Source organism: Paenibacillus polymyxa, assembly GCF_001719045.1.
GTDB classification, from domain to species: Bacteria; Bacillota; Bacilli; order Paenibacillales; family Paenibacillaceae; genus Paenibacillus; species Paenibacillus polymyxa_B.
The window spans coordinates 4,945,641-5,176,326 of record NZ_CP015423.1; the positions used below are offsets into that span (position 1 = coordinate 4,945,641).

224 protein-coding genes, 2 pseudogenes, 3 CRISPR repeat arrays and 1 other annotated feature (2 of these 230 only partly in view) are annotated in these 230,686 nt (G+C 46.1%); of the genes and pseudogenes, 206 read left to right on the forward strand and 20 right to left on the reverse strand.

The features are described 5' to 3' along the window. The 6 genes in view from AOU00_RS22380 to coaD are tightly spaced (at most 45 nt apart) and all read left to right on the forward strand, a layout consistent with a single transcriptional unit that may run on beyond the window. Positions 1-576, forward strand: the 3' portion of a protein-coding gene (locus AOU00_RS22380; RefSeq protein ID WP_061831346.1) for a hypothetical protein. 57 nt of this gene lie to the left of the window's left edge; 576 of the gene's 633 nt are visible here — the last part of the coding sequence; its start codon lies beyond the left edge, outside the window; it ends in the stop codon at positions 574-576. Next, positions 569-1,084, forward strand: a complete 516-nt coding sequence (locus AOU00_RS22385; protein WP_069291701.1) for an accessory gene regulator ArgB-like protein — start codon at positions 569-571, stop codon at positions 1,082-1,084. The genes AOU00_RS22380 and AOU00_RS22385 overlap by 8 nt, the downstream gene beginning before the upstream one ends. A 6-nt stretch (positions 1,085-1,090) precedes the next feature. Further along, positions 1,091-1,213, forward strand: coding sequence for a cyclic lactone autoinducer peptide (locus AOU00_RS25980; protein WP_081330746.1), 123 nt, complete (start codon positions 1,091-1,093; stop codon positions 1,211-1,213). A gap of 21 nt (positions 1,214-1,234) precedes the next feature. Next, complete coding sequence (locus AOU00_RS22390) at positions 1,235-1,483, forward strand: hypothetical protein (protein ID WP_069291702.1); 249 nt, start codon at positions 1,235-1,237, stop codon at positions 1,481-1,483. A gap of 45 nt (positions 1,484-1,528) precedes the next feature. Beyond that, a complete protein-coding gene (gene rsmD / locus AOU00_RS22395) occupies positions 1,529-2,170 on the forward strand; it encodes a 16S rRNA (guanine(966)-N(2))-methyltransferase RsmD (RefSeq protein WP_069291703.1) in 642 nt (213 codons plus the stop codon). Beyond that, on the forward strand, positions 2,163-2,684 hold the full coding sequence (gene coaD, locus AOU00_RS22400) for a pantetheine-phosphate adenylyltransferase (RefSeq protein WP_013309846.1): 522 nt from the start codon (positions 2,163-2,165) through the stop codon (positions 2,682-2,684). The genes rsmD and coaD overlap by 8 nt, the downstream gene beginning before the upstream one ends. Here coaD and AOU00_RS22405 read toward each other — a convergent pair. Continuing rightward, complete coding sequence (locus AOU00_RS22405) at positions 2,647-3,930, reverse strand: nucleoside recognition protein (protein WP_069291704.1); 1,284 nt, start codon at positions 3,928-3,930, stop codon at positions 2,647-2,649. The two genes, coaD and AOU00_RS22405, sit on opposite strands and share 38 nt — an antisense overlap. A 199-nt stretch (positions 3,931-4,129) precedes the next feature. On the opposite strand from AOU00_RS22405, the gene AOU00_RS22410 reads away from it, so the two are divergent. Further along, positions 4,130-5,161 (forward strand): YlbL family protein, encoded by a 1,032-nt coding sequence (locus AOU00_RS22410; protein WP_069291705.1) that lies wholly within the window; start codon positions 4,130-4,132, stop codon positions 5,159-5,161. Here the strand turns inward: AOU00_RS22410 and AOU00_RS22415 are convergent. Next, positions 5,151-6,386: a nucleotidyltransferase gene (locus AOU00_RS22415; RefSeq protein ID WP_069291706.1), complete on the reverse strand. Its 1,236-nt coding sequence runs from the start codon at positions 6,384-6,386 to the stop codon at positions 5,151-5,153. The genes AOU00_RS22410 and AOU00_RS22415 overlap by 11 nt on opposite strands. Before the next feature lie 355 nt (positions 6,387-6,741). On the opposite strand from AOU00_RS22415, the gene AOU00_RS22420 reads away from it, so the two are divergent. From AOU00_RS22420 to AOU00_RS22555, 28 genes are all read left to right on the forward strand, one after another. Continuing rightward, positions 6,742-7,260 carry a YceD family protein gene (locus tag AOU00_RS22420; protein WP_069291707.1) on the forward strand — a complete coding sequence of 173 codons (519 nt, stop codon included), beginning with the start codon at positions 6,742-6,744 and terminating at the stop codon, positions 7,258-7,260. 187 nt (positions 7,261-7,447) lie between these two features. Next, entirely contained in the window at positions 7,448-7,621 is a 174-nt protein-coding gene (gene rpmF / locus AOU00_RS22425) for a 50S ribosomal protein L32 (RefSeq protein ID WP_007429979.1), read from the forward strand. Between the two features lie 281 nt (positions 7,622-7,902). Beyond that, positions 7,903-8,499: a transcription factor FapR gene (gene fapR, locus AOU00_RS22430; RefSeq protein WP_069291708.1), complete on the forward strand. Its 597-nt coding sequence runs from the start codon at positions 7,903-7,905 to the stop codon at positions 8,497-8,499. Further along, positions 8,483-9,475, forward strand: a complete 993-nt coding sequence (gene plsX / locus AOU00_RS22435; protein WP_061832012.1) for a phosphate acyltransferase PlsX — start codon at positions 8,483-8,485, stop codon at positions 9,473-9,475. Before fapR ends, plsX begins: the two co-directional genes overlap by 17 nt. An 8-nt stretch (positions 9,476-9,483) precedes the next feature. Further along, complete coding sequence (locus AOU00_RS22440; protein WP_069291709.1) at positions 9,484-10,473, forward strand: beta-ketoacyl-ACP synthase III; 990 nt, start codon at positions 9,484-9,486, stop codon at positions 10,471-10,473. A gap of 81 nt (positions 10,474-10,554) precedes the next feature. Beyond that, positions 10,555-11,499, forward strand: coding sequence for an ACP S-malonyltransferase (fabD, locus tag AOU00_RS22445; RefSeq protein WP_069291710.1), 945 nt, complete (start codon positions 10,555-10,557; stop codon positions 11,497-11,499). Between the two features lie 50 nt (positions 11,500-11,549). Next, positions 11,550-12,299 (forward strand): 3-oxoacyl-[acyl-carrier-protein] reductase, encoded by a 750-nt coding sequence (fabG, locus tag AOU00_RS22450; RefSeq protein ID WP_025721716.1) that lies wholly within the window; start codon positions 11,550-11,552, stop codon positions 12,297-12,299. 108 nt (positions 12,300-12,407) lie between these two features. Continuing rightward, positions 12,408-12,641: an acyl carrier protein gene (locus AOU00_RS22455; RefSeq protein ID WP_007429985.1), complete on the forward strand. Its 234-nt coding sequence runs from the start codon at positions 12,408-12,410 to the stop codon at positions 12,639-12,641. 228 nt (positions 12,642-12,869) lie between these two features. Continuing rightward, the gene (gene fabF / locus AOU00_RS22460; protein WP_061832008.1) at positions 12,870-14,108 is read left to right on the forward strand and encodes a beta-ketoacyl-ACP synthase II; all 1,239 of its coding nucleotides are present in this window, start codon (positions 12,870-12,872) and stop codon (positions 14,106-14,108) included. 12 nt (positions 14,109-14,120) lie between these two features. Further along, positions 14,121-14,819 (forward strand): ribonuclease III, encoded by a 699-nt coding sequence (rnc, locus tag AOU00_RS22465; RefSeq protein WP_013309856.1) that lies wholly within the window; start codon positions 14,121-14,123, stop codon positions 14,817-14,819. A gap of 256 nt (positions 14,820-15,075) precedes the next feature. After that, a complete protein-coding gene (smc, locus tag AOU00_RS22470) occupies positions 15,076-18,645 on the forward strand; it encodes a chromosome segregation protein SMC (RefSeq protein ID WP_069291711.1) in 3,570 nt (1,189 codons plus the stop codon). A 38-nt stretch (positions 18,646-18,683) separates the two neighbouring features. Then, the gene (ftsY, locus tag AOU00_RS22475) at positions 18,684-19,700 is read left to right on the forward strand and encodes a signal recognition particle-docking protein FtsY (RefSeq protein WP_069291712.1); all 1,017 of its coding nucleotides are present in this window, start codon (positions 18,684-18,686) and stop codon (positions 19,698-19,700) included. 162 nt (positions 19,701-19,862) lie between these two features. Next, positions 19,863-20,513 carry a PAQR family membrane homeostasis protein TrhA gene (trhA, locus tag AOU00_RS22480; protein WP_013309859.1) on the forward strand — a complete coding sequence of 217 codons (651 nt, stop codon included), beginning with the start codon at positions 19,863-19,865 and terminating at the stop codon, positions 20,511-20,513. Between the two features lie 166 nt (positions 20,514-20,679). Continuing rightward, a complete protein-coding gene (locus tag AOU00_RS22485; RefSeq protein WP_069291713.1) occupies positions 20,680-21,048 on the forward strand; it encodes a putative DNA-binding protein in 369 nt (122 codons plus the stop codon). Positions 21,049-21,099: 51 nt separating this feature from the next. Further along, positions 21,100-22,476, forward strand: coding sequence for a signal recognition particle protein (gene ffh / locus AOU00_RS22490; protein WP_061832003.1), 1,377 nt, complete (start codon positions 21,100-21,102; stop codon positions 22,474-22,476). Positions 22,477-22,543: 67 nt separating this feature from the next. Next, positions 22,544-22,816 carry a 30S ribosomal protein S16 gene (rpsP, locus tag AOU00_RS22495; RefSeq protein ID WP_013309862.1) on the forward strand — a complete coding sequence of 91 codons (273 nt, stop codon included), beginning with the start codon at positions 22,544-22,546 and terminating at the stop codon, positions 22,814-22,816. Between the two features lie 23 nt (positions 22,817-22,839). Then, complete coding sequence (locus AOU00_RS22500; protein WP_013309863.1) at positions 22,840-23,070, forward strand: KH domain-containing protein; 231 nt, start codon at positions 22,840-22,842, stop codon at positions 23,068-23,070. Between the two features lie 97 nt (positions 23,071-23,167). Next, positions 23,168-23,683 (forward strand): ribosome maturation factor RimM, encoded by a 516-nt coding sequence (rimM, locus tag AOU00_RS22505; protein WP_069291714.1) that lies wholly within the window; start codon positions 23,168-23,170, stop codon positions 23,681-23,683. Continuing rightward, complete coding sequence (trmD, locus tag AOU00_RS22510; protein ID WP_069291715.1) at positions 23,683-24,501, forward strand: tRNA (guanosine(37)-N1)-methyltransferase TrmD; 819 nt, start codon at positions 23,683-23,685, stop codon at positions 24,499-24,501. Before rimM ends, trmD begins: the two co-directional genes overlap by 1 nt. 224 nt (positions 24,502-24,725) lie before the next feature. Beyond that, positions 24,726-25,070 (forward strand): 50S ribosomal protein L19, encoded by a 345-nt coding sequence (gene rplS / locus AOU00_RS22515; RefSeq protein WP_010346403.1) that lies wholly within the window; start codon positions 24,726-24,728, stop codon positions 25,068-25,070. Between the two features lie 101 nt (positions 25,071-25,171). Beyond that, positions 25,172-25,798, forward strand: a complete 627-nt coding sequence (gene lepB, locus AOU00_RS22520; protein WP_069291716.1) for a signal peptidase I — start codon at positions 25,172-25,174, stop codon at positions 25,796-25,798. An 86-nt stretch (positions 25,799-25,884) separates the two neighbouring features. Next, positions 25,885-26,745, forward strand: coding sequence for a ribosome biogenesis GTPase YlqF (gene ylqF, locus AOU00_RS22525; RefSeq protein ID WP_069292106.1), 861 nt, complete (start codon positions 25,885-25,887; stop codon positions 26,743-26,745). A 209-nt stretch (positions 26,746-26,954) separates the two neighbouring features. After that, positions 26,955-27,602, forward strand: coding sequence for a ribonuclease HII (locus tag AOU00_RS22530; RefSeq protein ID WP_081330747.1), 648 nt, complete (start codon positions 26,955-26,957; stop codon positions 27,600-27,602). A gap of 90 nt (positions 27,603-27,692) precedes the next feature. Then, a complete protein-coding gene (locus AOU00_RS22535) occupies positions 27,693-29,807 on the forward strand; it encodes a DNA ligase (RefSeq protein ID WP_069291717.1) in 2,115 nt (704 codons plus the stop codon). Continuing rightward, positions 29,804-30,103, forward strand: coding sequence for an EscU/YscU/HrcU family type III secretion system export apparatus switch protein (locus tag AOU00_RS22540; protein ID WP_023988176.1), 300 nt, complete (start codon positions 29,804-29,806; stop codon positions 30,101-30,103). The genes AOU00_RS22535 and AOU00_RS22540 overlap by 4 nt, the downstream gene beginning before the upstream one ends. Then, positions 30,103-30,486 carry a YraN family protein gene (locus AOU00_RS22545; RefSeq protein ID WP_061831853.1) on the forward strand — a complete coding sequence of 128 codons (384 nt, stop codon included), beginning with the start codon at positions 30,103-30,105 and terminating at the stop codon, positions 30,484-30,486. Before AOU00_RS22540 ends, AOU00_RS22545 begins: the two co-directional genes overlap by 1 nt. Positions 30,487-30,641: 155 nt before the next feature. Beyond that, positions 30,642-31,193, forward strand: a complete 552-nt coding sequence (locus AOU00_RS22550) for a nitroreductase family protein (RefSeq protein ID WP_025723284.1) — start codon at positions 30,642-30,644, stop codon at positions 31,191-31,193. A gap of 163 nt (positions 31,194-31,356) precedes the next feature. Beyond that, complete coding sequence (locus tag AOU00_RS22555) at positions 31,357-32,976, forward strand: YifB family Mg chelatase-like AAA ATPase (protein ID WP_069291718.1); 1,620 nt, start codon at positions 31,357-31,359, stop codon at positions 32,974-32,976. A 370-nt stretch (positions 32,977-33,346) separates the two neighbouring features. Here the strand turns inward: AOU00_RS22555 and AOU00_RS22560 are convergent, their stop codons facing one another. After that, entirely contained in the window at positions 33,347-33,775 is a 429-nt protein-coding gene (locus tag AOU00_RS22560; RefSeq protein ID WP_069291719.1) for an organic hydroperoxide resistance protein, read from the reverse strand. 147 nt (positions 33,776-33,922) lie between these two features. On the opposite strand from AOU00_RS22560, the gene AOU00_RS22565 reads away from it, so the two are divergent. The 103 genes from AOU00_RS22565 (at position 33,923) to AOU00_RS23070 (ending at position 139,851) form a co-directional block, all read left to right on the forward strand. Continuing rightward, complete coding sequence (locus tag AOU00_RS22565) at positions 33,923-34,393, forward strand: MarR family winged helix-turn-helix transcriptional regulator (protein WP_069291720.1); 471 nt, start codon at positions 33,923-33,925, stop codon at positions 34,391-34,393. A 339-nt stretch (positions 34,394-34,732) separates the two neighbouring features. Beyond that, on the forward strand, positions 34,733-35,893 hold the full coding sequence (gene sucC / locus AOU00_RS22570) for an ADP-forming succinate--CoA ligase subunit beta (protein ID WP_061831857.1): 1,161 nt from the start codon (positions 34,733-34,735) through the stop codon (positions 35,891-35,893). Between the two features lie 49 nt (positions 35,894-35,942). Continuing rightward, positions 35,943-36,872 (forward strand): succinate--CoA ligase subunit alpha, encoded by a 930-nt coding sequence (gene sucD / locus AOU00_RS22575; protein WP_025723280.1) that lies wholly within the window; start codon positions 35,943-35,945, stop codon positions 36,870-36,872. 227 nt (positions 36,873-37,099) lie between these two features. Beyond that, on the forward strand, positions 37,100-38,218 hold the full coding sequence (gene dprA, locus AOU00_RS22580) for a DNA-processing protein DprA (protein WP_069291721.1): 1,119 nt from the start codon (positions 37,100-37,102) through the stop codon (positions 38,216-38,218). Between the two features lie 290 nt (positions 38,219-38,508). Further along, complete coding sequence (gene topA, locus AOU00_RS22585) at positions 38,509-40,611, forward strand: type I DNA topoisomerase (protein WP_069291722.1); 2,103 nt, start codon at positions 38,509-38,511, stop codon at positions 40,609-40,611. A 27-nt stretch (positions 40,612-40,638) separates the two neighbouring features. Further along, positions 40,639-41,979 carry an FADH(2)-oxidizing methylenetetrahydrofolate--tRNA-(uracil(54)-C(5))-methyltransferase TrmFO gene (gene trmFO / locus AOU00_RS22590; RefSeq protein ID WP_069291723.1) on the forward strand — a complete coding sequence of 447 codons (1,341 nt, stop codon included), beginning with the start codon at positions 40,639-40,641 and terminating at the stop codon, positions 41,977-41,979. A 26-nt stretch (positions 41,980-42,005) separates the two neighbouring features. Then, complete coding sequence (gene hslV, locus AOU00_RS22595; RefSeq protein ID WP_013309881.1) at positions 42,006-42,548, forward strand: ATP-dependent protease subunit HslV; 543 nt, start codon at positions 42,006-42,008, stop codon at positions 42,546-42,548. Positions 42,549-42,584: 36 nt separating this feature from the next. Next, positions 42,585-43,985: an ATP-dependent protease ATPase subunit HslU gene (hslU, locus tag AOU00_RS22600; protein WP_023988186.1), complete on the forward strand. Its 1,401-nt coding sequence runs from the start codon at positions 42,585-42,587 to the stop codon at positions 43,983-43,985. 408 nt (positions 43,986-44,393) lie between these two features. Continuing rightward, complete coding sequence (flgB, locus tag AOU00_RS22605) at positions 44,394-44,801, forward strand: flagellar basal body rod protein FlgB (RefSeq protein ID WP_013309883.1); 408 nt, start codon at positions 44,394-44,396, stop codon at positions 44,799-44,801. Positions 44,802-44,807: 6 nt separating this feature from the next. Beyond that, positions 44,808-45,260: a flagellar basal body rod protein FlgC gene (flgC, locus tag AOU00_RS22610; protein WP_013309884.1), complete on the forward strand. Its 453-nt coding sequence runs from the start codon at positions 44,808-44,810 to the stop codon at positions 45,258-45,260. A gap of 39 nt (positions 45,261-45,299) precedes the next feature. Then, a complete protein-coding gene (fliE, locus tag AOU00_RS22615) occupies positions 45,300-45,614 on the forward strand; it encodes a flagellar hook-basal body complex protein FliE (protein ID WP_061831861.1) in 315 nt (104 codons plus the stop codon). A gap of 35 nt (positions 45,615-45,649) precedes the next feature. Next, entirely contained in the window at positions 45,650-47,233 is a 1,584-nt protein-coding gene (gene fliF / locus AOU00_RS22620; protein ID WP_013309886.1) for a flagellar basal-body MS-ring/collar protein FliF, read from the forward strand. 11 nt (positions 47,234-47,244) lie between these two features. Further along, positions 47,245-48,261, forward strand: a complete 1,017-nt coding sequence (gene fliG, locus AOU00_RS22625) for a flagellar motor switch protein FliG (RefSeq protein ID WP_013370674.1) — start codon at positions 47,245-47,247, stop codon at positions 48,259-48,261. Further along, positions 48,254-49,090, forward strand: a complete 837-nt coding sequence (locus tag AOU00_RS22630) for a FliH/SctL family protein (protein WP_069291724.1) — start codon at positions 48,254-48,256, stop codon at positions 49,088-49,090. The genes fliG and AOU00_RS22630 overlap by 8 nt, the downstream gene beginning before the upstream one ends. Beyond that, positions 49,077-50,396 (forward strand): flagellar protein export ATPase FliI, encoded by a 1,320-nt coding sequence (gene fliI / locus AOU00_RS22635; RefSeq protein ID WP_069291725.1) that lies wholly within the window; start codon positions 49,077-49,079, stop codon positions 50,394-50,396. Before AOU00_RS22630 ends, fliI begins: the two co-directional genes overlap by 14 nt. 10 nt (positions 50,397-50,406) lie before the next feature. Then, positions 50,407-50,850: a flagellar export protein FliJ gene (fliJ, locus tag AOU00_RS22640; protein WP_013309890.1), complete on the forward strand. Its 444-nt coding sequence runs from the start codon at positions 50,407-50,409 to the stop codon at positions 50,848-50,850. A 47-nt stretch (positions 50,851-50,897) separates the two neighbouring features. Continuing rightward, positions 50,898-51,881 (forward strand): magnesium transporter MgtE N-terminal domain-containing protein, encoded by a 984-nt coding sequence (locus AOU00_RS22645; protein ID WP_069291726.1) that lies wholly within the window; start codon positions 50,898-50,900, stop codon positions 51,879-51,881. A 26-nt stretch (positions 51,882-51,907) separates the two neighbouring features. Beyond that, entirely contained in the window at positions 51,908-53,365 is a 1,458-nt protein-coding gene (locus AOU00_RS22650; protein WP_069291727.1) for a flagellar hook-length control protein FliK, read from the forward strand. 19 nt (positions 53,366-53,384) lie between these two features. Then, positions 53,385-53,918, forward strand: a complete 534-nt coding sequence (locus AOU00_RS22655; RefSeq protein WP_025723729.1) for a flagellar hook capping FlgD N-terminal domain-containing protein — start codon at positions 53,385-53,387, stop codon at positions 53,916-53,918. Continuing rightward, positions 53,915-54,295 (forward strand): TIGR02530 family flagellar biosynthesis protein, encoded by a 381-nt coding sequence (locus AOU00_RS22660; protein WP_061831868.1) that lies wholly within the window; start codon positions 53,915-53,917, stop codon positions 54,293-54,295. Before AOU00_RS22655 ends, AOU00_RS22660 begins: the two co-directional genes overlap by 4 nt. 103 nt (positions 54,296-54,398) lie before the next feature. Next, positions 54,399-55,208, forward strand: coding sequence for a flagellar basal-body rod protein FlgF (gene flgF, locus AOU00_RS22665; protein WP_069291728.1), 810 nt, complete (start codon positions 54,399-54,401; stop codon positions 55,206-55,208). 60 nt (positions 55,209-55,268) lie between these two features. Then, positions 55,269-55,493: a flagellar FlbD family protein gene (locus AOU00_RS22670; RefSeq protein WP_013309896.1), complete on the forward strand. Its 225-nt coding sequence runs from the start codon at positions 55,269-55,271 to the stop codon at positions 55,491-55,493. Continuing rightward, positions 55,490-55,963, forward strand: coding sequence for a flagellar basal body-associated FliL family protein (locus AOU00_RS22675; protein ID WP_023988194.1), 474 nt, complete (start codon positions 55,490-55,492; stop codon positions 55,961-55,963). Before AOU00_RS22670 ends, AOU00_RS22675 begins: the two co-directional genes overlap by 4 nt. Positions 55,964-56,006: 43 nt before the next feature. Further along, entirely contained in the window at positions 56,007-57,005 is a 999-nt protein-coding gene (fliM, locus tag AOU00_RS22680) for a flagellar motor switch protein FliM (protein WP_029516998.1), read from the forward strand. After that, positions 56,995-58,305, forward strand: a complete 1,311-nt coding sequence (fliY, locus tag AOU00_RS22685) for a flagellar motor switch phosphatase FliY (protein WP_069291729.1) — start codon at positions 56,995-56,997, stop codon at positions 58,303-58,305. The genes fliM and fliY overlap by 11 nt, the downstream gene beginning before the upstream one ends. 29 nt (positions 58,306-58,334) lie before the next feature. After that, positions 58,335-58,700, forward strand: a complete 366-nt coding sequence (locus AOU00_RS22690) for a response regulator (RefSeq protein ID WP_010346372.1) — start codon at positions 58,335-58,337, stop codon at positions 58,698-58,700. Positions 58,701-58,712: 12 nt separating this feature from the next. Beyond that, complete coding sequence (locus tag AOU00_RS22695) at positions 58,713-59,246, forward strand: flagellar biosynthetic protein FliO (RefSeq protein ID WP_023988197.1); 534 nt, start codon at positions 58,713-58,715, stop codon at positions 59,244-59,246. Next, on the forward strand, positions 59,243-59,998 hold the full coding sequence (gene fliP / locus AOU00_RS22700; protein WP_013309901.1) for a flagellar type III secretion system pore protein FliP: 756 nt from the start codon (positions 59,243-59,245) through the stop codon (positions 59,996-59,998). The genes AOU00_RS22695 and fliP overlap by 4 nt, the downstream gene beginning before the upstream one ends. 37 nt (positions 59,999-60,035) lie before the next feature. Beyond that, the gene (fliQ, locus tag AOU00_RS22705) at positions 60,036-60,305 is read left to right on the forward strand and encodes a flagellar biosynthesis protein FliQ (RefSeq protein WP_007430038.1); all 270 of its coding nucleotides are present in this window, start codon (positions 60,036-60,038) and stop codon (positions 60,303-60,305) included. A 10-nt stretch (positions 60,306-60,315) separates the two neighbouring features. Beyond that, complete coding sequence (gene fliR / locus AOU00_RS22710) at positions 60,316-61,101, forward strand: flagellar biosynthetic protein FliR (protein ID WP_069291730.1); 786 nt, start codon at positions 60,316-60,318, stop codon at positions 61,099-61,101. Next, the gene (gene flhB / locus AOU00_RS22715; RefSeq protein WP_039274693.1) at positions 61,101-62,213 is read left to right on the forward strand and encodes a flagellar biosynthesis protein FlhB; all 1,113 of its coding nucleotides are present in this window, start codon (positions 61,101-61,103) and stop codon (positions 62,211-62,213) included. Before fliR ends, flhB begins: the two co-directional genes overlap by 1 nt. A gap of 23 nt (positions 62,214-62,236) precedes the next feature. Continuing rightward, the gene (gene flhA / locus AOU00_RS22720) at positions 62,237-64,270 is read left to right on the forward strand and encodes a flagellar biosynthesis protein FlhA (RefSeq protein ID WP_016820963.1); all 2,034 of its coding nucleotides are present in this window, start codon (positions 62,237-62,239) and stop codon (positions 64,268-64,270) included. After that, a complete protein-coding gene (gene flhF, locus AOU00_RS22725; protein ID WP_069291731.1) occupies positions 64,267-65,709 on the forward strand; it encodes a flagellar biosynthesis GTPase FlhF in 1,443 nt (480 codons plus the stop codon). The genes flhA and flhF overlap by 4 nt, the downstream gene beginning before the upstream one ends. Then, positions 65,706-66,593 (forward strand): MinD/ParA family protein, encoded by an 888-nt coding sequence (locus tag AOU00_RS22730; RefSeq protein ID WP_069291732.1) that lies wholly within the window; start codon positions 65,706-65,708, stop codon positions 66,591-66,593. Before flhF ends, AOU00_RS22730 begins: the two co-directional genes overlap by 4 nt. Before the next feature lie 30 nt (positions 66,594-66,623). Beyond that, positions 66,624-68,168: a chemotaxis protein CheB gene (locus tag AOU00_RS22735; protein ID WP_061829451.1), complete on the forward strand. Its 1,545-nt coding sequence runs from the start codon at positions 66,624-66,626 to the stop codon at positions 68,166-68,168. A 33-nt stretch (positions 68,169-68,201) separates the two neighbouring features. Further along, positions 68,202-70,298 carry a chemotaxis protein CheA gene (locus AOU00_RS22740; protein WP_061829450.1) on the forward strand — a complete coding sequence of 699 codons (2,097 nt, stop codon included), beginning with the start codon at positions 68,202-68,204 and terminating at the stop codon, positions 70,296-70,298. Positions 70,299-70,360: 62 nt separating this feature from the next. Continuing rightward, complete coding sequence (locus AOU00_RS22745; RefSeq protein ID WP_007430046.1) at positions 70,361-70,822, forward strand: chemotaxis protein CheW; 462 nt, start codon at positions 70,361-70,363, stop codon at positions 70,820-70,822. A 3-nt stretch (positions 70,823-70,825) separates the two neighbouring features. Then, the gene (locus AOU00_RS22750; protein ID WP_061829449.1) at positions 70,826-71,452 is read left to right on the forward strand and encodes a chemotaxis protein CheC; all 627 of its coding nucleotides are present in this window, start codon (positions 70,826-70,828) and stop codon (positions 71,450-71,452) included. Then, positions 71,445-71,942, forward strand: a complete 498-nt coding sequence (locus AOU00_RS22755) for a chemotaxis protein CheD (RefSeq protein ID WP_010346358.1) — start codon at positions 71,445-71,447, stop codon at positions 71,940-71,942. Before AOU00_RS22750 ends, AOU00_RS22755 begins: the two co-directional genes overlap by 8 nt. Positions 71,943-71,944: 2 nt before the next feature. Further along, positions 71,945-72,358, forward strand: coding sequence for a hypothetical protein (locus AOU00_RS22760; RefSeq protein ID WP_069291733.1), 414 nt, complete (start codon positions 71,945-71,947; stop codon positions 72,356-72,358). Between the two features lie 14 nt (positions 72,359-72,372). Further along, positions 72,373-73,161 carry a FliA/WhiG family RNA polymerase sigma factor gene (locus AOU00_RS22765; protein ID WP_013309911.1) on the forward strand — a complete coding sequence of 263 codons (789 nt, stop codon included), beginning with the start codon at positions 72,373-72,375 and terminating at the stop codon, positions 73,159-73,161. A 44-nt stretch (positions 73,162-73,205) separates the two neighbouring features. Next, positions 73,206-74,615 (forward strand): flagellar assembly protein A, encoded by a 1,410-nt coding sequence (locus AOU00_RS22770; RefSeq protein WP_069291734.1) that lies wholly within the window; start codon positions 73,206-73,208, stop codon positions 74,613-74,615. Positions 74,616-74,694: 79 nt separating this feature from the next. Then, positions 74,695-75,015 carry a hypothetical protein gene (locus AOU00_RS22775; protein ID WP_061829447.1) on the forward strand — a complete coding sequence of 107 codons (321 nt, stop codon included), beginning with the start codon at positions 74,695-74,697 and terminating at the stop codon, positions 75,013-75,015. Between the two features lie 41 nt (positions 75,016-75,056). Then, a complete protein-coding gene (locus AOU00_RS22780) occupies positions 75,057-75,689 on the forward strand; it encodes a hypothetical protein (protein WP_069291735.1) in 633 nt (210 codons plus the stop codon). Further along, complete coding sequence (locus tag AOU00_RS22785) at positions 75,686-76,333, forward strand: endolytic transglycosylase MltG (protein ID WP_069291736.1); 648 nt, start codon at positions 75,686-75,688, stop codon at positions 76,331-76,333. Before AOU00_RS22780 ends, AOU00_RS22785 begins: the two co-directional genes overlap by 4 nt. Positions 76,334-76,586: 253 nt before the next feature. Continuing rightward, positions 76,587-77,285: a 30S ribosomal protein S2 gene (gene rpsB / locus AOU00_RS22790; RefSeq protein WP_013309916.1), complete on the forward strand. Its 699-nt coding sequence runs from the start codon at positions 76,587-76,589 to the stop codon at positions 77,283-77,285. Positions 77,286-77,416: 131 nt separating this feature from the next. After that, positions 77,417-78,067, forward strand: a complete 651-nt coding sequence (gene tsf / locus AOU00_RS22795) for a translation elongation factor Ts (protein WP_013309917.1) — start codon at positions 77,417-77,419, stop codon at positions 78,065-78,067. Between the two features lie 121 nt (positions 78,068-78,188). After that, positions 78,189-78,917 (forward strand): UMP kinase, encoded by a 729-nt coding sequence (pyrH, locus tag AOU00_RS22800; protein WP_013309918.1) that lies wholly within the window; start codon positions 78,189-78,191, stop codon positions 78,915-78,917. Continuing rightward, on the forward strand, positions 78,917-79,471 hold the full coding sequence (frr, locus tag AOU00_RS22805) for a ribosome recycling factor (RefSeq protein ID WP_029517013.1): 555 nt from the start codon (positions 78,917-78,919) through the stop codon (positions 79,469-79,471). The genes pyrH and frr overlap by 1 nt, the downstream gene beginning before the upstream one ends. Before the next feature lie 84 nt (positions 79,472-79,555). Further along, positions 79,556-80,323, forward strand: coding sequence for an undecaprenyl pyrophosphate synthase (locus AOU00_RS22810; RefSeq protein WP_023988210.1), 768 nt, complete (start codon positions 79,556-79,558; stop codon positions 80,321-80,323). Positions 80,324-80,340: 17 nt separating this feature from the next. Then, positions 80,341-81,132 carry a phosphatidate cytidylyltransferase gene (locus tag AOU00_RS22815; RefSeq protein ID WP_029517015.1) on the forward strand — a complete coding sequence of 264 codons (792 nt, stop codon included), beginning with the start codon at positions 80,341-80,343 and terminating at the stop codon, positions 81,130-81,132. Between the two features lie 145 nt (positions 81,133-81,277). Beyond that, positions 81,278-82,417, forward strand: coding sequence for a 1-deoxy-D-xylulose-5-phosphate reductoisomerase (locus AOU00_RS22820; RefSeq protein WP_069291737.1), 1,140 nt, complete (start codon positions 81,278-81,280; stop codon positions 82,415-82,417). Positions 82,418-82,523: 106 nt separating this feature from the next. Next, positions 82,524-83,795 (forward strand): RIP metalloprotease RseP, encoded by a 1,272-nt coding sequence (rseP, locus tag AOU00_RS22825; protein WP_061829443.1) that lies wholly within the window; start codon positions 82,524-82,526, stop codon positions 83,793-83,795. 51 nt (positions 83,796-83,846) lie between these two features. Next, the gene (gene proS, locus AOU00_RS22830) at positions 83,847-85,295 is read left to right on the forward strand and encodes a proline--tRNA ligase (protein ID WP_069291738.1); all 1,449 of its coding nucleotides are present in this window, start codon (positions 83,847-83,849) and stop codon (positions 85,293-85,295) included. A 202-nt stretch (positions 85,296-85,497) separates the two neighbouring features. Continuing rightward, positions 85,498-89,814 (forward strand): PolC-type DNA polymerase III, encoded by a 4,317-nt coding sequence (locus AOU00_RS22835; protein WP_061829441.1) that lies wholly within the window; start codon positions 85,498-85,500, stop codon positions 89,812-89,814. A 312-nt stretch (positions 89,815-90,126) separates the two neighbouring features. Next, a complete protein-coding gene (rimP, locus tag AOU00_RS22840; RefSeq protein ID WP_061829440.1) occupies positions 90,127-90,588 on the forward strand; it encodes a ribosome maturation factor RimP in 462 nt (153 codons plus the stop codon). A gap of 101 nt (positions 90,589-90,689) precedes the next feature. Then, entirely contained in the window at positions 90,690-91,787 is a 1,098-nt protein-coding gene (nusA, locus tag AOU00_RS22845; RefSeq protein WP_013309927.1) for a transcription termination factor NusA, read from the forward strand. A gap of 23 nt (positions 91,788-91,810) precedes the next feature. Continuing rightward, positions 91,811-92,119 (forward strand): RNase P modulator RnpM, encoded by a 309-nt coding sequence (gene rnpM / locus AOU00_RS22850; RefSeq protein WP_007430067.1) that lies wholly within the window; start codon positions 91,811-91,813, stop codon positions 92,117-92,119. Further along, the gene (locus AOU00_RS22855) at positions 92,112-92,435 is read left to right on the forward strand and encodes a L7Ae/L30e/S12e/Gadd45 family ribosomal protein (protein ID WP_025720915.1); all 324 of its coding nucleotides are present in this window, start codon (positions 92,112-92,114) and stop codon (positions 92,433-92,435) included. The genes rnpM and AOU00_RS22855 overlap by 8 nt, the downstream gene beginning before the upstream one ends. Continuing rightward, the gene (gene infB / locus AOU00_RS22860) at positions 92,428-94,983 is read left to right on the forward strand and encodes a translation initiation factor IF-2 (RefSeq protein ID WP_069291739.1); all 2,556 of its coding nucleotides are present in this window, start codon (positions 92,428-92,430) and stop codon (positions 94,981-94,983) included. Before AOU00_RS22855 ends, infB begins: the two co-directional genes overlap by 8 nt. A 20-nt stretch (positions 94,984-95,003) precedes the next feature. Then, positions 95,004-95,354 carry a 30S ribosome-binding factor RbfA gene (gene rbfA / locus AOU00_RS22865; protein ID WP_010346342.1) on the forward strand — a complete coding sequence of 117 codons (351 nt, stop codon included), beginning with the start codon at positions 95,004-95,006 and terminating at the stop codon, positions 95,352-95,354. Between the two features lie 51 nt (positions 95,355-95,405). After that, the gene (locus AOU00_RS22870) at positions 95,406-96,383 is read left to right on the forward strand and encodes a DHH family phosphoesterase (protein WP_061829438.1); all 978 of its coding nucleotides are present in this window, start codon (positions 95,406-95,408) and stop codon (positions 96,381-96,383) included. Then, complete coding sequence (truB, locus tag AOU00_RS22875) at positions 96,380-97,315, forward strand: tRNA pseudouridine(55) synthase TruB (protein WP_061829437.1); 936 nt, start codon at positions 96,380-96,382, stop codon at positions 97,313-97,315. Before AOU00_RS22870 ends, truB begins: the two co-directional genes overlap by 4 nt. A gap of 58 nt (positions 97,316-97,373) precedes the next feature. Beyond that, positions 97,374-98,312 carry a bifunctional riboflavin kinase/FAD synthetase gene (locus tag AOU00_RS22880; RefSeq protein ID WP_061829436.1) on the forward strand — a complete coding sequence of 313 codons (939 nt, stop codon included), beginning with the start codon at positions 97,374-97,376 and terminating at the stop codon, positions 98,310-98,312. Between the two features lie 132 nt (positions 98,313-98,444). After that, positions 98,445-98,714, forward strand: coding sequence for a 30S ribosomal protein S15 (gene rpsO / locus AOU00_RS22885; protein WP_007430074.1), 270 nt, complete (start codon positions 98,445-98,447; stop codon positions 98,712-98,714). 214 nt (positions 98,715-98,928) lie between these two features. Continuing rightward, a complete protein-coding gene (gene pnp / locus AOU00_RS22890; protein WP_061829435.1) occupies positions 98,929-101,031 on the forward strand; it encodes a polyribonucleotide nucleotidyltransferase in 2,103 nt (700 codons plus the stop codon). Positions 101,032-101,261: 230 nt separating this feature from the next. Beyond that, positions 101,262-102,266 (forward strand): polysaccharide deacetylase family protein, encoded by a 1,005-nt coding sequence (locus tag AOU00_RS22895; protein WP_172828311.1) that lies wholly within the window; start codon positions 101,262-101,264, stop codon positions 102,264-102,266. A gap of 66 nt (positions 102,267-102,332) precedes the next feature. Further along, on the forward strand, positions 102,333-103,598 hold the full coding sequence (locus tag AOU00_RS22900; protein WP_061829434.1) for a M16 family metallopeptidase: 1,266 nt from the start codon (positions 102,333-102,335) through the stop codon (positions 103,596-103,598). Continuing rightward, positions 103,576-104,022 (forward strand): dUTP diphosphatase, encoded by a 447-nt coding sequence (gene dut, locus AOU00_RS22905; RefSeq protein WP_013309936.1) that lies wholly within the window; start codon positions 103,576-103,578, stop codon positions 104,020-104,022. Before AOU00_RS22900 ends, dut begins: the two co-directional genes overlap by 23 nt. A 184-nt stretch (positions 104,023-104,206) precedes the next feature. Continuing rightward, positions 104,207-105,106 carry a dipicolinate synthase subunit DpsA gene (gene dpsA / locus AOU00_RS22910; RefSeq protein WP_061829433.1) on the forward strand — a complete coding sequence of 300 codons (900 nt, stop codon included), beginning with the start codon at positions 104,207-104,209 and terminating at the stop codon, positions 105,104-105,106. After that, the gene (locus AOU00_RS22915) at positions 105,103-105,696 is read left to right on the forward strand and encodes a dipicolinate synthase subunit B (RefSeq protein WP_029517031.1); all 594 of its coding nucleotides are present in this window, start codon (positions 105,103-105,105) and stop codon (positions 105,694-105,696) included. Before dpsA ends, AOU00_RS22915 begins: the two co-directional genes overlap by 4 nt. A gap of 133 nt (positions 105,697-105,829) precedes the next feature. After that, complete coding sequence (locus tag AOU00_RS22920; RefSeq protein WP_061829432.1) at positions 105,830-106,867, forward strand: aspartate-semialdehyde dehydrogenase; 1,038 nt, start codon at positions 105,830-105,832, stop codon at positions 106,865-106,867. 23 nt (positions 106,868-106,890) lie between these two features. Continuing rightward, complete coding sequence (dapG, locus tag AOU00_RS22925) at positions 106,891-108,108, forward strand: aspartate kinase (RefSeq protein WP_061829431.1); 1,218 nt, start codon at positions 106,891-106,893, stop codon at positions 108,106-108,108. 39 nt (positions 108,109-108,147) lie between these two features. Then, a complete protein-coding gene (dapA, locus tag AOU00_RS22930; protein WP_061829430.1) occupies positions 108,148-109,029 on the forward strand; it encodes a 4-hydroxy-tetrahydrodipicolinate synthase in 882 nt (293 codons plus the stop codon). A gap of 349 nt (positions 109,030-109,378) precedes the next feature. Further along, positions 109,379-111,058 carry a ribonuclease J gene (locus AOU00_RS22935; protein ID WP_013309942.1) on the forward strand — a complete coding sequence of 560 codons (1,680 nt, stop codon included), beginning with the start codon at positions 109,379-109,381 and terminating at the stop codon, positions 111,056-111,058. Positions 111,059-111,287: 229 nt separating this feature from the next. Beyond that, positions 111,288-112,136: a ClpP family protease gene (locus AOU00_RS22940; protein WP_061829429.1), complete on the forward strand. Its 849-nt coding sequence runs from the start codon at positions 111,288-111,290 to the stop codon at positions 112,134-112,136. Next, positions 112,133-112,345, forward strand: a complete 213-nt coding sequence (locus AOU00_RS22945) for a YlzJ-like family protein (protein WP_061829428.1) — start codon at positions 112,133-112,135, stop codon at positions 112,343-112,345. Before AOU00_RS22940 ends, AOU00_RS22945 begins: the two co-directional genes overlap by 4 nt. Positions 112,346-112,448: 103 nt before the next feature. After that, positions 112,449-115,127 (forward strand): FtsK/SpoIIIE family DNA translocase, encoded by a 2,679-nt coding sequence (locus AOU00_RS22950; RefSeq protein WP_061829427.1) that lies wholly within the window; start codon positions 112,449-112,451, stop codon positions 115,125-115,127. A 225-nt stretch (positions 115,128-115,352) separates the two neighbouring features. Beyond that, complete coding sequence (sleB, locus tag AOU00_RS22955) at positions 115,353-116,204, forward strand: spore cortex-lytic enzyme (RefSeq protein WP_061829426.1); 852 nt, start codon at positions 115,353-115,355, stop codon at positions 116,202-116,204. A 165-nt stretch (positions 116,205-116,369) separates the two neighbouring features. Next, positions 116,370-117,650 (forward strand): EF-P 5-aminopentanol modification-associated protein YfmF, encoded by a 1,281-nt coding sequence (gene yfmF, locus AOU00_RS22960; RefSeq protein WP_061829425.1) that lies wholly within the window; start codon positions 116,370-116,372, stop codon positions 117,648-117,650. Positions 117,651-117,652: 2 nt separating this feature from the next. Beyond that, positions 117,653-118,933 (forward strand): EF-P 5-aminopentanol modification-associated protein YfmH, encoded by a 1,281-nt coding sequence (gene yfmH / locus AOU00_RS22965; protein ID WP_061829424.1) that lies wholly within the window; start codon positions 117,653-117,655, stop codon positions 118,931-118,933. A 20-nt stretch (positions 118,934-118,953) separates the two neighbouring features. After that, complete coding sequence (ymfI, locus tag AOU00_RS22970) at positions 118,954-119,721, forward strand: elongation factor P 5-aminopentanone reductase (RefSeq protein WP_061829423.1); 768 nt, start codon at positions 118,954-118,956, stop codon at positions 119,719-119,721. Positions 119,722-119,821: 100 nt separating this feature from the next. Continuing rightward, on the forward strand, positions 119,822-120,076 hold the full coding sequence (locus tag AOU00_RS22975) for a DUF3243 domain-containing protein (protein WP_013309950.1): 255 nt from the start codon (positions 119,822-119,824) through the stop codon (positions 120,074-120,076). A 227-nt stretch (positions 120,077-120,303) separates the two neighbouring features. Then, on the forward strand, positions 120,304-121,077 hold the full coding sequence (locus AOU00_RS22980) for a DUF3388 domain-containing protein (protein WP_013370747.1): 774 nt from the start codon (positions 120,304-120,306) through the stop codon (positions 121,075-121,077). Between the two features lie 30 nt (positions 121,078-121,107). Further along, positions 121,108-122,208, forward strand: coding sequence for a helix-turn-helix domain-containing protein (locus AOU00_RS22985; RefSeq protein WP_069291740.1), 1,101 nt, complete (start codon positions 121,108-121,110; stop codon positions 122,206-122,208). A gap of 84 nt (positions 122,209-122,292) precedes the next feature. After that, complete coding sequence (locus AOU00_RS26725) at positions 122,293-122,457, forward strand: hypothetical protein (RefSeq protein WP_023988236.1); 165 nt, start codon at positions 122,293-122,295, stop codon at positions 122,455-122,457. Between the two features lie 144 nt (positions 122,458-122,601). After that, the gene (locus tag AOU00_RS22990) at positions 122,602-123,093 is read left to right on the forward strand and encodes a YajQ family cyclic di-GMP-binding protein (protein WP_013309953.1); all 492 of its coding nucleotides are present in this window, start codon (positions 122,602-122,604) and stop codon (positions 123,091-123,093) included. Between the two features lie 210 nt (positions 123,094-123,303). Continuing rightward, complete coding sequence (gene pgsA, locus AOU00_RS22995) at positions 123,304-123,891, forward strand: CDP-diacylglycerol--glycerol-3-phosphate 3-phosphatidyltransferase (protein WP_013309954.1); 588 nt, start codon at positions 123,304-123,306, stop codon at positions 123,889-123,891. Between the two features lie 95 nt (positions 123,892-123,986). Further along, positions 123,987-125,255 (forward strand): competence/damage-inducible protein A, encoded by a 1,269-nt coding sequence (locus tag AOU00_RS23000; RefSeq protein WP_069291741.1) that lies wholly within the window; start codon positions 123,987-123,989, stop codon positions 125,253-125,255. A 242-nt stretch (positions 125,256-125,497) separates the two neighbouring features. After that, positions 125,498-126,559 (forward strand): recombinase RecA, encoded by a 1,062-nt coding sequence (gene recA, locus AOU00_RS23005; RefSeq protein ID WP_023988239.1) that lies wholly within the window; start codon positions 125,498-125,500, stop codon positions 126,557-126,559. A gap of 195 nt (positions 126,560-126,754) precedes the next feature. After that, entirely contained in the window at positions 126,755-127,504 is a 750-nt protein-coding gene (locus AOU00_RS23010) for a regulatory protein RecX (protein WP_061829419.1), read from the forward strand. A 374-nt stretch (positions 127,505-127,878) separates the two neighbouring features. Further along, positions 127,879-129,423, forward strand: a complete 1,545-nt coding sequence (rny, locus tag AOU00_RS23015; RefSeq protein ID WP_013309958.1) for a ribonuclease Y — start codon at positions 127,879-127,881, stop codon at positions 129,421-129,423. Between the two features lie 76 nt (positions 129,424-129,499). Beyond that, positions 129,500-130,294 carry a TIGR00282 family metallophosphoesterase gene (locus tag AOU00_RS23020; RefSeq protein ID WP_069291742.1) on the forward strand — a complete coding sequence of 265 codons (795 nt, stop codon included), beginning with the start codon at positions 129,500-129,502 and terminating at the stop codon, positions 130,292-130,294. A 129-nt stretch (positions 130,295-130,423) separates the two neighbouring features. Then, a complete protein-coding gene (locus AOU00_RS23025) occupies positions 130,424-130,684 on the forward strand; it encodes a stage V sporulation protein S (RefSeq protein WP_007430104.1) in 261 nt (86 codons plus the stop codon). 123 nt (positions 130,685-130,807) lie between these two features. Further along, positions 130,808-131,860 (forward strand): dipeptidase, encoded by a 1,053-nt coding sequence (locus tag AOU00_RS23030; protein ID WP_069291743.1) that lies wholly within the window; start codon positions 130,808-130,810, stop codon positions 131,858-131,860. Between the two features lie 183 nt (positions 131,861-132,043). Then, a complete protein-coding gene (locus AOU00_RS23035; RefSeq protein WP_069291744.1) occupies positions 132,044-133,132 on the forward strand; it encodes a low temperature requirement protein A in 1,089 nt (362 codons plus the stop codon). 143 nt (positions 133,133-133,275) lie between these two features. Next, the gene (gene pduL / locus AOU00_RS23040) at positions 133,276-133,848 is read left to right on the forward strand and encodes a phosphate propanoyltransferase (protein ID WP_013309962.1); all 573 of its coding nucleotides are present in this window, start codon (positions 133,276-133,278) and stop codon (positions 133,846-133,848) included. A gap of 297 nt (positions 133,849-134,145) precedes the next feature. Next, positions 134,146-135,699, forward strand: coding sequence for a tRNA (N6-isopentenyl adenosine(37)-C2)-methylthiotransferase MiaB (gene miaB, locus AOU00_RS23045; RefSeq protein ID WP_013309963.1), 1,554 nt, complete (start codon positions 134,146-134,148; stop codon positions 135,697-135,699). An 81-nt stretch (positions 135,700-135,780) separates the two neighbouring features. Further along, complete coding sequence (locus AOU00_RS23050; RefSeq protein WP_023988245.1) at positions 135,781-136,233, forward strand: YlbF/YmcA family competence regulator; 453 nt, start codon at positions 135,781-135,783, stop codon at positions 136,231-136,233. A gap of 121 nt (positions 136,234-136,354) precedes the next feature. Further along, positions 136,355-136,777 carry a PaaI family thioesterase gene (locus tag AOU00_RS23055; protein ID WP_069291745.1) on the forward strand — a complete coding sequence of 141 codons (423 nt, stop codon included), beginning with the start codon at positions 136,355-136,357 and terminating at the stop codon, positions 136,775-136,777. Positions 136,778-136,842: 65 nt separating this feature from the next. After that, positions 136,843-137,631 (forward strand): NUDIX domain-containing protein, encoded by a 789-nt coding sequence (locus tag AOU00_RS23060; protein WP_155765278.1) that lies wholly within the window; start codon positions 136,843-136,845, stop codon positions 137,629-137,631. 67 nt (positions 137,632-137,698) lie between these two features. Then, positions 137,699-138,265 carry a cysteine hydrolase family protein gene (locus tag AOU00_RS23065; protein ID WP_069291747.1) on the forward strand — a complete coding sequence of 189 codons (567 nt, stop codon included), beginning with the start codon at positions 137,699-137,701 and terminating at the stop codon, positions 138,263-138,265. A 122-nt stretch (positions 138,266-138,387) separates the two neighbouring features. Beyond that, complete coding sequence (locus AOU00_RS23070) at positions 138,388-139,851, forward strand: nicotinate phosphoribosyltransferase (protein WP_023988249.1); 1,464 nt, start codon at positions 138,388-138,390, stop codon at positions 139,849-139,851. Between the two features lie 66 nt (positions 139,852-139,917). Here the strand turns inward: AOU00_RS23070 and AOU00_RS23075 are convergent, their stop codons facing one another. Then, a complete protein-coding gene (locus AOU00_RS23075; RefSeq protein WP_039273566.1) occupies positions 139,918-140,433 on the reverse strand; it encodes a MogA/MoaB family molybdenum cofactor biosynthesis protein in 516 nt (171 codons plus the stop codon). Positions 140,434-140,695: 262 nt separating this feature from the next. Between AOU00_RS23075 and AOU00_RS23080 the strand changes: the two genes are divergently transcribed. From AOU00_RS23080 to AOU00_RS23090, 3 genes are all read left to right on the forward strand, one after another. Continuing rightward, positions 140,696-141,025 (forward strand): four-helix bundle copper-binding protein, encoded by a 330-nt coding sequence (locus AOU00_RS23080; RefSeq protein ID WP_023988251.1) that lies wholly within the window; start codon positions 140,696-140,698, stop codon positions 141,023-141,025. A 77-nt stretch (positions 141,026-141,102) separates the two neighbouring features. Beyond that, positions 141,103-141,361 (forward strand) — a binding site (T-box leader). A 59-nt stretch (positions 141,362-141,420) separates the two neighbouring features. Then, a complete protein-coding gene (gene argS, locus AOU00_RS23085; RefSeq protein ID WP_069291748.1) occupies positions 141,421-143,151 on the forward strand; it encodes an arginine--tRNA ligase in 1,731 nt (576 codons plus the stop codon). Positions 143,152-143,412: 261 nt separating this feature from the next. Then, the gene (locus AOU00_RS23090) at positions 143,413-144,381 is read left to right on the forward strand and encodes an S-layer homology domain-containing protein (RefSeq protein WP_061829413.1); all 969 of its coding nucleotides are present in this window, start codon (positions 143,413-143,415) and stop codon (positions 144,379-144,381) included. 123 nt (positions 144,382-144,504) lie between these two features. On the opposite strand, the gene AOU00_RS23095 is transcribed toward AOU00_RS23090, so the two are convergent. Together AOU00_RS23095 and AOU00_RS23100 are read right to left on the reverse strand one after the other, a co-directional pair. Continuing rightward, positions 144,505-146,589 (reverse strand): ABC transporter ATP-binding protein, encoded by a 2,085-nt coding sequence (locus tag AOU00_RS23095; RefSeq protein ID WP_061829412.1) that lies wholly within the window; start codon positions 146,587-146,589, stop codon positions 144,505-144,507. Next, the gene (locus AOU00_RS23100; protein ID WP_069291749.1) at positions 146,589-148,346 is read right to left on the reverse strand and encodes an ABC transporter ATP-binding protein; all 1,758 of its coding nucleotides are present in this window, start codon (positions 148,344-148,346) and stop codon (positions 146,589-146,591) included. Before AOU00_RS23100 ends, AOU00_RS23095 begins: the two co-directional genes overlap by 1 nt. Positions 148,347-148,396: 50 nt before the next feature. Between AOU00_RS23100 and AOU00_RS25985 the strand changes: the two genes are divergently transcribed. Together AOU00_RS25985 and AOU00_RS23105 are read left to right on the forward strand one after the other, a co-directional pair. Further along, positions 148,397-148,597, forward strand: a complete 201-nt coding sequence (locus AOU00_RS25985; protein WP_231109418.1) for a hypothetical protein — start codon at positions 148,397-148,399, stop codon at positions 148,595-148,597. Positions 148,598-148,931: 334 nt separating this feature from the next. Continuing rightward, entirely contained in the window at positions 148,932-149,234 is a 303-nt protein-coding gene (locus tag AOU00_RS23105) for a HesB/YadR/YfhF family protein (protein WP_069291750.1), read from the forward strand. Positions 149,235-149,362: 128 nt separating this feature from the next. On the opposite strand, the gene AOU00_RS23110 is transcribed toward AOU00_RS23105, so the two are convergent. The 3 genes from AOU00_RS23110 to AOU00_RS23120 all read right to left on the reverse strand — a co-directional run bounded on the left by AOU00_RS23110 (position 149,363) and on the right by AOU00_RS23120 (position 151,428). Next, positions 149,363-149,875, reverse strand: a complete 513-nt coding sequence (locus AOU00_RS23110; protein WP_023988256.1) for a hypothetical protein — start codon at positions 149,873-149,875, stop codon at positions 149,363-149,365. Between the two features lie 115 nt (positions 149,876-149,990). Further along, entirely contained in the window at positions 149,991-150,434 is a 444-nt protein-coding gene (locus AOU00_RS23115; protein ID WP_029517055.1) for a DUF441 domain-containing protein, read from the reverse strand. A gap of 22 nt (positions 150,435-150,456) precedes the next feature. Then, a complete protein-coding gene (locus AOU00_RS23120) occupies positions 150,457-151,428 on the reverse strand; it encodes a YpdA family putative bacillithiol disulfide reductase (RefSeq protein WP_061829409.1) in 972 nt (323 codons plus the stop codon). A gap of 295 nt (positions 151,429-151,723) precedes the next feature. Between AOU00_RS23120 and AOU00_RS23125 the strand changes: the two genes are divergently transcribed. From AOU00_RS23125 to AOU00_RS23135, 3 genes are all read left to right on the forward strand, one after another. After that, positions 151,724-152,320, forward strand: coding sequence for a DUF2087 domain-containing protein (locus tag AOU00_RS23125; protein WP_061829408.1), 597 nt, complete (start codon positions 151,724-151,726; stop codon positions 152,318-152,320). A gap of 481 nt (positions 152,321-152,801) precedes the next feature. Then, on the forward strand, positions 152,802-153,899 hold the full coding sequence (rsgA, locus tag AOU00_RS23130) for a ribosome small subunit-dependent GTPase A (RefSeq protein ID WP_061829407.1): 1,098 nt from the start codon (positions 152,802-152,804) through the stop codon (positions 153,897-153,899). An 82-nt stretch (positions 153,900-153,981) separates the two neighbouring features. Next, positions 153,982-154,320, forward strand: coding sequence for a L,D-transpeptidase (locus AOU00_RS23135; protein ID WP_023988260.1), 339 nt, complete (start codon positions 153,982-153,984; stop codon positions 154,318-154,320). A 118-nt stretch (positions 154,321-154,438) separates the two neighbouring features. On the opposite strand, the gene AOU00_RS23140 is transcribed toward AOU00_RS23135, so the two are convergent. Continuing rightward, the gene (locus AOU00_RS23140; protein WP_237166227.1) at positions 154,439-155,458 is read right to left on the reverse strand and encodes a flagellar motor protein MotB; all 1,020 of its coding nucleotides are present in this window, start codon (positions 155,456-155,458) and stop codon (positions 154,439-154,441) included. A 216-nt stretch (positions 155,459-155,674) separates the two neighbouring features. Between AOU00_RS23140 and AOU00_RS26730 the strand changes: the two genes are divergently transcribed. Next, entirely contained in the window at positions 155,675-155,824 is a 150-nt protein-coding gene (locus AOU00_RS26730) for a hypothetical protein (RefSeq protein WP_023988262.1), read from the forward strand. 127 nt (positions 155,825-155,951) lie between these two features. Here AOU00_RS26730 and AOU00_RS25990 read toward each other — a convergent pair whose 3' ends face one another. After that, on the reverse strand, positions 155,952-156,191 hold the full coding sequence (locus tag AOU00_RS25990; RefSeq protein WP_013370782.1) for a hypothetical protein: 240 nt from the start codon (positions 156,189-156,191) through the stop codon (positions 155,952-155,954). A 389-nt stretch (positions 156,192-156,580) separates the two neighbouring features. On the opposite strand from AOU00_RS25990, the gene AOU00_RS23145 reads away from it, so the two are divergent. The 20 genes and pseudogenes from AOU00_RS23145 (at position 156,581) to AOU00_RS23230 (ending at position 180,158) form a co-directional block, all read left to right on the forward strand. Then, positions 156,581-156,901 carry a hypothetical protein gene (locus AOU00_RS23145; RefSeq protein WP_023988263.1) on the forward strand — a complete coding sequence of 107 codons (321 nt, stop codon included), beginning with the start codon at positions 156,581-156,583 and terminating at the stop codon, positions 156,899-156,901. A gap of 67 nt (positions 156,902-156,968) precedes the next feature. Next, positions 156,969-160,964 carry a type VII secretion protein EssC gene (essC, locus tag AOU00_RS23150; protein ID WP_061829406.1) on the forward strand — a complete coding sequence of 1,332 codons (3,996 nt, stop codon included), beginning with the start codon at positions 156,969-156,971 and terminating at the stop codon, positions 160,962-160,964. A gap of 16 nt (positions 160,965-160,980) precedes the next feature. Then, entirely contained in the window at positions 160,981-161,823 is an 843-nt protein-coding gene (locus tag AOU00_RS23155) for a hypothetical protein (RefSeq protein WP_061829405.1), read from the forward strand. 5 nt (positions 161,824-161,828) lie between these two features. Continuing rightward, positions 161,829-162,365 carry a WXG100 family type VII secretion target gene (locus AOU00_RS23160; RefSeq protein ID WP_061829458.1) on the forward strand — a complete coding sequence of 179 codons (537 nt, stop codon included), beginning with the start codon at positions 161,829-161,831 and terminating at the stop codon, positions 162,363-162,365. Positions 162,366-162,614: 249 nt separating this feature from the next. Continuing rightward, entirely contained in the window at positions 162,615-162,890 is a 276-nt protein-coding gene (locus tag AOU00_RS23165) for a WXG100 family type VII secretion target (protein ID WP_013309990.1), read from the forward strand. Between the two features lie 201 nt (positions 162,891-163,091). Next, the gene (locus AOU00_RS23170) at positions 163,092-165,137 is read left to right on the forward strand and encodes a serine/threonine-protein kinase (protein ID WP_061829404.1); all 2,046 of its coding nucleotides are present in this window, start codon (positions 163,092-163,094) and stop codon (positions 165,135-165,137) included. Positions 165,138-165,221: 84 nt separating this feature from the next. Next, positions 165,222-165,974, forward strand: coding sequence for a vWA domain-containing protein (locus tag AOU00_RS23175; protein WP_013309992.1), 753 nt, complete (start codon positions 165,222-165,224; stop codon positions 165,972-165,974). 12 nt (positions 165,975-165,986) lie between these two features. Continuing rightward, entirely contained in the window at positions 165,987-166,823 is an 837-nt protein-coding gene (locus AOU00_RS23180) for a hypothetical protein (protein WP_013309993.1), read from the forward strand. Positions 166,824-167,086: 263 nt separating this feature from the next. Beyond that, on the forward strand, positions 167,087-167,896 hold the full coding sequence (locus tag AOU00_RS23185; protein WP_061829403.1) for an SDR family oxidoreductase: 810 nt from the start codon (positions 167,087-167,089) through the stop codon (positions 167,894-167,896). A gap of 532 nt (positions 167,897-168,428) precedes the next feature. Beyond that, positions 168,429-168,797: a CRISPR direct-repeat array (repeat unit 32 nt; unit sequence GTCGCACTCTATATGAGTGCGTGGATTGAAAT). Positions 168,798-169,018: 221 nt separating this feature from the next. Next, complete coding sequence (locus AOU00_RS27515; protein ID WP_257785357.1) at positions 169,019-169,141, forward strand: hypothetical protein; 123 nt, start codon at positions 169,019-169,021, stop codon at positions 169,139-169,141. 436 nt (positions 169,142-169,577) lie between these two features. Further along, entirely contained in the window at positions 169,578-171,062 is a 1,485-nt protein-coding gene (locus AOU00_RS23190; RefSeq protein WP_061829395.1) for an aminotransferase-like domain-containing protein, read from the forward strand. A 108-nt stretch (positions 171,063-171,170) separates the two neighbouring features. After that, on the forward strand, positions 171,171-172,100 hold the full coding sequence (locus AOU00_RS23195; protein WP_061829394.1) for a D-alanine--D-alanine ligase: 930 nt from the start codon (positions 171,171-171,173) through the stop codon (positions 172,098-172,100). Between the two features lies 1 nt (position 172,101). Further along, positions 172,102-173,286: an aminotransferase class I/II-fold pyridoxal phosphate-dependent enzyme gene (locus tag AOU00_RS23200; RefSeq protein ID WP_061829393.1), complete on the forward strand. Its 1,185-nt coding sequence runs from the start codon at positions 172,102-172,104 to the stop codon at positions 173,284-173,286. A 483-nt stretch (positions 173,287-173,769) separates the two neighbouring features. Beyond that, a CRISPR array of direct repeats spans positions 173,770-174,741; the repeat unit is 32 nt. 140 nt (positions 174,742-174,881) lie between these two features. Continuing rightward, positions 174,882-175,442 (forward strand): annotated as a pseudogene (cas1, locus tag AOU00_RS23205) (CRISPR-associated endonuclease Cas1); the annotation flags it as partial. A 7-nt stretch (positions 175,443-175,449) separates the two neighbouring features. Further along, a pseudogene (gene cas2, locus AOU00_RS23210) lies at positions 175,450-175,739 on the forward strand (CRISPR-associated endonuclease Cas2). 181 nt (positions 175,740-175,920) lie between these two features. Further along, positions 175,921-176,625: a CRISPR direct-repeat array (repeat unit 32 nt; unit sequence GTCGCACTCCATGTGAGTGCGTGGATTGAAAT). A 292-nt stretch (positions 176,626-176,917) separates the two neighbouring features. Further along, positions 176,918-177,100 carry a hypothetical protein gene (locus AOU00_RS23215; RefSeq protein WP_061829392.1) on the forward strand — a complete coding sequence of 61 codons (183 nt, stop codon included), beginning with the start codon at positions 176,918-176,920 and terminating at the stop codon, positions 177,098-177,100. A gap of 332 nt (positions 177,101-177,432) precedes the next feature. Beyond that, positions 177,433-178,827, forward strand: coding sequence for a helix-turn-helix domain-containing protein (locus AOU00_RS23220; RefSeq protein WP_061829391.1), 1,395 nt, complete (start codon positions 177,433-177,435; stop codon positions 178,825-178,827). A gap of 364 nt (positions 178,828-179,191) precedes the next feature. Beyond that, positions 179,192-179,359 carry an aspartyl-phosphate phosphatase Spo0E family protein gene (locus AOU00_RS25995; protein WP_081330748.1) on the forward strand — a complete coding sequence of 56 codons (168 nt, stop codon included), beginning with the start codon at positions 179,192-179,194 and terminating at the stop codon, positions 179,357-179,359. A gap of 105 nt (positions 179,360-179,464) precedes the next feature. Further along, positions 179,465-179,659: a hypothetical protein gene (locus tag AOU00_RS23225; RefSeq protein ID WP_061829457.1), complete on the forward strand. Its 195-nt coding sequence runs from the start codon at positions 179,465-179,467 to the stop codon at positions 179,657-179,659. A 124-nt stretch (positions 179,660-179,783) separates the two neighbouring features. Further along, positions 179,784-180,158, forward strand: a complete 375-nt coding sequence (locus AOU00_RS23230; RefSeq protein WP_061829390.1) for a DnaJ family domain-containing protein — start codon at positions 179,784-179,786, stop codon at positions 180,156-180,158. A 64-nt stretch (positions 180,159-180,222) separates the two neighbouring features. Here AOU00_RS23230 and gluQRS read toward each other — a convergent pair whose 3' ends face one another. Then, positions 180,223-181,218 (reverse strand): tRNA glutamyl-Q(34) synthetase GluQRS, encoded by a 996-nt coding sequence (gene gluQRS, locus AOU00_RS23235; RefSeq protein WP_061829389.1) that lies wholly within the window; start codon positions 181,216-181,218, stop codon positions 180,223-180,225. A gap of 316 nt (positions 181,219-181,534) precedes the next feature. On the opposite strand from gluQRS, the gene hrpB reads away from it, so the two are divergent. From hrpB to AOU00_RS23265, 6 genes are all read left to right on the forward strand, one after another. Further along, the gene (gene hrpB, locus AOU00_RS23240) at positions 181,535-184,063 is read left to right on the forward strand and encodes an ATP-dependent helicase HrpB (RefSeq protein ID WP_069291751.1); all 2,529 of its coding nucleotides are present in this window, start codon (positions 181,535-181,537) and stop codon (positions 184,061-184,063) included. A 118-nt stretch (positions 184,064-184,181) separates the two neighbouring features. Next, a complete protein-coding gene (locus AOU00_RS23245; RefSeq protein ID WP_061830310.1) occupies positions 184,182-184,769 on the forward strand; it encodes a general stress protein in 588 nt (195 codons plus the stop codon). A gap of 270 nt (positions 184,770-185,039) precedes the next feature. After that, positions 185,040-186,212 (forward strand): acyltransferase, encoded by a 1,173-nt coding sequence (locus AOU00_RS23250; protein WP_061830311.1) that lies wholly within the window; start codon positions 185,040-185,042, stop codon positions 186,210-186,212. A 142-nt stretch (positions 186,213-186,354) separates the two neighbouring features. Next, a complete protein-coding gene (locus tag AOU00_RS23255) occupies positions 186,355-186,999 on the forward strand; it encodes a CatB-related O-acetyltransferase (protein WP_069291752.1) in 645 nt (214 codons plus the stop codon). A gap of 257 nt (positions 187,000-187,256) precedes the next feature. Then, the gene (locus AOU00_RS23260; protein WP_013310011.1) at positions 187,257-187,619 is read left to right on the forward strand and encodes a replication termination protein; all 363 of its coding nucleotides are present in this window, start codon (positions 187,257-187,259) and stop codon (positions 187,617-187,619) included. A gap of 19 nt (positions 187,620-187,638) precedes the next feature. Then, positions 187,639-188,643 carry a Gfo/Idh/MocA family protein gene (locus AOU00_RS23265; protein WP_061830313.1) on the forward strand — a complete coding sequence of 335 codons (1,005 nt, stop codon included), beginning with the start codon at positions 187,639-187,641 and terminating at the stop codon, positions 188,641-188,643. Between the two features lie 93 nt (positions 188,644-188,736). On the opposite strand, the gene AOU00_RS23270 is transcribed toward AOU00_RS23265, so the two are convergent. Beyond that, positions 188,737-189,306, reverse strand: coding sequence for a TraR/DksA C4-type zinc finger protein (locus AOU00_RS23270; RefSeq protein WP_061830314.1), 570 nt, complete (start codon positions 189,304-189,306; stop codon positions 188,737-188,739). Positions 189,307-189,448: 142 nt separating this feature from the next. Between AOU00_RS23270 and AOU00_RS23275 the strand changes: the two genes are divergently transcribed. From AOU00_RS23275 to AOU00_RS23305, 7 genes are all read left to right on the forward strand, one after another. Beyond that, on the forward strand, positions 189,449-189,826 hold the full coding sequence (locus AOU00_RS23275; RefSeq protein WP_023988297.1) for a DivIVA domain-containing protein: 378 nt from the start codon (positions 189,449-189,451) through the stop codon (positions 189,824-189,826). A gap of 97 nt (positions 189,827-189,923) precedes the next feature. Continuing rightward, a complete protein-coding gene (locus AOU00_RS23280) occupies positions 189,924-190,358 on the forward strand; it encodes an Rrf2 family transcriptional regulator (protein ID WP_013310015.1) in 435 nt (144 codons plus the stop codon). Between the two features lie 24 nt (positions 190,359-190,382). Then, positions 190,383-190,883, forward strand: coding sequence for a metallophosphoesterase family protein (locus AOU00_RS23285; RefSeq protein ID WP_061830315.1), 501 nt, complete (start codon positions 190,383-190,385; stop codon positions 190,881-190,883). 35 nt (positions 190,884-190,918) lie between these two features. Then, positions 190,919-191,245, forward strand: a complete 327-nt coding sequence (locus AOU00_RS23290) for a (2Fe-2S) ferredoxin domain-containing protein (protein ID WP_069291753.1) — start codon at positions 190,919-190,921, stop codon at positions 191,243-191,245. Positions 191,246-191,372: 127 nt separating this feature from the next. Then, positions 191,373-191,651 carry a hypothetical protein gene (locus AOU00_RS23295; RefSeq protein WP_069291754.1) on the forward strand — a complete coding sequence of 93 codons (279 nt, stop codon included), beginning with the start codon at positions 191,373-191,375 and terminating at the stop codon, positions 191,649-191,651. Positions 191,652-191,757: 106 nt separating this feature from the next. Continuing rightward, positions 191,758-192,360, forward strand: coding sequence for a nitroreductase family protein (locus AOU00_RS23300; RefSeq protein ID WP_069291755.1), 603 nt, complete (start codon positions 191,758-191,760; stop codon positions 192,358-192,360). Between the two features lie 243 nt (positions 192,361-192,603). Next, positions 192,604-193,527 carry an NAD(P)/FAD-dependent oxidoreductase gene (locus tag AOU00_RS23305; protein WP_069291756.1) on the forward strand — a complete coding sequence of 308 codons (924 nt, stop codon included), beginning with the start codon at positions 192,604-192,606 and terminating at the stop codon, positions 193,525-193,527. Positions 193,528-193,537: 10 nt separating this feature from the next. On the opposite strand, the gene AOU00_RS23310 is transcribed toward AOU00_RS23305, so the two are convergent. Together AOU00_RS23310 and AOU00_RS23315 are read right to left on the reverse strand one after the other, a co-directional pair. Next, positions 193,538-193,867 carry a hypothetical protein gene (locus tag AOU00_RS23310; RefSeq protein ID WP_069291757.1) on the reverse strand — a complete coding sequence of 110 codons (330 nt, stop codon included), beginning with the start codon at positions 193,865-193,867 and terminating at the stop codon, positions 193,538-193,540. 142 nt (positions 193,868-194,009) lie between these two features. After that, on the reverse strand, positions 194,010-194,330 hold the full coding sequence (locus AOU00_RS23315; protein WP_007430161.1) for a winged helix-turn-helix transcriptional regulator: 321 nt from the start codon (positions 194,328-194,330) through the stop codon (positions 194,010-194,012). Between the two features lie 290 nt (positions 194,331-194,620). On the opposite strand from AOU00_RS23315, the gene zwf reads away from it, so the two are divergent. The 9 genes from zwf to AOU00_RS23355 all read left to right on the forward strand — a co-directional run bounded on the left by zwf (position 194,621) and on the right by AOU00_RS23355 (position 203,723). Beyond that, the gene (zwf, locus tag AOU00_RS23320) at positions 194,621-196,123 is read left to right on the forward strand and encodes a glucose-6-phosphate dehydrogenase (protein WP_069291758.1); all 1,503 of its coding nucleotides are present in this window, start codon (positions 194,621-194,623) and stop codon (positions 196,121-196,123) included. A 54-nt stretch (positions 196,124-196,177) separates the two neighbouring features. Continuing rightward, a complete protein-coding gene (gene gnd / locus AOU00_RS23325) occupies positions 196,178-197,071 on the forward strand; it encodes a phosphogluconate dehydrogenase (NAD(+)-dependent, decarboxylating) (RefSeq protein WP_053325295.1) in 894 nt (297 codons plus the stop codon). 156 nt (positions 197,072-197,227) lie between these two features. Next, complete coding sequence (locus AOU00_RS23330; RefSeq protein ID WP_069291759.1) at positions 197,228-197,902, forward strand: SOS response-associated peptidase; 675 nt, start codon at positions 197,228-197,230, stop codon at positions 197,900-197,902. Between the two features lie 378 nt (positions 197,903-198,280). Further along, complete coding sequence (locus AOU00_RS23335) at positions 198,281-199,489, forward strand: MFS transporter (protein WP_069291760.1); 1,209 nt, start codon at positions 198,281-198,283, stop codon at positions 199,487-199,489. Positions 199,490-199,544: 55 nt separating this feature from the next. Beyond that, complete coding sequence (locus AOU00_RS23340; protein WP_013310026.1) at positions 199,545-199,991, forward strand: OsmC family protein; 447 nt, start codon at positions 199,545-199,547, stop codon at positions 199,989-199,991. A gap of 69 nt (positions 199,992-200,060) precedes the next feature. Continuing rightward, a complete protein-coding gene (locus AOU00_RS23345) occupies positions 200,061-201,146 on the forward strand; it encodes a lactonase family protein (protein ID WP_069291761.1) in 1,086 nt (361 codons plus the stop codon). 663 nt (positions 201,147-201,809) lie between these two features. Beyond that, positions 201,810-202,358, forward strand: a complete 549-nt coding sequence (locus tag AOU00_RS23350; RefSeq protein ID WP_061830374.1) for a VanZ family protein — start codon at positions 201,810-201,812, stop codon at positions 202,356-202,358. 526 nt (positions 202,359-202,884) lie between these two features. Beyond that, a complete protein-coding gene (locus tag AOU00_RS26735) occupies positions 202,885-203,040 on the forward strand; it encodes a hypothetical protein (protein ID WP_172828312.1) in 156 nt (51 codons plus the stop codon). Between the two features lie 173 nt (positions 203,041-203,213). Continuing rightward, entirely contained in the window at positions 203,214-203,723 is a 510-nt protein-coding gene (locus AOU00_RS23355; RefSeq protein ID WP_061830325.1) for a hypothetical protein, read from the forward strand. A 143-nt stretch (positions 203,724-203,866) separates the two neighbouring features. On the opposite strand, the gene AOU00_RS23360 is transcribed toward AOU00_RS23355, so the two are convergent. Next, the gene (locus AOU00_RS23360; RefSeq protein WP_043882169.1) at positions 203,867-204,493 is read right to left on the reverse strand and encodes an FMN-dependent NADH-azoreductase; all 627 of its coding nucleotides are present in this window, start codon (positions 204,491-204,493) and stop codon (positions 203,867-203,869) included. A gap of 241 nt (positions 204,494-204,734) precedes the next feature. Between AOU00_RS23360 and murI the strand changes: the two genes are divergently transcribed. The 6 genes from murI to AOU00_RS23390 all read left to right on the forward strand — a co-directional run bounded on the left by murI (position 204,735) and on the right by AOU00_RS23390 (position 210,243). Continuing rightward, complete coding sequence (gene murI, locus AOU00_RS23365; protein ID WP_069291762.1) at positions 204,735-205,589, forward strand: glutamate racemase; 855 nt, start codon at positions 204,735-204,737, stop codon at positions 205,587-205,589. A 91-nt stretch (positions 205,590-205,680) separates the two neighbouring features. Further along, a complete protein-coding gene (locus tag AOU00_RS23370; RefSeq protein WP_069291763.1) occupies positions 205,681-206,529 on the forward strand; it encodes an aminoglycoside phosphotransferase family protein in 849 nt (282 codons plus the stop codon). Positions 206,530-206,543: 14 nt separating this feature from the next. Further along, a complete protein-coding gene (gene fosB / locus AOU00_RS23375; RefSeq protein WP_061830328.1) occupies positions 206,544-206,966 on the forward strand; it encodes a metallothiol transferase FosB in 423 nt (140 codons plus the stop codon). Between the two features lie 59 nt (positions 206,967-207,025). Next, positions 207,026-208,420: an MATE family efflux transporter gene (locus tag AOU00_RS23380; RefSeq protein ID WP_069291764.1), complete on the forward strand. Its 1,395-nt coding sequence runs from the start codon at positions 207,026-207,028 to the stop codon at positions 208,418-208,420. A gap of 201 nt (positions 208,421-208,621) precedes the next feature. Then, the gene (locus AOU00_RS23385; RefSeq protein WP_069291765.1) at positions 208,622-209,602 is read left to right on the forward strand and encodes a S8 family peptidase; all 981 of its coding nucleotides are present in this window, start codon (positions 208,622-208,624) and stop codon (positions 209,600-209,602) included. Between the two features lie 155 nt (positions 209,603-209,757). Further along, positions 209,758-210,243, forward strand: coding sequence for a tetratricopeptide repeat protein (locus tag AOU00_RS23390; RefSeq protein ID WP_061830331.1), 486 nt, complete (start codon positions 209,758-209,760; stop codon positions 210,241-210,243). 156 nt (positions 210,244-210,399) lie between these two features. On the opposite strand, the gene budA is transcribed toward AOU00_RS23390, so the two are convergent. Together budA and alsS are read right to left on the reverse strand one after the other, a co-directional pair. Beyond that, positions 210,400-211,146, reverse strand: coding sequence for an acetolactate decarboxylase (gene budA, locus AOU00_RS23395; RefSeq protein WP_025722973.1), 747 nt, complete (start codon positions 211,144-211,146; stop codon positions 210,400-210,402). A gap of 162 nt (positions 211,147-211,308) precedes the next feature. Next, positions 211,309-213,012: an acetolactate synthase AlsS gene (gene alsS / locus AOU00_RS23400; protein ID WP_172828313.1), complete on the reverse strand. Its 1,704-nt coding sequence runs from the start codon at positions 213,010-213,012 to the stop codon at positions 211,309-211,311. Positions 213,013-213,530: 518 nt separating this feature from the next. Here alsS and uxaC point away from each other — a divergent pair. From uxaC to AOU00_RS23415, 3 genes are all read left to right on the forward strand, one after another. Then, positions 213,531-214,955, forward strand: a complete 1,425-nt coding sequence (gene uxaC / locus AOU00_RS23405) for a glucuronate isomerase (RefSeq protein WP_069291766.1) — start codon at positions 213,531-213,533, stop codon at positions 214,953-214,955. Positions 214,956-215,225: 270 nt separating this feature from the next. Continuing rightward, complete coding sequence (locus tag AOU00_RS23410) at positions 215,226-216,626, forward strand: MFS transporter (RefSeq protein WP_061830333.1); 1,401 nt, start codon at positions 215,226-215,228, stop codon at positions 216,624-216,626. A gap of 87 nt (positions 216,627-216,713) precedes the next feature. Beyond that, the gene (locus AOU00_RS23415) at positions 216,714-217,718 is read left to right on the forward strand and encodes a LacI family DNA-binding transcriptional regulator (RefSeq protein ID WP_069079639.1); all 1,005 of its coding nucleotides are present in this window, start codon (positions 216,714-216,716) and stop codon (positions 217,716-217,718) included. A gap of 99 nt (positions 217,719-217,817) precedes the next feature. On the opposite strand, the gene poxB is transcribed toward AOU00_RS23415, so the two are convergent. Next, on the reverse strand, positions 217,818-219,542 hold the full coding sequence (gene poxB / locus AOU00_RS23420; RefSeq protein WP_069291767.1) for a ubiquinone-dependent pyruvate dehydrogenase: 1,725 nt from the start codon (positions 219,540-219,542) through the stop codon (positions 217,818-217,820). A gap of 315 nt (positions 219,543-219,857) precedes the next feature. Between poxB and AOU00_RS23425 the strand changes: the two genes are divergently transcribed. The 4 genes from AOU00_RS23425 (at position 219,858) to AOU00_RS23440 (ending at position 224,481) form a co-directional block, all read left to right on the forward strand. Next, positions 219,858-221,351: a tagaturonate reductase gene (locus AOU00_RS23425; protein WP_069291768.1), complete on the forward strand. Its 1,494-nt coding sequence runs from the start codon at positions 219,858-219,860 to the stop codon at positions 221,349-221,351. A 17-nt stretch (positions 221,352-221,368) separates the two neighbouring features. Continuing rightward, positions 221,369-222,868 (forward strand): UxaA family hydrolase, encoded by a 1,500-nt coding sequence (locus AOU00_RS23430; RefSeq protein WP_069291769.1) that lies wholly within the window; start codon positions 221,369-221,371, stop codon positions 222,866-222,868. Between the two features lie 127 nt (positions 222,869-222,995). Then, the gene (locus AOU00_RS23435; protein WP_061830338.1) at positions 222,996-223,442 is read left to right on the forward strand and encodes an acetyltransferase; all 447 of its coding nucleotides are present in this window, start codon (positions 222,996-222,998) and stop codon (positions 223,440-223,442) included. A gap of 181 nt (positions 223,443-223,623) precedes the next feature. After that, positions 223,624-224,481, forward strand: coding sequence for a DNA-binding protein (locus AOU00_RS23440; protein ID WP_069291770.1), 858 nt, complete (start codon positions 223,624-223,626; stop codon positions 224,479-224,481). A 247-nt stretch (positions 224,482-224,728) separates the two neighbouring features. On the opposite strand, the gene AOU00_RS23445 is transcribed toward AOU00_RS23440, so the two are convergent. Further along, on the reverse strand, positions 224,729-225,619 hold the full coding sequence (locus AOU00_RS23445; protein ID WP_061830340.1) for a hypothetical protein: 891 nt from the start codon (positions 225,617-225,619) through the stop codon (positions 224,729-224,731). 253 nt (positions 225,620-225,872) lie between these two features. On the opposite strand from AOU00_RS23445, the gene AOU00_RS23450 reads away from it, so the two are divergent. The 4 genes in view from AOU00_RS23450 to AOU00_RS23465 are tightly spaced (at most 46 nt apart) and all read left to right on the forward strand, a layout consistent with a single transcriptional unit that may run on beyond the window. Then, positions 225,873-226,835, forward strand: coding sequence for an ABC transporter permease (locus AOU00_RS23450; protein WP_069291771.1), 963 nt, complete (start codon positions 225,873-225,875; stop codon positions 226,833-226,835). 14 nt (positions 226,836-226,849) lie between these two features. After that, the gene (locus AOU00_RS23455; RefSeq protein ID WP_061830342.1) at positions 226,850-227,737 is read left to right on the forward strand and encodes a carbohydrate ABC transporter permease; all 888 of its coding nucleotides are present in this window, start codon (positions 226,850-226,852) and stop codon (positions 227,735-227,737) included. 26 nt (positions 227,738-227,763) lie between these two features. Beyond that, a complete protein-coding gene (locus tag AOU00_RS23460) occupies positions 227,764-229,410 on the forward strand; it encodes a type 2 periplasmic-binding domain-containing protein (RefSeq protein ID WP_069292108.1) in 1,647 nt (548 codons plus the stop codon). A 46-nt stretch (positions 229,411-229,456) separates the two neighbouring features. Continuing rightward, positions 229,457-230,686 carry the 5' portion of a sensor histidine kinase gene (locus tag AOU00_RS23465; protein WP_069291772.1) on the forward strand. The gene runs 732 nt beyond the window's last position, so 1,230 of the gene's 1,962 nt are visible here — the first part of the coding sequence; its start codon is at positions 229,457-229,459; its stop codon lies off the right edge, out of view.

The window sequence follows — 230,686 nt, forward strand, 5'->3', positions numbered from 1 at the left end:
TTTGCGCTGATTTTGAGTATTTTTAAAGTTAAAATGACCCCTTATCTTTGGCAGGCCATTTTTGTTAACCTGATTATGAATATGCAAAGTTATATGCTCCGAGAGGAGTTTTCCCTTTCGTATTTGGTGCCTGTCGTAAATATGCTGCTTTTTATTTTTTTACTCGCTACGGTCGTGAAGATTCCGATTGTGTGGTCCGGTATTATGACGGTTACAGGTTATTTTGCATATGCCGTTGTTCAGTCGGTATTCTTAAAAGTCATGTTCGGCAACCTTCCGGTTTCTGAGCTGCAGGATGGGTCCTTGAAGGGCTATCTGCTACAAGTGGTAAGCGCGGCAGTAGGACTGCTTATTTCATTGATGTTGTATCGAAAAGGGATCGGCTTTTCCCCTAATTTCAAGAAGCTTAAGTTCAAAGAGGAATATGGCATTGTCATCACGCTGATTATCCTGTCTCTCATTTCAACTTCTATTGTGCTCTACTATAACGAGGTATGGTTAAGTATGATATTTTTTGCACTGGTTTCGGGATTTTTCATCTATTATGCAATCGGAAAGGAATACCGGGATGATTGAAGCGATGGCTTTCAAACTTGCTAACCAGATCAAACGTACTGTGCCTGATCATCCAGCCTCTGTCGCGGTACTTAAATACGCACTTGCTCTCATTCTGAATGCGTCCATGATCATCGTGTTAACACTATTCGCCTCAATCTTCACGGGACGGATGGTAGAAGCTGTAACGATTCTCATCGCTTTCGCCCTACTGCGCCAAATATCAGGAGGCATTCATTTGAAAACGGGCATGGCATGTGTGTTGGTGACCTCAGCAGCTTTTACTTACATATCCTGCATTGCCTTAAATAGTTGGTGGACAAACCTGTTTACCGGAGTGGCCCTAATGCTTGTTTTATGCTTTGCCCCATCCAGGATTGAAAAGCAGTCGCGTATCCCAGCTCGTTTTTACCCTCTCCTGCGACTGTTATCCTCCATACTTGTGTGTACTAATTTTGTAATCGGTTCTTCTGTAGTGGCTGTAGCTTTTTTCGTCCAGAGCCTGACATTGATTCGGGGAAGGAGGTGAAGAGGAATGGTGAGAAAAATAGTATATGGTATAGCGACATCGCTGTCTATGTTTGCAGCATTTGCTGTATCGGTAGCGAGCTATGTGTATGTTTATCAAGGCGATATCCCAGAAGAGCTGCTTAAATGAGCAAATCCTAGAATAGAAAAAATGATACATAAAGCTGCTATGGGGCAGCTTCTTTTTATGCAAAAAAATCAGGCGCTCCATGAAAGAAGCGCCCGAATGGGAGAGGAGAAACCGGACGAAGAGCTTATGGGGAAACGTAAGTCTTCTCCGCGGTTGTCTACGACATTGGTTGAATGCCGATATCCTAAGGATGCCCAGGGAATGGTTTTTTATACCTGCCTCATCCTAAGTTTTTCAAACGGCGGTGCATGTGGTACGATAGCGTCATAATCTTATATGGTTATGAACACATATAGAAAATAGGTGAGTTTCAGCGTGAGAGTGGTATCGGGTAGTGCCAAAGGAAGGCCGTTAAAGGCAGTTCCCGGCACAGGGACGCGACCGACCACGGATAAGGTCAAGGAAGCGCTATTTAGCATGATAGGTCCTTATTTTGATGGGGGAGTCGCACTTGATCTGTTTGCTGGTGGTGGTGGCCTGGGTATAGAGGCGCTTAGCCGGGGAATGGACAAGGCTGTTTTTATTGATATGGAATCCAAAAGCATTGATGTCATTAAAGAAAATTTACGAAAAACTGGACTGGAAGGACAGGCTGAAGTGTTCCGCAATGATGCCGGACGAGCGCTCAAGGTGCTGGCAAAACGTGGAGCTCTTTTTGATGCTGTTTTTCTCGATCCACCCTATCGTCTCAAACACGGAGATGAATTAATGAGCCGTATGGCTGAGTTGAACTTGCTTCGTTCAGATGCAATCATCGTGCTGGAGTATGAATCGGGACATGAATATCCGGAAAGCTTCGGACCGTTCGAACAGGTCAGAAAAGCAGTCTATGGTGAAACGGCGTTATCTATTTATCATTTTGCAGCCGATGCTTTGTCGGATGTCGTAGAACATACGGAAGCCGGAGTGGTCAAATTCGGCATCAGCGAATCAGACGGGGAGGACCATCATGATTGAGCACAAACCACGTATTGCCGTATATCCGGGAACCTTTGATCCCGTGACGATGGGGCACCAGGATATTATTCAAAGAGCAGCCAGACAGTTTGATCTATTGATTGTCGCGGTTCTTAACAATATTAGTAAAAATCCGCTGTTTTCACTTGAGGAACGAATGGAGCTGCTGCGAACGGTAACTCGCGATATCCCGAACGTTGAAGTGGACAGCTTCCGTGATCTGACAGCTAATTATGTACGTCAAAAAGGGGCCCAGGTTATTGTCAGAGGAATCCGGTCGGTGACTGATTTTGAATATGAGCTGCAATTAGCCTCTACAAATCATAAGCTGAACCCGGATGCGGAAACGATTTTTATGATGACCAATCCGGCTTATTCATATCTGAGTTCCAGTATGGTGAAGGAAATTGCGCATTTTGATGGCAAGGTTGTAGATCTGGTGGCACCGGAGGTGGAAGACGCGCTGCGTGCGAAGGTCAACGCGAATCGCGGCGGCTCCACCATGAAGTCATAAAGGAAAAGGCCAGCAGGGTAACTATAATTGTACCCAGCAGCGCAATGGACAGTACGGTTAGTTGCCAGGGGTACATAGATGTTCCTTCTATTTGTGTTAGTAAGCCGCTGGCTCCGGTCATGACAGGATGCGTGGCGGATTCATTTACGCTTTCCACAAAAGAAGACACAGAACTGCGACTGACGTAAGCGGGAGTTGTATTGCTGACGATGCGGTTAAGCGGGACCCATGTCGCTAAGGTAAGTCCAAAAGCAATGATCCCATGGAGCACTCGTGACAAGGTGAAGGTGATGCCCTTGTCGGAAGGTCTGGTGACGGCGGTAATTTGAAGCCAGCCGCACAGGCCGCCCCAGCCCAACACAGCACTGATCAGGGCTGCTTGTGTACGGAGATCGTAGGGCAGACGGCTGATTTCATAGGAACCCAAATGGATTTCCATCCAGGCAGGCCATATGAAAGAAAGCGATCCTTGGCCTGTGTATATGGACAGCAGTCGAATCAGTACGGAAAAGAAAATAATGAATCCACCTGTCACCATCAGCGTCTGTACAGCATGGGATACGGTTTCGCCCAACAGTTTTCCGAAACTGCGGCCGTCCCGTTCTCTGGCAGAGCGGGTAGCTTCCCATGCGGATCGGATCAGGGAGGGAGAAGTACGGGAAACTGAGGTGCGCCGTAGGGCAGCTGGCGTTTCCCGTTTTTGCAATTCTTTGGACGATACAGGTAGTCTGGCGGTGATCCAGCCTGTCAGCAGCCCGGAAATCCAGTGAACTGCAAGTAACATCACGCCTGCGGTAGCATTGTGCAGTAGCCCTGTCCCGATGACGAGCAGGATGGTAATCGGATTGCAGAAATGAGCGATAGAGGTTAGACGTCGAAGCTGAAACGCAGTCATATCCTCCTGTTGTGCCCATTGGCGCACCGCTTCCGCTGCAGCGGGGAATCCCGCGGTCAGGCCGAGGGCCAACACCCAGCCGCTTCGCCCGGGTAGACGGAACCAGGATCGCATAAACGGCTCCAGCAGGATACCTAGTCCATGTACTAGACCAAAGGCGATGAGCATTTCGGACAGCATCAAAAAAGGCAGCATGGCTGGGAAAATAATACTCCACCATAGCTTAAGGCCTTGAGTAGAGGCTTGAAATACTTCTTCTGGTGAGGCGACAACAGCCAGTACAAGCAAAATGGCTCCGAGGCCAAGCAGTATGGTTGTCCAATAAGGAGCGGAATGGGCTTCCTTTTGCATCAAACAATTCACCTCTCATAAATATACTAAGGAGAGTGGGATGCTGTCTCCAGTGTTTATTCACGTTCGTTGTCTTGGGATAGGTTGTTCGTATACGTTGTCGTAAACAATGTATGCTTTTTCGGAAGGCTTGAGAACAGGTGGCGCAGAGGCGCTTGGATAAGATAGGAGAAGTTAGGCTGCAAGGGGGGGAGAAGCAATGAAACGAATAAACCGGAAAAGAGTTTTTTTTACAACCGGTTATGTCTTAATACTGGCTGCAATGGTCTATGTGCTGGTCTATATGCCAACCCCTTATCTGATCTATGGACCAGGTGGGGCTAACGAGATCAAACCGATGGTTAAAGTCCGGGAGGGTGACAGCATCGAACGGGGGACCTTTATGATGACGACCGTATCGGCGCGTTATGCCAATGTTATTATGTTGGGCCTGTCCAAGCTGGACCGCAATTCGGAGATTCAGCGCAAAGAGGATCGTCTGCATGGAAGAAGTGAAGACGAATATGCGGCAGAGCAGGTATGGTATATGGGGGATTCCCAATCTTCCGCGATGGAGGCTGCCTACACCCGTGCCCATGTTCCCTATCGCATTGTGCCGGATTATGTGTATGTATTTAAGGTCCCGGGCTCGAACAGCGTGTTTGAGCCTGGAGATGAAATATTGGAGCTGAACGGCGTGCGGGTGACCGATAATCGTTCCATTCGGAAGGCTTTAGAGGACGAAAAATCGGGAAAAATGGCTAAAGTGAAGCTAAAGCGCGAAGGAAAGTTGCTGACCGTGCAAGCTCCCTTAACGACCATCACGGACAGTGAGACGGGTAAGCAACGTTCTGGCTTTGGCGTCAGTATTGCCACGGTACAGAAGGTAGAGCCGAAGGATGAACGTAAAACGATTCATTTTACATCTACGGATGTTGGCGGTCCTTCGGCAGGTTTGATGTTTACCATGGAAATCTATAACCAACTGACACCAGGTGATCTGAGTAAGGGATATCGTGTAGCCGGTACGGGTACTATTGATAAGGACGGTCAGGTTGGAGCGATTGGTGGTGCAAAGTACAAAATAGTTGCTGCTGACCGTCAGGGTGCGGAATTGTTTTTCGTCCCTGCGGATAATTATAAAGAGGCCAAGGCCAAAGCTGAGCAAATAGGAAGCCGGATGAAGCTTGTTTCGGTTCGCAAGCTTGGCGATGCGCTGAATTATATGGAAAAGCTGCCCATCAAACCATAATGGGCGGTCGCAAGTAATCAGCATACATGCCGCGGATGGCGGGACGTGGCATCCCGGCTGCGTGTATGGCGGCTGCGGCTGTATCCCAGTCCAGGTGGGGATGTGATCCGGCAGACAGCTTGACCCATACCGGAAGGGTGGCTGTTTGCTTCATACGTGCCAGCAGCTCGCGTCCAGCCCTGTTAAAGCCGAGCACGCGGATATAGCCCGGACCTTTCGCCAGCTCAGCCGGAGTCATATCGGCTTTGGCATGATTCAGCAAAATATGTGTACACATCCGCTGAAGCTTCGTACGAGTATACCGCCTTGTCTTGATCGCGGTGAGCAGGGCCTCCACAGAAGGCTGGGACAGCGTGTACAGCGATTGCTGCAGACGATGCTCCAGCCCTTCGGTGACCTCGTGCAGCTCCGCCAGCTGCTGCGGGCTACGTGTGATTAGGGCGTTCAGCAACGGCTGGCTGAACGCTTCCCAGTGCAGCGGCGCGCGTTCAGCTTGCCACTCGCGCCGCAAAATCTCCAGTGTCGCCGCAGGTATGTACGGTGACGCGGCTTCCGGCCCGCCGTCCAGCAGCAGACGGCGGATGGCCGTGGCGCTGGCGATGACTCCGTCCGCAGGGGCCACGGCTTCGTGGTAGCCCGATCCCGTGCGGGCTACCGTGAAGGGCTTGATTGTGCTGCCCAGCCGTTCCAGCGCAATCAAATAATGCAGCCCCAACGTATTGTTGGGCTGCTGCATGAGGGCGGCGAGCGCAGCGCCGTCCGCTCCTTCGGCCGCGAGCGCGGCTGCGGCTCCCGCGTAGGCAGCGGGATAGCTCGTGCCGCTGCTTAGGCGCTGCGCGATGCCGGCCTTGAGCTCGGCCGGCTCTGCCGCCAGCACGCGAGCCAGCGCGCGCAGCGGGGCGATGTCTCCGCTCTCGCTGCCGAAGCAGAGCGCGTCGACGATGCCCGTCGCATGGAGCAGGGCGACCGTTCCGCGGGCAAACCATTCTGCGGGCTGGACGGCATAGGCCACAGGCAGCTCCAGAACTAGGTCCACACCCATGGCGAGTGCCATTTCGGTGCGGGACCATTTGTCTGTAATCGCGGGTTCACCCCGCTGAAGGAAAGGACCACTCATCACAGCCACTGTGCGCTGTGCACCAGTGATGCGAAGAGATTCCTCCCAGTGATGGACATGTCCGTTATGCAGGGGATTGTACTCTACAATCATACCGAGTGTTTTCAAGACCGTAGTCGGCTCCTTCCTTAAAGTAGCTTATTGGGTAACCCTTTTGATAATAATGGTTAAGTACCCGTCAATGTTTGTTTTCAGGGCAGCTATACTGATTTTTCATCGTCGGCATGAACAAGACCATTGAGACCTGGACGAAAAAGCTTTATACTCGCATTATTGTACACGAAGAGTGGCGGGGGTACGAATACTCATCAGTACATGTTTACCACAATGCATTTTTGCTTCTGCATAAAACTTGTCGAACCATTGGAAAACCGGTGGATTTGTGAGTGGTGTAAAGTGAAAGGTGTTGACAAACGACTCGATCAGTCGGTATAATAATTTTTGTTTGTTTGGAGTGATAGTGATGCAACTATTTTTTCGCAAAGTAGCAACAAGTGACGGTCCTTTTCCTATCCGTGAATCTCTTAATGTGAGTGAATTGGTGGATGATCGTGCTGATGTTACGGCCGTTTCCCCGCTGGAGACCGACTTGGTCGCCGTTAGTCTGGGTCAAGGCTTGATGAGCGTGGAAGGCACGTTGACCGCAGGTCTGGACATGCTGTGCTCACGCTGTTTAAGCCCGATGCACGAGGATTTAAAGATTGAATTCCGTGAACGGTTCAAGCAAACCTCTTCGAGTGTTGAAGAGGAGGATGAAGATGGCGATTTTATCGCAGTGACGGAGGACTCCTTCGACATTGCACCGTATTGTGAAGAACTGTTTGTACTGCATGTGCCGTTTGCGCCTTTGTGCAGTGAGGATTGTCAGGGAATCGCACCAAAGACCGGACAAAACTGGAGTATTGGCTCCGATGACAGTAGCGATGGCAATACGGAAAAGATTGATCCGCGTCTAGCAGGGCTTAAGGATTTTTTTAAATGAGAATTGAGTTCAATTCTGAAAAATCATCATCCGCTTATGCCGGAGAGTTACTGAACCGATGTGTGGATGTTGCAGGCTTGATTCACCGGCTGTAAGATAATTGCTTCTAGCATTTTCTTTCAGTCTTGAATGAGATAAGAAGTCATACCCGTTATGCGGGGTTGATCTGGTTAAGGAGGTGGGAAGAATGGCAGTACCTCAACGGAGAACATCCAAAACTCGTCGCGACAAACGTCGTACTCACTTTAAACTGGCAGTACCAGGTATGGTGAAATGCTCCGAATGCGGCGAATTGAAACTTGCTCACCATGTGTGCAAAGTTTGCGGAACGTACAAAGCTAGAGAGATCATCTCTCAATAATGTCCGATAAGCGGATTCTTTGGAATCTTCGCAGAAAGAGTAGCGCTTCACTTCAGTGAGGCGCTACTTTTTTTGTCTGCATGCTTCCTTTTTACGTCAGCATGCTATATACTGTTTTAGTACCAGGTTCTAAGAAAGAAGGGCCGAAGGGGTTCCTTTATACATACAAGAAGACAAATCGGCTTGAAGTCTCGCCGTTAGAAAGTGAAGTAAAGTAACCCAAACTGTCGTCTGAACGACAGTTTATTGTAGGGAAAGGAGGCGTCACTGACATCGAACGTTTGCCGAAGAGACAGAGACAGCAGCGGCTGACTCAATTAATTGATGATAATCCGTTCGTAACGGATCAGGAATTGACAAGACAGCTGAAGGTAAGTATTCAGACTATTCGGCTGGACCGGATGGAACTGGGAATCCCGGAATTGCGGGAACGGATAAAGCTGATGGCTGAGCGCTCCTACGACCAGGTTCGTTCCTTGCCTTTGCATGAAGTGATCGGGGATATCGTTGATCTACAGTTGGATCGAAGCGGTATTTCGATTTTTGAGATTAAAGAGGAACATATTTTTTCGCGTACTGGCATTGCGCGGGGGCATTATGTATTTGCCCAGGCCAATTCATTGGCCGTTGCCGTGATTAATGATGAGATAGCATTGACCGCGTCAGCGGATATACGCTTTGTCCGCCCGGTTCATTTAGGTGAGAAGTGCATTGCCAAGGCATATGTACGCTCCAATCCAGAACAAAAAGGGAAGGCTAAAGTGGAAGTCTTTGCCTACGTAGGAGAAGAAATGGTGTTCCAAGGCAACTTTGTCATTTATCGCTCCACGGAGGAAGAGTATAGCGAAGGAGGAAGTCAGCATGCGGATCGCCATTGATGCCATGGGGGGAGATAATGCTCCTGAGGCGACAGTAGAGGGCGCGCTATCTGCGGCGGCGGAATGGAAGGATACGGACATTACGCTGGTTGGTGACCGGGAACGAATTGAATCGGTTCTGAACGGCAGGGCGTTGCCGACGAACCTTAGCATTCGCCATGCATCCGAAACGATAGATGCGCAGGACGAGCCTGTAAAGGCAGTGCGCCGTAAAAAGGATGCTTCGATGGTCGTGGCTGGTCGAATGGTCAGAGAAGGCGAAGCGGATGCCATGATATCTGCAGGTAATACAGGCGCGCTAATGACCACAGGGTTGCTGGTGGTTGGAAGAATGGAAGGCATTGAACGTCCGGCTCTCGCGCCGATGATACCAACGATTGATGATCAGGGTATTCTGGCGCTTGACTTGGGAGCCAATATGGATGCCAAGCCTGAGCATCTTGCCCAGTATGCACTGATGGGGAGTTTGTATCGTCAGAAAGTTCACGGTGTGACTTCTCCAAGGGTGGGTCTGCTGAATGTGGGGACTGAAGCTGGGAAGGGCAATGAACTGACGAAGTTGGCATTTCCACTTATTGAGCAGTTACCTGTCAATTTTGTGGGTAATGTTGAATCGAGAGATGTGTTAACCGGGAATTGCGATGTACTGGTGTGTGATGGATTTGCTGGGAATATCATGCTAAAATCACTGGAGGGTACAGCCGGAGCCATATTTTCTCTCTTAAAAGAGCAATTCACCAAATCCTTGAAGACCAAGCTTGCGGCAGCCTTGATTATGCCTGAGCTTCGCAGTCTGAAAGGTAAATTGGATTATAAAGAGCATGGCGGGGCTCCTTTGCTGGGTTTGAGTGGACTCGTCCTGAAAAGTCACGGTTCGTCTGACGGCGTTGCCGTCAAAAACGCGGTAAGGCAGGCTCGTACGGCCTTGCAAAACCGGTTGGTGGAAAGTATATCCAAGGAAATCAGCAGGAAGTGAGTGACGATATGAATAAATTACGGCCGGTTGGTGTTATCGGAACAGGGAAATACGTACCTGAGAAAATTCTAACCAATAAAGATTTGGAAGCAATCGTAGAAACGAGTGATGAATGGATTGTCAGCCGTACAGGGATTCAGGAGCGCCATATTGCGGCTCCAGAACAGGCTACATCTGATTTAGCTTATGAAGCAGCAATTAAGGCGTTGGAGTCCGCGGGTATGACGGCACAGGATCTGGATTTAATTATTGTAGCTACGGTTACACCGGATATGGCGTTTCCGTCAACTGCCTGCATTCTTCAGGACAAATTGGGAGCCAAAGGCGCAGCAGCTTTCGATTTGTCTGCGGCATGCTCGGGTTTTGTATACGGATTGGCTACGGCAACGAGCTTCATTAAGACAGGTATTTATAATAATGCATTAATCATTGGGGCAGACTGTCTTTCTCGGATTACAGATTATACCGACCGCAATACCTGTGTTCTATTCGGAGATGGTGCAGGAGCTGTAGTGATTGGCGAAGTGCCTGAAGGTAGAGGATTCCAATCCTTTGATCTCGGGGCTGAAGGTGCCGGAGGCAGCTTACTCAAGTTGGAAGCAGGAGGCTCGCGTTTGCCTGCGAGTGCAGACACACTGGAAAATAAACAGCACTACATATACATGAACGGACGCGAAGTGTTCAAGTTCGCGGTTCGTGTTATGGGAACGGCAACGGTTGATGTGTTGGAAAAAGCAGGGCTGTCCAAAGATGATATTGATCTGTTCGTTCCGCATCAAGCCAATATTCGCATCATCCAATCGGCGATGCAACGTCTGGATTTACCAGAGGAAAAGGTAGTTGTTAATGTTCATAAATATGCGAATACATCTGCAGCATCAATCCCTCTCGCTCTTGTGGAAGCAGCTGAGGAAGGCCGCATGAAGGAAGGCGACCGTGTATTAATGGTGGGCTTTGGCGGTGGCTTGACCTGGGGAGCGTCGGTTCTTGTCTGGTAATTAGTTGGAAGTTTTGATATAATATTGGATTTGTGTAGTGTTTTACAGGACAAGCATTGGATACAGAGAGGTGCATACACGATGGGCAAAACGGCATTTATATTTCCCGGTCAGGGTTCACAAGCTGTAGGTATGGCTAAAGATGCTTATGAAGCAGTTCCAGCTGCAACAGAAGTATTTCGCCAAGCGGACGAACGGTTAGGGTTCGCACTAAGCACACTGATTTTTGAAGGGCCGGACACAGCTTTGAAGCAAACATCCAATACGCAGCCTGCACTGTTAACGGCGAGCATTGCGTTGTATGAAGCCTTCAAGGAAAAAATGGGCATTCATCCCGATTATGTGGCTGGACACAGTCTAGGAGAATATAGCGCGCTAGTCGCTTCCGGTGTCCTCGCTTTTGAGGATGCGGTTGAGATCGTTCGTACACGTGGCGAGTTCATGGAGCAGGCCATTCCTGATGGGCAAGGCGGGATGGCTGCTGTGTTGGGAGCTGATCGTGAAGCATTGGCAGCATTGTGCCGAGATATTACGGAGTCTGGTCAACTGGTCGAACTAGCCAACATCAATTGTCCCGGACAAATTGTTGTATCTGGTACGAAGGAGGGCGTAGCTGCTGTCGCTGAACGTGTGAAGGAAGCAGGAGGCAAGCGCGCTATTACTCTGGAGGTTAGCGGTCCTTTCCACTCATCATTGATGAAGGAAGCAGCGACCAAGCTCTCCGGCAAGTTGGGGGCTGTAACTTTCTCGAAAGCTCAGATTCCGGTTGTTGCCAATGTAACAGCTAAACCTGTACGTGAGGGGAGCGAAATCCGCCAACTGTTGGTGGATCAGGTCTATTCTCCGGTACTGTGGGAAGACAGTGTAACATGGCTACTAGAACAAGGTGTTGACACCTTTGTTGAGTTTGGACCGGGAAGTGTTTTGACTGGACTGGTTAAAAAAATCGACAAAACGGTTAAGCTGTATAATATAAGCAGCCTGGAGTCGTTTGCTTCTGTAACGGAAGCCTTGGAGGCCCGTTAAAAGTATAATCATTGCCTTAACGGGTTATATACTTGCAAGGGGGGACTATGATGTCTAAGCCATTGAGTGGAAAAACGGCGCTCGTTACGGGAGCGTCGCGCGGAATTGGCCGTAGTATCGCGCTGGCGCTGGCTGAAGCAGGCGCTAATGTGGCAGTAAACTATGCTGGTAGTGAAGCGGCTGCGACTGAGGTAGCAGAGCAGATTCGTGCCAAAGGTGTAGAGGCTATTACAGTTCAGGCTAATGTCGGTCGCGCTGACGAAGCAGATCAGTTGATCAAGGATGTGATTGGCGCTTGGGGCAAGATTGACATCCTGGTGAATAATGCCGGCATAACAAGAGATAATTTAATCATGCGCATGAAGGAAGAGGAATTCGATCAGGTGATCGAAACGAATCTGAAGGGTGTGTTTAATTGTCTTAAGGCGGCAACACGTCCAATGATGAAGCAGCGTTCTGGCCGAATTATCAATATCTCCTCCGTGGTCGGTGTACTTGGCAACGCAGGACAAGCCAACTACGTTGCTGCTAAAGCAGGGGTAATTGGTCTTACCAAATCCTCTGCTCGAGAGCTTGCGTCGAGAGGTATTACAGTGAACTGTGTGGCTCCTGGATTCATCGATACTGAGATGACGCAGGTACTGGCTGATGATTTGCGTGACAATATGCTTAGCGGTATACCGCTGGCCCGTCTTGGACGGCCTGAGGAAATTGCTGACGTGGTGCTGTTCTTGGCCTCGGATGCTTCCTCATATATGACGGGCCAGACTTTGCATGTGGATGGCGGCATGTATATGTAGTAGCATGTTGCCAATCCGCATGCCCCGATGAAGAGTTGTCAATGAAAACTCTCTTCTATGGCATTTTAATTGTAATTTTCGTATAATACCTAAGAGGAGGTGAGCCGGATGTCCGATGTATTGGAGCGCGTAAAACGCATTGTCGTTGACCGTTTGGGAGCCGACGAAGCCGAAGTTACACTTGAAGCATCTTTTAAAGATGATTTAGGCGCTGATTCTCTCGATGTAGTTGAATTGGTAATGGAATTGGAAGATGAGTTTGATATGGAAATCTCTGATGAAGATGCAGAGAAAATTACAACTGTAGGTGAAGTTGTGAAGTACATACAATCTCATACCTAATTCATGTCATCAAAAGTCCCGTTCTGTTACAGGCGGGACTTTCTCATAATTATACAGATTGAACTAAAGACGGAATTGCCGCGTGTTTTTGAGTTTGGCTCAGCTTCACTTAGTCAAAGGCTGAGAAGTATGCGGCATTACTAACTTTAGTTGATTCTATATTATTTTTACGCACAAGAGTGTGCGGTCTTAAAATACAATATGCAGTAAACATAGAGGTGATTATCTTTGAAACAACGTGTTGTCATAACAGGAATGGGTGTAATCACTTCGCTGGGACAGGATTTGAACACACTATGGGATAATCTGATGGCTGGAAAATCCGGCGTCAGTGAAATCGAAGCTTTCGATACAAGTGAGTACACTACGAAAATAGCCGCTTCCATTAAAGATTTTAATCCAGAGGATTATATTGAACGTAAGGATGCGCGTAAAATGGACCGCTTTGTGCAGTTTGCGGTTGCTGCTAGTAAGTTGGCGCTTGAGGACAGCGGACTTGTAATCGGAGAAAATGCGGACGCTGAGCGTGTTGGTGTATCTGTCGGTTCCGGTATTGGCGGATTGGGAACTTGGGAAGATCAGCACAACGCACTGATTGAAAAAGGACCTAAACGCGTAAGCCCTTTCTTCATCCCGATGATGATTGCTAATATGGGTTCCGGTCAAGTATCGATTTCACTCGGTGCTAAAGGCCCTAATACATCACCAGTTACGGCATGTGCCACGGGCAGTCATGCTATTGGCGATTCCTTCCGCATGATCCAGCGCGGTGACGCAGACGCCATGATTTGCGGAGGAGCTGAGGCCACTATTCGTCCGATTGGTATGGCTGGATTTTGTTCCATGCGAGCGATGTCCACGCGTAATGACGAGCCTCAAAAGGCAAGTCGTCCTTTTGATACCGAAAGAGACGGGTTTGTTATGGGCGAAGGCTCTGGTGTTCTTATTCTGGAATCGTTGGATCATGCTTTGAAGCGTGGTGCGCGTATTTACGGTGAAGTGATTGGCTACGGTCTTTCTGGCGATGCCCATCATATGACGGAGCCTGATCCAGAGGGAGCGGCACGCTGCATTAGAATGGCGATCCGTGATGCTGGATTGAATCCTGAAGAGATTGATTATATCAATGCACATGGTACATCTACACCAGTCGGTGATAAATCCGAAACGGAAGCAGTTAAGAAAACGCTTGGAGAGCATGCCTATAAGGTAGCGATCAGCTCAACCAAGTCGATGACAGGGCATTTATTGGGTGCAGCGGGCGGCGTTGAAGCCGTGATCTGTGGTCTCGCCCTTCAGCATCAGACGATTCCGCCAACGATTAATTTGGATAATCAAGACCCGGCATGCGATCTTGATTATGTACCTAATAAGCCGAGAAAAGCGGAACTGAATGTGGTTATGTCCAATTCCTTTGGTTTTGGCGGTCACAATGCTACGGTTATTCTAAAAAAATATGAAGCATAAGGGGTCAGTTCGTTGAGTGGAGACTTGAAGCAATTACAGCAGAAACTTCATATTCAATTCAACAATCGGCAGCTTCTGAAGCAGGCCTTTACGCACGCTTCCTACGTAAACGAACATCGGTTCAGTCAGCATGCAGACAATGAGCGTCTTGAATTTTTAGGTGACGCTGTTCTGGAACTGACGGTGTCCGAGCAATTGTACAATCAGTACCCTAACCGACCCGAAGGTGAGCTCACCAAGCTGCGTGCAGCTATTGTCTGTGAGCCTTCTCTGGTGAAATTTGCTGTCGGGCTTGAGTTCGGGCAATATGTACTGCTTGGAAAAGGTGAAGAGTTGACAGGTGGACGTACTCGTCCGGCTCTGTTGGCTGATGTATTCGAAGCGTTCGTAGGTGCGCTTTATTTGGATCAGGGTCTGGAGGCCGTCCGTTCGTTTCTGGAACGTTATATTTTTCCTCAAATTGTATTAAATGGTAAGCTTCAGATGAGTGATTTCAAAACAGAGCTTCAGGAACTGACGCAGCATCATAACATGGGGATGCTTGAATACAAGATTGTAGAGGAGCGCGGACCAGCCCATGAGCGCGAGTTTGTAGCTGAGGTATATATGGACAGCGAACGGCTAGGGGCAGGTACGGGACGCTCCAAAAAAGAAGCTGAGCAGCAAGCGGCGGCAGTAGCTTTAAACCGTTTGAAGCTGGCAGAATCGTAATCGGTACCTGAGCAGCCCGGACGGGTTACGCAAGCAGGGGGCACAAAGTAAGAGCAAAGGGCAGTCCGCGGGGAGTCCCGGCCCGTAATGGCGAATGGACTGCGTTTTGCTCTTTTTTCGTGGCTTTGCTGGTGTAATGTGAGTGTCGGTACTGTGCTTTATACAAGCTAGTTTATGCTACAATAGGGATAATTCATATCAATCAGGTATACGGTGTTGTACAAGCATATTTGAAATGTTAGAGGTGAGATTGAGCATGTTTTTAAAGCGCATTGAGCTGGCGGGCTTCAAATCGTTTGCAGATAAAACGGAAATGGAATTTGTCCGCGGCATTACGGCAGTCGTCGGACCCAACGGAAGCGGAAAAAGTAATATTTCCGACGGAATTCGTTGGGTGCTGGGCGAACAGAGTGCCAAATCACTGCGTGGCGGCAAAATGGAGGACATTATTTTTGCGGGTAGTGATGCTCGTAAGGCTGTTAATTACGGTGAAGTATCGCTTACGTTGGATAATGAAGATCAGGCGTTGCCTCTGGATTTTGGTGAGGTCACGGTAACGCGACGTGTACATCGAAGTGGGGATAGTGAATATTTCATTAATCGGCAATCATGCAGACTCCGAGATATTACAGAGCTGTTTATGGATACAGGCATTGGTAAAGAAGCTTATTCAATTATTGGGCAGGGACGCATTGAAGAAATTCTGAGTACCCGATCTGAGGATCGTCGAGGTATTTTTGAGGAAGCTTCGGGTATCGTAAAATATAAATCGCGTAAAAAAGATGCGGTTCGCAAGCTGGATGAAACGGAGCAAAATTTGCTGCGTATTCACGATTTGGTTAGTGAACTGGAGGATCAGATTGGACCGCTTAAGGAGCAGTCTGAAAAAGCGATTCATTTTAAAGAGCTGCGCGGTGAATTGAAATCAAAAGAAATTTCAATGTACGTCCATCAAATTGAACAAATTCATACTTCGTGGAGCGATGCGACTTCCAAACTAGCTCTGTTGCAGCAGGAGCAGCTTCAGTTGTCTACGGTGGTGTCCCGCCATGATGCGATGCTGGAAAGCGACCGCAACGAATTGCGCCAGCTGGAAGAGCAGGTAGAGCAGTTGCAAAGGGATTTGTTGCAATACAGTGAAGCGACGGAGAAAAGTGAAGGCTACGGCGAATTGCTCAAAGAGCGCACACGCAATCTGGAGGCTAATCGGGAACAATTGATCTTATCACTTAGCACAAGCGAATCACGGCATTCCGAGCGCAGGAGTGAACTGGATCAGCTGAACGAAAAACTGTCTGCACTGAATGTAGAGCTTGACGAGTTGCGTGCGCGGCTGTCTGACGAAGAGGCCAAACTGATTGGTGTTACAGGCGGAATCAGCCAGGAGCAGGAAGAAAGCCTAAAGGGTGGTCTGCTGGAGCTGATGAATCAGATGGCGCAGGCGCGTAACGAAATTCGTTATACAGACCAACAGAAGGAAGCATTGGAACGGCGTGTGACTCGCGTAAGTGACGAATCCGGCAAATGGGAAGCCCAGAAAGTACAACTTGAAAAGCGCAAAAAGGGATTGGAAGCTGCGGTTCAGAAGCTGGGGCAGGAAATCAGTAGTTTGCGTAGTGGCTATATTCAGGGAAGTGAAAAGTACCAGGCCCTGCAAAAACTACTGGAAGAAAACCAGGGTACGGTTCGTAAATGGGAACAAAAACGTGAGGCTCAAATTTCACGGCGAGATACAATGAAGGAAATGCAGGATGACTTTGACGGCTTCATGCTTGGAGTTAAAGAGGTATTGAAGGCTGCACGAAAAGAAACTTTGCATGGTGTGCATGGAGCGGTAGCGGAGCTGATTCGGGTGCCTGAGCATTTAGAGCAGGCGATGGAAACCGCTTTGGGTGCTTCAGTTCAGCATATCGTGATGGAAAATGAATCCGTATCCAGACAGGCGATCAGTTTTCTAAAGCAACGTCAACTGGGCAGAGCGACATTTTTGCCTATGGATGTTATTCGTCCGCGTCAAATCGGTGCAGGAGAACGCCAAATTGCAGAAGGAGCCGAAGGCTTTGTCGGAATCGGTGCAGATCTTGTTCAGTATGATGATCGATATGCCGGAATTGTAGGCAGTCTCTTGGGGAATGTGGTCATTGCCCGTACGTTGGAAGATGCAAACCGTATTGCGGCCCGTTGCCAATATAGATACCGCGTGGTCACTTTGGAAGGCGATGTTGTCAATGCAGGGGGTTCCATGACTGGGGGAAGCCAGTTCAAGAAAAATGCTAATCTGCTTGGACGCAAACGTCAGCTGGATCAGTTGGATCAAGACATTGTAGATACGGAGCAGCAAATTGCAAGGTTGCGCCAGAGTGCAATAGATACCAAACGCCAGTTGGAGGAGACACAGACCCGTCTGGACGAGCTTCGTCACGGCGGCGATGTGAAGCGCGGCGAAGAGCAGCAGATGGCAATGGAGCTCAAGCAATTGGAGCATGAACTTCGTCATGTTCTAGAGCAGGTCGCTGCGTCTGGTCAGGAGAAAAAGGGCTTTGATCAGGAAATCAAGGAACTGGAAACTTCCCGTGAAGAAGCATTGGTAAAGTTGGCTGCGTTGGAGGAAGAAGAAAAGAAAACGCATCAGGCCATTCATGCTGCCGAATTTGCCCGTAAAGCCAACGAATCTGCCAAAGAGCAGCTGCAGGGAGAGCTCACGAATCTCAAGGTAAGAGAAGGAAAGCTGGACCAAGAGCGCTTTTCATTGGAAGAGCAGCTGCGCAGATTGCGTGGGGATTATGATACTCTTGGTAAGGATTCGAGACAAAACAAGACCTTGCTTGCTTCCATCGAAGCAGATTTGCTGACCAATGAGCAGGAGACCGTGAAACAGATTGAAAATCTCAATCAATACCGTTTGAAAAAGGAAGAAGCCGCACAGCAACTGGAATTCAAGCGGGCTGCACGTAGCAGCTTGTCCAAAAAGCTTGAAGTGGCTGAGAACGACACGAAAGAACAGCGAATTCAGCTCAAGTCAGTGGAGGAGTTGCTTCGTCAAACGGAAATTGGAGTAAATCGGCTTGATGTGGAACTGGAAAACGTTCTGAAAAAATTAAGTGATGATTATGAACTCAGCTATGAGTTAGCCAAGCAGCGTTACCCTATACCGGAAGATATTGAAGGTACGCAGAGTGAGGTAGAAAGGCTCAAACGTGGTATTTCCGCGTTGGGTGAGGTGAATCTAGGCGCCATTGAGGAATACCAGCGTGTGCATGAGCGTTATACGTTTCTTGATGAGCAAAAGTCTGATTTGGTGGAGGCCAAGACAACGCTTTATCAGGTTATTCGTGAAATGGATGAAGAAATGTCCAAACGCTTTAAGACTACGTTCGATGCTATTCGGCGCGAATTTGGAACGGTATTCTCCAAGCTGTTCGGAGGCGGACGTGCTGATCTCGTGCTGCTTGACCCGGAACGCTTATTGGAGACGGGAATTGACATCGTAGCTCAGCCACCGGGCAAAAAACTGCAAAACTTGCAGCTACTGTCGGGCGGTGAGCGTGCGTTAACAGCGATGGCGTTACTATTTGCCATTTTACACGTTAAACCTGTTCCATTCTGTGTACTCGATGAAGTAGAGGCTGCATTGGACGAAGCAAACGTGGTGCGTTTTGCCCAGTATTTACGAGAATTCTCGGAGCAGACACAGTTCATTGTAGTCACACACCGCAAGGGCACAATGGAAGAATCAGATGTGCTGTACGGGGTTACGATGGAGGAAGGCGGGGTTTCCAAACTCGTATCTGTCAAGCTAGACAACGATGAAGCTGAGATTGCCTGACATTAAATAACATACTTTCAGACCAACGGAGGGAATCCATGAGTTTCTTTAGGAAATTGAAGGAAAGCATTGCAAACAAAACTGAATCTGTCACAAAACAGTTCAAAGATGGATTGGAAAAAACACGTAAAGGTTTTGTTGAAAAAGTAACGGATTTGATGATTCGCCGTAAAAAGATTGATGAGGAATTTTATGAGGAACTGGAAGAAATTCTGATCGGAGCGGACGTAGGCGTCAACACGGTTATGAACCTCATTGAAGACCTGCGAGAAGAAGTGAAAAAGCGCAAAATTGAGGACGCATCGGAATTACAGCCTGTACTGTCGGAAAAGCTGTCCGAGTTGCTGCGGGGGAATGACAATAGTCAGCTCAAAATGAGCGCTGAAGGGATTACAGTCATTCTATTCGTGGGAGTCAATGGCGTCGGCAAAACGACAACCATTGGCAAGTTAGCTCACCGTTTTAAACAAGAGGGCAAAAAAGTATTGTTGGCTGCCGGAGATACGTTCCGGGCGGGTGCGATTGAACAGTTGGAGGTATGGGGCGAACGGGCAGGTGTAGAGGTTATTAAGCAGCAATCCGGTTCCGATCCGGCTGCGGTTATGTTTGATGCCGTACAGGCTGCCAAACAGCGTCAAGTGGATGTTTTGTTGTGTGATACCGCAGGACGTCTTCAGAATAAAAGCAATCTGATGGAGGAACTGAACAAAATTTTCCGCGTGATCCAACGCGAAATTCCAGATGCTCCTCATGAAGTGTTGTTGGTACTTGATGCGACGACTGGACAAAATGCACTTAACCAAGCCAAGCTGTTTGGTGAGAAAAGCGGTGTAACCGGGCTGGTACTAACGAAGTTGGATGGTACAGCGAAGGGCGGGATTGTTGTGGCCATCCGTCAGGAGCTGAATTTGCCTGTTAAGCTGGTGGGCTTAGGTGAAAAAGTGAATGATCTTCAACCGTTTGATTCCGAGCAATTCGTTCATGCGTTGTTTGCGGGGTTGATTCAGGAAGAGACCGTCGAAGTAACTGCTGCAGACGAGGAAGAACAGAACTGATACGTTTAAAGTAGGCTTTTATGTTACGTTTGGGACTAAGTAGCCATCCTGTTGCTGTTCAAGTTCGCCCAGATGTATAATGAAAGCAAGAGGTCTGTCGATGCCGTATATGTAATGTATGTTGTATGTAAAATATAAATAAGGAAGCCGGGTGAAAAACCGATGGCAAACACCTATACTTACTCCCGACGGGAAGAAGTAGCCAACGCCATTACACATGGAATTGGAGCCGTTTTAAGCGTGGCAGCGCTTGTGTTACTCATTGTTTTTGCTAGCTTGAAAGGAACCACTTGGCATGTCGTCAGCTTTACGATTTACGGGATTACGATGTTGCTGTTGTACACCAATTCAACGTTGCTTCATAGCCTGCGTGAAGGGAAAATGAAGGATTTGTTCGAAATATTCGATCATTCTTGCATTTACCTGTTCATTGCAGGTAGCTACACCCCGTTTATGCTCGTTGCACTGCGAGGTACTCTGGGATGGACACTGTTTGGAGTGATTTGGGGGATTGCACTGTTTGGTGTGTTGTTCAAGGCGTTCTTCACCAAGCGCTTCCTGTTTATGTCTACCGTGTTTTACATTGTGATGGGCTGGCTCATCACCATTGCCTGGAATCCTCTGGTTGCGACTGTTCCCGCCGGAGGGATGACGTTATTGTTCGTAGGTGGTCTTATGTATACGTTGGGCACGATTTTCTATGTGTGGCGGGCATTTCCATATCACCATGCGATCTGGCATCTATTTGTTTTGGCAGGCAGCATACTTCATTTTCTGGCTGTTCTGCTGTATCTTACTCCAGTAAGGGTTTAAGTAACAGTGGGCAAAAAGCCGATCCGTACTTCCGTTTGAGGGCAGTGGATCGGCTTTTTTTTGTATGACAAGGGATAACGCTTGACATCTTCTTTTCTTTTATGTATCATAAGGAACGTTGAAAAGAACTGTAAAGTGTTTTTCCTTGACGATGGAGGTATACAAGATGAGTCAGGAGAATCGGCTGGAAAAGACAAACCGGATTAACCGACTGTTTGACTTCTATGAACCTCTGCTTACAGAGAAGCAACAAATGTTTTTAAAATATTACTTCCATGATGATTTTTCTTTAGGGGAAATTGCATCGGAATTTCAAATTAGCCGTCAGGCAGTATATGAACATATTAAACGTGCTGAACAGGTATTGGAAATGTACGAGGAAAAGCTTGGTTTGCTAAGCAAGTATGAGCGTAGAATCCAAGATCTCGAAGAATTAAATAAGACGTTGTATGAGGCATTCGGTAAAATCGGTGAGTCCGATGAAGGCATACTGCAACATGTTCATCAAATTGTAAATCGCCTGCAGGAACTGTAGGACATATAGATTAAGAACAAACAACCCTGGTAGACAAGGAGGTGCGAAAGTATGGCATTTGAAGGATTATCGACTCGCTTGCAAAATGTATTCAGTAAACTGCGCGGTAAAGGAAAAGTGTCTGAGGATGATGTAGCTCAGGCGATGCGTGAAGTACGATTAGCTTTGCTTGAGGCGGACGTTAACTTCAAGGTTGTAAAGGACTTTATTGCCAAGGTAAAGGAGAAATCCGTTGGTAAGGAAGTGATGGACAGCTTTACGCCAGGCATGGTCATCATCGACATCGTGAACAAAGAACTGACCGAGTTGATGGGTGGCAGTCAGGCCAAGCTTGCCAAAGCAAACAAACCGCCTACGGTCATTATGATGGTGGGTCTCCAGGGCGCAGGTAAGACGACGACGTCTGGTAAACTGGCGAAATTGCTGCAAAAGCAAAATCATCGTCCATTGCTTGTAGCTGGTGATATTTATAGACCAGCCGCGATCAAGCAACTTCAGGTTCTTGGGGAGCAGATTAATACTCCTGTATTTACACTGGGAGATCAGACAAGCCCGGTAGAAATTGCAAAACAGGGTTTGCAGCATGCTAAGGATAATGGTAATGACTACGTTATTATAGATACTGCTGGTCGTCTTCATGTTGATGAAGAGCTCATGGAAGAGTTGCGCCAGATTCATACCAACGTCAACCCGGATGAAGTTCTACTGGTTGTAGATAGCATGACGGGGCAGGACGCGGTTAACGTTGCGGAGCACTTTAATAATAGCTTGGAGTTAACGGGAGTTGTACTGACGAAGCTGGATGGTGACACTCGTGGTGGTGCAGCTTTATCGGTTAAGGCTGTGACGGGATGCCCAATCAAGTTTGCTACATTGGGTGAAAAGCTGGATGCGATGGAGCCGTTTCATCCTGAACGGATGGCTTCACGGATTTTAGGCATGGGTGATATGTTGTCCCTGATTGAAAAAGCGCAGTCCAATATCGACGCCGATAAGGCGAAGGAAATGGAACGGAAAATGCGTAATGCCGAGTTTACTTTTGAAGATTTTCTGGAGCAAATGGATCAAGTTAAGAAGCTTGGCCCAATCGACCAGATTCTTGATATGATTCCGGGTATGGGCAACATGAAGCAAATGAAAGATATCAAAGTGGATGACAAACAGATGGGCCGGATTGAGGCTATCGTTCATTCTATGACCACACAGGAAAAGCAAAACCCAGACATGATTAATCATAGCCGTCGCAAACGTATTTCTGTAGGCAGCGGAACATCACTGGCTGAGGTAAATCGTCTGATAAAGCAATTCGACGAAATGCGTCGCATGATGAAGCAGTTCTCAGATATGATGGGACCTAAGGGTGGCAAAAACAAGGCTATGAAGCAGTTGAAGAGTATGGGTAAAGGTATGAAGTTTCCTTTCCGCTAAGGCCAATAGGCCCTTGGAATTATGGGATAACAATATACAGTCTACTTTTTGAAGGAGGTGAATTTTCGTGGCAGTTCGTATTCGTCTGAAACGTATGGGTGCACATAAAGCTCCTTTCTATCGCGTCGTGGTATCTGATTCTCGTTCCCCGCGTGACGGTCGTTTTATCGAAGAAATCGGTTACTACAACCCAATCACAGTACCAGCGGTTGTAAAAATTGATGAAGATAAAGCGCTGAAATGGTTGCAAGATGGTGCACAAGCATCCGACACAGTCCGTAACTTGCTTAGCAAAGCGGGCGTAATGAAAAAGTTTCATGAGTCTAAACTACAGAAATAAGGTGCTGATACGGAGGGTCAACCATGGAAGAATTAGTGATAATCATTGCTAAGGCTTTAGTCGATCATCCGGAAGATGTAACCGTGAAGACCTTGGAGAAGGATCGGCTTGTTGTATATGAGCTTAGTGTGCATCCTGAGGATGTAGGCAAAATCATTGGTAAGCAGGGTCGTATCGCCAAGGCGCTTCGCACTGTGGTTGCATCAGCAGCCGTTAAGATGGATAAACGGGTTACCGTAGACATCATATCTTAAAGATATACGAAAGTGGGTTAGGATGTATGTCCTAACCCTTTTTCGTACATGATGAAGATGATATGGAGCGGGACCGATTACAAGCAGGAGGAACACGATGCAACAATTGTTTAATGTCGGAAAAATTGTGAACACCCATGGAATCCGTGGGGAGCTTAAAATATTAACGACGACAGATTTCCCAGAGGATCGCTTTGCTAAAGGTAGTGAGCTTTTGATTGTTCCGGCTGAAGGTAAAGCCCCGATTCCCGTAACTATTGAAACAGCGCGTTTTCAAAAAAATATGGTTGTCGCTAAATTTAAGGAATATCACAATATCAATGAAGTTGAGAAATATAAAGGTACTTTGTTGAAGGTATCTGCTGAGCGGTTAGGCGAATTGGAAGAGAATGAATTTTATTTTCATGAAGTAGTCGGCATGGAAGTGGTGACCGAAGACGGAAATGAGCTCGGCGTGGTCAAAGAAATTTTGACTCCGGGAGCCAATGATGTATGGGTAGTCAAAATGCCTAAAGGCAAGGAACTACTATTGCCGTATATAGAGGATGTTATTTTGGATGTAAACGTGCGCGAAAAACGGGTTACGGTACGGTTAATGGAAGGTCTGCTGTAATGCGGGTGGATGTGCTGACCCTGTTTCCAGAGATGTTTGATGGAGTATTTAATGCAAGCATTCTGGGAAAAGCAAGGGATAAGGGAATTGTATCACTGCAAGCGGTTAATTTTCGTCAGTATGCCGGCAACAAGCATGGACAAGTGGATGATACGCCCTATGGCGGTGGGGGTGGCATGGTTTTGAAGCCTGACCCTATTTTTGCTGCCGTGGAAGCGCTGTTGGATAAATCAGAGGAAACAACATTAGAAACTGCCGATGAAGTTATTCAACATGAAGGGATAGAACGTAACACAGACATAAAATCTCCGCGTATCATTTTGATGTGTCCACAAGGCGAGACTTTTACGCAAAAGAAAGCGGAAGAGCTGGCCAAAGAGGACCATCTTATTTTTATATGTGGGCATTATGAGGGTTATGATGAGCGTATTCGAAAGCATTTGGTGACGGATGAGCTTTCTATCGGAGACTATGTGTTGACTGGTGGTGAGCTTCCAGCCATGGCCGTCATTGACAGTGTGACACGGTTGCTACCAGGAGTGCTGGGGAACGAAACGAGTGCGGTAACGGACTCGTTTAGTACCGGGCTGCTGGAGTACCCCCATTATACCCGGCCTGCGGAGTTTCGGGGCTGGAAAGTTCCTGATGTACTCCTGTCAGGGCATCACGTCAATATTGATTCTTGGAGACGCCAAGAGGCGTTACGTCGCACGATGGAACGCCGACCAGACCTGTTGGAACAGGTTGAACTGACAGGCAAGGAGCGCGTGTGGGTTGAGGAGCAGCGCAAATCTGACTGTTTGGGGGATAAGCAATAAAGCGTCTTAGGCATGAGTGGATTTGAAAGCAGGCAGTGACCTGTTTTATAATGGAGTCAATTAAATAATGTTTGGTCAAATCCCTTTTTGTTGTTGCAATGCGGTATCCTCCATGATACAATACATCTGTTGTGTGTAATACGGTGGTCCTCTGTGGATGATGAAGGAAACGGTTGTGTTTCCAGAAGAAGCATGAACACCTGTACGGAAGGAGGGAGTCATAGATGAATATCGTCCAAGCGATCACTGAAGAACAACTGCGTAAAGATTTGCCTAACTTTCGTCCTGGTGACACTTTGAAAGTGCACGTGAAAGTTATTGAGGGAACTCGTGAGCGTATCCAGTTGTTTGAAGGTGTTGTCATTAAACGCCGTGGTGGTGGAATCAGTGAGACTTTTACAGTTCGTAAAATTTCTTACGGTGTAGGTGTGGAAAGAACTTTCCCGCTTCATTCCCCAAAAATCGATAAAATCGACGTGGCTCGCCGTGGTAAAGTGCGTCGTGCGAAGCTTTATTATCTTCGTGAACTGCGCGGTAAAGCAGCGAGAATTAAAGAAATTCGTCGTTAATACAACGAATAACGAAAGGGGCTTGGTTACAAGCTCCTTTCGTTTTTTCTACGTACATAGGGAACTGTGGATTATTGACCGTAAAGAGAGGACAGTGAGCTATGGAGCAAGAAGTAGGACAAGGAGCTGTACAGCAGCCAACTGAACAGGATGGTACGCCCAAGCGTAAACCAAAAAATGAGATTTTTGAGTGGCTCAAGGCCATCATTATTGCGTTAGTGCTTGTCTTTTTAATCCGCTGGCTTCTCTTTAAGCCGTTTATTGTGGATGGCCCGTCGATGCAGCCTAACTTTCATACCGGAGAACGCGTCATTGTAAATGAGATTTTGTATGATTTCCGTGCCCCTAAACCAGGGGAAGTGATCGTGTTTCATGTGCCGGAGGAAGGAAGAGACTTTATCAAACGCGTCATTGCCGTTGAAGGAGATACGGTCAAGGTAGAAGGTGACACGATTACAGTAAATGGTAAGCCGATTCAGGAATCTTACTTGAAAGCTCCTTTAGAAGAAGCGCATCAAAATGGTGAGCTTTACAACAAATTTACAAATTTTCCAAATGATAAATTTAAGGATGGAAAAGTTCCGGCGGGGCATATTTTTGTAATGGGAGATAACCGTTCCAATAGTACAGACAGTCGGATGATTGGATATATTGATTTGAAGGAAGTTGTAGGTCGGGCTGACGTTATTTTCTGGCCGGCGAAAGATATGCAGTGGATTAACCACTAGAATAACTAATAAGCAGCATAGCTGCCGTAATCCTAACTAAGAGCCTAAGGGTAAAAGTAGGAGTTACGATCAATGGGGTGATGACGGTGACGATTCAATGGTTTCCTGGTCATATGACCAGAGCGCGCCGCCAAATTGAAGCAAAATTAAAGTTAATTGATTTGGTCATTGAGCTGATTGATGCTCGATTGCCGCTCTCCAGCCGAAATCCAATGATTGATGATATTTTGCAAGGCAAGCCGCGAATGATTATTTTGAATAAAGCAGATTTGGCGGACCCGGTAGTATCACAGCAATGGATTGCCTATTTTAAGGAGCAGGGGCATGTGGCCTTTCCGGTGGATGCCACAACTGGGACGGGACTAAAAGAAATTCCGATTCAGGCCAAGCTGCTGCTTAAGGAAAAGATAGATCGGCAGATTAGGAAGGGAATGAACCCGCGTCCTATGCGTGGGTTGATTGTTGGTATTCCGAATGTCGGCAAATCGACACTGATCAACCGAATGGCGGGACGTAATATTGCAGCTACGGGTGACCGTCCAGGGGTAACGAAGGCACAGCAGTGGATCAAGATTGGAGAAATTGAATTGCTGGATACACCAGGGATTCTATGGCCTAAATTTGAGGATCAGAATGTAGGCTATCGTCTGGCAGTTACAGGTGCGATCAAGGAAGAAATTCTGAATGTCGAGGATATTGCCTTTTTTGCGACTAAATATTTGGTTCAGTACTATTGGGACGCACTGGCAGAGCGCTTTGAGCTCACCGAACGTCCTGAAGATACAGAAAATCCTGATGAAATTGTCAACGTCATGGAAGCGATCGGACGTAAACGTGGCTGTATTGTTAGCGGCGGACGTGTGGATCTCGAAAAGGCGTCAAAAATCATTTTGCGTGAGCTGCGTGCAGGGAAGCTGGGACGGTTCAGTTTGGAAGCTCCTTACTGATTCTACTGGTACACCGATAGAGAACATAGCATTTTGTGGCAAGGAAGAACCTTCCCCATCTCTCCGGAGAGGAGGAAGGTTTTTTTGGTATTTGAAGGCAGTTAGAAAAGGGTTTTGAACGATGAAGGTCTGTGGTAAGCTGAATTCAATCGCTAGAGCTACGGCATGAATGACGCGTTAAACTACATATAGATGGGCAGGTATTGAATATGGAAGATAAAGAGAATGTAGTGAAGGACATGCTACATTATGAAAAAAAATGCTGGGAGCAGTCTTGTGAGCGGATTGCAGGTATTGACGAGGTAGGTCGTGGATGCCTGTTTGGTGATGTTGTGGCCGCAGCAGTCATTTTACCAGTGGGTGAGTTACTGGAAGGTGTGGATGATTCCAAAAAATTGACGGACAAGAAGAGAGAAGCATACTACGAGCTAATTATGGAAAAGGCCATTGCAGTAGGAGTTGGCTATGTAGACGCGCAGACGATTGATGATATCAATATTAAGCAAGCAGCTCGTTTGGCTATGAAGCAGGCTATTGAGGCTTTACATGTGTCTCCTGATTATTTACTGGTGGATGCAGAAAAGGTAGATGTGCCTATTCCTCAACTCTCAATTATTAAAGGAGATGCCAACAGTCAGTCTATTGCGGCGGCCTCTATCATCGCCAAGGTAACCCGTGATCGGCTGTGCAAAGGTGAATGGGATGCGAAGTATCCGGAATATGGGATCGGTATACATAAAGGTTACGCTACCAAGTTACACAGGGAACAAATTTTGGCGCTAGGACCTACAAAGATGCATAGACGCAGCTTTCTGGGCAATTTGTTGACGGAGCAACCGACGCTGTTTGATCTGTAGTTACTTATTATGAATCGGGATAATGCCGATATAAAGCATAACTAATACCATAAGCCCCTTTGAATGGGGGAGAGTGAGAGGAGGGGCGATATGAACATCGGATCTGTATTTCGTGGATTACTTGGAGATGTGAAGGCTGGAGAGGCTAAAAAACTTGATATGCAGCCAGGTCAGGTTGTACGAGGAGTCGTGCTAAAGGTGTCTGAGGACGGCAGCGAAGCTGTGTTGCAAATACAAGGTTCTCAGGTCAGGGCAAAGCTGGAGACCCCTCTTCAACCTGGACAGACTACAACGTTTCAGGTTCAACCGGCTTCCCCCAGCGGAATGACGGTGCTTAAGCCTCTGAACGATGTGGCCAATACACCACAGCAAACCGTAGCGCTGACAGATGTATTGGAATCGGTGGGACTGCCGGATACAGCTCAGAACAGGGAGCTTATACAGGCAATGCAAAAGAACGGTGTGCCGTTGACATCGGAAAATGCTGCGTCTTTGCGAGAAGCTATGGCGAAGCAAAGCGGCAATGTACAATTGGGAACGTTTGTACAGGCGGCGGCAGTTGCCTTTCAGCGGGGACTTCCATTGACGGCAGAAAGCATAAACGGATTGCGTCAAGCGATGTTTGGGCCTCCTTTAAATGATCTGTTGTCTTCGCTGGAGCAAGAGCTTGAAGCGGTATTAAAGCAGCAAGGACAGGGAATATCCACTGACCGTTCAGTGGGGGAATCAACAGCTATAAAGAGCGCTGATCGAATGCCTGCTAGCCCAACAGGTGCTTCTTCCGGGGTGGTTGTAGATGGACAGGAAGGCCAAGCTCCCATACTATCCAAGGATGCTTCTACCGCTGCAAAGCAGGCAGAAGCTGGACAAACCACAGGCGGCAAGGAATTGTTAAAAGGGACTCAAGCAGCCAACCTTGCTGCTGCAGTGAGTGAAGCGAGTGCTTTAGCAACAGATTCAGATACTGTGACGGGAGCTACATCTGCAGCCAAAGGGACTGCTCCAGGAGAAGCGGAGACAGTCAATGGACGCGGAGCGACAGTGGCATCGGAAGCTAGCGTGAATGCTCCAGAATCGGGTGCTGATGCATTAAACGGTCCTCGCACCAGAGTGGAGCAGTCACAGCAAACTACTGCGGCAAGCACACAGCTTAAGGATGCGGATGGCGCTCCAGCAACTGCCACGGCAGAGCCTGCGGGGGCAAAGACAGCCTTAACCGCGGCCACGGCTGACCGTCCCACCGCACAGCAGGCTGGTAGCTCTATGCCGCAGCAATCCACGGCAGGTAACACTGCCGCGTCAGAGGTGACGCTTCAGCGGCTGCGCACGTTGCTGCAAGAGCTACGCGCGGCGGTGCCGCCCGCACTGAGCATGGCTGCGCCGGAGCAGCCCGCAACGGAAGTGGCGCAGCCAATGGCTGGCGCCTCGCGGGCCGCAGACGCCGCTGCGTCGCAGCCTGCGGCGTCCAGCCCGCAGCTCACCCCCACGGAGGACCCGTGGGTGGGCCGCGTACTGAAGCTGCTCGGTGCAGAGCACGAGCAGCAAGTACACCGCGCGACTACACAGGTCGCGCAAGGGGCGGCGGCACGTATGGAGCCGCCAGAGGGAATGCCCCAGACGCTGCCGGGATTAGCGGCTGCGTCTGGGGACACGGTGTCAGCAGACGCAGACACCGTAAAAGGGGCGCTGCTCCAGCTGATGAGCAGTGACGATCTGCCGCCCGCTTTGAAAGAGGCGGCTCAGCAGGTTGTACAGCACCTGACAGGTCAGCAGTTGCTACTCAATACAGACCGAACGGCGCCTTTTGCCCAAGTACACATGTTTATACCGTTCGTTGGACCGGACGGTCGTGAAACAGCTACGATCCAGATTCAGTCCCGCCGCGGCAAACGTGGAGAGCTGGACGCCTCCAACTGTCGTCTTTGGTTTGATTTGGACATGAAGGGACTTGGAGCGACCCTGGTAGATGTCCAGGTTGTAGATCGGATTGTAAGTGTTAAGCTCCATAATGATCATGAATGGGCGGCTTCGTTGTTAACCAGTGGGCGTGAGTCCATTCACACAGCGTTGGAGTCACTAGGATACCAACTTCTATCGCTTCGTACCGAGCCTATGCCCATAAGGACTGAACAGAACAGTCTCGTCTCTTCTGAAGTACAAAGCTATGTGCCTCAGCCGTATAAAGGAGTCGATCTTAAAATATGAAAGAGCCGTTGGAACCTCCTTCTCCTTCCATAAAGAAGGCGGTCGCCCTTAAATATACGCCTGGTGAGAGCGAAGCACCGATTGTCGTTGCCAAAGGGAGCGGCCGTATTGCGGATAGCATTTTAGAAAAAGCTAAAGAACATGGTGTTCCAGTACAGGAGGATGCCGCGCTGGTTGAAGTACTATCCAAACTCGATTTGGACGAACAAATTCCTGCTGAGCTCTATCAGTTGGTGGCAGAGGTGCTTACCTATATATATCAAATGGATAGGCTTGCATCAAGGGATGACTGGTGATGTCGAATGAAATGAAGGCTGGAGGCAAGGATCAACGGAAAGCCAAAGGAGCGATGGGCGAAGAGGCAGCGGCTTTGTTTTTAGAAAACTTGGGTTACCGTATCATAGAGCGTAATTGGCGATGCCGCAGTGGTGAAATAGATCTGATTGCCAAGCAGGAGCATACACTCGTGTTTATTGAGGTACGTAGTCGAAGTAGCTCCAAGTATGGAACGCCAGCAGAATCAGTTACTGCGCGTAAAATAGCCCAAGTTCGCCAAACAGCCGCTGTATATTTGCACATGAACGGGATTGGAGAAGCTCCAATCCGCTTTGACATGATTTCTGTACAATTAACTGACGAAAAGGCAGTTGTTACGGACCATTTAATAGGCGCATTTTAAACGAGTAAGAGCTTATTCAAAGGTAAGAGTGCGGGACTGAATTCATATGTGCAGGTTGACAGGAAGGAAAGCTACAGGTATATTTTATTGAGAATAGTTATCATTTTCATCTTAAAATGAATATCTAGAAGTTGTACCTGTGAAGGAGGATTTACGTGACAAAGCATACCTTTAGTGAACATGTCATAGATGTAATTCAGGAACGCCGGACGATTAAACGATTTAAATCCGACTCCATCCCGGTAGATACGATCAAAGAACTGCTGGACGTCGCTGTGTGGGCTCCTAATCATAAAATGCGTGAACCGTGGCGTTTTCTGTTGTTTGCTGGTGAAGGACGGAAAAAGCTTGCAAAAGCAATTGCAGCCGATATTGGTAAGGACAACAAGTTTGAGAGCGGCATTTTGCACAACCCGATCCAGCTTTTAGTAGTATTGGAAGAAGACCCGCGTCAAGCGGTTTGGGATGAGGATTTTGCAGCGGTCAGCGCGCTTGTACAAAACTTTATGCTTGCCGCATGGAGCAAAGGAATCGGAACGTTTTGGGTGACAAAGCCATTTTTGTATTCGCCTAAGTTCCGTGAGCACTTGGGAATTCAACCGGGTGAGAAGGTAATAGGAATGATATATGCAGGCTATCCTGACGTTATCCCAGAATCAAGACCACGTACTCCGGCAGCCGATAAGCTGACCTTGTTTGACAAATAATCTGTCGTCAGATAAACTTAGTCAAGAATTTTGAAAGCATGGTTCGGAGCTAAAATTTCGAACATCACATTTGCAAAGAATGAAAATTTGGAAGCACCTTTTTTCATATATGCAATGATTCCCGAGAGGGAGCATTCCAATATGAGGAGAGGTGCTTTTTGATATGTATGGAAAATTACACGGAGCTTGTTTGTATGGAATAGATGGCGTTCTGATTGAAGTTGAGACTGATTTGTCCAATGGCTTGCCTCAGACAGCGATTATAGGATTGCCGGATTCGGCGATTCGAGAGGCAGTGGAGCGTGTCAGAGCAGCAATCAAAAACTGTGGCTTTAAATATCCGTCCCAGCGTGTCACGATTAATTTAGCTCCTGCTGATTTGCGTAAGGAAGGTTCATCTTTTGACCTTGCTATCGCTTTAGGGTTGCTGACAACCAGTGAACAGGTCGTTTTACCCGCGGGAGAACGGACGTTGTTTATTGGCGAGCTGGCGCTGGATGGCAGTATTCGCCCTGTGAATGGGGTACTGTCCATGGTTGATCTGGCCAAGCGAGAAGGATTCAACTCCGTGCTGCTTCCCCAGGAAAACGCAAGCGAGGCTCGTCTGATTACGGGTATACGTATTTACGCTATACGGCATCTAGCAGATCTTATTCCGATTGAAGATCGTGCACATGGCACTGTTGATAGCCCAGCGACAAATCAGAGTTGTACTGCCAGTAAACAAGTCATGATCTGTTCCTATGACCATTTACCTCAGGCAGAGCATATACCGTTGTGTGAAAAAGAAGGGATAACTAGCAACATGGAGGATTACAGCGATGTGTTGGGTCAGCTGCACGCCAAGCGTGCGTTAGTCATCGCTGCAGCCGGAATGCATAATATCCTGCTTATGGGACCGCCGGGGGCTGGGAAAACAATGCTCATCCGCAGATTGCCATCTATCCTTCCGCCTTTGACTGAAAAGGAGGCGCTTGAAGTCACCAAAGTATACAGCGCTGCCGGGAAGTGGAAGGAGTCATCCCCTCATCTGATGAATATTCGTCCCTTCCGTTCGCCTCATCATACGATCTCTGCTGCTGGTTTGGTGGGTGGGGGAGGTATACCCAAACCAGGAGAAATCAGTCTTGCACACCGGGGGATTTTATTTCTGGATGAGTTGCCTGAGTTTAGCCGTCATGTACTAGAAGTGCTGCGTCAACCTTTGGAAGACCACAATGTTACGATCAGTCGTTCACGTGCTGTTTTTAAGTATCCGGCGCATTTTTTACTTGCTGCCTCTTTAAATCCGTGTCACTGTGGCTTTTTCGGAAATGACACGGAACATCAGCGCTGTACCTGTTCACCTGCAGCAGTAGCCCGCTACCGTTCACGTATTTCTGGTCCACTGCTGGATCGGATCGATCTTCAGCTTGAAGTATCGCAGCCGAAGGATTGGCGGGAGGAAAAAGAATCATTGTCGTCCGCTGAAATGCGAAGGCAGGTGCTGGCTGCTCAAGCGATACAAATCCACAGATACAGCAAGCTTCCCTTTTCATGGAATAGTGAGCTGTCTGGTCAGATGCTTCGTAAATATGCCGTATTAGAAAAAAATGCAGCAGAGTTGCTTGACCAGACAATGGACGCACTCGGTTTAAGCATGCGCGCGTATGATCGAATTCTCAAGCTTTCGCGTACCATTGCAGACTTACATGACTCAGAGAAAATTTTGACTTCACATGTGGCTGAAGCTATTCAATACCGCCATATGGATAGAGCAAATGCCAGTTTTCACGAAAGTTAAAAAGGCGATAAATTAGTAGCTATAACACGATCATTTTTATGAAAGAATTTCCCAAAGGGTATGTACAATAGAAATTGAAAAAAAGGGATAAAAAAAGCTCCAGACAATAAAGATCTGGAGAAGAAAAATAAGATTATGACAATAGTGATTATACTATGAGTATATCAACTTTGTATATACGATTATACATCAGCTCCCATGTTACTTGATGGAAAAAAACAAACAGTCTTTAACGAAGGGATAGCTGAAAGGATAATAGCCCCTCGACAAAAACGGTTGAGGGGCTTGTTGTGAAATTCATTCTAACGAAACTATTGAATCCATGAAGAGAGATGAAGACATCCCCTACATATGCTAAAGAAAATCTAAGTTACAAAACATTCAGTTTCACTTCAATATTACCGCGGGTAGCGCGGGAGTATGGACATTGTTCATGTGCGCCTTCCACCAGTTTTACTGCAGTTTCATGATCGACGCCTTTTACCAGTACGTCGAGACTTACTCCGATTCCGAAGCCGCCGTCTTCCACTTTGCCGAAATGGACCGTAGCTGTTACTTCAGTACCTTCATGCTTAATACGTTGCATGCGAGCAACCATATTTAAGGCACTGTCAAAGCAAGCGGAATAGCCTGCTGCGAACAATTGCTCTGGATTCGTACCTGCCCCGCCTGCGCCGCCCATTTCTTTTGGGGTATCAATATCTAAACGGAGTTCAGGGGAAGAAGACTCGATATAACCGTTACGTCCACCAACCGCTTTTACTGTTGTTTCATACATTTTTTGTTGAATGGTCATCATAATCCAATCACTGCCTCTCGCTCAATTTATATTTTACACAATTTAATTTATCAAAATAATTATTGTTTGTAAAGTATTTTGTGCAATTAGCATGTATTTTATTATATAATGTGCTAAAATAATGACGAAAGTAGGTGATCAGACAGCATGGAAGACAATCCTAATGAAGGTACAGCGTTGAAACTTGATAATCAGTTATGCTTTGCCATATATGCATGCTCCAGAGAGATTACGAAGCTATACCAGCCTTATCTGGAAAAGCTCGGTGTGACGTACTCGCAATATTTGGTACTTATCGTGCTCTGGGAGCGTGAAGAGTGTACAGTGAAGGAATTGGGTGAGGCACTATATTTGGACTCCGGCACACTAACTCCGCTATTGAAGAGATTGCAGAACGCCGGGCTTATCGATCGAAAGCGTTCCACTCAGGATGAGCGTAAGGTGCTGATTTCTTTGACGACAGAGGGAAGCGCATTACGGGAAAAAGCTCTGTCCGTACCAGGATGCATCCAGGAAAAAACAAGTATGACTCATGATCAATTTGGGTCGCTTCTGCTCCAGTTCAATGATCTGCTTGATCGTGTTCATCAAGCTAATGTACAAATTGAAAAATCATAAGGTGTTTTCAGTTGCTCTTGCGAATCTTATGGCATGAGTTGTTCTCAGCTGAAAGAAAAAATACCTAATAATATTTGAAGAATTAAAGTGCCTCTTAATGTGGATTAGGTAATCCCATGTTGTAGAGGTGCTTTTTTTTGTGTGAATTTGTATTAAGAGAAATATCCAATAATATCCAAACATTCGATTTTGGGAATGATAATGATATCAAAATACTGTAATTCATGAGGTTAAATTATAAGGAAAGCGTTTTAAAAACATGTTACAATGATGTAGGTTTAGTATAGATTTCCTTGTGAACCGCCCTTGTTGCAGTCATGTTGATAGGAGGATTCCAGAATGAATATCCATGAATATCAGGGTAAAGAAGTATTGAAGCAGTACGGAGTGGCTGTACCGAACGGTAAGGTTGCCTATACGGTGGAGGAAGCCGTTGCTGCGGCAGAATCGCTTGGAAGCGCTGTTACGGTGGTAAAGGCACAAATTCATGCTGGTGGACGCGGTAAAGCGGGTGGCGTGAAAGTTGCCAAAGGTCTGGATGAGGTGCGGACTTTTGCTTCTGAAATTTTGGGTAAGGTGCTGGTGACGCATCAGACCGGACCTGAAGGTAAAGAGGTCAAACGCCTTTTGGTTGAGGAAGGCTGCGATATTCGTAAAGAATATTACGTCGGCGTTGTCGTAGATCGTGCGACTGGACGTATCGTAATGATGGCCTCAGAAGAAGGCGGTACGGAAATCGAAGAGGTGGCTGCAGCCACTCCGGAGAAGATTTTTAAAGCGGTTGTTGATCCAGCGATTGGGCTTCAGGTGTATCAGGCCCGTAAGTTGGCGTATGACATTAATATCCCAAATGAACTGGTAAACAAAGCGGTCAAGTTTATGCTGGCACTATACGAAGCTTTTGTGGACAAGGACTGTTCGATTGCAGAAATCAATCCCTTAGTCGTTACGGGTGATGGGAATGTACTGGCGTTGGATGCCAAACTGAATTTTGATTCTAATGCGTTGTTCCGTCACAAGGATATTTTGGAATTGCGTGATTTGGATGAAGAGGACGAGAAGGAAATTGAGGCATCTAAATTCGATCTAAGCTATATCGCTCTGGACGGAAATATTGGCTGTATGGTCAATGGTGCGGGCTTGGCGATGGCAACCATGGATATTATCAAATATTACGGTGGCGATCCGGCCAACTTCCTGGACGTAGGGGGCGGTGCGACGACGGAAAAGGTAACCGAAGCGTTCAAAATCATTTTGTCCGATCCGAAGGTAGAAGGTATTTTCGTGAACATTTTCGGCGGAATTATGCAGTGTGACATCATTGCGAACGGCGTCGTGGAGGCTGCCAAACAGTTGGGGCTGACTCGTCCGCTTGTTGTCCGTCTTGAAGGGACAAATGTTGAGCTCGGCAAACAGATTTTAGCGGAATCCGGTTTGAATATCGTAGCAGCGGATTCCATGGCGGATGGCGCCCAAAAAATCGTCGAACTTGTTCAATAGCCTGTTTGCATTCCGATATGCCGAATAAACGATAGGGGATGTGAAGATCGTGAGTATTTTGGTCGATAAGCATACAAAGGTGATTACACAGGGGATTACGGGAAAAACGGCGTTGTTTCATGCCAAGGGTGCACTTGATTACGGTACACAAATGGTAGGTGGCACCTCTCCAGGTAAGGGGGGGACCGAGGTAGAAATTACACTGGAGAACGGACAACAGGTCAAATTGCCAGTGTTTAACACCGTAAGCGAAGCCAAGGAAGCTACTGGCGCAACAGCGAGCGTGATTTACGTGCCACCGGCTTTTGCAGCAGATTCCATTTTGGAGGCTGTAGATGCGGAACTAGATCTCGTGATTTGTATCACGGAGGGCATTCCGGTGCTTGATATGATCAGGGTCAAACGTTTTATGGAAGGTAAAAAGACCGTTCTGATTGGCCCTAACTGCCCAGGCGTTATTACGCCAGGAGAATGTAAAATCGGTATTATGCCAGGTTACATTCATCTACCAGGTCATGTAGGTGTTGTGTCACGTAGTGGTACTTTGACCTATGAAGCAGTGCATCAGTTAACGACCCGAGGTATAGGACAATCTTCCGCGGTTGGTATTGGCGGTGACCCCGTTAAAGGTTCAGAATTCATTGACATTTTGCAACGTTTCAATGAGGACCCCAACACTCACGCTGTCATTATGATTGGAGAAATTGGGGGTACAGCCGAGGAAGAGGCTGCTGAGTGGATCAGGGACAATATGACGAAGCCAGTAGTTGGTTTTATCGGCGGTGTGACCGCGCCTCCGGGCAAACGGATGGGGCATGCAGGCGCCATTATTTCTGGTGGAAAAGGAACGGCCAAAGAGAAAATTGCCACGCTTGAAGCCTGCGGGATCAAGGTGGCACCGACTCCTTCCGAAATGGGCTCGACACTGGTAAGTGTGCTAGAAGCACGTGGTATTTTGAATTTGTGTACGACACATTAAATCGTGTTTCTTCATTAATATACAGGCCATAAAACTGCATCGAAATTTGCCGCAGGCTAGTGTATAATGAAAGAAAGGTAAGCAACCTTTTTATCTTCTGAAACAGGGGATGAAAAGGTTGCTTTTTTTGCGTTAAGACAGACTTGTCAGGGAAACGCTTGCAAAATGATTCATTGTGCCACAAAATAAGGGAGGGTTCACTCTTCCGTGAATGGGGGAACCATAGTTTGGAAGAAAGATGGCTTTTGTTAGGCTTACATGAGTTAGAGGGAATCGGAAGAAAAACAATTCAGCGTATTCGGTCGAGTGACTATCGATTGCATGAGCTACTGCATTTTAGCGAACAAAAGTGGATTGAGATAGGGTTAAGCCCTGCTCAGGCACGAATTGCGGCTCAGTGTTACGATGAAGAATGGGTGCATGAACGATATCAGCGAGTTCTATCCGGTGATATTGGAACGGTAACTTATGTGGACGAGGATTATCCCCTATTAATGAAGGAAACAGTTGACCCACCATGGGTAATGTATACAAAAGGGGATAAATCACTTTTGCATACATGTTCTGTAGCCATGGTAGGAACTCGCGTTCCCACCGCTTATGGACGTAGAGCAGCGGAGATACTAACAGAGGGATTATGTAATGCAGGGATTACAGTAGTTAGCGGATTGGCGAGAGGGATTGACAGTATTTGTCACGAAACAGCCCTGCGCCGGGGAGGAAACACGATTGGTGTACTGGGAACAGCGATCGATCAAATTTATCCTCCCCAAAATGCGTCTTTATTTGCAGAGATGGCTAGCAAAGGCTTGATCGTATCGGAATATCCTCCAGGCACGAGGTCACATCCGGGAATGTTTCCACAACGTAATCGGATTATAGCTGGTCTAACGAAGGGAACGCTCGTCGTCGAAGCAGATGCAAGAAGCGGCTCCTTGATTACAGCTGATGCTGCGCTAGAGGCAAATCGAGATGTGTTTGCTGTTCCCGGACCCATTACGTCACCGAAGAGTAGAGGCACGCTGAGCTTGATTAAGCAAGGAGCCAAAACAGTCACTGAAGCTTCGGATATTATTGAAGAGTATGAAGCAGATTTGCGTACAAGGGAGGTTTCTTCATACAATAGAGAGCAGAGTCTTAATCTGAAGCAGGTCTCCAAAGTGCCAGAAAGTGAGACTTCTGAGGAAAACCGTGTCATACTGTTGCTCGAACAGGGAACCATGACACTGGATGAACTGCTTGATGCTACGGCATGGGATTTTGGACTTTTACACGCAGTTCTGTTATCGTTAATCATAAAAAAAAGGATCGCCCAGCTAGCGGGCACAAAATACAAGCTTATTTAGTAGTTGTTTTTGCAAAGTCCTTAGTTAGTAAATGCACAAATTCAATTTTAAACATCAGGTGGAGGGCAGTATGGTATTCATCCGCGCCGCGGATTCCTACTCCTTCCCCACTTCCTGAAATGTGTTGACATTATGACTCGCAGTAGCGGAGCAGATGGAATGGAATCTTTCTGAACAAGTACAGCGATCTGGAAAAATGACCAAACTGTGAAGCGCTCTCTGCGTCATAACTCACCACATTTCAGGAAGTCTATCATATTCATGTGTGTAATTGAGAGGAGGAAGAGCCTATGGCGGATTCACTCGTCATCGTGGAATCGCCTTCCAAGGCGAAGACGATCGGCAAATACTTAGGCAGCAAATATATCGTCAAGGCTTCCATGGGTCATATCAGGGATTTACCGAAGAGTCAGATCGGCGTAGAGGTCGAAAATGATTTTAATCCCAAATACATTACCATTCGAGGTAAAGGCTCCATTCTAAAAGAATTAAAGGATGCCCGAAAAAAAGTAAAAAAAGTATATCTGGCGGCTGACCCGGATCGCGAAGGTGAGGCTATTGCCTGGCATCTGGCGCATGCGCTGGAACTGGACGATACAGCAGATTGCCGTGTTGTATTTAATGAAATTACGAAGCAGGCTGTCAAAGATGCTTTTAAAACACCCCGTAAAATCAATATGGATTTGGTTAATGCTCAGCAGGCACGACGGATACTGGATCGACTTGTTGGCTACAAAATCAGCCCGTTGCTCTGGAAAAAGGTGAAAAAGGGTCTATCCGCTGGGCGGGTGCAGTCGGTTGCGGTGAAAATTATTTTGGACCGGGAAAACGAGATCAGTGAGTTTGTACCGGAAGAATACTGGACGATTACAGCTAAACTAGCTATTAAGGACAGCACCTTTGAAGCGAAATTTCATAAGCTGCGCGGTGAAAAGAAAGAGCTCTCCAGCGAAGCGGATGTACAAGAAGTGTTGGAAGCTATCGGAAAATCGTCTTACAAGGTGCGCGATGTGAAAGAGAAAGAGCGTTTACGCAATCCTTCTCCTCCATTCACAACAAGTTCCTTGCAGCAGGAGGCGGCTCGGAAGCTCAACTTCCGTGCATCTAAAACGATGTCTGTAGCTCAGCAGCTATATGAGGGTGTGGATTTAGGAAAAGAAGGGACCGTGGGTCTGATTACGTATATGCGTACGGATTCCACACGGATCGCTGCTTCAGCTCAAGAGGAAGCGAAAGAATTAATTATTCAAAAATATGGCGAAGCTTTTGTACCTGAAACTCCTCGTCAATATTCAAAAAAAGCGGCCAACGCCCAGGATGCGCATGAAGCAATTCGCCCAACCTCTGCGTTACGCGATCCGGAAACAGTTAAGCCGTTTATGAGTCGGGATCAGTTCCGTTTGTACAAATTGATATGGGAACGTTTCATGGCCAGCCAGATGGCATCTGCTATTATGGATACTTTGTCCGTAGATATTGAAGCGGGTGAGACGATATTCCGGGCAGCAGGTTCTAAGGTTCGTTTTCCAGGTTTCATGAAAGTGTATGTAGAGGGAAATGACGATGGTAAAACCGAAGAAGATAAACTGCTGCCACCACTTCAACCAGGCGATAAATTAAAAAAAGAAGCAGTTGAGCCGAAGCAGCATTTTACACAACCGCCTCCCCGTTATACGGAAGCGCGACTGGTGAAGACGCTGGAAGAACTGGGTATAGGACGTCCAAGTACGTATGCACCAACGCTGGAAACCATTCAGAAACGTGGGTACGTTGCTATTGAAGAAAAGAAATTTTTCCCTACAGAGCTGGGCGAATTGGTCATCGAACAGATGGAGGAGTTCTTTCCAGAGATACTGAATGTGGAGTTTACAGCTAATATGGAAGGTGATCTTGACCACGTCGAAGAAGGCGAAGGTAATTGGGTCAAGGTGTTGAGTGACTTTTACGAGTCATTCGAGAAGCGACTTGAAGTGGCTGAAGAAGAAATGAAAGAAATTGAAATAAAAGATGAAGTATCCGATGTCATTTGTGATAAGTGTGGCAGCCAAATGGTGTATAAGCTTGGCCGATTTGGTAAATTCCTGGCTTGTTCTGCTTTTCCAGATTGCCGTAACACAAAGCCAATTGTTAAGGATATCGGGATTAATTGTCCTTCATGCGGTGAGGGCCATGTCGTCGAACGACGGAGTAAAAAGGGACGTATCTTCTATGGATGTGACCGCTACCCGGAATGTGATTTTGTTTCCTGGGATAAACCGTCCATTAAGCCTTGCCCAAGTTGCAGTAGCCTAATGGTCGAAAAACGTACAAAACAAGGGACGAAGCTCAACTGTACGGTCTGCGATCACAGCGAAATGCTGGAAGAGAGCGATGAGAGCGTAGAGACTTCTTAAGAACAACAATAGCAGGGGGATTTAAACGTGAGTGAACTACAAAAGGTAACGGTCATCGGAGCAGGTTTGGCGGGCAGCGAAGCTGCCTGGCAAATTGCAAGCCGTGGAGTGCCAGTCAAGTTATATGAAATGCGGCCGGTTGTAAAAACACCAGCACATCATACAGATAAATTTGCCGAACTGGTATGCAGTAATTCCTTGCGGGCAAACGGCCTAACGAATGCAGTAGGTGTACTGAAGGAAGAGATGAGAATACTAAACTCCTTGATTCTGAGTGCAGCAGATCGTCATGCTGTTCCGGCTGGCGGTGCATTGGCAGTGGATCGTGACGGATTTTCCGGTCATATTACTGAGACGCTTCATCAACATCCTTTGATCGAGGTTGTTAATGAAGAGCTTCAGGAAATCCCACAGGACGGTATTGTGGTCATTGCGACGGGGCCTTTAACTTCTCCGGCTTTGTCGGAACAGATTAAATCACTGATGGGAGAGGAGTATTTCTATTTTTACGATGCGGCAGCCCCGATTGTAGAAAAGGACTCTATCGACATGAGCAAGGTTTATCTGGCTTCCCGTTATGATAAGGGAGAAGCAGCGTACTTGAATTGTCCGATGAACGAAGCGGAATTTGATGCTTTTTATGAGGCTCTGGTTACGGCTGAGGTAGCGCAAGTCAAGGAATTCGAAAAAGAAATTTATTTCGAAGGCTGTATGCCCATCGAAGTGATGATGCAACGTGGGAAACAAACGGCATTGTTCGGACCGATGAAACCCGTGGGTCTCGTAAATCCACATACAGGTGAACTGCCCCACGCAGTTGTTCAGCTTCGCCAGGACAACGCCGCAGGAACGCTGTATAATCTGGTTGGTTTCCAGACTCACCTCAAATGGGGGGAGCAAAAGCGTGTGTTTTCAATGATTCCGGGTCTTGAAGAGGCAGAGTTTGTACGTTACGGTGTGATGCATCGCAATACCTTTATTAATTCTCCGCAGCAACTTCATCCAACTTATCAGTTTAAGGGAAGAAGTAATCTATTCTTCGCCGGACAAATGACCGGTGTAGAGGGATATGTGGAGTCAGCGGCTTCTGGTCTGCTGGCCGGGATGAATGCGGCACGAGCAGCGCGTGGACAGGAAATGTTTGTATTTCCTGCGGAAACGACATTAGGTAGCATGGCACGGTATATTACGACCGCTGATTTTAAGCATTTTCAACCGATGAATGCAAACTTTGGTTTGCTTCCAAAGTTGGAGAAACGGATTCGTAACAAAAAGGAAAAAAATGAAGCTCTCGCTAATCGCGCGTTGGAAAGTTTGCGGGGTTATATCAACGAAACGGGAGTTATGTCAGCTGAAGTACAGGCATAAGGATGAAGGAAAAGGAGGAGCGCGTTATGGATATGTCCTTTCATGCTACCACCATCTGCGCTGTACGCCACAATGGCAAGGGAGCTATTGCGGGTGATGGACAGGTAACGTTCGGCAACAGTGTTGTCATGAAGCAGACGGCTAAAAAAGTGCGCAGATTGTATCGAGGTCAGGTCGTTGCAGGATTTGCCGGTTCAGTGGCCGATGCTATCACGTTATTTGAAAAGTTTGAAAATAAGCTGGAGGAACACCACGGAAATCTTCAAAGAGCAGCCGTGGAACTTGCCAAGGACTGGCGTCAGGATCGTATCCTGCGCAAGCTGGAAGCGCTCATGATTGTGATGGACTCATCCGGAATGTTGCTCATTTCTGGAGGCGGCGAAATTATAGAGCCGGATGATGATGTGCTTGCGATTGGCTCAGGTGGTAATTTTGCATTGGCGGCTGCCCGTGCTTTCAAACGCCATGGCTCTGGCATGGAAGCAAAGGACATGGCACGGGAAGCGCTAGAGGTTGCTTCGGAAATATGTGTGTATACAAACAATCAGATTATCGTAGAAGAACTGTAAATCGGCTCTGAGTATTCAAGGGTGGAGGAGTGCAAAATGAATAATCAATCGTTGACGCCCAGACAAGTGGTATCCGAGCTGGATAAGTATATTGTCGGACAAAAGGAAGCTAAAAAATCTGTTGCTGTTGCCTTGCGCAACCGTTATCGGCGTAGTAAGCTGCCGGATGATATCCGGGATGAAATTGTGCCTAAAAATATTTTGATGATCGGACCGACAGGTGTGGGTAAAACTGAAATTGCACGTAGACTTGCACGGCTCGTGGGAGCTCCTTTTGTCAAGGTAGAGGCGACCAAATTTACAGAAGTGGGTTACGTCGGTCGTGATGTGGAATCCATGGTGCGTGATCTGATGGAAACCTCTATTCGCATCGTTAAGACGGAACGAACAGAGAATGTGAAGGACAAAGCGGAAGACATGGCAAATGAACGGATTGTCAGCATCCTTGTACCTGCAGAAAAGTCAAACAAATCGCAACGTAATCCTTTTGAAATGCTGTTTGGCAATAACACGGGAACTTCAGTAGAAGAAGAACCGCCACAACAGGATGGATCTTTGGCAGAAAAGCGCCGTAAGGTTAAATTCGATCTATTGTCTGGTAAGCTTGAGGATGATGTCATAGAGATTGATGTGGAGGATACTGCCCCCAATATGCTCGATATGTTTGCTGGGCAAGGGAATGAACAAATGGGTATGAATATGCAGGAGATGTTCGGAAGTTTTCTGCCCAAGCGGACGAAAAAGCGCAAGCTACCAGTCAAGGAAGCTCGCAAGGTGTTGATTCAAGATGAGGCCGCCAAATTGATCGATATGGATGATGTGATTCAGGAGTCTGTGAAGCGTGCTGAGCAATCCGGTATTATTTTTATTGATGAAATAGATAAGATTGCCAGCCAGGGTAAGGGTAGCGGCCCCGATGTGTCGAGAGAAGGCGTCCAGCGCGATATTTTACCTATTGTCGAGGGATCTACCATCATGACCAAATACGGTCCGGTAAGAACAGATTACATTCTGTTTATTGCTGCAGGAGCTTTTCATGTTGCAAAACCATCTGACCTGATCCCTGAGCTTCAGGGTCGTTTTCCAATCCGTGTGGAATTAAGTAGCCTGACTTTGGATGAGTTTGTGTCGATACTGACGGAGCCTAAAAATGCGCTGACCAAGCAATACACTGATCTACTCCGTACTGAGGAGATTGAAGTCGAATTTTCTGCGGAAGCGATCCGTGAGATTGCCAGCATTGCTGAGTCTGTAAATCGCAACACCGAAAATATTGGTGCACGTCGTTTGCATACCATTCTAGAAAAGCTGCTGGAGGATCTGTCGTTTGAAGCACCAGAGCTTACATTGGATCGTATGATCATTACCCCGGAATATGTACGTGAGAAGCTGGGAGATATTGCCCAAAACAGGGACCTTAGTCAGTATATTTTATGAATAGGGTTTCTAAAAATAGGGTGTGAGGTCCAGAATAACACTATCTTGCACCGTCGTTTAGACCTAGATAATGGTCAAGTTGATGATTTTTCTGTCTATTCCAAAAGTAGGACGTATAATCTTTTACAGGTGTAAAGTGCTAAGAAAACATTCATTTTCTTGAAATAAACCTGAAAAATTTAACATTTTATGCATCTAAAGCCCTCTTTTTTAAAAAAGATAGGGCTTTTTTCTTATTGTAATTAGGTCCCAACTCTACGAAACTTAGAATATATGACAGAAAGTTATTATTTTCTACTTAAGACCTAAAAGAAATGTATAATTATGAAATTTTATTGTCGAAAAAAAGTGAAAAATCTTGTTTTATTGAATCTTACTTTGGAGTAGACGCTGGGAGGGAGGAGCTAAATGAATCTGCTGGGTGATATGAGCTTTCAAAAGCTTCAGGCAGGTGTACAGGCGGCAAATACGAGACAACGTGTGATGGCCGACAATATATCCAATGCGGATACCCCGTATTTTAAGCGTTCGGAGGTTTCATTTGAAGAACTGCTTCAGCAGCAAATGGACGGTGATGTCACACCACTACGTGGAAAAGTAACCAATTCAAGACATTTTCAAATAGGACCTGTGAACTCCATTCCAGATGCCACGGTCACCAAAGATGGGTACTCAGTCATGAATAACAATATGAACAACGTAGATATCGACAGAGAAATGAGTCTTATGGCTGAAAATCAACTAAGATATAATACCTACATCCAAGAAATTAATGAGCGCATCAAGATGATGAGAACAGCGGTAGAAGGGAGATAGGACTAGGTGAAGATTAACAACGGCTTTGATATTAGTGCATCTGCTCTTACGGCCCAACGGTTGCGGATGGACGTTATATCTAGCAACATTGCCAACGCAGAGACAACTCGGGCGAAAGTAGAGAATGGACAAGCAGTTCCATATCGGAGAAAAACGGTTGTTTTGGAGCCGAACCAATCTGGCTTTGCCGATGTTTTGAAGGCTCAAATGGAAGGAAGTAGCACAAGCGCTGCTGGCGTTAAGGTTTCGCAAATTCAGGAAGATCAGTCACCTTTAAAGCCTGTGTACAATCCGGGTCACCCGGACGCTGATAAAGATGGCTATGTATATATGCCTAATGTAGACATTATGAAAGAAATGGTCGACATGATTTCCGCAACACGCTCATACGAAGCCAATGTAACAGCTCTGAATGCATCAAAGGCTATGGTTTCCAAAGCGCTTGAAATCGGTCGCTAAGTTCTAGGACTACTAACTACTTAATAGGGAGAGTAAAACATGATTCAGAACGCCATGTTTAATGTACAGACACCGGCAATACAGCAGATTCAATCGCCTAACAATGAGTTGACGAAAGCGACGCCTTCCGAATCCTTGAAGGATTTTGGTTCCTTCCTAAAGGATGCTCTCAATGAAGTAGGGCAGCAGGAAGCCGCTACGCACCAGATGTCCGACCAATTCATGGCAGGCAAAGTTGATGTAGATCAGGTCATGATCACTTCCCAACAAGCGCTGCTTTCCCTGCAGCTTACTACACAGGTCCGAAACAAAGCGATCGAAGCCTATCAGGAGATCATGCGTACACAGATGTAAAGAGGGTTTAGCAAAGTTTCGGATGGGGTGACGGAGTGAACGAGAGAATCGCCCAATATCGGGATAAGATTTCCGGGTATTGGAATAATTTCAGCAAAAAACAGAAGATATTACTTGTTTCGACATTAGCATTCATCATTATCGCCGTTGTAGTGCTAACGATGCAGTTTACCAAAACCGAGTATGAAGTGGCTTTCCGAGATTTAAATGCTAACGATGCTGCCGGAGTCATTAAATATCTCGATTCTGCGGGTATACCGTACCAACTTAATGCTGGTGGGACACAAATCTCAGTCCCAACTGCTAATGCGGATAAGGCAAAGGTAGATGTTGGGTCTCAAGGCCTGATTCAGAAGGGTTCAATCGGCATGAGCGCTTTTGACCAGTCCTCCTCTGCGATTGGTATGACGGAGAACGAGTTCAATGTGAAGTATAATAATGCATTGAATGGCGAAATACAGCAATTGTTGGAACGGATGGATGGTGTCCAAAGCTCCAAAGCTGTCATTAATATGCCAAAGGAAAACATTTTTGCTGGACTTGAAGAAAAGGACAAAGCCTCCGCTTCGATTCAAATGGAATTTGAGCCTGGCTTTACTCCAAATCAGCAAGCGATCGACGGATACTTTAATCTGGTAAAAACGGCCGTGCCGAATCTGCCAGTGGAAAACATTACGATCACCAATAAGGAATATGAGTTGATTCCAACGGCCAAGGGCGGCCAAGGTGGGCTCACTAGTGGTGTTCAGGAAAACATGGCTCTACAGAAGAAGTTTGAGAGCGATGTAAGGAATAATGTCCAACAATTTTTGTCGAAAATTGTTGGAGACGACAAGGTAAACGTGCTGGTTATGTCCCAGCTAAATTTCGACAAAGTCACATCAAAAGAACAAATGGTCACACCTGTTGATCAAACGAAAATGAAGGGTATTGAAATTAGCGCCCAACAAATTCAGGAAAGCTATACGGGCAGTAGTGGACAAACCGGAGGAGTTGCAGGAACAGGAACACAGGATGTTCCGGGCTACCCCGGAGGAGCTAATTCCGGCAATACCAGCTCAGATAAGAGCTCAAGTACGATTAACTACGAAGTTAACCGAATTGCAAGGGATATTATCCAAAGTCCGTACACTGTAAAAGATTTAACCATTAATGTTGCAGTTGAACCACCAACAGGTCAGCAAACGTTGGATACTGCAACTCAGACAGCAATTCAAAATATTTTGGTTAATATTGTAAGAGCGTCGTTGGCGAATTCTGGTACTACTATTACAGACGCTGATTTGGCTAAGAAGGTTTCAGTGTTCTCACAAGCTGTTCCAGCGCCTGCGAGCACGAATACATTCTTCTCAGCTTCCAACCCTTGGCTATGGGGCATCGGAGCTGCTGTTCTGGCACTGCTGGCGGGTGTAATCTTCCTCATCGTACGCGGTCGTCGTAAGCAGGAAGAAGAGTTGGATGAAGAATTGCAACTCATGCCAACGCCGACGGAGTTCCCGTCTATTACCATGGAAAGTGTGACAAATGAAAGTCAAGTGCGTAAACAGCTTGAAAGTCTGGCGAAAAAGAAACCCGACGAATTCGTCAATCTGCTTCGTACATGGCTGGCTGACGAATAGAGGTGAGTTCATTGGCAAAGGCAAGCAGTCAAGGTTTAACGGGAAGACAGAAAGCAGCTATACTTCTGATCACAATGGGACCAGAGGTATCTGCTCAAATATTCAAGCATTTGCGTGATGAGGAGATCGAGCAACTTACATTGGAAATTGCCAATGTGCGGAAGGTCGATGCCATTGAGAAGGACTCCATCATGGCCGAGTTTCATCAAATTTGTTTGGCTCAGGAGTACATTTCCCAAGGCGGTATTAATTACGCTAAAGAAATATTGGAGAAAGCACTCGGATCGCAAAAAGCAGTTGAGGTCATTAACCGTCTAACAGCGACGTTACAGGTAAGACCCTTCGATTTTGCCCGCAAGGCTGATCCAAACCAGATATTGAATTTTATACAGAATGAGAATCCGCAAACGATTGCTCTCGTGCTTTCGTACTTGCAATTTGAGCAGGCGGCTGCAATTCTGTCGTCTCTGCCACAGGAAAAACAGGCAGATGTGGCCCGGCGTGTCGCTGTCATGGACAGTACATCTCCGGAAGTTATTTCCCAGGTGGAACGAGTGTTGGAGCAAAAACTGTCTGCAACCGCGACGCAGGATTATACGAATGCGGGTGGTATCGAGTCCATTGTTCAGATTTTGAATGGCGTAGACCGCGGAACCGAACGTACGATTCTCGACTCGCTTGAAATTCAAGATCCAGAACTGGCTGAGGAAATCAAGAAAAGAATGTTCGTGTTCGAGGATATCGTCAATGTGGACAACCGTTCCATTCAGCGCATTATCCGCGATATCGACAATGCAGATTTGCAATTGGCGCTTAAAGTGTCCAGTGAAGAAGTACGCGATGTGATTTTCCGAAATATGTCGAAACGTATGGCAGAAACCTTCAAAGAGGAAATGGAGTACATGGGACCGGTGCGGTTGCGTGATGTGGAAGAAGCACAGACACGTATCGTATCGACGATCCGCAGATTGGAAGAGGCCGGTGAGATTATAATCGCACGCGGCGGAGGAGATGACATCATTGTCTAACTTGATTAAATCTTTCCAATATGTTCCTGTAGAGGCTTTGAAAACAATTGATGTGGCACATACGTATGCGCCAGAAACGACGGATGAAGAAATCACAACTGAATATACGGAGCCGGAGCCTCAGCGAGATCACGAGGCTGAACGGCTGCGGGATGAAATGCTGAATGATGCCAAGGATTTTGCCGAACGTCAGGTTCGCGAGGCAGCTGAAGAAGCGGAACGGATGCTTCAGGAGGCACAGCAGCAGATTGAAGCCTGGTGGCAGGAACGACGCGAGCATGACGATCAGTTGACTCAGTCGTTAAAAGCTGATGGGTTTCAGCAAGGATATGAAGAAGGCCAGAAGCTGGCTGAGGCCGAGCTCCAAACGAAATCGGAGCAGATGATGGAAGAAGCACAGGATATTCTGCGTCAGGCCTATGAGATTAAGGAACAACTGATTCAGGAAGCGGAGCCTTTCCTGGTCGAACTGAGTAGTGCTATTGCTGAGAAGGTCATTGAGAAACAGCTTAGCCTTGAGCCAGAATACACGATTGAATTAATTCGTAAAAATTTGGCTCGTAAGCGGGAAAAAGGAACCATTACATTATGTGTGTCGCCTCAGCATTTCGCATTTGTGCAAGGTGCACGAGAAGAATTGTCATTAACTGTCGATTCGCAGGCAGAGCTGCAAATTATTCCTGATGGTACCGTCAAAGATCGCGGATGTGTTATCCGTTCTTCCTTTGGAAGCGTGGATGCGCGGATTGATACGCAATTAGCTGAGATCAAAAAGGAACTACTGCGTCTGGCACATGAGAATGAGGAGCGAAGACATGAAGGGGCTTAATGCGCAGCGCTACATGGATCATTTGCGCCAGTTGGACCCGGTCCGGGTAAATGGCAAGGTTACGCAGGTTATCGGCCTGATGGTTGAATCGGAAGGTCCGGACGCCAGTATCGGGGATGTTTGTTACATTTATCCGGGCAAAACGGCCAAGCCGTTGCAAGCGGAAGTTGTAGGCTTCAGGGACAATAAAGTGCTTCTGATGCCACTTGGAGAACTGCAATCTATTGGTCCCGGTTGTGATGTTGTAGGAACAGGGAAGCCGTTGAATGTGCAGGTCGGGTCGGAACTGTTAGGCAAAGTGCTGGACGGCTTGGGTCAGCCTCTGGATGGCTCATTGATCCCCTCGCGAATGGCGAGATATTCAACCTTCAATATTCCGTCCAATCCGCTGAATCGTCCGCGTGTGCAGGAACCAATCAGTATCGGGGTGCGCGCTATCGACGGGTTGCTTACTATCGGTAAAGGACAACGGGTTGGTATTTTTGCAGGTTCGGGTGTAGGTAAAAGTACCTTGATGGGAATGATTGCTCGTAATACGGAAGCCGATGTGAATGTAATTGCCTTGATCGGGGAACGTGGACGCGAAGTGCTGGACTTTATTGAACGCGATTTAGGTCCGGAGGGACTAGAACGTTCCGTGGTCATTGTGGCAACTTCCGACCAACCTGCGTTAATCCGTATTAAGGGTGCACTTATTGCAACGACCATCGCAGAATATTTTCGGGATCGCGGATTGAATGTCATGCTGATGATGGATTCAGTTACCCGGTATGCGATGGCTCAACGTGAAGTCGGCCTAGCCGTAGGGGAGCCACCGGCAATGAGAGGGTACACCCCTTCCGTGTTTGCTAGTCTACCTAAGCTTTTAGAGCGTGCAGGGACAGGTCCTACTGGCTCCATAACCGCTTTTTATACGGTACTGGTCGATGGTGATGATATGAACGAGCCTATCGCGGATGCGGTGCGCGGGATTTTGGATGGACATATTGTCTTGAATCGTGGAATTGCGAACAAAGGACATTTTCCAGCAATTGATGTGTTAGCGAGTATTAGCCGGGTTATGAAGGATATCGCACCACGAGATCAGATAGATGCTGCCGAGAACATTAAGCGCTTGATGGCCATTTACAAAGATTCGGAGGACCTGATTAATATCGGGGCCTATCAGCAGGGTTCAAATGCAGAAATTGACGAATCCATGGAGCGCATACGGGATATATGGGATTTTACAAGACAAAGAACAGATGAAAAGGCTGAGCTGGACGAGGTAAGAGAGCGTTTGATTTCTGAATTTACGAGGAGATGAAGGTTGAACGATGAGATTTCAGTATTCCTTTCAGAAAGTTGTAGACTTGAAAACCAACGAAAAGTCACAGGCCGAATGGTTGCTTTCCAGTGCTGTCGGACAATTGCAGGCTGAGGAGCAGACATTAACACAGCTTGTAGGCGAAAGGAATCGGGTCATATCAGCCATTCAAAAGGCTGCCGAGGATTGCGCGCCACTCTCTACCATTCAGGAATTACAGGCTTATGTTAATCATCTGGACCAATGTATTACACGCAAGCATAGGGATGTTCAATATGCGCAGCAAAATGTGCAAAGCAAACAAACCGTTTTGACCGATAAAATGCTGGATGAACAGGTTTGGCTGAAAGCGAGAGAGAAGGCCAACGTGAAATTCCAACAGGAAATGCTCCTGCGCGAGCAGAACGAGCTGGATGAAATGGCTTCCGTGCGATTTGCCATGAAAGCCCGGTAAGCGGAAAGTCATAGGATACGCATATCAGCTGCCTGAGGAGGAAGACGATGGCACAGAAGTTAGCAGAAAATGAACTGGATATGGATTTAGGAAAAGAATCAGGCGGGGGATTTGAACGGTTTATGTTTTTCCTGATTCCGATTGTGTTCACAATCGTTCTGGTCGGGGTCCTGCTTACATTGTTCAATATGGACTTCAGAAGCGAAATGATTTCGTTAGGGAACAAAATACCAGTTGTTAAAAATTGGATACCTGAACCGAAAGATAAGGCTACTCAGACGAAAGAGGCAGATCAGAAGGCTCAGTCTGAAAGTTCTGAAGCAACTATTGAGCAGTTAAAGGCAGATTTAGCCAAGCAGACGGAGGAGCTTAAAAAGGCTACCGCTGCTAAGACGACACAAGATAAAAAGGTTACTGAACTGCAGAATCAGGTCAATACGCTGCAAACGCAACAGGAGCAGCAGTCACAGGCCAGTCAGCCGGGACAGGCCGGTACGCAAACTACAGGTGGAACAACAAATGAAGATCCTTATGTAAAACAGGCCAGAGATCTTGCTAGCATGTATGAAGGGATGACAGCAAGTAAAGCGGCACCGATTATGGAGAATCTGACCACGGAAGAGACTGTGCAGCTGTTAAGCTACATGGACCCTGCCAACAGTGCAAAGATTTTGCAAAAGATGGACGCTAAAAAAGCAGCCGATATTACTATGGCTCTGAAAAACGTAACGCCATCTACGGATTTGTCAGTTGCTGCCTTGCAGTCTCGTCTGAAAAAGGATCAAGGTACCACAGCTGGAACAACGAGTAAGAGTTTGCAAAGCACTCAAATCAGTAGCACATTTGCTTCCATGGACAAGAAGAGCGGTGCCGAACTTATTTTACAAACTTACAAAATCAGTCCAGACAAGGCATTAAACATATTAAATACAGTAGATGATTCGACACGTGGTTCTTTACTACAAAATATGTCTGCCAAGGATGCTGCTCAGACCGCAAAAATTTTGAACAAACTGATGGGCAGTAAGTAATTTAAATGAAGGGAGGTGAAAAATAAATGACCCTTATTTCTCAAAGTGTATCGCTCGGCTCCAGTCAGACAGCTAGCAGTACAACGGCCTCAACAACGACTACAGCGACAGCTGCTGGAGCAACCACGGGTGCTTTTAATCAAACACTTACGCAAATGATGACAGGCGGGCAAACGGGCTCAGCAGGCACAGATGCGAACGGTTCTCCATTAGTTATGGTACTTCCGCTTATTGCAACTGGAGAATCCACGGAAGCTCCAACCGAGCCGCTGGCCGAAACACTGGCTCCTTTGCTGCAAAATCTTGAAAAGCTGGATGATCAAGTAGCTGCTGATCCTGCTCTGCTTGCAACTCTGCAAGCGTGGATTCAGCAAGTACAACAGTTTTTACAAGGCGACGGAACAACTCAACAGTTAAACGGTGGAGAAACGACAGAGGCGACAGGCTTAACAGCTTTGGCAGCCAACCCGGCTACTCTTCGATTTGCATTACAGGACGCTTTGTCACAACTTGCCAATGTAGCAGAGCAGGCTTCTGGAGACAAAAAGTCCCAGGTGGCACAGTTACTACAATCGCTCCAAAGCGCAACGGCAGGTACGGGAGCTATTTCCGATGAGCAGTGGAATGGTCTAATGAAAGCTGTGGAACTTGCTGATGGTGGGGATTCACAAGCAGTTCAGCCTTCTGCAAATCGAGCAAATGGTACTCAGACCGTAGCTACAGCTACTACAGACAAACAGGTTGTTGCTTCTCAGCAGCAAGCAAGTCAGGGCGAAACTAATCAACAAGGTTCAGAAGGGCAACGTTCATCAACTAATATTCTCGTTCAGTCTGCAGTTAAGACGACTGTAACAGATGAAGCGAGTGCATTCGTAGATGCAACTGAGCAAGCGGATTCGACAGCAACTGACAATCAGACTCCAGTGATCACGACTGCGGGACAGCTTTCGGTACAAACGCAAGGAACAACACCTTCGGCTCCGGCTCAACCAGTCGTACATGTACGGCAATTTGCCAAGGAGATGACCGAATTTGTAGTGCAGAAACTTGACATTGTAAAACACACTGGTTTGACGGAAGCGACTATCATGCTTCGTCCAGATCATCTGGGCCAGCTGGAAGTTAAGCTGACAATGCAAAATGGTCATCTGGTTGCCCAGTTCATGACTGAGCATAGCGGAGCGAAGGATTTGCTGGAACAGCAAATGTCGCAGCTGCGTTCGAGTCTTCAGAGCCAAGGTATCCAGGTAGATAAGGTAGAAGTAACGCACAATGAGTCGCTTTCCTCCCATATGTATCAGGATGGACGCGGATCTGGAGCTAATCAGCAGCAGCAATCCAATCAACGTTCCAAAGCTCGAGGTAGAGAAGAGAGCGAGGATGCTTTGAAGGTAGCTGAAATGGCAGAAGAGCTTCGTAACTGGACAGCTGAACAACGCGCAGATGATATGAATCGGACAGGCTCCTTTACAGCACAAGCGTAATAATGGAGGTGAGAACACAATGACAACTACAGACAACAATGTATCCACCAGTAACGTTTGGCCGAATTACAATGTGAATAATGTCAAAACGGCAAGTGCCAAGGATACTAAAACGATGGGTAAAGATCAGTTTTTGAAAATTTTGATCACCCAGCTACAAAATCAGGATCCGATGCAGCCTTTGGAGGATAAAGAATTTATCGCTCAAATGGCCCAATTTTCCTCGGTAGAACAACTGATGAACATTTCTACGCAGTTGAATGCATTGGGACAGTCTTTAGGTACAGCCTCCGGTTTGATAGGAAAAGAAGTCAGCTGGATTGAGGCAGGTAAAAAAGACTCCATTACAGGTGAAACAGGTGCGGGTACAGTGAAAAGTGGAATCGTGGATTCCATCGTTATTCGTGACGGTGTGCAGTATGCCAAAATGGGAGCGGCTGAGGTGGCATTAAAAGATGTAACATCAGTGAGCCAGGCTAACACAACGACTCCCGCTACAGATACATCGGATACTTCATCTTCTTCCTCTACTGGAAGCGGTGAGAACTCATGAATGACAGGATAACGGTCGGACGCCTTTTTCCCGCCAACGTGCCCCCGGCAGCAATCTCAAAAAACCGAGTAAATTCGGTATCGAAGGATGCCAGACCGTTCGGTCAGGTGTTGCAGGATCAGGTGCTCAAGCTGAGCAACCATGCAGCCAAGCGTCTGGAGCAACGGGGAATAGAGTTGAGAAGTGACCAAATGGCGAAAATTAACTCTGCTGTGGATAAAGCAGCTGCCAAAGGCGCCAAAGAATCACTGATTTTAATGCAGGATATGGCTTTGATTGTAAGTGTACCTAATCGAACAGTTGTTACCGCGATGGATAAGAAGTCCATGGAGGATAACGTATTTACGCAGATAGATAGTGCTGTAATTATTTCATAAAAATGTATACGAAGTGGCTGGCCCGAATAGGAAAGCCATGAAAAAGCCGCGGATCGACTGATGCGGTCAACTAAGCAACCAATCAGAGGAGGATTTATACTCAATGTTGAGATCAATGTATTCAGGTGTATCGGGCATGAAGGGCTTTCAAACGAAGCTGGACGTTATCGGTAACAACATTGCAAACGTAAATACTACAGGCTTCAAGTCCAGCCGAGTGATGTTCAAGGATATCTTGAGCCAAACGAGTTCAGGCGCAAGTGCACCAGACGGAACAACAACCGCCGGGCAAAATGCCAAGCAGGTAGGTTTGGGAGTGTCGGTCAGCTCTATTGATACACTGCACCTTCCAGGTAGTGCAATGACTACGAACAATCCAACGGATTTACGTATTAACGGTGACGGATTTTTCCTGGTCAAAATGAATGATGCACAGGAAGTTCCTTATCTGACTCGTGCGGGTGATTTTCACGTAGATGCGAACCGAAATCTGGTTACTTCCGATGGATTTTTTGTGGGAAATTTGGATGGAGATCCAATCACACTTGAAGACAATGTTACGGCAGTCTCTATCTCACAGGATGGCACGATTGTACAGCAATTAGATGATGGTACAGTGAATAATGGCACACAAATTGGTATAGCCAGAGTTACTAACCCGGAAGGTTTGGAGAAAATTGGAGGCAGCCTGTATCGTACAACGGTCAACTCCAACATTGATGAACTTGAGCCTGGAGCAGCCAACTCAGAGGGGCGTGGAGCTATCATCTCAGGTCAGCTGGAAATGTCCAACGTTGATCTGACAGGCGAATTTACCGAAATGATCGTAGCTCAGCGCGGATTCCAAGCGAACTCGCGTATCATTACGACCTCGGATGAAGTGCTACAGGAAGTTGTAAACTTGAAACGATAATCTCATTTAAACGCGGAGGAGTAGAGGCTCCTCCGCACCTATCAGGAGGTTGGTGTTACGATGATCCCGTTAACGCGGCTGAACGGCTCGCCTATGTGGCTTAATGCGCTGCTCATTGAGACTGTGGAGGAAACACCGGATACATACGTCACTTTGGTGACGGGGAAACGGTTGATTGTATTGGAAAAAGCGGCAGATGTCGTCTCCTTGATCAAGGGTTACAGCCGTGAAATCGGCATGCATGCCGCCACGATAAAAGTGCAACAAATGGAGGAAGACGAATGAAGAAGATGCTGCCATGGCTCATTACAATTTTACTCGCGATTACTTTGATTGCAGGCGCGGCCTTTGTACTTATACCAGCGCTTAGCGGGAAGAAGTCGGAAGTCATACCGAATGCGCAAGCTGCTCAAGCAGAACAACTTCCAAGATTGTCAGCAGATGAATTGGTGGAAGTGAGCTCTGAAATTACCGGTATTAAAACGAATTTGGCAGACGCAGATTATATTGTCCAGATGAACCTATCTTTTCAATTGAACGATGCCAAAGCAAAAGAATCTTTTGAAAAAATTAAAGACATCAGTATTAAGCCCATCGTTATTCAATTGCTTGCAGACACCAAACCTGATGAGCTCAGAACGGCTAAAGGCCGGGATCAGTTCAGTGACAAGCTGACGGATCTCATCAACAAGTCGCTCCCTGAAGGTCACCTGGGGAACGCCAAAATTACAGACTTTTTGCTGGCAGCCATTTGATTCCAGGTGAACTTGTCAGGAACACGTAAGGGGGTGAATAACATTGGTGGATGTACTGTCACAAGGGGAAATTGATGCCCTTTTAGCAGCTCTTTCGTCCGGTGAAATGGATGCGGAAGAACTTAAAAAGGAAGATACCCAAAAGAAAGTTCGCGCTTATGATTTTAAAAGAGCGCTTAGGTTTTCCAAGGATCATATACGGAGTCTGACGCGGATACACGAGAACTTTGCACGGTATCTGACCACATATTTTTCAGCGCAGCTTCGTACTTTTGTCCAAATTAATGTCGTTCAGGTGGAGCAGCTTCCTTATGATGAATTCATTCGCTCCATTCCGAAAATGACCATTCTAAACATTTTTGAAGCTGAACCGCTGGAAGGCCGTATGGTGCTTGAGGTTCACCCGAACGTTGCTTATGCCATGTTGGACAGGCTTCTCGGAGGAACAGGTTCGGCACCGTCAAAGGTTACTGCGTTGACCGAAATCGAGACGACGATCATGGAGCGAATTTTCAGCCGTACCTTTGATAGCCTGCAAGAGGCTTGGAAAACGGTACTGGACATTGAACCGCGTCTAGAGGCGATGGAAACGAATCCGCAGTTTATGCAGATTGTTTCGCCCAATGAAACGATTGCTCTGATTTCGCTTAGCACCAAAATTGGTGATACCACAGGGATGATTAACCTCTGTATCCCGCACGTGGTATTGGAACCCATTATGGCCAGACTGTCCACGCACCAGTGGTTTACATCCGAAAAGAAATCAAGGGCGCCCGAAGAGATCGACGCCTTGAGATTACGGGTCACCAAAGCAGAGCTCCCTATTATTGCGGAGTTGGGTGAATCCCGGATAAATGTAGCCGAGTTTCTGGGTCTTTCGGTAGGGGATGTCATTTCATTGAACAAGCCTGTCAAAGAAGGACTATCCATCCGGGTGGGCGAGAAATTGAAGTTTATGGGAAGTCCCGGCATGGTAAGAGATCGTGTTGCCGTACAAATTGATGAAATTGTCAACGAAGGAGTTGAAGAAATTGACGAGTAAAGACTATTTGTCCCAGGAGGAAATCGATGCCTTGCTGAAACAGTCTGAAGCGGGGACGGATTCTACTCCCGCCAACAAGACCGTTGACGATTTTCTGACTCCTCTGGAGCAGGATGCTCTCGGGGAAATCGGTAATATAACGTTCGGCAGCGCAGCTACGGCTCTTTCCACACTGCTCGGTCAAAAGGTGGATATTACGACACCTAAAGTTTCAATTATTACCCGTTCTGAATTTGAAACTGCATTTCCAAAGCCACACGTAGCTGTACATGTAAATTATGTCGATGGATTCGAGGGTATTAACTCACTCGTAATCAAAAAGCGTGATGCACAAGTGATAGCGGACTTAATGCTTGGTGGTGAAGGTAACCCAGCGGATGAAGAATTGAATGAAATTCACATCAGTGCCGTGCAGGAAGCGATGAACCAGATGATGGGATCGTCGGCGACCTCTATGTCTACCATGTTTAATCGTTTTGTTAATATCTCTCCACCGGGGATTGATATTTTGGATCCTATGCACGGTGATGGAGTATCTAGTCTGCCGGATGAAGAGACGCTCATTACAGTATCCTTCCGGTTATTGATCGGGGATCTCATTGACTCTACGCTGATGCAACTGTTGCCTGTTAATTTCGCCAAAAAAATGGTGAGCATCCTAATGAATGGCGGAGAGGATGAAGAACAACCGCAAGCGTCCGCACAACAGGTAGCTGCAACAGCTGCTCCCGAAGCGCCGCAACAAGCTAGCGTTCCGCAGCAACCACCTGCACCAGCCTATCAGCAGCCACCTGCAGCCGCGCAGGCGCCGCAAGACGCAGGATATGGGCAACAACCGCCAATGTATCCTCAAGACCCGGGATATGGGCAGCAGGGCGCTCCAGGCTATGGAACACCGGGTTATGGAATGCCAGCTGGTGTACCGCCGCAAGCTCCTTATGGAACGCCTCATCACTACGGCGCAGTACCGGGACGTAATGTAAATGTACAACCTGTACAATTTTCTAACTTGCAGTCCGGTGCATTTGCGCAAGTGGATGAAAACAATTTAAATTTATTGATGGACATTCCCCTTAGAGTCACCGTAGAATTAGGAAGGACCCAAAAGCAAATTAAAGATATTCTGGAGCTCTCACAAGGTTCAATTATTGAACTGGACAAGCTTGCCGGGGAGCCGGTGGACATTTTGGTTAACAACAAACTGATTGCCAAGGGCGAGGTTGTCGTAATCGACGAGAACTTTGGCGTGCGTGTAACAGATATTGTAAGCCAATGGGACCGTATTCAAAAATTACAATAAAAGCATAATTTAGGGAGGATTTATTTCAGATGGCAAACCGTATTTTGATCGTGGACGATGCTGCATTTATGAGAATGATGATTCGGGACATCCTGTCCAAAAATGGATTTGAAGTAGTAGGAGAGGCCCAGGACGGATCACAGGCCATTGAAAAATTCAAGGAGCTTCGTCCGGACCTGATTACGATGGATATCACGATGCCTGAAATGGACGGCATTGCCGCTCTGAAGGAAATCAAACAAATTGACGCGAACGCAAAGGTTATCATGTGTTCCGCGATGGGTCAGCAAGCAATGGTTATTGATGCCATTCAAGCTGGCGCAAAAGATTTTATCGTTAAGCCTTTCCAATCGGATCGGGTTATCGAAGCCATCAACAAAACACTGGGTGTGTAAGGCGCACCCAGTATGGATACACAACAGGGTGCCTCTGACGCATTGAGTACATCCAGCAATATAGGCAACATTGCCTGGGTCCTTTTCGTGCTAATCTTTATCATCGTACTGATCGTGTACTTGATACGGTTTTTGAGTAAAAGAAATCAGAGCTGGTTTAGCAACCGCTCCGTTCGCATACTGGGAGGCGTGGGACTTGGTCCCAATAAATCCCTTCAGCTTGTTGAAGTTGGTAGCAGTGTGTACCTCATTGGTGTGGGAGAAGATATCCGGCTTGTTGACAAAGTATCCGATCCTGAAGAAGTGGAGCAAATTTTGGCCGCACTGGAGCAGGAAGCTTCTCTGCAGCGCGGCCCGATTGCCCCGCTATTCGCTAAAATTGCGGATAAGCTTCGCCGGAACAACGCGGCACAGCAGCAGCCTGAAGAGGAGACGTCTTTTCACGAGATGTTTGAATCCAAGCTTCGGCAAATGCCGAATCGCAAGGATAAACTTGAAAAGCTGCGCAATGAGGAGAATACTACAGATCGGTCGGGAGATTCATGAGAAAAAAGATTATACTTGCATGTTTGCTGCTTGTCTTGTTCAGCTTCATTTCGGTGACGGCGGCCTCTGCGGAACCGATTCCGAACATTGATATTCAAGTCGGCAATTCGGACAAAGGACAGCCCGGTGCCACCTCGCTGTCTATTATTTTACTTATTACTGTCATTAGTGTAGCGCCTGCGTTGCTTGTACTTATGACAAGTTTTACGCGAATTGTGATTGTGCTTGGCTTTGTGCGAACTTCGCTGGGAACCCAGCAGATGCCGCCTAATCAGGTGCTTGTCGGACTGGCTTTGTTTCTCACTTTATTCATTATGGCACCGACGTTCTCAGCTATGAATGAAACTGCACTTCAGCCGTATCTCAAGGGGGATATAACACAGTCTCAGGCGCTGGATAAGGCATCGGTACCGATCAAGACCTTTATGTTCTCTCATACACGTGAGAAGGATCTACTACTCTTTATGAAATACACCAAGATGGAAAAACCAAAGAATTATCAGGATATTCCACTAACGGTGATGGTTCCGGCTTATGCAATCAGTGAGTTGAAAACGGCATTTCAGATGGGTTTTATGATTTTCATACCATTTTTAGTTATAGACATTGTGGTATCGAGTACACTCATGGCTATGGGGATGATGATGCTACCACCGGTAATGATTTCACTTCCTTTTAAAATACTGCTTTTCGTACTTGTAGATGGTTGGTATTTGGTTGTCAAATCATTGCTTCTGAGTTTTAACACATGAATACTTCATGCAAGGACAGCAATCAAGGAGGACGGCAATGACTTCGGAGTTTATTATTTCCCTGGCTGGGCAAGCGGTGTACATTGTACTCAAGGTGAGCGCTCCGATGCTGATTTTGGGGCTAGTCGTGGGTTTGATTATCAGTATTTTTCAGGCGACAACCCAAATTCAGGAGCAAACACTGGCCTTTGTTCCGAAGATTGTCGCCGTATTGCTGGCATTGCTTTTGTTCGGGCCCTGGATATTGACCACATTAGTGGACTTTACGTATAACATTCTAGACAATTTGTACAAATATATAGGTTAGGCTGAATGTTATGAACATATTGTTACAGAGTTTTCCTGTTTTTTTGCTGATTTTTTGTCGGATTACCTCATTTTTTGTAGTAGCGCCTATTTTTTCAACCCGAGGGGTACCTAATATCTTTAAGGTCGGAATTTCAGGATTTCTAGCTTTGGTCGTGTATCTTACATATGGTACGCATCAACAGGTACCGACCGATGTATCGTACGTGCTGTTAGTGGGTCGTGAAGTGCTGATTGGGTTGTTATTGGGGTTTACTGCATATCTGTTCATGACAGCGATCCAAACTGCAGGTTCATTTATAGATCTACAGGTGGGCTTCGGAATGGCGAGTGTGTTTGATCCCATGACAGGGGCTTCAACGCCTTTAACGGGGAATTTTAAGTTTGCCATTGCAGTATTGTTCTTTTTAAGTATAAATGGGCACCATCATCTGCTAAATGCTATCTTATACAGCTATGATTGGGTACCGTTGACAAATGATTTTTTTGTAAAGCTGTATGGTGGCAGTGTAACTGAATTCCTGATACGTTCTTTTGCGGAATCATTTATGCTTGCTTTTCAAATTGCTGCTCCCATTGTAGTGGCTACCTTTTTAACAGATGTGGGACTTGGTTTTTTAGCTAAAACAGCGCCACAATTCAACATTTTTGTTATTGGTGTACCTCTTAAAATTATTGTGGGACTGTTCATGTTACTGCTTCTCATGCCAAGTTTTGCTTTCATATTCGAAAGATTGTTTTCGGTGATGTTCGAATCCATGCGCAACTTGTTGGATATTATGGGTAATCGTCCTTAATGTCTGGTCTGGAGGAACGTAGTTTGTCATTTAAATATGCTATGAACCTGCAGTTGTTCTCAGGGGAAAAAACGGAAAAAGCTACACCCAAAAAGAAACAGGATGCAAGACAAAAAGGGCAGGTTGCCAAAAGCATGGAGTTGCCCGCCGCTGGTGTCCTGCTGGTTACGTTTTTTTGCCTCATGATTTTCGGCGGGTATTTTAAGGACCATGCAGTTCGACTATTTCGGGATATTTTTGTGAATCGGCTCTCTATGGAGGTAACGCCGAACACAACGCTGCTGATGATGGGCGAGTATGGCGTGCAAATCTTGATTATGCTAGCACCTATTTTTATTGGGGCTATTGTCATCGGGATAGCAGCCAATTACATGCAGATCGGCTTTTTATTAACCGGAGAGGGCATTACGCCCAAGTTTAGCAAGATTGATCCGATTAAAGGATTCAAAAATATTTTTTCCATGAGGTCATTGGTTGAATTCCTAAAATCCGTTTTAAAGATGACTGTAATTGGTTATCTGGTGTACAGCGTACTCTGGAAAACAAAGGCTGACCTACCCAAACTGGCTGAAATGTCCGGCGATCAGATGTTGAGCTTTACAGCTTCATTAACGATGGAACTGGGGCTCAAAATTGGTGTGGTACTGTTCGTTTTAGCGGTATTGGATTATATGTATCAACGTTATGAGCATGAGAAAAACCTGAAAATGTCCAAACAAGACATCAAGGATGAATACAAGAAAATGGAGGGTGACCCGCTGATCAAAGGGAAAATTCGCGAGCGTCAGCGCCGTATGGCTATGCAGCGTATGATGCAGGAGGTTCCTAATGCAGATGTCATCATCACCAACCCTACGCACTTTGCTGTGGCTTTGAAATATGACGGTTCGGAGATGGAAGCGCCGCAGATTATTGCGAAAGGGCAAGATTACGTTGCGCTCCGAATTAAAGAAATTGCCAAGCAAAACGGCGTAATAACGATGGAAAACAAGCCGCTGGCGCGGGCGCTGTTTCAAAGAGCCGAAATCGGGGATGCGATACCAGCTGATCTGTTCCAGGCCGTTGCCGAAGTGCTGGCGTATGTATATAAATTAAAAGGTAAAGTGAAATAAAGGGATCGGAGGGCTAGAGACCCGTGAAAATAAAAGAAATAACTGTCCTTGCAGGCGTCATCGGTATCGTTCTTATGATGATTCTCCCGATCCCATCATGGCTGCTGGATATCCTACTCGTCATTAATATTTCTATTGCTTTGATGATTCTACTCGTTTCTATGAATACGAAGGAAGCTTTACAGTTTTCTATTTTCCCTTCATTGCTACTCATTACAACGTTGTTTCGTTTGGCACTTAATATCTCTACAACCAAACTTATTTTAGGTGAGGGCCATGCAGGGGAAGTAGTTGCTACGTTTGGTAGTTGGATTGCAGGAGGGCAAATTGCCGTCGGTTTTGTTGTCTTTCTCATTCTCGTGGTCGTACAGTTCATTGTTATCACCAAGGGATCTGAGCGGGTTGCTGAGGTAGGCGCACGGTTTACATTGGATGCGATGCCGGGTAAACAAATGAGTATTGATGCTGATCTGAATGCAGGTTTGATCAATGAGCAGCAAGCCCGTGAACGACGCAGTAAAATCGAACGGGAAGCTGATTTTTACGGAGCGATGGATGGTGCGAGTAAATTCGTTAAAGGTGATGCCATTGCTAGTATTATCATTTTGATCATTAACTTGGTCGGCGGCTTTATTATCGGTATGGCCGTTCAGGGAAAAGGATTTCAAGAGGCGCTGTCGACTTATTCTGTACTCACCATTGGTGACGGACTGGTCAGCCAGATTCCCGCACTGCTCATATCCACGGCGTCAGGCTTAATTGTTACACGGGCTACGTCGGATGGCAACTTGGCAGAGGATTTAACTGGACAGCTCTTTTCTTATCCAAAATTGATCTATATTGTGGCTGCCACAATTGCATTATTGGGTCTCTTCACGCCTATTCATATCATTACAACTCTTCCACTGGCGATTCTGCTGTTTTTCGCGGCTCGAAGAATGCAGGGCAATATGGAACGCAAGCAGATAGCCGATGAACAGCTGGAAGAGGAGCAACAAATTGAAGAAGTCCGTAGTCCAGAAAGTGTCATTAATCTGCTTCAGGTAGATCCAATTGAATTTGAATTTGGATACGGGTTAATTCCGCTGGCGGATACACAGCAGGGCGGGGATTTATTGGATCGGATTATTATGATCCGTCGTCAATGTGCTTTGGAGCTGGGTTTGGTTGTGCCGGTCATTCGTATTCGGGATAACATTCAGCTCAAGCCTAACGAATATGTCATTAAAATTAAAGGTAATACCGTGGGCGGCGGGGAGCTTCTGTTAAATCATTACCTGGCTATGAGTCCGGGATACGACGACGATTCTATTACAGGGATTGAAACGACAGAACCGGCCTTCGGATTGCCCGCGCTCTGGATTGATGAAAACACCAAGGATGTTGCGGAACTATCTGGTTATACCGTAGTTGATCCACCTTCAGTTGTAGCTACTCATCTTACGGAGACGATCAAGAAACATGCTCATGAGTTGCTTGGCAGACAGGAGACACGGTCGCTGGTCGACAATCTCAAAGAGAATTATCCAGTGCTGGTGGACGACCTTATTCCTTCTGTGCTTGCGATTGGGGATGTACAAAAAGTGTTAGCCAAGCTGTTGAAAGAAAAAATCTCCATTCGCGATATGGTGACTATTTTCGAAACGCTAGCTGACTACGGTACTTATACAAAAGATCCCGACGTGCTGACTGAATATGTCCGTCAGGCGTTGTCCCGACAGATTACGCAGCAATTTGCCCAACAAGGGGAGACGTTACGCGTTATTACAGTGGGACCAGGATTGGAGAAGAAAATTGCTGAAAGCGTGCAACAGTCGGAGCAAGGTAGCTATTTGGCTCTTGATCCGGTGTCTACGCAAACGGTGTATCAAAGGATGATGGAGCAAATCAACCGTCTCATTCAATCTGGACAGCAGCCTATTGTGTTAACGTCACCGACAATTCGGATGTATTTGCGGCAAGTGATGGAGCGGACTATGCAGGATGTCCCGGTGCTGTCGTACAGTGAGCTGGAGCCGAACGTTGAAATTCAAAGTGTCGGGGTGGTGAACTTATGAGAGTGAAACGATATGTAGTGGATACCATGCCAGAAGCTATGCTGCAAATCAGGGGTGACTTAGGAACAGACGCCGTCATTTTAAGTACAAAGGAAATGAAGGTCGGCGGTTTCATGGGAATGTTCAGTAAAAAGAAAATCGAAGTGGTAGCTGCGGTAGAGGAGAAGCAACCTCAAAAGCCACGACGGTTTGGATCATCTTCACAAGAGCTTGCCCAGGCGGCTTCATCTTCAATGAATGCTCCTGAACAGTCAGAAAAATCATTTATGCCTGTGGTTCCCAGACAAGCTGCTCCAGAAGCTTATCGGCGGGTAACGCAGATGACGGGTGGTTCCAAAGAAGAACAAGCTGAATTAACGAATGATGCAGAACAGGCAGCTTCAGCAACTGAGCATTTGTTATCTAGGCCTGCTAATAATCTGGAGACTATGTCTCAAGTACTTGATCATGAAGCATTGCTTTCGAACATGAAATCATCCAGTGAACTGTTTAAACAGCCCATTGAAGTAAGTGTTCCAGAGAAGAGCGGAGCAGAGGAAAATCAGACTCTGCTTAATGAATTGCGGGAAATGAAGGCTATGATGACTCGGTTTTCCCGAAATTCTTCATTAGAAAGTACTTGGCCGGAGCCGCTGCAAGAGATTTGTGAGCGTGTGCTGGAGCAGGAAGTGGAACGCGATTTACTGGAGTATTGGCTCGAACAGGTATATGTGCGCCGGAGTGAGCATCCTTTTGCGCCTGAAACTTTTGATTGGGAACAAGCCTTTCGTGAGGAAGTGGCCAGTTTTATTCAGACAAGACTGGACAAAGGGATCTCCAAAGATACCAAAATTGTGTATGTGGCAGGTCCTACCGGAGTAGGAAAAACGACAACCATTGCCAAGTTAGCAGCAGAGCAGTTGTTTAAGCATCATCGCAAAGTTGGATTTATTACTTCTGACACGTACCGGATTTCAGCCGTCGAGCAACTGCGTACATATGCTACGATTTTGAATGTACCGCTTGAAGTTGTGCAGTCTCCCGGTGACGTCCACAGAGCCATTCAACGTCTGGAACATTGTGACCTGATCCTCATGGATACCGCAGGACGAAATTATCGTAATGAATTACTTGTTTCGGAACTGCAAAGTCTGCTTTCGCCTATTAATGAAAGTGAGACGTATCTGGTACTCAGCCTGACATCCAAAAGCAAAGATATGCTCAATATAACTGGACATTTCAGTAAGTTTGGTCTTGGTAAGGTTGTATTTACTAAGATGGACGAGACAGGTAGCTGCGGTGGAATGTTTAATCTTTTGCATCAATTCCCGATGCAACTGGCCTATATTACCAATGGACAAAATGTTCCTGACGACCTGCTTCATCCCGATACAGAAATGGTGACAAGCATGCTGCTTGGACCCAAAGAATCATCAGGAGCTAACGGAGATTCCATATGAGTGACCAAGCCCAATCACTTAGACAAATGGCTTCTTCCTTGGATAAATATCGATTGCCCCCACGTAATCGTCAAGCCAAAATTATAACGATCACCAGTGGTAAAGGCGGGGTGGGCAAATCCAATTTTACGCTGAATTTTGCTCTGGCTCTGCAATCCCTTGGTCGAAAGGTACTTGTGTTTGATGCTGATATCGGTATGGCCAATATTGATGTATTAATGGGGGCCAATTCACAATACAATCTTCTTCACCTGTTAAAACGTGAGAAATCAATTGATGAAATTATTCAAACGGGTATAGGTGGTTTGCCTTATATTGCTGGAGGATCGGGCTTGAGCGAATTGTTTACGTTATCGGATGGCGATCTGAATTATTTTGCCGAAGAAGTAGAAAAAATGGCGGCAGATATGGATTACATTCTATTTGATACAGGTGCAGGTTTATCTAAAGAAAACCTTAAATTCATCACTTCAGCTGACGAATGCCTGGTCGTAACCACACCGGAACCGACGTCCTTAACAGATGCGTATGCGCTAATTAAAGTCGTCAGCGGGTTGCAAAAGAATACGGTATTCAAAATTATAGTCAATCGTGCCGATAACGATAATGAGGCCCGTCAAGTTGCCGATAAGATCGCACTGGTTGCGAAACGCTTTTTGGAGATCGAAATCCCGTTGCTTGGGCATATCAGTGATGATACTCATGTCATGCAAGCAGTCAAAAGGCAAGTACCTTTTATGGTTGCTTTTCCGGGATGTGCGGCTTCAAGAGATGTATTGAATCTGGCACACCGTTTTGCAGCAATGCCACAGATTCCGCAATCAGGTGCATTGAGTGGAATTAAAGGGTTTATGCAAAAATGGTTGCGACGTTCTGTACATTGATTTTGATGAGAGGAAACAGAGGTGTTTAACATGTGTGCTTACCGGGTGCTGGTTGTAGATGATTCGGCCTTTATGCGCAAAATTATTACAGATTTAATTGTAAGGGATGAGTCGTTCAACATCGTAGGTACAGCCGCCAATGGCAAAGAGGCTGTAGAGAAAGTGAAGGAATTGCAGCCCGATTTGGTCACCATGGATGTCGAGATGCCTGAAATGAATGGTCTTGAAGCATTGCCATTGATTATGGCAGCCCATCCGCTACCTGTTATTATGCTGTCAGGCATTAATGAACAAGGCATGAAGGAGACCATCATGGCTCTGGAGGCAGGAGCTTTCGATTTTATAAGAAAGCCTTCCATTACTCATGCGCAAGATATCGAGCAAGTGAGCAAGGCGCTGCTGGAACAGATGCACACTGCTATGCAAGCAGTGCGGAGCCGCCTGGAGCGCAAGGAAGCTAATGAGCGCAAAGCTGCATTGGAACAAACGAAAAAAACGCCACAGGAAAAGCCTACAGGACAGGCGGTGACTGAGAAACGAGCAGGCAGTCAAGCTTCGACAGACAAGCCTCCTGTTGTTCCGCTTGCTCCTTCACCTGCTGTATCAACTCAGCCGAAGCGTGATGCTGGCAAGTCCGTCCCGGCAGCAGCCAAGCAGGAAACGAAACGACAACAGTCTGGAACATCTGTTACGGCGGGGCGCATAGAACAGCCAGCTGCTCAGCCAAGCAAGTCAGTCCAAGCATCTACTGTTCAGAAGAAGGAAGACTTGTCCAAGGGGATGGGACGAACACCAGGGAAACTAAACAGTTCTAATACGGCCGCTGACAAATCGCTGCATGGTAAGGATAAAGCAGGGCTGGTTAAGCCGGAGCCCCGTAAGACGGTGAGTTCATCAGCTACTCCTATTCCAGCGGCTGCTACGCCTCCAGTAACGGCACCTACAGTTCCTGCCGCACCTAAAGGATTTTCTCTTAAAAAAGGTGTGCATACGTCCAGCTTTCGCAAACTGGTGGCGGTGGGATGTTCTACGGGCGGTCCGCGGGCGCTTAAGACGCTGTTGGAACGCATTCCTGGTGATTTTCCTGCTCCAATCGTTATCGTTCAGCATATGCCGCCAAACTTCACTCGTTCGCTGGCACAACGCTTGAACACGTTAAGTCCACTCCGAGTTGTGGAGGCTGAGCAGGGAATGACGCTGGAGACTGGAACGGCCTACATTGCCCCAGGGGGATATCAACTAAGAATTGTGCCCGGAGTCGGTGGTAAATACACTGTGTCACTGAAGATGGAGGAAGCTCGCAATGGTCACCGTCCTTCCGTAGATACGATGTTTGAATCGTTGCTCTCGTTAACCTCGTTGGAGCGGCATCTAGTATTGCTCACTGGAATGGGGAGCGACGGGGCCAAAATGATGAAAAAGCTTTATGATGCTGGGGTACAATCCACATTTGCTGAAAATGAGGAAACTTGTGTAGTGTACGGAATGCCCCGCTCAGCAGTAGAGTTAAAATGTGTGCGTCACCTTCTGCCAATGCAGGAGATCGCCCCCAAGCTTGTACAAGTTGTGAAATAATCGGAGTGTAACTCATGGAGGAGGTGTCTCACAATGGACATGAACCAATATTTAAACATGTTTATTGATGAGTCGAATGATCATCTGCAATCTCTTAACGAAAAAATGCTTCAACTGGAAAGCAATCCAACCGATCTAGGCATCGTTCAGGTGATTTTCCGTTCTGCCCATACCCTCAAAGGAATGGCTGCTACGATGGGATTTGAAGACTTAGCATCGCTAACTCACCAAATGGAAAACGTTCTTGATCTGGTACGTAACAACAAGCTGGCGATGCATGAATTTATATTCGATACCTTATTTAAAGGATTGGATGCTTTGGAGTCCATGGTGCAGCACATTACAGAGGGAGGCGACGGAAAAGCGGATGTCTCCTCTATTGTATCTTCACTACAATCCATCGTGAGTGGGGATTTCCAAAAGTCCGGCACAAATGCTGCCACTGAGGAGTCTCCATCTAAAAAAGTGGACAAAAACGATAGTGCTGGGCTTGTCTTGGATCAGTTCCAGTATTCTGTGCTGGAGCAATCTATTTCTGAAGGACATCGTGTTCACTATATACAGGTAACAATCAGCTCAGAGAGCCAGTTGAAAGCGGCACGTGCCTTTATGGTATTCAATACGCTGGAAAACTCTGGTGAAATCGTCAAGGCCTATCCGTCGGTACAGGATATTGAGCAGGAGAAATTCGAGCAAAGCTTCTCGTTATATTACATAACGCAGAAAGAAGTTGGGGAGCTGGAAAAGGAAATCGCGGGTATCTCTGAAATTGACACTGTCTCAGTGGTACAACTAGATCAGGAATCGCTTAAACAAATGAGCGAAGTTACTGCTGGACTGGCTGAGGCTGCTGCGGTGCAGGAAGCACCTGTTGCCGTGCAACCACCTGCTCCATCCCAGCCGCAGTCTCCAGCTGCGGCCTCTGTGGCTAAGCCAGCAGCAGGTAAAGCGCCAGCAGCTAAGGCAGCTGCGCCTACGCATAACCGTACGATTCGCGTAGATATTGAACGCCTGGATGTACTTATGAACTTATTTAGCGAGTTGCTCATTGACCGTGTGCGGTTAGAGCAGTTGGCAAGTGAAGCTTCCAATCCAGCACTGACAGAAACAGTAGAGCACATGAGTCGTGTGAGCAGCGATTTGCAAAACGTCGTTCTTAAATTGCGGATGGTACCAGTAGATACTGTTTTCAATCGTTTCCCGCGTATGGTGCGCGATCTGGCCAAATCGCTGGATAAAAAACTTGATTTGGTTATTACTGGAGCAGAGACTGAAATGGACCGCACTGTTATCGACGAAATTGGCGATCCTCTGGTGCATTTGCTTCGGAACTCCGTGGATCATGGCATTGAGTCGGTAGCCGACCGGATTGCAGCTGGTAAACCTGAGACAGGAACGGTTCACTTGCGTGCTTTCCATAGCGGAAATAACGTATTCATCGAGATTGAAGACGACGGAAATGGTATTAATCGCGATAAGGTACTAAACAGTGCTATTTCTAAAGGGATTTTGACGGCAGAGCAAGCAGCGGTCATGACCGACGAGGAAGCCTATCAGGTATTGTTTGCTCCGGGCTTCAGTACAGCTGCAGTCATTTCAGACGTATCAGGACGTGGTGTCGGTTTGGACGTTGTTAAATCCAAAATCACCGCTTTGGGTGGCAATGTTACGGTTCACTCTACACTGGGCCAAGGCACTAATTTCTCTGTACAATTGCCGCTGACCCTATCCATTATTGCAGCCATGATGATACAGATCGGTTCTGAAAAATATGCGATTCCATTGTCCTCCATTGTGGAGACTGCGATCGTCAAGCGGACACAAATTCGTTCAGTACATGGCAATAAAATGATTGCTTTCCGCGATTCTCATATCCCGCTCATCTCCTTGAGTCAGCTGTTCGAGGTACCGGACTTCAATGAAGATGAAGAAGAAGAGACAGAGGTCGTGGTCATCCGCAAGGGAGACCGTCTGGCAGCTCTTTCCGTACAGGACTTTTTGGGACAAAGTGAAATTGTCCTTAAAAATCTGGGCAAATACCTTCCAAACATCCAAGGAATTTCAGGCGCCACGATTCTGGGTGACGGTCAGGTTGCTTTGATCATCGACCCAAATGTTTTCATTAAATAATGTCTTCATCAAAAATGAAAGAAATGTGAAGTTGCTGACATCAATAAGGAGGTTTTTTAGACATGGGAGAAGAAATTAAAGTTATCGTATTTAAGCTTGGTGAAGAGGAATACGGTGTTGAAGTAGAAAAAGTCCAATCTATTGAACGCATGGTGCCGATTACACGGGTTCCAAGAACCTACGATTTTGTTAAAGGCGTATTCAACATGAGAGGCGTAGTCATTCCGGTTATTGATCTTCGTGGCCGGTTTGGATTACCTGAAGCTGAATATACCGATCAAACTCGCATCATTATCGTTGCAGTGGGTGAAATGCAAGTCGGCTTTATCGTTGACTCAGCGAATGACGTTATTGACCTGAATACTGACAATATCGAGACACCACCGGAAGTGATTGGCGGAGTTAAGGCTAAATACCTTCGCGGAGTTGCTAAGATTGGTGAAGAGCGCTTGTTGATTATGCTGAACTTGTCTGAAGTCCTGAATCGTAGCGAGATGAACCAACTGGAAGGCTTAGAGGATTAGTATATGGAAAATCTCGGAAATCTTGAAGACTTCAAGTTGGATGTGTTGAAAGAAGTCGGCAACATTGGCTCGGGGAACGCTGCTACAGCGCTCTCCCGGCTTCTCAATAAACCGGTCGATATGGGTGTGCCCAAAGTACAAATGCTGCCCTTTGAGGAAATTGCCGAGAAAGTCGGCGGCTATGAGCAACTTGTTGTCGCCATATTTTTTAGGGTAGAAGGGGAAGCCCCCGGGAATCTATTCTTCATATTGCAGCCTCAGGCGGCAAAAGGCTTACTTTCCCGTTTGGCGAATATTCCTTCAGATGACGAGGACAGTTTTAACGAAATGGAGCACTCAGCCCTGTCGGAGATCGGAAACATTTTAGCAGGCTCATACTTGTCTTCGCTGGCAGACTTTACGCGTTTATCTATGTATCCAACAGTCCCTGCGCTGGCGTTGGACATGGCAGGAGCAATTCTCAGCTATGGACTGTTGCAGTTTGGGCAGATGGGAGATGCTGCATTATTGATTGACACATCGTTTCTGGAAGGGCAGAATCAGATAGAGGGTCAATTTTTCCTGATTCCTGATCCAGAATCGTTCGGGAAAATCTTTAGGTCGTTAGGAGTCCCGATGAACGATGATTGAGGATAAAAGCATCATTAAAGTCGGTATGGCTGACTTAAATGTTACCAGTAACCCGAACTCGATTCGCACGACAGGACTCGGTTCTTGCGTCGGATTGACTCTCTACGATCCTCACTTGAAACTGGCAGGTATGGCACATGTGATGCTACCATCCTCGGATATTGCACGTGAAGGGCAACTGAATATTGCTAAATACGCCGATACGGCGCTGCCCGAGTTATTTGAGCGGATGCTGAAATTGGGTGCTGAACGACGCAGACTGATTGCCAAAATGGCAGGGGGAGCGCAGATGTTCGCCTTTGCCGGTAGTGGAGATACCATGCGCATTGGTCCACGTAATGTAGAATCATGCAAAGAGATGCTCGTAGATCTGGGTATTCCCTTGATTGCGGAGGACACAGGCGGCAATTATGGACGAACGATTGAGTTGGACTCTGAAACTGGCGTTTTGAATATTCGAAGCGTACAAAAAGGTGTAAAGGAATTATAAACATGTTATTTGGCAGCTTACGCATTAATCTTTGGTCTGGAGTAGTCGGATTTATTCTGACTTTTGTGTTGTCCGTTGGCAGCAATCTGCTGACCACGAGCTTAATTCGTGGCTTGATCGCCTTCGTTTTTTGGTTCCTACTTGCATTTGTGCTGCGCTGGACACTAGGTGTTGTAGCGCGGCCAGATCTGGGGAATGCCCAAAGCCGGGCAAGCTCTCAGGTAGATGGCGTAGGGGGGAATCTGGACCTGACGACACCAGACGAGAATGAAAACCTGAATGAATTGCTGAAACCGAAACCAGAGCAGACGGACGAAGGGAACAATGGTTTCGCGCCTTTAAACCCACCTAAGCTGGTTTCCAACAAGGACCCTGAAGAATTGGCCAAGGCCGATCGTCACCTGACAGACAAATAAGGAGGGTGAAGCCGATGAACGAGCGTAAAGCCGCTCATTTAAACCATTCCGAACTATGGGAGCAATGGAAAGAACACGGTGACAAGGAAGCAAAAAAACAGTTAATTGAAAAGTATCTCCATATTGTGGAATATGTTTCGGGCCGCCTTGCAGTAGGCTTGCCCAAAAATGTTTCCAAGGATGATCTGGCGAGTAACGGCGTTATGGGTTTGATTGACGCTTTAGAGAAATTTGACTATGAGCGTGGTTTGCAGTTTGAGACTTATGCTTCTTGGCGTGTTCGCGGAGCGATTTTGGATGGTCTTCGTCAAGGGGATTGGGTTCCTCGTTCAGTTAGGGAAAAAGCAAAAAAAATCGAGGATGCCTACCAGCATTTGGAACAAAGATATTTACGCACGGTAAGCGACGAAGAGATGAGCCATTATTTGGACGTTTCTGAAAAAGAGTTTCAAAATATGATCCAGGAAGTCGCCGTTATGTCGATTGTCTCACTGGAGGACCCGATCCGTGAAGAGGAATCGGAAACACGGCTTTCCCTTTTGGTGGACGAGAAGGCGAAAAATCCGGATCATAAGGTCAATGAATTTACACTTCGTGATGCCCTTGCACAAGGCATTGATAAATTGACTGAAAAAGAACGTATCGTTGTTTCTTTATTGTATTACGAGGATTTGTCACTCAGCGAAATCGCTGAGGTCATGTCGCTATCTCCATCGCGAATTTCACAGTTGCATTCCAAAGCAATATTACGTCTAAGAGCGACATTGGACAAACAACGGGATTTGCTAATGCGTAAAGATTAACGTACGGGAGGTTACAGTAACAGTTAGACGGAAGGAGCACCCTTGTGGAGAAGCAATATGCTTTGGACCAGTATTTAAAAGTGGTTGTCTCACCTGACAAACAAACAGCCTACTTGGAGTTTGCCAAACGTGAAGAGGGTTTTGCCTGTTCTGTGGAAGAATTAGAGCGTTTTCTAAGCAACCAAAAAATATCCTACGGTTTAATGACCGATGCGATTCGCGCATTTGCGGCAAATCCGGAAGATCATTTCTTCGGAAAATTACTGATTGCTCAGGGAAAGCAGCCGATCCATGGCACAGACGGAAAAATTAATCTGGCTGATATTGTGACTGGCGAAGATGCACATAAGCCACTTGAAACCGTAGATGGACGGGTGGATTATAAAGAACTAACTCGTTTAAGAAATGTAAAACGTGGACAATTGATTGCCGAACGAGTTGATCCTCTGCCGGGTGTACCGGGGATTGCTGTAACCGGAGAGGAAATTCCTTTTCTTCCAGGTAGAGAGGCGCGTTTTAAAGTTGGAAAAAATGTAGTGATCCATCCGGAAGGTGTTGCCATGTATGCGGCTATTGACGGACTGGTGACTACGACTGAAAAGGGCAAACTTAATGTGTTCCCCGTATATGAAGTGAACGGGGACGTCGATTATAGTGTCGGTAATATTGATTTTGTTGGAACCGTCGTCATTCGTGGGAATGTCTTGACAGGGTTTCGCGTTCGGGCGGCTGGCGACATTCGTGTCATCGGTGGTGTGGAAGGCGCTGAAATTGAGGCGGAAGGTTCAGTGGAAATCAGTGGCGGCATTATCGGATACCATAAGGGGTTCGTGAAAGCTGCACAAAATGTCAAATGCTCATTCATACAAGATGGTAACGTGATTGCGGGAGGCGATATACTTGTATCCCAGAGCATCATGCATTCCCAGATTAAAGCGAGTGTAAATGTACTCTGCGAGGGGACCAAAGGGCTTATCGTAGGTGGCAGTGTACAAGCTGGTAAAAAGGTAGTAGCTCGTACCATCGGTAATACGATGTCCACAGCTACTGTTATCGAAGTGGGTGTGCTTCCTGAACTGCGCGATGAACTGACAGAACTCCGCACACGTTTGAAGCAGCAGACAGACAGCCAGGATAAAACGAATAAGGCCCTTACCATATTGGATCAGCTTGCTGCCGCCGGACAGCTTGCACCTGAAAGAATGGCAATGCGAATCAAGCTGGCGTCTACTAAAAAATCTAATGAACAGGAGCTTTTGGAAACCAAGTCCAGAATGCTTGAAATTGAACGAACATTAGAGGATACGAGCCGGGCACGGGTAGAAGTGAAAAATGTGATTTACGGTGGCTCTAAAATTGTTATCGGCAGATATACAAAATTTATTAAAGATTCAGTGGAAAGAATGGCGTTTTATTATCATGAGGGAGACATCAGCATGTCCTCCTACGTGTAATTCAGCACACTGTTAATCATTCAACATTGTATTCCTTGAAAGACAGATACGGATGCCCAATCGGAAAGGGTGTGGTCCAATGAGCTTGAAGGCTGTTGAATTGCAAATTGCCGTACCTCGCACGAGTGAAGCAGGAAAATACCAAAGTGAGTCCCAGCAGCGGCCGATGAATGATCAAGCATTGCTTGGACAAAAGGCCGCGCTGGAGACAGAGAACATGCGTCAACGAAGCGGCGCCATAGATCAGTCTGCAGAAACATTCGTCGGTGAGCGGCAAACGGGAGGGCAGAGCAGAGATTCTTCCCAGCAGAGCCGTTCCCAATCAGATGAGACTGAGGTGCCTAAGGAGCATCCGGCAGAGCATCCGTACAAGGGACACCATATTGATTTTTCGCTCTGATCCGACAGGTGGAGAAGCGTTATTAAAGGAGACGATGGGCAGTGGATCAACCATGGATTTATATTGTTCTGCTGGGCGCTGCAGCTGTTGTCTACGCCTGGCTTCTGCCTAAGCGTCAGCCAGGCCGGGGAACAGAAGAGGCCGTCGTTCAAAAGGTCGAGGCCACATTGGAGCAGTATATGGCCGATATTGAAAACGACAATGACGAGCTGATTGAGCTCGTATCTGGTATGAAGCAGGAGCATACAGTTAAACAGGCGGCATTACAGGAACAAGTAGCTGAGCTTCGGAACCGTATCGTGGAGCTTGAGCGCCAGGCTATGTTTGCTACTGTTTCTATGCAAACCGAGCCTGTATCTAAGGAAATACAACATACAGTAACTTCTCATCAGGTAGCGGTTGCTTACGGTCAATTTCAAAGTCCGCAACCTGGTGTGTCTGCACAGGAAGGCTATTCTGATTCAGAAGCTCCTCTCGTAACTATGGAGGAGCAGACAGTATTGCAAGACGCTGAAACTGAGCAGGAAGTAGAGTCCATCCGTGATCGTTATCAAGAGTTGTTTGCGCTGCATGAGCAAGGCAAGTCGTTGGATTATATAGCCAAGCAATCAGGCATCCAGCGGGGGGAAGTACAGCTTATATTGCAACTCGCGGAGCGGGAGGATGTAACGTGATCAAAAACCGTTCATTTATGCTAGGCATGGGTACGGGCCTTATAACGGGGGCATTGCTGTTGCAACTGGCAATGATCGGTCAGGGACAATCGCAGCAATCTTCAACAGACCCAAAAAACATGACGCGAGAGCAATTAGAAAAGGCAGCTGCCGAATTAAATCTTCAGATCAGTGACAGTTCTGATCCGAAAATGACAGAAGAGGAATGGCGTAATAAGGTGATCAAGGAAGGCAACAAAACTCCGGTTGCACCCCAAAAGGCTAAACCAGCTCAAACGCCGTCAACACCAAAGGTACCTGCAAATAGCACATCCTCGGCTGCTTCTAAACCTTCGACCAGCGCATCGGTTCCACAAAGTCCGAATAAGCCGCAAACTCAAAGGTCTGGCACTACAACGACTCCCAACATCCCCAAGCAGCCTGCCACCCCACAAGTGCAGTATAGCATTGCATCGGGAAGCAATTTGAGAAGTGTGGCATCAGGATTGCAACGGGCAGGGGTTGTGTTGGATGCTAGTGCATTTGAGGCAGCAGCTAAGGCCCAAAAAATCAATACCAAAATTCGTACGGGTACCTATCAGTTTGCTAAAGGTGAGGATTTCAGTTCTATTATTACTAAAATTACGAAAAAGCCGTCCAACTGACCAGACCGGGAAGTGGACGGCTTTTATTCATGCTGACAAGTTCGATAAGAGGCGTAAAACGTCACATTTTGCGTTGTTCCAACTATTGTCGAAAAGTTGGTTGCAACGATGCAAGTGTTATGGTATATTAATTGACGGTGTTAAAAACGCACGTCGGTTAATTTTATAGAGGGTGCTTTCCAATGGAAAGTCTTTATGAAAAATGATGTCGGCGGAGGACACACAAAAAACCAAACTTAGGAGGTGCGTGAAGATGGCAGTAATCTCCATGAAACAGCTTTTGGAAGCTGGGGTTCACTTTGGTCACCAAACACGTCGCTGGAACCCGAAAATGGATCGTTATATCTTCACTGAAAGAAACGGTATTTACATCATTGACTTGCAAAAGACAGTGAAAAAGGTTGAGGAAGCTTACAACTTCGTAAAAAGCATTGCAGCTGAGAATGGTACAATTCTGTTCGTAGGCACGAAGAAACAAGCACAAGATTCCGTTAAAGAAGAAGCAGCACGCGCTGGTCAATTCTACATTAACCAACGTTGGTTGGGTGGTACGCTGACTAACTTCCAAACGATTCAAAAACGTATTGACCGTTTGAAACAACTGGAAGCTTGGGAAGAAGACGGTACATTCGCAGTTCTTCCTAAAAAAGAAGTTATCATTCTTCGCAAAGAAAAAGATCGTCTTGAAAAATTCTTGGGCGGTATCAAAAACATGAAGGGCCTTCCAAGTGCTCTGTTCATCATTGATCCACGCAAAGAACGTATCGCGGTTGCTGAAGCTCGCAAATTGGGTATCCCAATCGTAGGTATCGTTGATACAAACTGCGATCCAGACGAAATCGACTATGTTATCCCAGGTAATGACGACGCAATCCGCGCTGTTAAATTGCTGACAGGTAAAATGGCTGATGCAGTTATGGAAGCAAACCAAGGCGAAGAAACTACAGCATAATATTTCCATTAGGAAATACCTATATGAATTAAATGAAAAGGGTGGTTGGCAGGTGTATAACCTCTCACTACCCTTTTTTTAAGGAATAAAGCACGGTATACCACTGAAAATCAAATTTGGAGGGAAATAATATGGCAGTTAATGCTAGCGCAGTAAAAGAGCTTCGTGAAAAAACAGGCGCAGGAATGCTGGATTGTAAAAAAGCGCTTGAAGAAGCAAACGGTGATTTGACAAAAGCGGTTGAAGTTCTGCGCGAAAAAGGACTTGCAGCTGCAGCCAACAAAGCAGGTCGTATTGCTACTGAAGGTGTTGTTGAATCCTACATTCATGCTGGCGGCCGTATCGGCGTACTGGTAGAAGTAAACTGCGAAACAGACTTCGTAGCTAAAACAGACCAGTTCAGAGATTTTGTACGCGACATTGCAATGCATATCGCTGCATCGAACCCTCGTTATGTTCGTCGTGAAGAAGTGCCACAGGAAGAGATCGAAAAAGAAAAAGAAATCCTGAAAGCACAAGCTCTGAACGAAGGTAAACCAGAGAAAATCGTTGAAAAAATGGTTGAAGGCCGCATTGGTAAGTTCTATGAGGAGTTCTGCTTGTTGGAGCAATCTTTCATCAAAGATCCAGACAAAACAATCTCCACGCTTATCAACGAAAAAATCAGTACAATTGGCGAAAACATCTCTCTGCGTCGCTTTGTTCGTTTTGAACTGGGTGAAGGTCTGGAGAAAAAAGAAGATAACTTCTACGAAGAAGTTATGTCTCAAGTGAAACAATAATTACCAACGAACGGTAATTGCATATGGAAAAAACGGAAATGGAACACATCAGTGTTCCTTTTCTTGCAACAGGACACCTATCCTGTTACATAAAGTATAAATGATATTGGAGGGTGATCATTTGGAAAAACCTGTGTTTAAGCGTGTTGTCCTGAAAGTTAGTGGTGAATCGCTGTCAGGTCCTAACGGTTACGGTATTGATGCGGATACGATTGCGTCCATTGCCGAACAAGTCAAAGACGTGGTGGAACTGGGAGTAGAAGTTGCTATCGTGTGTGGTGGCGGTAACATCTGGCGTGGTATTGCTGGAAGTGCCAACGGAATTGACCGGGCCACGGCAGATTACATGGGTATGCTGGCAACAGTGATGAACTCACTGGCCTTACAGGATGCTTTGGAACAGATTGAAGTACCTACTCGTGTACAAACATCCATTGCGATGCAACAGATTGCTGAACCTTATATCCGCCGTAGAGCTATCCGTCATTTGGAAAAAGGTCGGGTTGTTATTTTTGCAGCAGGTACAGGTAATCCGTTTTTCTCGACTGATACTACTGCTGCACTACGTGCTGCTGAAATTGAAGCGGAAGTAATTCTGATGGCTAAAAATAAAGTGGATGGCGTATATTCTGCTGATCCGTTTAAAGATAGCACAGCCGAGAAATATGAGCAGCTTACGTATTTGGATGTGCTCAACAAAAATCTCGGTGTCATGGATTCTACCGCTTCCTCGTTGTGCATGGATAACAATATTCCGTTGATTGTCTTTGCTATTACAGAGCAAGGTAACATTAAACGTGTCGTGCTGGGTGAGAAAATTGGTACGATCGTCAAAGGGAGTGTAAATTAATGCCACAATCTGTGAAAAAGAGTGCTGAGGAACGCATGCAAAAAGCAATCCAAGCATTGCAACGTGATCTTGCATCTTTGCGTGCAGGACGGGCGACACCAGCTTTACTGGACCGTGTACAGGTAGAGTATTATGGTGCAATGACTCCAGTCAACCAGCTGGCGAATATCAATACACCTGACAGCCGGACCTTGATGATTCAGCCTTGGGACAAATCTTCCTTGGCCGATATCGAGCGCGCTATACAAAAATCCGATTTAGGTTTGACACCTTCGAATGATGGTAACACCATTCGTCTGAGCATTCCTGCTTTGACGGAGGAACGCAGAACTGACTTGGTGAAGTTGACGAAGAAGAACGGTGAAGAAGCGAAGATCGCTATTCGTAACATTCGTCGTGATGCCAATGATGACATCAAAAAATTGGAGAAAAGTGATATTTCCGAGGACGAATCTCGTAAACATCAGGAAGATATCCAGAAAACAACTGATAAGTTTATCGCTGAAGTGGATAAAGTTTTAGCTGCAAAAGAAAAAGAAATTATGGAAGTTTAAAAGATTGGCAGCCCCTCCCTTACGGTGGGGTTTGTCTCTTTTCAAGCCTGAGGCACATTTTCAGAGAATGCTGGAGGAACTGGAATGATCAAACGGGTTCGGTCTTGGTGGAACGGGGAACAAAAACAGCAAACACCGGCCATTTCAAAAGACAATATTCCGCAGCATGTTGCTGTCATCATGGATGGGAACGGCAGATGGGCCAAACGGATTGGAATGCCGCGGATTGTAGGGCACCAAAATGGAATGAAGGCAGTGAAACGCACAGCAATTGCAGCGGATGAACTGGGTATTAAGTATTTGACTTTGTTTGCATTTTCAACTGAAAATTGGACGCGTCCAAAGGACGAAGTTGATTTTCTAATGCGCTTACCGCAGGAATTTCTGGCTATTGAGCTAGATGAGCTGATTGAAAAAAATGTGCAAGTGCGTATGATGGGCAATAAGGAACATTTACCTTCCCATACCGTTGAGGCGCTGACTGAAGCGACTCGACGAACTGAAAATAATACCGGACTTGTTCTTAATTTTGCATTAAATTATGGAAGTCGGTTGGAAATCACAGAATGCATGCAAACATTGGGCCGTCAAATTGCGGATGGGAAGCTTAAAACAGAAGATATAACATCTGAGCTGATCGGTAATACGTTGCTTTCTAGTGGTATGCCAGACCCTGATTTACTGATTCGAACAAGCGGTGAGCTTAGACTTAGTAATTTTATGCTCTGGCAGCTTGCCTACAGTGAGTTGTGGTTTACTGATATTTATTGGCCTGAGTTTAAGAAAGAACACTTATACGAAGCAGTGATCGAATATCAGCAAAGAACACGGCGGTATGGCGGACTGAAGTAAATGGAGGATGAAAGCCGTTGAGACAGAGATTAATTACCGGTATTCTGGCAGGCATATTCTTTTTGGCGATGGTCCTGTGGGGCGGCTTGGCCTACCATTTGCTTATATTGGCGATGGCCCTAATCGGATTTTATGAGTTCGCACGAATGACGCAGGTATCTCCTTTTGGAGGTACAGCAATACTTGGATACGTAAGCATATTAGCTTTTGTATTCCCGTATGAACCTTTTGGTTTGCACTCACCCTTACCCTTTGCCAGTATGCTTTGGCTGGTAATGATAGCTTTTATGATCATCACGGTAGGAACAAAAAATAAAATCCCGATTCAAACGGTAGCTATATTATTTCTTGGTACCGTTTATATAGGGTTTGGATTTTCGTATATTGCGGAATCACGTCATATGGAACATGGACTGTTATGGACATTTTTATTATTGGCTTGTATTTGGGCAAGTGATGCAGGGGCATATTTTGTAGGCAAAATGGCAGGGAAGACGAAATTATGGCCTGCGATCAGTCCGAACAAAACGGTCGAAGGATCCATTGGCGGCATTGTTTTAGCGTTGGTTATAGCTCTTGTATTCGCTGGATTATCGGGTGGACTGCTGCCATGGGGCAAAGCCATCGGCATCGGTTTGTCTTGTGCAGTTGTGGGACAACTGGGCGATTTGGTGCAATCTGCATACAAACGAGTGTACGGCATTAAAGATTCCGGTAATCTGCTGCCAGGGCACGGTGGTATACTAGACCGCTGCGACAGCTGGATTGTCGTTTTTCCATTTGTACATATGCTGATGCTGCTTCCATGAGTCTATTGATTACAGTTTATGCTCAGGCTAATCTCTATGCTGCTCACTCTGCGCTACTAGAAGGTTGGAACCAGTAGCATAGCTGCCTGAATAATAATCAATGAGCTCCTGGATAAAAGTGATTTTCAGGATAGGAAGGTGCATCATGAAAAGAATTACGGTACTTGGTTCAACCGGATCTATTGGAACTCAAACGCTGGATGTAGTGTCCATGCACCCGGATCAGTTTACTGTTGAGGCTTTAGCAGGTGGTTCTAATATAAAGTTACTTGCTGAGCAGGCTCATCTTTATAAACCCAAAAAAGTGTCTGTGGGTACTCGGCAGTTGGCGGATGAAATTCGTCCTTTACTGCCTTCTGGAACGGAACTGTATTGGGGAAATGAAGGACTCGTTGAGCTTGCTGCGAACACAGAGGCGGATATGGTTGTAACGGCTGTAATGGGCAGTGTCGGATTGCACTCCACGCTGGCCGCAATTGAGGCTGGAAAACAGATCGGTTTGGCCAATAAGGAAACACTGGTTACTGCTGGTCATCTGGTCACAGCGCGGGCTCGGGCGAAAGGAGTGCCGTTGCTGCCGATTGACAGTGAGCATTCAGCTATTTTCCAATGCTTGAATGGTGAGCGTATAAAAGATGTGGCACATATTACTCTCACAGCATCAGGGGGTTCTTTTCGAGATTTGACAAGAGAACAGTTGCGTGAAGTTACAGTGGAAGATGCACTCAAGCATCCCAATTGGTCAATGGGGGCTAAAATTACAATTGATTCGGCAACGATGGTAAACAAGGGGCTGGAAGTCATTGAGGCGCATTGGCTATTCGGACTTGATTATGAGCAGATTCATGTGTTGCTTCATCCGGAAAGCATTATTCATTCCTATGTTGAGTTTCAGGATACAAGCATTGTTGCTCAACTTGGGAATCCGGACATGAGAGTACCCATTCAATATGCATTGACTTATCCTGAGCGTATGAAGTCCCCGGCGAAGCCGTTGTCACTGGCTGAAGTGGGCAGACTCCATTTTAAGGAAATGGATTATAATCGTTTTCCTTGTTTAAGGCTTGCCTTCGAATGTGGTAAAATGGGTGGTACAGCACCGACCGCATTTAATGCAGCTAATGAGATTGCTGTTGCCCGTTTCCTGCGTGGAGAAATTTCTTTTCTGCATATTGAAGCTATTATTGAACGTGTGCTGGAGCGGCATGTCAATGTGGCTAATCCTGATCTGTCTGCGATTGAAGCATGTGACGCAGAGACTCGTAGCATAGCTGCGGAATTGTAGGCTAATGTTGGGTTAGAAACGAAATGTGATTCTCTTGTGCGGGATCGGAGAATAATGATAATCTAGGAAGACAAACTCGATCTCATTGAAAGGGGAACGGAAACGATTGGAAACGATTCAAATAGTGTTGATGACGGTGCTCATGTTTTTCGTCATAGTGACAGTGCATGAATGGGGGCATTATTATTTTGCCAAGCGCGCCGGGATTCTGGTACGGGAGTTTGCGATCGGTTTCGGTCCGAAACTGTTTTCTTATAAAAGAAACGAGACGCGATTTACGTTGCGTTTGTTGCCGTTCGGTGGCTTTGCCCGCATGGCGGGAGAGGATCCGGAGGTCAATGAAATTGAGACCGGACAAACGATTGCTGTACGCGTAACGGATGACGTCGTGAAGACCATCTATCTGGACCAACTGGATAATCGCAAGAATGTGGTGCGTGGCGAAGTGTTGGATATTGATCTGGAACAGTCGTTAACTTTAAAATTGGATGTAGATGGCGAAGATCAGCAATACACTGTACACCCGCAAGCGATGATGGTAACCAAAGGTCAATCCATTCAGATTGCACCCAAGGATCGGCAGTATGGGAGTAAAACAGTAGGACAGCGTGCGATGGCTATTTTTGCTGGACCACTGATGAATTTTATTCTTGCCTTTATTTTGTTTGGTCTGCATATTCAGATGGTCGGCATACAAGTGGACAACCCGACTTATGTCCAAATTAGTGAAATTACAGCAGGTATGCCTGCTGCTGAAGCTGATTTGCATAAGGGAGATATCATCGAATCGGTGAATGGAATAGCCATTGGTGCGAATGTTGAAAACATGATCAAACTGATTGCGGATTCTCAAGACAAGCCAATGAAGTGGACGGTTCGTCGTGATAATAAGACCTTTGATCTTACTATTACACCTCGTGCAATGGAAGGACAAAAGGGTGGCAAGGTGGGCATTGTGCCTGAACTTCCAAAACGCCAAGCAGGTGTGGGTGAAACGTTCAAATTTGCCGGGCAATCCATGGTCAGAACGACCGATATTATTTTCCAAGGATTTAGCCAGCTTATTCAACGTTTTTCTATCAATGACCTGGGAGGACCGGTACGTACTTTTGAAGTGACGGGGCAAATTGCCAAGCAGGGGATTGAGCAGTTGACGTATTGGACTGCTATAATGAGTCTTTATCTGGGGATATTTAATTTATTGCCTATTCCGGCGCTGGATGGAAGCAGACTTGTTTTCCTCGGTGTAGAGGCGGTAAGAGGACGTCCTGTTGATCCGAGCAGGGAAGGAATGGTCCATTTCGTTGGTTTTGCTATGCTATTCCTGCTTATGATTGCGGTCACGTATAACGATATTTTACGCTTAATTAATGGTTAATTAGAGACGGGCTTATACAAAAACGGTCTGTATGGGAGGACATGCATTTCTATGTCGAACGATAAACAATTTGTCGAGGAAATTACGCCGCAGAGCGAAGATTTTTCCCGATGGTATATTGATGTTATTAAAAAAGCAGAACTGATGGATTATTCCCCTGTTCGCGGATGTATTGTATTCCGCCCCGATGGTTTTGAAATCTGGGAGCATATCAAGGAAGCCATGGACGTGCGCTTCAGAGAAACAGGCCACCGTAATGCCTATTTTCCAATGTTCATTCCAGAAAGCTTTTTTCAAAAGGAAAAAGAGCATGTCGAAGGGTTTAATCCTGAACTGCCTTGGGTAACCGAGGCTGGTGGGGAAAAGCTGGAAGAGCGTCTTGCAATTCGTCCGACTTCGGAAACCATGATTGGTCATATGTACTCCAAATGGATTCAATCCTATCGTGATCTGCCTGTGCTTATTAACCAATGGGCTAATGTAGTGCGTTGGGAAAAACGCACGCTGCCTTTCTTGCGCACAAGTGAATTTTTGTGGCAAGAAGGTCACACGGCCCATGAAACAGAAGAAGAAGCACGCGAAGAAACGATGAAAATGCTGGAAGTATACCGTGAGGTTATTGAGGAAGTTCTAGCTATTCCGGTCATTACTGGACAGAAAACACCTTCTGAAAAGTTTGCAGGTGCGAAGGATACATTTTCACTGGAAGCGATGATGAAGGATGGACGGGCGGTACAAGCTGGGACCTCCCACTATATGGGAACTAATTTTGCCGTTGCATTTGACATTAAATATTTGAGTCGTGAAAACAACTTGGAATTCGCGCATACGACTTCATGGGGAACAAGTACACGTTTGATCGGTGCACTGATTATGGTACATGGAGATGACCGTGGTCTGGCATTGCCTCCTAAAGTTGCGCCTACGCAGGTTATTATGGTTCCAATTGGACCACCTAAGAAGCGTGATGCCGTTATCGCTCGTGCAGATGAACTATTTGCTGAGTTGAAACAAGCGGGAGTGCGTGTTAAAATGGACGACCGCAGCGATGTAAGTCCAGGTTGGAAATTTAATGAATATGAAATGCGCGGTGTGCCGGTTCGTCTGGAAATCGGACCTCGTGATATGGAAAACGGTGTCTGTGTGCTCGTGTCCCGCATCAGCGGTGAGAAAAAAATCGTGCAGCAGGATAACCTGGTTGAGGAAGTACACGCGATGCTCGCACAGGTACAGCAGGAGATGTTTGATCGTGCGAAAAATTTCATGGAAGAAAACTTCTATTCCGTCGATACGCTGGATGAAATGAAGACTCTCATGGAAGAAAAACGCGGCTTTACTTTGGCAGGCTGGTGCGGAGCTGAAGAATGTGAAGACAAAGTTAAAGAAGTAACAGGTGCTACAAGCCGTAACATACCGTTTAAAACAACCGAGCAAAAGTCCACATGTTTGTGTTGTGGCAAACCTGCCAAGCATACAGTAGTGTTTGCACGGGCGTATTAATATAGATGTAGGGCAATATCACTATACTCACTTCATTCTTCTTGCTGACATGGTAGCTGTTACGGGACAATGTTCCGAAGGATCTATGTCGTTGTGAGAAGGATTGAAGAGGGCTACGAAAAGCTTTTGCGGTCGGAGATGTTTTTGACGCAGAAGCTTTTCATGTTTTCAGAATGGTAGATTTAAAATTGGGGGGAGAGCCATGGGCGGAGCTGAAGAAAAGAGAAAGCGGCTGGAACTGCTGATGAAGCAAGTTGGGATGCCGGCTGGAGTGGTTGAACCTTATTTTTTGGACGGTTGGATTGATCAAGTGGAGATTAGCCGTACCAATAAGGATTGGAATATCACCATTGCCAAGGAGACACTGGTCCCCGCTCAGGTGTATCGTACGTTCTGTATTCAAGTACAGGAAAAAATGAGTCACATCGCAAAAATTACGTTCCGTTTTCAGTATAGTGAGCAGATTCAGCCTGGTGATATCATTAGTGAATACTGGAAACTTTTTCTAGAGTGGGTGCATCGTGAGATCCCATCTGTTAACGGTTGGATGAATCGGGCTGTGCATGAGTGGGAAGACGGTCTATTATTGCTGACGATGAGCGACAGTATGTCATTGGAACTGGCGCGTAAAAAACAGATAGATCAAGCTATCATCAAATTTTACGATAAATATTTCGGACTCTCTATGCGCATTAAAGTCCAAGTGGGTGAAAGTAACCAGGAGGCATTACAGCAATTCCAAGAAAAGAAGATGCAGGAAGAACGCGAAGTTATTCAGCAGATGATGGAAAGTATGGAATCCGAAATGCCGCCTTTGGATGAAGAAGAAGGAGACGTACGGCTTCAATTTGGTTATGACATCAAAGAACCAGCTGTTCCGATGCAAGATATTCAGGACGAAGAGAAAAAAGTCACCTTACAAGGAACAATCTTCGGTTTGGATAGTAAAGAATTGCGCAATGGCAGTACGTTGTTTACGTATTATTTGACCGACTTTAGTGATTCCCTGCAAATGAAAATGTTTGCTAAAACTAAAGAAGATCTAAAGATCCTCAGTTTGTTGGCTAACGGGAAATGGGTCAAAGTGCGGGGGCGAGTTGAATATGATCGTTTTATGCAAATTCCCGAGCTGGTTATGATTCCTTCCGATCTAGTTGAAGTACAGGCTCCACCCACACGTAAGGATAATGCAGAGGAAAAACGGGTTGAGTTCCATCTCCACACAAAGATGAGTGCTATGGATGCTGTTGCCTCGATTGATCAATACGTCAAAACAGCTGCCAAATGGGGGCACAAGGCGATTGCGGTCACTGATCATGGCGGTGTGCAGTGCTACCCTGATGCTGCTAAGGCTGCAAAGAAAAACGGCATTAAAATGATCTACGGTATTGAGGCCAACGTGGTTAATGATGCCGTTGAGGTTGTAATGCAGGCACAACCATTAAATTTGAAAACAGCGACTTATGTCGTTTTTGATATTGAAACCACCGGTTTATCGGTTACACAGAATAAAATCATTGAGATTGCGGCTGTAAAAATGCATGATGGCAAAGAAGTTGATCGTTATGCTACCTTTGTTAATCCGCATGAGCGCATACCATACAATATCCAGCAACTGACCAACATTAACGATGAAATGGTCAAGGACGCGCCGGATGTAGAACCTGTTATGAAGGAGTTTGTAGCTTTTGCTGGCGATGCTGTATTGGTTGCCCATAATGCGCGATTTGATGTCGGCTTTATCCAGGCGACCCTTCGAAATATGGGGTTGCCTGAAATGACCAATCCGGTACTGGATACACTAGAACTGGCTCGTTTACTGTTTCCAACAATGAAAAACCACCGTCTGAATACGCTGACGACCAAATATAAAGTGGCGCTAGAAAGCCATCACCGAGCCATTGACGATACAGTCGCACTGACTGAAGTGCTGAATGGCTTGCTGAATGATGCGGAACAAATTAAGGGTTTAAAAATGCTCGATCGTCTGAATGATTATGTGGGTAAGGATTTATCGACCGTTCGTCCTTTTCACTGCTGTATTTATGCCCTCAATCCGATTGGTAAAAAAAATCTGTACAAGCTGGTTTCGATGTCTCATACCGAATATTTCAAGCGTGTGCCTTGTATTCCTAAATCCAAATTGTCAGAAATGAGAGACGGATTGCTTATTATTTCTGGTTGCGAAAAAGGAGAGTTCTTCGAGGCTGTGTTGAACAAGTCCGAGGAAGAGGCCGAGGAAATTGCACAGTTTTATGATGTGTTGGAGATTCAACCTTTGACGATGTATATGCATTTAGTAGAAAAACAACTGGTAAGCGGGCCTGATGCTCTGAAAACGGCAATACGCAAAGTATGCGAAATTGGACGGCGACTTGATAAGCCCGTAATTGCAACAGGCAATGTTCACTATTTGGAAACTCGCGATAAGTTGTACCGTGATATTACGATACACGGCATTACGGGATTTAGCCCGCTAAAAGATATTCGTAAGCCAGATGCGCATTTACGCACCACAGACGAAATGCTGGCAGAATTCGAGTTTTTGGGCGAGGAAAAAGCCTATGAAGTCGTTGTGAAGAATACCAGTGAGTTGGCGGATCGATTTGAGGAGCTGGAGCTGTTCCCTGACAAGCTGTTCACACCTTTGCTGGATGGGGCGGACGAGGAAATCCGCAACACTTGCTACGAGACAGCTAAATCCATCTATGGTGAGGAATTGCCCGAAGTGGTTGTAGCCCGTCTTGAAAAAGAACTAGAGCCGATTATTAAATACGGTTTCTCTGCCAACTATCTCATTTCCGAGCGTTTGGTTAAAAAGTCTAATAAGGATGGATATCTGGTAGGTTCACGGGGTTCTGTTGGATCTTCTGTGGTCGCTACCTTTCTCGGTATTTCCGAGGTTAATCCACTGCCTGCACATTATATTTGCGGTAATCCTGAATGCAGACATAGCGAATGGATTTTGGACGGTAGTGTGCCGAGCGGATTTGACTTGCCGGACAAGAACTGTCCCAAATGCGGTGGCAAACTGAAGGGTGAGGGACAGGATATTCCGTTTGAAACGTTTCTTGGGTTTAAGGGAGATAAAGTTCCCGATATTGACTTGAACTTCTCTGGCGAATATCAACCTGTCGCACATAACTATACGAAAGTACTGTTTGGTGAGAAAAGTGTATTCCGTGCTGGAACCATCGGTACAGTTGCCGAGAAAACAGCCTTTGGCTTTGCAAAGAAATATGAAGAGGCGCATCATAAAAAATGGCGTGGGGCTGAGCTGAACAGGCTGGCTTCGGGCTGTACAGGGGTCAAACGCAGTACCGGGCAACATCCAGGCGGAATTGTCGTTGTTCCCGATTATATTGAGGTCGAAGATATTACGCCGGTACAGTACCCCGCCGATGATACAAGCTCGGAATGGAAAACAACGCATTTTGATTATCACGCTTTTGATGCGAATTTACTCAAACTCGATATTCTGGGTCATGATGACCCGACCATGATGAGGATGCTTCAGGATTTGACTGGTGTCGATCCTACGACCATTCCAATGAATGATCCAAAGGTGATGAGCATGTTCAACTCCACGGAGGCGCTCGGTGTAACACCCCAGCAAATCCGCACACCTGTAGCTACCTATGGTGTACCAGAAATGGGGACGAAGTTTGTACGCCAAATGCTAGTAGAGTCGCAGCCAAGTTCTTTTGCTGACTTACTGCAAATATCCGGACTGTCTCACGGCACGGGCGTATGGTTGGGGAACGCACAGGAACTGATTAAGAATAATACCTGTAACATCAAGACTGTAATTGGTTGCCGTGATGACATCATGCTATTTTTGATTTACAAGGCAGGGATGGACGCAGGTCTGGCCTTTAAAATTACGGAGAGCGTACGTAAAGGTAAGGGGCTTAGTGCTGAATGGATTGAGGAAATGAAAAAATGCAAGGTGCCACAGTGGTACATTGATTCCTGTCTGAAAATCCAGTACATGTTTCCGAAGGCGCATGCTGCAGCCTACGTTATTTCAGCAGTGCGCACAGCGTACTTTAAGCTGTATCATCCGATTGAATATTATGCGACTTACTTTTCAGTACGTGCAGCCGATTTTGATATTGAGCTGTGCTGTCAGGGATATGATGCAATCGCACGGAAGATTGTCGAAATCGAGCAACTCGGCTTTCAGGCACCGCCCAAAGAAAAAGGGATGCTTCCGATCCTGGAAATGGCTCTGGAAATGACGGCTCGCGGGTTTAGTTTTAAATCCATTGATTTGTACCGTTCTGAAGCTACACGCTTCAAGGTGGATGGAGATTCACTCATTCCGCCATTCGGAGCTCTTCAGGGAATTGGAGACAATGCAGCACGTAACATCGCAGCCTCCCGTGAACATGGTGAATTTTTGTCTGTCGAGGATTTTCAACAAAAATCGAAAGCTAGTAAAACCATTGTCGAAATGCTGTCCCAGATGGGTTGCTTTCGAGGTCTGCCAGAGAGTAATCAGCTGTCTCTGTTTTAATCCGAACCACAGTAGTCAAGCTCTGGCACTTGTCACATAACTATGGTTATGTTATAATTTTTTTGGTAATCATGGAGATAAAACCGTTGCTAAAAGAGTGGGGAAACCCACTCTTTACTGTTTGATATACAGTTACAACGTGAAAAGGTTATTTTTGGGCACGAAACCGGTACGCCGGTTTATTTGCAGTGAGCCCGAAATGAACATTACATCAAATGAAAATGAAAAAGCCGGTGATGGAGAAGCATTGTCCATGGTAATAGGGCGTCTTTTTTTCACCACAGGAAAGTTCACTTTTGGAGGTTATAATCTTTGAGCACACCAAAGATCAAATCAGTAGTAGAAGAAATGGCCCAACCTTTCCTCGATGAGCATGGTTTTGAACTGGTCGATGTCGAGTATGTCAAAGAGGGTAGCAATTGGTTTCTTCGCGTTTTTGTGGACAAAGACGGAGGAATTGATCTGGACGACTGCAGTATGATCAGTGAATATCTGGGTCAAAAGTTGGATGAAAATGACCCTGTTTCTACAGCATATTTTCTGGAAGTGTCTTCACCAGGCGCCGAAAGACCGCTGAAAAAAGCGGAGGACGTTACTAAAGCGGTAGGCAAAAACGTATTCGTTACTACATACGAGCCGATCAACGGCCTGAAGGAATTCGAAGGTCGTTTGCTTTCTTTTGAAGACGGGGAACTCACCGTTCAAAGCGGACAAAAGAAGCATGCCATACCTTATGACAAGGTAGCTGGTGCAAGGCTCGCGATCATATTTTAATTCAGATTTGACTGTTGCTGTTTGACATGTACTACATGTTTTTTTGCCTCGTGTGCCGACCAGTACGCAGGTGCATCATTTGAAAGGGGGAGCAGTAATCCATGAGTATGGATTTTATTGAAGCAATGAACGAGTTGGAAAGAGAAAAGGGGATCAGCAAGGATGTGCTGTTTGAGGCCATTGAAGCAGCCTTGATTTCCAGTTACAAACGGAATTTCAACACCGCACAAAACGTGCGTGTTGATATGAACCGCAACTCGGGAGTCATTAAGGTATATGCCCGCAAGCTGATCGTTGAGGAGGTATTGGATCCTCGCACCGAGATTTCGTTGCCTGCGGCCCGTGAGATTAACCCGCATTTTCAGTTGGAAGATATCGCTGAAATCGAAGTCACACCACGTGATTTTGGACGGATTGCTGCACAAACTGCGAAGCAAGTCGTGACCCAGCGTATCCGCGAAGCGGAACGGGGACTGATCTACAACAAGTTTGTGGACAAGGAAGAAGATATTGTAACAGGAACTGTACAGCGCCAAGACCCGCGTAACATTTATATTGATCTTGGTAAGGTGGAAGCGGTTCTCCCGTTAGGTGAATTGATGCCTAATGAGAAATTTAGCCATCTGGATCGAATCAAGGCTTATATTACCAAAGTAGAAAACACAACCAAAGGACCGCAAATTATGCTGTCCCGATCACATCCGGGTCTGCTTAAGCGTTTGTTCGAACTCGAAGTGCCTGAAATTTTTGATGGTGTTGTAGAGATTCGTTCCGTAGCGCGTGAAGCAGGCTTCCGTTCTAAAATCGCGGTTCATTCCCGTAACGCCGAGGTTGACCCGGTTGGCTCTTGTGTGGGTCCTAGAGGAACACGTGTACAGACTATTGTAAATGAGCTGCGTGGCGAAAAAATCGACATTGTACGTTATTCCGATAATGTTGATGAATACGTGGCTAATGCGCTGAGCCCATCCAAGGTGCTCGAAGTGCAAGTATTTGAAGAAGAGAAAATGGCGCGTGTTATTGTGCCTGATTATCAGCTTTCTCTTGCTATTGGTATCAAAGGGCAAAATGCTCGTCTTGCTGCTAAGCTTACGGGCTGGAAAATTGATATTAAGAGTGAAACACAGGCGGAGGAAGAACTCGGCAGACCGAGAACATCCACCGATGAAATGCATCAGGATTCCGTTTCTGTAGATTAAGCGGAGTGTAGGGGGGTTAATGCATGAAACAGAGAAAGATACCTTTGCGCAAATGTGTGGCCTGTCATGAAATGATGCCAAAGAAGCAGTTGATCCGTGTCGTCAAAACCCCTGAAGACGAAGTGTTGATTGACTTGACTGGCAAAAAGTCGGGACGCGGCGCTTACTTGTGCGGCAAAGCCGCCTGCTTCAAGCTGGCTCAAAAGAGCAAGGCACTGGATCGAGCATTGAAGCACTCGGTTCATCCTGATATTTATGAGCAGCTAAGTCGTGATTTTGCTGCCGTCGAGGAAGAATTCCTGGCGGCACAAGGCAGCGTGCAGGATGAATAAGGCGCTGTCTGGATTGGGTCTTGCCATGAGAGCTGGCAAGCTGCTAACAGGTGATGAGATCGTTTTTAAAGCGATCAGGTCTTCAGAAGCCAAGCTGGTCATTCTTGCGAAAGATGCTTCAATGAATACTCAAAAGAAATTCCGCGACAAATGCGGGACGTACAAAATCCCCTTATTGATAGGATTTGACCGGGAAAGCTTGGGAAGCAGTATCGGCAAACCTGAACGGGTTGTGCTGGCTGTGACGGATCAAGGATTCGCGAAATTGATCAAGAAACATGCGGGGATAATGTCGGAGGTGGAGTATATTGAGTAAACAAGAAAGCAAAGACAAAGTGCGGGTATACGAATACGCCAAATCGTTGAACATGAGCAGCAAAGAAATTATCACCATTCTTAAACGGCTGGATATTCCCGTGAACAACCATATGAGCGTCATGGAACATGATGCCGTAGGTAAAGTGGAAAGTTTTTTTAAGAATATTAAATCCAATGCTGCGGCCAAGCAAGGCGGAGCAGGTACGGCGCAAGTAAGCTCGAATCAGGCCGGTTCAAGCCAGAATAGTAATCATTCAACTGAGCAAACCAAAAATCAACAGGAAAAGCAGGTAAGTATGAATAGGACAAACAACAACCAAAACAGTAACCGAAGCAGCGCTCCTAAAGCGCAAAGCAGTCAGCAGGGCGGTCAAAACCGCAGTCAACAAAGTACTAGCAGACCCACTGGTCAGCAAAGTACACAAAACCGTAGTAATGGTCAACAACAGGGAGGACAACAGCGTCCTAGTGGCAACACAGGTTCGCGTCCTCAAGGTAACCAAAGCACTAACTCACGCCCTCAGGGAAGTAGTCAGGGTGGTACGGCTGTAAGAACATCATCCTCCACAGGTAGCAACAATGCTAACCGTAGTGGTGGCAACCGTACAGGCAGTAACTCCAACAACAGTGGTAACCGTTCCGGTCAAGGACGTTTTGACGATAACCGTCAAGGCGGCGGACGCGGTGGTAACGGTGGTCGCGGAGGCAATAATCGCGGTGGCAGTAATCGTGGCGGGAAATTTAACAATCGTGGTAAAGGTCAACAACAGGAACGTCGCGAGAAAATCGACAACACGCCTAAGAAAATTATTGTGCGTGGTGAGATGACCGTAGGCGAAACAGCCAAGCTTCTTCATAAGGATGCGTCAGAAGTCATCAAAAAGCTGATTATGCTCGGAACGATGGCGACCATTAACCAGGAACTGGATATGGATACCATCCTCTTGCTTGCCGGAGACTTTGGCGTCGAGGTAGAAGTGAAAATTCCGGTCGAAGAAGATCGTTTTGAAACCGTGGAAGAAAATGATGATCCTGCGGATCTGAGAACACGTCCACCAGTTGTAACGATTATGGGTCACGTCGATCATGGTAAAACAACTTTGCTGGATGCCATTCGCTCGACTAATGTAACCGGTGGCGAAGCTGGCGGTATTACACAGCATATTGGTGCATACCAAGTTGAAATTAATAGCAAAAAAATCACTTTCCTGGATACACCGGGTCACGAAGCCTTTACCGCTATGCGTGCGCGTGGTGCTCAAGTGACAGATATGACGATTATCGTGGTTGCAGCTGACGACGGTGTTATGCCACAGACGGTCGAAGCTATTAACCATGCGAAGGCAGCAGGTCTGCCAATTATCGTAGCTGTGAACAAGATCGACAAACCGGATGCCAACCCGGATAAAGTGAAGCAAGAACTCACTGAATATGAATTGGTACCTGAAGAGTGGGGCGGCGATACGATTTTCGTCAACGTTTCCGCGAAACAAAGAATGGGTCTGGAAGACCTGCTCGAAATGATTCTGCTCGTAGCTGAAGTGAACGAGTACAAAGCGAACCCGAACAAACGGGCACGTGGTACTATCATTGAGGCAGAACTGGATAAAGGCCGCGGTTCTGTAGCCCGTATCCTCGTTCAGAACGGTACACTGAAAGTTGGCGATGCTTTCGTAGCGGGTAACTGCTTCGGACGTGTGCGTGCCATGGTGAACGATAAAGGTCGTCGTCTTAAGGAAGCGGGTCCTTCCACTCCAGTTGAAATTACTGGTTTGACAGAAGTTCCACTTGCTGGCGATCCATTCATGGTGTTTGAGGATGAGCGCAAAGCTCGTGCTATTGCTGATAGACGTGCGATCACACAACGCCAATCTGATCTGGGCAGTAATACACGCGTAACACTGGATGACCTGTTCCAACACATCAAGGATGGCGAAATGAAGGATCTGAACGTCATTATTAAAGGTGACGTACAAGGTTCCGTCGAAGCGTTGAAAGGTTCCTTGAACAAAATTGAAGTCGAAGGTGTGCGCGTTAAAATTCTTCACAGTGGTGCAGGAGCAATCACCGAATCTGATATTATTTTGGCAGCAGCTTCCAATGCTATTGTCATTGGTTTTAATGTTCGTCCGGATAACCAGGCGAAATCTACAGCGGAAGCTGAAAAAGTGGACATTCGTCTACACCGTGTCATTTACAATGTCATTGAAGAAATAGAGCAAGCCATGAAGGGCATGCTGGATCCTGAATATAAAGAAAATGTGATTGGGCATGCTGAAGTACGTAACGTATTCAAAGTTACTAAAGTCGGTACGATCGCTGGTTGTATGGTGACATCCGGTAAAATTACCCGTTCAGCAGAAGCACGTCTGATTCGTGATGGCATCGTCATTTTTGAAGGTAAAATCGACTCACTGAAACGCTTTAAGGACGACGCAAAAGAAGTTGCCCAAGGTTACGAATGCGGTATTACCCTTGATGGCTATAATGATGTTAAGGAACTCGACATTATTGAAGCGTTCGTCATGGAAACAGTGGAGCGCTAACGGCAGAGAGGTGAGCATCCATGGCTAAAATACGTACAGGTCGGGTTGGCGAGCAGATCAAGAAGGAGCTAAGCCAACTCATACAAACTGAATTAAAAGACCCCCGCATCGGTTTTATCACCGTAACGGGTGTCGATCTTACAAATGATTTGTCCCAAGCGAAAATATACTTGAGCGTGCTCGGGGATGAAGAACAGAAAAATTCTTCCCTGAAGGCATTGGACAAAGCGAACGGTTATCTTCGTTCTGAACTCGGCAAACGGATACGGCTGCGCCATATCCCTGAGTTGATTTTCAAAATTGACGAATCTATTGCTTACGGCAGTCGAATTGAAAAACTGCTGAGTGATATCGACAAGGATGAAAAATAAAACTTTTAGTTTGTCTGAAGGAACCATGAACTGAATGTAAAGGAGAAGGCAATGCATACCTATGAACAGGCGCTTCAACAAGCGAAGGAATTTATTCTGGAGCATGATGATTACCTGATCGTATCGCATGTACAGCCGGACGGAGACGCAGTCAGCTCCACCGTAACGGTGGGCTGGCTTCTCTCATGTCTGGGGAAGAAATTTACCATGCTGAATGAGGGGCCTATTCCCAAACGTATGGATTTTTTATGGCATGCCGATGAGATTATGGATATGAGCCAGCAACCGCCAGAACGGAAATACAACCGGATCATTTGTGTAGATTGTGCGGATTACCGTCGTGTTGGTTTGACAGAGCAATTTTTTTCGGAAGATGCCATTATCCTGAATATTGATCATCATCCAACCAATGATGCTTACGGTACAGTTAATGTGATTAAGCCGGATGCTGCGGCAACAGCAGAAATTCTTTTTGACCTACTGAAAGAGTTTGCAGTAACCTGGGATGTCGAAATAGCTACGGCTTTATATACAGGGTTGCTAACGGATACAGGAGGTTTCCGTTACTCCAACACTTCACCGAAAGTGATGTCTACTGTGTCACAGCTACTTGCTTACGGTGTAGATGGTCCATCTTTATCCGAGAAATTGCTCGAGGAAATGACCTTTCCACAAATGAAGGTGTTAACAAAAGCATTGCAAACGCTCACGATGTCGGAGGATGGGAAAGTCGCTTGGGTCGTAGTAACCCCTGACGACATGACGGATTGTGGTGCTGTAAATGAGGACTTGGAAGGCATCGTGAATTATCCAAGAAATATTCGTGGAGTTGAAGTAGGCATTTTCTTTAAGGTTATTAATGATCAAGCGGTCAAGGCCAGCTTGAGATCGGCAGGGAATGTTGATGTAGCTGCGCTGGCTCAATCATTTGGGGGCGGTGGACATGTACGTGCAGCTGGCTGCCGGCTAGAGGGTAAGCTGGGAGATATCATTGAGACAGTTGTAGGGCGGGTGAAATCTGAGCTATGAACCCAATAAAAAAGGAACAGGCAACTTGGGAAGGCATTCTACCTGTCTATAAACCTGCTGGATTTACCTCTCATGATGTGGTGGCCAAGGCTCGCCGTTTATTAGGTATGAAGAGAATCGGACACACTGGAACGCTTGATCCGCAGGTAACCGGTGTTTTGCCCTTGTGTCTGGGACGTGCTACCCGTGTGGTGGAATACATGCAGGAGCGGCCCAAGGAATATCGGGCTACACTGCGATTAGGAATTGCCACGGATACCGAAGACCTGACTGGGAAAATCACGGAAGAGAGTGAACGTCCCGTAGAGGTGACGGAAGTGGAAGTCAAAGCGGTTCTGAAGCGTTTTGTTGGTACGATTTCCCAAGTACCTCCAATGTACTCCGCGCTAAAAGTGGACGGCAAACGTCTATATGAACTGGCTCGAGAAGGCAAAACCGTGGAGCGCAAAAGTCGTGAAGTGAGTATTTACGAGTTGGAAATGACGGGATTCGCGGAGACGGGGGCGTATGTGGATATTTCTTTTCGTGCCTTATGCTCCAAAGGTACTTATATCCGTACACTATGTGTTGATATTGGCCGTGAATTAGGATATCCTTCCACGATGGTCAAGCTGGAGCGAACCATGTCTGCGGGAATTCCTGCGGAACGTTGTCTGACTTTCGAAGAAATAGAGCGTTTCGTTGCGGATGGCAGTCTTGGAGAGCGACTTATTACAACAGATCAGGCGATTGACTATATGCCTGAGCATATAGTGGCTGAAGCCAAGGTAACTGCGGCTCTGCAAGGCCAACGCCTGTCGCTGAATATGATTTCACCACCTGTGACGGACAATCAGCCCTTCCGTTTGTATAAAGAGGATAAAACGTTTTTAGGTATATATGGTCGGGATGAATCAGACGCGATCGCTCCCATTAAAGTTTTTTTACCTTGAATTGTGCTATAATTTTGACGAAGTTAGTCAAATGATGTGAAATGCAGGTGAATTAATAATGATTACCGTATCGTTATCTTATCCATTGAGTGATGAGCTTTTGCAGCAATGGGGACGTCCACAGGTCACGGCGATCGGTCAGTTTGATGGTCTTCATCTGGGACACGCAAGCGTGATACGTAAGGCCGTTGCGCTGGCTCGTGAACAGCAGGTGCCGGTATCTGTCATGACATTTCATCCTCACCCGAAGGAAGTCATGAAAAAAGGCGATTATGAAGGTTATTTAACACCGCTTGCGGACAAGCAGACTATTCTGGCTGATATGGGTGTGGACGTACTTTATATTTTGAGTTTTAACGAAGAATTTTCCAAGGTCAGCCCTGAGGCGTTTATGAGCGACGTGCTGCTTCCGTTGCACATTCGAACAGCGGTAGTAGGCTTTGATTTTCGGTTTGGCCACCGGGGAGCGGGGGATGAGGATACACTTCGGAAGCTGGGAGGAGAGCTGATGTCGGTGCACACCGTATCACCGTTCGAACTGGATGGGGACAAGGTGAGCAGCTCTGGCATTCGCCGTGCTTTACAGACTGGGGATCTAGCACATGCCTCTCGCTGGTTGGGACGTCCTTATCGTATCCAGGGTACTGTAATGGATGGGGAGAAGCGCGGACGTACGATCGGTTTTCCGACCGCTAATCTCAAACTGGATGATACTTACGTGATTCCGACCAAGGGTGTATACGCTGTACGGGCACTCATAGGCGATCATTGGATAAACGGTGTAATGAATGTAGGGGTTAAGCCTACTTTTCATGAAGGTGTGCTGAATCCGTCGTTTGAGGTACATTTATTTGATTTTAATCAGCAAATTTATGGAGAGTCTGTGCTTGTGGAGCTTCACCACTACATCCGCCCTGAACGCAAATTTTCTTCGGTGGATGAGCTGATCAACCAAATTGGCAATGACGCACAAACGGCTAAAAAGCTGTTAAGCTAATTTATTTACATAAGACAGGCGCTGTGTTATACTGACTTATGTTGTGTAAACAACGATGAACCTTAGCTTGGTTGTCCGCTTTCACCGGCGGCTACGAGGCTAATGGCGATTATAATGAAGGAGGTGAACAGGATGGCATTGACTCAAGAGCGTAAACAGCAATTGATCGAGGAGTACAAAACTCATGAATCCGATACAGGATCACCAGAGGTACAAATCGCTATCCTTACTGAAAACATCGTCAACTTGCAAAGTCACTTTCGTTCGCACAAGAAAGACCATCACTCCCGCCGCGGGTTGTTGAAAATGGTCGGTCAGCGTCGTAAACTTTTGGCTTACCTGAAGAAGACTGATGTTAAACGTTACAGTGCGTTGATCGAGCGTCTCGGACTGCGTCGTTAATTTTCAGACATGTAATGAGAAAAGAAGCCTGGTTGTTCACCGCTTGTCCCTGCTAAGGCGACGGCGGACAGCAGCCGGGTTCTTTTTTGAAATGAGGAATCTTTTTTTGAATTACATATCCTGATTTGTCTGCTAGCTTCTTATGAATAAGACCTGCGCAGGAAATACTGGATATGTATAGAACTTTTACAATGAAATGAAATGGAGGGATACCATGGAGCAACGCGTAGAAATGCAGCTCGGCGGAAGAAAGCTGGTGTTGGAAACAGGACGTCTTGCGAAACAAGCCAATGCGGCAGTTAAAGTGAGCTACGGAGAAACAGTTGTGCTTTGTACCGTGACCGCTTCCCGTGAACCGAAAGATTTGGACTTTTTTCCACTGACCGTAAACTATGAGGAAAGATTGTATGCTGTGGGGAAAATTCCTGGCGGATTTATTAAACGTGAAGGACGTCCGAGTCAAAAGGCGATTTTGTCCAGCCGTTTGACAGACCGTCCAATTCGCCCATTGTTCCCGGAAGGTTTCCGGAATGATGTACAGGTGTTGAATCTGGTTATGAGTGTCGATCAGGATTGCGAACCTGAAATTGCAGCAATGATCGGAACCTCGGCAGCACTTAGCATTTCGGATGTGCCTTTTAATGGGCCAATCGGTGGAGTCGCTGTAGGACGTATAGACGGGCAATTTGTGATTAACCCGGATATTGCACAGCAGAATGCAAGCGATCTGTACCTGGTTGTAGCCGGAACGAAAGATGCCATCATGATGGTAGAAGCCGAAGGCAATGAGATTCCAGAGGAAGTTATGCTGGAAGCTATTATGTTCGGTCATGATGAGATTAAGAACATTGTGGCAGTTATTGAACAATTGGTGCAAGTAGCAGGTAAAGAGAAAATGCAGGTTAAACTGCATGCTGTTGATGAAAAAGTGAACAGTGAAGTACGTGCTTATGCAGCTGAACGTTTAATGCAAGCTGTTAAAATTGCAGAAAAACATGCCCGTCAAGAGGCAATTGATGCAGTCAACGAAGAGACAGTTGCCCATTTTGAAGCACAATACATAGAGACACCTGAGCTTTTGAGCGACGTGAGCGAAGTTCTCTATGATATCGTTAAGGAAGAAGTACGTCGTCTGATCACGCATGATAAAGTGCGTCCTGATGGTCGTAAGCTTGACGAAATTCGTCCGATTGAAAGCGATACTAGCATTTTGCCGCGTACTCATGGTTCGGGCTTATTTACACGCGGTCAAACGCAAGCACTTAGCATTTGTACACTTGGTGCATTGGGTGATGTACAAATTTTGGACGGTATTGATCTGGAAGAAACAAAACGCTTCATGCATCATTACAATTTCCCGCCATTCAGCGTAGGTGAGGCTCGTCCTTTGCGTGCGCCAGGTCGTCGTGAAATCGGACATGGTGCTCTTGGTGAACGTGCGCTTTCCAAAGTAATTCCTTCCGAAACTGAATTTCCATACACCATCCGTCTGGTTTCCGAGGTACTGGAATCGAATGGTTCGACTTCACAAGCCAGTATTTGTGCAAGTACACTGGCTATGATGGATGCAGGTGTACCGATTAAAGCTCCGGTTGCAGGTGTAGCCATGGGATTGATCAAGGATGGAGACCATGTTTCCGTATTGACTGATATCCAAGGTATGGAAGACCACCTGGGCGATATGGACTTTAAAGTTGCTGGTACCGCGGAAGGCGTAACTGCCATTCAAATGGATATTAAAATTAACGGTATTGACCGCCAGATTTTACAGGATGCGCTCAAGCAAGCTAAAGAAGGACGTTTGTTCATTCTTAGCAAAATGATGGAAGCGATCCAGAAGCCGCGTGAGCAGTTGTCTCCGTATGCTCCAAAAATTATGACGATGCACATTAACCCGGACAAAATCCGTGATGTTATTGGGGCTGGTGGTAAAATCATCAACAAAATCATCGAAGAAACCGGCGTGAAAATCGATATTGAACAAGATGGTCGTGTGTTCATCGCTTCCACAAATCAAGAGATGAATGAAAAAGCACGTTCCATTATTGAGGGTATCGTAAAGGAAGTCGTGGTCGGTGAGATTTACATCGGTACAGTAAAACGGATTGAGAAATTCGGTGCATTTGTTGAAATTTTACCGGGCAAGGATGGTCTGGTTCATATTTCTCAACTGTCTACTGAGCGTGTAGCCAAAGTTGAAGATGTAATTGCTATTGGGGATACAATTACGGTGAAAGTAACCGAAATTGATCAACAAGGTCGTGTCAATCTCTCTCGTAAGGCTGTTCTGACCGCAGAAGCACCTGCAAAATCCTAGGTATCTGCATGTAGCAGACTAGAAAGGCAGGAGTAGCTTTTTCGTATTAACAGTACAAGGGATTTGAATAGCATTGTTTAAGCTTTTGGAAAGAGGCAGAGCTACGTTTCTGGCTCTTTTTTCATACATATGCACAAGCTACCCCAAGTGAGCTTCTAGAGCTTGCTACGTCATAGTTCTTGTCCTCGCCGCATACAATGTGGACAAACGGGCGGGGGGATGAAGGAATTATGAGTAGGGCAAAACGAGCAGTGTGGGTGGTAGCCAGTTTAGCCATCACACTCGTAATCGGGCAGTTTAGTGGGGTTCGTGACTACGCTAGTCAATTACGCAATGGAGACGTTACAGGGGTTAAAGAGCCAGAGACTGTAACCACGATGGCGATAGCAGCTTTGCCCGACAATGCGCTTATGCAGCGACTAAGAACAGAAGCAGCACGTCAGCGGCGGGAACCAGTTGATGCCAAGATCGACAGGGTATGGAAGGCTATTCCAGGCTATAACGGACTGGAGGTGGATTTGGATGCTACCTATCGCAAAGCAATTGCATCTCCGGATCGACCCATTCAATATGTTTATCGGCAATTGGCACCTAAAATACATTTAAATCAGCTTGGTAATGTTCCAATTTACAGGGGGAATCCCGAAAAGCCGATGGTATCTTTCATGATCAATGTAGCATGGGGGAATGAATTTATCCTGCCGATACTGAACACGCTGGATCAGGAACAGGTCAAGGCTACATTTTTTCTTGATGGAAGTTGGTTGAAAAAAAATCCTGATCTCGCCAAGGAGATTCAAAAAAGAGGGCATGAGCTTTCGAACCATGCATACTCTCATCCAAATATGAGCCGTCTGAGTCGGGCCAGAGCCACACAAGAAATTGAAAAGACTCAAGTGCTTCTTCAAGAAACTTTGGGTATCAAAAATAACTGGTTTGCCCCTCCATCGGGTGATTTTAATCAGCAAACGGTGGATATAGCAGCAGAACATGGGCTCAAAACAGTGTTGTGGACATTGGACACTGTAGATTGGAGACATCCGTCACCGGAATCTGTGATTAACAAAATCAGTAGTAAGGTTGAATCAGGCTCCCTGATATTGATGCACCCAACAGATTCCTCATCGGCTGCTCTCAAAGGCATGATTCATGCTATTCGTAGTAAGGGACTTGTGCTCGGAACTGTCAGTCAGACACTTTCCCCTGATCGGCAACTACCTGCTCCGGTTGAGTGAACGTCTTTTTTCTGTTAGGATTGAACATTATGGCTAAGTATGCAATTCAGTTTAGGAGGGCCAATCGTGGAAAGAATTCAACTTAAAAACGGCCTAAGAGTGGTCATTGAAAAAATTCCAACCGTACGTTCAGTTTCTTTCGGTATCTGGGTTAAAACTGGCTCCCGGAATGAAACGCCGGACAATAGCGGTATTTCTCATTTTATCGAACACATGCTTTTCAAAGGAACAGAGCGTTTTAACGCTAAGGAAATCGCTGAGCAATTCGATGCCATCGGAGGAAATGTTAATGCTTTCACTTCGAAGGAATATACATGCTATTATGCCAAAGTATTGGATGAGCATCTACCGATCGCAGTTGATGTGCTGTCTGATATGTTTTTTAATTCCAAACTAGATCAGGAAGAATTGGCAAAAGAGAAGAATGTGATTTTGGAGGAAATCTCCATGTACGAGGATACACCGGATGATATGGTGCACGATCTTGTATCTCGCGCGGCCTATGGTGAACATCCACTGGCTTATCCGATTCTCGGAACCGAAGATCACCTGCTTGCTATGGATAGCTCACACCTCAGTCATTATATGAAGGAGCATTATACAATCGACAATACAGTTATCAGTGTGGCTGGTAATGTTGACGATCGCTTGGTAGAATTGTTGGAGCGACATTTTGGACATTTTGATAATCATGGAACCGTTTCGCCGCTGACAGTACCTGTGTTTAACGGTGAGCTGTTGTATCATGAGAAAGCAACGGAGCAAAATCATATTTGTTTATCCCTGCCTGGATTTGCAGCGGGTGACGAGCTCCAGTATGCTATGGTTTTGCTGAATAACGCGATCGGCGGCGGCATGAGTTCACGTTTGTTTCAAGAAATTCGGGAAAAGCGTGGACTGGCTTATTCGGTTTATTCCTATCATAGCTCCCATGCGGACAGTGGGTTGTTCACGATCTATGCAGGTACGGCTCCTAAGCAAACAAAGGACGTGCTGGATTTGACGCTGGAGCTTTTACGAGATGTGGCTGTCAACGGTTTGGACGCTAATGAGCTTCGTAAAGGTAAGGAACAATTAAAAGGAAGTTTGATTTTAAGCCTTGAAAGTACAGGTAGCCGGATGAATCGGCTTGGAAAAAATGAATTAATGCTCGGTCAGCATTATACGTTGGATCAAATGATCGAGCATATCGAGCAAGTGACCGCAAATGATGTGAATAAAGTGCTGGATCGGATGTTCTCGGAGCCGTTTGCCCTGTCGATGGTGGGAGCGAGTGATTCAGCGGTAAAGGATATGAGGAGGGACTATTTTGTTAACTTACGTGGAAATTAACAGACTCGCGGGCAATGAAGATATTGAGCTGCCCCGCAAAATGTCAGAGCTTGCATCAGGGTTTGACTTGTATGCAGCAGTACAGGAAAATCTGGTACTGGAACCCGGCAAACGTTGCCTCGTTCCAACTGGATTTGCAATAGCTATGCCAGCGGGATTGGAGGCACAGATCCGTCCGCGAAGTGGACTGGCTCTTAAGCATGGTATTACTTGTCTCAATACACCGGGAACGATTGATGCGGATTATCGTGGGGAGATTAAGGTACTTCTTATTAATTTGGGCGAGGAATCGTTCACGATTACGCGCAATGAGCGAATTGCACAAATGGTATTTCAGGTTGTACCTGAGGTAGAGCTGAAACAAGTAGACCAATTATCTGAAACAGTGCGTGGTGCTGGAGGCTTTGGCCATACAGGACGCTGAGGTTATGGTTGGTTTGCGATGTACGAATGTCTATTTTGTAAAATCTTCAAATTTCTTGCTTAAGAGTAAGTATGCATATAAAGGTCGCCTCATCAAGGGGCGGCTTTTTTTTGTGTTTTTTCACCCCTCTCCGGGCACTCGCATAGACTAAAAGCATATCGTGTCTCGGAAAGGAGTGATCCGGATGCTAACAGGAATACGCGTCGTTGTTTTGGGTGGCGATGCGAGGCAGCTTGAGGTAATCCGCAAATGTGTGGACATGGATGCTACCGTCAGTGTGGTCGGTTTTGACAAGCTTGAAGTACCACTCAAAGGAGTGACACTAGAACCAATGTCTGTCAAGCTGCTGGAATCGTCAGACGCACTGATTTTGCCGGTGGTGGGATGCGATGAGGAAGGCAACGTAAATGCACTTTTCGGAGCACAGAAGCTCCAGTTTCTGAATGAACATGCTGCTGCTCTTCCACCGCATTGCGTTGTATATACAGGGATGGCGCGGACGTACTTAAAAGAAATTTGTACCAGACATGAGTTAAAGCTGGTAGAGCTGCTGGAGAGAGATGATGTGGCCATATACAACTCTATACCTACGGCCGAAGGCGCACTGATGATGGCCATTCAGCATACTGATTTTACGATTCACGGTGCAGATTGTATGGTTCTAGGCATGGGACGGACTGGATTTACCATGGCAAGGGCACTACAGGGGTTGGGAGCCAGAGTGAAGGTTGGAGTACGGCGGGCAGAGGATGCAGCAAGAGCCGTGGAAATGGGTTGGAAGCCTTTTATGACAAGGGATTTGTCGCATGAGACAAAGGGAGTTGACTTGATTTTTAATACGATACCCTCTATGATTATCACAGCGCAAATCCTGTCTAAATTGCCATTGAGCACCGTGATTATAGATCTTGCTTCCGCCCCGGGCGGATGCGATTTCCGTTATGCGGAAAAGCGTGGAATCAAGGCTATGCTTGCCCCTGGTCTTCCCGGTATTGTTGCTCCCAAAACTGCTGGTGCCATTATAGCGAATACGCTGGTGCAGTTGTTAATGGAAGATAATCCTGATCGGGGGGATGCACAATGAGTTGGCAAGGGAAAACAGTAGGGTATGCAATTACAGGCTCACATTGCACATTTGAAGAGGTAATGCCTGTTATACAGCGCTTTGTTGATGAGGGTGCGAAGGTCGTTCCTATTATATCCAATACAGTACTAACAACGGATACGCGCTTTGGTACTTCGCAAAGTTGGCAAAAACAGTTGAAAGATATAACAGGGAATGATATCATTTCTACAATTGTGGAGGCTGAGCCACTGGGTCCCTCCCAAATACTCGATGTGCTGGTGATTGCACCTTTGACGGGGAATTCGATGAGTAAGTTAGCGAATGCAATGACAGACAGTCCAGTTTTGATGGCTGCCAAGGCGCAATTGCGCAACGGTCGTCCACTTCTTTTAGCTATATCTACTAATGATGGACTGGGTCTAAATGCTGCCAATATCGCCAAATTACTCGTAGCCAAAAATATCTTTTTTGTGCCGTTCGGACAGGACAATCCAGTTAAAAAGCCGAACTCGCTTGTAGCTAACATGGAGTTGATTCCGGAGGCTGCTTATGAAGCATTGCAGGGCAAACAGCTTCAGCCGATGATTGTGGAACGCAAGACCCCATGAAGTATTATAGTTAACTGCTGAGCATCCCTCGCCTAGAAGATGATTCGATATGTATCGGGTCTAATTTCTTGTTGGCGGTGGATGCTTTCAGAATAAAAAATGGTTTTTTAGTCGAGAAGGGGAGATACACCAGATGAGCAATAGAAAGTTTAATGTAGCTGTCGTTGGAGCGACAGGCGCTGTAGGAGAACAGATCGTAAATCTGCTGGAAAAACGGGATTTTCCTGTGGACAAAATCAAATTTCTTTCTTCGCCTCGTTCTGCCGGCACGTTAATTAGCTTTAAAGGTCAGCAAATTCCAGTAGAGATTGCTACCCCCGACAGCTTTGAAGGAATCGACATTGCTTTGTTTAGTGCAGGTGGAGACGTAAGTAAGGAATTGGCGCCGCATGCTGTTCGTCATGGGGCAGTTTGCATTGACAACACCAACGCATTCCGAATGGATCCGACAGCTCCTCTTGTAGTGCCTGAGGTGAACAGCGACAAAATTGCCGAGCATCAAGGAATTATTGCGAACCCGAACTGCTCCACCATTCAGATGGTAGCTGCTTTGAAACCATTATATGATCAGTATGGCATTTCTCGTATCATTGTATCCACATACCAGGCCGTTTCCGGCGCTGGAAGCCGAGCTATTGATGAATTGAATCGTCAAAGCGCAGCGATTCTGAACGGTGATGAAGTTCAGCCTGATCTGTTGCCAGTAGGCTCGTTGCCAGTAAAGCATCAGATTGCTTTTAATGCTATCCCGCAAATCGATAAATTCCAGGACAATGGTTATACACTGGAAGAAATGAAAATGGTACGTGAAACGAAAAAAATACTGGGTGACGAATCTGTGGACGTAACAGCAACGTGTGTGCGTATTCCTGTTGTATACGGTCACTCGGAATCTGTATATGTAGAACTTAAAAAAGATTATGATTTAGGAGAAATCCGCAATCTGCTGGCTTCGGCACCGGGAGTAACGCTGGTGGACGATCCTGCTGCTCAGCTTTATCCACTGGCATCTGATGCTGCAGGAAAACCTGACGTATTTGTGGGGCGTGTACGCCGTGATTTGGGCAATAGCCGTGGATTGAATTTGTGGGTCGTATCCGACAACCTGCTCAAAGGAGCAGCATGGAACGCGGTGCAAATCGCGGAAATTATTGCTGCAAACGCGGAGTAACGTTCCGATATGGGGGAAGAATAATGGGTATTTTGGTGCAGAAATTTGGGGGAACCTCGCTGTCCACACCTGAAGCACGTCAACTTGTGCTGGCACATGTGAAGCGGGAGCTGGAACAAAATCTTCAATTGGTTGTTGTTGTGTCGGCCATGGGGAGAAAAGGAGAGCCTTATGCCACCGACACGCTACTGGATTGGGCGGCGTCTAACGGCGACAGTCTTCCGAAGCGCGAACGGGATTTACTGCTGTGCTGTGGTGAAATCATTTCTGCTGCTACATTATGCAGCCTGATAGAGAAGGAAGGTATTCCTGCTACGGTGCTAACTGGGGCACAGGCGGGCTTTATTACGGATGATCAATACGGCAATGCTCGTATTTTGGATATAAAGCCAGACCGTGTTGTTGAAGAGTTGAACCAAGGCAGAGTTGTCATTGTGACAGGTTTTCAGGGACAAACAGCAGACGGTGATATGACTACCTTGGGTCGGGGAGGCAGCGATACGTCAGCTACTGCTCTGGGTGCTGCTCTACATGCGGATATGGTTGATATTTATACGGATGTAAATGGTATATTGACTGCCGATCCGCGCATTGTGGAAAACGCAAAGCCACTTACACATGTTAGCTATACGGAAATTTGTAATATGGCTCATCAGGGAGCAAAGGTTATCCATCCTCGTGCTGTTGAAATCGCCATGCAGGCTAATATCCCGGTCCGTGTTCGCTCTACCTTCTCCGAAGGAGAAGGTACGTTAGTTACCCACCCGGAAGGCTTTAAAGACGTGCAGGCAGACATTGTAGACCGTTTCGTGACCGGTATTGCGTATGTCGGCAATGTCACTCAGATTAATGTTGAATTAAAGCCGGGTTTGGAGCACTTGCAATTACAAGTATTCAAATCTATGGCTGAACATGGAATTAGCGTTGACTTTATTAACGTAACGCCATCGGGGGCAGTTTATACTGTGTTCGATCATGATGGAAGCAAAGCGGTTGAAGTATTGAACGGTTTGGGTCTAGAACCTAAGATACTGGCCGGGTGTGCTAAAGTTTCTGTCATAGGCGGTGGTATCAACGGGGTACCAGGCATTATGGCGACGATTGTGGAGGCATTGGCAGAATCAGACGTACAGATCCTTCAATCCGCAGATTCCAACACGACGATCTGGGTACTTGTTAAAAAAGAAGATATGGTGCAGGCTGTACGCGCATTGCATAATAAATTTGAACTCCATCAATAGGCGCATTGTCCGTGCTCGGACTTGCAAAAAGGAGGCAGCATGGTGAACTTCGGCAGATTGATTACCGCAATGGTGACACCTTTTGATAAGCAAGGAGAGATTGACTGGACTGCATTGTCCTCGTTGATTGATTACTTAATAGAAGAACAGCACTCAGAGTCACTTGTTGTATCTGGAACAACAGGGGAGTCTCCTACCCTGAGCGATGATGAAAAAATCAAGTTGTTTGCATTTGTTGTAGAAAAAGCAGCTGGACGATGTAAAATTATTGCCGGGACTGGAAGCAACAATACGCGTCACTCCATTCATCTAACCCGTGCCGCGGAGCAGGCAGGAGCAGATGGTGTTCTACTGGTAGTGCCATATTATAATAAACCGAATCAGGAAGGGATGTATCAGCATTTCGAAAGTATTGCGAACTCCACATCCCTCCCAGCTATACTGTATAATGTTCCAAGTCGTACTGGAGCGAGTCTAACAGCTGAAACAACACTGCGCCTTGCACAAATTCCGAATATTGTGGGAACTAAAGAATGTGCATCACTTGCGCAGGTCACACAGATTGCAGCGGCAGCGCCAGAAGGTTTTCTGGTTTATTCCGGGGATGATGCTTCTGGGTTGCCTGCTATGGCTGTAGGTGCTTATGGTATTATCAGCGTAGCGAGTCATGTGGTAGGTGCTGAAATGAAGCAGATGATCGATTCACTTGTAGGAGGACACTCGCAGGAGGCAGCAAAGTTGCATCAGCAGTTGTTCCCTATTTTCAAGGGCTTGTTTGGCTGTCCTCATCCTCTGCCTAATCCGGTGGCAGTAAAATATGCATTGGAATTACGGGGGGTTAAGGTAGGGTCGGTTCGGTTGCCGCTCATTCCTCCAACTGAGGATGAAGCGGAATTTATTAAGAAATTATTTACCCGGTAAAGGGAAATAGGAATGTAAGATGTTAATTAATACTAAGGAGTATCCTTGTTAAGGGCAGTCGGTAGGTACAAAACCTATAGGGTTTATTGTCTGACAAGGTTCCCAGCGTGAAGGGCGTTCTTATAGGACGCCCTTTTTGCTGTGCTTTTAACCATGTATGTAGACAAAATGACGGATACTAATGGTTTCAGACGGCAATGGGAAACCTAGCGTAACGAACAGGATGACTTGTTTTTTCGTATTTTAATCATGTATAATGGGGTCAAGTGACTGGGTGCGGTATTTTTTTGAAAATTAAATAAACAAATCAAGGTACGACGTCCAACTACCATAGGAGGTTTAGATTCATTTGTCTAAAAAAACAAACAACGATAAATTGATGATTTTCGCTTTGGGCGGCGTCGGTGAAATCGGGAAAAATATGTATGTCGTTCAATACGGCAATGACATTGTCGTGGTGGATTCCGGTTTGAAATTCCCGGAAGAGGACATGCTGGGCATTGATATCGTTATTCCTGATATTTCCTACCTTACAGAGAACCGCGACAAAGTAAGAGGCATTGTGCTGACTCATGGTCATGAGGACCATATCGGCGGTTTGCCTTACGTGTTGAAACATTTGAATGTACCAGTATATGGTACCAAATTGACGCTGGGATTGGTGGAAAACAAGCTGAAGGAAGCGAATCTGCTTGGTGAAACCAAACGTATTTTGATCAATGCTGATTCTGAAATCAAGCTGGGTTCCACACTGAAAGCAACATTCTTCAGAACCAACCATAGTATTCCAGATTCTGTCGGTGTATGTATTGATACTCCTGAAGGCGCTGTTGTTCATACAGGTGACTTCAAATTTGACCATACTCCGGTGAACGGACAATATGCAGATTTGCAGCGTATGGCTGAAATTGGCACACGTGGCGTACTGGCTCTTTTGTCAGACAGTACGAATGCCGAAAAACCGGGCTTTACACCTTCGGAAAAGAGCGTTGGTATTGTCCTGGAAGACATTTTCCGGAAGTCAAGACAGCGTGTGGTCGTAGCCACTTTTGCTTCTAACGTACATCGTATTCAACAGGTAATTAATGCTGCTGAAGCAACGGGACGTAAAGTAACAGTTATTGGTCGAAGCATGGTTAATGTCGTAGGTATTGCTTCAGACTTGGGCTATTTGGAAATTCCAGATGGAATGCTGATTGAACCTGAAGAAGTTGGCAAAATGTCAGCGGATCGTGTAGTTATTCTCTGCACAGGCAGTCAGGGTGAACCGATGTCAGCTTTGACAAGAATGGCTCGTTCCACACATCGAAAGGTTGACATTCTTCCAGGGGATTCAGTCATCATCGCAGCTACTCCAGTACCAGGTAATGAAAAATACGTTGGACGCACAATTGATGAGCTGTTCCGTCTGGGTGCCAATGTATATTACAGCGCAGCTAATCCAGGTATCCACGTTTCTGGACACGGAAGCCAGGAAGAACTCAAGCTGATGCTGAATCTGATGAAACCAAAGTTCTTCTTGCCAATTCATGGTGAGTTCAGAATGCAACGTCGTCACGCTCTTCTTGCTGAAGGCGTAGGTATTGAGCCTGAAAATATCTTTATCACGGATATCGGTGAAGTCATTGAAATTCAGAATGGTGGAGCACGCAGAGCTGGTAAAGTTACAGCAGGTAACGTACTTATCGATGGACTAGGCGTAGGGGATGTAGGAAATATCGTATTGCGCGACCGCAAATTGCTGTCACAGGACGGTATTTTGGTAGTTGTTGTTACGCTGAGCAAGCAAGACGGAACGATTAAATCGGGACCAGATATCATTTCCCGAGGTTTCGTATATGTCCGTGAATCGGAAGGTTTGCTGGATGAAGCGAATCGTATTGTCTCAAGTACACTGCATAAGCTCATGAGTGAAAATGTAAATGAATGGGCTTCCCTCAAGACAAATGTCAAGGATGCACTAGGTCGCTTCTTGTATGAGCAAACTCGTCGGAGACCGATGATCCTGCCAATTATAATGGAAGTGTGATTCAATTGAAATTTGTTCAAAAACCTGAATTAAAAACTTAAGTCACAGGCACACAGTCGCCTCTCTTCCCGCAGGAAATATTGGACGGTTTCCGCGGGAGGAGAGGCTTTTTTGATTTTTCAGGACGAGGAAAGGCATGGGGGTGGGTATAAAATATTCCATTTCAATCCCATACTATAGGGTGAATACGGGTCATATAGATGCGTAAAGCGAAAGGAAGATCACCCATATGGAACAATACAGCAATCTAACATCTGGCAATGAGGAAACCGAAGCGCCAGATCAACCAGAAATTGGGCAAAGACCCGCTTTACCTGCTATGGAGGCTTTGCAGCAACTGGGTCAAACCTCCATGCCTGGAGGCGAGTCCAATATTTTTTGCATGACGATTATCGGTCAAATTGAAGGGCATCTCATTTTGCCGCCTCAAAACAAAACGACAAAATATGAGCACATTATTCCCCAGTTGGTAGCGGCAGAACAAAATCCTCGTATCGAAGGATTAATGATTTTGCTGAATACAGTTGGTGGTGATGTAGAGGCAGGACTGGCTATTGCTGAAATGATCGCATCGATGAGTAAACCAACGGTGACCATTGTCATAGGTGGGGGGCATAGCATCGGTGTGCCTATTGCTGTGTCTTCCACTTATTCCTACATTGCGGAGAGTGCGACGATGACCATTCATCCCATTCGTATGAGCGGTCTGGTCATTGGAGTACCACAAACTTTTGAATACATGGAAAAAATGCAGGAACGTGTTGTACGCTTCGTCGTTTCTCATTCTCGTATTACAGAAGAGCAGTTTAAGGAATTAATGTTTAAAACCGGTGAGTTAAACCGCGATATTGGTACAGCGGTTGGAGGAGCTGATGCAGTGAAGTATGGATTGATGGACGCGGTTGGAGGCATCGGAGAGGCTTTAAAACAGCTGAACACCATTATTGAAACGCGGCGTCAGCAAAACGGGATCGCTGGGATTCAACAGCAGGCTCCGTATGCTCCTTTTTCTCCTAGTGCCACAGGAACTCCTACAGAGACACTGTCAGGGGAGCCTAGCGGGGAGCTACCACAATGACACTATATACTGTAATGCCAATGGAAATGGTATGGCAAGGGATGTGGAAAGAGGCTGAGGAGTTTGCAGAGGTTCGGGTAGACGGTCTACTTATGCAAGTACAGCCGCTTGAAAGTCGTCGGGGGATCATTGTACGGTTGTTGGACTGTCCGTTGGAAGCCTACCTGAATCCGCGTTATGGACCAGGTCAAGTCATCGAGTGGTCGTAGAAGGTGTCGAGTAGTATAGAAATAGGTCATTTACTGTTGAAAAAGAACATATGTGCGGATACCGGGTGACGTGGTATAATATTCTTCTGGGGGGTGACCTTGTATGTCCAGAAGAAGAAAAAGAAAAAAGAAAGCCGCATTTGGCGGAGTTCTAAAATTTGAAATTTACGGCATTGTGCTGATTACATTAGCGGTCATTGCGTTGTCGGGTGAAGCGGCGGTTGGTCGGTCGTTATCCAAGATGTTTGGGCTCGTACTGGGGAAATTCTATTTTGTTATCCCTCTCATTGGCATTTATTATGGTCTGATGGTGATGATTCACCGCAAGTGGCCGAACCAGTGGAACTCCCGTAAAACGGGTTTGCTCCTGTTAGTATTTGCCTTTACACTTATGAGTTCTATTTCATCTATGGAGCAGCGTTTGGGGCCGATCAACGCGCTTCAGCCGGGCGGAGTGATGACCCAGATACATATAGATATGCGTGAGCAGTTGCTGTCGCCTGACCAGCAGGGTCATACCTCAATGCTGAACAAGGATATCAGCGGGGGTTACGTAGGCGCATTGCAGCTTACTGTTCTGTTATGGCTGTTTGGTCTCACGGGAGCTAAACTGATCATGATTGTTATGTTCGTCATTTGTTTCATGCTGATGACCCAACTGTCCTATGTGGATTTGGTACGGATTGTAAAAACCAAGCTGCTGACAGCCGGGGGAAGCGTGCGCAAAAAATGGACTGGTAAAGCTACTCCGCTTTCAGCATCTAGCAAAGGTAGTGGAAATAGAAAAATCAAGTCTGAGCCCATTCCTGCCTATGAGGAAGACATGGATGATGACTTTGACGAAATGCAGCCTCCTGCACGCAAACAGCCGATTTTCTTTCAGTTGTTTGGTCTCAAAAATTCAGATAAAGCGGACAAGGATGAGCATTCCGTCGATACGGATGAGGATGATCATGATCTTCCATATGAAGCTGAGGACGCGCAGGCCCAGTGGAGAAACGGCAACCAGAGTGAAGAGATGTCTGACGTAGTCGAACATGTTGAGCAGGAAGCTGCAACTCCGGTAAAAAGGTCGCCGATTATTAGGGATTTCTTCGAACAAGTAAAGCATGAGGAAAGAAGACCGGAAGCTGAATTTGGAGAGTCCCTGACAGGAGCAGAGCAGACAACTTCCATTATTGACGAATCCCTGGATGATGACTTTGTGGATGCCAATGCAAATACGGATATGGATGATTCGACAGCGATCCAGGGGACATTAGAAGGTGCTCAGGGACAAGCTCAGACGATTGCAACTGGGGTGGCAGGCGAAGAGGCTGAAGGTAACCATACAGCTATTCCGGCTCCGCCGCCGCCTAAACCGTACAAGCTCCCATCATTTCGTTTACTTGCTAAACCACAAAACGCAGGCAAAGGTATGGGACAAAAGGATTACATGCAAACGGCACGCAAGCTGGAGGCAACGCTGGAAAGCTTCGGTGTCCGGGCGAAGGTGCTGGAGGTTGTCCGTGGCCCTGCCGTAACGCGTTATGAAATTCAGCCGGACATTGGAGTAAAGGTCAGCCGCATTGTGAGTCTGACGGATGACATTGCGCTTGCGCTTGCTGCCAAAGATATCCGTATGGAGGCTCCGATTCCTGGGAAATCTGCTATCGGAATTGAGGTTCCGAATAATGAAGTTTCCATTGTAACGATGCGTGAGGTAATGGAGACAACCGTTTTCCAGGAGTCAGCTTCCAATTTATCTATTGCATTCGGACGTGATATCGCAGGACAGACGATTGTCGGTAATTTGGCCAAGATGCCCCATCTGCTTGTAGCTGGGGCAACAGGTTCGGGTAAATCAGTGTGTATCAATGGGATCATTACGAGTATTTTATACAAAGCAAAGCCGGATGAGGTCAAATTTTTGATGGTCGATCCTAAAATGGTGGAGTTGAACGTGTACAACGGAATCCCGCATTTGTTGGCTCCGGTCGTGACTGATCCAAAGCGAGCCTCACTTGCATTGAAGAAAATTGTAGTTGAAATGGAAAAAAGATATGAGTTATTTTCCAAATCAGGAACCCGTAATATTGAGGGCTATAATAATCTGATGAAAGATAACCCGGATGCATTTCTGCCTTACATCGTCGTTATTGTGGACGAGTTGGCAGATTTAATGATGGTAGCTGCGGGAGATGTGGAGGATGCGATTGCACGACTTGCCCAAATGGCGCGTGCAGCAGGCATCCACCTTATCATTGCAACGCAAAGACCTTCGGTTGACGTAATTACCGGGGTGATTAAAGCCAATATTCCTTCACGTATTGCCTTCGGCGTTTCCTCGCAGGTAGACTCCCGTACCATATTGGACATGGGTGGAGCCGAGAAGCTACTCGGACGTGGTGATATGCTGTTCATGCCAATGGGTGCTTCCAAACCAGTCCGCGTTCAGGGAGCATTCATGAGCGATCAAGAAGTCGAAAATATTGTTAGCTACGTACGTGAACAGGGTGAAGCGCAGTATGATGAAACGCTAGTGCCGGAGGTGGAAGAAGTATCGGCTGATGCAGATGAAATGCTGGATGAGCTGTACGATCAGGCGGTCAACATCATTTTAGAGGCTAAACAAGCTTCCGTTTCGCTCCTTCAGCGCCGTATGCGGATCGGTTATACACGTGCTGCTCGACTGATTGACTCCATGGAAGCTCGCGGAGTCATCGGCCCTTACGAGGGCAGCAAGCCCCGTGAGGTCCTTATCTCAATGGAGCAATATCAGCAAAATAAAGTAAGTTCCTAAGCATGATCTCTATCCAGCACTACATTAAAACGCTGTTTGTTCGCATGGTGGTTGTTCTAATATGACAACTCCAAGTGCACAAACAGCGTTTTTTTGTGATGTTTTTTGAGGTGTGGCGACTACCTGCTGAAAGAAGATTAAAAGGGTGAATAGCTTTAAGCGGAGCTTGTCATAATAAACGTAGCCATCCTGTTAATCCCACAAAAGAAAGGTAGAGCGCAGCATATGAAAAAGACAATGGTCTGGATTTGCACGGGTATCCTCGCAGCCTCGGCTATTACGTACACAGGACTTTTTAAAAGTGACTCTGCACAGCAGCAAGCAGAGCCGCTGAGCACACAGCAGAAAGTACAAGCGGCGCAACCTTCCCAGCCGACATTCAGCTCGGGAGCGGTTGATTTTGGATCTTACGGTCAGGATGTATATGAGTTGCAATCACGTTTGAAGTTGCTGGGCTTTTTTGGCGGGAAAGTGGACAGCCATTTTGGCAGCAGTACACTAAAAGCTGTCAAGGGTTTTCAAAAGGAATTTGGCATCCGTCCTGATGGAGTGGTCGGAGCAAAGACGAAATTAAAGCTGGTGAATGCTACTCCTAACTGGAAGCCAACGGAAACTCCTATGCATCGTAACAATCAAGGTTCCGCTCAGGGACAGACAGCAGACAATAACGATAAAGCGGATCAAAATGATGAAACGATGGGATCGGCCAACACCATGGGACTATCTGAAAACGATCTTAAAATTATGGCCAACGCGGTCTACGGTGAATCCCGCGGCGAGCCGTTTGAAGGACAAGTTGCCGTCGCGGCTGTTATTTTGAACAGGGTCAAGTCACCTAGCTTTCCCAACTCACCATCTGGAGTGATTTTTCAACCAGGAGCTTTCACAGCAGTAGCAGACGGTCAAATCTGGCTCACACCGAATGAGAATGCACAAAAGGCGGTACGCCAAGCCCTGAACGGCTGGGATCCAAGCGGAGGATGTCTCTATTATTTTAACCCAAAAACAGCCACCTCTAAATGGATTTGGTCCCGTCCGCAGGTGAAAACCATCGGGGAACATATTTTTTGCATGTAAAACGCCGAAGCAGCCGGGAGCTTGTCTCCGGTTGCTTCTTGGCTTTTGCATGGTTAGAATAAAGATTGGTACACTTTACCTCTTTACAGGAGGAAGATTCACAGCAACTAATGCTTTGCTAATCAAAGGCTAGACGCAAATTGACGTCACAAAGGAGTTTTGGACTTGAACAAAACAGGTTTCGAGCGTGGCACACGCAGACAACTGAGGATTCATGTACTGCCGACCAAGCGCTTTAAGACGTTTGCTATATCATTGTATGTAGGCACTCCGCTACGGGAGGACACCGTAACTCGAGTGGGGCTGGTACCTTTCGTTCTGCGACGGGGTACAGAATCGTATCCGCAGACTACACAATTCAGAGAACAGTTAGAGCAATTGTATGGCGCGGGTTTCGGTTTCGATGTGTATAAACGTGGAGATTATCAGATCGTGCAATTTCGCATGGATACGATTAATGACAGCTTTGTAAATAGTCCAGATAGTTTACTGGATCGTTCGTTTTCTTTTCTCGGAGAAGTGCTAACGAAGCCTGCATTGGAAAATGGTGCATTTCAAACGGGATACGTCCAGCAGGAACGAGAAAATGTGCGTAAGAAGCTGGAATCTATAGTTAACGATAAAATACGTTATGCTGGTGAGCGCTGTATGGAGGAAATGTGCAAGGATGAGCCTTATCGTCTGCACCCTCTTGGTCAACGATCTGATCTGGACAGTATAGATGCACAGAGCTTGTATAAGGCTTATGGAGAATGGCTGGATCATGCCAGCATGGATTTATACGTTGTGGGAGATACGACGCTAGAAGAAGTTGAGAAGTTTGTTGATCGCTATTTTCAATTGAATCGTTCAGCGGAAACAGGGTATGTTCCTGAACAGCCCAAGTCGGTAGAGCGTGATGTTCAAACCGTTGTAGAGCGTCTTGATGTGAACCAGGGCAAGCTCAACATGGGGTTGCGCACCCCTATTACGTATGGAGACGATCGCTATGCTTCCGCTCTGATGTACAATGGCATTTTGGGCGGGTATCCGCATTCAAAGTTGTTCGTTAATGTGAGGGAGAAGGAAAGTTTGGCGTATTACGCTTCATCACGGTATGACGGGCATAAAGGTATTGGTACGATTCAATCTGGTATTGAAATTCCTAATTATGAAAAAGCGGTTACTATTATCCGCAAGCAACTGGAAGATACGCAAAACGGAGCGATTACTGAGCTGGAAATGACCCAAACGCAGGCGATGATTCGCAACTTGCTAAAGGAGATGCAGGATTCCGCTTTTGAAATGATCGCCTATGATTTTAACAGACAGCTTTCCGGTAAAGAACGGACAGTAGATGAGCTGCTGAGTCAGGTGGAGGCAGTCAAGGTGCAGGATGTTCAGGATGCCGCCCGGACGTTCCGACTGGACACTATTTATTTCTTGAGAGACCAGAAGGGGGAATAGCGGTGGAGCATATACCTTACGAGCATTTGCAGGAAACGCTGTACTATGAAGTAATGGATAACGGTTTACACGTTTATGTGTTGCCCAAACCGGGTTTTCAGAAGACATACGCCACATTTGCAACTAAATACGGCTCAGTTGATAATCATTTCCGCGTAGAAGGTCAACAGCCCGTAAAGGTGCCGGATGGCATAGCCCATTTTTTGGAGCATAAAATGTTTGAAGAGCCTGAAGGCGATATTTTTGCTACCTTCTCTTCTAATGGGGCATCGGCGAACGCATTTACCAGCTTTGATCAAACAGTATATCTGTTTTCGGCAACCGAGCGTATTCAAGAAAATTTGACCACGCTGGTCAATTTTGTGCAGCATCCTTACTTTACAGATGAAAATGTAGAAAAGGAAAAAGGCATTATTGGCCAGGAAATTAATATGTATGAAGATAACCCTGATTGGCGGAGTTACTTTGGTCTGATCGAGGCGTTGTACAAGGTTCATCCGGTGCATATTGATATCGCAGGTACTGTTCAATCCATCAGTACGATTACAAAAGAAACGCTGTACAGTTGCTATGAAGCTTTCTACCACCCAAGCAATATGATTCTTTTTGTAGTGGGCGGAGTGGATCCAGCTGAAGTAATAGAGCTGGTACGTAACAATCAGGCCAAAAAGGACTATAAGCCGCAGGGAGAGATTGAGCGGATTTTCGACGATGAACCCACTACAGTTGCAGAACCACGTCGTGAGGTGAAGCTGGCCGTTTCTCTGCCAAAGCTACTGTTTGGATTCAAGGAGGCTGAAGTAGGCCTAACGGGTGAAGAATTACTTCGTCATGATCTGGAAACCAAGCTGATGCTTGATCTCCTGTTTGGTTCCAGTACACAACTATATCAAAAGCTCTACGATGAGGATCTGATTTCGGACAGTTTTGGTCATGAGTACAATAGTACGCAGCAATATGCATTCTCTGCAATCGGCGGGGATACCAAAGACCCGGATCGGCTGTTGGCGAGAATACGTGAAGAGGTGGAGTCCATTCAGAAGCAGGGCTTTGCAGCAGAACATTTTGAACGGGCACGCAAAAAGAAAATCGGTGGTTATCTGCGTACACTCAATTCACCAGAAAATATTGCACATGAATTTACAAGACATCGCTTCCGGGGCGGCGATTTTTTCCAACTGCTCCCTATTTATGAAAGTATCACGCTCGAGGATGTAAATCGCCGTCTAAAAGACCATATCCAGTGGGATCAACTCGCAATATCACTAGTGGTGAGTCCGTAATGTCCAGGGAGAGGGAAACGATGACCACCGAGGGCGGAGAATTAAAAGCAATTGGCGATACAACGGTGCTGATTACAGGAGCCAGTGGCGGAATTGGTGCGGCTATTGCTGAGCGTTTTGCAGCTGTAGGGATGAATGTTGTCATTCACTACATGAAGTCCCATGAAAAAGCAAATGAAGTTGCCCGTCGTTGCATGGCTTATTCAGGCAAGGTAATGACCGTGTCAGCGGATCTGCGGAGCAAGGAGCAGATCGAACGCATGCGGGAAAAGCTGGATAATCACGGGATGAAGCCGGATATTCTTGTGAACAACGCCGGATTATCTCATTATGGGCTGTTGACAGATGTTTCGGAAGAGGAATGGGACGAAGTGATGGCCGTCAATGTTAAGGGAACCTTTCTGTGCACGCAGGTTTTTATGCCACATATGATTTCCCAACGCTATGGCCGCATTGTGAATGTTTCCTCCGTGTGGGGGATATGTGGCGCATCGTGCGAGGTGTTGTATTCCACCACCAAGGGAGGCATTAACGCTTTCACTAAAGCGCTGGCTCAAGAGGTAGCACCTTCCGGGGTGACAGTGAATGCTGTAGCTCCAGGTGCAGTGGATACGTCGATGCTGGATCATTTGGATAAAGGCGAAATTACCAGTTTGGAAGAAGAAATTCCTGCCGGACGTTTGGCTCGACCTGATGAAATATCGTCCCTGGTTTATTTTCTTGCGCTTCCTGAGTCAGGTTATATTAATGGCCAGGTCATAAGTCCTAATGGAGGATGGGTGACTTAAGGGATAGCGCTTGGAGGAATCCACCAGTATAGTAAGCGTCTGAGAAGAGCATATTATAACTGTTGATTTTAAATCTGAATCATCTAAGGAGGATTTAAGTATGTCAACAGTTGTTCAGAATTTTGATGTTTGGAAAAAGTTCCTTGGTCAGCGTGTAGAGCAAGCGGAGAAGCTGGGAATCAGCCAAGATACCATTTCAGAGCTTGCTTATGAAATCGGTGATTTTCTGGATGAGAAGGTCGATCCAGCCAACCACTCCAACCGCGCACTGAAAGAACTGTGGGGAGTTGCCGATGAGGACGAGCGTCACACCATCGCCCGGCTAATGGTTAAATTGGCTAAGAGCAACGCATAAGTAGGAACCAACATGAAAAGCTCCCTTTTGGGGGCTTTTCTGTAATGGTTACAGAGCTGTTCTTGTAATTCCATTGTAATTTATATATCATAAACGTGATTGAGGCTTACAACACAATGTAGCCTATTGAATTTCAATAATTGGTTTTGTCGAAAGATGTTATTTTATGATACAATAATGCTTTGATTTGGAGTTGTTGACGGTTTGAATGTGAATGAGGTGCTAACGTGACGGAAGAAACGAAACAGTGGTACATGGAGTACAAGATACATAAAAATCGACCCGGACTGCTGGGAGACATTGCTTCCATGCTTGGTATTCTGGGGGTTAATATACTGACAATCAACGGTGTTGAAGGCGAAAGACGGGGGATGTTGCTTGAAACGGACGATGACGAGAAAATACGCATTCTCGGAGACACGTTAAAAAAAGCGAGCAACATTACAGTCACGGCCTTACGTGCTCCGAGACTGGTTGATATATTGGCAGTAAGACACGGCCGTTACATCGATCGGGATTCAGATGATCGTAAAACATTTCGCTTTACACGCGATGAGCTTGGGTTGCTGGTCGATTTTTTGGGTGAAGTATTAAAGAGGGACGGCAATCAGGTGATCGGTCTTCGCGGGATGCCGCGTGTGGGCAAAACGGAATCCATTATTGCCAGTAGTGTATGCGCAATGAAGCGTTGGACTTTTGTGTCTTCAACGTTACTACGACAGACGGTGCGCAGTCAGCTCTCTGAAGAAGAAATGAACCCAAACAATGTGTTTATTATTGATGGTATTGTGAGTACAATTCGGTCAAATGAAAGACATTATCACCTGCTTCAGGAAATCATGAGCATGCCAAGTACTAAAGTGATTGAGCATCCTGATGTATTTGTACGTGAATCAGGATACAGCTTTGACGATTTCAATATCATTATTGAACTTCGCAATAATCCGGCTGAGGAAATTATTTATGATACCTTTACAGCCAGTTATACAGAAGATCTTTAAATAAGCGTAATTATACAAGGAGATGATGACATGTTAGAACTGGGTCAGCAATTAAAGGAGGCCCGGCTGCAAAAAGGATTGAGCCTTGACGATGTTCAGGAAATGACGAAGATACGCAAACGTTATCTGGAAGCCATTGAGACGGGCGATTACAAAGTGCTGCCGGGAAGCTTTTATGTCAGAGCTTTTATTAAAACATACGCTGAAACGGTCGGGTTGAACCCCGATGAGATTCTGGAAGGGCATCAAAGCAATGTGCCTGAACCTGAGCCGGAAGCAGTCATGGAGCCTGTTACACAGAAACGCTCCAGCCGTCCCGCCACAATTGGTAATCTTAAATGGTTGCCTACAGCGTTAATGTGGCTTTTTCTAGTTCTCATTGTTGGGGTTATTTATGCTTATTGGGTGAGCAACAACCATTCAACTCCAAAAACAGCAGAAAACACAACGCCGATTACAACACCAAGTACAACACCAAGTACAACACCAAGTACAACGCCAAGTACAACGCCAAGCACGTCTACTCCTGATACCACTACGACACAGCCGAACAACGGTCAAACGACGGCTCCAAATGGTGCTGGTGGGCAGACTCCTGATGCGGGGCAAACCGGCCAAACTCAGCCAGATGGTACGGGGAGTACGGGTGCTACTACTCCAGATACTGGACAGCAGCCGGATACGACTACGCCACAACAAGGTGTAACTGTGGCACAGGACGGCAAGCAAGGCAAGACGACGATTTTCAAAGTTTCCAGTGCAACGGGAGCAGCGGTCAAGGTTGATATTAAAGCGACGGGCGAAAGCTGGCTTGAAGTGTACAAGGGAGAAAATTCCCGTGGAGAAAAGCTGAGTTATGGTATGACTAAAAGTGGAGATGCCATGTCTTTCGATATTGGTCCAGAAGGTTTATATATCAAATCAGGACGGTCTTCTGCCACAGATATTTCCGTAGCAGGTCAACCGATAACAGATAATAAATCGACTACACGTGTACTGATACAGCAAGGAGAAGCTTCCACGACCGGAACGAGTGCAGGGGTAACGGGCTCACCTGCAGATTCTTTGACAGGTAGCAGTACGGATTCAACACAAAGTGGTACAGATTCTACAACTACTGATGGTGAATAAACGCCTTGGTGCGAGGAAATACTAATGACTGTAATTCCTGGAAAGGCAGTCATTTCATTTTCCGCAAAGTGAGGTGTATACGTTATGACCGTCAGCTGGATTGTGACTGGGCTCGGTATCATTGTCAGTTTACTGGGCTATTATCTGACACCGAATGCATGGGGCTATGGCATACTGGGCTTTGGTCTTGCTCACATTGTGCTTGGACTTTTGGATATGTTCCGAACTCCAACACGAAGCCATAATTAGATATTTTGACCGTAATTGAAATAAAGGCGTTTTTGTCAGGAAAACTGGCAAGAACGCCTTTTTAGTCAACGGATTATTGGATTTTTGTAAATGACTAGCCTATAATTAGATATTGAACTTTGTTGTGGAAAGGGAAGTGAAACGATGGCTTCAGAAAATTCATTTGATATCGTCTCCAAAATGGATATGCAGGAGTTAACTAATGCGGTTCATCAGACGGAGCGTGAAATTGAAACACGATTTGATTTCAAGGATAGCAAAAGTAGCCTCAAGCTTGAGAAAGAAGCTCTTACGATTGCATCGGAAGACGAGTACAAGCTGAATGCGGTGATTGATATTTTGCAATCTAAAATGGCCAAACGAGGTCTGTCCCTTAAAAATGTGGAGTATGGCAAATTGGAACCCGCTTCTCTAGGTTCAGTGCGTCAGCGTCTTTCGCTTAAGCAGGGAATTGATCAGGATAATGCCAAGAAAATTAATATTCTTATTCGGGACTCCAAGCTAAAAGTCAAAAGTCAGATTCAAGGTGATCAAATCCGAGTGACCGGAAAAAACAGGGATGATTTACAGGCGATCATTCAATTGCTACGTAAAGCTGATTTGCCATTGGAGCTTCAATTTACAAACATGAAATAAAGCCGTTTTCCCTCATATATTTTGTAGGAAAAAACGTTGCTTGATGTGCGGCAGGTTATTTTGACATGCGTTTTGCGCCATATTATACTTGTAACGAAAATGCAGACAATTCAGGTGTATAGCGCTCGTCGAAAGCGATTTACATAGGATTGAATTTAATCCGAAAACTGCCATTTGTAATCAAGTACGATAATCAGGGGAGAGTGTGTTGTGAATTTACCCAACAGAATTACAATAACGCGGATTTGCCTTATCCCGGTGATGATGCTGGCTTTGCTGGTGGACTTTGATTTTTATCCGCCGCCGATTGAGATCGGAGCTTTCAAGCTGCCGTATAATCAGCTGATTGCGGCTATCATTTTCCTTGTAGCAGCCAGCACGGATGGTCTTGACGGATATTTGGCACGTAAAAATAATATGGTCACCAATTTGGGCAAGCTGTTGGACCCCCTTGCTGATAAGCTTTTGGTAACCGCTATTTTGGTTTCCTTGGTAGAAATGGGGAAAATTGATTCATGGATTGTCGTTGTGATTGTTAGCCGTGAGTTTGCGGTTACGGGGCTGCGTCAGATTGCCTTACTGGATGGGTCTGTGGTTGCTGCAAGCAATTGGGGCAAATTAAAGACGATCATCCAGATCGTTGCTATTGTAGCGCTGCTCATTAATAATTTCCCGTTTGTTTTTCTTGGTATACCGTTTGATTTAATAGCGATATGGGCAGCAGTGTTGATCACCATTTATTCGGGTATTGATTATTTCGTGAAAAATATCCATTTGCTGAGCTCCTCCAAAGTTTAACAGGATAAATTTTATGGAAACAGCAATAGGGACTAAACTTATTGCTGTTTCTTTATATAATTCCCATAATATTCGCAGTACAGGAGGAAGAATTGATGAAAGCTGAAATAATTGCAGTAGGAACAGAGTTATTGCTCGGACAAATAGTGAATACAAATGCTCAATATTTGTCACAAGAGCTGGCTACAATTGGAATCGATGTATATTTTCAGACTGTGGTTGGCGATAACATAAATCGGCTTCAGGAAGCGATAAGAATTGCTCAGAAGCGTGCGGATATTATTTTGTTTTCCGGCGGTCTGGGGCCGACTCAGGATGATTTGACGAAAGAGGCGATAGCGGCTGTATTGGGGCGGAAATTGCACATAGATCGTCTTGCAATGGACAAGCTAGATCAATTTTTCCGTAACCGTGGGGTAGAAATGACCGAGAATAACCGCCGGCAGGCGCTTTCTATTGAAGGTGCTACTCCGCTTGAAAATGAGACAGGGCTAGCTGTGGGCGACGCGATTGCACAGGACGGTAAATTTTATGTAGTTTTGCCTGGACCGCCTAAGGAACTCAAACCCATGTTTGCAAACCAGGCGAAACCTTGGTTGCTTCAGCAGGCATTGAGCGGTGAGGAAATGCCAATTTATTCGAAAATGCTAAAATTTGCAGGGATCGGTGAGTCAGCTCTTGAAACCCATTTGTTAGATCTAATCCAATCCCAGACAGATCCCACGATTGCCCCTTATGCCAAGGAAGGGGAAGTCACGATCCGTATATCCACCAAGGCGGCCAGCGAAAGTGAAGCATTAATTAAGCTGACAGCTACGGAAGTAGAAATTCAGCAGCGTCTTTCGGAGTATATGTATGCAAGCGAGGATGTTGCGCTGGAGAAGGTTATCGTAGATCTAATGGCCAAACGCGAACTCACGGTGAGTGCGGCAGAAAGCTGTACAGGTGGAATGCTGATGGAACAGATTACTTCTATACCTGGCAGTGCTGCTATGTTTCAAGGTGGCATCGTGTGCTATTCCAATGAAATGAAGATGAAGTTACTCAACGTGCCTTATGATTATTTGGAAGGGGACCATGCGCCAGGCGCAGTGAGTAAGGAAGTAGCCCTTGTGCTTGCAGAGCAGGCGAGAATGATCATGGATAGCGATTTTGGACTTTCAGTTACTGGTGTAGCTGGGCCTGGGTATTCCGAACGGAAGCCAGTCGGTCTAGTGTATATTGGCATTGCTGAACGCGACAAGGAAACGGAAGTACATGAACTGAGACTGAGTGGCAACCGTGAAACAATCCGACTGCGATCAGTTAAAGCAATCCTGTACAGATTGTGGCGCAGGCTGGTAGAGAACGAGAAACTCTCTTAAACATCTATGTACAGTGTGACTCGTAGAGTTGTTTTAGATAGATATTCATGGTATAATCATCTTATCGGAAGAACCGTTGCAAAGCCTTTTGCCAGCGGTTCTTTTTTTGTTTTAAGAGACAGGTGTAATTATAGAAGAGAGTTGTACGAATAAAAAAAACGAATGTATGTTCGAAAAAATGCTTGGCAAGCGTGTCAAAACAAGGTATTATTAAAGTACAAACAATGAAGGATGTGAGTTTATTGTCAGATCGTCGTGCTGCGCTGGATATGGCGCTCCGTCAAATAGAAAAGCAATTTGGTAAAGGTTCCATTATGAAGTTGGGTGAGTCTACCCATATGCAAGTGGAAACGATCCCCAGTGGTTCGATTGCTTTGGATATTGCGTTAGGAACGGGCGGCTTTCCAAGAGGCCGGGTTATTGAAATATACGGACCGGAATCATCCGGTAAAACGACAGTAGCTCTTCACGCTATCGCAGAGGTGCAAAAAACAGGCGGACAAGCCGCCTTTATCGACGCCGAGCATGCGCTTGATCCGTCGTATGCAAGCAAGCTGGGTGTCAATATTGATGAGTTGTTACTATCGCAACCAGATACAGGAGAGCAGGCGCTTGAGATTGCCGAAGCCCTTGTACGTAGTGGAGCAGTAGACATTGTAGTTGTTGACTCCGTAGCGGCACTTGTGCCCAAGGCAGAGATTGAAGGCGAAATGGGAGATTCCCACGTTGGTCTTCAAGCACGTTTGATGTCTCAGGCATTGCGTAAGCTTTCTGGAGCTATTAATAAGTCGAAAACCATTGCTATTTTTATTAACCAGCTACGTGAAAAAGTAGGTGTTATGTTCGGTAACCCTGAAACAACACCAGGTGGACGTGCCTTGAAGTTTTACTCTACGGTACGTTTGGATGTTCGTCGTATTGAAAGTTTGAAAATGGGTAACGACATTGTGGGTAACCGCACACGTATTAAAGTCGTGAAGAACAAAGTTGCCCCTCCTTTCCGTCAGGCTGAGGTGGATATTATGTACGGTGAGGGTATTTCCAAAGAAGGTAGCTTGATCGATATCGGTACGGAGCATGACATTGTCGACAAGAGCGGAGCCTGGTATTCCTACGAAGGTGAGCGCCTTGGTCAGGGACGTGAGAATGCTAAACAATTTTTGAAGGAAAATCCGAATATTGCTAGTACGATCGAACAAAAAATTCGGGTGGCCAGCAATTTGATTACGACGGTTGCTCCGCCTACAGAAGAAGAGTTGGCACAGCAAGCGAAGGAAGAACAGGAATTGTTGGAGCTTGAATAAAGCTTGGTGAATCCTGGTTTGTGAACTGGGGCCAGGGTTATGGCACCGTCCGTTTGAATAGCATGATTCTGATGCCCTGCACAGTTGTGCAGGGCATTTTTGCATCAACTAAAATCTGCTTTGTCAGCGGAATCTAACTTTGCGTAGCAGGTGTTCAAAGGCTGCTTTCGTGAATTTCAAAGTGAGGGAAATATATTGCAGTTGGACGATGAAGATGAATACACTTCGGAAGCAAATAAGCAACAAGGGATTTCTCTTTTTCCGGATCATGAGGAATTGATGATTACTAGGGTAGAGCAGGGACAGGGACGCAAACGTGGAAGGTATATCATTCATTTTGGTCCGTATTCGCTGTCTGTATTAGAAGATGTAATGATCAAGTACAATATGTTCAAAGGAACGTCATTTGATAAAAAAGAACTGGAAGATATCGTTCTGGCAGATGAAAAGCAACAGGCTTATGTACTTGCGCTTCGCTATTTGGGGCGAAAGCCTCGCACACGTCAGGAAATTGCCCAACGTTTGTTACAAAAAGAACTGGATCAGTCTGTTATTGACGAAGTAATGGTTCGACTGCAAAGGGAACAACTCGTAGATGATGATTTATACGCCCGCCAATGGGCAAGGCAGCGCATAACTAGCCAACGTAAGGGTAAGATGTGGGTTAGGCAAGAACTTCGTCAGAAGGGCATCTCTAAAGCCTCTATTGGCGAAGCGTTAGGTGAGATCACCGATAATGAGGAGTGGGAGAGCGCTTTGACGGTCGGACGTAAGAAATGGAATCAGATACGTGGTGATATAATGGAGAAAAAAAGGAAAACCTACCCTTTTCTCATGAGACGCGGATATTCGGGGGATATGACACGCCGAGTGGTCAATCATCTCACTGCGGCCGAGCATGACGTTGCTTCAGATGACGAGGAATTGTTGCAGTGGGAGGAATAGTTGCCAAACGGCTGCTGAACCTTTGGCTAGTATGAACGGATAGGATGAGCTAGTTATTACAGGGAAAGCTGCATGGTAGTCTACTAATGTTTGCATTCCCTTGACAATGCCATTTGTCAAATAATAAAATATATATGAAACGATACTTGTGGAACGCCCTTTTTCCTTCCAAAAAAGCGGAATCCACGGGTGAGTTCTCATCGCCAAATAACAAGTGATGCCGCTATGCCAGGCGGAATTGTACATGTGAAAGCATGTGCATATGAAATGAAACGACCTTGTGTCGTTGTCTTAGTTTGACGATCAAAGTAAATGTGACAATTGCAAAAAGTCCCAAGGAATGCCTTGGAGGAACCAACGGGGAGGTGAACAGTATGATGACTGCGATCTGGTTCGTTCTCGTTGCTGTAGCCGCGTTATTCTTTGGGTTCGGGATTGGTTATTTTATTCGCAAATCTATTGCAGAAGCTAAGATCTCCAGTGCGGAAGAAGCTGCCGCGCAAATCGTGGAGAACGCGAAAAAAGAGGCAGAAGCGCTGAAGAAGGAAACGGTATTGGAAGCGAAAGATGAAATCCACCGCATTCGTGCCGAAGCTGAAAAAGAAACTCGTGAACGTCGCAATGAAATTCAACGACAGGAACGAAGATTGCTGCAAAAAGAAGAATCGCTGGATAAAAAATTGGAATCGCTGGAACGCAAAGAAGAACAAGTGGCCAACAAAGAGAAACGAATCGATGAAACCCAGCAGCAAATTGATTTGATTTACAAGAGTCAGGTAACTGAGTTGGAACGTATTTCCAATCTGACGATGGAGGATGCAAGAAGTATTATTCTGACCAACGTAGAGCAGGAAGTTCGTCATGAAACAGCTCAGATGATTAAAGAAATTGAACAGCAGGCCAAAGAAGAAGCGGACAAAAAGTCTCGTGAAATCATCACACTGGCCATCCAACGCTGTGCGGCAGATCATGTAGCAGAAACGACGGTTTCTGTTGTCACATTGCCGAACGAAGAAATGAAAGGCCGGATTATCGGGCGCGAAGGCCGTAATATCCGTGCACTTGAAACCCTTACAGGAATCGACCTCATTATTGATGATACGCCGGAAGCTGTTATTTTGTCCGGATTTGATCCGATTCGTAGAGAGATTGCGCGTACTGCGCTTGAAAAGCTCGTAGCGGACGGACGGATACATCCGGCTCGTATTGAAGAGATGGTGGAAAAATCCCGTAAAGAGGTGGACGAACGAATCCGTGAGTATGGTGAGCAGGCCACCTTTGAGGTGGGCGTGCATAGCTTGCATCCGGATTTGATCAAGATCTTGGGACGTCTCAAGTTCCGTACGAGTTACGGACAGAACGTATTGAAGCACTCGATGGAAGTTGCATACTTGACAGGTCTGATGGCCGGGGAACTGGGCGAAGACGTTGTACTGGCAAGACGGGCAGGATTGCTGCATGACATCGGGAAGGCGCTGGATCACGAAGTGGAAGGATCGCACGTTGAAATTGGCGTGGAACTGGCGAAGAAGTACAAGGAACACCCGGTCGTCATCAACAGCATTGCTTCACATCACGGCGACTGCGAAGCGACTTCTGTGATCGCCATGCTGGTTGGGGCGGCAGATGCCCTGTCAGCAGCAAGACCGGGAGCGCGGCGTGAAACGCTAGAGACGTACATCCGTCGTCTTGAGAAGCTGGAACGCATCTCCGAATCTTTTGAAGGCGTTGAAAAATCATACGCGATTCAAGCCGGACGCGAAGTTCGTGTCATGGTACAGCCAGAGAAAATTGATGATGCGGAAGCATTCCGACTGGCCCGCGATATTACGAAAACGATTGAGAATGAACTGGACTACCCGGGACATATCAAGGTTACCGTCATACGCGAGACCCGTGCGGTAGAATACGCAAAATAAAAGCATTTCAATGAAAAGTGGCCGCTGCTTGTAGGGCCACTTTTCATTATGTAAGGCAGACTAGGGAGGGCTTTCTATCAACGTATTATTTATTGGAGACATCGTCGGCAGTGTAGGCAGAAAGGCATTGAGGGAGAATCTCCCTTCGCTAAAATCAAAATACAACCCGCATGTTATTATCGTGAACGGAGAAAATGCGGCTTCGGGAAGAGGAATTACCCCAGCCATCGCCAGAGAATTTTTTGATTGGGGCGTTCATGGGATTACGATGGGAAATCATACTTGGGACAATAAGGAAATATTTGATTTTATAGATGATGAGCCACGGATCATCCGCCCGGCTAACTTTCCACCAGGAACACCAGGCCGGGGGTATACCGTTGTAAAAGGTGGAGGTAAAGAGCTGGCTATTGTTAATCTGCAAGGTAGAACCTTTTTGCCAGCTATTGACTGTCCATTCCGTGCAGCAGATGAAATTGTCGATGAACTACGGAAAAAACATAAGCATATCCTAGTTGATTTTCACGCCGAAGCAACCTCGGAAAAAATCGCTATGGGTTGGCATTTGGATGGACGTGCTTCAATCGTGGTAGGTACGCACACACATGTACAGAGTAATGACGATACGATTTTGCCACAAGGAACTGCGTATCAGACAGATGCGGGAATGGTAGGTCCTTATGAGGGAGTGCTTGGGATGCAGAAAGAGGCTGTGTTACAGAAATTCCAGACCCAGCTTCCGGTACGTTTTCAAGTGGACATGGGCAAATGGCACTTTCATGCCATCAGCGTAGAACTGAATGACAGTGATGGAAAAGCCCGCAAAATTCAGAAAATCAGACTTAAAGAAGATGAATGGCGGATGGATTAACTTTTTTGTGAGCTACTTAAGGAAAGAATAAGGAAAACTGTCACCAAAAAGCAGGAATTATTTGCTGACCCTCGAATAACATCTAATAGTGGAATCAAACCATCATCATTCCCAGGGGAGGTACTTACTATGGATGTATTAAAAGTATCAGCAAAATCCAATCCCAATTCAGTTGCAGGCGCACTCGCAGGAGTACTGCGTGAACGCGGAAATGCAGAATTACAGGCGATTGGAGCGGGTGCACTAAACCAAGCCATTAAAGCGGTAGCCATTGCCCGGGGATTTGTCGCACCAAGCGGAGTGGATTTGATTTGTATTCCTGCTTTTACAGACATTGTTATTGATGGAGAAGATCGGACTGCGATCAAATTGATTGTAGAACCAAGATAATAAATGTAAGTTGCCTGAGCCTGTTTACGATTTGTAAACGGGCTTTTTTGCATTGTGAGTCTGTTACTATGGTTTTTTAAAATAAATTTGTAGTGCTTCAATCTATAAATGGAGGTAAGATGCATGAATGATAAGCTAAAAGTGAATTGGCCTGTTGTAGACTTTCATTGTGATGTGTTATGTAAAATGCAGCTGGATGCGCAGATCGATTTCAGTCATCCATCGCTTGATGTCACAAAAGAACGTTTGCTAGAAGGTAACGTGCAGTTGCAAACGTTTGCTATATATATTTCACAGGTATTGGGCATGCCAAGATTTGAGCATGTGGTTCGTCAAATTGAACTGTTCAGGCAGCATGTTACCTCTATCTCAGGTGGGTTGAGACCATTGCTGTGGAAGGAAGACTTGGCAATGTGTGTGCATCAGATGGAGCAAGTAAAACAGGTAGGAGAAGAGAAGCGCACGGAAAAGTTAACGTATGTGGATGGTAAGGGGACGGATCATACATGGGCACCTTGGGCTTTGCTCTCACTGGAGGGGGTAGATGCGCTGGAAGGGAGCCCGTTTTATGCAGAATTGTGCTATGCAATGGGAATACGATTGATTGGGCTGACATGGAATTATGCGAACTGGGCGGCTGACGGCATTATGGAACATAGAGGAGGCGGGCTGACTAGCAAGGGGCGTGATTTGGTCAATCGCTGTAATGACCTGGGACTGCTGCTAGATGTGTCGCATTTGTCCGTACAGGGCTTCTGGGAGGTGTTGGAGGAGGCTGCTCTACCACCCATCGCCTCGCATTCGAATGCCTTTGCGAGATGTGCTCATCCTCGTAATCTACGGGATGAACAGATTCGTGCACTGATCGCTCGTAACGGACGGATTGGTTTGACCTTCGTCACGATGTTTCTCAAAGAGCAGGGTACGGTAACCGCTGAGGATCTGCTACCGCACATTGAGCATATTTGTTCATTAGGCGGGGGAAGGCATTTGATGTTTGGGTCTGATTTTGACGGTATCGAGCACCATGTGCAAGGGCTGGAGCACTCGGGTAAATATCCGGTTTTTGCAGAACTGCTGCTGAAGCATTACCCTGAGGAGCTAGTCAAGGGATGGCTGGGAGGACATGCGCTGGAATACCTGCAAACGAATTTGCCTTCCAAAATGTCTTCTTAAATAGCTATTTACTAGGAGTTATTATTGGCTGCGAATACCTTGACAAAGTGAGAAGGATTACGAAATAATTGGAGCAACTTAGAATTTCATGGTGCTAAAATAAGCATAAATACGGCAGACGTTGGAGCAAGACTGACGGGACACCATGCTGCACCGCCATATCAGAGGGGGCTCCATTACACAATGTTAATAAAGAAGGTTACTTGGCTTGAGCTCTTTTATGACTTATTGTTCGTAGCTGCTGTCTCTAAGGCCACTCATGTTTTACTACATGTTGAGCATGGTAGTATTTCGTGGGAACATATGGAAAAGTTTATTATGATTTTTATCCCAATATGGTGGGCTTGGGTGGGGCAAACGGTCTACAACAATCGTTTTGGGCAAGACAGTATAACGCATCGAATTTTTATGATCCTGCAATTGTTTTTCGTGTTGATCATGACCGCCAGCCTTAATATAGATTTTGATGCGTATTATGTATCTTTTTTTGTTGGCTATATTGGGTTAAGAGGTTTAACTGTCGTTCAATATTTACTTTCGGCATCCAAAGAAACGGCTCATAAACAGGAAACAGCTCGTTTTTTTGGTACCTATTTTTGGATTGGAATAGTCATCTCTAGTTTCTCCCTCTTCTTTGATTCTTGGGTTCGATATTTGATTTTATATACCGGTATAGCTATTGATATCCTCGTTCCTTTGATTGGCCGTAAAAAGTTGGTGATCACACCAATCCATACGGAGCATCTTTTAGAACGCTTTGCACAGTTCACCTTAATTCTGCTTGGCGAATCTGTGATAAGTATGCTTTCTGTTTTACAATCCGATCATTTTACGGTTTCTTCTGTTGTATTTGCTGCTTTGGCTTTTGTATTAGTCATCGCAATCTGGTGGCAATATTTTGAGAATATGGAGAAGCGCGTAGATAAATCAAAACAATCAGCAGGCCAGACTATTATTTATGGTCATTTGTTTATTTATCTTTCCCTTAGCATGCTAGCTGCTTCGATTCAGCTCTTGTTTTTGGGACAAGTAGACTATATCTTTGTGCTTTGCTTTACCTTTGCTTCTGTTTTTATTTACTTTTTGTCGGCTTTGCTGGTATTTCATCAGTACAGATTAAGTCATCTTAAACCTCGTCTCAGAGTCGTTTTTTTCTTGACTGGAATACTCTGTGTCCTGTTTATCCTTAATATATTTATTGTCGTTCCCCCTCATCTCATCGTAGCTGAAATCATGCTTTTCTTTCTCCTGTTCGCTAAAACGACGGTTTGATCCGACTTTATAGGGAGGATATTTAACGCTGATTGGGGCGAAAAAGGGAACTTTATGCGCTCTCCTTTTCTTTCTTGGCAAAATAGGAGTATAATAGCATGGATGTGTAAAGTATTGTATAGAGAAAAAGGAGTGACCACACGATGAGTAAAATCGTACCTGTCGGCGTTTCCGCCCGTCATATTCACCTGACTCAAGAGCATATTGAAATTTTGTTCGGAGCAGGCTATCAATTAACTGAATTTAAACCTTTGTCCCAACCAGGACAATTTGCCGCAAATGAAACGGTAGCTGTAATTGGTTCTAAGGGCCAATTTGATAAGGTTCGTATTTTGGGACCTGCTCGTCCCGCTTCCCAATTGGAAATCTCTCGCACTGATTCCTTTGCTATTGGTGTAAAAGCACCTGTACGCGAATCTGGTAGCATTGATGGTACACCAGGAATCACGGTAAAAGGACCAGCTGGTGAAGTGGAACTGCAAGAAGGCGTGATTGTAGCAGCCCGCCATATTCATTTCCATACATCTGATGCAGCTAAATGGGACATTAAGGACAAGCAGTTGCTGAAAGTACGTGTCGGCGGCGAACGTGGCCTTGTATTTGAAAATGTTCTTGCACGTGTGTCCGATTCTTTTGCTTTGGATATGCACATTGATACAGATGAAGCGAACGGAGCCGGTGTGAAAAACGGTGACAACGCTGAAATCGTAGACTAATATACACGTATTTAAATGCCGGAAGGCTTAAAGAGTCCGATTCTTGCAAAAGAATCGGGCTTTTTACATACTATATAATTCATAAATACTTCACTTATGTAAAAAAAGAACATGAGTTCACATTGACTTCATGGTATCTGCGGCTGATCTATGGCGATGGCCTATAAATCATGCTATAATTTAGTGTAATGCCTTTTTTAAAGGTTTTTTAGAACTTAAATAAATTTACCCATGCCTAAAGATACAGTAAATCACAAATTAGCTCGTGAAATAGATGGTGTAAGGAGTGACTAAGGAATGGAAAAGAAAACAAAAGATTACTCCAAATATTTTGATTTCTCGGATGCGAAGATTATTTCTGAAGATGAGCATAGCAAAAAGATCCGCATTCGCGGACGTGAAATCAACATTATGGCGGAGCCGAACCATAGAAAAGAAAAGCAACGCGGTAAAGAGGACGTACAAGTATTGTATGATAACGCAGTCCCGGATGAGCTCAAGCATATCGGTGAGGGAAAGCATTATATCGTATACACATTTGGTTGCCAAATGAACGAGCATGATTCCGAAACCATAAAGGGCTTGCTGGAGCAAATGGGCTACCAGGCAACCGAGGATCGGAAGGAAGCGGACATCATTTTACTGAACACTTGTGCTATCCGTGAAAATGCGGAGGATAAAGTGTTTGGCGAGCTGGGTCACCTCAAGCATCTCAAAACAGAAAAGCCAGGACTGCTGCTTGGCGTGTGTGGTTGCATGTCACAAGAAGAGAATGTCGTTAACCGGATTATGCAAAAACACGGTTTTGTCGATATGATTTTTGGTACCCATAATATTCATCGTCTGCCTCAGCTCGTCAAGGAAGCACTCTTTAGCAAAGAAATGGTGGTCGAAGTGTGGTCTAAGGAAGGCGACATTATCGAAAACTTGCCGAAGAAGCGTGAGGGTATGCGGGCTTGGGTGAACATTATGTACGGTTGTGATAAATTTTGCACCTATTGCATTGTTCCCTTTACACGTGGTAAGGAAAGAAGCCGTCGTCCAGAGGATGTAATCGCTGAGGTGCGGGATTTGGCACGTCAAGGCTTTAAAGAAATTACCTTACTGGGGCAGAATGTTAACGCTTATGGCAAGGATTTGAAAGATTTGAATTACAGATTCGGGGATCTGATGGATGATATGCGCAAAATCAATATCCCGCGTGTACGTTTTACGACATCACATCCACGTGATTTTGATGACCATTTGGTTGAAGTGCTCGGTAAGGGTGGCAATTTGGTGGAGCATATCCATCTGCCTGTTCAATCCGGTAATACGGATATATTGAAGAAAATGAACCGAAAATATACCCGTGAGCGTGTTCTGGAACTGGCCGCGAAGATTAAAGCAGCTGTTCCGCATGTTTCTCTGACAACAGATATCATCGTAGGTTTCCCTGGTGAAACAGACGAGCAGTTTGAAGATACTCTATCTCTGGTACGCGAGGTCGGCTATGACTTTGCCTACACATTTATTTATTCACCACGTGAAGGTACGCCAGCTGCTTCGATGGAAGATAATGTGCCTATGTCGGTCAAAAAAGAGCGTCTCCGGCGTCTGAACATTGCTGTGAACCAAAACAGCCTTCGCTTTAATAGTCGATTGCGTGGCGAAGTGGTTGAAGTGCTGGTGGAAGGCGAGAGCAAAAATGACAGCAAAGTGCTTGCCGGTCGGACCCGTTCCAATAAGCTTGTACATTTTGAGGGTTCTAAGGACCTAATCGGTTCCTTTGTTCAAGTGAAAATTACGGAACCTATGACCTTTTACATCAAAGGTGATCTGGTTGAAACGGCCGTAGCAGTTAACGGATAAAAGAATTTCTAACGGGTTGCATGCGGTCTGAGTAAAGGGCTGTGTGCAAGGCCGTCTAAGTGAGAAAAGGAGCGATGGGCAATGACAGAGGAGCGGTTGCAACAAACAGAACTTCAATCGGCGGCGCGCCAGCATGATCATTTGGTCAATCGCGAAATGATATTGGCAAAAGCCAAAGAATTGGCAGGTATTTTGGGTAGCAGTGAGGAAGTGCAGGTATTCCGGAAAGCAGAAGAAAAGATTCAGGATCATGGGCGCATCCAGCAACTGATTGCAACGATGAAAAAGAAGCAAAAGGAAATTGTAGCATTTGAATCCTTGAAGAATCAAAAAATGATTGCCAAAATAGAGGCCGAGCTACAGGAGCTACAGGAAGAGCTTGACGGTATTCCAATTGTCACGGAGTTTCAGCAGAGTCAGGTGGAAATTAATGAACTACTGCAAATGGTAATCATGGCGATCCGTGATACCGTTGCTGAGAAGGTGAACGTAGAAGAGGGGAAAAGCACTTCTTCGTCGAATTGCAGTGATTAGAATGAAATCTATGGTGTGGAGGCGTAGCTTCCACGCCTTTTTTTCGAAAGCAATTTACTATCGTATGTGTCTATAAGACATCAAGAGAAATGGGACAACATCGAAGGGATGGAAGCAAGGAATGGATAAGTTGGGTAAGATGCTAGAGGGAGAAAATAATACTTTTTGGGAGTATTTAGGGTGTGAGCTGATTGCAGCTGATGCAAACGAGGTACAGATCGCTTTGGAGGCCAAACAAGAGCATACCAATGTGATGGGTATTGTCCATGGGGGTGTACTTACTTCATTGATGGATCAGGCGATGGGGATGGTTAGTATGGCTTCACGAAATATGGATCCATGTGTAACGACGAACCTGAATGTTCATTTCTTGTCAGCCATGAAGCAAGGACGACTGGAGGTTAGGGCGCGAATTCTTCATCAAGGAGGTCGCACTATAACCACTGAGGCGGAAGTAAGAGATAGTGAAGGCACACTCGGTTCTACATCTACAGCAACCTTCCGAGTATTACGTACACAAGCAAGTGATTCAGGCAAGGCCTGACACTTGACAAAAATTTTTATTATGTCATAATGAATTTATCAAAACGATATAATATGGTGATGCCAATGGATAGCAAGCGTATAAACGAAGAGGCGCAAAAGGCGTCGTACAACATTAAGAAATACCGTACCCCGGATGGAGCTCCAGCGGATATCGTTATGTTTACCTTAACGAAGCGGGAGCGCAAGACGGTAACAAAGACATTGCCTATTCGAGAGCTGAAAGTGATGCTCATCAAGCGCCGCAGTTGGCCGTTTGCAGGACGCTGGGCGTTGCCTGGAGGGTTTTGTCAGGAAGATGAATCTATGTATGGAGCTGCCAAGAGGGAGCTGTTAGAGGAAACGGGTGTGGACGGCGGGCATCTGGAGTATTTGGGTGTATATAGTGGACCGGGACGTGATCCGCGCGGGTGGATTATATCACATGCATTTTTTGCGCTGGTAGAAGAATGGATGTTGGAACAGCGTCAGGCGGCCGATGATGCTTCCGAGGTCGGGTTATTCACGATCCGCGAAGCGTTGGAGGAATTGGAGCTGGCATTCGATCACCGGGATATCATAGTAGATGCTTATCGCAAAATTCAGTTACAGATGCTTCAGACGACGATCGCCAAGCAGTTTTTACCGCTACATTTTACACTGGGTGAATTATATCAGGTGATTCAGAGTGTCGTACCGGATTTCGAAGAGCCAAACTTTATTCGCAAAATAACATCGACTCGTAGCAGGCAGGGAATACTGGAAGAGGTGCGTGATGAGAACGGCAAACCGCTCAGTTCCAACCAGTATTCACAAAGACCTGCACAGTTGTACCGTTTTAGTGACAGAGTACCGCGTTTATCTATCTACACGTAACGTCTAATGTAATAGGTTACGCATAGAATGTACAATTTCACTTTGAGGATAAGGAGCTGACCGTACGATGCAGGCACTAATTGTTATTGATTACACGAAAGATTTTGTGGACGGTAGTTTGCCTGTAGGACAACCTGCGATTGAGTTGGATGAACGGATCGCAGCAATTACGCAGGCATACGTGGATCAAGGGGATTTTGTTGTCATGGCTGTGGATTTGCATGAGGAGAACGACCTTTATCACCCGGAGAGCAAGCTGTTTCCTCCACATAATATACGTGGAACCAACGGACGACATTTGTTTGGCAAGCTTCGTAGCCTCTATGAGCAACAAAGTGATCTTATCTACTGGTTGGATAAAACACGGTACAGTGCTTTTGCGGGCACAGATCTGGAGCTCAGGCTGCGTGAACGTGGTATTCTGGAAGTTCATCTGATTGGTGTGTGTACAGATATATGTGTGCTGCATACGGCTGTAGATGCTTATAACAAAGGTTTTGCTATTACTGTATACAAGGACGCTGTGGCGAGCTTTAATCAAGCTGGACATGATTGGGCTTTGGGTCATTTTGAAGGAAGTCTTGGAGCCGCGGTACGGTCGGCTGAGGATACGGTTTTACGTCAGAAGAAGTAAAATAACTTAACGATTGTGCACTAATGTCCGATAACAAAATGGAGCCGGATATTGCTGAATCTGGGCAGATGAGGCGGTACGCTGCACCACAAACCTGGGGACAGTCAGAGAGGATGATTACGATGCAGTCAACGAGCCTCGCATTACATACAGATAAATATCAGATTAATATGATGTACGCCCATTGGGTGAACGGAAGTCATCAGCGTAAAGCTGTGTTCGAGGCGTATTTCCGTAAACTCCCTTTTGGTAATGGATACGCCGTGTTCGCTGGTCTGGAACGCATTGTGAATTATATTGCAAATTTGCGGTTTACAGAAGAGGACATTCGCTACCTGTCTGAACAGGAGGAGAAATACGATCCCATGTTCATGGAGGCGCTTCGCCAGTTTAAGTTTGGTGGAACGGTCCATTCGATGAAAGAAGGAGCACTTGTTTTTCCAAACGAGCCTTTGGTACGTGTTGAAGGAACGATTATGGAAACGCAGCTTGTCGAGACGGCATTGCTGAATTTTATGAACTATCAGACGCTCATTGCGACAAAGGCATCACGCATCAAGCAGGTGGCAAGTGACGATACACTGCTTGAATTTGGAACACGGCGTGCGCAGGAAGCTGACGCAGCGATTTGGGGAGCACGGGCAGCTTATGTGGCAGGTTTTGACGCGACTTCTAATATGCTGGCAGGCGAGCACTTTGGAATCCCGACGAAGGGGACACATGCCCATTCATGGGTGCAGACCTTTATGACGGAGCAGGAGGCGTTTGACGTGTATGCGAAGGTTTTACCAGACCAGGTTACACTGTTGGTAGACACCTTTGACACGCTGGAAAGCGGTGTTCCTCATGCGATTCGGACAGCAAAAATGCTGGAGAGTCAGGGCAAGCGTATGAATGCAATCCGTCTGGATAGCGGTGACTTGGCTTATCTATCCATTCAGGCGCGGGAAATGCTCGATGCTGAAGGCTTAGATTACGTACAAATTGTAGCTTCCAATGATTTGGACGAAAATACGATTTTTAACCTGAAAGCCCAAGGGGCACGTATTGATGTATGGGGTGTAGGAACACAGCTTATTACGGCTTCAGATCAACCATCGCTCGGCGGGGTGTACAAGCTGGTTGAACGAGAAGTGGATGGCGAAATGTTGCCGACGATTAAGATCTCGGGTAACCCAGAAAAAGTATCCACACCAGGCAAGAAGGATGTATATCGCATTGTGGATAAGAAGAAAGGGAGAGCTGTAGCCGATTATATTTCTTTCCCGGATGAAGAGCGTCCGCGTAATGGTAAGCGCCTGAAGCTGTTTAACCCTTTACATCCGTATATGAAGAAGTATGTAGAAAATTATGAAGCCGTGCCAATGCTTGAGCCTATTTTTATAAATGGACAGAAGGTATATGAGCTTCCTGAGCTGGATGAAATTCGTGCCTACCATACTTCACAGTTGAAACTGTTTTGGCCAGAATATTTGCGGAAGCTGAACCCTGAAATTTATCGTGTAAATCTGAGCGAGAAGGTATGGGAGCTGAAGCAAAAGCTGATCGACAGCTATATGCAGCCCGAAGTTGAAGAAAAAGAATAGTTGGAAGAAGCACCTCATGAATGTATGGGGTGCCTTTTTGTGTCGCGGCATGTAGGAAATAGGAGCTTATTTATAAATTTCTCTCATCACATGTCGTAGCTCAGGGACAATAATGCGTTCCATTGCCAAACGAACGGCTCCGCGTGAGCCAGGCATAGAAAATACAGCTGTCCGACCCACAGTACCAGCTACAGCCCGGCTTAATATAGCTGCTGAACCAATGTCCTCAGCAAAGCTTAAATAACGGAAGATTTCCCCAAAGCCAGGTAGTTCCTTATCCAGTAGAGAGGAGACGGCTTCATATGTAGTATCACGTGGAGAAATACCGGTACCGCCTGTCAAAAGTACAGCCTCGATGTCATTCTGTGCCGCTGCTTCGGATACTAACTGCTGAATACCTTCGTAGTCATCCTTGACGATGACATATCGAACAACCTTATATCCATTGGTTTCTAGTAGATCCATGAGCAATTGTCCCCCGGTATCTGTTTCCACGGTACGTGTGTCCGAGACAGTCACGACCATGCAATTAACCTGTTGCGGGGATTCCTGTCGATGCTCCTCTACGGAAGACATATTCATTAAAATGTTCACTCCTTGATCGATGGTTAGACATACACTTTTTACAATAGAGCAATGACTGAGTGTATGCAAGTCAGAAACAGGGGCTAAAAATCCATGTGATTAATATCCTTGCACTTACATACTGGAATATAGTACACTTCCTTACATAAGTCGGGATTGTTTTGTTTTTATTTTATTGTAAGCGCGCACATCAAATGATTAATCTCAAGGATCAGCGGGTAATAGTACAGCAGGGTCAACAACTGGGAGGTAATGTAATATGAATCATTCATACCAACAATGCGTGGATGCTTGCCTGGAATGTATGAACGCTTGCAATGTATGTTACGTAGCGAGTTTGAAGGAATATGATTTAGCTATGCTGCGTGAATGTATTCGAGTGAGTAGGGAATGTGCAGAAATATGCGGATTTGCTGCTCAAATGCTGCAGCGCGGAACGGATTTTGCCGAGCAAATCTGTGAGCTGTGCGCCAAGGCCTGTGAGGTATGTGCTGCTGAATGCAGCAAGCATTCCCATGATCATTGCAAACATTGTGCAGAAGCCTGCCGTCGTTGCGTTCAGGCATGCCGCCAATTGGTGGCAGTGTAATTACATATATGGAACTAGTGCCTGAAGAGGAAATAAAAGATTGCTTTCTACTGAATAGGTTTGTATAATAATTGGAATTAACGTCATGGAACGGGAGAGTAGCAGCGGAGCCGTATCATTACAGCGAGCCGGAAGAGGTGGAAGCCGGTATGAGGTCCGATGTGAAGCGCACCCGGGAGACGGTTGATCCAACGAGCAGAATTTCTAGTAGATCAGCCCGGCAGACACCGTTATTAGTCATTGGAGTGAAATCGCGATTTGTGTAAGTTAGCTTTAGCTGCACAACCGATTTACGAAGAGTGGTACCGCGGGGATATTGAAGTTCTCGTCTCTTGAATTATTTCAAGAGGCGGGAGCTTTTTTTGTTAGATTCTATAAAAAGAAGGAGAGAGATCATGTTAGTGAGGATTGCTGCTCAAGCGATATTGGCCCATACGGGCTTGGAGGAAAAAGAAATTTTATCTTTATTCGAGGTGCCTCCGCAGCCTGAATGGGGAGATGTAGCGTTTCCCTGTTTTGTGCTGGCTAAGAAGTTTCGAAAGTCTCCGCAGCACATTGCAATGGAATTAGCGGAGGTAGTGAGCCATGAAGAAGGTTTAACTGCTTCAGCATCGGGTGCCTACGTAAATATAACATTGGATCGATCGGTTCATATTCCGCTTATGCTTGCTGAGTTGAGCAAAGCTGATTTCCTCAGGCCCAATATCGGACACGGACAGCGGGTGGTCATTGATATGTCTTCGCCCAATATTGCCAAACCGTTTGGTATTGGTCATCTTCGCTCTACTGTTATTGGTGCTGCCTTGTATCGCATACTTGGTGAAACCGGATATGTCCCAATTAGTGTGAATCATCTTGGAGATTGGGGAACACAGTTTGGCAAGCAAATTGCGGCCTATAAAAGATGGGGAAATGAGGAGCAGCTACAACATGATCCGATTGGTGAATCGCTGAAACTGTATGTGCGTTTTCATCAGGAGGCCGAGCATGATCCAACTTTGGAAGATGAAGGCCGCGAGTGGTTCCGACGTTTGGAGCATGGGGATGCTGAGGCTCAACAACTATGGGAGTTTTTTGTTGAAGTCAGTCTGGGTGAATTTGATCGTATGTACCAGCGCCTGAACATTACATTTGACCATGTGCTGGGAGAAAGTTTTTACAATGATAAGATGCAGGCAGTTGTTGCTCAATTAAGAGCAAAGGGATTGCTGGAGGAAAGTGATGGCGCGCTCGTAGTTCGTCTGGAAGACGAGGAACTGCCGCCATGTCTTATTCTAAAAAAGGATGGGACTACCATTTATCCGACACGTGATCTGGCAACAGCGATTTATCGTCATGAAGTGATGAAGGCTGATCGGCTTCTGTACGTCGTTGGTGGGGAACAGAAGCTGCATTTCCAGCAGGTGTTTGCGGTGCTGAAACATGCAGGAGAGGCATGGGCGGAGCAGTGTGAGCATGTGCCGTTTGGATTAATGCGGTTTGCGGGTAAGAAAATGTCTACAAGACGTGGAAAAGTTGTCAAACTGGAAGAGGTGCTGGATGAAGCTATAGCCCGTGCTCAAGCCATCATTACTCAGAAGAATCCCGATTTGCAGGAACAACAGGCAGTAGCAGAGGACGTTGGTATTGGGGCGATTATTTTTGGTGACTTAAAAAACAACCGGCTGAATGAAGTGGATTTTTCGTTGGAGGAGGCGCTGACCTTTGAAGGTGAGACCGGGCCTTATGTGCAGTATACTCATGCGCGCATACGCAGCCTTCTGGAGAAAGCTCATGCTCGCGCCGATGTTGATGTTATTACTAATTCTACCGACAACGCCCTTGTCCAAGATAGCCATTCTCGTGATTTGAATGACATATCGGATGAAATGTTTGGTGACGCAGGTTGGGCGCTGCTTAAGCAGTTGGATCGTTATCACGGACAACTGATACGTGCGGCTCGCCAACTGGAGCCTTCGGTTATTGCGAGATTTGCACTGGATACGGCCCAGGCGTTCAACCGTTTTTACGCCAAGGAAAGGATTGTCGATGGTGGACGCTGGCGTATTCAATTGGCGGAACAAACTGCGGATATTCTGGCATGCGCGCTGCAACTTCTTGGTCTGAAAGCACCGAATCGGATGTAAGCAAAGAGAACAAAGGGGAGCGAGGTTTGCCGGCGGGATACTGCTACCCAGATCCGGTTCTTCCAAGGGGATACTGTAAAAGGTAATCTGTTACAGGCACTTTTGGGTATGTATAAAGATTGTGAGCAGAAAAGAGTTAGACGGGTTACACTAATCGCAGGTATTCCACTGTTTTGCAACCAATTTGTGCATATTTGAAACATTTGATGCTTTTATTGCGTCGGTAAGTATAGAAGCAAAGTAAACATGGAGGTGTATCTCATGAAAAAAAATAAAAGCGTGGCAGTTGCCCTGCTTGTCGTCTGCTCATTGGCTGTGGCTACGTCGGCTTCTGCTTTTCGTGATATAAAGGGAGCTGAACAGGAGAAGATCGTAAAGTCACTTCAGGATAAAGGAATTATCCAAGGAATAACCAAGGATAAATTTGCACCGGATCAAACGCTCACCTATGCACAAGGAGTACATTTGGTTGTTCGTGCGATGGATCTTCAGGTAATGCCTGATTTCACAACGGGTTCCTTTGCAAACATTCCGGCTTCCGCATGGTATGCTCAGTCCTATCGGATTGCGGCCCAACACCAAATTCCTTTGTCACCAGATATTGATCCAAGCACCCGTATGACAAGAGAACAATTTGCGAATATTCTGTATAAAGCAGTGAGTGCAACGGGTGAATATCCAACTGTCCGTATGTTAGTTAATGTAGCGGATGGCAAAAAATTAGATCAGGAATCAAACGCAGCAGTTCAATTCCTGCTGTTGACCAAAATTGCAAAATTGGACGAACAGAGCAACTTTAACCCGGATCGTAAAGTAACGCGGATGGAGGCAGCAGAAATGGTCTATAACGCATCCGAATTTGTACAAAGTCATAAAACGGTTGAAGCTACTCCTGAAAATCCGGCTGAGCCTGTAGATCCGGTTCAACAAAATAATATTAGTATGAGCATAGAGAAGACAAATGACCAGCAGAACAAAGTGACAATCACCCGTCTGCAGGCACCTAATCCAGGTTACGGCATTGAAGTGGATCACATCGACTACGTAGATGATACGAATGCAGTAATTTACTACAAGCTGACTAGTCCAAAGCCAGGGGAAATGAATATTCAGGTCATTACGGATACCCACACAAGTACGTTGGTAGACAGCAAGTATAAGGTTACGCTCAAAGCAGTAGATGGAACAGTGTTTCCACCCACAGGAACAGGCACGTCTGTAGCTAAATAAAATTACAAGCCATATGTCCTATATAAAAATAAACCAGCGAGCCTCCAATGTGTAGGAGAGGCTCGCTGGTTTTTTCATGCCAAATGTTCATCGTTAGCCCTAAGCAATTGGGCTATTCAAGCTTTAAATGCTGACTTTGCCAGTAAGCAAGTCATCTTGCGCAGGAGGCGTAGCAGAGATTGAATCTGATTCTGTTGCAACTGTTCCCGACTGGAGCTGATACATTTGGAAGTAACGCCCGCCTTGGGCCATAAGCTCGTCATGGCTACCCCGTTCAACAATTTCACCCCGATGCAGTACCAAAATTTGATCCGCACTGCGAATGGTGGACAAACGGTGAGCAATGATAAAGGTCGTACGTCCCTTCTTGAGCACCTCAAGAGCGGATTGGATGAGCGCTTCCGTTTCGGTGTCAATATTGGCAGTAGCTTCATCCAGAATTAAAATTGCGGGATCAAAGGCTAGTGCACGAGCGAAGGAAATAAGCTGGCGTTGCCCGGCTGATAAGGTGCTGCCTTTTTCAATAACAGGCTCATCGAATCCTTGCGGCAAATGGGCCAGCAATTTGTCGGCTCCAACGTCATGCAGCGCTTTATTCACCTGTTCTCTCGTGATTCGGCTGTCTTCGAGACTGACATTAGAGGCTACCGTACCTGTAAACAAATATGGATCTTGAAGAACAATACCCATATGATGGCGAAGCCATTGCTTAGGGATGTCTTTGACAGACGTTCCGTCAATGGTGATCGTTCCTTTTTGCGGATCATAGAACCGGAATAGCAGGTTGATAATCGAACTTTTGCCTGATCCGGTATGTCCGACAAGGGCAACTGTTTGCCCGGGCTGTGCTGTAAAGGAAATATGTTTAAGTACATCATCCTTTTTGTAGGCAAAGGAAACGTCGTTAAACTCTACCTGGCCTTTGTAGCGCGGCATCGTGCCGTCCGTCACCGGCTCTCCAGTTTCGTCCATCAACTCAAATACGCGTCCTGAGGATACGATGGAAGTATCCAGTACAGCGAGTTGGTTGACCATACCCGTCATAGGTTGGAAGAGTCGTCCCAATACATCGACGAAGGCATACAATACGCCTAGTGAAACAGCACTACCTGTAGTTCCGAGCGCCTCAGATCCAAAATACCACAGCACGACGGCAAAGGCGAGATTTCTCAACACGTTGACTAAGTTGTGCGAAGTGAAGGCGTTCAAATTCAGCATTTTATTCTGATGCTTCATATAGTCATCATTCAGTTCCTCAAACTCTTGCTGCGTTTGTTTCTGGTGGCGGAACACGCGAATAATGGACATCCCTTGAATCGATTCATTGATAATCGCATTAATTTCACTGAGTCTGGACCGAATGATCGTATTATAGCGGGTGGCGACCTTGCGATACAATACAATCCACAAGATCAGTAACGGTACAATAAACAGAGAGATAAGACCCAGTCTGAAGTCCAGCAAAAAGAGTGCAACATATACCCCTGCCATCGTCACAATCCCTGAAGTGAAATTGGAGAGCACAGCCACAAACAAATCTTTGACTGCCTCAGTGTCATTCGTAACACGGGATACGACTTTGCCTGCAGGCAAGTTATCAAAAAAGTAAACTGGCAGCCGCTGGATGTGAGCGTAGAGATCAAGCCGAAGCTTTTGTATGACCTTGTTCGCCGAGGATTGCAGCCAGTATGTTTTGCCGAATTCAGCAAAAATGGAAATAACCAGGAAGAAGCAATACCAGCCAATCAGCTGAAAGATACCGGGCATTTCCGGTTTGTAAAAGCTATACAGTTCATCAGCTGTCAGAGCCTTAGCTTCATAGCGAAAGGTGTCGGAGTCGCGTGTCACAGTCAGCGTTCCGTTTGTGAAGGAGCGGTTACCGTCAGCCACTTGAACCGAGCCATCGACAAATACGAAAGATTTACCAACTTGTAAAATCCTCGCTTCGCGACCTTTAGTCTCCCCGGACTCAAAGCGATCTTCACGCTTAAAGTGGGTTCCAGCATAACTTACAGTGCCGTCCACACGAGTTGTTTCATAAAATGGTTTTTCAATAGCGAGCATATGGTCGTCGATCATCGTTTTGGCGATGAAGGGACCAGCCAGCTCGGCGGCTACTCCGATAGCCAAAGCGATGAGAGCGGCGATAAAACCTGCTTTGCTCGTCAGCGCGTACTGGAATAGCCTTTTGCCGATATTGGGTTTCATTAGGATACCTCCCCTGAGGTCAGATCAGATTCCACTTGTTGCCGTTCATACTGTTGTCGGTACCATCCGTCAGCCTGAAGTAGCTCGCTGTGGGTCCCTTCCTCAATAATGCGTCCTTGCTCCAGCACGACGATCCGGTCTGCATGTTCTACAGCGGAAAGGCGGTGGGTGGAGATCAAGGTTGTTTTACCCGAGCGCTTACGTCGGATATTGTCAATAATCCTTGCTTCCGTCCGGGCATCTACTGCAGATAGTGCATCGTCGAGCAATAGAATATCCGGATCACCGATAAAGGCGCGCGCCAGCGAAACACGCTGCTTCTGGCCGCCGGACAGGGCGATACCTTTTTCTCCGACCAGTGTATCCAGCCCATCAGACAGGGTACCTAAATCCTGGTCGAAGGCAGCAGTACGGATAGCTTCCATAATGTCGTCGTCATCTGCATGAGGTTTTCCGAATTGAATGTTCTCGCGCACCGATTTGGAAAACAAAATTTGCTCTTGCGGCACGTAGCCGATCCAGCTGTGTAGTTGTTCTACTGCAATGTCCTCTAGACGTATGCCGGAGATTAAAATATCACCACTACCCGTCGGATATTCATGTAGTAGCTGTTTGAGCAGCGTGGATTTCCCACTGCCTGTTCTACCGACGACACCTAGCGTTTCTCCGCGTTTGAGCTCCAGACTCACATGTGACAGATTGTCAATAGTAGAGGTAGGGTAACGGAAGGTAACGTCTTTCATCCTGATGGATTCGAGGCGATCCACTGGAACAGGTTGAGCTGCATCTTGAACATCTGGCTGGACATCGAGAGTTTCATTAACTCGGTCCAAGGAAGCGCTACCGCGCTGCATAATGTTAATCAGCTCTCCAATGGCAAACATCGGCCAAATCATCATTCCTAGATACATATTAAAGGAGACCAGTTCGCCTAGCGTGATATCGTTATGAAATACCAGATAAATACCATACCCGAGTCCAATGACGTAGCTAAGTCCTACACATAAACGAATTGTTGGTTCAAAGAGGGCATCCATCCGAGCGACAGCCAGATTTTTACGAAATACATCGTCGGTAATATCGGCGAAACGCTTTTCGTCCATTCGTTCTTGCACATAGGCGCGAATGACTCGGATACCTGCCACGGATTCCAACACCTGATCGTTCATATCACCAAATGCATCTTGTGCCAGTGTGTAACGCTCGTGAACGGCTTTACCGTAAATGCTCATAGCCAGTGCGATAAAAGGTAGGGGCAGGATAGCTGCCAGTGTCAACTTCCAACTGATTAGAGTGCCCATGGCAACTAATACCACGCTCAGATAGACCGTAGAGTCTGTCAGTGTCAGCATGCCGAAGCCCGCTGTACTTGCTACGGAGCGAAGGTCGTTCGTGGCACGAGCCATCAGATCCCCAGTGCGGTTGCGTTCAAAAAATGGAGGGGTCATTCGCAGCAGATGATTCATAAAGCGTGTGCGCAGTAGGCGTTCCACCAGATTGGCACCACCAAACAGCTTGTGCATCCATATGTACGTAATGTAGTAGATGACGGCTAGAATGCCTATGATGTACAAAATATAACGCCAAAGTGAGGACCAGGAAATTGAACCACGCACAATTTCATCAATGGCACTACCAAGCAGCCGAGGTGGAGCAAGCTCCAGCACACCAACGGCTATCAGCAAAAACAATCCAATGGAGTATCGGCTTCGTTCTCTTTTAAAAAACCAGCTCAAATTTTTAAGTACCGAAAACAAGAGGAATCCCATCCTTTCATGATAAGTTCATTCGAGAGTTGTGTACCATTTTGAAGAAACAACAGCGGCTTGCTACCACAAATATGATCCGGCAACAGGCGCAAAAAAGGCATACCGTCCGCAGACGATATGCCTTAAATCTCAATATCATATGGCGCGCAGGTATTTTCAGCACACTCACCACTGAAAAACTGCTCAAACGCAGGCAGCCACTCGTATTAAACCATACAACGCGAATGGCCCAATTTTGAAGGATGCGACAGGGGAGATGCTCCGGTATGAAGTTGTTGTGTTTGTAGATGTGGGTAAAATGCAATAGGAAATTTTAGCACCGGTAACACTCCTTTCTTCCTCAAAATGGGTTCATTCTAACATGAGTAATCGTTCAAATTGGTAATAAATTTCAAAATGGATCTCGTATGGTTGAATCTTAACACCCTTTTTTGCGAATTGTCAAACCTTTTTCAAAAAAATGTATATGACTTGTCCAAGAAGCTCGCTGGGTTGAGACCGGTTGGTGGTCATTCTAAAAGATGCTATGATATAGTTGGCAGACGTCATTGTACAAGGAGATGAGCATAACGTATGAGCATACAGGTAACTGAACCTGCGGCACAGTGGTACATTAAGGAGCTTAGTTTGAATCGTGGAGATTCGATCCGTTTTTTTGTTCGCTATAGCTCTGGCGGTGGGTTGCATCCAGGCTTTTCTCTGGGAATTGCCGTAGAGCCGCCGCAGCACCCCGTATTACAGCATGAAGCGGCTGGCATTACGTTTTATATGGAGGACCAGGATTACTGGTATCTGAAGGGCCATCATCTGGAAGTTAAGTATTTGGAGGAACATGATGACATTATTTACACCTATGTTGAGGATGAACAACCTTAGTGTTCCACTGTCAATCATAGCGTGCAAATAGTTTGGACATGAAAAGCGGCGGAGTATCGTGTTACAGGAGATAAGCCTGTACATGATGCTCCGCCGCTTTTTTGTGGTCAAGGCGGGTATGTCGTATGTCAAGGGTTGTTAAGTATCGGGCCATCGAGTGCAAAATCAAAATCATCAATGTCGTACACATGTACAGGTACGGAAGCTTCGATAATGCGGTGGATCCAGTCCAATTGATCCGTCAGAATGGGTAATGATTCACGCTGAGCTGTCAACACCAGTTCAGTCTCAATTGGATCAAAATATTCTCCGTAATGCGCTGTATCAACAGCATTAATGATGATGAGTGATGTATTGGCATCGAATAGAATAGGCAAGCTCTTGGCCCAAGGCATCTGAAGGGCACGCCGAATTTTTTTCTGATTCAACGGTTCCTCAAAATAACTGATCAACTCGCTTACCTTCCGCTTCACATGTTGATCGTCCATAGGATTATCCATGAGCGGCTCTGTGCTGTCCTGGAATTCGTATAGTTCTAGCAGTGATGTGTAAGGCACTATATATTCCACAGGGGCGGGAGATGTAAGTAGTTGGCCGTATATAGCCACCATTACAGCTTCCGTTACAAATTGTCGAGACATCGGTCAAGCCTCCTGCATTTACCAAATTATGCGATATGAGTATACCACAAAGCGGGACTGAATTCAGCCCGACATGCAGATTGCTATCATGTATTCCTATATTTGTTGTACGAATTTAGCTGCGGCCAATTAACAAGGAAAGCAATCCGGCAGCAATTAGAGGTCCAACAGGAACTCCTTTAAAGAAGGCAACGCCAATGACGGTCCCGATCAGTAGACCTGTCACAATAATGGGCTGTCCAGACATTAAAGTTACTCCGCGGCCGCCAAGATAGGCTACCAGAATTCCGATACCAATCGCGAGCAGTGATTTCCAGTGCAGGAAAGACTCCATCACCTGATTGATACTGATTTTACCGCTGGCTAGCGGGGTCATGACCCCGATCGTCAAAATAATAATTCCGATCGTCAGGCCATACTTTTCAAGCCAGGGGAAAGCAGTGTGAAAGCTGGTTACCCGCAGTAGCAGTAATACAACCATGGCAATAGTCACGGTAGAGTTGCCACTAACAATCCCTAGACCAGCCAATACCAGTAAGATAAGTGAGCTGTAATCCATACAGATGTTCTCCTTCGTTTATTTAGCTTTGGATATGTTCGGCGATTTGTCGCCCGTGCCAGCGGCCTGTTTCAATAAAAACTTCATTGGCATTGCTGCCTGAAGCGATGACCCCGGCGACATATACACCTGGGATGTTCGTTTCCATCGTGGCAGGATTAAATTCTGGTTTGTCCAGATCCTCAGCCATGTGAACGCCGACAGACTCCAGCAGTTTTCGTTCCGGGTGAAATCCGGTCAGTGCCAGTACAAAATCATTCTCGAGTCGGAATGCTTCAGTGTCCAGCGGATTGACTATGACATGATCTGGATGGATTTCGGTAATGCGTGCGCCTAAGTGCAGCGTGATTTTCCCTTTTTGTACCATACTGTCAAACAGTGGACGTACCCACGGCTTGATGTATTGGGACAACTCGCTTCGACGATATACCATATCAATCGTAGCTCCGACCCGGACCAATTCCATCGCAGCATCTACCGCAGAGTTACTGCCACCGATGACTGCGACCCGGGTTCCTGTATAGGGATGGGCTTCGCTGAAATAGTGCGTGACTTTATCCAATTGTTCCCCGGGAATGCCTAAATAGTTCGGATGATCAAAATATCCTGTAGCCACTACGACATAACGGGACGAATACGTTTTGGTTATTTCTCCTTTGCTCAGGGTATGTACGGTAAATGTACCGTCATCCTGGCGATGAATGGACTGGGCCTCCTCATAATGCTGAATGTTCAAGTTATAATGAGTGGCTACCTTACGATAGTACGCCAGTGCTTCATGACGATAAGGTTTGTCATTAGGGGTGCTGAATGGAACATCACCGATTTCCAGTAGTTCGGCGGTGCTAAAAAACTGCATGTTCGTCGGATACAGAAAAATGGAGTGAACGATGTTGCTTTTTTCAATAATGACAGTTTGCAAACCTCTGCGGCTGCATTCGATTGCAGCGGATAGTCCGCAGGGTCCGCCACCGATAATGATTACGTCGTGCATTTGGATGAACCTCCAGTTGTATTGGTTTATTACGCCAGTTTTGTAGGGTTAACATTATTTTGACGATTAAAAACGGATCTCAGGATTGAAGCAAATAGCTCAGTATGTGAGAAGGTTTCAAATAATAATCCTACCGCAATGCAAACACAATATCCAGCCGTTTTCAGAAAGAGATGACGGACAGTGAAGATTGACAGCCACTTTTAGCAAACATATAATTAGATATATATCTATTTCGTGTAATTGAATTCGCTTGCATAGCAAGTACGTACTAGTGAAAAGAGGTGCAATAACGATGCAACTGGATAAAATGGTCAATTATCATAAAGCACTTGCTGATCCAACGCGAATGCGCATATTACTTCTTTTGTCACGTGGGGAGATGCATGGCCAAGCTTTGGCGAAAAAGCTGAATTTATCCCAGCCGACTGTTACACATCATGCTTCCAAACTCCGTGAGGCTGGGTTGATTAAGGAACGACGTGATAAAAACACGGTATATTTTACACTGAATCCAGAGCTGATCCGGCAGCATGCCGAGGCGACGGTACAATTTATTTTCGAAAAAGGAGAGGGGGAGGAAGAGATGTCAGAGTTGAATGAAACGCTGGAGGCGTCGGTCTTACGCAATTTTTTTTCCAAGGACGGCAAGTTGCGCCAAATCCCTGCACAGTATAAGAAAAAATTGATTGTACTTCAGATGCTGGCAGAAAAGTTGGAGCCAGGCCGTATGTATCCTGAACGTGAATTAAACGAGTGGATCAAGCAATACCATGAGGATTTTGCAACGATTCGGCGTGAGCTGATTATGCATCAGTTTATGTACAGGGAACGGGAAATGTACGAATTGAACCCGCGTGAGATGTGGACACGCTGGGATCAGGTACGCTAAACGAAACTTGACAAAGATTTCAAAAAAGTTTCGTAGCAGCCTTGACAGACAATTGATGGACTTGTATGATAAAGGAAATTTTAGGAGGAGGCGATGTTATATGCGTACGAACATGAATGGATGGGTTCAGCAGCAGAATGACTTGTCTCCCGCACGGACGATGCACGGTTAAAGACTGTATAGATCTATAGTCTTGGCTTAGCAGTTGGTTGGACAGTAGAACCAACGAAATCCGCAGGGAGTGATTCCCTGCGGATTTTTTATGGTTAGGCGTCTTGTTATCCAGTTGTTGATTCTGGGGAGTGGTCCGTGTGAGACCGCTTGCTTAAGTGAACGAACGGATCACATCGGCCTGAATCGTATACCCTCCGCAGGGAAACCCCTGCGGATTTTTTGCGTTGTTTGCATGCGGGGAGAAAAAATGTACACCTATCGAATAACACTACGATCAAAAATAAACGATGATTTCAGGAGGAAAACAATGAGTATACATGAATACGGTTGGTCTGATTACTGGAACGGTTTTTGGGACCAATGGAAGCAAAGCTATGAGGAAAGAGCAGGAAATACACAGGTACGTCCTGCCCGCTTGATTGCCGATTATGGACAAAAGGTGAAGCTTATCACAATGGATGGAGAACGCTGGGGAGCGGCTTCAGGTAAGCTACGACATGCTATGGTAGATCCGGCGGAAATGCCGGCTGTAGGGGACTGGCTGGCAATCACCACGTCGGATGAAGTGTCGGATGCAGTAATTCATGCCGTCTTGCCACGTAAAAGTCGAATATCTAGGCAGGCCGCGGGCTTTGAGACGAAGGAGCAACTGATCGCGACAAATGTGGATACGCTTTTCCTTGTTAATGCGCTGAATCATGATTTTAATATGCGCAGACTGGAACGGTATTTAATTATGGCTTGGAACAGCGGGGTAAACCCGGTTGTCGTTTTGAGTAAGAGTGATCTTTGTGAAGATGTCGAACAGCGGGTTGCTGAAGCGGAGGGAGTTGCTCCTGGTGTACCTGTTATCGTTATTTCTGCTTTGCAGAACGAAGGCAGAGAGCAACTGGAGGCGTTTCTTCAACCTGGCTTTACAGTTGCTTTGACAGGCTCTTCCGGTAGTGGCAAATCCACGATAGTAAACTGGCTCTCCGGGTCTGAAGTTCAACTGACACAGGATGTGAGGGAGGAAGATAGCCGGGGCAGGCACACAACCACTCACCGACAGCTTTTTCCCATCGCAAAGCAAGCTGTTCTGCTGGATACACCCGGCATGCGTGAGCTTAATCTGTGGGATGATTCCATGGGAGTCGCCCATACCTTTACAGATATTATGGAAACGGCGCAGCAATGCCGTTTTGCAGATTGCAAGCATAAGGGCGAAGCTGGATGTGCAGTGGAGGAAGCTATAGAGAGAGGGGAATTGTCGGAATCCAGAGTGAACAATTATCGCAAAATGCAGCGTGAACTGGAATATCAGGCGCGTAAGGAAGCGGATCGACGCAGGAAAGATAGCCGGTCAAGCACAGCCCCGGGTCGTAGGGATCAGCGAAGCGGCTGGCGACGTGATGTGGAGTGGTAAGCCAAGCTGCAGTGAAGCATCAAATGTAAAAATATAAGAAAATCTAAGTTGTAGTCGGCATATGGTATAAAGGGGTGAATATATGCCGAACTACAGCATTGTGGTGGATTTATCGGATCGTCGTTTATATTTGAAAGATGGAGATCAGATTGTTCTTAGTTATCCAGTCGGTATTGGCAAGCTGGCTACACAGACACCGCATGGGCAATTTACGATTATTAACAAACAGCCCAATCCCGGCGGCCCTTTCGGAGCGTTCTGGATGGGGCTGTCCAAGCCGCATTATGGCATTCATGGCACCAATGAGCCATGGTCCATTGGCAAGATGGTGTCACATGGCTGCATTCGAATGCAGAATAAGGATGTGCTTGAGCTTCAGGAAAAGGTAAGTATAGGCACGCCAGTCACGATACAGCCGTAGCGGCTAGAAGACACTAGATTCTGTATCTACTCAGACGTGGAAACCGCGTCCTAGGCTGTATCTGTGAAGCGTATTTCATGGCGAACGGCCGTAACTTTAGGTTAGATACTGCGTTTAGTTACGATTTGGGTTGGATAGGGATACGGGCTTCAATCTGTTTGGAGCCCTCTTTGTCGTCTGCGGATTTGGCTAACGGTCCCGAAAGGCGTTCCCCTTGTGTACCGTACGCCTGTTTGGCGTTAGTCCACATATCTTCGTTCGGTTCGAAAATTATGACTATGGTATAGTGGTTGGCAAGGCTCGGCTTTTTGACCCTCATGCTGAAGGAGCCGTCAGGCATAACTTTGGTTTGATCATCGTAGCCAAACTGCCATCGTCCCGGAAAATCAATCGTGAGTTTGACGTCCGACCCTTCCAGCAAATTGCTGCGCGCATATACATGATAATAGTTACCTTCTTGCTTCACATCAGGCTTAATCCACACTTGAGGGCTACCGTAGTCCTTAGGTTTATTCCAGACGGGCTTAACTAAAGGGGTATTGCGTTCTTGTTCAGGATCAAATTCAGCCCCAATCCGAACTTCATGCAGAAGCTGTTTGTTTTCTTCGTATTGATATACATAAGGACCTTCTAATTTGTTGCCACCGCTGCCATACAGATTTCGTATTTCATTGTCTTGGTCATCTGGACGGAACAGAACAGTCAGATCCATACTGCCTTGTATTCCGGGGCGTTGTACCTGGAGTACAAAACTTCCATCCTTTTGAACGGTTGTCTCATCCGTGTACCCAGTTAACAGGGAGTTTTTGACCGCAAGATTCCCTTTGATCCGTGCTCCGGCCGGGAGGTTGGAATGTCCTGTAACCTTCACGGTATTTTTATCAATGCTAACGCCACCTGATATTTCGACATAGCTGCTGCCTTGCTTATGGACAGGTGTATGATTGGCAGCTCGTTCATCAAGGGATGATGCGCCTTGGTTGGGATTACCCGTTACGGTGTAGGCACGTGCTTCAGCTTCATGTAGGGCCATACTCCGGGTTGAAGCTTTTTCCCTGCTGCATGCAGCCAGCATCGTTAGGATTAAGAATGCACATAAAAGGTTCCAGCCTATTTTGGTAATCATGTGTTTACTCATGGTTTTTGCTCGCTCCTTGTCCATAGCTTCCAGGCTTAACGTGATAAAATTTTCGAAACTTTATGTATTTACCCTAATTAAAGGGTATGTAATCCCGTCTGCTTTATCCTATAAGTAACGTACCTGTTTAAACAACAGACAGAATGGTTAAAAATGGATAGCCTGATCATCCCCTTGAAAAGCAGGGGCAGCTTGCTGTAAAGGAGCCTGAGTCATATGTCCATTGACCGTTTTATCTTAAAAAAGCTGGACAACTGCCGGGAAGAGCATACACGCGCTAATTTACTAGAACTGTTTAGAATACGGATTGAGAAGGCGCAGAATAAGGAACGAGGCGGTAAAAAAGGTTATCGCAGAATACTTTAAATAGAGTCTAATCAAATGCATAAGCTGCGGTAAGTCACATGTATCATGTTTCAAAGCTGCTGATATGGAGAGGGTGCTGAAATGCCCCTCTCTTTTTTGTGTCTAATGTGGACAAAAAAAGTCCCTCTTAATAGAGGGACAATGCCAATGAATCATTTTCACTAACGCTATGCAGGATGGCTTCACAACCGACAATCTCTATACTGATCAAAGAGTTAAGACATTTTTGAAGGGCACGCTTGCCGCTGGAGATTTTATTCTCCAAAGTGTTACTTAGAAGTTTTAATGTTTTTTGTACCGGTTGCTTATTTTCTTGATTGAAGTATACGGGAATACGTTTGTTTTGAAATGTAATTAATGTTCTCACAAAAATCACCTCGCCTGAGTTATTTCATGGCTTCATTGTAGTGCCCGTTTCTTAAAATTACCTTAAAAACACCTTATAAAAACATAAAGGTCTGAAAAATTTACAAAGTGTTCACAACAATCTAGGTAACAATCGAATTTAGTTCTAACTAATCGACAAAATGACGTATATCCCCATATTAAAAACAATTAAATACATATTATTGATGCTAATGACTCTACTAATGTGAGAAAATATGACTAAAGTCGCTGTTTTATTTTTGGAGTGGGTATTTTGTAACAAATTGACAGTCTAATAGTCGGATGCTACAGTTACGATAGCCATATTTCCGTAGAAATAGGCTTTTTGCGTGAACTTTGCTATATATTAAGGATCGGGAGGGATGACAGATGATCCTGACCGTGCTTTCAGGACGACAGGAAACAGAGTGGTTTGACATCGAGGTAGCTGATGAATACTCGGTGGAACATTTAAAGTTGATGCTGGGTGTGCGCATTTTCGGCGAGCCTCCAGCGGAAGGCATGCAATATATTATGGAAGCAAAGTTCCCGGAAGGGCTTTGGTTCAGGGTGGGGGATAACCAGCTACTCACAGGATCAGGCTTGCGGGAAGGCTGTACTGTGCGTATTCAGCGCGCTTTTTCGACAACTCAGGACGAAGCGCCTGTGTATGGAAGGCGTTCTCTGTTTCAAAGTGAAAAAAATGGGTAAATACACACATGAAATTATATGAAACCTTGGTAAAATGAAATAGTAAGCGAAAAGGGGGACTTTTGTCTTGAATGCATTATACCAGCGATCCCCGAGATTACGGCCGGCGCTCCGAGAGGAGAAGCTGGAGATTTTACGGCCTCCGGCTGAGCCGAGCAAGCCGTCTTTTTCTATTATATCTATACTTATTCCGTTAATGATGACGTTGGTGACTATAGGCTTTTACGTATATATGAGCAAAACAGGTAAGATGGGCAACAGTAACTATTTGATGTTCCAGATGGTCACTGTGGTCATGATGCTTACATCTTATACGATTCCTTTTTTCGTCTATCTAAATAATAAGAAGGAATACAAGCGCAAGCTGGAGGAACGGGACCGCATGTACCGGGAACAGCTCCAAAAGCATCGTGAAGAACTTGAAATGAAACGCGAGGAGCAAATTCGCACACTATATGAAATTCACGGTGACCCGCAAATATGTACTCAAATTGTCAAAAACCGCAACAGTTCACTCTGGGAACGATCACCTGAGGATGAGGACTTTTTGCAGGTGCGTATTGGAACTGGACAAGTTCCCTTTCATATTAAATTGCAAATTCCACGCCCAGACGGTTATGATCGAGATCCTTTGTTGGGAGCTGCGGATGAACTGGAAGAAGAATTTCGTCTGGTAGACGCCGCTTCCATTGCATTACCGCTATTTCAATCCAAAGTGGTTGGATTGGTCGGCGAACGGGAGCATACCCTTGCTGCGTTAAGAGTCATCTTGGCACAAGTGACGGTTCGTCACTCGCCAGATGAAGTGAAAATTGCTTCCTTCTATGACGAGCGAGAGGAAAGTGAATGGACTTGGATGCGCTGGCTCCCACATGTGTGGGATGATGACCGAATCCAGAGAATGATGTCAGACCGCAGTAGCAGCGCACATCAACTAGCTGATTTTCTGTTTGCCAGACTGAACCGCCGTAAAAATAATCGCAATGATCGTCAGGGCAGAGGGATGGAAGTCCCGTGTTATGTCGTTGTTTTATCTGACACCCAGCTGATTGAGGAAGAACCGTTGCTGCCGTTGTTACTGGAGGACGGCCGAGCCATTGATGCGTGTACGATTGTGCTGGCTTCTCGTAAAGAGGCTTTGCCGATGCAGTGTCAGCTGATTGTGGAGGCTTCCAAAGAGCAGGGCGTATATGCCCGCAAATCAGAATCGGCGGAGGTTGAACAGCAAAGTTTTAAACCGGATCGTTTATCAAAAGAGGAAGCCGATGCATTGGCGCGGTACATGGCTCCTATTCGCTTGAAGCGTTCCTCTGCTTCTGATATTCCCGCTGTGCTGCCTCTGTTTGATATGATGAGCGTAGCGAGTGTAGCAGAACTGGACGTGGCAGATCGGTGGCGACGTAACCGCCATCCTGATACCTTACCCGTACCGATGGGCGTGCGAGCAGGCGGCAAGAAGATTATGATTAACCTGCATGATAAGATAGAGCGTCAAGGACATGGTCCCCATGGCTTGATCGCCGGTACAACGGGTTCAGGGAAGAGTGAGGTTATCCAATCCATCGTAGCCTCGCTTGCTGCCGAGTTTCATCCGCATGATCTTGCTTTTATGCTGATCGATTACAAGGGTGGAGGCATGTCTAACACGTTCGTTAACTTGCCGCATGTGGTGGGTACGATTACGAACTTGGACAATAATTTGATTGAACGTGCCAAAATATCTCTTAAAGCAGAACTGGTTCGTCGACAGAAGATATTGAACGATGCAGGCAATTTACAGCATATTGATGAATATTACAGACTACTCCGGCAGCGGCAGGAACAACCGCTGCCTCATCTGGTTATTATTATTGATGAATTTGCACAATTAAAGCGGGATCAGCCAGAGTTCATGGACGAGCTAATCAGTATTGCTGCGATTGGGCGGACACTAGGTGTCCATTTGATTTTGGCAACGCAAAAGCCCGCAGGTGTCGTGGATGATAAGATCTGGAGTAACTCCAGGTTCCGCATCTGCTTACGGGTGCAAAGCGAAGGTGATAGCCGTGACATGTTGAAAATACCGAATGCTGCGTGGATTACGAAGCCGGGACGAGGATATTTTCAAGTGGGTAGCGACGAGGTTTTTGAAGAGTTGCAGTTTGCTTGGAGCGGTGCGCCGTATATAGGCAACAGCGATATTTCTTCTGCACTACCTGTCCATGAAGTGAGACTGAACGGGAAACGTGAAGCGCTACTGACGGGCGGAGAACGGGCAAGCTCAGGCTTAAAAGGTGAAGAAGCTCCTAAACAGCTTCAAGTATTTATTGATTATATTGCGAATGAGGCTGCTAAAGCAGGGATCGAACGACTTCAGGGACCGTGGCTTCCACCGCTGCCTGAATTGCTGGATTTAACAAATCTGCCTGCATGCACCGAAATAGATAGTACATCATCATCTTTGGAGCTGAAGGCTCTTATGGGTCTGGTCGATGATTTGCCGAATCAGCGGCAGGAGCCGATTTATGCATCGCTGGATCATGGTCATTGGGCTGTGTATGGCATGCCGGGCATGGGGAAAACGACCTTTTTGCATACGTTGCTGATGTCCACGGCTCAGCGTTTTACTGCGAATCATTGGAATGGTTATATCATTGACATGGGTCGAACGATGCGCGACTTTGGGGAACTTCCCCAAATCGGGGCTGTTATGATGGCTGAGGAGGATGACCGGATCAAGCGATTGTTCCGTTATCTGTTCAAGATGGTGGCCGTACGCAAGGAAATGCTTTCCGAGGCTGGTGTCAAAACAATAAGCTCTTATCGACGTTCTGCTGTCGAGGATATTCCGCAAATTGTCGTAGTCATTGATGGATATCTTAATTTCCGTAATGCTTATCCAGATGAAAATGAACTGCTGGAATCTCTTTTGCGAGAAGGAGGTAGTCTAGGTATCACGTTTATCATTACGGCGAACCGGATTACCGATGTGTTTGAGAAATTCCGCAGTAACATACCGAATGCTGTTTCTTTTGAAATGTCCGACCCGAGTGACTATTATTATGCGGTAGGACGACCAGCCAAAACGCCAGGACCGTTAATTCCAGGCCGCGCCCTGGTTAAAGGACATGTTCCTCCGCTGGAGTTCCAAACGGCTTTGCCTTCACCAGGTGAAGATGAGACGGAACGATCAGCACGGTTACGTCGCAATATCGCTGGCATTGCGCAGGAATGGAAAGGCAAGCACGCACCAGCCATTCTTCCATTACCTGAGCGGATTCCACTGTCGGAACTGCTTCAGCAGTGGGATCAGACAAGTGGACCCTCGGGCGCACTTCCTTATGAGGTGCCTGTAGGTCTACAGAGTGACGATCTTGAGCCTTTTCTCCTGAATCTAAAAGAAGGGCCCAATTTTATCGTGGGTAGTCCAATGGAGGGTGGAAAAACCTCTTTTCTAATGAGTTGGATTATATCGCTCGCTTATTACACATCACCTAATCAATTGGAAGTCTATACGATTGATACACGCTATGGAGGCGGAGGACTATCTAGATTACGGCATCTTCCTCATGTTAAGGCTGCTGCCGAAAGCGAAGAAGAAATGGGACCTCTGGTACAGAAAGTGTATGATATCGTTCAACAGCGGAACAAGGAAGGGAATGATCCCGAATTGCTCCTGGTCATTGATGATGCGGATATGTTAAGTAAGCAACTGAACGATTTTATGATAAAGGATCAGCTCTCCGCCATTGTACGGTTGGGACGTGATCGCAATGTGCATGTCGTGCTATCGGGTGTGCCATCTGATTTTCCTACCTTTGGTGTGGACTGGTTTAATGATGTCAAGGCAAGCCAAAGCGGTATGCTATTTGGAACACTAGATTCGAATGATCTATCGTTCTTTCGTATCCCTTATTCGGAGGCGAACGCCGCTGCTGGTGGCCTAAAAGTCCTGCCACCTGGGCAGGGATACTACGTACGGCGCAAATTTACCAGGATAAAAGCGGCAATTCCCTTCTCAGAGCAAGTGAGCTGTGAGGATTGGATAACGAAAATTCGTGACCGATGGCATGTTGTAGTTTGAAGGGAGGTGGCTCATAATGTTAACGTTTCAAGCTTCCAAGCAGAAGTTAATAACCCTCAAGGCGAAGGAACTGTTTTTTCTAGCAGGCGTATTGGGTTCTGACAGACTGCTTGGGGTGGAAGATCCGTTTAAGGGCTATCTAGCAGAGGAGTTGGCGGAAGAGTGGGAGCAGGTAAAAGCTACTCTTTTGGAAAAGGGTTATCTAAAGCGGGCAGATAAGGGCAAAGAGCTAGCAATGCCTCCTACCGTTTTTTCAAGAGTCGCTATCGCGGGATTATCCAACAGGGCTTGCCGTATACGCTATGTGCGGGGAGGCAAGCAGTTTGAAGGCTATCTCCATTGCACGAACGAACGTGTAGTGGAACTCGTGAAATCCGCTGATGAACCCGATGAGTATCGACTGTACGATCTGGGTAATGTGGAAAAGGCTTGCGAAACATTGGTTGATAAAATGGGTTGGGTAGATCGACTTATGCCTGAATCCCCCGCACTTATGTTCTCCAAGCAGGCATTTAATAAAATTTACGAGCAGTCGGCAGGAGAAAGTGTATCTCTGATCAGCAGTAAACTGACCGAGGCTAGCGGAGATGCAGAGGGGTCTGCAAGCCTGGCTCAGTCTTTGAGTTCCCGTGTAGCCGAGGGAGAATTGCAATTGCTGGTCTGGAACGGTAGGGAGTGGGAGTCACAACGGGCAGCCTTTGTCCTGTGTCCCGCAATGAACTGGATATTTCGGATGAGCTCCAGTGGTAACGGAGACTGGCTGATTGCAGCTATGGCTTCAAGAGATCAGTTTGTGGATTTATTATTAAATTGGTTGAAACAGTCGGCAGTGAATGAAGAAGTGACAGAAGAAGGGTGATGGATATGCGCATTCGAGTTGAACCGGATGTGCTTCGGGGGCTTAGCGGGCAGCTACAGCATGCGGCGGAGCAAATTCAACAGTTAACAGCAGGTTTGGAGCAGGCGTTACAATCGCTGGATTGGGATGTATCTGCACGCGAGGCGATCTTGAATCATTGGATGCAGGCCAAGCGGATGTCAGAACAGATCCATGCTTACCTCCATACATCAGGTACACAACTGAACCGAAAGGCAGAGCAGTTTCAGTCTGTTGATCACAACTATCAAACGATTCTGTCATTTGCCAGCCAACCATTGGGACGACCCGTCACGATGCTCGATTGGTCGAATCAGCAATCACCGTCTATTCTGCCTGGGCAAGCTTCGGAAGGAGGCAGTCTGATTTCAAACCCGCAGTCTGTCGTACATGCCATTGCTGGTGTACAGTCTTCGGATATAGAAACGTTGCATCAGGATATTCTGATGCAGGCGTCTTCTAGCAGTCCGCAGGATTGGTATTTTACTGATCCCTCTACAGCAAGAGATCAGCCTGTCGCTTAGTTGGGAACGCGTTCCGGGACAATCTGGATCGACTGCAAAATTTACTTGAATTCGTTTCGCAATTCCCGGCTTTATGGGACTTATTAGGTGGTTGTTTTGTTAATATTATACTGTTAGGTGCTGTTTTATAGTTAAAAAGTGGGATTATAACAATTAGGTCCTTTGCCTTTTGTAGGGAATTAAATAGCCATAGTACAATTTGAACCAGATAAACAAAAACATTATTTATCATCAAGGAGGACGCAAAAAATGGCAGGACGCATTTTAATTACCCCAGAACAGGTTGATCAGGTGGCTAACCAATTTAAACAAAGTGGTGAACAAAGCCAGCAGATCGTTTCCAGTTTGACACAGTCCATCTCAGGTATGGAAGGTCAATGGGAAGGTATGACTAAGCAACGCTTCTTCCAAGAGTTTCAGGAAGCTAGCAAACAAATGCAAGCTTTCGTAACGACTTTGAATAGCATCAGCCAAGAATTGACAGCTATCGCTAACAAATTCCGTACGGTTGACCAAACGAAATAAGTTGCCTTGCCTGATAGGGATCAACTTATCATACACCACTCTAAAAAGAAGCAATATGTGAGCCATTCCTCATGGTTTGGCACAGGATGTTCAGGAAAAACCGGGCGATCTTCGGATACCCGGTTTTCTTGCCATCCATAGATGTATATAATAAGGTGAGGAATACTAGCATACTGAATGATGTAAGGAGAGGGATGTTTCATGTCTTTTCAACCGAATCCGGGAGACGAATTGATCATAAACGGCACAGCTTATGTGGTTGGGCGACATCCCGCTGCACCCGGTTTAGCCTATGCTCAAGCAGGGCGACAGGGAATTGTATACCAGCTAAATGCCAAAAACGGAGCGCCGCATGAGGCCAAAGCCCTTAAGGTGTTTTTTCCGAAGTTCCGCATCCCGGCTATGGTTTATCAATCGGAGCATATGGAAGCATACGGGGATATTCCCGGTTTGCAGGTATGCAAGCGTGATGTGCTCACTCCAGAAAGAAACGGAAGTCTGATCGCCGAGCAGCCTGATTTGCTGTATGCGGTGCTGATGCCATGGGTTCACGGTATGACATGGTTCGATTGTCTCACAGATCAGCGTCAGCTTGAGGCTTCCGATAGTCTGGCTTTAGCCAGAGCATTGGCAGGGATCGGTTCAGCTATGGAGCAAAAAGGATTGGCGCATTGTGATTTATCGGCGCCGAATGTAATGCTTCCGTTTTTTTCTGAAGTGGAACTGCCTCAAGGCACGTCAGCTGTGGAATTGGTGGACGTGGAACAAATGTATAGTACTAAAATGGATCGTCCAGATGCTCTATTGGCAGGTTCGCCAGGGTATGCCGCCCATCGTACCGTCCACAGCGGGTTATGGAGTGCGTATGCAGACCGTTTTGCAGGGGCAATTATTATAGGAGAAATGCTAGGCTGGTCTGACCGTGTAGTAGTGGACAAAGCGTGGGGCGAAAGTTATTTTGATCAGCATGAAATGCAGACGCCTTGTGAACGTTATTTTATTTTACGAAAATCACTTGAATCCCGGTGGGGCAGCAAGGTGGTAGAATTGTTCAGCCGTGCCTGGGATAGTCAGGATTTAAGCAGTTGCCCTACTTTTGGCGAATGGCTGGTTGTACTTAATGCCGTTACTGAGCAGGAAATTCCAGTTGAGGCTATAGAACCGGAGCCTGCTGCGACAGAAACAATAGAATCGGCAGCGGTGGGCGGCCTTGCCAGTGAAGCTGCACCCTCTTTGTCAGCGCCTGCACCGCTCAAAGCTGAACAGGCTGCATTGCTAAATCAGGCTGCTCTGGAGCAGGGAGAGCGTGGGGTAACGGACAAGCTGTTCCGACAGGCACGTGATTTGGAGCAGCAAAACAAACCTGCTGCAGCGCTAGAAGTATACCGGTCGTTGTATCATTTTGTAGAAGACGGTAGTCCTCTGCATGTGGAGGTGTCGGCTGCGATCACAGGGCTAGAGGAGCAGTTGAATCCCAAGACGCCAGAGCAACCTGAAAAATCAAAAGCCTGGTATCGATCCAAAGCATTTATCGTGACAACTGCGGCCGCAGTCGTTGTATTGGCAGCTGGAATCCCAGCCGTGAATATTCTTGCAGATCAGTCCAATCAGCGGCAAATCGAGGCAGCCAAGCAGGAAGAGGCAGCGAAGGCTGCAAAGGCGGCCGAGGAAAAGCTGGCAGCCGAGCAGGAAGCGGCTCAAAAATTGCTGACGGAGAAACAACGACAGGAAGCGGAACAGCAGACCAAACAACAGGCACTTGCTGCTCAAAAGCAACAGGAGGAGCAGAAGAAACAGCAAGCCCTTATCGCTCAACAGGTTAAATATGAAGCTTATCTCGCCCAAAAGGAACAAAACAAGCAGGCGGCTGCCAAGTTGGCGAAGCAAAAAGCGTATGATCAACAGGCAAAGTATGAAAAATACTTGGCTTTGAAAAAAGAGCAGGAAGCTCGTGCCGCCCAGGAAGAGGCAGCTCGTAAGGCAGCAGCCGAGGCGGAACAAAAGCAAAAAGAGTCCATGCATGCACGAAACAAGGAGAACGTTCTTCAGCTTATTTCCCTGTACAACAAGGCGTATGCCTCTCAGGAAGGTGGAAGCGCTGCGAAGGCTAAGAGCTTTGCCAAGCGTTTTAGAACACTATATGATAGTAATCCTTCTTATTATCGTTCGGTAGGTGAAGTGGGATATCGGGCTTCCTCGATTTATAACTTTTTAGGAGATACGAATTTCAGACTGCCTAAAATTTAATATTTCATATGTTTATATATGGGCGGAATGATAGATACAAAATAGATGGAGATAGAAGGTAACTGAGGGGAGCATGTACAAACCATGAATTATACAATACAGGCTTCACAACGTACTCCCGCCCTGATCATTTACCTGATTGACATCAGCGCGTCGATGAACATGCTGATGGAGGGGCGGCGGCGTATTGACGTTGTATATGAAGCTATATCGTTGGCGATCCGGCAGATGGTTTTTCGGTCAACCAAAGGAAATCGGCTGACAGCGCGTTATCGGATTGCGATTTTGGCTTATAGTGACGACGTGTATGACCTGCTGAATGGTGTCAAGGGGATAGATGAAATTGCGGCCATTGGCTCGTTGCCCGATTTGACACCCAAACGATTCTCAGATTCTGCAAAAGCCTTCTTGCAGGCTGAACGTATTTTGCAGGCGGAATTACCAGGGATGCAGGATTGCCCTGCACCTTTGGTCTGTCATATGACAGATGGGGTTTCTACAGGCGATGATCCAGAACCGATTGCGAAGCGTATTATGAGCATGAGTGTACCGGACGGTAATGTACTGGTGGAAAATATATTTTTATCCGACAGGTTGCTGGAAACGCCTATTCAGGACCCCCGTCGCTGGAAAGGTCTGACGCATAATACGCCGTTGCAGGATGAACATGCTGTGAAATTGCGTGATATGTCTTCTGTACTGCCTGAAAGCTATCGAGAAATGCTGTTTGAGGCAGATTATCAGTTAGGTGAAGGAGCCATTATGATGCTGCCCGGAACCTGTGCGGAACTGGTGTCCATTGGGTTCCAAATGTCGGCCGCAACGCCTGTACGGTAAGGAGGTAAAAGCATGAATCCACTGCTGTCCCTGCTCCCGGCGAGCAAAAAAAAGGGAATGAATGCAAGGCTGACTCAGCAATTTGCTTACATAAGCTCTCAGACAGGCGATCAGCCTTTATCATCTCATCACAGTCGTTTTATGTGTCGTTATGGCTATGGAAGGTCTGCCGAATCTGCCAGTATGGGGGAAAGCGGACAGGATTTCGCCGCAGTACGTATTCATAAATCCGTCTGTTGTTTTGTCTTGTGTGATGGTGTCGGGCTCAGTTACCGAGGAGATTTTGCAGCCCGCTATCTGGGTTCTTCTTTACTGGATTGGATGGAACGGGGACAAGATCTGTCTGCTGATCAATTGAGAGTGTACCTTGAACGTTTGGCAGGTACAGCGGCAGAGGAACTGGATCGGCAGCCTTTGGATCACGAATCAGGCTTAATGCGTTCGGTATTGGAAGATAAACGTCGTCAGGGAAGCCAGTCCATGTATATTTGCGGTAAAATCGAACTGCCGAAGCGTGGTAGTCGTGGCCGTCTCCGACTTGCCTGGCAAGGAGACTCACGGTTGCGACTATGGAACGGTGCCGAAGAAATTAGCGAGCTGTTCGATCATACTTTCTCTACAGCGGAGCGCTGGTCTACAAGTCGTGGGCCGATTGGAGGGAAGCCTCATTGGTATGAAAGAAGCATACCCGCGGATATGCCGATGAGATTACAGGTATATACGGACGGTTTATCCGATTTAGACCCCATTCGCGAGCCTGTCCCTGATGAGCAGATACAGGTATTGCTGGATGCATCCCATACCGGGGGACTTGATGATGATGCTGCATTTATTGAGTTGCAGTGGTAAATAAATAAGAAAAGGACGTTATACAACCATGGATATGGATGTATACGTCCTTTTTTTGATGAATACATAGAACATACGATTCTTTAAGATATTTGTAGAATGTAACGAGGAAAAGAAGGAAAGAGGCGCTAATACGCGTAATATTCGCTCTTTTCTTAAATATCACAAAGGAATAGCAAAAAATGCGCAAAAATAGTGATTATAAAGTATATCCTTTTGGGTAATCTTGTGATTATACAGATTACAGAAAGGGAGCGATACATATGAGCTACACATATGCAGGAGGCGCGCGCTTTGAAGGCAAAACCGCTCTAATCACGGGAGCTGGTTCTGGGATTGGCAAGGCAACGGCCATTCAGATGGCTAGAGAAGGAGCGAATGTCGCTCTTTTTGACGTAAGTAATGAGCGCATTTCGGAGACGGAAAGAGAAATTAATGCTATACGTGAGGGATCAGCGCGGGCTTTTGACGTGGACATTGCCGATCCGGTGCGTGTGGAAAAGGCAGTTCTGGAAGCGGTTGAATTATTTGGCGGACTGCATATCATTTTTGCTAATGCGGGGATTAACGGGGTCGTCGGACCGATTGAGGATCTGAGCATTGAGGATTGGCGGCAAACATTGTCCACGAATCTGGATGGTACCTTCCTGACGGTGAAGTATACAATACCACATTTGAAAAAGAACGGTGGCGGCAGCATTATTATTACCAGCTCCATTAATGGAAATCAGCGCTTTACCAGCTTTGGGATGTCAGCCTATAGCACATCGAAGGCGGGTCAAACCGGTTTTGCTAAAATGGCTGCGCTGGAGCTGGCTAAGTTCCGTATTCGTGTGAATGTCATCTATCCGGGTGCCATCTCGACGAATATTGATGAAACCACGGAGAAATCGGAAGGGTTAAAGCAAATTACCATCCCCGTCAAGTTTCCCGAAGGAGGACAACCGTTGGCTGATGGGCCGGGTCAACCCGAGCAGGTAGCTGATTTGGTGACATTTTTGGCCTCTGATCATTCGCGACACATTACTGGCGCACAAATTGTCATTGATGGGGCAGAGTCGTTATTGTTTTAGAAATAGAGCATTCTCTGGGACAGAGAAATGTTTTGTGGTATCCTGAGTGTATTATCTTGGTTACGGTGCGAATGTGAAGCTCACATAAAAAACCTGGATCCTTCGCACCTCGAAATTTGTCGAAATGGTTTTGAATTAGCTTTCTTCGTTAGAAATCAATAATCGATTCAAGCTTTTTTGACATCGTTTTTTTCGAAAATGCATGGAATTAATATCATTAGGGTATTAAATCCTTCATTTTCGCTGTCGCACTCTATGTCGCACTCTGTATGGAGTGCGTGGATTGAAATTATCGAGAAAGGAGGACAAGGAAGATGCTAGAAAGGGTCGCACTCTGTATGGAGTGCGTGGATTGAAATCTCGGTGCTGACGCGTCCATAACCAGCAGCACGGTCGCACTCTGTATGGAGTGCGTGGATTGAAATGCTCAGGCTCGAAATGGACGGTTCAGGCGTCCCGCAGGTCGCACTCTGTATGGAGTGCGTGGATTGAAATGTCCATAGACCTAGCACCTACAGCAAAAATTCCTGTCGTCGCACTCTATATGAGTGCGTGGATTGAAATGCTTCGGAATCGGTCAAACGCCAGTGTGGGCCAAGCCGTCGCACTCTATATGAGTGCGTGGATTGAAATTCATTAACCACGGTCGATTGATCGTAACACCTAAACGTCGCACTCTATATGAGTGCGTGGATTGAAATTCTCCATGCAACGGCCTGATAGTGACGTGCTGGAGTCGCACTCTATATGAGTGCGTGGATTGAAATGATCTGGTTGTCCTCGACATCCGCGGTGGATATAGAGTCGCACTCTATATGAGTGCGTGGATTGAAATCATTCTTAATTGTGTTAACTCTAAAAACGTCTCCGTCGCACTCTATATGAGTGCGTGGATTGAAATTAAGTATGGATGGCGAAATCTAAACGGGACGAGTAGGGGTCGCACTCTGTATGGAGTGCGTGGATTGAAATTGCATTAGATGAGTGATCACGTTCGGCCTTACTATAGTCGCACTCTGTATGGAGTGCGTGGATTGAAATAGACGTAAGCCACCAAGCAAAGAAACAATTCTCCCAGGGTCGCACTCTGTATGGAGTGTGTGGATTGAAATTATTACGTTCGTGAGTTTGGTGATTCTGTCGCTCTGGTCGCACTCTGTATGGGGTGCGTGGATTGAAATGACACAAGAATTCGACAGACAGGAAGGAATTTCCGTCGCACTCTGTATGGAGTGCGTGGATTGAAATTCGAACATGAACACGCGTGGTATCTCCCCGTCGACGTCGCACTCTGTATAGAGTGAGTGGATTGAAATATGATGAATGGAGGACGTCCTCAAGAAAGAAATAGGCGCACTCCATGTGACAATTGACGATGCGGCAGGATTCACGGTCAGTCGTTACGGCATATGGTTTTGTTTGACTGGTATGCTTTGCATAGTTCTCAGGGCTTCAGCCGCAGAAGGAAGAAAATAAAATCGAAGTGAAACGATCTTTGTGATATGTACAATGCTCGCAATGGGCGCGATGAGAAGCAATGATGCGGGGGAATGAGGCAAGAATATGAGGACGTACAGGGGATAAAATGCGGAAGAACCACCGAAGGATGAAAAATCCAGTGCGGTGGTTCTTTTTTTTCACTCGTCTTGTATGCCATCATTATAGGGGGAGGGGATGAAGGATGTTCCAGGATTTCAAGCTCGTAAGTGACCGGCCGGTCTCGATACAAGTAAAAGAATACGTCAATCGTTTAATTATAAAAGGGGCGCTTCAGGCGGATCAGAAGCTACCTTCCACACGAGAAATGAGCGTTCTGCTTAAGGTGAGCCGCAATACAGTCATTGCAGCCTATGAAGGCTTGGAGGATGACGGGTTTACGTATGCGATTCCCGGAAAGGGTAGTTATGTGGCCGCCATGGTGGGCCAGTCGGCCGTAGATAACGGAGGATCTGACGGCTCTGCCACTTGGGAGATCGACTGGAAGGCAAGAATGAACGAGTATGCTGTATTGGCTGTTGATCTGGATATGATGAAGCAGGGCATTCGTGCCCAAAAGGGAACTATCTCGTTCACAAGCATCGCTCCGGATGAGCAGCTGTTTGATCTGGGGGATGTAAGGCGAGCTTTTATGGATCGGATGGCAATCGAAGGGCAGGTGCTGCTCAACTACGGCTATGCTAAGGGCTACAAGCCGCTGATTGATTACCTGATGCATTATATGGAGAACAAGGGCGTCGATATAATTGGCAAGGATATGCTGATTACAGGCGGGTTTACAGAAGGCTTTGACATTGTGCTGTCGGCTTTACGCCCTTCTGCACGCCGCGGAGCGGCAATTTGTGAAAATCCGACCCATCACACAGCGATCAAAAATTTGAAGTTGCAAGGATTTGAGATTACCGGCATTCCGATGGAGTGTGACGGTATTGATGTAGAGCGGCTAGAGGAGGTATTGCAGACCAATAGCTTCGATTTGGCTTATTTGACTCCTTCCTATCACAATCCGACAGGCATCGTCATGTCGCCAGCAAAGCGCAGCGCTGTTATGAAATTAATGATGAGCTATCAGATTCCGGTGATCGAGGATGGATTCAATGAGGAGCTGCGTTACTCGGGAGCGCATATTGCGCCCTTAATAGCGACAGCAGGCCAAGGGAACGGAGTAATCTATATTGGCAGCTTCTCCAAGGTGCTGTTCCCTGGCTTGCGTGTAGGCTGGGTGCTTGGAGACCGAGCACTGATTGACACTCTGGAAAGCATTAAGCGTGCGCGCACCATTCATACCTCAACAATCGATCAATCGATTTTATACCAATATATGCTTAACGGAAATTTCGATAAACATGTAAAAAAAGCACGTACAGAGTATAAGCGCAAATATGAGCTGACAAAGACATGCTGTGAAGCACATCTTCCTGAGGCGCAGGTGTCTGGTGACGGGGGCTTGCATTTGTTCCTTACCTTCCCGACAGGCGTAAATACACGCCAGCTGCTAGAAGCTTGCACAGAACAGGGTGTCATTTTTACACCGGGAGACAAGTTTTTTATTCAAGAAGGCGAAGGGACGAATACATTGCGGCTTGGGTTTTCACGAGTAACAGATGAAAATATCGAACGGGGTATTCAAATAATCGGTAAACAGACGCGTAAATTTCTTAAGGCATAAGGATTAAGAAAAGAGCTATAGAGAAGGAATATTGTTTCGAAGAAGCAATAGCGATCGGATGAACATCCGTAGCCACATAAAGATTTTGAAGAAAAATGAGGTGTCATGATGAAAATTGGCGTTATTATGGGCGGTATTTCCTCTGAGCGTGAGATTTCTCTGCAGACAGGTCAAGAGATGATCAATCATTTGGATCGCAGCCGTTATGAAGTGGTTCCAATGGTGATCGAGCAGCGAGCGGATTTAATCGCGCAGGTCCAGCAGGCAGGCATTGATATCGCGCTGTTGGCACTGCATGGTCAGTATGGCGAGGACGGCACGGTGCAGGGAGCGCTGGAGACACTGGGCATTCCCTACACAGGCAGCGGTGTCCTGGCAAGCAGCTTATGCATGAATAAGCAGTTGTCCAAGATGCTGTTGAAGGCAGCGGGTGTGCATACGCCTTCAGGCCTTTACTGGCAGGGGATGGACGATTATGATCCGCAGGTGGTGGAGCATTTGGGCTACCCGGTTATTGTGAAGCCGAATATGGGGGGATCCAGCATCGGCATCCAGCTTGTACAAAATGAGAAGGAACTGCTGCCGGCTGTTCAGGAGGCTTGCAGCTTGGATCAAGCGATCTTGATTGAGCCCTATTATGAAGGGACGGAGATTACCTGCTCCATCGTAGATGGCGAGGTATTACCGATTATTAGCATTAGCTCCGCTCGTTCGAAGTGGTTCGACTACAAAGCAAAATATGAGGTCGGCGGCGCTGAGGAGAAGGTGATCGAGCTTCCCCCCGTTATTGAGCAGCGTGTGCGCGAGGCGGCACTGTCCAGCTACCGGCTGCTGCAATGCAAGGTCTATGCAAGGATCGATATGATTTTGTGTCAGGATAGACCTTACGTGCTGGAAGTGAACACATTACCGGGAATGACCGCCAACAGCCTGCTTCCGAAGAGTGCGGCAGCTGCGGGTATAACCTTTACACAGCTACTCGACCAAATTATTGCCAGCTCGCTCCATGAGCGGAAACAGGAATGGAGGATGGCGTAATATGTTTAGTGAAATGGGGACAGGGCGGTTTGTATCCTCGCGCGTACGGGATATTCGCCCATCGGGAATTCGCGCTTTTTTTGATCTGAATGCAGCAGGCGGAGGTACAATCGCCCTTGGGGTCGGAGAGCCTGATTTCGTTACACCGGACAAGGTACGTGAAGCTTGCATTCAGGCACTGCGTGAAGGACAGACGAAATATACTTCGAATGCCGGCTTGATGGAGCTGCGGGAGGAGATCTCTGCTTATTTTTCCGGCAGCTTTGCGCTTTCCTATGACCCTGAGCAGGAAATGATTGTGACGGTGGGGAGCAGTGAAGCCGTCGACCTGGCGCTGCGAGCAGTGATCGATCCGGGTGACGAGGTGCTGATTCCAGCGCCAAGCTATATTGCCTATGAACCCATTACCCATCTGCATGGCGGTAAAATTGTAGAGGTGGCGGCTACGGCAGAGGAGCAATTCAAGCTGACCCCGCAAGCGCTGCAAGCGGCAATTACACCTCATTCAAAGGTTTTAATGATCAATTATCCCTGTAATCCAACTGGAACAGTTATGACGGAGCAGGATTGGCTGCCGATTACAGAGCTCATTATCAAACATAATCTGGTCGTCATTTCGGATGAAGTGTATGCCGAACTGACTTACGGGAGAAAGCATGTCAGTATCGCCTCCTTGCCGGGCATGAAGGAGCGTACGATTGTCATCAGTGGTTTTTCCAAAGCATTTGCGATGACAGGCTGGCGGGTAGGCTATGCGTGCGGTCCGCATGAGCTGATTGCCGGCATGCTGAAAATCCACCAGTACACAGCCATGTGTGCGCCCACCATTGCACAGATTGCCGCGCTGGAATCATTGCGCCATGGCTTGGCTGCCAAGGATGAGATGATGGCGAGCTACAATGAACGTCGCAAGCTGTTTGTGGCTGGCTTGAATGCAATCGGGCTTGCTTGTCATGAGCCTGAGGGGGCTTTCTATGCCTTCCCTTCAATTACTTCTACTGGCATGTCATCTGAGCAGTTTGCACTTCGTATGCTGAAGGAAGCGAAGGTGGCGGTCGTACCGGGACATGTATTCGGATCAGGCGGAGAGGGCTTTATTCGCTGCTCATATGCAGCCTCGCTCGTCGATTTGGAGAAGGCGCTGAAACGGATGGGAAGGTTTATGCAGGTAATGCAGCCGGTATGATGAACAGGGTTAATAACTCAACTTTTGCAGAACGTCTTTATGAAATATTTTACAATACCTTTATGTTTTTTGAAAACATAAAGGTATTTTTCTGATCAATGTAGTGGATATTTCTGGATGCATTTACCCAAAGCCAGAACGTTTAGCTTTGGAGTTAACTGGTGGAACCTTGCTTTTAAATGCGCTATCGATGAATTAAATATATTCGAATGTGCGCTTCCTCCTTCACAGGTGGCAGAACTGGCAGAGGTGAAATAAGTCCAGGCAGGAATTTGTTGCTAAGCCAAAAAGCGAGTCTGTCCAGGTGCGAATGTGAAGCTCACATGAATTCTCCGAGAGTTTCGCACCTCAGATTTTGTCGAATTATATCGAATGTGAACAAATTTTAAACGATCGCAAGAGGATGAGGTAATATTAGATGCGTTTTTGCCAAAATAACGCTAGAATGTTACTTAAATAGGGGGCATTTGACCCATTATCGCTGTCGCACTCTATATGAGTGCGTGGATTGAAATTTTGTTCCTCGCTCAGCATGCGGATCAGGTGTATGGTCGCACTCTATATGAGTGCGTGGATTGAAATTGAGTCGTCCATTGTAAGAATGCATGTTGAGTATCCGTCGCACTCTATATGAGTGCGTGGATTGAAATTTTGCAGTACTTAGGAGTCCAAATGTAAAAGGAAGTCGCACTCTATATGAGTGCGTGGATTGAAATTGATATAGATGATTGGTCGCATGTATGATATCTCGTCGCACTCTATATGAGTGCGTGGATTGAAATACTGAGCAACCACTTCAATTGCATGTTCCTCTTCTGGTCGCACTCTATATGAGTGCGTGGATTGAAATATTTTAAAGTTGATCCAATGGCTATGATAAAAATGTCGCACTCTATATGAGTGCGTGGATTGAAATAACACTACAATCACACGAGCAAAAGTCTTGTTCGCGTCGCACTCTATATGAGTGCGTGGATTGAAATATATTGCGTTTTACAGTAGAAATTATCTTGCATGCCAGTCGCACTCTATATGAGTGCGTGGATTGAAATATCGACATAGAGGTGGACGATTACCATATCCTCGGTCGCACTCTATATGAGTGCGTGGATTGAAATTTCAAGGGCTATCGTACACGGCTTGAGGACGCAGTTTCGTCGCACTCTATATGAGTGCGTGGATTGAAATTGTGCTGTCCTGGCGCACCCTTAACTCGCTTACCTGTCGCACTCTATATGAGTGCGTGGATTGAAATCAATACCGAAATGATGGGGGGTGGAATTATTAAAGTCGCACTCTATATGAGTGCGTGGATTGAAATGGATCAGGAGCAATGGGCATAGCATCCGGTTCAGTCGCACTCTATATGAGTGCGTGGATTGAAATGCGTATCCAGACGGTTTATGCTCGGTGTAGCAAAGAGTCGCACTCTATATGAGTGCGTGGATTGAAATATCAAATGACACGCCAGCACTGGCAGGGCATCCCGCAGTCGCACTCTATATGAGTGCGTGGATCATGACGGAGCAGCCGCCACTTGGTCGTACGAGTGGAGAGCGCCTCTTTATCCGAAATCATGAAGAGGTCCGTGAAGTGAGGAGCTGGAGATTTTACGCGGTTTGGAGGGGACGGCGGCAGTTCAGTACAATTCCGTGTGGGATGATCTGATCTTGCAGCAAAAAGATGATTTTTATTTCCATGGACGCCATAAGCGCCCGCCGTTAGATAACGTGAATGCCCTATTATCTTTTGCCTATACACTGTTGTCCAACGATATGAAATCCGCACTAGAAGCTGTCGGTCTATGCTTATGTAGGTTTTCTGCATAGAAGATCGTCCAGGGCGAGCCTCCTTGGCACTGGATGTGATGGAAGAGCTTAGAGGAGTATATCCCGACCGTTTTGTTCTTACATTATTAACAAAAAATGATTCATGGCAAAGGATTTTACAAAAAAGAAAACGAGGCTGCTATGATGGACGATGATACGAGGAAAATCGTATTGAAGGCATGGCAAGAACGGAAACAGGAAAAAATGATTCATCCTTATTTGAATGAGAAAATGTCTTGGGGGCTTGTGTCCTATTGACAGGCTTTGCTCTTAGCTAGATATATTCGTGGAGATCTGGACGAGTACCCTCCATTTTTGTGGAAGTAGGTTGATCTTGTTAATACTAATTACGTATGATGTAAGTACATTAGATAGAGAAGGCAGAAAAAGACTGGAAAAGGTTGTGAAAAGGTGCGTAGACCACGGACAAAGGGTGTAAAATTCCGTGTTTGAGTGCATTTTGGATTCGACCCAGTTCCGCCGTTTAAAATATGAATTAGAAGAATTGATAGACAAAAAAGAAGACAGCCTGCGTTTCTACAACTTTGGAGATAGCTATAAAAAGAAAGTAGAGCAATAGGGGCTAAGGAAGCTTACGATATGGAAAGCCCACTGATTTTATAAGGTGCGAATGTGAAGCTCACATAAAAACCCCGGGTCCTTCGCACCTCGAAATTTGTCGAAAAGTATTAAAATTGCTATTTAACCGTAAAAGTCAATAGTTGATCCAAGCTTATTTGACATCAGTTTTTGCGACAATGTGTAGAATTGATATCATAAGGGTATCAATTACTGCATTTTCGCTGTCGCACTCCATGTGAGTGCGTGGATTGAAATACTTGACAGGCCAAGCAGTAGGGGCGCGTGTTCGAGTCGCACTCCATGTGAGTGCGTGGATTGAAATAAGACGCAACAAAGCTAAACGCTATTGAACAGGAAGTCGCACTCCATGTGAGTGCGTGGATTGAAATATTTTTCTTGTGCATCGTTTTATTTCTCCTTGATGTCGCACTCCATGTGAGTGCGTGGATTGAAATGGATCCGTTATCGACGCCAACGGCGCATGGCTGACGTCGCACTCCATGTGAGTGCGTGGATTGAAATTTCCAGCAGGGCATCTTTAATGCCACTAATACTGTCGCACTCCATGTGAGTGCGTGGATTGAAATATATAAGACCTCCTAGTAGAAAAGCCCACCTTTTAGTCGCACTCCATGTGAGTGCGTGGATTGAAATTGTATAGACCGTGTGCGGTGCGAACACATAGTAAGGGTCGCACTCCATGTGAGTGCGTGGATTGAAATCTTGGATGATCGCATTTACAGCCATACGGCGAACGCGCGTCGCACTCCATGTGAGTGCGTGGATTGAAATAATATCTTAGGCAATTCCTCGCACAATTCAGGACAGGTCGCACTCCATGTGAGTGCGTGGATTGAAATCGCAAAATGAAAACGCGAGAGCAACAAGCAAAAATCGTCGCACTCCATGTGAGTGCGTGGATTGAAATGTCATGAGTCTAGCCGGGGTTGTCATAAGTGTAAGTCGCACTCTGTATGGAGTGCGTGGATTGATATTATCTTGCCGTTACTATTTGTGTAGCAGAGGTGCTATGTCGCATTCCATGTGAGTGCGTGGATGGTATGAAAAAGAAGGCTTGTTTCGTGGCCTGCCCAGCAGTGAATAGGTGAAAATTTCTTCTTAACGGATTTCTTATTCGACAAATTCCCCCTTACTTTTATGCAACAATTAACTAACATTTACAATGGTTGAAGTATAAATTAAGGTGGGAGTTGCTGCTTATGAGAATTTCCATGAGTAAGTTTTTAAAGCGCTATGCAGCGATTTTGTTGGGCTACGCAATATGTATAGGGTTATTTTACGCTTTGGGATATAAGATGAGCGCTATGGGAATCTATGCAATTTTGACAGGAATTGTGACTGGAGAAATAATCAACTTCGTATTATCAAAGCGAGAGAAATGAACCTAGGTATCCCCTGATTGCATCAACATCAGGGGATTTTTCATGTAATTAAAAGGTCCAACAGAGTTTCTGCACGGGACCTCTATATCATTTACTGGTGAGAATGCACATAGGGAAATGAATCCGTCATGTCAACTCTGTGAAACCTTTTATTTCGGCAATCCAATTTTACTTTTGCTATTCGTTTTCACAATCTTCCCTTGTGTGTGAGTTATGCTGAATTTTCGTTATAAACATTAGCTGCATAATATATTGACAGATGGTTAATTATGGAGAAGAATAGAGGGTGATTTTTAAAATAATGGAATTTTTATGTGAAGGGTGGTTATGACTTGAAGCATACACCTACGATTTCAGCGGAGTTTGAGGATTATCTAAAACAAAATGATATGACGTTGAGTCAATTTGCCGAATATTCAGGGGTTCATCAAAGAACACTTAGTCATTGGATTACTCAGCATCGTCCTGTTTCCATACAGCAGCTAGACCGAATCACTGTGGCTATGGATTTGCCAGAAGGCTATTTTTACGATCTATACATAGAAAATTACATCATTGACCTTTCCCCGAATTTTAGGCGAATCGAGCCATTATTGTATCGTTGTGCGGAGCTGGACAAGCTGGATGCAATCCGTCGAATGGTTGGACATATCATGGATAATCCGCTGTATGCGACTAGGCTATTTGATGTTGCAGAAGCATTATTTGAACAGGGACGACATGCTGCTGCGCTGCCTCTCTATGAGAATGTCGCAGAAGTGGAGAAATATCAGCATTCTGAACGCTTGGCCACCTGCCAATATCGTATATTCTCGATTCAAGTTGGAGACGACCAAAGCCGTAATCTCAAGGCAGCAACGCTATTTGAACCCTTCGTGGAACGTCTGGATGAAATAGACCAGCTTGATGCGCTAAAAGATTTGGCGAATGTGTATCGATCTTTGCGCTTGTGGGACAGGCTTGATGTGACCGCTCGAAAAATGAGAGATAAAGCGGAAATCCAATATACATTAGAGCATCAGCAGAAAAAGCGAAAGTCTGCGGAAATTGAAAAGAGGCTGAGCCGTCCATTGTTTGTGTATATCACCTATGCTGATTTATTGTGTGCAAGTGTCTGTGAAGCCCAAGGTGATTATCAACAAGCTCTACAATATACATACGCCTACGTTAATTTAGATTGGGTCAAAGAGACAGATGAGGATACTCTGCATTGGATTAAACTATTTCAAAATTGGGCGCTATGTAATACTTACGTTAATAAATTATTATCCGGAGATATAAGTGTGCTTCCGGATTATGTTGAATATATTAGTGTATCATCAAACACCACTAAAGAAATGGTTACTCAACTATTGAATATTATGATGGCGGCTAACCGATTTCAAGTTGATGTGGATGAAGTACTTAAGCAGTTCGAAACGGAGATCGATTCGATCACCCAACAGCAACCATCTGCTGATATGTACACTCATCGAGTGGTTCCAGAACAATTAACGCGTTTTAAATATGAACTGGCTAAATACTACTTAAATAAAGGTAATTATTCATATGGATTTAAAAATTTACTAGACGTTTTATCTAAATCATTAGTCATTAACAAAGAAGCCTTTTTCATTAGCTGCATAAGATTATTTGAGCAGTTCAAACAATTTGCAGACTTTAGATTGTGTACAAAGTATGAAAGTTTAGTTAGAGAAGGGCGAAAAGAAAGATTATTTTATTATTAATAGTTATTAATCATTTCTCAGTGTTGATTCCAAGTTGAATAAAATAAAATATATATGGAAAACGAAGAAGGCAGAATGTTGCTGTGCAAGTAAAGCGGTCGCCTTTACCACGGATTTTAACCTTAATCTGACTTTATTCAGGAAATACAGGGGCGGTGACGATGGGAAGCAATATCGGGCTGCGTAGTGAATCAATAGTTGAATTTTAAGTTCATTTTGTAGGAGTCTGTTGCATTTTAAATAAACATAAAACGCCAAAAAAGTGCCTCTGGAATGCTCCAGAAGCATTTTTTTTGTCGAGCAAATTTTCAAAAAATCCAAAAATTTACGTTTTGTATTAGGATATGACACAGAAGGGGGAATCATGCTGATGAATCCAGGTGTGACTTTACTTCGTGTCGAACGGGCCAGAAAAAGACTGTACCAAATTCAGAAGAAATACGGATTTTTAACGCATCCCAAAGTGATTGAACAATCCATGAAACTGGATGAACTATTGAATCAATACCAAACCTGCAAAATGAAATCTTAGCTAATGTGTGTGCAAGACGCGCTTTTAAAGGAAGAAGACGAACTCCAATCCCCAAACCCCAATCAAAATTCTAAATCCTATACTTATGAAGAGGTGGTAACGTTGTTGAACAAACGAAATCCTGTAACTCCTTTTGGCTGGAAAATCAAACAAAAGCTAGTTGAAATTCAAATGGATCAGAGAACTTTTTGTGACACCTATCATATTCCTGCTAGCCGTTTGTCCAATCTCATTCACGGAACACGTAAGGCCAAAAAATATAGAGTACAAGTATCTCAATTGCTTGGGATCGAAGAATAACCCTCTTTCTCCTTTATGGATACAGGACATCCTAATGATATGTAAGCTACAGTGGCAAAGGACTCTAGGGTTCTTTAATATAGATTGTACATAGGATGTTTAATACAAGGAGTGGAAAGGGGCGATGGGGATGTTCTCCAGAATGGCAGAGCAGAAGATTGCCGAGGCGATGGCCAAAGGTGAATTTGATCATTTGCCGGGAGAGGGCAAGCCACTGGTCATCGAGGATTTGTCACATGTTCCAGAGGAGCTGCGGATGTCGTACAAGCTGTTGAAGAATGCAGGCATTTTACCGGAAGAGCTTCAATTACAAAAGGAATGTGTCCAGCTACGTGATTTGCTTCACGCTTGTCATGAGGCAGGAGAGCGAGAGCGGATCAGTCGCAGGCTGACTGAAAAATCACTACGTCTCCGTATGCTGCTGGAGGAAAGAGGGCTGAATACGTCGTCTGTATTTTATGAATATGAGTCCGCTATGCGTAAGCGACTGGAGGAATAGAAGCGAGAGGAGCAAAGGGCGGAATGCCCTTGCCCGTACACTTTGATTTCTGTGCTTTACCTCATTACCGTTGCAGTGCAGATAATCTCGTGAGGCATTGTTTCGTCAGGATGACAGGTTCTTTGGGCAGTTTGTCCAAATGAAAGTCATCGATTAAATCCTCAGCCTTCACAGGCTCAGGTGAATCCAGTAGCCCGGAAAAATAGGCGAGCCAGCCAATGACTGCTTCCGGTGTAACCCCTTGTCGGCGCATAGCTCGGAGTGCTACGCCACCATGTCGTTTGGCCAGCCTTCGCCCATCAGGGCCTAGGACAAGGGGAACGTGTGCAAAACGTGGCGGCTGCAACCCAAAAGCTTGGTACAGCAATAGCTGACGGGGAGTCGAATCGAGAAGATCATACCCGCGTAGTACGTCGGTCATATGCATATCCGCATCATCGATAACGACAGCCAGCTGATAGGAAAACATGCCGTCGGCTCGTTTGACGATAAAATCGCCCCCCTCAGCCGCACCAAAGGCCACATGACCTGCTACCTGATCATGAAACGAAATAACGGCATCTGGATATTGCGGTACTTTAAAGCGAAGTGAAGGGAGTTTATATTGTGCTTTGGCTACGACATCTTGAAAGCTAAGATTACGACATGCCCCTGAATATGCGGGTCCTTCACCAGACAGTCCATGTGGAGCATGGGCGGCGGCCAGAATGTCGGCCCGACTGCAAAAACAAGGATACAGTAAATCTTGCCTCTGTAGTTTCTCCAATGCAGACTGGTAGCGTTCCAGCCGTTGGCTTTGAGTGTAGGAACCGTAGGGACCGCCTACGTCGGGTCCTTCGTCCCAATTCAGCCCGATCCAGCGCAAGTCTTCCATAATCCCTTGCGCCAACTGGCTGCGAGCTCGCGTCATATCAATATCTTCCATGCGCAAAATATAGGTTCCGCCCAGGGAACGAACGTGCAGCCAGGATAATAAGGCAGTACGAGCGTTTCCTAAGTGTATCCATCCCGATGGTGTTGGGGCAAAACGCCCTCTGATGGGTTGGGCCTGTAATTCCATACGAAAGTGACCTCGATTCTATGTTCCGTCCTTCAGCAATCATATCAACCATATTATAAAACGAACTTGCCGCGAGTGCATCCCGTATAGGAGCTAACACAGAAAACTTACATAGCTGCAATGGCCAGACGGGAAATTTAAATATCTGTATAATAGATTTAGAAGAATTATGCACGACAGACCGAAGAGAAGTCCCAGAGGGCAGCTTAGCATTTTCTATTCATTGCTCGATAATTACAGGTAATGAAAAATTCATAATAATATAGAAATTAAAACTTAGATTCTACGCATCAAGCGTATCATTGGAGAGATTTCATTGACAGATAAACAACTGCCTATTATGCAAGTGATCCCCGAGCTTAAACATACACTGCAATCCCATTCGGCGGCGGTACTGATTGCACAGCCGGGAGCGGGGAAAACGACGGTAACACCTCTGGAGCTACTGCATGAGCCGTGGCTGGCAGGGCAAAAGATGATGATGCTGGAGCCGAGGCGTTTGGCAGCGCGTGCAGCAGCAGCGCAAATGGCAAAAGCGCTCGGAGAGCCCACCGGGAAGACCGTGGGTTACCGGGTTCGTATGGATACAAAAGTAGGGCCAAACACACGGATTGAAGTGGTTACGGAGGGCGTACTGACCCGGATGCTACAACATGATCAGGCGTTGGAGGGAGTAGGCCTGATTATTTTTGATGAGTTTCATGAACGCAGCCTGCATGCAGATTTGGGATTGGCACTTGCTCTGCAAAGCCAGGCACTGTTGCGACCGGATTTGAAGATACTGATCATGTCTGCCACCCTGGAGGCAGAGCCTGTATGTAGATTATTAGGGGATGCGCCATTGCTGGAATGTCCAGGCACTGTATTTCCGGTAGAAACCTTTCATATGTCCAAACCTTCGTCAACTTCATTAGAGTCCTTTACGGCTGAGACGGTAGAAAAGGTACTTCATACTTCTGAAGGTGATCTGCTGGTGTTTTTACCAGGGGCTAGAGAAATTCACAGAACGGAACGAGAATTGGCTTCAAAGCATTTACCAGCACATGTCAAGGTCATTCCGCTGTATGGGAGCATGAAGCTGGAGCAGCAGGATGAAGCAATACGTCCGTCGGCTTCGGGCAGTCGAAAAGTGGTATTGGCCACCTCAATTGCCGAGTCTAGCTTGACCATCGCCGGAATCACGGTGGTGATCGACAGCGGACTGTCGCGGGAATCGGTATTTTCCGCGCGGACCGGCATGAGCCGTTTGACCACGGTCAAGGTGTCCAAGGCCTCCGCCGATCAGCGGCGCGGACGAGCGGGCCGCCTCCAGCCGGGCGTATGCTACCGGCTGTGGAGCGCGCAGGAGCAAGCGGCGCTCCCCGATGCCAGCCGCCCGGAAATCGCCGCGGCGGATCTGGCCCCGCTCGCGCTGGAGTTGGCAGCCTGGGGCGTGCGCGAGCCCGCCGAGCTGGCCTGGCTGGATGCCCCGCCTGAGGCCGCGTACCGCCAGGCCACAGGTCTGCTGCACCAGCTCGGCTGTCTGGATGAAGCAGCCGATGGCACTACAGGCAGCATTACCGCGCATGGGCGCGAGGTGTCCGCCCTGGGCACGCACCCGCGCCTTGGGCACATGCTGTTGCGTGCTACGGCCCTCGGCCTGGCACCAACTGCCAGCCGTCTGGCTGCGCTGCTGCAAGAGCGTGACCCGTTCCGCGCTCATGGCGGAACGGATTTGCGCCCGCGACTGGATGCCCTGCGCGAGGCGGCCTATGCCCGCAGCACGCACAGCCTGCTGCGGGCAGCAGACGATACGGTGATTCGCCGTATCGTGCAGGAGAGCCGGCAGCTGCTAGCCAAGCTGCCGACAGCAGCCGCAGCGCAGGACGAGCCTGACGGCTCCGCGGCTTGCGGGTTGCTGTTGGCCTTTGCGTATCCGGATCGGATCGCGCAGGGCCGGGGGGATGGTCGCTTTTTGCTTAGCGGCGGTCGGGGGGCGCGACTCGGACAAGTGGAGTGGATGTCGCGTTCGTCCTATCTCGTCGCCGCTGAAGTGGACGACGAGGGAGCAGACGGTGCTATTCAGTTGGCGGCACCAATTGAACTGCAAGAGCTGGTCGAACATTGCAGTGAAATGCTGTTGGAACAAGCTAACGTATACTGGGATAGCTCCGCCTCAGCAGTGAGAGCCCGCAAAGTACTGCGGCTGGGCTCACTTGTCTTAAAGGAAACGTCCTATGAGCGACCTCCGGCAGAGGAAGTAGCTGCTGCCTTGATGCAGGGTGTCCGTGAACGAGGTCTAAAGCTGCTGTCATGGAATCGGCAAACCCTCCAGTTGCAGGCGCGTTTGATTTTTATGCACTTCTCGGCCCCTGAGGACTGGCCGGATTGCACGGAATCGGCATTGTTGGATTCTCTGGAAGCGTGGCTGCTACCTTTTGCTATAGGAGCCAAAAATGTATCCGATCTGCAACGGCTTGACAGTGCTGCATTGCTGCTTGGCAGGCTGGATTGGGAACAGCGGCAGCAGCTTGATCAGGAAGCGCCGACGCATATCCGCGTACCCAGCGGTTCCCGCATTCCTGTCGATTATTCAAATCCTGAGGCACCAGCGCTGGCCGTACGACTACAAGAGTTGTTCGGTATGGGGGATACGCCTCGTATTGGACGCGGACGTGTGCCAATTGTATTGCATTTACTGTCACCTGCCCAGCGACCTGTCCAAGTGACTTCCGACTTGTCCAGCTTCTGGAGCGAGGCTTATTTTGAGGTCAAAAAGGATCTAAAGGGCAGATATCCCAAGCATTATTGGCCGGATGATCCACTGGAAGCTGTGGCGACCAACAGAGCAAAGCCAAAGCGTTAAATAGAAGCTATTTTATGCTAATCGACTTTTTGAATTTTTGTAAAACGTTTAAACGTCATTATAGTGGGGTAATGAAAAACGAACCACTCAACACTAAAATATTTGGGAGGTAACTATCATGGCTAATAACTTAAACGATTATAACGAAAAGAAAATTGTCGGTGTTTTTGATACAGAACAGGAAGCGTCTCGTGCGATTGGACAATTGCAGAGCAAAGGAATTCCAAGCAGTGAGATTTCTGTGATCACACGTGACCGTGACGATCTAAGGGCGATTAGTGAAGAGACAGGCACGAAGGCACCGGAGGGTGTAGCGACAGGTGCGGCTACAGGTGGAGTTGTAGGCGGTGTCGCTGGCTTGCTGGCAGGCATCGGGGCCTTGGCTATTCCGGGTATCGGACCTATCCTTGCCGCTGGACCTATCGCGGCTACTCTTACCGGAGCAGCTGTCGGAGCGGGAGCAGGTGGCTTGGTCGGTGGACTGGTCGGGCTGGGCATTCCAGAGGATGATGCACGTCAATACGAGACATACGTCGATCAGGGCAAGATTTTAGTGCTGGTGGATTCCGCTGACCATCACAGGGATGTTTATGATATTTTCCGCACCAACCGTTCGCTGAATGCGGATCGTTACAGAACGTATGATGATACGGTGGCGGACACGCCGCGTACAGATGTGTACACAGATACTAGAAGGAACCTGTAAACACTTTACGGCTAGTTAAGAAAGTGATGTACAGTAGGCTTTCCTATTTCCTTTGTATATAGGTTGTTTTTACAGCAGCAGTCTCCCTGAGAGGGAGGACTGCTGCTTTTACATATTTTTACTCATTGATAAACCTGAGATAAATGATGCTTTGCATGCCGTTGGCACGTTTAACCTTCTATATATTTTTACAGAATTGTCGTTATAATAGATTGAGGATTTTGCAAAAATCCTGGATTTATAAATTGCTAGATGTAACAGGAGAGTGACATGAGTCAAAAAGAGAGAATTTCCGAAGTCGCTTTGCTGAGAGGGCTGGCTTTTGCGGCCGTTGTTCTTCAGCATTCCGTCGCACACTATGCGGTTGCGCAGGGGGCGCGCATCCAGGACGGGGTATTGATGACACTTTTACTGCTGTGTTCCAAATTTGCAGTTCCTGTGTTTGTATTTATCACTGGAATGGTGCTATTTTACAATTATGATGGAGCCTTAAAGTACGGAACGTTTTTACGTAAAAGATTCATGGACATCATCGTTCCTTATATCATATGGTCTCTTTTATACGAATTGGGAAATCAGCTTGCCCAAAGTGGTGGATATATTCACCCGCTGGATTTTTTCCAGAAGTTGTTGAACGGGAAAAGCAGCTATCATCTATGGTACATCGTTATGATTATTCAATGTTATGTGCTATTTCCGGTGTTTCGTTATGCGGTCCGTCATTTGTCTGCGCTACTGCCGTCAAAATGGCGACCCGCTGCATTGGCTGGATTTGGCGTACTATATATTTTGCTCATGTTCGCCGTTGGACCCGTATACCAAGCGATGGATAAGCTCCAGCTTCCGGTCATTACCTCTTGGTTTACCCTGTACGCTGACCGGAATGTGATCTATTTTTTCTTTTATTTTGTGCTAGGAGCGGCAGCCGGGATGAACGTCAAGCGTTGGAATGCTTGGGTAACCAAAGCACAGATGATATACTGGCCGTTGTTTATCGTGATTACAGGCTACTTACTGTATGAGATGATCGGTCAGTTCCAGACGCCGCGAGGTACAGTTCTTTCCTTTAACTATTTGTCTCTGCTGCGTCCGGTCATGGCTGTATATTGCGTTGCGTCTATTTTTGTAGCTTATCGGGTAGCGACGTGGATTGCTCATAAGGGGGGACGTGCGGCGAGTATGCTGACGGCCATCGGAACGTTGTCCTATGGAGCGTATCTCATGCATGCCTTTATGCTACGTGTGACCTATTATTTTGACGAGAGGTTGTTTGCAGACTGGAGTCACGTTCTTCGTACGCTGGCTTCATTCGTTCTCTGTATGATCTTTTCCGTTGCCGGAACATGGCTGCTGGCACGTTTGCCTCTGGGCAAATGGATCGTGGGGCTTCGGGTTCGTCCTCGCCCGACTGGAGGTCCGCCAGCCTTACAAAAGCAAGCCTGATTTGATAACCCAATCACATATGTTCACAGGAGTATCCCAAAGCCAAGAAATAAGGCCAAGGGATACTTTTCTATCTACATTTGTTTAATAGTATACATACTGATAGACTGGATGTTCACATCCATATGGGGAGGGTCGCAAAATGAGTGGTCCAGATATAAGAAGCGTTTTTCCAATGAAAAATATTAGAAGTCTGTGTTTTTTGAACAATGTAGTGGTTAATCCATATATCGAAATCGGGGATTATACCTATTATGACGATGATGATAACCCTTTGGATTTTGAGAAAAATGTCCTTTACCATTTTGATTTTATAGGGGACAAATTAAAGATTGGTAAGTTTTGCGCGATTGCAGCCAAAGCCAAATTTATTATGAATGGCGCTAATCATAATACAAATGCGTTTACCACTTTTCCTTTTGGAGCGTTTGGTGGAGATTGGGAAGTTGGTGTACCCAATTTAAGTGGGGGCTACAAAGGGGACACTGTGGTTGGAAATGATGTTTGGATTGGCTACAATGCTAGCATTATGCCCGGAGTTCAAATTGGTGATGGCGCGATCATTGCGTCAAATGCCGTGGTGACTAAAGATGTTCTGCCATATTCCATTGTAGGAGGAAATCCCGCGAAGTTAATTCGTTATCGGTTTGATGAGGAAACTATAGCTATGCTCCAAACACTGAAATGGTGGGACTGGGACATCCAAAAAATAACAGAATATATTCCTGTTTTGACAAGTAACGATACGGAGGCCTTAAAACAATTAATCCAGTCTTCGCAATCGTAACTCTATTTTTTTAGCTTTAGTTACATTATTTCAACATATGAAAAATTCATAATAGAAAGAACAATAAAATCATTTCTCAGCGCTTCGCACACTACTCTATATCGCCTCATTCTATATCTCTCACCATCTTAAAACAGGTCACAAGGGATGGAGAGTTCTCATAAACTCTTATCTCATCAGAGGAAATAGTGTATGGACGCAGAGTGGTTTATAATGGAAGATAAGGTGCACGAATAAGGTGTGGAGGAGGCTGTGAAATGGCGTTTATGATATCCCAGCGGGCTTTTATCAAAATTTATCTGATCACAATGGTGGAGAGGCATCGCGGTTATGGATATCAGATGCTCGAATCGATGAAGGATGAGTTTAGTGGCTTTGGATATGTTCCGCCTCAGAGCGAGGTTTACCGGGCGCTGCATGAGCTGGTACAGGAAGGCGTTTTTTACCGTACCAAGCGATTGAAAGGAACAGACCCGCGCGTGGATTTTCAGGAGATTGTACTCTATCACTTTACAGATGATGGGGAGGAGAAAGCACGATTGTACAAGAAGCAGGTCAAAGCTGATTTGGACCGTTGCTTAGGTATGCTGCATAAAGCGGAACAAGACAACTATTCCTAACCACGAAAGGATGAGAATGATGGGTAGAAAGCTGAAATGGGGAATTTTAGGCACTGCGGAGATCGCCCAAATCGCAGTAATTCCTGCGATTCAGCAATCTGAACGCGGAGAAGTGCTTGGGATTGCTAGTCGTAATGCGGATAAAGCCGCTGAGGCCGCCCGGGAGTTCGATATTCCAAAAAGTTATGGAAGCTATGATGAACTGTTGGCTGATCCCGAAATCGGAGCGGTGTACATTCCGTTGCCAAACCATCTGCATGAAGAGTGGACCATTCGGGCAGCGGAGGCTGGGAAGCACGTTTTGTGTGAAAAACCATCTTCTCTTAGCTCGGCTGGAACAAGCCGCATGATTGAAGCATGTCAACGTGCAGGAGTGATCTTTGCAGAGGCTTTTATGTATCGCTATCATCCTAAACATCGAAGAATTAAGGAAATTATCAATAGTGGGGAAATTGGTGACATTCGCGGCATCCATTGCACGTTTACGTTTAACAATACCGATCAGGCAGATAATGTGCGCTTTAATAAAAACATGGGCGGCGGCTCGCTATATGATGTGGGCGTCTATCCGATATCAGCCGCTCGTATGTATTTGGACCGGGAGCCGGAGGCAGTGACGGTACATGCCTTATTTTCCCCGGAGCATGACAACGTCGATATGATGGCTTCCGGCTTGCTGGAATTTCCGGGTGGAGTCAACCTTACTTTCGATTGTGGCATGTGGGCAGCCAACCGTTCCAACATGGAAATTCTCGGTAGCAAGGGTACGATTGCGATGCCCAAAATGTTCGGTTGGGAAAGAACGTCTGTGGTACCGCAAATTTTCGTCCACGTCGGTTCGGTTACGCGTGAGGAACGTCTGAAAGGTTTTAATTCCTTTGAACTGCAAGCGGATGCTTTTGCTAAAGCGGTGCTTGATGGTGTCCCGTTGCCGTATGAGCCAGAAGATGCGGTGAGCAATATGAAGGTGATCGACGCTTGTATTGAGTCAGCTCGCAGTCGAAAACGGATAGAAATTGGATAAACGGGATCACCGTATTCCCGTAAGGCATAAAAAAGCAGCCTGTCCAAAGGACAAGCTGCTTTTTTAGATGAACGAATACATAAGCGTATAGCATTACATATTTTCATCATAATCAGTGACATCACGCTTGGCGGCAGTTGCAGGCGAGTTCGATGTACCGTATTTTTCTACGGCATCCCATGCGCCCGCATCGTCAAATCGTCCTGCATTTCGTTGGCGAACCTCACCCGCACCCTTGGGTGGCGGAGTCATGACCTGTTCCTCTACCGGGCGGTCATTCGATAATTCTCGAGTTGGCGTGTGCTCGACGGTATAGGCTGTATAGGGAATGGCTTGCAACCGTTCAAAAGGAATTTCTTCCCCGCTCTCCACACATATCCCGTACGTTCCATCCTTCATCCGTTGAAGGGCTGCATTGACCTGCTCCAGCTCGTCTTGCAGCGAATCATTAATCGCCAGATCACGGGACCGTTCAAAGGTTTCTGTCCCTATATCAGCGGGGTGGTTGTCATAGGACGAGAGCTCACCTGTAGAATCTGTCAGTGTTTCTCCCAATGGAGCGTTTTCCTGACCGTTTTGTTCAAAATGCTTTTCTAAATCCTTTTTCTGCTCCAACAACATATGTTTCAGCTCTGCAAGCTGCGAATCGTTCAAGTGGTTCATGATCATCTCCCCTTCGTGGTCTGGATAAGTGACACGTATGCTCTTTTATACCCGTTCATAGGGCTGGGCAATCAGCAGAGACTTTTATTCCCAGCCTAGAATGTGATATAAAAAGAATAGTGTGTTAAGGAGGGAATAACCGATGGATGAACATATGAAGCGTCGTCTGGATAAGCAAAAGCAGTTGTTTAAGCAACTGGGCATTCAGCTGGACGCGCTCTCCATTCATGAGAAACAGTTTAAGAATAAAATGCGCGGCTATGATCCGGACGAGGTGGATGCCTTTCTGGATGAAGTGATCAAGGATTACGAACGCTTTTATGCGAATATAGCCGACCTGATGGACAAGTGGCAGGAGCAGCAGGCAACCATACGTGATTTGAAAAATGCACCTAAGCCTGCCGCCGACCTTAATGGACTTGACCGTCGTCAACTGGAGGATATCGTTAAGCAGTTGGAATATAGTGTACGCCAATTAAAAGTGCGAGTACGTCCTGAAAATGACTATTTTCCGGAGTAAGGTGCAGTAAGCACTGTGTTAGTGCCTCTATTGTGGTATGATGGAAACATGCATTTTACCAAACATTTAATGAGGCACACACATAAAGGTGGTTAACATGAGTACCCATTTTTCCGTTAGTATCCATTGTCTGCTTCTTCTGGCTGAAGGGGCACCGGAGCGAATGACATCGTCACTTATTGCTTCCAGCATCAATACAAACCCGGTAGTTGTGAGAAGGATTATGAGCCGACTCAAGCAAGCGGGTTTGGTGGATTCGTCGCCTGGAGCACGCGGCTTTCGTCTAAGCATGTCCAGTTCAAACATCAATCTGAAAATGATCTATGAGGCGACCAAGGATGAAGGTCCGTTGTTCGCCATCCATACCGATAGCAATCATAATTGTGAGGTAGGCAGGAACATAGACGCATTGTTGGATGGTTTATATACCGTGGCAGAGCAGAAAATACAGGCGTTTTTCGAGACCGTTACGCTGCGAGATCTGGAGCAGGCACTTCAGCAGCGCGTGGGGCAACAAAGTTCATCTGTGTAAAGACGCTGGTAAGGAGAAATTGATATGAAAATCATCGTACTTTCAGACACTCATATGCCGCATAGAAGCAAAACGTTACCTAGTCGGCTTGTACAGGAGTTAAAAGGCAGTGACCTCATTCTCCATGCCGGAGACTGGACGGATTGGTTCGTATATGAACGTCTAGCTGAATTTGCGCCTGTGCAAGGCATTGCCGGAAACAATGATGGAATGGACATTGTGGAGCGTTTAGGCTATCAACGAATCGTTGAAGCCCAAGGCAAGCGGATCGGTATGGTACACGGTCACGGCTGGCGAGGCTCGACAGAAAATATCGCATTGAATACGTTTAAGGGAGAAACGCTGGATTGCCTGATTTATGGACATTCGCATATTCCGGTGGTCAAAACGATTGACGGTCAGCTTGTCCTTAATCCGGGGTCTCCGACGGACAAACGCGGCGAAGACGAATATTCATTCATCGTGCTGACGATTGAAGCTGATCAGATGGAAGCACAGCTTGTTCTTTATCCAGATAAACATTGATTTAAAACCAACAACTGTTGATTAAAGGGGAAGCTATGGCTATTTTTGAATTAGAACCAATGAAGCATCATGTGTTGATCTGCAATGGAGGCACATGTATGCGACATGAGGGTGAAGAAGTTACACAGGCAATTCGGGATGAAATTCGTAAACAAAATGCAGAAGCATATATTCACACGACCAGAACTCGCTGTAATGGGCGTTGTCATGATGCTGCGGTTGTGATCGTATATCCTCAAGGGGACTGGTATGGTCAAATGACCCCCGACTCGGGGACTCAACTGGTGCAGAAGCTCGTAACGAGAGAGAAGCTGGAACCTCATCTTTTTCATGAGTGTACAGGTCAATCCAGCTCGGAATAATCCAATCAACCATCTAGTACATGAGTAGAGAAAATCTTTGCGGAGATTTTCTCTTTTTTGCGTTTAATCCCCGATGTGAAAGGTAAAAGTATAATGTGGACACCAATCCGATAGGGAGGGAAGTAAAATGGCCCCATTTGAAGATAACCTGCACGATCAGAATGAGCAGAAAGGACAGACGGGGAAAGGAACAACGGAGTCTAAACATCAGAAACAGTCGATCAATCGAGATCATGCAGAGCAGTATCCGACAGAGCAGGAAAGCTTGTTCGACCGTTTTGAGATCGAGCAGACGGTAGACGCCATTCCTGTAGAGGATTTGAAGATGGAAAGACAGGAGGAGAGAGACAAGGATGCAACCAAGCACACCTCTTCCAGTGAGAAAAAATATAATAGTGGCGTATAATCATCAACTAACTGGTAATATTTAAAAAGAAATCTCTTGACTTTAAGATATATGTAATGTATATTAAGTTACGAAAAGTAATTAATTTTTCTCAGGAGGTAACAAAATGGCTAAAGACTTCTTCACAGCTCTGAAAGACAGACGCTCCTATTATGGTATTAGCAAAGAACAGGTCATTTCTGACCAACGGATTCAAGAGATTGTAGAGGAAGCTGTTAAGTACACACCTACCTCTTTCAACTCCCAAACATCACGTGCTGTAGTGTTGCTCGGAGAGCATCATGACAAACTGTGGAATATTACAGAAGGTATTTTGCGGGAAGTGGTAGGTAATGAAGAACAATTCAAATCTACTGCTGAGAAAATGAACGGTTTCCGCAGCGGTTACGGAACAGTCTTGTTCTTTGAAGACAACAACGTGATAGCTGGTCTGCAACAACAATTCGAAGCCTATGCGGACAATTTCCCAATCTGGGCTAACCAATCTAATGGTATGCTGCAATTGGTTGTATGGACGGCTCTGGAACAAGAAGGACTGGGCGCATCCCTTCAGCATTACAACCCATTGATTGATGAAAAAGTGAAAAACGAATGGAACATTCCTGAGCATTGGAAACTGATTGCTGAAATGCCATTTGGTAAACCGACATTCCAACCAGGTGAAAAAGAATTCCAGCCTGTTGAAGAACGCGTAAAAACATTTAAATAATTATAATTTTCACGATAAAATGATGATGATTCAGGCTCGACCTGGTAAAGCACTGTGGGTATCCACAGTGCTTTTTGTCATTCCATTTTTAAGGCATATAAGCTTTGATATGTACGGACACAGGGGTTAATTCATCCGTTAGTGGGTGATATTATGTTTAAAATTGGATGAGAAGTTTACATTGGTGTTATTGCGGTTTTATGCAGATGTCTAGGATAACGCGCATTCAAAGGAGGAAAAATGATGAACTATGATTGCATTATTGTTGGTGGGGGAATTGCCGGATTGCAAGCAGCGATTCAATTGGGGAGATACAGCAGTCATCGAGTTCTAGTGATAGATTCGGGCTATGGTCGATCTACGCTGTGCCACCAGTATCATAATATTTTGGGCTTTCCTGACGGAATTTCTGGTGAAGAGCTGCGACGGCTTGGACGTAGTGAAGCCACAAAACTAGGTACTGAGTTTATTGAAGGGAAGGCAGTAAAAGCCACCAAAAGAGGTGAGCTTTTTGACATTCAAGTGGAGGCAGAAACCGTGTATTCATCTAAGACGCTGTTATTAGCTACAGGGCTAACGGACCGTTTTCCAAAGCTGGATGGTTTACAAGCCTGCTTGGGCAACAGTGTATATGTGTGCCCGGATTGTGACGGTTATGAGGTTCAGGATCGCAGCACGGTTGTCATGGGAGCAGGCAAAGCAGGAGCTTCCATGGCACTGATTTTATCAGCGCGCACCGATCAACTTGTTTATGTCAATCATGAGCGTTCAGAGGTGCCGGACGAGCTGATTGTGAAGCTGCAGGAAAAAGGGATTGGCTATAAGGAAGCAGCCATTTCTGAGATTATAACCGGAGAACCGGGCTGTTTTGAAGGAGTGCGGCTGGCTGATGGACAAGTGGTTCGAGCAGAGCGAGGCTTTTTAGCTTTTGGCAGCAATCATGTTCATTCAGAGCTGGCAGAGCAACTGGGTGTACATCTGCTGCACAATAAGCATATTGAAACTCATCCTCGCAGCAAAATGACAAATGTGGAAAATGTATGGGTAGCCGGGGACTTAGGAGCTCATGCCGAGCAAGCGACTGTGGCGATGGGAGAAGGAGCTATGTCAGCGATTTGGATACACAAGGTATTAACTGGTATGAAAACAAAAGTACCGCAGCTCTGAGAGCTGCGGTTTAGAACGATGGGCGAGTACTCGTTGGGAGTTGAAGTTCAAAGCGTTTAAATTGATCGCTAATGCCATACTTACGTAAAATTTCCGCTTGTTTGTTACCGATGAGATCAAAATGCGGATAGGGCTGACGCTGATGAATATATTGGGGGTCTAATCCGTTTTGGTTGCACCATAAGCGCAGCTTGTCCAAATCAGAACATCCCACCTTGGTAACGGTTGTAATGCCTGGAAAGCGATCATCCAGCCAGTAATGTGTCAGAAAAGCAATTTCACCACCACTGACCTTTCTTTTCCAGGCCATAAGCTCCTGCCGGGTAATGCCAAATGCCATCGTTCTCATCCTTCCTTGGCTTATTCTGAAATTATGAGCTGCTGAGCGGTTGTCCCATTATTTTCGTACTATAGTTTGTATTATGATCCACATGGGGTAACACAATAACAGGAGACCATGTGTGGCGACCTCCTGTTAGCAGTTAAAGCCATCTCTCGGCCCAGCTCTCCACACCATTCAATGCATCACCTAGCTCTTTACCCTTGCGTGTCAGCGAATACTCAGTACGCACAGGCCGCTCTGTGATGACATTGCGAAGGATCAGGCCGGAAAGCTCTAGTTCCTTGATGCGTTCGTTCAGCATGCGTTTGCTAAGATCAGGTATAGAGACGTGAATTTCACTAAATCGTTTGGGATGTTCCATCAAAGTATGAATGATGAGAGCGGTCCATTTTTTGCTGATGATCTGAAAGGACTGTTCCACCTTACCGCACAAAAGCTTAGGCTGCCTGTCGTCGCTCATCTGAATCCCCTCAATTTCATTGTTGTTTTAAACAGTATACTAAAAGTAACTCTGTATACCAATAGTAACTATAACGCTTTGTATCAACTGTGACATATTTAACAGTTTTTTCTCTTTCCTTTCGTCAATCATACCACAGAAAACGTTATCATTACAGGATATATCGACTGTTCACGATTTCGCTAAAATTTGATTGACTTGCCCCTTATTTTGGGTGTATTATGGGTTACGTTAATTCCTCAGGTAACTTTTAATAACCTCATCTTTATAATGGGAAGAAGGAATAATTCATGGATTCAATGACATTTGTCTTATTTGGAGCGACAGGGGATTTGGCGAAACGCAAAATTTACCCTGCCTTGTATAATTTGTTTGTAGAAGGTAAAATTCCGGCTTCCTTTTCTGTAATTGGGATGGGGCGTCGTGAAGTGGCGGACGAGCAATTTCAAAGTAATGTAGAGCAATCCATTAAGGACTTTTCCAGACACGTGAATGAAGACCGTGCACAGATGGATCAGTTCTTAAGTGCTTTCCGTTACAGCGCATTGAACGTCAACCACCCGGAAGATTATAAAAAGCTGCTACAGCTTGCTGAGCAACGTGAAAATGACTTGGGAATTCCGGGGAACCGCATGTTTTACTTATCGGTGGCACCGGAATTTTTTGATGTGATTGCCCTCAATATTCGCGAGAGTGGTTTAGCTGAAACAAAGGGTTGGAAACGGCTCATTATCGAAAAACCATTTGGACATGATTTGGAATCCGCACGTGAGCTGAATGATCGCCTAAGCAGAACCTTTGCTGAGGATGAGATTTATCGTATTGACCATTACTTAGGTAAGCCCATGGTGCAAAACCTGGAAGCCTTAAAATTTGCTAATCCATTACTCCAAGGAATATGGAACAATCAATACATCGCCAATGTGCAAATTACCGCATCCGAGACTGTAGGGGTGGAGGAGCGAGCAGGATACTATGATCATTCCGGCGCTATTCGTGATATGGTACAAAATCACATGCTGCAGGTGTTGATGATGACGGCGATGAACAAGCCGGGACATGTCACGGCTGATCAGGTGCGTGACGAAAAAAGCAAGGTCATGGACGCGCTTCGTGCGCTTGATCCTTCCGACATTGCTTCCAACGTGGTTAGAGGCCAATATACCAACGGTGAGATCAACGGAAAAGCAGTTCCTTCCTATAAAGAAGAGCCGGACATCGGACCTGATTCGCAAAATGATACTTTCATTTCAGCTCGCCTATGGATTGACAACGAACAATGGTCGGGTGTGCCGTTCTATATTCGTACCGGCAAACGTATGAAAGAAAAATCTACTCGTATCGTCGTGGAATTCAAAAAGGACAGCACAGATCCTTATGCCGCTCAAGGGCAACCGACTGACCCGAACTTGCTGATCATCCATGTTAACCCGGATGAAAAGGTAACGCTGCGTCTGAATAGCAGAGACCCGCTAAACGCTGGTCAACTGGAAACGGTTCTGATGAATTATCATTCCGAGGCTAAGGATGTACCAGAAGCCTATGAGCGCCTCATCTTTGATGCGCTGCGCGGCGATTCCACCTTTTTTGCTCATTGGAACGAAGTTGAGCTTTCATGGGTGTGGGTTCAACCTGTACTGGAAGCTTTTGCTCGTGGTGAGGTTCCACTTCACACGTATGCAGCAGGCTCTTACGGTCCAGAAGCTTCAGATCAATTGTTAGAGGAGCAAGGCTTTACATGGTGGTTGGACGAAAAGTCCGAAAGCTCTGAGAAAGCAGTCGTTCGTTCTTAACACTTATAAGAAAGTATATACAAAATATGTTTGCTACGGCAGGAGGCCTTTACTATGCAAGTAGGATTAATTGGTTTGGGAAAAATGGGCTTGAATCTCGGAAAAAATTTGATCGATCATAAGCATGAACTTGTCGCTTACGACGTCAATGCAGCCGCAATCCAAGAAATGAAGGATTATGGAGCTACAGGTGCTTCTACATTGGAAGAGCTTGTACAGGCAACTCAATCCCCTAGAGTATTATGGATTATGGTTCCTCACCAAATTGTTGATTCTGTGCTGGATCAGCTTCAACCGATGTTGTCCAAAGGGGACATCATTATTGAAGGTGGTAATTCTCATTACAAAGAGTCTATTGCTCGTCATGCCCGTCTTCAAGAATATGGTATCAGCTTCATGGATGCTGGAACTTCAGGCGGGATGGAAGGCGCACGTAATGGCGCTTGTTACATGATCGGTGGCGATCCGGAAGCTTGGGCGGTTGTTGAGCCTATTTTCCGTGACACAGCAGTGGAAAATGGATATTTGTATGCAGGTAAATCCGGAAGCGGACATTTTCTGAAAATGGTTCATAACGGTGTGGAATACGGCATGATGGCTTCCATCGGTGAAGGATTTGAAGTGCTAGAAAAAAGCAGCTTTGACTTTGATTATGAACAAGTAGCGCGCGTGTGGAACAACGGTTCTGTTATTCGCTCTTGGCTGATGGGTTTGACTGAACGTGCATTTTCCAAAGATGCAAACCTGGACGAAATCCGTGGGGTTATGCACTCTTCTGGCGAAGGAAAATGGACGGTTGAGGAAGCACTGGACATTCAGGCTGCAACTCCAGTCATTGCTTTGTCCCTGCTGATGCGCTATCGTTCTCTTGATGCGGACACGTTCAACGGGAAAGTGGTTGCTGCGTTGCGCAATGAATTTGGCGGTCACGCGGTAGAAAAGAAGTAATAACAATATAAGTTAGTATCTAACCCCGTAGCTTCACAACTGCGGGGATATTGCTATATGTGTTGGCGTTTATTGGATTTTTGCAAAACCTGCATATGCATATTTTTCCTTGTATATCCGCACAATAGGTGAAAAAGGCGGAAGGATGAATAGCAAATGTGCAAAAGGTTTTCGTTATCGGCTGATTTGGATGAGGTAAGGGATCACTTTGGTATACAACGGGTGATGTATTATTACAAAACACGCTATAACATGAGTCCCACTCAGCATGTTCCAATTGTGCTGTATCAGGATGGAGAACGGGTACTTGATGAATTTCGCTGGGGATTTATTCCCTACTGGGGCAAGGATTGTGTCAACGCAGACTTGAATACGGTTCGGGTAAATCCGAGTTATCGCAAGATGGCGGAAACCCGGCGCTGTATCATTCCATGCAATGGATTTTATTATTGGCGAAAATTGGGTAAACGCATGTGTGCTGTACGGGTGGTGCTGCCGGAACAGAAGATGTTTGCGGTCGCGGGGCTATATGAAGTATGGCAGGATAGTCGTAAGGAGCCTTTACGCACCTGTACGATGATGACAGTTCATGCCAATACGGATATACGTGAATTCGATACCCGTATGCCGGCTATTTTGGAAGCTGATCATATAGATTCATGGCTAGATCCGTCTGTCCAGAACATAGATGAGCTGTTGCCTCTACTGCGCACATATGAGAAAGGGGACATGAGTATCTATCCAGTGACCCCGCTGGTGGCCAATGATGAACATGATAACCGTGAATGTATTCAGGAAATGGATTTGCAGTGGTCCTGGATTAAACCTTAAACGTATGGAGATTTTCATCCATTATTGATCATAAGCTTCCCGCCGCCTGCATAGGTATGTATTGGGGAACAAGCGTCATGATCCGGGGAGAGGGGAAACGGCCGAAGGAGTATCTCATATGGGATGGAGGCGATTGGAATGAGTAACGATACACTCATCCAGCTGCTGGTGCTCATGGTGACGATCATCGGTCTGGTCCAAAACCGGTAAGTGGCAGGTTCCAGAAGGCGGGAGAATTGCCGTAGGCAATCTTCCGTTTTTTTGTGTTAAAAAGCTCGCAGATTAAGGAAGCTTACGGTACAATAGATGCTAGGCTACAGGTGACAAGACACCTGAATATACGTCTACATACGATATATTTTTAAGGGAGAGCAAATCATGAGTGAATTAACTTCATTACCACCAGCCAAAAAAAGAAAATTGCTGTTTAGCGCAGGGCTCAGCTGGTTGTTTGATGCTATGGATGTGGGGCTGCTTTCATTTATAGTCGCAGCGTTGGCAAAGGAGTGGCATCTGGGATCTGAGCAAATTGGACTGCTAACTGCAATGAATTCGATAGGAATGGTGTTCGGGGCCGCTTTGGCGGGGATTTTGGCTGATCGTTATGGCAGACGTGCCATATTAGTGTGGACATTGTTGATCTTTTCTATTGCCAGTGGATTATCCGCTTTGGCGACAGGTCTCGGAATGCTGCTGGTGCTGCGTTTTATTGCTGGTGCAGGCTTGGGTGGGGAATTGCCTGTTGCTTCGACGCTGGTGTCAGAATCAGTGCCTGTGAAAGAACGAGGGAGAGCAGTTGTGCTGCTGGAAAGCTTCTGGGCGGCAGGTTGGATCCTTTCGGCTCTTATTGCTTATTTTGTTATTCCAAAGTATGGTTGGCAAATGGCATTTATTCTCGGCGCAGTACCTGCGCTGTACGCTCTTTATCTGCGCAGAGCTATTGATGATTCACCGCGTTATAAGCAGCAAAGCGTCAAACTTCCGCTGCGTGCACGATTGGCTTCGATTTGGTCGGGACCCCATCGCAAGTCTACGCTGATGCTGTGGATTTTATGGTTCACAGTTGTATTTTCATACTACGGCATGTTCTTGTGGCTACCGAGCATGATGTTTATGAAAGGTTTCGAACTGGTTAAAAGCTTTGAGTATGTGCTGATCATGACGCTTGCGCAACTACCAGGTTACTTTACCGCCGCCTATCTGATTGAAAAGCTGGGGCGCAAATTCGTACTGATCATCTACTTGCTGCTCACAGCAGTGTCCGCCATTTGGTTTGGCACCTCGGAAACGGCGGGAATGCTGTTGGCTGCTGGTATCAGCTTATCCTTTTTTAATCTTGGTGCATGGGGAGCCATGTACGCCTATACTCCAGAATTGTACCCGACAGCTGTACGTTCAACTGGTGTGGGTATGGCGGCTGCGTTTGGCCGTATTGGAGGCGTTATCGGGCCTTTTGCGGTCGGTATACTCGTAGGACAGGGCGTAGCGCTACCATCTATCTTTGTGATTTTCTTCGTAGCTATCTTGATCGGAGCTGCGGCTGTATGGTTGCTGGGTACGGAAACCAAAAATCAGGAGATTGACTAACCTTTACATTCACCTGTGTAAAGATTCATAATATAAGAGAGAGGAGTGACCTGAAATGGAGCATACCTTTCTGCTCAAGGCAGACTGGAACGGGGGGCGCAACAGCGACGGCCGTATTGAGGCTGGACAGTTGCGGACTGCAATTTCGATCCCGGCTGAGATGGGAGGCCCTGGTGTGGGCACCAATCCAGATGAAATGCTGCTCGGTGCCGCCGCTACCTGCTATTTGATTACGTTGGCGGCGATGATGGAGCGCGCGAGTCTCCCGGTGGCATCACTGGCGCTGGAATCCGAAGGGATTGTCGATGTAACGAACAATATTTTTACATATCGCCGAATTGTGCATCGTCCGCAGGTTCAATTGGCTGCCGATGCGACAGAATCGCAGATCGAACAAGCATTGCGACTGGCAGAGCAGGCAGAAACCTCATGCATGATCTCGCGTGCCGTAGCGGGAAATGTGGCGTTGTCCACAGAGCCCGTGGTGGAGCGCGCCTCTTAAAGCGATATTTGTAACAGGAGCAATCATTCCAATTGCCCATCATTTTTTTAATCCAAGGAGGACACAACCATGACAGCACAACAAAAATTGCTCGTATTTGCAGGCTCTTACGCCGAATTGGAAGGTAACGGAGTTTATTCGTACACTTTTAATGAACAGACAGGAGCACTTACACTACAGGATGAGTTCTCCGGCTTGAAAAATCCTACATTCCTGAATGTGGACGTCAAAAATCGGAAGCTGTATTCCATTGGAGAGACGACTTCTGCTGCAGGAGCGAAAGTAGGCGAAGCCTCTGCTTTCGAAATTGACCCAGTTAAAGGAACATTTACATTGCTGAATCGTGCGGAAAACGTGGGTGCAACAACTTGCCACATTCAGCGTGATCCATCTGATCGTTACCTGATTGTAGTCAGCTACCACGGAGGTATGGTGGGACTGGTGTCTCTGACTGAGGACGGCCGTATCGGTGAGTTGCTGGATGTTAAACAGCATGAGGGCAAAGGAGCGCACCCTGAACGTCAGGATCGTCCACATCCACATTCCAGTTTCTTTAGTCCGGATGGCCGCTTCCTGTTCGTACAAGATCTCGGTCTGGATCTGATCCGCGTTTACACCATTGATGACAGCAAAGGACAACTGGTGTTTCATGGTGAAACAAAAACCCATGCAGGTGCAGGTCCACGTCATTTGACGTTCCATCCGAATGGTAAATTTGCTTTTGTCATTAACGAAGTGGATTCTTCCATTACTTCTTTTGCATATGATGCAGAGGCTGGCAAGCTCACTGAGCTTGAGAGCGTACCGACATTGCCGTCTGACTTTACAGGTGAAAACACAACTGCTGAAATTGCGATTTCGGGGGATGGAGCTTATCTGTACGGTTCCAACCGTGGGCATGACAGCATTGTCGTATACGCTGTAGACGGAGCAACTGGCAAGCTGAGCTTGGTCGAGCATGTATCTGCTGAAGGAGAGCATCCACGCCATTTTGCTTTGACTCCAAGTGGTGACCATATGCTCGTGGCCAACCGCGACACTAACAACATCGTTACGTTCAAAGTGGACAAGGCAAGTGGACGTTTGACCTACACCGGACAACAAGTAACCGTGTCCAAGCCAGTATGCGTACAGCCTTTTTACTTTTCCGTGTAAAAATCGTTTCATTAATATCATGCAGAGTGACTAAGTAACGGTATGCGGCTTGTGACCGCTACGAGAACGGATCATTCTTCCGATCGCTGTTGCTCCCGGATTTCTTGTTTGAATGTTCAAGGGTAGAAATCCGGGGGCAAAGGCGAACGCTCCGCTGCTTTAGTGCTTTTGGCGACTCTTCACTTTTATTTATACAGACTAAAGAAATGAAGGACTATGTATATGTGTGATGGTATCGAGTGATTCACTAAGTATAGAGGATTTTTAGAAAACGGTTCGTAGATTAATCTGCGGACCGTTTTTATTTTTTACCCAGTCGTTTCTAAGAAAAGTCTTATTATATATGAATATACGATAATATTTTATATATATTCTCATAACCAATCGTTTGGACAACGAGCGCGACTTCTTCAGACGTTAATACGGATTGAAGGAGAGATAGAATCGTGATAGACTTTTTTATGGAGTGTCGTCACCTTTCGATTGGTTTGTAGGGGTACAAACGATTTTACCGAGTTGACGACTCATGTTCTACCATTTAGTGGTTAATCTACAGGGCTGTTAGAATGGTTTTACACATTAGGTTGGCTATAGTCAAAGCCGTTACGAATTTATAAACTGAACATCAGAGAATAGGCGGGAAAAATGAAAAATGGAAGAATTATGAATAAACAAGAGAGAATTGTAACAGTCTTTTTATATGGAGTTTTCATTTGTTACATCCTTTTTTTATTTAAATTATTTTTCTTATCAAGAGTTTCACTTTTGGATTTGTTAAATAGTCAAAGGACTTTAGATAGGTCAATCAATCTCATTCCTTTTTATAGTATAAAGGAATATATATTTAGCAACTCTGGCACTATAAAAAATTTCGCTTTTGCTAATGTGGTTGGCAATATAGTTATCTTTATTCCTCTTGGCACATATTTGTCATTATTCAAAAACGATAAAAGAGCAATAACCAATCTGCTATTTATATTCATAGTGAGTTTATTTATTGAAATCATTCAGGGGCTTTTTGGCATTGGAGCATCAGACATTGATGATATAATTTTAAATTGTGTAGGTGGATTAGTTGGTATTTTAGGGTATAAGTTTTTATTGTTTATATTACGAGCTGAGAAAAAAGTACGTACTGTAATCACAATACTTTCAGCAATAGGATTACCTTTTTTATTATATTTATTATTTGTGATCAGATTGCGCCTATGAATATCTTTATTGCATATGCAAGATGATACTCTACACAAAAGGTACGGTATGAATAGAAGCTTGAAAGTTGGGACTCACTTCATGTGGGTCTCTTTTCATTTTAGCCGGGCTTTAACTAGAACAAGACAGATGAAAAAAAGGTTAGAATAAAATTTGGAACTTTGAATTGAAAAACATGACAATGCAGATATAATAAGCTTTAAATTATGAAATAAGATACGAATAATCTCGGCGAGAAAAGGGTACATATGTTATAAGCGGGACGGGACAAGAGCCCCTTGAGCATCTCCAATACGTAATGCAAATTCAATATAAGTGTTAGAGGCTCAAAATGAGAATGGTAGAGATAAGCTGAGTAACGAAGCGGGCAGATGGATTTCGGAGAAGCGATAGCGTTCGCCTTTGGAACCTGATTTTAACCATTAAAATATATTCAAAAAATCAGGTTCCAACAGCGATCGGAGAAACCATCTGTTTGCGTAGTGGGCCTCACAGACCGATAAGAGTATATAAAGGAGAGATTCACATGAAAATTATCATTACACAACAGGAAGCCGTCGACAAAGGAATATGGACAGAGATCATGGGGATGTTTGCTGTAACCAAAGAGGACGAAGTATGGCAAAATGAAGAGTTTATTCTCACCGAAGAACAGGCACGTCAGGTCGGGTTATTAAGATAGCAAAGATAAATAAGACATGTTATCAAGTTTTAAGACCAAGTCTTAAAAAATCGTAACTTCTTTTTTATGTATCTGATACACTTTTTAACCGTGCAACGTTTATGATAAGTACACAAGGGTAATGAAGCTTACAGACACCGTGTACATACCCAAACGGCAAGGAGAGATCAGACATGATGAAACTAGCTTCGAAATGGACCGTATTGGCTTTAATGATGATGCTGATTACGACGGCAGGGGCAACAGCGCAAGGCTACACGCCTGTAGCAGCTGCTGAAAATCAGGAGACCGTATATATAAACCAAATGGAGATTCGTGACGGACAGATTTATTTGTCGGCAGACCCGATTGAATGGTATGAAGGCGCGGCAGCTGACAAAGCATTATTGGAGCATGAAGGAAATACAGGATTGGATGGAGCTCCAGATGGCTACTACATCGTAAACAATTCCGTGCAAAATGACGTTTATCAGGTTGCACCAGATGCTTCGGTAGAGGTGCAGATTTATGATCACACGGGTAACATAGAAGATACAGACGTGCAATGGAACGAATCGATTCCTCTGGCACAGTTTGAGAAAGATTTTGCTAAAAAGGACGTTCTGGACCTCAGTCAATTTCCATACCATGTTACGCTTCGTGAGGGTAAAGTTGTAAAAATCGTGCAGCAATTCATTCCTTAAAATAGAAGTAATCTCATTTCACAAACACGTGCTTTCACTTGATTATAGATCAGGGGAGCACGTGTTTTTTATACTTTATAACAAAAAAGAGGATATCCAGCCTATATAGGGCGCGGATATCCTCTTCTCTTCATAATATATGATTAGAACGATTTTGCTGTGTCCACTGCACGTTGTACGGCAGAAGCAACGATTTCTTGTGCTTGATCTGGAGCTTGGTTATGTCCTTCCAGAACAACTTTCACGATGTCTTTCACTCCGAAGAAGGATAAGATGTTGTTCATGTAGTTCAAAGACATTTCAGCTGCAGCAGCTGGTCCTTCGGAATAAACGCCGCCTCTTGCATTCAACAGGGCTACTTTAGTTTCAGTTACGAGACCAACTGGACCTTCAGCAGTGTATTTGAATGTTTTACCAGCCTGGTTCAGGTAATCAATGTACGTATGCAGTACAGCTGGAATCGTCATGTTCCAGAGCGGGAAAGCAAATACGACTTTGTCTGCTGCCAGAAATTGATCCAGGTAGCCATTAGCGATGTTTGCTAGGCGAGCTTCTTCTGCGTTCAGCTCCATGCCTCTAGCGGATTTGAACGTGCCGTTGATCATGTTAGCGTTCAAATAAGGAAGCTCGACGGAGAACAGGTCCAGCTCAGTGATTTCATCAGTTGGGTGGGAAGACTTGTAGCTTTCTACGAAGGCGTTATACAATTTAACTGTTGCAGATTCTTCAGCTGTACGATCATTAGCTTTGACAAATAATACTTTAGACATGATTTATTTCCCCCTAAGTAAGTTGAATAAGTAAGTTAAGTTAGTAAGTTACCACGTAATATTACAATATAAAGATAATATCTGTCAACACTTTTATATTAAATTTACTTTGAAAAGCAACTTTATTTTTTACACTGTAAATTTTACGTGTTTCTTTTGCAAAATATCAGTTTTGCGGTAAAATTTAAATGTAAAGTCTTAATGAAGAGAATGGTTTGAGTAGGCGAAGAAGAAAATGAACATGGTGTCTGCAAGATATGGCACAATAGTTGAACGAAAAAAGGTGAGTAGCTTGAAGATAGGTTTTTTTGATTCAGGATTGGGTGGAATTACAGTATTGTCCGAGGCACTAAGACGTTTGCCAAACGAAAATTTTGTATACATGGCGGATACGCTTCATGTGCCTTACGGGACGAAAACTCCTCAAGAGGTGCTTGGTTATGTCAAGGCTTCAGTAGAAACGATCCTTAAAGAAGATGTTAAGGCATTGGTCATTGCCTGCAATACGGCTACAAGTATCGCAGTTGCGGAGCTAAGGAAGGAATATCCTATTCCGATTATTGGTATGGAGCCAGCTGTGAAGCCAGCGGTCGAGATGAACCGAGCCAATGGTAAAAGAGTTCTGGTGTTAGCCACACCATTGACGTTGAAACAATCTTGTTATGCAGCGCTGGTATCCAGGGTTGACGATCATGGGAGCGTGGACTCACTACCTCTGCCGGAGCTAGTACATTATTGCGAACACTTGAATTTTGACCGGGCAGAAATGTTCGAATATTTTAACCGTGAGCTGTCTTCGTTCAATCTCGACATATATGGCACGGTGGTATTGGGATGTACTCATTATCCTTTTTATAAGGAAATTCTAAGGGAACTACTACCTTCTCATATTCAGTTAATTGACGGGAGCCAGGGAACAGTTAGACGGTTGAAACAGGTGTTGTCTGAGCGTAATTTGCTGGAACCTTCGCCAAAATCCGGTCCATCGCAGGAGGGACACATTACATTTCTATGTTCTAGTCAGGATGAGGCCTATGTGCATAAGATGGAGCGGGCGCTTGAAATCTATGCGGAGCATGAAAAGATTTATTTTTAAAAGAAGAGTGGCTGGCGAACGTGTGGGAGCTAAATGAAATATCCAAATCGCCAGCCGCATTGTGGATCAGACGCATGGAGGGAGGCGTGAGATGGATGTTCAACTGATCCTGAATGAGCTTCACGAAACGGGCGTGCTTGAAAGCCATATGCGAAATCTCAAACCGCTGACTGGCGGAACTTCGAGCAAAGTGGTAGTTGTCATGGACGGAACTAAGCCACGATACGTGATTAAGCAAAATGATCCCGCTGTCGTAGAAGCCGAGGCAGAATTCTTACATACCTATGTACAGATTGAGAAACTATCGCGTTTGGTTTATGTAGATCCGTTGCACCGTTATTTGGTATACACGTTCAGGTCAGGGTTCACACAGTATCATGGAAGAAACAAAAGCGATTTGTTGCTTCGTCTGGCAACGGAGGTGATCTCGCACTACAAGCCTTGTGGTGAGGAACGTCATTATGGTTATCCGGATCACCCGTTTGTGGAATGGAGAGATTTTCTGCTGCACAGAACGAAGGAATCTGGAAAGATCATACAAGGCGTTTTACCCCGAGAGAATCATTGGTTCGTTCATACCCTTGTGGCTGGATTGCCGCAACGTAATATTAAATATTTGCTTCATGGTGACTGTGGGGTACATAATTTTGTGTTTACCGAAAACGGCACATTGACGGGTATTATTGACCCTGATCCAGTGGTAGGAGAACCTCTGTATGATCTGATATACGCCTTTTGTTCTTCACCGGATAGGCTGACCGTCGATACTATTTTGCCTGCCTTAGAGAAGCTTGAGCCGGAGATGACAGGGGAATACGAGCTGAACAGGGAAGTGTTACTGGGATTATACTTTCGTATAGCTACCTGCATTCGCCATCATCCTAAAGACCTCGATAAATATACAGAAGCGTGGACCTACTGGCTAGACAGGGTACGCTGAAAGGAATAGGGAACATGAGCATACAAGGGTGGAATCATATTTGCTTTTCCGTGTCTGATTTGGAGAAGTCTATACATTTCTATCAGAATGTACTAGATGGAAAACTGCTCGTTAAAGGACGTAAGCTGGCTTATCTGGACTGTCTGGGAATGTGGTTGGCTCTCAATGTGGAAGAGGATATCCCGAGAAATGAAATTCATCATTCTTATACGCATATTGCATTTTCGATAGCGGAAGCTGATTTTGAGAGTATGCTCAACAAGCTGAGAACTTTTAATGTTACCATTTTGCCTGGACGAGAGCGGAATGAACAGGATAAAAGATCGGTCTATTTTACAGATCCAGATGGACATAAGTTTGAATTCCACACAGGACAATTGCAGGACCGCTTGGAATATTATAAAAAAGATAAAAAGCATATGACTTTTTATGATTGATTAATTGACGTGTAGGTATTAAGTAATAATTGGGTCGCATTTAGGAGGAATACGGAAGGATGTCACTTTCTCAGGAAAACGGTTCCAAGCAAGCACAAGTCGTTAAAACGATGACGGTTTTTGCAATCACTTGGCCGATCTTTATAGAGATGTTGTTTCACATTTTGATGGGTAGCGTGGATACGTTCATGCTAAGCCATGTTTCTGATGAGGTTGTATCGGCTGTGGGGGTGTCAAGACAGTTGATTGAATTTACGATTATACTTTTCAATCTGCTTGGTCTTGGTGTAGGTGTGATCATTGCTCAGCTATTGGGGGCGCAAAAGCATGTGGATGCAAGCCGTGTTACGGCTTCGGCACTAACCTTTAATCTGGTGTTTGGTCTGGCGCTGAGCTTGATGTTTATTGTGAGCCGGGATTTTTTACTATCCTTTTACCATATTACCCCGACGATTAAGGAAAATGCAGAGATTTATATGATGCTAGCAGGGGGTTCGCTGTTTCTGGAAGCGCTTATGCTAACCGCAGGTCCGGTTATTCGATCGCATGGTTTTACTAAAGATACGATGATCGTGGGCATTGGTATGAATATATTGCATATTGTGGGGAATGCGCTGCTCATTTATGGCTGGTTTGGTCTGCCGCAGATGGGAGTGGCGGGTGCAGCGATTTCAACGGTTATTAGCCGTGCTGTAGCATGTGTCTGGATTTTTCTACTGCTGTACAAGCGTGTGAGTGCGCCGATTCGCATCCGGTATTATGTACAGCTTCAATGGAGTAAGCTGGTAGCCATCCTGAAGATTGGTATTCCTGCCGGGCTGGAATGGTTGTCTTATCAACTTAGCCAAATGATGGTGACCCGGTTTGTCAGCTTTATGGGAACAACAGCGATCGCAACCCATTTTTATACGAATACAATTGTGTACTTTTTTATGGTATTTGGAATGGCTGTAGGTGAGGGGACGGAAATTATTGTTGCCCGCCTGATTGGAGCAGGAGACAAGGAAAAAGCCTATCATCAACTTTTACGGAGCCTAAAATGGTCTTTGGTCATTACGATTGCTGTGATCGTGGTAGTATCCTTTTTCCGATATGAAGTGATGGCGATCTTTACAGATGAGCCGGCGATCATTCAATTAGGGGCAGCGATTTTGCTGTTCTGTATACTGCTGGAGCCGGGCCGTGTGTTTAATCATGTTGTCATTAACTCCTTGCGAGCAGCGGGAGATGTTCAGTTCCCGTTAATGATGGCCATTATTTCAATGTGGGGGATTAAAATCCCGCTAGCATATGTGCTGGGTATTCATATGGGATATGGTGTGCTGGGTGTGTGGATTGCACATGCCTGCGATGAGTGGGTACGAGGCATTTTCCACTATTTACGCTGGAAGGGGCGGAAATGGCAGCACAAATCGCTGTTATCTAAGGCTGAACTTCAGGCGGAATCAGTCTAAGGCTGAAAGAGATTCTACAACAGACATTCTCCAAGCAAATTGGGGGATGTCTGTTTTTTTACAAAAATAAGCAAAATGGGGATGTTCAAACTTTTCAAAAATTGCTAGAATATAGTAACCTCGAACGTAGTAGAGGTTTTCAAAGTTTCAAAGTTTCAAAGACGGATGGTTTCCGATTGAATCCATGAAGGAGGGAATAGGATGGAACGTAAAGTGCATATCATTCCTTACCAAGTGATCAAGCAGGAGCAACAAGTGAATGAAATACCGCGAGGGGTAGAGCTGATTCAGGCTCCTGCGGTATGGAACCAGACTCGAGGCCGAGGCGTGAAGGTGGCGGTGCTGGACACGGGCTGTGATTCGGACCATCCTGATTTGAAGGCGCGCATTATTGGCGGCCGGAATTTCACGGATGATGATCAAGGTAATCCGGAAATTTTCAAGGATTACAACGGTCATGGTACGCATGTGGCGGGAACTATTGCGGCAGCAGAAAATGCGGATGGTGTCGTGGGTGTTGCTCCAGAGGCAGACCTGCTCATCATCAAAGTGCTAAACAAGCAGGGCTCCGGTCAATATGACTGGATTATTCAAGGCATCTATTATGCGATTGAGCAAAAGGCAGATATCATATCGATGTCACTTGGCGGTCCTGAGGATGTGCCAGAGCTTCATGAAGCAGTAAAAAAGGCTGTAGCTAGCCAAATCTTAGTCATCTGTGCAGCTGGAAATGAGGGAGACGGTGACGACAGAACGGACGAGCTCGGCTACCCCGGTTGCTATAATGAAGTGATTAGCGTAGGTGCTATCAACTTTGATAGGCATGCCTCAGAATTCAGTAATTCAAATAATGAGGTGGATTTGGTTGCACCGGGAGAAGATATTTTGTCCACCGTTCCGGGCGGCAAATATGCGACCTTTAGCGGAACTTCGATGGCTACTCCGCACGTAGCAGGTGCATTGGCGTTGATTAAGCAGCTGGCGAATGCGAGCTTTGAGCGTGATCTTACCGAACCGGAATTATACGCACAACTCATCAAACGCACGATTCCACTCGGCAATTCTCCTAAGCTGGAGGGCAACGGTCTACTGTACTTGACGGCAGTGGAGGAGCTTTCTCGTATTTTCGACGCGCAGCGTGTAGCGGGAATACTAACTGTAGGATCATTGAAGGTTAAATAAACCGTAACTTCAACTTCGGATATATAGCGGCTCTCCTAAAGGGAGGGTCGTTTTTTTTGATTTCAAATCTTAGGAAAAACTCCATTTACATTGCATTCAAATGTCGGGTAACATATACCTCAAAGAAAGGCATGAGTCAGAAGTGGAGGATGAATATGAACGATATCATGGCGCAAGCTGACGAGCTTAGACGAACAGGGCAAGCAGAGAAAGCACGTAAGCTTCTTTTAAAGGCATTAGAACAGCAGCAAAATGATGCAGAATTGTGGTATCAGACAGCTTGGACACATGATTCATTGGGCTTAGAGAGGGAAGCGGTTGCCTATTATGAAAAAAGCCTAGGTATGGCGTTATCCGCAGAATCAAGGAAAGGAGCCATCCTGGGATTAAGCAGTACATATCGTGTATTGGGAGATTACGCCAAGGCGAAAGCGTGGTTGGACACAGGAATGAACGAATTTCCGGATTACAGACCGTTTCGGGTATTTTACGCGATGGTGTTATACAATCTGGGGGAATACGGGAAAGCCATGCAGGAGCTGCTAATGGAGGTGGCTGAGACGACCTCGGATTTATCTACACAGGAGTACTCACGTGCTATTCAATATTATGCAGATAAACTGGATCAGATCGAGGCATAGGTGAACCGGAGTGAGAGCATAAGCAGTAACGTATATATATGCTCGCACATAAAAAGATCACAGTCAGAGAGCAGTAATTCTCTTCCCTGACTGTGATCTTTTGCTGTTTATTGTTTAGCTATAGAGTCCGTAACTTGATGAGTTAAATAACTGTGATTACTGCGCACCTTCAGTAACGGCAATTTCTTTCTCCAGGTTTTCTCTGGACAGGTTGGCCTTCAAGTAATCCGGGGTATCGGGCAGGACCAGATGCAGATTGGATTTTTGACAAATGCGGATGGTACACTTTTCGACGATAAAATCAAAGACATGCCCGCCACCAGTGCGTTCATCGTTAATAAAATGCAGATGAAATCCGGCTACCCCAATACCTTGAGCATAGGCAGGTGTCCAAAAACCTGTAATCACGCCGGAAGCCTCATTAAAAGTGAAGGTAGGCTGTGACTTGGTCGCTTCGATAAAAGGTTTGTATGGTTTAACTTGGTGAGGCACTGTCCGTGTCTTTACTTCATGAAAAGTGCCATCCATACGGAAGGCATAGAACAGATTACGGCTTGGAAACAACGTTAACAGCAGAGCTTCCAGCTCTTCACGATGCATAGGGCGGTCAATAGTATATGTGAAATCTTCCTGGAAAAAGGTGACGGTGGAAAAAGGTGTAGTTTCTTCCGGTTTTACGCGATGGGCCGTACCGTCTGGAAGCAAGTGATAAAATTCACCATCGAACGCGATCATCTCGCCATTCAGTTGATCAAAGGTACCAATTCCGAAATCCCCGTGCTTTTGCAACTCCTCAAAGGCAACAACTCCGTCATAAAGACCATCTAATAGAGCAAGCATAGTGGATGTTTGGTAAATATCATGATCAGCTTCTTGCTTGGTTTCCAATTGCGCAACGGTCATGGCAATACACTTCCTTTTATAATTGTATGCATTTATTTTCTTTCTTTTTCAATAATAAACGTAAAATTTCAGTAAATAACATGAATAACTCAAAAAAATCATAAAAAAAACGTTATACTCCATAATTGTCATAAAGCCGTCACGACTGAGACATGGTTAAGGTTAGTTTAATTGGTTAGGCAGCAGTTTACGTCCCAACTGGATGTTATCCTGATAATCAATCGGAATATCGACGACCACAGGACCATCGGTATGAAGTGCCTGCTGCAATACACTTTCTAGTTCTTCAGGAGAGTGCACGCGTAATCCAGTGGCGCCGAAGCTTTCAGCATATTTCACTACATCAACATCTCCAAATTTTACACCAGACGTTCTTCCGTATTTAATCTGTTGTTGAAAAGCGACCATGTCATAGGAACCATCTCTCCATACGATATGCACCAACGGTGAGTTAAGACGTACGGCGGTTTCGAGCTCCATGGATGAAAAAAGAAATCCTCCGTCTCCAGAAATAGAAACGACTTTGTGACCGGGATTGACGAGTGTGGCAGCAATCCCCCAAGGCAGCGCTACGCCTAGCGTCTGCATTCCGTTGCTGAATAGAAGGCGCCGCGGTTCATACGAACGAAAATATCGTGCCATCCAAATATAGTGTGAACCGACATCACAGGTGACTGTGACGTTATCATCAATCAGGCTGCGCAGTGTACGAATAAATTGCAATGGATGAATCAGAAAATCATGCTTGTGTGCGGGAACAGCCGCTTGCTCGTTTAAATCATGGCGCAGACGATTCAATTGGTCGCAGGAGGATTTAGGTAGCTTTAAGGTAGGTAATTCTTCTGCAAGGCTACCCACAATCAGGGCTATATTTCCGATTAGCTCGTAGTCCGGTTGATAATCATGATCAATATCGGCTTGATGGTCATCCAGATGAATGAGTGTTCGGTTTGCCGGAATGTTCCAGTTTTTTGGATCGTATTCGATAGGATCATAGCCAATCGTCAGTACCAAATCTGCGGCTCCAAGAAGCATATCACCCGGTTGATTGTGGAACAGACCCACTCTTCCAAAATAGTGGTCTTCTAGTTCACGGGAGATGGCTCCAGCGGCCTGGAAGGTTTCGACAACAGGCAGATCTGTATCTCGGATGAGAGCACGGATAGCTGCGGTGGCTTCAGGCGTGCTGGCTTTCATGCCAAGAAGAAGTACGGGCAGCTTGGCTTTTTTGATTTGCTCTGCGACTTGTTTGATGAGTCCGGCGGGTGCGGTTCCGAGTTGGGGAAGAGAAACCTTCTCAATGACTGTTACTTCAGATGACGAAGTCAACACGTCCTGCGGCAGGCTGACGAATGTGGCTCCAGGCTGGGCTGAGGTCGCAATTCGAAATGCATTAGCAATTGCTTCCGGTACATTATCAGGATGTTCTACTTCTACACTGTATTTGGTGATGGGTTCGAATAGTCCGGCGTTATCCATGGATTGATGCGTGCGTTTCAAGCGTTCGGATCTTGGGACTGCACCCGCAATGGCGACGACAGGATCACTTTCTGCATTAGCGGTGACAAGTCCTGTCGCCAAGTTAGATGCGCCTGGACCTGAGGTAACAATGCATACGCCCGGTTTACCGGTTAATCGACCGACTGCCGCTGCCATAAAGGCGGCATTTTGTTCATGACGACATACGATCAATTCGGGCCCCCGATCTTGAAGAACATCAAAAACAGAATCGATCTTGGCACCTGGAATGCCAAAAATATGGGTAACCCCTTGCTTGATCAAGCAATCGACAACAAGGTCGGCTCCTTTTGTATCGGATATAGTTTTAGTTTGAACAGCTTGCACTTTTGTACTCAATGCTACCACCTCTTCTTCTTCTCTGTGAAATAACTAATGAAATACTTTTAATGTAAATCAATGGATGTATATTGCAATTATAATACAATAACTGGTATTTTCAAGAAAGAAATTTTCAGAAAAAAAGAGAAAAATATATAAAACGTTTTCAAAGTTTGATCTATCAAGGAAAATTAAAATTGTGGAATTTTCTTGTGGTGTCGGTCATCGAGAAGGTATAGAACAGATCTGTCCCAAATGGAGGCAGATCATTTTTATCCGCTCACATGATAAAAATCACTTTCCTCTACAAAGGATAGCGGTTACAATGTAATTGTTGTTAACGTAAACATTAAATTTAAGGCGAAGCAAACCAGTATGACATGATGTACAGGTATCATATTATAGTTGTATTGTCCTGTACAAATCATATGGATTTCCTACTGCTATGGGGAATGTAATTGTTAAAAGGCAAGTAGTATATCGAACATTTTTGTTAACGTTAACAAATTGCTAGGAAACACGATTACAGAAGGGATGAGAAAGTAATGACCAAAACGTTTTTAGACGAAAACTTTTTGTTGAGCAATCCAACGGCTGAAACCTTATATCATCAGTATGCCAAGGATATGCCGATTATTGACTATCATTGCCATTTAAGTCCACAAGAAATTTATGAAAATAAAAAGTTCAAGAATATTACGGAAGCCTGGTTGTACGGAGATCATTACAAGTGGAGACTTATGCGGGCCAATGGGGTCGAGGAGCGTTTGATCACGGGGGATGGTGAGGATTATGACAAGTTTTTAGCTTGGGCCAAAACCGTACCTACACTAATCGGCAATCCGCTGTACCATTGGACGCATTTGGAGCTTCAACGCTTTTTTGGTGTCTATGAGCTGCTGAATGAACAGAACGCAACTGTAATCTGGGAAAAGGTAAACCAAAAGCTGCAGGGAAATGGCTTTGGCGCACGAGATCTGATTGTGAACTCGAAGGTAACTGTGGTGTGCACCACGGATGATCCGACGGACCATCTCGAATACCACAAACAAATCAGCAAGCTGAACGATTTCCCAGTGGCAGTGCTGCCAAGCTTCCGCCCCGACAAAGCTTTGGAAATTAATCGCGAAACTTTCCAGCCTTGGGTGGCTCGGTTGGGTGAAGTCAGCGGACTGGATGTTTCTGGCCTAGAAGGATTTTTGAATGCGCTGGCGAGCCGGGTGCGCCATTTCCATGCTGCCGGAGGCCGGGTATCTGATCATGCGCTCGATACTGTTGTCTATGAAGAAACGACACTGGAGGAAGCAGCAGCCATATTCAGCAAGGGGCTGGAGGAAGGCCATGTGACTCCTTTAGAAGAGGCCAAATATAAATCGTACGTTTTGGTTTTTCTTGGCAAACAGTATGCAGAACATGGCTGGGCTATGCAATACCACATTCACGCGCTGCGTAACAACAACACGGCTATGTTCCGTCATTTGGGACCGGATACAGGTTACGATGCCGTAAATGATGGCTCGATCGCTCGTCCATTGGCGGCATTGCTGGACGCACAGGAGATGGCAGGAGGATTACCGAGAACGATTTTGTATTCGCTTAATTCGGTCGATTATCCAGTACTGGCAAGTCTCGCGGGCTGCTTCCAATCCGGTGGAACTGTAGGGAAAATCCAGTTTGGCACGGCATGGTGGTATAACGACCACATCGAGGGTATGCAGGAGCAGATGAAGTTGCTGGCTAACTACGGGGTGCTGTCCCGCTTTATTGGTATGCTGACGGATTCCCGTAGCTTCCTGTCCTACACACGCCATGAATATTTCCGCCGTATACTTTGTGACTTAATCGGAACGTGGGTTCAGGAGGGTAAGGCACCTGAGGATCTGGAACTGCTCGGAGCAATGGTACAAAATATTTGCTACAATAACGCCGAGCAATATTTTAATTTCCCAACGGTTGTTCATAGTAAGTGAAGTTATTGCCTAGGTGAGAACTCACTAACTTCATAAAAAGAGCTCTTGCCAGGAGCTTGTTTCAAACTCCCGGTAAGAGCAATTGAAAACAAAATAGTTATCAACTGAGGATTTTGCAAAAATCCCATAAGCGACTTCCAATGAACAAGATATAGATCGAAATGGTTTAGTTCGTCTGTATCTTGCACTTCGGAGCGACTGGAATCGAATTTTGCAAAATCCTGAACTAATTATGTGAAAATAATTACAAACATAGAGGAGTGTGTAGGTATGGGAGTGCCTATCGTGCAGGAGAGCGTCCAAACTGACAACAAGACAGGCGAGCATATTAGCCTGAAAGAAAAGATTTCGTATGGTATGGGTGACTTTGGAAACGGATTCATGTTTGATTTGGGGCAGTTGTATTTGCTGAAATTTTTTACCGATGTAGCAGGGGTTTCTGCAGGAGCCGCCGCAGGCATTTTCCTGGTCAGCAAGCTATTTGCCGCCGTCTGTGATCCCATTGTCGGGTCCTTTGTTGATTATCGCAAACATATCGGTACACGTGGAAAATTTAGACCTTTTCTTATCGTTGGAAGCGTTATCCTTGCAATTCTTACGATTCTTACCTTTATTTCGCCGAATATTTCGCCTACTGGAAAACTCATTTACGCTTATGCGTCCTATATGATCTGGGGAATTGGCTACTCTATTGTAAACATTCCATACGGCTCGCTGGGTGCCGCCATTACGCAGGATACTCATCAGCGTGCCTCATTGTCATCCTTCCGTCAGGCGGGCTCGCTGGGCGCATTATTCGTCACCAGTGTCGTTGTCATGCCGCTTATTTTACTGTTTCCTAACCATCATGTTGGCTATCCGGTTGTGATGGGGATTATGTCACTCATTGGTGTGATCGCTTTCATCATATGTTACCGAGGAACGAAAGAACGTATTATTAGCCAGTCCGGGCCAAAAGAGAAGCTATCTATAGGCGTTATCGTGCATACCTTTACGAATAACAAGCCTTTGCTGGTACTCGTTTTGATGACGATTTTCACCATATCCGCGTACAATATCAAGTCCGCACTACTGATCTATTTTGCCGAATATAACTTGGGGCATGTAGAATTAATGGCTTATATGAATTTTATTATTATCGGTTCGTCGCTACTGGGTGTGTTGTTCCTGCCCAAGCTGGTACGGCGCTTCGGTAAACGAAAAACAGCCATACTGGGGATGCTGGTTAGTGTCATTGCCGACTCCATTAACTTTTTTATGCCTTCCAATGTATATATTTTTACAATCCTGGCCAGTATTTCGTTCATTGGTATTAGTATTCCTAACGGGGTGACCTGGGCATTCGTGTCCGATATCATTGATTATGGCGAATGGTCATCCGGGGAGCGTAAGGAAGGGATTACTTACTCGTTATTTAACTTTTCACGTAAGTTGGCTCAATCCTTGTCTGGCTTTCTATCGGGTATTGGACTAGCGCTCATCGGGTATGTTCCGAATGTGGTTCAGTCCTCTGGAACGCTGCTTGGGATCAAGGCATTGCTTTGTCTCTATCCGGCTGTTGCCCTGGCTTTGGCCATGCTGGTCATCGGTAAAATGTACAAGCTGACTGACAGCAGACATGCAGAAATGGTTCAAGAGTTACAACGTCGACATGCGGATAACCGCGTATAATTTGTGAAAGTCTTCTTTTCCGGGCGGCTCCTGTGGTATGGTGGGTATATAATTTTTTTAGAGCCTCACTAAGGAAAGGATACGTATATGGCAGCTACCATTAAAGACATTGCCAAGTTGGCTAATGTTTCCCATACAACCGTCTCCCGGGCGCTCAATAACAGCCCGCTGATTAAAGAAGATACGAAACGCAAAATTATGGAGTTGGCAGAGCAACTCAATTACATTCCAAATTTTAATGCCAAAAGCCTGGTTCTCCAGCGCTCGCATACGATTGGCCTGTTTTTCACCAGTATTTCAGAAGGCACCAGCTCCAGTTTTTTTGCGGATACCATCCGTGGAGTTAATCATGTCATCGGGGTGGATTACAATCTGTTTGTGCGAGGGATTGACGATTACGCCGATTTTTCGGCCATTCACCGCAAGCGTTTTGATGGTATCATTCTGATGAGCCAGAGCGAGGCGGACAACCCTTTTATTTATCATGTGCTCGGTCAAGGCATTCCGCTTGTTGTACTGAATCGGCAGGTATCCGGGGCAGGGATTGTAAATGTGATTTCAAATGATAAGGAAGGGTCCTATGAAGCGGTCTCCTTTCTCGTTGAAAGTGGGCATGAACGCATTGCGATCATTGAAGGGGTAGAAGGCTTCAAGTCTACCCAGCAACGCCGCGAGGGTTTTATGAATGCGTTAATTGATAGCGGTAAGCCGATTCGACATGAATATATCGTGCAAGGCCATTATGATACTGAAAGCGGAAGCCAGGCAATGAAGCAACTGCTTTCCTTGCAGGAGCCGCCGACAGCGGTATTTTGCTCTAACGATGATATGGCTATTGGGGCAATGAATGCGGTATTCGAAAATGGCTTGAAGGTACCAGAGGATATCTCTGTCATTGGTTTTGACGATATCGGGTTCTCAATGTATACGACTCCACCGTTAACAACGGTCAAAAGACCGATTGAGCAGATAAGTGAGCGCGGAGCCGCCTGCATTCTGGAACGAATTCAGTCACCGTCCAATGAGGGTGAGCTTATATTTATGGAGACCGCGCTCATGAAGCGGAAATCAACGGCAGGCAGACCACGCTGAGTCTCTTTTGATTAACAGGCAGGTCAAAGGGGCAGAAACCATGCTAGATGTATGGTTTCTGCCTCCTTTAGGTTAAAATGTGCTCCGCTTCGTCTGTATTTAACGAAAGAGATTGGTTTTAGCTAGTTCTACAATCTCGTCACCGCGTCCGTTCAGCATCGCTTTCATCATCCACAGTGTAAATCCTTCTGCTTGTTTAAGATTAATTTTGGGTGGCATGGATAGCTCTTGACGGTTGACCACCACGTCTACCACAACAGGGCCATCATGAGCCAATGCTTGCTGAATGGCATCCTCCAGCATTGTCGGATCTTCAACCCGGATGCCCTTGAGTCCCATGGCTTGCGCTACAGCACCAAAATCAGGATTCACCAGTTCCGTGCCGTTTTCCAGGAATCCGGCCGCTTTCATTTCCAGCTCGACAAAACCGAGAGCGCCATTATTGAAAACAATGACTTTGATAGGCAGCTGATGCTGCTTCAGGGTGAGCAGGTCGCCCATCAGCATCGTGAGTCCGCCATCGCCTGAGAGGGCAATCACTTGTCGGTCAGGCTCAGTGGCCTGCGCTCCGATCGCCTGCGGCAGGGCATTTGCCATCGTGCCATGGTTGAACGAGCCGAGAAGCCGACGCTGACCGTTCATCTGCAAATAACGCGCTGCCCATACAGTGGGAGTACCGACATCACAAGTGAAAATAGCATTTTCCTGCGCGGCGTCACTGATGACCTTGGCGAGATATTGCGGATGGATCGGCGTATGACCTGGTTTACCGACGGCAAGGTCATCCAACTCCTGGCGTACCTTGGTATAGTGGGAGACGGTTTTCTCTAGATGCTTGGAATCATGCTCTGACGTTAAATGCGGTAGCAGCATTTCCAATGTGGCTTTTACATCCCCGCACAAACCATACGTCAACGGAGTACGTCTGCCGAGATGGGCTGGCTCTATATCTACCTGTAGGACAATCGCATCTTCAGGGTAAAATTGTCTGTAAGGGAAGTCTGTTCCGAGCATAAGCAGGACGTCACAATCCATCATCGCATGGTACCCGGAAGAATACCCGATCAGTCCGGTCAATCCAGCATAATAAGGGTTGTCATACTCCAGATATTCCTTGCCTCGCAGAGCGGATACCATGGGGGACTTTAGCTTGTCACATAACTGCATGAGCAAGTCGTGAGATTGTGCACAGCCAGCGCCGCATAGTAACGTAATTCGTTTGCCTTTATTCAAATATTCGGCCAGTCGGGAAATTTCGGAAGCGGACGGATGCACTACAGGTGCAGTGGGATGGTAGACATGTTCAGGGACGGGTACCTTTTCCGCCTCCAAAGCTGCTACATCACCGGGAAGAACAATGACGGAAACACCTGAACGTGAAATTGCCTGTTGAATGGCCATGGTCACCGTTCTGGGAATTTGACGCGGTGTCGTAATCACCTCACAAAAGTGACTGCATTCTCCGAAAAGATGCTCAGGATGCGTAGCTTGAAAATATTCACTTCCAATTTCGTCGCTTGGAATATGAGCGGCAATAGCCAGTACAGGCACCCGATTGCGGTGGCAATCATATAAACCATTAATCAGATGCAAATTTCCGGGACCACTGCTTCCAGCACATACAGCAATGCTGCCACTAAGGTCAGCATCCGCTCCGGCTGCAAAGGCAGCCACTTCTTCGTGCCTTACATGAATCCATTCAATTTGACCGTTGCTGCGAATGGAATCAACCATATTATTTAGAGAATCTCCAACAATGCCATAAATTCGTTTGACCCCTGCATTGACCAAAACTTGTACAATAGTATCTGCGATTGTCTTCATAGATGTTCCTCCTGCCTAGTAAGTAGTGTTATCCTGCCCGTGCTTTTTTGCGTCTATTCTCCTGAAATGTATATAAGAACAAGGTCTCGGGATAGGGTGATAAGTTAGCCTTAACCGTCTTAGATCAGGTGCGAAACAACAGAAAAAGGACGATATACTTGCAGATTTTTATATAAACGTATATGTTAACGTGTTCATATTATTGTCATTATTATTTTTTTAAACTAAAAATGTTGATAAAACTATTTTGTTAACGTGTGCATTGTGATAAAATAACGATGAAATCATTATGGTAATTGTGGGAGGTTACTCCGGATGAAACAAGTAGATGAATTAGACCAATTAAACAGAAAAAGCTTTATCGTTACTGAACCACATCCCGAGAGGGTGCTGCAATTCGGGGAAGGGAACTTCCTGCGTGCTTTTGTAGACTGGCAATTTGACAAAATGAATAAGCTGGCAGAATGGAATACGGGAGTTGTGATTGTACAACCGCAGCCAGGAGGCCTCGTGGAGAAGCTTAACGAGCAGGATGGCCTGTATACGGTTATTCTTGAAGGGATTAAGGATGGGAAGGCCATGAAGGAGCATACCGTTGTGGAGTGCGTCACTCGTGGGATTAATCCGTACGGTTCGGACTTTGTGGAGTATGAAGCATTATCCCAAAAGCCGGAGCTGCGTTTTGTCGTGTCGAACACGACGGAAGCGGGGATCGCTTATGCACCAGAGGATCAATTGGAAGATCGTCCGCAAAAGAGCTTTCCAGGCAAGCTAGCCGCCTTTCTGTACAAGCGCTTTCAATTCTTCGGGGGCGATCAGAGCAAGGGATTGGTGATCATTCCGTGCGAGCTCATCGACCGTAATGGAGACGCTCTCAAGGAAATCGTACTAAAATATGCGGACCAATGGAAGCTTGGGGCGGAGTTTATTGCATGGTTGGAGGAATCGAATACGTTCTGCAACAGTTTGGTCGATCGGATTGTACCTGGCTATCCCAAAGACCGAATCCATGAAATTCAAGCAGAATTGGGTTACAAGGACGATTTGGTTGTTGTGGGCGAACAGTATCATTTATGGGTTATTGAAGGGCCACAATGGCTTAAAGAAGAATTACCTGCTCATTTGGCCGGATTGAATGTACTGATTGTCGACGATATGGCACCCTACCGTACACGGAAAGTACGCATTTTGAATGGAGCACATACGGCGCTTACACCTGTAGCTTATTTATATGGCCTGGACACGGTGGGGCAGGCGGTCGAGCATGAGATTATGGGCAACTTTATCCAGTCGCTGATCCGAGAAGAAATTATTCCGACGCTGGACTCGTCAGAAGCGGAATTGAATGTATATGCCGACGATGTTATTGAACGATTCCGTAATCCATATGTAAGTCATTATGTTATGAGTATCGCACTAAATTCGGTGTCCAAGTTCAAGACACGGAACTTGCCATCCTTGCTCCAGTATGTGGCACAACGTAAGGCTCTGCCTGTCAGAATCGTATTTTCACTGGCGTCCCTGATCGTATTTTATCGGGGAGACAGAAATGGTGAGTCGATTGCGTTGGCAGACGAAGCGGAAGTGTTGGGTACGTTTGGTGAACTGTGGAGTCGATATGACGGTACTCTCGCCGGGGCGAAGCAATTGACTGCGCTCGTACTCGGCCAGCAGACATGGTGGGGTCAAGACCTGAACCAGATCGAAGGGCTGGCTGAACAAACGGCACAGCACGTGTATGAAATTACAAGCAGAGGAATGAAGGAGACGCTCGATTCTCTAACCGGGAACAGCGTGCCCAGAGCATAAGCAAGGAGGAGACCGGAATGCTGGAATTCATTCAAATTCATGATCAAGATAACGTGGCTGTCGCCTTGCGTGATTACAAGCAGGGAGAGACACTGACGTGGGGAGCACAAGAAGAACAACGAGTGGAGTTAGCCGAGGATGTAGCACGTGGGCATAAAATCGCCTTGCAGGATATAGCTGAAGGTGGGCATGTTCTGAAATACGGATATCCCATCGGTCATGCCATTCAGCCCATTCAGGCAGGACAGCATGTGCATACGCATAATACGAAGACGAACCTGACAGGCGTGGAGGAGTACACTTATAAGCCTAAGCCAGCTCCTCATTTATATGAACAGGAGAGTCGTACGTTTCAAGGTTTTCGGCGAAAGGACGGTCGTGTGGGGATTCGCAATGAGTTGTGGATTGTGCCGACGGTCGGCTGTGTGAACGGGATCGCTGAACTTATTTTAAACCGTTTCAAGCAGGAAGCGGGAGATATTTCACCTTTTGAAAATGCACTTGTGCTCAAGCATAACTATGGTTGTTCTCAGTTGGGTGACGATCACGCACATACGCGCACGATTTTGATCGATGCTGTGAAACATGCGAACGCAGGTGGCGTACTTGTACTGGGTTTGGGCTGTGAGAACAATGAGATGAAAGAATTTAAGGAAGCCATCGGGGAATATGATTCGGAGCGGGTAAAGTTTTTGCTTTCCCAGGATGTGTCGGATGAAGTAGAGGAAGGGGTAAGGCTGCTTCATGAAATTTTTGCGGCCGTGCAAGAAGATCGACGGGAACCTGTACCTTTGTCTGAGCTGAACATCGGCTTGAAATGCGGTGGATCTGATGGCTTATCGGGTATTACTGCCAACCCACTACTCGGACGATTGTCGGATTATATGGCCGCGCAAGGTGGAACAACGGTATTGACAGAAGTACCTGAAATGTTCGGGGCGGAGACGATTTTAATGGAGCGCGCTGCCGATGAGCAAGTATTTAATAAGATCGTACATCTGATTAACGATTTCAAACAATATTTTCTGGATTACAAGCAGCCAGTATACGAAAATCCGTCGCCGGGCAATAAAGCAGGGGGCATCACGACACTGGAGGATAAATCACTGGGCTGTACGCAAAAATCCGGGTCTTCCACGGTCACTGATGTCATTCAGTACGGGGAACGTCTTAAGACCAAGGGACTCAACCTACTCAGCGCACCGGGCAACGATCTAGTGGCATCTTCAGCTCTCGCCGCGGCGGGCTGCCAGCTCGTTATTTTCACAACCGGACGCGGTACGCCGTTTGGCTCCTTTGTTCCGACGATGAAGGTCTCAACCAACTCGCCGTTGTATAAAGCTAAACCTCATTGGATCGACTATAACGCCGGTTCACTGGTGGAGGATGTCAGTATGGAACAAGCGCTCCGCAACTTTGTTGATTACATTGTCGATGTAGCCAGCGGAACCTGGGTGAACAATGAGAAAAACAATTTCAGAGAGCTCGCTATTTTTAAAAACGGTGTTACGTTGTAAAAGGCTGTAGTGTAAGGGAGGCGGAATTATTCCGCTTCCTTTTTTGTGTTTGTATGCTTCAAAATAGGCATGTTAGACTTACTGCAAAACATGCAATATCGATTTTTAAATGAGGGGGGAAGTACAAGTGCAAAATGAAATTGTTGCTTATCGTGAAGAAAATCATGATCAACTCGTTGATATTTGGCAGCGGGCTGTACGCCGGACGCACACATTTTTGTCGGAAGAGGACATTCAATTTTATCATCATATCGTACGCAATGGTGTTTTAAGAGAACTTGAAGTTTGGATGGAATGGAATACAAGTCAAGAACCAACAGGTTTTATCGGGCTGGACGGATTGAAAATAGAGATGCTGTTTGTTGACCCTGAACGGCATGGGCAGGGCATAGGCAGCCGACTCATCCAGTATGCTGAAAAAATAAAAGGGAAGCATCTCAAAGTGGACGTGAATGAGCAGAACGAGAAAGCGTATGCTTTCTACAGACATTACGGCTTTGTACAAACGGGGCGATCAGCACTGGATGGATCAGGTAGGGCATTTCCTTTGCTTCACATGGAAATGAACAAGTGAACGATCCACTTACATCGGTATTTTAAAAACTGGAATATATTATCATAATGCACTTGTCATATGCTTGAATTTATGATATAACTTAATTACGTAATAAATACGTAATTAAGTTATTTTCAGTTAGAATTTAGATCTTACTTTTGTTTGGTGAATATAAAAGTCGGATAAGGAGGCGGGAACGGTGGATGATCTTGTTCACTCCGACATCACAGATCTAGACACACTTGTTAACATGATTAAGCTGTCTTTTTCATTTGCGGATGGTGCCAATATGATTGCTTTATGCGACCGGTTGTATAGCCATGTCAACCAAAAGTATCAGGAATTACAGCTCTACAAAGCGCGCAAGAAACCTATACAACCCATACATACCAAACGGCCGCTAGTCTACTACTACGGCTACAGTCATCTCATGAAAGGCATGGCCTTCCAAAAACAGGGCAAGTATGAGGCCGCTCGCGATTGCATCGAAAAATATGCAGAATTGGGCTGGTTTAATGGTCTCGATCAATATGGGGAAGCAGAGGTCGAATTTTACCGCTATGCTGCCAGAGCTAATTTGTATGCCCTTGATATTTTGTCAGGCCATGGCGAAGTGTTGCAGGAATACGTGCAATTTCTTCGTAACAATCCGGAAGAGCTGTTACCGGGGCTTCTTTCCATCGTTGAGGGAGCATCGAGATATGACTATCCTTTAGAGGCTGTGCTTGAATCATTTGCCGAACAAATTGAAGGTTTTAAATATTTAGAAGAGCCCGTGAATGTATCTTATTATTTTCGCTTCTGCTATCAGTTGGCTCTTTATTATATCAAGCAACAACAGTTTACGGTTGCGTTGGGCTATATCCTGCAATCTCTCATGCTGTCCGATACCCTGGGTATGGAACATGAGCATGAGTTTAGGAAATGTACCGCTATATTTGAAATTTTCAGATCCCAAGCTACAGCAACACAGCAAGACCAATATATAACTATTTTAAAAGGAGTGTTAAAGGATGAAAAAATTGATTTCACGCCCTCTGTCGCTCAGTCTGTTTAGCTTGCTAGTGTTTGTTACAAGTCATGACCTCATCACGGTATTCTATCATGGAGCCAATCATTAAGAAGGCAGAAGTAAAGTAGAAAATTAGTTGTTTTAGCAGGTAGGCAGTTCATTTGAAAATATGATGTGGAAGTACACCCAATAGCAAGTAAGCTCATTATGATCAGGGCTTACTTGCTATTTGGCGTATTATGAAGATCGATCATAACGCATATATATAACGTGGTACATGTCCCAAAATTATTTAAGCTGTCGTAGGTTTATGCAGCAAACCTTGTTCTGATGGATGCAATGAAATTCTTGTCTGTTGGTAGCACGGGAATGGTTCTTCCGTGCTGTATGATCTGCTTTTTAACGCTGCATCTAGTGCCCGTAGCAAGGAGCCTATGAATTGCTCTGGAGAAAAGAAAATGCTTTTCCCGACCATATGAATGTGAAGCTCGTTATGGTCACGGTTACTTACAGACAGCAATATACCTTGACCCTGAAAACCCGTACCGATTGCGCGTATTTTGTTTATACCCGAGAGCAGCATTTCCGTTTTCACCGCACGCCCCTGTTCCTCCACAAATACAGAAATCAGGCGTTTGTCTGTAACGATAACAATTTGGTTACCCCGAAACGTATGGCTCAGGTGTAGAAAATCTTTATATACCCCAATAGTCTGCTCATGCGGAGAAACAATCCCCATTCGTACAAACTCATCCAGCTCAGTGATATCGGGCTCCTGGTGATTTTTAATTCGTTTTTTGATACTGAACTGAATGGTTAGGATACCCAGAATAGCTATGAGAAAAGCGCTAAGTCGGACGTTAAATATAAAGAACATCAGGACAATAAGGCCGCCTACTAACCACTGTCCCCAAGTTAGATAGCGCAGCTTTTGTTGTACCGTACGACGATAATAACCGTAGCCCTTTCCCGGTTGATACTCTTTAGTAAACTTTGTCATACCACGCATCATGGTTAATCCATAGACGGATAAAATTGTCATCGCGAGCGCCAAGAGCGTCATAAGCCATTCCTGAGCTGCAATGCCAACTAAAGTGCACAGGCCAAACATGATGAGCCCCGCCCAGCAGGCAACCTTTTTAATTCGGACCTGTTTCTGAATCGAACGAACCAATTCTTCCATTCTTAATCCTCCTGATCTAGGTATATAGGTAATGATTGGAATCACATATAGTCTTATCGTACCATCTGATAGTCTTCTTCGTAAATTAATAGATGTAAATATCCAAAGGCTGGAAGAAAACTTGTGCGTATAGTTAGATCCCCACCTGAAATTTAGATACCAAAATCAAAAAATCCAGTACTACTCATTCGAAGCAGAAGCCTCTAAAATAATAAATGTAAGTGCTTACATCACAAAGAAGGGAGGTCCTCGTATGAGTACAGGATGGAAGAATCTGCAGACACAGCCGCCGGTTCGATCGGGGAGAGGGGCATCACTAGCGCGCAAATGGGTTCAACAAAGACATTTGCAGACCATGGCGCTGCTTGGGGTGGTTTGGATGATTATTTTTCATTACATTCCGATGTACGGTATTTTAATTGCTTTCAAACATTTTGACATCATTGGAACCATATCAAGCGCACCTTGGGCGGGGTTAGAGCATTTTCGGGCCTTTTTGGAGGATGATAACTTTTGGTACATTGTCAAAAACACACTGGGCATTAGCTTGCTCAAGCTGGCGATTGGGTTCCCGTTGCCCATTGTATTTGCTCTGTTCCTGAATGAAATACGATCCATTCGGTTCAAAAAATCTATTCAGACCATTTCGTACCTTCCTCACTTTTTATCTTGGGTTATTCTTGGCGGGATCTTAACGACGTGGCTGGCAGATACCGGGATGATTAATCAACTGTTGCTAGCCTGGGGTTGGATTGACCAGCCGATCAGTTATTTGGCAGAGCCGAGCTATTTTTGGGGTATCGTCGTTAGCTCGGATATCTGGAAGGAGCTTGGATGGTCAGCTATTATCTATTTGGCAGCAATGGCGGGAGTATCTACGGACATGTACGAAGCGGCCACCATTGACGGGGCCGGACGGTTTCAGAAAATGTGGTACGTCACACTTCCCGCTATCAAGGGGACCATATCCATTTTGTTTATTTTGGCGGTCAGCGGCATATTGAACTCCAACTTCGATCAAATTCTCGTCCTGCGTAACTCGCTGAATGAAAGTGCAAGTAATGTAGTTGATATTTATGTATATCAGGTGGGCATTCAGCAGGGCCGTTTCTCGTATTCTACCGCAGTGGGTTTGCTAAAATCGGTTCTTGCTCTCATTTTGCTGCTAATTGCCAATTCGGTGACCAAGCGGGTGAATAATACATCCCTATTTTGAAGGAGGACAGCTGCATGCAGCTATTGCAACGCAGAACAGCAGGCGAAGCGATATTCGATTTCGTGAACAACGTCTTCATGCTGATCATTTGTTTTGTGACGTTGTATCCCGTGTGGTATGTGCTGGTGAACTCCTTTAACGAAGGAGCAGACGCGATGAGGGGCGGCATTTACTGGTGGCCGAGGGTCTTCAGTCTGGGCAGCTATCAGGCTGTGTTTGCCAACAACGGTATTATGACTGCGATGGGAGTGACTATTGCCAAGACGTTAATCGGCACGATTGTTCATGTGTTTTTTACCGCTATGATTGCATATGCATATTCCCGTAAGGAGCTGATCGGGCGCAAGCTATATATGCTGATTGGCACCATTACTCTGTTTTTCGGTGGGGGATTGATTCCAACGTACTTGCTGATTCGTGATCTCGGACTGCTGGACAGCTTTTGGGTGTACATCATTCCTGCGATGTTCAGCTTTTTTGACCTTATTATTTTTATGGCTTTTTTCCGCGAACTGCCGGATGCATTGGAAGAAGCGGCGAAAATAGACGGTGCGAACGATTTCGGTATCTTTTGCCGGATCGTGCTTCCTGTATCTATGCCGGTAGTAGCGACGATTGCGTTGTTTCATGGGGTATACCAGTGGAACGATTATTTTACTGGAATGATCTATATTAATAATACGGATCTTCAGCCGATTCAAACGTATTTGTACCGGGTTGTTGCCCAATCCAGCTCTAATCAGATGATGGCTGCTGCGCCGGGGGTCGTTGCCCAGTCCGTCACTTCGCAATCGATCAAGCTGGCGACGATGGTTGTGACGACACTGCCCATTGTACTGGTATATCCTTTTCTGCAAAAATATTTCGTCAAGGGTCTGATGATCGGCTCGATTAAGGGATAGCACATCATCCAAGGGGGAGATTTATGATGAACATTCGCAAATGGCAGAAGGGGCTGTTGGCTTCTGTTCTGCTGGTGGGTTTGCTCGCGGCATGTACGTCCGGTGGAGGCGGTACTGTCACGGAATTACAGGACGAGAAGACCAAGGCTACGGCAGATGTACCAGGATGGAAGGCGGATAAGGAGCCGATTACGTTTGACTGGTATTTGAACTTTTCCTGGTTCCCGAACAAGTGGGGGACGGATATGACCTCGAAGTATGTTACGCAAAAGACTGGGGTCAGCGTCAATTTTATCGTACCGGCAGGAAATGAAAATGAAAAGCTCAATACCATGCTGGCCTCCGGCAAGCTGCCTGATTTTGTCACGCTGGGTTGGGGAGAGGACGCGGTCAAAAAAATGATCGAGGGTAAGATGGTGCTTCCGCTCAACAAGCTGGCCGAGAAATACGATCCGTATCTGATTAAAATAGCTGATCCGGCGAAAATGTCCTGGTATCGCCAAACGGACGGGAATGTATACGGGTATCCTAACGCTTCTTCTTCGCCACAGGATTATCAAAAATACGGCCAAAATTTTGTGTCCAACCAGACGTTTATGGTTCGGAAAGATATGTACGAGGCGATCGGCAAACCAGATATGAGGACACCAGAAGGATTTTTGAAAGCGCTTCAAAAAGTGAAAGAGAAATTTCCGGAGGTGAACGGTCAGCCTCTTATCCCGATAGGATTTCACGAATTTACAGATAACGGAAATTATTCTTTTGAAGACTATTTACTCAATTTCCTAGCCATTCCTCATGAAAAGGACGGCAAGCTATACGATCGTCGTTCGGACGAAGAGTATATTCGCTGGCTCAAAACATTCCGTCAAGCAAATGAGCAGGGCCTGATCGCCAAGGACGTATTTATCGACAAACGTCCGCAAATGGAGGAAAAGGTGGCACAGGGCCGATATTTTGCCATGCTATACCAGCGTTCTGACTTTGCCACTCAACAGGTACTGTTATATGCGAAGGACCCGAACTCCGTCTATATCGCGGTGGATGGACCTTCGAACAGTAAGCTGGACCCGCCGACGCTGGCCGGGCCGGGTATTTCCGGCTGGACGGTGACGCTTATTTCGAAGGATGTCAAAGACAAGGAGCGAGCTATTGAATTTCTGACTTATCTGATTAGCGAGGAAGGAAATCGTGACCTGTATCTGGGGGAGCAGGGCAAGCTATGGGACATGGTTAACGGTAAGCCAGCCTTCAAGCCGGAGGTACAGGAGCTGCTGAACAAGGATCGTTCTGCTTTTGATAAAAAATATGGCGCCTCCTTCACCTTCTGGATGCTGATGGATACGAATATGAATTTGCAGTGGGCGCCGCCCAGCGTCGAGCCGTATAAGCAGCCAGAGGATTGGACGAAAGGGAAGACGAAAGGCTTCTCCCAATATGACAATATTAAACCGACCGGAACTTCGGCAGAGGGTATTGCGTCAGGCCAGATAGATAAAATTTGGGGCAAGACATTGCCGAAGCTGCTGCTTGCTTCCTCAGATGAGGAATTCGACCAGCTGTTTGCTCGCTTTTTGGAAGACCGCAGGAAAGCAGGATATGACAAAGTTATGGCCTATCAGCAAAAAGCCTATGAGGAAAACCTTAAGAAAATTGAACAGTTCACCAAATGATTTAATTCAATGCTTTAATCTATTGAACCCCTAAGGATGTGATTTCATGCCAGGCCGTGCACGTTCACAGATGAAGAGCCTGCTGCGCCGCACTATATGGCAGTGGATGAAGGGGACGGCCGATCGGCTTGGCGGTTGCTCCCTTCAAGTTAAGCTCATTGTCGCGTATATCGGAGTCATTTTAATCCCGGTGGTATTATTCTCGCTATATACCTTTCACCAACTGTACGAGAATACCATGCACGACATCACCGTACAAAATCAGTATGTGTTGGATACAGAGCTGGCCCATATTCATAGCAATATGGAAATTATGGAGCGAACCGCACAGCTTGCGATCTCAGATCGCAACGTACTTCGTTATCTGACCGAGGAACGTGAAATAAGCAGCGATGAGCTAGTCCAATTCAACTTGAATGTGTTTCCAAATTTACAGCACTTGCTGTACAGTAATCCCAATGTAGAGAACATTCGACTGTATACCAATAATCCCCAGGCGCATGAAATATGGCCGATGATTTTCAAAGAATCACGATTGCCTAAGGCTTCCTGGCTGAAAATGGCCCAACTCCGACAAGGGAAAATATGGTGGGAAATGTACAAGGGGCCGAAAAGCTTACTTCTGGGGCAATCCCGGCAGGAAAGTGAGACAGTGCAGTATATGGCACTGCTGCGTGAAATTCAGTCTACCGGAGGAAGACACGCAGGTCTGGTAGAAACAAACATGAGGCTGGAGCTATTTTCACCTAGAGTATTTGGAATCCCACAACGTGATCGTGCATGGCAAATGTTCATTCTGGACGGCGATTCCAGCGCAAGGAACGCTGAAAAACCAATGTCTTCTAGCGATATAGCTACAGCTTCCTCTCTATCAGATTCAATTTCCATCCCTCTGTCCCATGTGCACCATCTGTTTCAGTCCCAGGTTCAGGGACCGGGTGGTGCTTTTGATTTTTCCTATGAGAATAAGCCTTATCTCGGTATGTATCGTTATATAGAAGGGTTGGACGCCTATTTGCTAAATGTGGTGGCGTTGGACGGTCCGCTGGGTGATCTCCGTCAGAAACGCAATGCCATGCTGCTCATTATTAGTATGCTGATTGTGTTTATGTCCGTCATTTCTTATACCCTGCATGCCTTCATTCTCAAGCAGCTACATACACTGCGTGAATCCATGAAAAAAGTAGAGCAGGAGGGTGACTTTCAGCTTAGAATTCCAGTATATGGGCGGGGAGAAGTGGCTGAGCTGGCTCTATATTTTCGCAGTCTGCTAAGT

Excerpts from the sequence above, each read along its gene's own strand:
- AOU00_RS23300 (WP_069291755.1), top strand. The coding sequence starts at position 191,758 with ATGGCTAAAGACTTCTTCACAGCTCTGAAAGACAGACGCTCCTATTAT.
- AOU00_RS22405 (WP_069291704.1), bottom strand. The coding sequence starts at position 3,930 with ATGCAAAAGGAAGCCCATTCCGCTCCTTATTGGACAACCATACTGCTT.
- AOU00_RS23265 (WP_061830313.1), top strand. The coding sequence starts at position 187,639 with ATGGGTAGAAAGCTGAAATGGGGAATTTTAGGCACTGCGGAGATCGCC.
- rpsB (WP_013309916.1), top strand. The coding sequence starts at position 76,587 with ATGGCAGTAATCTCCATGAAACAGCTTTTGGAAGCTGGGGTTCACTTT.
- AOU00_RS22810 (WP_023988210.1), top strand. The coding sequence starts at position 79,556 with ATGATCAAACGGGTTCGGTCTTGGTGGAACGGGGAACAAAAACAGCAA.
- miaB (WP_013309963.1), top strand. The coding sequence starts at position 134,146 with ATGGAAAAGAAAACAAAAGATTACTCCAAATATTTTGATTTCTCGGAT.
- AOU00_RS23455 (WP_061830342.1), top strand. The coding sequence starts at position 226,850 with ATGCAGCTATTGCAACGCAGAACAGCAGGCGAAGCGATATTCGATTTC.
- AOU00_RS23175 (WP_013309992.1), top strand. The coding sequence starts at position 165,222 with ATGAATTATACAATACAGGCTTCACAACGTACTCCCGCCCTGATCATT.
- pnp (WP_061829435.1), top strand. The coding sequence starts at position 98,929 with ATGGAGCAACGCGTAGAAATGCAGCTCGGCGGAAGAAAGCTGGTGTTG.
- AOU00_RS23260 (WP_013310011.1), top strand. The coding sequence starts at position 187,257 with ATGGCGTTTATGATATCCCAGCGGGCTTTTATCAAAATTTATCTGATC.
- AOU00_RS22535 (WP_069291717.1), top strand. The coding sequence starts at position 27,693 with ATGAACATCGGATCTGTATTTCGTGGATTACTTGGAGATGTGAAGGCT.
- AOU00_RS22835 (WP_061829441.1), top strand. The coding sequence starts at position 85,498 with ATGGGCGGAGCTGAAGAAAAGAGAAAGCGGCTGGAACTGCTGATGAAG.
- AOU00_RS23315 (WP_007430161.1), bottom strand. The coding sequence starts at position 194,330 with ATGAGCGACGACAGGCAGCCTAAGCTTTTGTGCGGTAAGGTGGAACAG.
- ymfI (WP_061829423.1), top strand. The coding sequence starts at position 118,954 with ATGACCACCGAGGGCGGAGAATTAAAAGCAATTGGCGATACAACGGTG.
- AOU00_RS23195 (WP_061829394.1), top strand. The coding sequence starts at position 171,171 with ATGAAAATTGGCGTTATTATGGGCGGTATTTCCTCTGAGCGTGAGATT.
- AOU00_RS22385 (WP_069291701.1), top strand. The coding sequence starts at position 569 with ATGATTGAAGCGATGGCTTTCAAACTTGCTAACCAGATCAAACGTACT.
- AOU00_RS22895 (WP_172828311.1), top strand. The coding sequence starts at position 101,262 with ATGAGTAGGGCAAAACGAGCAGTGTGGGTGGTAGCCAGTTTAGCCATC.
- AOU00_RS23290 (WP_069291753.1), top strand. The coding sequence starts at position 190,919 with ATGGCTATTTTTGAATTAGAACCAATGAAGCATCATGTGTTGATCTGC.
- AOU00_RS22655 (WP_025723729.1), top strand. The coding sequence starts at position 53,385 with ATGACAACTACAGACAACAATGTATCCACCAGTAACGTTTGGCCGAAT.
- murI (WP_069291762.1), top strand. The coding sequence starts at position 204,735 with ATGGTGTCTGCAAGATATGGCACAATAGTTGAACGAAAAAAGGTGAGT.
- AOU00_RS22455 (WP_007429985.1), top strand. The coding sequence starts at position 12,408 with ATGTCCGATGTATTGGAGCGCGTAAAACGCATTGTCGTTGACCGTTTG.
- AOU00_RS22565 (WP_069291720.1), top strand. The coding sequence starts at position 33,923 with ATGGAAGACAATCCTAATGAAGGTACAGCGTTGAAACTTGATAATCAG.
- AOU00_RS23155 (WP_061829405.1), top strand. The coding sequence starts at position 160,981 with ATGTTAACGTTTCAAGCTTCCAAGCAGAAGTTAATAACCCTCAAGGCG.
- poxB (WP_069291767.1), bottom strand. The coding sequence starts at position 219,542 with ATGAAGACAATCGCAGATACTATTGTACAAGTTTTGGTCAATGCAGGG.
- dapA (WP_061829430.1), top strand. The coding sequence starts at position 108,148 with ATGGTGAACTTCGGCAGATTGATTACCGCAATGGTGACACCTTTTGAT.
- hslU (WP_023988186.1), top strand. The coding sequence starts at position 42,585 with ATGAATAATCAATCGTTGACGCCCAGACAAGTGGTATCCGAGCTGGAT.
- AOU00_RS23075 (WP_039273566.1), bottom strand. The coding sequence starts at position 140,433 with ATGAATATGTCTTCCGTAGAGGAGCATCGACAGGAATCCCCGCAACAG.
- AOU00_RS22760 (WP_069291733.1), top strand. The coding sequence starts at position 71,945 with ATGTTATTTGGCAGCTTACGCATTAATCTTTGGTCTGGAGTAGTCGGA.
- rpsO (WP_007430074.1), top strand. The coding sequence starts at position 98,445 with ATGGCATTGACTCAAGAGCGTAAACAGCAATTGATCGAGGAGTACAAA.
- AOU00_RS23335 (WP_069291760.1), top strand. The coding sequence starts at position 198,281 with ATGAGTGAATTAACTTCATTACCACCAGCCAAAAAAAGAAAATTGCTG.
- flhB (WP_039274693.1), top strand. The coding sequence starts at position 61,101 with ATGTCTGGTCTGGAGGAACGTAGTTTGTCATTTAAATATGCTATGAAC.
- AOU00_RS23025 (WP_007430104.1), top strand. The coding sequence starts at position 130,424 with ATGGATGTATTAAAAGTATCAGCAAAATCCAATCCCAATTCAGTTGCA.
- AOU00_RS23270 (WP_061830314.1), bottom strand. The coding sequence starts at position 189,306 with ATGAACCACTTGAACGATTCGCAGCTTGCAGAGCTGAAACATATGTTG.
- AOU00_RS23190 (WP_061829395.1), top strand. The coding sequence starts at position 169,578 with ATGTTCCAGGATTTCAAGCTCGTAAGTGACCGGCCGGTCTCGATACAA.
- ffh (WP_061832003.1), top strand. The coding sequence starts at position 21,100 with ATGGCATTTGAAGGATTATCGACTCGCTTGCAAAATGTATTCAGTAAA.
- AOU00_RS22660 (WP_061831868.1), top strand. The coding sequence starts at position 53,915 with ATGAATGACAGGATAACGGTCGGACGCCTTTTTCCCGCCAACGTGCCC.
- AOU00_RS22855 (WP_025720915.1), top strand. The coding sequence starts at position 92,112 with ATGAATAAGGCGCTGTCTGGATTGGGTCTTGCCATGAGAGCTGGCAAG.
- AOU00_RS23135 (WP_023988260.1), top strand. The coding sequence starts at position 153,982 with ATGCCGAACTACAGCATTGTGGTGGATTTATCGGATCGTCGTTTATAT.
- AOU00_RS25980 (WP_081330746.1), top strand. The coding sequence starts at position 1,091 with ATGGTGAGAAAAATAGTATATGGTATAGCGACATCGCTGTCTATGTTT.
- AOU00_RS22410 (WP_069291705.1), top strand. The coding sequence starts at position 4,130 with ATGAAACGAATAAACCGGAAAAGAGTTTTTTTTACAACCGGTTATGTC.
- AOU00_RS23385 (WP_069291765.1), top strand. The coding sequence starts at position 208,622 with ATGGAACGTAAAGTGCATATCATTCCTTACCAAGTGATCAAGCAGGAG.
- AOU00_RS23060 (WP_155765278.1), top strand. The coding sequence starts at position 136,843 with ATGGATAGCAAGCGTATAAACGAAGAGGCGCAAAAGGCGTCGTACAAC.
- AOU00_RS23170 (WP_061829404.1), top strand. The coding sequence starts at position 163,092 with ATGTCTTTTCAACCGAATCCGGGAGACGAATTGATCATAAACGGCACA.
- AOU00_RS23160 (WP_061829458.1), top strand. The coding sequence starts at position 161,829 with ATGCGCATTCGAGTTGAACCGGATGTGCTTCGGGGGCTTAGCGGGCAG.
- AOU00_RS23250 (WP_061830311.1), top strand. The coding sequence starts at position 185,040 with ATGAGTCAAAAAGAGAGAATTTCCGAAGTCGCTTTGCTGAGAGGGCTG.
- rimM (WP_069291714.1), top strand. The coding sequence starts at position 23,168 with ATGCAACAATTGTTTAATGTCGGAAAAATTGTGAACACCCATGGAATC.
- AOU00_RS23035 (WP_069291744.1), top strand. The coding sequence starts at position 132,044 with ATGTTAATAAAGAAGGTTACTTGGCTTGAGCTCTTTTATGACTTATTG.
- fabD (WP_069291710.1), top strand. The coding sequence starts at position 10,555 with ATGGGCAAAACGGCATTTATATTTCCCGGTCAGGGTTCACAAGCTGTA.
- AOU00_RS22915 (WP_029517031.1), top strand. The coding sequence starts at position 105,103 with ATGAGTTGGCAAGGGAAAACAGTAGGGTATGCAATTACAGGCTCACAT.
- fliQ (WP_007430038.1), top strand. The coding sequence starts at position 60,036 with ATGACTTCGGAGTTTATTATTTCCCTGGCTGGGCAAGCGGTGTACATT.
- AOU00_RS23065 (WP_069291747.1), top strand. The coding sequence starts at position 137,699 with ATGCAGGCACTAATTGTTATTGATTACACGAAAGATTTTGTGGACGGT.
- AOU00_RS23285 (WP_061830315.1), top strand. The coding sequence starts at position 190,383 with ATGAAAATCATCGTACTTTCAGACACTCATATGCCGCATAGAAGCAAA.
- AOU00_RS23380 (WP_069291764.1), top strand. The coding sequence starts at position 207,026 with ATGTCACTTTCTCAGGAAAACGGTTCCAAGCAAGCACAAGTCGTTAAA.
- AOU00_RS23095 (WP_061829412.1), bottom strand. The coding sequence starts at position 146,589 with ATGAAACCCAATATCGGCAAAAGGCTATTCCAGTACGCGCTGACGAGC.
- AOU00_RS23180 (WP_013309993.1), top strand. The coding sequence starts at position 165,987 with ATGAATCCACTGCTGTCCCTGCTCCCGGCGAGCAAAAAAAAGGGAATG.
- AOU00_RS23255 (WP_069291752.1), top strand. The coding sequence starts at position 186,355 with ATGAGTGGTCCAGATATAAGAAGCGTTTTTCCAATGAAAAATATTAGA.
- AOU00_RS22560 (WP_069291719.1), bottom strand. The coding sequence starts at position 33,775 with ATGATGACCATTCAACAAAAAATGTATGAAACAACAGTAAAAGCGGTT.
- AOU00_RS23280 (WP_013310015.1), top strand. The coding sequence starts at position 189,924 with ATGAGTACCCATTTTTCCGTTAGTATCCATTGTCTGCTTCTTCTGGCT.
- AOU00_RS23165 (WP_013309990.1), top strand. The coding sequence starts at position 162,615 with ATGGCAGGACGCATTTTAATTACCCCAGAACAGGTTGATCAGGTGGCT.
- AOU00_RS26735 (WP_172828312.1), top strand. The coding sequence starts at position 202,885 with ATGAAAATTATCATTACACAACAGGAAGCCGTCGACAAAGGAATATGG.
- zwf (WP_069291758.1), top strand. The coding sequence starts at position 194,621 with ATGGATTCAATGACATTTGTCTTATTTGGAGCGACAGGGGATTTGGCG.
- fliE (WP_061831861.1), top strand. The coding sequence starts at position 45,300 with ATGATTCAGAACGCCATGTTTAATGTACAGACACCGGCAATACAGCAG.
- AOU00_RS23275 (WP_023988297.1), top strand. The coding sequence starts at position 189,449 with ATGGATGAACATATGAAGCGTCGTCTGGATAAGCAAAAGCAGTTGTTT.
- AOU00_RS23030 (WP_069291743.1), top strand. The coding sequence starts at position 130,808 with ATGAATGATAAGCTAAAAGTGAATTGGCCTGTTGTAGACTTTCATTGT.
- AOU00_RS22420 (WP_069291707.1), top strand. The coding sequence starts at position 6,742 with ATGCAACTATTTTTTCGCAAAGTAGCAACAAGTGACGGTCCTTTTCCT.
- AOU00_RS22545 (WP_061831853.1), top strand. The coding sequence starts at position 30,103 with ATGTCGAATGAAATGAAGGCTGGAGGCAAGGATCAACGGAAAGCCAAA.
- nusA (WP_013309927.1), top strand. The coding sequence starts at position 90,690 with ATGAGTATGGATTTTATTGAAGCAATGAACGAGTTGGAAAGAGAAAAG.
- AOU00_RS23430 (WP_069291769.1), top strand. The coding sequence starts at position 221,369 with ATGCTGGAATTCATTCAAATTCATGATCAAGATAACGTGGCTGTCGCC.
- AOU00_RS22735 (WP_061829451.1), top strand. The coding sequence starts at position 66,624 with ATGTGTGCTTACCGGGTGCTGGTTGTAGATGATTCGGCCTTTATGCGC.
- flgB (WP_013309883.1), top strand. The coding sequence starts at position 44,394 with ATGAATCTGCTGGGTGATATGAGCTTTCAAAAGCTTCAGGCAGGTGTA.
- AOU00_RS23415 (WP_069079639.1), top strand. The coding sequence starts at position 216,714 with ATGGCAGCTACCATTAAAGACATTGCCAAGTTGGCTAATGTTTCCCAT.
- AOU00_RS23230 (WP_061829390.1), top strand. The coding sequence starts at position 179,784 with ATGGGGATGTTCTCCAGAATGGCAGAGCAGAAGATTGCCGAGGCGATG.
- rny (WP_013309958.1), top strand. The coding sequence starts at position 127,879 with ATGATGACTGCGATCTGGTTCGTTCTCGTTGCTGTAGCCGCGTTATTC.
- AOU00_RS23460 (WP_069292108.1), top strand. The coding sequence starts at position 227,764 with ATGAACATTCGCAAATGGCAGAAGGGGCTGTTGGCTTCTGTTCTGCTG.
- AOU00_RS22750 (WP_061829449.1), top strand. The coding sequence starts at position 70,826 with ATGGAAAATCTCGGAAATCTTGAAGACTTCAAGTTGGATGTGTTGAAA.
- AOU00_RS23360 (WP_043882169.1), bottom strand. The coding sequence starts at position 204,493 with ATGTCTAAAGTATTATTTGTCAAAGCTAATGATCGTACAGCTGAAGAA.
- trmD (WP_069291715.1), top strand. The coding sequence starts at position 23,683 with ATGCGGGTGGATGTGCTGACCCTGTTTCCAGAGATGTTTGATGGAGTA.
- gnd (WP_053325295.1), top strand. The coding sequence starts at position 196,178 with ATGCAAGTAGGATTAATTGGTTTGGGAAAAATGGGCTTGAATCTCGGA.
- smc (WP_069291711.1), top strand. The coding sequence starts at position 15,076 with ATGTTTTTAAAGCGCATTGAGCTGGCGGGCTTCAAATCGTTTGCAGAT.
- AOU00_RS26725 (WP_023988236.1), top strand. The coding sequence starts at position 122,293 with ATGACCGTCAGCTGGATTGTGACTGGGCTCGGTATCATTGTCAGTTTA.
- AOU00_RS22990 (WP_013309953.1), top strand. The coding sequence starts at position 122,602 with ATGGCTTCAGAAAATTCATTTGATATCGTCTCCAAAATGGATATGCAG.
- AOU00_RS23120 (WP_061829409.1), bottom strand. The coding sequence starts at position 151,428 with ATGCACGACGTAATCATTATCGGTGGCGGACCCTGCGGACTATCCGCT.
- AOU00_RS23305 (WP_069291756.1), top strand. The coding sequence starts at position 192,604 with ATGAACTATGATTGCATTATTGTTGGTGGGGGAATTGCCGGATTGCAA.
- AOU00_RS23050 (WP_023988245.1), top strand. The coding sequence starts at position 135,781 with ATGACAGAGGAGCGGTTGCAACAAACAGAACTTCAATCGGCGGCGCGC.
- AOU00_RS22530 (WP_081330747.1), top strand. The coding sequence starts at position 26,955 with ATGGAAGATAAAGAGAATGTAGTGAAGGACATGCTACATTATGAAAAA.
- AOU00_RS23215 (WP_061829392.1), top strand. The coding sequence starts at position 176,918 with ATGAGAATTTCCATGAGTAAGTTTTTAAAGCGCTATGCAGCGATTTTG.
- AOU00_RS23245 (WP_061830310.1), top strand. The coding sequence starts at position 184,182 with ATGGCTAATAACTTAAACGATTATAACGAAAAGAAAATTGTCGGTGTT.
- AOU00_RS23425 (WP_069291768.1), top strand. The coding sequence starts at position 219,858 with ATGAAACAAGTAGATGAATTAGACCAATTAAACAGAAAAAGCTTTATC.
- flgF (WP_069291728.1), top strand. The coding sequence starts at position 54,399 with ATGTTGAGATCAATGTATTCAGGTGTATCGGGCATGAAGGGCTTTCAA.
- AOU00_RS22765 (WP_013309911.1), top strand. The coding sequence starts at position 72,373 with ATGAACGAGCGTAAAGCCGCTCATTTAAACCATTCCGAACTATGGGAG.
- dapG (WP_061829431.1), top strand. The coding sequence starts at position 106,891 with ATGGGTATTTTGGTGCAGAAATTTGGGGGAACCTCGCTGTCCACACCT.
- AOU00_RS23105 (WP_069291750.1), top strand. The coding sequence starts at position 148,932 with ATGAGCATACAGGTAACTGAACCTGCGGCACAGTGGTACATTAAGGAG.
- AOU00_RS22940 (WP_061829429.1), top strand. The coding sequence starts at position 111,288 with ATGGAACAATACAGCAATCTAACATCTGGCAATGAGGAAACCGAAGCG.
- AOU00_RS22745 (WP_007430046.1), top strand. The coding sequence starts at position 70,361 with ATGGGAGAAGAAATTAAAGTTATCGTATTTAAGCTTGGTGAAGAGGAA.
- AOU00_RS23390 (WP_061830331.1), top strand. The coding sequence starts at position 209,758 with ATGAACGATATCATGGCGCAAGCTGACGAGCTTAGACGAACAGGGCAA.
- AOU00_RS23370 (WP_069291763.1), top strand. The coding sequence starts at position 205,681 with ATGGATGTTCAACTGATCCTGAATGAGCTTCACGAAACGGGCGTGCTT.
- AOU00_RS22500 (WP_013309863.1), top strand. The coding sequence starts at position 22,840 with ATGGAAGAATTAGTGATAATCATTGCTAAGGCTTTAGTCGATCATCCG.
- AOU00_RS23350 (WP_061830374.1), top strand. The coding sequence starts at position 201,810 with ATGAATAAACAAGAGAGAATTGTAACAGTCTTTTTATATGGAGTTTTC.
- AOU00_RS23200 (WP_061829393.1), top strand. The coding sequence starts at position 172,102 with ATGTTTAGTGAAATGGGGACAGGGCGGTTTGTATCCTCGCGCGTACGG.
- AOU00_RS23450 (WP_069291771.1), top strand. The coding sequence starts at position 225,873 with ATGAGTACAGGATGGAAGAATCTGCAGACACAGCCGCCGGTTCGATCG.
- frr (WP_029517013.1), top strand. The coding sequence starts at position 78,917 with ATGCCACAATCTGTGAAAAAGAGTGCTGAGGAACGCATGCAAAAAGCA.
- flhF (WP_069291731.1), top strand. The coding sequence starts at position 64,267 with ATGAGAGTGAAACGATATGTAGTGGATACCATGCCAGAAGCTATGCTG.
- AOU00_RS23340 (WP_013310026.1), top strand. The coding sequence starts at position 199,545 with ATGGAGCATACCTTTCTGCTCAAGGCAGACTGGAACGGGGGGCGCAAC.
- AOU00_RS23125 (WP_061829408.1), top strand. The coding sequence starts at position 151,724 with ATGCAACTGGATAAAATGGTCAATTATCATAAAGCACTTGCTGATCCA.
- coaD (WP_013309846.1), top strand. The coding sequence starts at position 2,163 with ATGATTGAGCACAAACCACGTATTGCCGTATATCCGGGAACCTTTGAT.
- AOU00_RS22920 (WP_061829432.1), top strand. The coding sequence starts at position 105,830 with ATGAGCAATAGAAAGTTTAATGTAGCTGTCGTTGGAGCGACAGGCGCT.
- AOU00_RS23000 (WP_069291741.1), top strand. The coding sequence starts at position 123,987 with ATGAAAGCTGAAATAATTGCAGTAGGAACAGAGTTATTGCTCGGACAA.
- AOU00_RS23055 (WP_069291745.1), top strand. The coding sequence starts at position 136,355 with ATGGATAAGTTGGGTAAGATGCTAGAGGGAGAAAATAATACTTTTTGG.
- trhA (WP_013309859.1), top strand. The coding sequence starts at position 19,863 with ATGGCAAACACCTATACTTACTCCCGACGGGAAGAAGTAGCCAACGCC.
- rnpM (WP_007430067.1), top strand. The coding sequence starts at position 91,811 with ATGAAACAGAGAAAGATACCTTTGCGCAAATGTGTGGCCTGTCATGAA.
- fliJ (WP_013309890.1), top strand. The coding sequence starts at position 50,407 with ATGAGATTTCAGTATTCCTTTCAGAAAGTTGTAGACTTGAAAACCAAC.
- AOU00_RS22985 (WP_069291740.1), top strand. The coding sequence starts at position 121,108 with ATGTTAGAACTGGGTCAGCAATTAAAGGAGGCCCGGCTGCAAAAAGGA.
- AOU00_RS23295 (WP_069291754.1), top strand. The coding sequence starts at position 191,373 with ATGGCCCCATTTGAAGATAACCTGCACGATCAGAATGAGCAGAAAGGA.
- fliP (WP_013309901.1), top strand. The coding sequence starts at position 59,243 with ATGAGAAAAAAGATTATACTTGCATGTTTGCTGCTTGTCTTGTTCAGC.
- argS (WP_069291748.1), top strand. The coding sequence starts at position 141,421 with ATGTTAGTGAGGATTGCTGCTCAAGCGATATTGGCCCATACGGGCTTG.
- AOU00_RS22950 (WP_061829427.1), top strand. The coding sequence starts at position 112,449 with ATGTCCAGAAGAAGAAAAAGAAAAAAGAAAGCCGCATTTGGCGGAGTT.
- AOU00_RS23330 (WP_069291759.1), top strand. The coding sequence starts at position 197,228 with ATGTGCAAAAGGTTTTCGTTATCGGCTGATTTGGATGAGGTAAGGGAT.
- AOU00_RS23090 (WP_061829413.1), top strand. The coding sequence starts at position 143,413 with ATGAAAAAAAATAAAAGCGTGGCAGTTGCCCTGCTTGTCGTCTGCTCA.
- rplS (WP_010346403.1), top strand. The coding sequence starts at position 24,726 with ATGAATATCGTCCAAGCGATCACTGAAGAACAACTGCGTAAAGATTTG.
- AOU00_RS23145 (WP_023988263.1), top strand. The coding sequence starts at position 156,581 with ATGATCCTGACCGTGCTTTCAGGACGACAGGAAACAGAGTGGTTTGAC.
- AOU00_RS22390 (WP_069291702.1), top strand. The coding sequence starts at position 1,235 with ATGATACATAAAGCTGCTATGGGGCAGCTTCTTTTTATGCAAAAAAAT.
- ftsY (WP_069291712.1), top strand. The coding sequence starts at position 18,684 with ATGAGTTTCTTTAGGAAATTGAAGGAAAGCATTGCAAACAAAACTGAA.
- AOU00_RS22945 (WP_061829428.1), top strand. The coding sequence starts at position 112,133 with ATGACACTATATACTGTAATGCCAATGGAAATGGTATGGCAAGGGATG.
- AOU00_RS22730 (WP_069291732.1), top strand. The coding sequence starts at position 65,706 with ATGAGTGACCAAGCCCAATCACTTAGACAAATGGCTTCTTCCTTGGAT.
- AOU00_RS22755 (WP_010346358.1), top strand. The coding sequence starts at position 71,445 with ATGATTGAGGATAAAAGCATCATTAAAGTCGGTATGGCTGACTTAAAT.
- AOU00_RS25995 (WP_081330748.1), top strand. The coding sequence starts at position 179,192 with ATGCTGATGAATCCAGGTGTGACTTTACTTCGTGTCGAACGGGCCAGA.
- sucC (WP_061831857.1), top strand. The coding sequence starts at position 34,733 with ATGAATATCCATGAATATCAGGGTAAAGAAGTATTGAAGCAGTACGGA.
- AOU00_RS23110 (WP_023988256.1), bottom strand. The coding sequence starts at position 149,875 with ATGTCTCGACAATTTGTAACGGAAGCTGTAATGGTGGCTATATACGGC.
- gluQRS (WP_061829389.1), bottom strand. The coding sequence starts at position 181,218 with ATGGAATTACAGGCCCAACCCATCAGAGGGCGTTTTGCCCCAACACCA.
- AOU00_RS23140 (WP_237166227.1), bottom strand. The coding sequence starts at position 155,458 with ATGAGTAAACACATGATTACCAAAATAGGCTGGAACCTTTTATGTGCA.
- sleB (WP_061829426.1), top strand. The coding sequence starts at position 115,353 with ATGAAAAAGACAATGGTCTGGATTTGCACGGGTATCCTCGCAGCCTCG.
- AOU00_RS23355 (WP_061830325.1), top strand. The coding sequence starts at position 203,214 with ATGATGAAACTAGCTTCGAAATGGACCGTATTGGCTTTAATGATGATG.
- AOU00_RS23115 (WP_029517055.1), bottom strand. The coding sequence starts at position 150,434 with ATGGATTACAGCTCACTTATCTTACTGGTATTGGCTGGTCTAGGGATT.
- AOU00_RS22485 (WP_069291713.1), top strand. The coding sequence starts at position 20,680 with ATGAGTCAGGAGAATCGGCTGGAAAAGACAAACCGGATTAACCGACTG.
- tsf (WP_013309917.1), top strand. The coding sequence starts at position 77,417 with ATGGCAGTTAATGCTAGCGCAGTAAAAGAGCTTCGTGAAAAAACAGGC.
- pduL (WP_013309962.1), top strand. The coding sequence starts at position 133,276 with ATGAGTAAAATCGTACCTGTCGGCGTTTCCGCCCGTCATATTCACCTG.
- topA (WP_069291722.1), top strand. The coding sequence starts at position 38,509 with ATGGCGGATTCACTCGTCATCGTGGAATCGCCTTCCAAGGCGAAGACG.
- fosB (WP_061830328.1), top strand. The coding sequence starts at position 206,544 with ATGAGCATACAAGGGTGGAATCATATTTGCTTTTCCGTGTCTGATTTG.
- rbfA (WP_010346342.1), top strand. The coding sequence starts at position 95,004 with ATGGCTAAAATACGTACAGGTCGGGTTGGCGAGCAGATCAAGAAGGAG.
- fabG (WP_025721716.1), top strand. The coding sequence starts at position 11,550 with ATGTCTAAGCCATTGAGTGGAAAAACGGCGCTCGTTACGGGAGCGTCG.
- AOU00_RS22775 (WP_061829447.1), top strand. The coding sequence starts at position 74,695 with ATGAGCTTGAAGGCTGTTGAATTGCAAATTGCCGTACCTCGCACGAGT.
- AOU00_RS22675 (WP_023988194.1), top strand. The coding sequence starts at position 55,490 with ATGAAGAAGATGCTGCCATGGCTCATTACAATTTTACTCGCGATTACT.
- rsgA (WP_061829407.1), top strand. The coding sequence starts at position 152,802 with ATGAGTATACATGAATACGGTTGGTCTGATTACTGGAACGGTTTTTGG.
- AOU00_RS22695 (WP_023988197.1), top strand. The coding sequence starts at position 58,713 with ATGGATACACAACAGGGTGCCTCTGACGCATTGAGTACATCCAGCAAT.
- AOU00_RS22975 (WP_013309950.1), top strand. The coding sequence starts at position 119,822 with ATGTCAACAGTTGTTCAGAATTTTGATGTTTGGAAAAAGTTCCTTGGT.
- AOU00_RS22540 (WP_023988176.1), top strand. The coding sequence starts at position 29,804 with ATGAAAGAGCCGTTGGAACCTCCTTCTCCTTCCATAAAGAAGGCGGTC.
- AOU00_RS22645 (WP_069291726.1), top strand. The coding sequence starts at position 50,898 with ATGGCACAGAAGTTAGCAGAAAATGAACTGGATATGGATTTAGGAAAA.
- AOU00_RS23310 (WP_069291757.1), bottom strand. The coding sequence starts at position 193,867 with ATGGCATTTGGCATTACCCGGCAGGAGCTTATGGCCTGGAAAAGAAAG.
- AOU00_RS22555 (WP_069291718.1), top strand. The coding sequence starts at position 31,357 with ATGTATGGAAAATTACACGGAGCTTGTTTGTATGGAATAGATGGCGTT.
- AOU00_RS23070 (WP_023988249.1), top strand. The coding sequence starts at position 138,388 with ATGCAGTCAACGAGCCTCGCATTACATACAGATAAATATCAGATTAAT.
- truB (WP_061829437.1), top strand. The coding sequence starts at position 96,380 with ATGAACCCAATAAAAAAGGAACAGGCAACTTGGGAAGGCATTCTACCT.
- AOU00_RS22820 (WP_069291737.1), top strand. The coding sequence starts at position 81,278 with ATGAAAAGAATTACGGTACTTGGTTCAACCGGATCTATTGGAACTCAA.
- AOU00_RS22740 (WP_061829450.1), top strand. The coding sequence starts at position 68,202 with ATGGACATGAACCAATATTTAAACATGTTTATTGATGAGTCGAATGAT.
- dpsA (WP_061829433.1), top strand. The coding sequence starts at position 104,207 with ATGCTAACAGGAATACGCGTCGTTGTTTTGGGTGGCGATGCGAGGCAG.
- AOU00_RS23185 (WP_061829403.1), top strand. The coding sequence starts at position 167,087 with ATGAGCTACACATATGCAGGAGGCGCGCGCTTTGAAGGCAAAACCGCT.
- uxaC (WP_069291766.1), top strand. The coding sequence starts at position 213,531 with ATGACCAAAACGTTTTTAGACGAAAACTTTTTGTTGAGCAATCCAACG.
- lepB (WP_069291716.1), top strand. The coding sequence starts at position 25,172 with ATGGAGCAAGAAGTAGGACAAGGAGCTGTACAGCAGCCAACTGAACAG.
- AOU00_RS23080 (WP_023988251.1), top strand. The coding sequence starts at position 140,696 with ATGAATCATTCATACCAACAATGCGTGGATGCTTGCCTGGAATGTATG.
- AOU00_RS22880 (WP_061829436.1), top strand. The coding sequence starts at position 97,374 with ATGATTACCGTATCGTTATCTTATCCATTGAGTGATGAGCTTTTGCAG.
- AOU00_RS23345 (WP_069291761.1), top strand. The coding sequence starts at position 200,061 with ATGACAGCACAACAAAAATTGCTCGTATTTGCAGGCTCTTACGCCGAA.
- fliI (WP_069291725.1), top strand. The coding sequence starts at position 49,077 with ATGAAGGGGCTTAATGCGCAGCGCTACATGGATCATTTGCGCCAGTTG.
- AOU00_RS22690 (WP_010346372.1), top strand. The coding sequence starts at position 58,335 with ATGGCAAACCGTATTTTGATCGTGGACGATGCTGCATTTATGAGAATG.
- hslV (WP_013309881.1), top strand. The coding sequence starts at position 42,006 with ATGGATATGTCCTTTCATGCTACCACCATCTGCGCTGTACGCCACAAT.
- AOU00_RS22440 (WP_069291709.1), top strand. The coding sequence starts at position 9,484 with ATGAATAAATTACGGCCGGTTGGTGTTATCGGAACAGGGAAATACGTA.
- AOU00_RS26730 (WP_023988262.1), top strand. The coding sequence starts at position 155,675 with ATGTCCATTGACCGTTTTATCTTAAAAAAGCTGGACAACTGCCGGGAA.
- AOU00_RS23445 (WP_061830340.1), bottom strand. The coding sequence starts at position 225,619 with ATGGAAGAATTGGTTCGTTCGATTCAGAAACAGGTCCGAATTAAAAAG.
- proS (WP_069291738.1), top strand. The coding sequence starts at position 83,847 with ATGTCGAACGATAAACAATTTGTCGAGGAAATTACGCCGCAGAGCGAA.
- AOU00_RS22870 (WP_061829438.1), top strand. The coding sequence starts at position 95,406 with ATGCATACCTATGAACAGGCGCTTCAACAAGCGAAGGAATTTATTCTG.
- budA (WP_025722973.1), bottom strand. The coding sequence starts at position 211,146 with ATGACCGTTGCGCAATTGGAAACCAAGCAAGAAGCTGATCATGATATT.
- AOU00_RS22670 (WP_013309896.1), top strand. The coding sequence starts at position 55,269 with ATGATCCCGTTAACGCGGCTGAACGGCTCGCCTATGTGGCTTAATGCG.
- AOU00_RS22650 (WP_069291727.1), top strand. The coding sequence starts at position 51,908 with ATGACCCTTATTTCTCAAAGTGTATCGCTCGGCTCCAGTCAGACAGCT.
- rpmF (WP_007429979.1), top strand. The coding sequence starts at position 7,448 with ATGGCAGTACCTCAACGGAGAACATCCAAAACTCGTCGCGACAAACGT.
- plsX (WP_061832012.1), top strand. The coding sequence starts at position 8,483 with ATGCGGATCGCCATTGATGCCATGGGGGGAGATAATGCTCCTGAGGCG.
- fliR (WP_069291730.1), top strand. The coding sequence starts at position 60,316 with ATGAACATATTGTTACAGAGTTTTCCTGTTTTTTTGCTGATTTTTTGT.
- AOU00_RS23410 (WP_061830333.1), top strand. The coding sequence starts at position 215,226 with ATGGGAGTGCCTATCGTGCAGGAGAGCGTCCAAACTGACAACAAGACA.